This window comes from Bradyrhizobium sp. Kon37, from assembly GCF_055807535.1.
The window spans coordinates 1-223,663 of record NZ_JBVVOY010000008.1 but is presented as its reverse complement, the minus strand read 5'-3'; the positions used below and the strand labels follow the sequence as shown (position 1 = coordinate 223,663).

Genomic DNA, 223,663 nt, shown 5'->3' with positions numbered 1-223,663 from the left:
CCTCCAGAAAACCCTCGATCGCAACGCGCTCTTCCAGATGCTCACGATCGTACCAGCGGTTGAAATCGGCTGCATCTGAAACGTCGATATTCATCGACGTCAGCAGCATGCCCTTCCCAGCGAGTGGCATTTTCTTGTTGTCCTGTTAGCGCGAGATCTTCGAGGCGATATCCGCGATCGACTTCATGACCGCGTCTCGCACGCCGGTATCATAGAGCGAATGGCCGGCTTCTTCCACGACGCGAATCTCGGAACCCGGCCACGCTTTCGCTAGCCGCTCGGATGTCTCGGGAGGGCACAACAGATCGTAGCGGCCCTGGACGATGATGCCGGGAATGCCGTCGAGATTGCCGGCATTCCGCAACAACTGGTTCTCCGTCATGAAGCTGTCCTGGACGAAATAATGCGCCTCCATGAACGGCGTCGCCGGCAATGTGCGCCAGACGTTCAGCGACGCCAGGTCGATCCGCGTCTTTGCGGCCTTGTGTTCCGACAACGCGCGCTCGGTGTCGTGCCAGGCGCGCGACGCCGGGCCATGCACGGCCGGATCGGCATCGAGGATGCGGCGATAATAGGCTTCCACCGGCCGCGCGCGTTCCTCCAGCGGCAGCACGCTGAGAAAATCCTCGTAGAGCGCGGGGTAGAATTGCGACAGGCGCGAGGTGAAGGCGATCTCGACCTCCGCACGCGTGCCGAGAAACGTCGCGCGGAGCGCAATCCCGGAGACGCGCTTAGGATGGGCTTGCGCATAAGCCAGCGCCAGCGTCGCGCCCCAGGAGCCGCCGACCACCATCCAGCGCGCGACGCCGAATTTCTCGCGGAGCTTTTCCATGTCCGCGATCAGATGCTGCGTGGTGTTGTGCTGGCGCGATCCCTTCGGCCGGCTGCGGCCGCAGCCACGCTGGTCGAACAGCACGGCATGGAAACGGTCGGGATCAAACAGCCGGCGGTGGTCGGGCTGGCAGCCGCTGCCGGGGCCGCCATGCAGATAGACCGCCGGGATTCCGTCGGTGCGGCCGACGCTCTCGACATACAGCTCGTGGCCGTCGCCGACGTCGAGCATTTCGGAGGTCAGCGGTGCAAAGGGATCGGCGCGCTTGACTGAGCTGGCCGCGTCGGCGTCAGGCATCATTCCCGGATTCCAGAGTGCCGCCGGCGAAATTGCGATAGACGAAGCGGGTGGTATCGCCCTCGGCCTCGCGCTCGGCCTGCTTGAAGATGGTCTCGTGCAGCGGCGACAGCGCACAGGCCGGATCGGTGTTGGCGGCGTCACCGGTCAGCGCAAAGGCCTGGCAGCGGCAGCCGCCGAAATCGATCTCGCGGAATTCGCAACTCTTGCACGGCTCCTTCATCCAGCCGGTGCCGCGATAGCGGTTGAAGGCGTCCGAGTTCTGCCAGATCCAGGCGATCGAATGGTTGGAGCGCACCGATTCGAAGTCGAGCCCGGTGATGCTCTCGGCGGCGTGGCAGGGCAGCACCTTGCCGGCCGGCGAAATGTTGAAGAACTGCCGGCCCCAGCCGCCCATGCACTTCTTCGGCCGCAGCGCGTAGTAATCGGGCACGACATAGTCGATCGTCAGCCGGCCCTTCAGCCGCTCGCGCGCCTCCTCGACGATGCGGGTGCACTCGTCGAGCTGGGCCACCGTCGGCATCAGCGCGGCGCGGTTCTTCAGCGCCCAGCCGTAATATTGCACATTGGCGACCTCGAGCCGGTCGGCGTCGAGATCGACCGACATCTGGATGATATCAGGCAGCTGATGCAGGTTCTGCCGGTGCATCACCGCATTCACGGTGAGCGGCAAATCGAGCTCGCGGGTCCATTTTGCCACCTCGAGCTTCTTGCGGTGCCCGTTTTTGTAACCGCCGACGCGATCGGCGAGGGCTTCTTCAACGCCCTGGAAACTGATCTGGACGTGGCAGAGCCCGGCATCCGCAAGCTCGCTCAGCCGCTCGCGCGTCAGCAGCACGGCCGAGGTGATGAGGTTGGTGTAGAGGCCGACGTCGCTGGCATGCTTGACCAGCTCAACCAGGTCCTTGCGCGCGGTCGGCTCGCCGCCGGAGAAATGCACCTGGAGCACGCCGATCTCGGCGAGCTCGCTCAGGACCTTCTTCCATTCCTCGGTGGTCAGCTCCTTGCCCGAGCGGTCGAGCTCGACCGGGTTGGAGCAATAGGGGCATTGCAGCGGGCAGCGATGGGTGATCTCGAGCAGCACGGCGAGCGGAATGCCGAACGTCTCCGCCGTCGAGCGGCTCTTCTCCAGCACCGCGAGGCTGTCGCTGGCGTCGGGCGGGATGGTGGGATTACCGAGCACATCGCTCATGACGTCTTCTCCCGGGCCTCCGTGAGGAAGCCCTTGTCGGCGAGATCCTGCAGCATGACGATGACGTCGGCCAGGATCGCCTCGCGCGGCGCGGCGTATTTTGCCGCGAGCTCGTCCGAAACCTCGCCGACATTGCGCTCGCCGTCGCAGAGCTGCAAGACCTCGACCGCGATCTCGTCCGGCGCCAGCACGCGTTCGGGCGCCAGGATCACCCAGACTTTTCGCGTCTCGTCATATTTCAGCTTGGCGTGCCGCGGCAGCACCGGCCGGCTGGTCTCGCTGACGCTGATGTGACGCGGCCCGGCCATCGCTTGTTCCTCAGCTCGCCTTTTGGTGTTCTTGAGGCACGAACGCGCCCGGCGGAATGTGGCCCTCGACATAGGCGTGTTGGAGCGCGTCGAGCTGCACCCACAGCACGTTGGTCTTGAAGATCAGCGCGTTGCAGACCGACGCGCGTTGCTCGGGGGTGGTGGCATGCGCCTTGACATAGTCGAGCGCAAAGCCGGCGTCGCGCGGTGCCTGCGCCAGCCGGCGCTTGAAGTAACTCATGATGTCTGGATTGACGAAGTCATAGTGCTCCAGCATGCCGGCAATGCGCTCTTCGTGCAGGTTCGGCGCGAACAATTCGGTGAGCGAGGAGGCGATCGCCTCCAGCGGCGACTTCTCGCGGCAATAGTGCACATAGGCTTCCACCGCAAAGCGCGTCGCCGGCAGGATGCCTTCGGTCGATTCCACATAGGCCGTGTCCAGCCCGAGGCCGTCGGTCAGCTTCAGCCAACGCTCGATACCGCCTTCGGAGCCGATATCGCCGTCATGATCCTCGATGCGGTGGCGCCATTCCACGCGCGTGGCGCGGTCGCGGAAGCGCGAGATCACCACCGCGTCCTTGATCGGGATGGTGCTTTGGTAATAGTAGCGGTTCAGCGCCCAGGCCTGGACCTGGCCCTTGTTCAGCTTGCCGCCGTGCAGCAGTCTATGGAACGGATGCAGGCTGTGATAGCGCGTCGCACCGATATGGCGCAGCGCCGCCTCCAGCTCCTCGGCGCTAGTGAGCCTGATGTCCTTGCCGACCGAGAGCGCGGTCATTCCATTCAGTGACGCGGCATTCACAGCACGATCTCCGTTCCGTCGGCGGGTATCTGCCAGCCCGCCGCTTCAGCGGCCTTGCGCTCGGAGGAAGAGGGCAGCAGCGCCGGGTTCGAGTTATTGATATGCAGAAATATCTTCCTGTCGAGAGTGAGGTCGGCGAGCCGCGCGATGGCGCCGTCGTCGCCGGACATCGCGACATGGCCCATGCTCTTGCCGGTCTTGTGGCTAAGCCCAGTCTTGATCATCTCATCGTCCTGCCACACCGTGCCGTCGAAGAACACCAGCGCAGCGCCGTCGATCTCGGCCTTGAGCGCGTCGGTGATTTCTGCGCAGGCGGCGATGAAGTAGAAGCATTTGCCGGTTGATTTATCGGTGATCTTCAGCCCCAGCGTATCGCCTTCGCCAGTGTCGCCGCCCGGATGCGCCTTGCCTTCCAGGTACCAGGCCGATTTGCCCGAGACCGCGAAGGGCAGCACCTCAAGTCCTGAGCGCGTCCCGTCCGGCAGCCGCGGCTCGAACGGCTCATTGATGCCGATCGGCAGGCGCTGCACGCTCTTCTCGTTCAGCACGTTGAAGATGCTGTTGGCCTTCAGGATCGCCAGCACCTTCTCATGCGCATAGACCGTGAAGGGCGATCCCTCGCGCATCGACAGCAGGCCTGCCACCGCGTCCACTTCGCTGTTGGTCAGGATTACGCCTGCGATCGGCGTATGGCGCAGCGCGCCTGCCTTCGGATGCAGCTGTGGCGTCGCATTCAATTGCTGGCGGAGGTCGGGGGAGGCGTTGATCAAGAACCAGTGCTCGCCGTCGCCACTGAAGGCGACCGAGGCTTGGGTCCGTTGCAGCTCTTGGCCGTTATCACGGGCCGTCCGGCAGCCCTCGCAACCGCAATTCCATTGCGGCACTCCGCCGCCGGCTGCGGCGCCCAGGACGACGACGCGAAGCATGATCCGTCTCCTGGAGACAATGTCGCGAGGTGGACCTCACGCAAACACAAATCCTGTCTTCCGGACATGCATCGTGACCGAAAGATCCACCTGCGCAGAACGCGAACTCACCAACCGCTTACTTGCGGGTGGCGCTCACATACATGTTGATTTCCATGCCACAGGGCACTTCGACGATCTTCGGGGCTTTCCAGGCCATTTCGGCTCTCCATTTTCGAGATTTCGGACGTATCCGCCCGGGGCTAAGTTACTGCGAGCACAAAAGTTCGCCAGTGAAATTTTCCCGAGCAAGTGCATATTGCGCCGCGAGAAAAGCGCGGGGAACAGTACTTTCTGGTGATGCGGCCCTGCGCTCGGCGCATTCGGTCGCGAACCCTGTCCTGATAAAGCAGTTGTGAGTGCAGTGCAGCTTTCAATCCGGTACCGGCGACCCAACTGGAACTTCGTGATGCCCAGATATTTCTTCAACACCCGTATCGGCGACGAACTGATCGTGGATCCTGAGGGCGAGGATTTGCGCAATCCCGACCGCGCCTGGGAGGTTGCCCGCCAGATGATCCTGGAGGTGCTGAGATCGGAAGGCACCCAGCCGGCCCTGCTCGAGGCCGTCATCGAGGTCACCGACCGCGAAGGCGAGATCGTGCTCGAATTCCCCTTCACCGAGGCATTGCTGGACATCCCGGACCAATCCGCGACGCGGCATTAGCCCCCGACTCTCTCCCCGTCATTGCGAGGAGCCCTTGCGACGAAGCAATCCAGACTGCTTCCGCGGAGGCAGTCTGGATTGCTTCGCTTCGCTCGCAATGACGGAGAATGAGCCTCACCCGCGCATCCCCCGCCCTTCGCCCCTGCGAAATCCGCATGGCTTTGCCGCGTTCCCGGGGCTAAAAGACGCCGGTTAAACGGAGCAAGCCATGCAAGATCTCTGGCGCCTGTCGGCGGCCGACCTCGCCAACCTCGTCAAAACCAAGAAGGTCTCCGCCAGGGAGGCCGCGCAGGCCGGCCTCGCCCGGCTCGACGCCGTCAATCCCAGCCTCAACGCCGTGATCGACCACCGGCCGGAGGACGTGCTCAAGCAGGCCGACGCCGTCGATGCCGCCATTGCGCGGGGCGAGGACCCAGGCCCGCTCGCCGGCGTGCCCGTCACCATCAAGGCCAATGTCGATCAGGAGGGCTTTGCCACCACCAACGGCCTCAAGCTCCAGCGCGACCTGATCGCGCGCGAGGACAATCCGGTGGTCGCCAATTTCCGCAAAGCCGGCGCCGTTCTGCTTGGGCGCACGAATTGCCCGGCCTTCTCCTATCGCTGGTTCACCACCAATCTGGTCCACGGCGACACCAAGAACCCCCGCGACGCCTCGCTGACGCCGGGCGGCTCGTCCGGCGGCGCCGGCTCGGCGGTCGCGGCCGGCATCGGCCATATCGCCCATGGCACCGACATTGCGGGCTCGATCCGCTATCCCGCCTATGCCTGCGGCGTGCATGGCCTGCGCCCGACGCTCGGCCGCATCCCGGCCTTCAATCCGGCCTTGCCGGAGCGCCCGATCGGGCCGCAGATCATGGCGGTGTCGGGACCGCTGGCGCGCACCGTCAACGACATCAGGATTTCGCTCGCGGCGATGTCGGCCCGCGATGTCCGCGATCCCTGGTTCGTGCCGGCGCCGCTGGAAGGCCCGGCGCGTCCCAAGCGCGCCGCGCTGTGTCTCAATCCGGACGGCCTGGCCACCGCGCCCGAGGTGAAGGCCGCCGTCATCGACGCCGGCAAGCGGCTCGAGCGTGCCGGCTGGACCGTCGAGACAATCGAGAACACCCCGCCGATGCGCGAAGCGGTCGAGTGGCAGATCAAGCTGTGGCTGGGCGACGGCTATGAGGCGCAACTCGAGATGGCCGAGCGTGAGGGCGATCCCGGCGCGCTGGCGTGCCTCAACGGCAACCGCGGCAGGGTCACGCCGATGGACCAGGCCAATTACGCCAAGGCATTGACCCGCCGCGCCACGCTGATCCGCGACTGGATGCTGTTTTTCGAGACCTATGCCGTGCTGCTGACGCCGGTCTCCGGCGAATTGCCGTTCCCCGATCATCTCGACCGCAAGGACGAGTCTTCCTTCAAACGCGTCTGGGAAGCACAGCTGCCGCAGATCGCCATTCCATTCATGGGCCTGCCGGGCCTCGTGGTCTCCACCGGCCTCGTCGGCAAGGCCCCGGTCGGCGTACACATCGTGTCCGGCCGCTATCGCGAGGATCTCTGCCTGCTCGCAGGCGAGGCGATCGAGGCGGGCGGCGTGCCGCCGTCGCCGATCGATCCCGTGGGTTAGCGATGTCGGTGATCTACGACTTCAAGGCCAACTCGCTTCTCGGCGAAGAAGTGCCCATGCGCAGCTTCGAGGGACAGGTGCTGCTGATCGTCAACACCGCGAGCAAATGCGGCTTCACGCCGCAATATCGCGGCCTGGAGGATCTGCATCGCGACCTGTCCCCGCGCGGCTTCTCGGTGCTCGGCTTTCCCTGCAACCAGTTCGGTGCGCAGGAGCCGGGACCGGCGAGCGAGATCCAGGCGTTCTGCTCGACCAATTACGACGTCACCTTTCCCCTGTTCGAGAAGATCGACGTCAACGGCAGCAATGCGCATCCGTTGTATGAGTACCTGAAACGCCAGCAATCCGGCCTGCTGGGCGCCTCCATCAAATGGAATTTCACCAAATTCCTGGTGGATCGCGCCGGCAAGGTGGTTTCGCGCTATGCGCCGACCGCGCGGCCCGAAGGATTGCGGCAGCAAATCGAGACCCTGTTATGAGCGAGACAATCATGAGCGACGAATTTCCGGACCGCCTCTCGGTCGATCCGAACAGCCCCTTTTACAACGCGGACATCCTGGCGCGCGACGTCGGCATCCGCTTCAAGGGTGTGGAGAAGACCAATGTCGAGGAATACTGCATCAGCGAAGGCTGGGTTCGCGTCACCGCCGGCAACGCCAAGGACCGCCACGGCAACCCGCTGACCATCAAGGTGCACGGCCCGGTCGAGCCGTATTTCAGGGATAAGAAGTAAGTACTGGCACTGCGAGGAGCGAGCTCAAGTCTTAGTCCCTCATCCTGAGGAGCGCGGAACGCGCGTCTCGAAGGATGAAGGCCCGGCCAGTGGCCTCGCCCTTCGAGACGCCTGCTTCGCAGGCTCCTCAGGGTGAGGGTCTGCCGGATCGCTACGCTCGCAATGACGAAAGTGAAAGGCCAAACCCCATGTCCGTCCGCATCGTCGACGTCCGCGAGATCACGAAGCCGATCTCTTCGCCGATCCGCAACGCCTATATCGATTTCACCAAGATGACGACGAGCCTGGTTGCCGTCGTCACCGACGTCGTGCGCGACGGCAAGCGCGTCGTCGGCTACGGCTTCAACTCCAACGGCCGCTACGGGCAGGGCGGCCTGATCCGCGAGCGCTTTGCCTCGCGCATCCTGGAGGCCGATCCGAAATCGCTGCTGAACGCGGTCGGCGACAATCTCGACCCCGACAAGGTCTGGGGCGCGATGATGACCAACGAGAAGCCGGGCGGCCACGGCGAGCGCTCCGTCGCGGTCGGCACCATCGACATGGCGGTGTGGGATGCGGTGGCGAAGATCGCAGGGAAACCGCTGTTTCGGCTGCTGGCCGAGCGTCACCGCGTCAAAGCCAATCCGCGCGTGTTCGTCTACGCCGCCGGCGGCTATTATTATCCCGGCAAGGACCTTTCGATGCTGCGCGGCGAGATGCGCGGCTATCTCGATCGCGGCTACAACGTCGTGAAGATGAAGATCGGCGGCGCCGATATCGAGGACGACCGCGCCCGCATCGAGGCGGTGCTGAAGGAGATCGGCAAGGACGCGCAGCTCGCCGTCGACGCCAACGGCCGCTTCGATCTCGAGACCGGCATCGCCTACGCAAAAATGCTGCGCGACTATCCGCTGTTCTGGTACGAGGAGGTCGGCGATCCCCTCGACTACGCGCTGCAGGCAGCGCTCGCCGAATTCTATCCGGGCCCGATGGCAACGGGCGAAAATCTGTTCAGCCACCAGGACGCCCGCAATTTGATCCGCTACGGCGGCATGCGGCCCGACCGCGACTGGCTGCAATTCGACTGCGCGTTATCCTACGGCCTGTGCGAATACCAGCGCACGCTTGAGGTGCTGAAAACTCATGGCTGGTCGCCGAGCCGCTGCATCCCCCACGGCGGCCACCAGATGTCGCTCAACATCGCAGCCGGCTTAGGCCTCGGCGGCAACGAGAGCTACCCCGACCTGTTCCAGCCCTATGGCGGCTTCCCCGACGGCGTCCGCGTCGAGAACGGCCACATCACCATGCCCGATCTCCCGGGCATCGGCTTCGAGGGCAAATCGGATCTCTACAAGGAGATGAAGGCGCTGGCGGAGTAGGCCGACGCGAGGGGCGCGACGGCCGCGCCACACACTCCGTCATTGCGAGCGCAGCGAAGCAATCCAGAGTCTTTCCGCCGAAGCAGCCTGGATCGCTTCGGCGCATCAGCGCAAAATTGCTTTGCAATTTTGTCGCGAGCTCCTCGCAACGACGATGTGGCGAAAGTCTCGCAATCATCTCTTGGTTGTGATATCATGAAAGCTCTCCTCAGCTGAGCACGATCATGAAGCAGCCTTGCGTGTACATGTTCGCCAATCGCCGCAACGGGACGATCTATACAGGCGTCACGTCCAATCCACCGCGCCGCGCGTTCGAGCACCGCGAGGGCTTGGTGAAAGGGTTTTCGTCAAAGTATGGCTGCAAGCTTCTCGTCCGGTACGAGCTGCATGCGACGATGACCGACGCGATCACACGCGAGAAGCAGATCAAGGCCGGCAGCCGGGAAAAGAAGCTTGCGCTGATCGAGAGCGTCAATCCGGATTGGATGGATTTGTACGAGACGCTAATTTGATTGCACCAGGTGTCACCACACACTCCGTCATTGCGAGCGCAGCGAAGCAATCTCAGGTGTCGCCACATACTCCGTCATTGCGAGCGTAGCGAAGCAATCCAGAGTGTCTCCACGGAGGCAGTCTGGATTGCTTCGTCGCAAGGGCTCCTCGCAATGACGGCGGCGAGGGCGATGTCTCTCCTGTCAGCGCCCAGACCGGGGACGGTGGCCTTGATGCCTCAGATCGCCACATACTCCGTCATTGCGAGCGTAGCGAAGCAATCCAGAATCTTTCCGCGGAAGCAGTCTGGATTGCTTCGTCGCGAGCGCTCCTCGCAATGACGGCGGAGAGTGCGTCGTCGGCTGGGTTCGCCTTGACGATGTGGCGTGAGCCGGATGTCCCCTACGACAGCCGCATATCCAGCAGCCGTCGCCCTTCGCCCTTCAAGAGCTTCTTCACCGCGCTCGAGGCCACGACTTCGCCGTCATTCGCATAAGCTTCGTGGTTCTTCTCGATGTCGTCGAGGCGGTAGAGGTAATTGACCATCACGCCGGCGGATTCGCGCACGCCCTTCGGCGAGAGGTCCCCTAACCAGTTGATGCGCTCGAGGCGGGCGCCGTTGCCGAGATGGAAGCGGGCGACGGAGTCGATCAGCTTGCCTTTCGGCGTGCGCGCCTTCAGGAAGTAGTGCGCCGCGAGCGGTTCGATCACGCCACGTAGCAGTGTCGTGGTCTCGGGGTTCTCGAACCATTTGGGATCGTCGAGGCGCTTCAGGATCTCGCGGTCCTCGTCCGACAGCGGCAAATCCTTGTCCTGCTTCACCCATGGCATGAAGCCCGGCACCGGCGACAGCGTCACGAAATTGTCGAGCTTGGGTAATTCGCGGCGCAGCTCCTCCACCACCTGCTTGATCAGGAAGCTGCCGAAGGAGATGCCGCCCAGACCGCGCTGGGTGTTGGAGATCGAGTAGAACACGGCGGTGCGGGCGCGCTCGATCGGGACGGAGGGGCGGTCGACCGCGAGCAGCGGCGCGATCGCGCCGGGGATCGTCTCGGTCAGCGCCACCTCGACGAAGATCAGGGGCTCGTCGACCATCGCGGGATGGAAGAAGGCGTAGCAGCGGCGGTCGACCGGATCGATGCGGCGGCGCAGATCGTCCCAGTCGCTGATCTCGTGCACGGCCTCATAACGGATGATCTTTTCGAGGATGTTGGCCGGCGTCGACCAGTCGATCCTGCGCAGCACGAGAAACCCCCTGTTGAACCATGACGAGAGAAGATGCGAAACGTCGCGATCGAGCGCGGCGAGATCGGTGTGCCCGTTCCTCATGTCGAGCAGGTCGGCGCGCATCTTGACGAGATCGCCCGTGCCGCCGGGTGCGCGGTTGAGGCGGCGGATCAGCTCCTGCCGGCGCGGCTCGGAGGCGAAGTGCAAGGCGCTGGCATCCTCGTCGGCCGGCTTGGCACGCCATGTCTCGATCGCCTTGGACAGGCGTTCCCGATCCGGGCCGAAATCGCGGACCAGGGCTTCGAAAAAGGCGCGACGTCCCGCCGCATCCAGATCCTGGTAGATGTCGAGCACCTCACGCGCCATGGCGGTGCCGGAAGCTTCACCCCGGCCTGACAGCAGCGCGCCACAGAGCTCGATCAGCCCGTCGGCGTCCGGCTTGGTGTCGGCAGAATCCCCGCGCCGGAGCAGCGTGCGGCCGCGCTCGGAGATGGTGGTGAGCAGGTCGGAGAAGAAAGCGTTGGCCATCGGGGCTTTCGTGTCGGGTTTGTGCGGTGCGGGAATATTACACGGAATTTGGGCGGAAGCCGATCACAATCAAGCGGGGGATTTTGGCAAGTTTAGCGGGGGCGTGCGTCTCCAGGAAAGCTGTCATGCCCGGTGAGGGACGTTTGGAGAACGAGGCGGCTGCCCCATACACCGTCATTGCGAGCACAGCGAAGCGATCCAGAATCCCTCCGCGGTGGCAGCCTGGATTGCTTCGCTGCGCTCGCAATGACGAGGTGGGAAGGGCGGTTTACCCCTTCCCCGCAAACTCCGTCGGCGTCCGCCCCGTCACCTGACGGAACGCTGCGGAAAAAGCCGGCACGCTGGCATAGCCGAGCTGGGTCGCGAGCTGCTTCACCGAGACGTTGGCATCGGTCGACAGCCGCTGGATCGCTGCCGCGATTCTTGCGCGCTGGCACCAGCTCTTGAAGCTCAGCTGCGTCTCGGTCGAAAACAGCCGCGACAGCGTGCGCGCGGAGGTTCCGACCTCGCGCGCCAGCGCGTCGATGTCGTGCAGGCCGGTGGGATCGTCGAGCACGATCATGGCCGCGCGCCGGCAGCGCGGCTCGTGCGGCAGCGGCACGAAGGTCGCGGAATCCTCGGCCTGGACCAGTTCCAGCATCACGAGGCGAACCAGCAGATCGGTCCGCTCCTCGGTATTGCGCGCGTCGAACAGCGCGAGGATCGCCTGGTTCAGCAGCGGCGACACCCGCACCACGAATTCCCTGGTCAGTCCCTCATGGCGCTGCTCGCGCTTCAGCCAAGCCAGGTCGAAATAGAGCGTCCGCATCTCGATGTCGGCAAGCAGATCGATGGCGTGCTGGAGCCCGGCGGGGACCCACACTGCGCGGTCCGGCGGCACCAGCCAGCGTCCCCCGGGAGTCGTCACCTGCATGGTGCCCCTGGCGGCATAGATCAGCTGCGCCTCGCGGTGCAGATGCGGATCGATCCGCATGCCCTTGGGGTAGTCGCGCGCGACCAGATGCACGCCCGCGGGTGAGCGATGGTTGCTCCGGACCTCCCGGAGGATTGGCGTCTCGACGACAGTCATTGGCAGCATCCCGTCATGCCCAAGACATATAACTCATTTCGGAGTAGGAGAGGATTCGGAATGAACAGCCCCAGCCGGGTGATCAGTTTCGTCAACGCGGGCCATTTCATCGACCATTACGCGATGCTGATTTTCGCCGCCGCGGTGATCATCATGGGACCGGCGCTCGGCATGGCCTATTCGGAACTCCTGCCTTATGCGACGCCGGGCTTCGTCGCCTTCGGCGCGGGCTCGCTGCTCACCGGCTGGCTCGGCGACCGCTGGAGCCGCCGCCACATGATGCTGATCTTCTTCGTCGGCATCGGCGCCTCCATGATCTCGGTCGGCTTCGTGCAGACCCCAGCCCAACTCGGCGCGGCGCTGTTCGCGATCGGCATTTTTGCCTCGATCTATCATCCCGTCGGCACCGCCATGATCGTCTCCTACGCGGACAGGCTCGGCCGCGAGATGGGCATCAACGGCGTCTGGGGCAATCTCGGCGTCGCATCGTCGGCGCTGGTCACCGGCGTGATCGGCCAGTATCTCGGCTGGCGCTTCGCCTTCATCGTCCCGGGCATCGTCACCATCCTGATCGGCATCGCGTTTGCGATGATGGTCGTGCACGAGGACCGCAAGGGCTCGAAGCAGGCGGCAGCGCAAGCGCGGGTCGCCAAGCAGGACATGTGGCGCGTGATCCTGTCGCTGTTGATCGTGGTGATCGCGATTTCCACCACGTTCAACGCCGTCACCGTGGCGCTGCCAAAGCTGTTCGCCGAGCGGCTCGCCGATCTCACCAAAAGCCCGGCGCTGCTTGGTGTCATCGCGGCCTGTGTCTACGTGTTCGGCGCGATGACGCAGTACACGATCGGCCGGCTGCTCGACCGCTATTCGCTGAAGACGGTGGCGCTGCCGCTGTCCTTCATGCTGGCGCCGTTCCTGTATCTGGCCGCGAGCCTGTCCAATCTGCCGCTGATCCTGGTCTCGATCGGCATCGTCATGGGCGCGTTCGGACAGGTCACGGTCAACGACGCCATGGTCGGCAAATACACCAGCGAGGAATGGCGCTCGCGCGCCTATGCCGTGCGCTATTTCATCGGCTTCACCGCGGCCGGCGCCTCGGTCGGCCTGGTCGCCTGGCTCTACGAGCAGGGCGGCTTCGTCACCATGCTGCATGCCTTCGCCGCACTCTGCCTGCTCGCGATCGCAGCCGCGATCATTCTCCCGCGCGAGATCAGGACACCGGCGGCGGTCTAGTCTCTCTCCCCGTCATTGCGAGGAGCGCAGCGACGAAGCAATCCAGACCGCCTCCGCGGAGGGACTCTGGATTGCTTCGCTTCGCTCGCAATGACGGAGAAACTCGCAATGACGGGGAGGTGGCGGCGGCTCGCTTAGTCTGCCGATGATGCCATCCTGCCAGTGTTTTGCCCGACGGAGCAAGCAGTTTCGGCAAAGACGAAATTTGATTTCGGCAAAGACAAAATTTTTCTCCAGCCTTTTCAACCTCATCCCTACTGTGCATGGGGTTGTTTTTCGCGTTTTTTGATGTTGCCTCCCGAACCCGCTGCAAGCGACAGGAACCCGCTGCCCCTGCCGCGGGTTCTATCCCCGTCATCCCGGCGCCTCGCCGGGCCAGATGAAGGGGTAAAATTCCTGCATGCAGCGGAGCCTGCTCCGACCGGTCGGCCTTGTCGCCGCGGCGCTTGTCCTCACCACCGTTGCGGCCAGTGCCGAGGGCGGCAAATCGGCCGGTCCCTCCGAATTCCTGCTGGTGGCGCAGATCGTGCTGTTGATCGCGGTCGGCCGCGGTCTCGGCGAGATCATGCAGCGCCTCGGCCAGCCCTCGGTGATCGGCGAATTGCTCGCCGGCATCCTGCTCGGTCCCTCGCTGTTCGGTTGGGTCTGGCCTGACGCACAGCACGCGATCTTCCCCAGAACGCCCGAGCAGAAAGCGATGATCGACGGCATCGCCCAGTTCGGCATCCTGCTTCTGTTGCTGCTGACCGGCATGGAGACAGACCTCAAGCTGGTCAGGAAGGTCGGCAAGGCCGCGATTGCGATATCGATCGCGGGCATCCTCGTGCCCTTCGCCTGCGGCTTTGCGCTCGGCGAGTTCCTCCCGGATGCGCTGTTGCCGAATCCGCAAGCCCGCCTGGTTGCGTCGCTTTTCATGGGCACGGCGCTGTCGATCTCCTCGGTGAAGATCGTCGCAGTGGTCGTGCGCGAGATGAATTTCATGCGCCGCAATGTCGGCCAGATCATCGTCGCCACCGCCGTCATCGACGACACCATCGGCTGGATCATCATCGCCGTCATCTTCAGCTTGGCCTCGCACGGCACGCTGGATATCGCCTCGGTGGCGAAAGCCGTGCTGGGCACGCTGGCCTTCCTCGCCATCAGCTTCACCATCGGCCGCCGCCTCGCGTTCCAGCTCATCCGCTGGGCCAACGACAATCTCGTCAGCACCGCGCCGGTCATCACGGTGATCTTGCTGATGATGTGCGCCATGGCGCTGATCACGCATCTGATCGGCGTCCACACCGTGCTCGGTGCCTTCGTCGCCGGCATTCTGGTCGGGGAGTCCCCGATCCTGACGCGGCAGATCGACGAGCGTCTGCGCGGGTTGATCTCGAGCTTCTTCATGCCGGTGTTCTTCGGTCTGGCCGGCCTAAGCGCCGACCTCACGGTGCTGCGCGATCCCCATCTGCTGATGCTCACCGGCCTGCTGGTCGTGATCGCCAGCGTCGGAAAGTTCGGCGGCGCTTTCGTCGGCGGAACCGTGGGCGGACTGAACACACGGGAGTCGCTGGCGCTCGCGAGCGGCATGAATGCGCGTGGCTCGACCGAGGTGATCATCGCCACCATCGGTCTTTCGATCGGCGTGCTCAGCCAGAACCTGTTCACGATGATCGTGACCATGGCGATCGTGACCACGATGGCCATGCCGCCGATGCTGCGCGCGGCGCTGGCGAAGCTGCCGATGAACGAGGAGGAGAGGGAGCGCCTGGAGCGGGAAGAGTTCGAGAAGCGCGGATTCGTCGCCAATCTCGAACGTCCCTTGCTCGCGGTGGACGAAAGCGTCAACGCCACCTTCGCCGCCCACATCGCCGGCCTGATCGTCGGCATGCGCGGCCTGCCGATCACGGTGCTGCACGTAGGCAAGCGCGCCAAGGAACAGGAGAAGGGCCGCGACGAAGAGGAAAGCCCCGAAACCGTGGTGAAGAAGGCCGCCGAGACCGTGTCGGCGCAGTGCGATGGCGATGTCGGCAGCGTCGATGTCGTCACCCGGGCAAGGCGTGCGGAGCTCGGCGAGTCCATCGCCGACGAAGCGCGCAAGGGCTTCGATCTCCTGGTCATCGGCGTCGACAAGGTTGCTGCCGCCAAGGATCGCTTCGATCGGAGGATCGAGGACATCGCAGCGAAGTTCGAAGGACCGCTCGCGATCGTGGCGGCCAAGGGCAAGCACCTGAAGCAGCCGATGCCCGAAGCGCTCAACATCCTCGTTCCGGTCTCCGGCAGCGGCGTCTCCAAGCGTGGCGCCGAGGTCGCGGTCGCGCTGGCGCAGGCGGGATCAGGCTCGCTCCGGGTGATCTATGTCGCGACGACGCGCGACAAGGGCGCGCAGCGCGGCGCCTCGCGTGGTCTGAGCCAGGAGGCCGGCATCCTGAAGGACGCCAGCGATCTCGCCGCCCGCTACGAGGTCGACATCACCACCACCTTGCGCGCGAACCGGTCGCCCGAAGCGGCGATCCTGCGCGAGATCGAGACCACCGACGTCGATCTCGTGGTGATGGGCGTCGACCGCATCCAGGCCGATCACCTCTCCTTCGGCGGCGTCGCCGACGCCGTGCTCAGGCAGGCGAAAGTCTCGGTGCTGCTGGTCTCGAGCGGCGAGGCGCGGCAGGCCCCTGCGGAGAAGGCCTAGGACTTCACCTCGGCCACCGCCACCGCCTTCGGCGTCTTCTTCGACGCACGCCAGTTCTCGAAGCGCTGCACCACCACGAAGAACGCCGGCACGAACAGCACCGCGAGGCAGGTCGAGGCCAGCATGCCCGAGAACACCGTGATGCCGATCGACTTGCGCGCGCTGGCGCCGGCGCCGGTCGCGATCACCAGCGGCACCACGCCGAGGATGAAGGCGAACGACGTCATCAGGATCGGGCGGAAGCGGGCGCGCGCAGCTTCGATGGCGGATTCCAGCACCGGCTTGCCGTCGCGGCCGTGCAGCTCGAGCCCGACTTCGACGATCAGAATGGCGTTCTTGGCCGACAGCGCGATCAGCAGGATCAGGCCGATCTGGCAATAGAGGTTGTTGTCGATCTTCAATGCGTTGAGGATCAGCATGGGGCCGAGCAACGACAGCGGCACCGCCAGGATCACCGAGATCGGTGCGTACCAGCTCTCGTACTGGCCGGCGAGCACGAGATAGACCAGCAGCATGGCCAGACCGAAGACCCAGTAGATCTGGTTGGAGACGGCCTTCTCCTGATAGGACATCGCGGTCCATTCGAAGCCGGTGCCCGGCGGCAGCGTCTTGTCCGCGATCTCCTCCATCAGCTTCAGCGACTGGCCGGAGGAGTAGCCCTGCGCCGGTAGGCCGATCACGGTCGAGGACGGATAGAGATTGTAGAGGCTGATCAGCGACGGACCGGTGGCCGGCGTAATCGTGGCGACGGTGCCGATCGGGATCATGTCGCCGTTCGAGTTGCGCACCATCATGTTGGCGATGTCGCGCTCGGTGACGCGGAAGGCGGGATCGGCTTGGGTGTAGACCTGGAACACGCGGCCGAACTTGTTGAACTGGTTGACATAGGACGAGCCGAGATAGGTTGACAGCGCCGCGAACACCTGGTCGGTCGTGACATGCAGCGTCTGGGTCTTGATGCGGTCGATCTCGACGTTGAACTGCGGCACCGAGGAACGGAACGAGGACTGGACGCGTTGCAGCGCGCTCTGGCTCTGGCCGTTGCTGACCATCGCGCCGGTGATGGCCTGGAGCTTGGCGAAATCGCTGTTGCCGTCGCGCAGCTCGACCTGCATCGAGAAGCCGGCGGCGTTGCCGATGCCCTGGATCGGCGGCGGCGGCAGCACCAGCGTGCGCGCCTCCATGATCACCGCGAGCTTGTCGTTCAGCCCGTACACCAGTGAACGCAGATCCTCGCCCGGTCCTTTGCGCGCGTCCCAGTCCTTCAGGATGATGTAGGCGACACCTGCATTGGCAAGGCTGGCGCTGTTATCGAGCGCGGAGATGCCGGCGATGGTGATGACCTGCTGGACTCCCGGCGTGTCCTTGATCAGCTCGCTCGCTCTATCGAGCACCTTCTGGGTCCGCTCCAATGCGGCGCCGTCGGGCAACTGCACGGCGGCGATCAGATAGCCCTGGTCCTCGATCGGCAGGAAGCCGGTCGGCACCCGGGACAGGCCGTAGCCGCCGATCCCGATCAGCACCAGCGCGAATGCGACCGAGATCGTGGCATGCCTGCACAGGAAGCCGATCAGCTTCGTGTAGCCACGCTCGACGCGGTTGTAGACCGCGTTGAAGCCGCGATAGAAGAAGTTGCGTTGCTCCGGCGGCACCGTCGGCCGCAGCCAGAGCGCGCATTGTGTCGGCTTCAGCGTCGCCGCGTTGATGGCGGACAGAAGCGCGGTCGCGGCGATCACCAGCGCGAATTGCGAATAGATTCGGCCGGTGAGCCCGGCGAGGAACGACGCCGGCAAAAACACCGAGATCAGCACCAGCGTGATGCCGACGATCGGCGCGAACAGCTGGTCCATCGCCTTGATCGCGGCGTCGTGGCCGTTCATGCCCTGCTCGATGTTGTGCGCCGCGCCTTCCACCACGACGATGGCATCGTCGACGACGATGCCGATTGCGAGCACGATCGCGAACAGCGTCGACATGTTGATGGTGAAGCCGAGCGCCGCCATCGCGGCGAACGCGCCGATGATGGTGACGGGAACGGTGGTCGCCGGCACCAGCATCGCGCGCCAGTCCTGCAGGAACACCAGGATCACGACCAGCACCAGTAGACCGGCCTCGATCAGCGTCATGTAGACCTCGTGCACCGAGGCCTGCACGAATTTGGTGGTGTCGAACGGCGTGTCGTATTTCATCCCTTGCGGGAACGCCTTTGCAAGCTCCGCCATCTTCTTCTCGACGGCCTGCTCGACCTGAAGTGCATTGGCGCCGGGCGACTGGAACACGCCGATGCCGGTGGCCGGCTGCTTGTTCAGGGAGAATATCTGGCTGTAGGTCTGCGCGCCGAGCTCAACCCAACCGACGTCGCGCACCCGCGTGACGTCACCGCTGGTGCCCGATTTGACGATGATGTTCTCGAACTCGGCGGTGTCGTCGAGCCTGCCGTTGACGTTGAGGGTGTACTGAAACGCCTGTCCCGACGGCGTCGGCGGCGCGCCGACCTGGCCGGCGGAGACCTGTTGGCTCTGCTGCTGGATCGCCTGGATGACGTCCTGCGGCACCAGACCACGGACCTGCAGCTTGTTCGGATCGAGCCACACCCGCATCGAATACTGACCGGCGCCGAACACGGTGACGTTGCCGACGCCGGGCAGGCGCGAGAGTTCGTCGCGGAGGTTGATGGTGGCGTAGTTGCTCAGATAAAGGCTGTCGAACGTCTTGTCGGGCGAGGTCAGCGTCACGAACAGCAGGATCGACGTCGACCGCTTCTGCACGGTGACGCCCTGGTTCTGCACCGATTGGGGCAGTTGTGACAGCGCGCTGGAGACGCGGTTCTGCACCAGCACCTGCGCGAAGTTGAGGTCGGTGCCGATCTTGAAGGTCACGGTCAGCGTATAGGTGCCGTCGGAGCCGCTGTAGGACTGCATGTAGAGCATGTCCTCGACGCCGTTGACCTGTTGTTCGATCGGCAAGGCAACCGTGTCGATCACGGTCTTGGCGCTCGCGCCGGGATACCGGGTCGTGACCTGCACCGTCGGCGGCACCACGTCGGGATATTGCGCGATCGCGAGGTTGAACAGCGCGACGCCGCCGATCAGGATCATCAGCAGCGCGATGACGTTCGAGAGGACCGGCCGCTCGATGAAAAACTTTGAGATCATGGCCGGCGCTCCTACTTACTTGGCAGACGCCTGCGGCTGCTCGATCTTCATCACCTGCGGGTCGATCTTCTGGCCCGGAATCACCCGCAGCAGCCCTGCGGTCACCACGCGATCATCAGGCTTCAAGCCGCTTTCGATCACACGCAAGCCGTTGTCCACGGGACCGATCTGCACCTTGCGCTGCTCGACCACGTTGTCGCCGTTGACGACCAGGAGATAGCGGCCGCCCTGGTCGCTGCCGAGTGCGGTGTCGGGCACGAGTAGGGCGTCCTTCTCCTGGGTGAAGGGCACGCGAACGCGGACGAAATAGCCGGGCAGCAGCACCCGCTTGTCGTTGGGCACGAGACCGCGCACCGCGAGCGTGCCCGTCGACTGGGTGAGGGTCGGGGCGACGTAGTCGAGCTTGCCCTCATGCGGATAGCCGGCCTCGGTCTGCAGGCCGACTTGAATCGGAAATTGCCTCATGTCGGCGGCGGTGAGCCCGCGGCGGGAGGCCTCGGCACGGATGCGCAGCACGTCCTGCTCGTTGACGGTGAAATTCACATAGATCGGGTCCATCGCGACGATAGAGGCGAGTTGAGTCGGGGAGGAGACCCCGACGAGCTCGCCGATCGAGACCATATGCGCGCTGACGACGCCGTCGAATGGTGCGCTCACCTTGGTGTAGCCGTAGTTGACTTCGGCGAGGCGGGTGTTGGCCTGGGCTTGCTGGAGGTTGGCCTGTGCGTTGTCGCGGTTCGAGGTCGAGCTGTCCAAAGTCGCTTGCGAGACCGCTTGCCGCTGCACGAGATCGCTCTGCCGCTTGTAGTCGGCTTCCGCCTGCCGGAGCGAGGCCTGCGCGCCGGCCTCGGCCGCCTGCGCCTGATCGAGCTTGAGCTTATAGGTCTCGGGCTCGATCGTGAACAGTTGGGTGCCCTGCTTGACGAAGGCGCCGTCCTGGTAGTCGATCGATTGCAGGAATCCCTGCACGCGCGCGACGAGATCGACATTCTTGACCGGCGCGGTGTTGCCGGTGGCCTCGACATACCGCGTCACCGGACGCTGCACCGGCGCGGCGACGTCCACCTTGGGCGGCGGCGGGGCGACGAACGTATTCTTGTCCTCACAGCCGGCGAGCGCGGCCACGGCCATGGCGGCGGCCAGTGCCCGCCCGACATGTCTCCACGCTGCGTTGCGTCGTGCGGGAGATGCGGGATTCGCGCAGGTCATTCGGTGGCCCCCGGTTACTGTCTGTCGGGGCGGGAGGCTACCAACAAATGCCCGGACGTGGAACACCATAGCCATGGCAGTTGTCGGCCTTGCACTGCAGACTGCGCTGTGGCCTTTGGCAGTTTTGCCATCACAATCCGCTTTCCATCGCGCGCACGATCGACCAGAATTATGTCAAAGGCCCTGCGGCGGCACGCGAAGCAGTCGGGACGAACAAGAGAAGAATACAAGAAGAAAAGGTCGGGAGATCATGACATGCCCACGTCGCTCCAGTCGGTCCTTAAGTCGGTGCTTGCCGGCCTCGTTCTCGCCGCGGCGGTTGCCATGCCCGCGCTAGCCGATGGTCTGAAGGACGAGATCGCACCGACCGGCAAGCTGCGGGTCGCGATCGCAATCAGCCCGGCGGGCGGTGCATTCTGGTCCACCAAGACCGACGCCGGTTATGCCGGCGTGCCCGTCGAGCTCGGCAGGGAGATGGCCGCCCAGCTCGGCGTGCCCGTCGAATATGTCGTGCACCAGAATTCCGGCCAGATCACCGATGCGGCATCGAAAGGCACTCTTGAAAAAGGTGCTTGGGACGTCACCTGGCTCCCGAAGGATCCCGAGCGCGAGACCAGGATGATGTTCGGCCCGATCTACGAGGTCGCGGACGCCACCTATATCGTCAAGGCCGGTTCGAACGTGACCAATTTCGCCACGCTCGACCAAGTGGGCATCAAGGTCGCGGCCGTCAACGCCACCACCACGATGCGCGGCGCGGTCGCGCATCTGAAAAATGCAAAGGTCACGGGCTATCAGACCTACGACGAGATCTTCGGCCTGCTGAAGAGCGGCGAGATCGATGCCTTCGCGCTGTCGCGCGATCAGCTCAACAAGATGGCGCAGAAGATTCCAGGCACGCGCGTGCTCGACGAGACCTTCAAGAAGACCGTCACCGCCGTCGCCGTCCCGCTCGGCCGTCCCCAAGCGCTGACCTTCGTCACCAAATTCATGAACGAGGCGGTGACGAATGGCACCTTGCGCAAGGCCTACGATAACAACGGGCTGAAGGATTCTCCGATCCGGACTGAGTAGGACGCAGGATGCGCCGCGCTCCGGCCCTACGGCTCCGCGGTGCGGATGCCCGCGGGGCTCACTTGCATCTTGAGCGTGGATGTCTTGTTCAGCGCTTTGCCGTCGAACGAGAAGGCGATCAGCTCGTTTTCGACCATGCACTGCGCCACGACATATTTGGAGTCCTTGGACCACACCATGCCCTGGCACCAATGGCCGATCTTCGCTTCCGCCACCGGGGTAACGTCGGTGCCCGAAATTTTGTAGACCTTGAGCAGTCCGAAATCATTGAAGAACGGGGAGGCCGGCGGCTTGTTCGAACCGTTCATGACCGTCACGGCCACATGGCTGCCGTCCGGGGACATCTTCACGGCTTCCGGCGTCTGCCCGACGGTGACTGTCGTGACGACGCGGATCGGTTTCGCCGTCATGTCGATCAGGCTGATCGAGTCGTTGTCACCGCTGCTGGCGCCGACATTGCCGACGATTGCCGTAGCGCTGCCGGTGAGATCGATATCGTAGGGGCGGATGCCCGCGGAGAGATCGCGCTTGGCGTACTCGACCTTGCTCCCGTCCACGGTCAGAAGCGAGATCTTGCTGTCTCCGTCGCGGGTGACCAGCGCGGTCGCGCCGTCATGGGAAAAGACCGCGTGGCTGGGTCCTGATTTGGCGTCGCCGAGCTGGATCTTGCCGGCCGGCGTCAGCGTGCTCCCGCTGATCGTGAAGACCGAGACCGTGCCTTCGCTGCGGTTCGCGACCAGTGCCAGCGTGCCCGCGCGGTTGATCGAAACGCCGGCAGCGCCGGCGCCTGCTTGCAAGGTCGCCAGCACTTTGGGCGGCGTGGATTTCAGGTCGATGACCGAGAGCTTGTCGTCGGGCACCGTCTTGGCCGGATCCGCAGGATCGAGCTTCATCGCGCCGGTGACGAGGGCGAACGCGCCATCCGGCGCAATGGCCACGCTCGGCGGCGGGCCGACGACGCTGGCGGGGGCGGGCACCTCGCCGAGAAGTTTCAGGGCACCGTCGGTGAAGTCGATGACGCTCACCGTGTCGGGCAGCGGTTGCTTGCGTACCATGGCGGTGCCGTTCTCCAGCACCATCTTGCCGTCATTGGCGGTGACGACGATCTCGGCATGCGCGGCGTCACTCGCGAGGCCGACCAAGGATGTTGAGATCAAAGCCCATGCGGCACGGCGCGTGCGCTTGCGAAGAGCGGCTGTCATGTGTCCCCCCGAGATTTGTTCTTGTCCGGGGAAGCTAAATGCACCGGGCGCAGGACGCAATGACCAGGTGGCGACTGGTTGCCTTTGAAGACGCCGACGGACGGCTACAAGGCGGGAGCTAGCCTCTCAGCCGCATGCCACGCGGCGAGGCCCCTCAGCGCGGCTTGATCTCCGCATATTTCACCATCGCCTTCTCGAATTTCCGCTTGAACAGCCACATTGCGCCAAGGATCTCGCGGAAGCTTGCCGAGGTGCGCGCCCGGTCGGCCTGTCCGAATGCGAAGATGCTGTTGTTGCGCAGGTGCTTCATGATCGTCGGACTGGACACCCTGTAGTTCAGGAGATCGCCGGACTTGAGCGCTGACCGCGTCGGGGTCGGAACGATCTGGATCAGCTCGAACAGCTTCATCTGGTCGATCGGGTCGGGCAGCGTCTTCACGATTCCCGGGATCTCCCGGAAAACATCCGCATGCGCGTTCATCAGGCCGTCGCGCACGTTGGTCCAGTGATTGAAGCGATGATCGGTGCCGCGGGCGCGCGCCTCCTCCTTGTCGTCGCGCGCGCTCAACCCGGGATCGGCGGCCGCGATCTCGCCCTTGATGGCCTCCCATTTCCTGCGGCCGTTGCGGTCCTCGGACGGGCCGGTCTGGAAGCTGCCCATATAGGTGTTCGAGCGCCCGTTGCGGACGTTCTGCTTGCCGTTGGTCTCGGCGAAGAACAGCCCGAGGCTGATCCGGCCCGCGGCTTCGGCGTGGTCAGGCGCAAGCCCCTTGGCGCGCGCGATCGCGACCGCGAGATCGACCACGTCCTTGAACGGCGTCGCCGAGTTCTGCGCGCCGGCCGGCGGCGCTTCCATGATCTCGAACAGTTTTGAGTATTCGTCGACCAGCGGTTCGATATCGGCGTCGAAATAGGCCGGAGGTATCTCGAACTTGTTGGGCCTGCCGATCCGAGAGGGCATGGCGTCGGTGAGATCCTTGTAAGCACTGATCACGGCGACGCGTGCCAGATACAGCGCCTGGCCCGGCAGGTTCGGCAGCGGCTGCCTGGCGTCGATCTGGCGGCGCCGCTCGGCCAGAATCGCCTTGAAGTCGCCGAGCGCTCGCTCGTAGGTCGCAACCGCCTCCGATTGCCTGGCGGTGAGCGTTTGCGCCCGGCTCGGGACCAACGTCGTAAGGAGCAGCCCAAGTGCTGCGATGATGGCGAGGAGTTGACGTCGTGCAGGCATGGCCGGTTCCCCCAACGATTCGTCGGTCGGGGGATCGTAGCCTAGTCGTTGGCTTCGGGCGGCAGGAAGTCGACCTCGTGCAGCGCCGAGATGCGCACGACCTCGGCCGGGTCGGTCAGGTCATGGAGCTGATTGAACAGCGCCTCCAGTTTCTGCATCGGCGAGACCCAGAACAACGCACGGGCCGGTTTGTCGGATTTGTTGAAATAGCCGTGCGGGATGCCGCGCGGCAGGCGCACGAGATCGCCGGCATGGGCCTTGACCCATTTGCCGTCGAGCTTGAGGTCGAGCGTGCCTTCCTGCACCAGGATGAATTCGTCCTGGGTCGGATGGATGTGCACCGGCACGAACTGGCCTGGCTCGCTGTTGGTCTCGAACGCGAAGGTGGACTCGGTGACGGCCTTGGGGAAGTAGACCTGGCCCAGGATGTTCCAGGTCTTGCCGCCATAGCCCGTACCAACAGCGGTGATGCCCTTTTCGAGTGCAGTCATGGCTCGCCTCCAATGGGATTGTAACTGAGACGGAGTGTTGCGCAGCAGCCATGCGCTGTCCATGCGCAAGACGCGCCCTAACGCCTGTCGCGTTCAGCCGCCTGCCTGCGCAGAAAGCCTTCGAGATCGGCCTGCACCGAATAGGGCGTCGGGATCGGATCGCCAACCGCGTCGACGGCGGTGTCGAGAGAGCGGCGCAGCATGCGCGCGAGCTCGGCCTTCCGATAGGGCTTTGTCAGAAGCGGTGCGCCCTTGGTGGCGCGTCCCTGCGCATGCGGGGCGTCGTAGGCATAGCCCGACGTAAATAGCACCCGCAGCGAGGGGCGCGCTGCCACCATCTCGTCGGCGAGCTCTCGTCCATTCAAGCTGCCGGCCATCACGATGTCGGTGAAGAGCAGGTCGAAGGGCGTGCCTTCGGCGGCGATGGCGAGCGCCTCCGCCGCATTGGCGGCCGGGATGACCTTGTAGCCGAGGCTTTCGAGCTGGACCGTAACGTACTGGCGGACGTCGCGGTCGTCCTCGACACAAAGAATGGTTTCCGTCCCGCCCACGACCTTGCGCTCGTCATAGCCGGTGGGGCGAAGCGTGCTCGCCTCCGCCTTCGGCAGGTAGATCGTGAAAATCGTGCCGCGTCCTTCTTCGGAAGCGACCTTGATGCCGCCGCCGGACTGCTTGATGAATCCGAACACCATGCTGAGCCCAAGCCCCGTGCCCTTGCCGACGTCCTTGGTCGAGAAGAAGGGATCGAAGATCCGCTCCAGAATGGCCGGCGGAATGCCGGTGCCGGTGTCGGCGATCTCGATCTCGACATAGTCGCCGGCATAGCCGGCCCCGACCGCCACGGCTTCGCGGACGCCGAACACGACGTTGCGCGTCGTCAATGTCAGTCTGCCGCCGTCCAGCATCGCGTCGCGGGCGTTGATCGCGAGGTTGAGAAGTGCCGAGCTCAATTGGCCGCGATCGACCAGGGCGAGCCAGATGTTGCCGTCGAGCCGGGTCACGATCTCGATCTTCTTGTCGAAGGTTGCCAGCAGCAGCTTTGCGAGCTCTCCGAGCAGTTCGTTGATGTCGCTCTCGGCCGGCTTGAGCGCCTGCTTGCGGGCAAAGGACAACAGGCTCGACGTCAGCGCGGCACCGCGGTCGGCGGCGTCGCTGATCAGCTTGGTGATGGTCGCAAGCGGCGGATTGTCCTTCACGGCGTCGGCGAGGATCTCGATGGTGCCCGTGATCACGGTGAGCATGTTGTTGAATTCGTGCGCGATGCCGCCGGTGAGCTGGCCGATCGCCTCCATCTTCTGGGCCTGGATCAGCTGCTCCGCGGCGGCGCGCTTCTGGGTGACGTCCTTGACGAAATTGTTGATGAGGGTGCGCTCCCCGATGCGCAGCGCCGTGCTGGAGGCCTCGATCAGGATCTCGTCGCCGTCCCGGTGCAGCAGGGTCGCTTCGAACCGGATGCCGATCGGCGTATCCGACAATTCCGGCAGCAGCCGCATCATGCGTTGCCTGAAGCCGTCGCGCAGCGGTTCGGCGATGAGGAGGTTGACGACGTCGGTGCCGACCGCCTCCTTGCGCGTCCATCCGGTCAGGGCCTCGGCCTGAAGGCTCCATTCCAGCACGACGCCGCTCTGGTCGGTCTGAATGAAGGCGTCGAGCGCGGTCTTGATGACGGCTTGCGTCATCTGTGCGCTGGCCTGCGCCTGCTCGGCCAATTGCGCGGCGGCACGTTTTTCCTGCGCGGTTTCGATCGCGCGCGTGCACAGACGAGCGAGCAGGACGGCAATGGCGCCGCTTGCGAGCAGGGCGACGATCTGGGCAATGCCGAACCCGGTTCCGGTCGCGGCATAGGAGACGAGGAGAGCCGCCGCGGTCACGATGACCTGCGCGGTCATCGCGAGTGTCAGAAGCCCCCTGAGTTTCATGGTCTCACACCAACGCGTCAGTCGCGGCCCCCCGTGTCCGCCCTGTCAATGTCCGGCTCCACGTCAGCGACAGATGTGAGCTACAGATTCCGCGCGGCGGCGTCGAGGGGCAATTTGCGGTGGTGCCGGGTTGGCGGCGCTTCAACCTGCCGGCGAATCGGTCTGGCGCAGCGTCGTCACCCAGATCACGCGGGCCGTCTGCTGGGTCGGATTGTCGAACATGTGTGGCACGATGCTCGGAAAGCGAAAGCTGTCGCCGGCCTCGAGCAGATGGGCCTGGTTGTCGAGCCACAGCCGCAGGCTGCCCGAGAGGATATAGCCCGCCTTCTCGCCGGTGTGCTGCAGGAAGTCGGTGCCGGACGAGGCGCCGGGATTGAGCGTGAGCTCGTAGAGTTCGAGCTGGCCCTTGTCTGCCGGCGTCAGCGCTTCCTTGACGACGCCGCTGGCGGTGAGCCGCAGCAGGCGCCGGCTGTTCTTGCGCACGATGTAGCGCTGCACGTCGGCGGGATCGGTGGTCTCGAAGAAATAGGAGATGGGAACGTCGAGCGCGATGCTGAGCAGGCGCAACGTGCGTATCGACGGCATGGCACGCGCGCGTTCGAGCTGGCTGATCATGCCGTTGGAGAGGCCGGTCTTGTTGGCGACGTCCTGGATCGACAGGCCTGCACGTTGCCGCAGCAGCCGCACGGTCTCGCCGAGGCGCTGGTCGACCGCATCGTCGGCCTCGATCGCCGGGGCATCCTTCGGATCGTTGATCTCGCCGCGACCATCCATGTCGCTCTCCCGTGCATCATCTCAGCCCCGGACAACGATGGTCCGAAGCTTCAGTCGGAGTGAAAAGGTCGCGCATCCTAGCAATACGATTGACAGCTGTATTTAGTCGTGATGAACTTTTGATAGAAAAATTTAGAAGCACTAAAGCCCACTCCTGTCCCTTTGCCGGGGATCTCGGGGCGCGGGAGACGGTGCCGCGTGCGAAAACGGAGAGTGGTCATGGCGGACGACACCGGGAAGTTCGGCGTTGGAGCACTGCATCTCGGCAATCCGAATCGCCGTCAGATCTTTCAGCTCGGCGCAGGCGCCGCGGCGGGATGGACGCTTTCGGGCGCCGCATTTGCGCAGACCGAACGCCCGACCAATCCGCCCGACAAGCCGCGCGGGCAGGTGATCGCGGCGCTGTCGCAGGAGCCGACGGTCTTTCATCCCCTGATGCCGGGCATCGAAGTCGATCAGGGTATCTGGTGGCAGGTGTTCTCGCCGCTCTGGTTCATCGATCCCGACGGCAAGTTCGTTCCCGACCTCGCCCGCGAAGTCCCGACCCTCGAGAACGGCGGCCTGTCGGCCGACGGCCTGACCTGGAAGATCAAGCTCCGCAGCGACGTGAAATGGCACGACGGCACGTCGTTCACGGCCGAGGACGTGAAGTTTTCGCTCGAGCTGATCAACAATCCCGATTTCCGCGCGCGCAGCCGGGTCGGCCATAGCCTCGTGAAGGACATCAAGGTCGTCGCGCCCGACGAGATTCACTGGCGCATGGAAGCTCCCTATTCGCCCTACATGTCGATCCTGGGATCGCTGACCTTCATCGTGCCCAAGCACATCCTGGAGAAGGTGACCGATCCGAACGCCTCGCCCTTCCACAACGCGCCTGTCGGCACCGGACCGTTCCGCTGGGGCGAGCGCGTGCCGGGCGACCACATTCAGATGAATGCCCATACCGGCTATCACGGCAAGGGGCCGTACGTCGAACGCGTGGTGTTCAAGTACATTCCTGACCTCACCGTGCTCTACACCCAGTTCCGCACCGGACAGGTCGACTACACCGGCCTGCAAGGCATTCTGCCGAACTTCGTGCAGGAGGCGAAGACGCTGAAGGGCCGCAAGATCTTCGTCTCCTCGACGTCGTCGGTGGAGCACATCGCGCCCAATCTGGAGTTCGGCGCGTTGGCGGACCGCACCGTGCGCGAGGCGCTTTATCTCGCGATCAACAAGCAGGCGATCATCGATGCCTTGAACTACGGCCTGCCGACGCAGACCGAAAGCTTCGTGCCGCAGCAGGCCTGGTCGTTCCAGCAGGGACTGCCGCAGCACAAATACGATCCGGCCAAGGCCAACACGCTGCTCGATGCGGCTGGTTGGGTCCGAGGCGCCGGCGGGGTGCGCGAGAAGGGCGGCGTCAAGCTCGAATTCGCCAATTCCACGACGTCGGGCAACGCGGTGCGCGAGCAGACCCAGCAGCTGCTGATCCAGGACTGGCGCGCGATCGGTGCTGCGATGCGCGTCAACAACATGCCGGCCGCGGTGATCTGGGGCGACTTCTGGCAGCAATCGAAATTCAACTCGGTGATCGTGGGGGTGAATTTCATGCTCGGCAGCGACCCCGACGTGACGCCCCGCTTCGGCTCCGGCGCCATCCCTGCCAAGGGTGGCCGCGGCTACAACACCTATCAGTATCGCAACCCGGAGGCGGATCGACTTCTCGCCGAAGGTGCCAAGCAGTTCGATCTGGCGCAGCGCAAGACGACCTACGGCAGTCTGCAAAAGCTCATCCGCGACGACCTCGCGATCCTGCCGCTGTTCCAGGGCTTCATCGCCGAAGGCGTGAAGGAAGGGCTGCAAGGTTTCCGCCCCAACATCAACATGTCGATCAACTGCTGGAACATCCGCGAATGGTATTGGGCCTGATGGTTCAGGTGCGCGAGATCGCCTGAGATGGCCCGTTACGTCGCCAATCGCCTGGCGCAGGCGATCATGCTGCTGGTGATCGTGTCCGCGATCGGCTTCGCCATTCTGCATCTGGCGCCGGGCGGCCCGCTCTCGCAATTCGCCGCGTCCGCGCAGATGACGCAGGAGGATCTCGATCGCGTCACCCGGCAGCTTGGCCTCGATCGTTCGCTGCCGATCCAGTATCTCGACTGGTTCGGCCGGATGCTGAGGGGCGATTGGGGCCGCTCGTATCGCGACGGCGAGCCGGTGCTGGCGGTGATCTCCTCGCATCTTGGCGCCACGCTGGAACTGATGGCGACTGCGACCATCATCGCTGTCATGCTCGGCTGCTGGATTGGCGTGCTCGGTGCGCTGCGCCGCTATTCGCTGTTCGATTCGCTGGCGACCGTCGGCGCCATGATCGCGTTGTCGATCCCGACCTTCTGGTTCGGCCTCGTCACCATCTATGTCTTCTCGGTGAAGCTCGGCTGGCTGCCGGCCGGCAACCGGCAGACCGTCGGCGACGGCTCGCCGCTCGATCTGCTCCATCATCTCATCGCGCCGGCGCTCGTGCTGGCGCTGGTCGAAACCGCGATGTGGGGCCGCTTCATGCGCTCCTCGATGCTCGAAGTCATCAACCAGGACTACATTCGCACCGCGCGCGCCAAGGGCATGCCGGAATGGCGGATCCTTACGGTTCACGCCTTGCGCAACGCCCTGCTGCCGATGATCACGGTGGGCGGCCTTCAGTTTCCGACGCTGCTCGGTGGTGCGCTGGTCGCCGAGACCGTGTTCACATGGCCCGGCATGGGCCGGCTGTTCCTCGATTCCATCGGATATCGCGACTATCCCGTGGTGATGGGCATCCTGATGTTCTCGGCGATCATGGTGCTGATCGGATCGCTGCTCGCTGACATCCTCTATGCCGTCGTCGATCCGCGCATCCGGGTGGGCTAGGGATGACGATTGCCGCCCTCTCCACCGATCAAATTGCGCCGGGCCAGGCCGCGTGGCGGCGATTTCGTCGGCACCGGCTTGCGCTCGCGGGCGCGTTGATCATTCTGGTGCTCGTCCTCGGTTCGGCATTCGGCCCGTACCTCCTGCCGTTCGACGACACCTATATCGATATCATGAAGCGGTTCGCACCGCCGCTGTCAGGCGCGCATATCCTTGGCACCGACGAACTCGGCCGCGACGTGCTGGCGCGGCTGATGATGGGCGCGCGTGTCTCGCTGTCGATCGGCTTCGTCGCGATGGTGATCGCGATGGCGATGGGCATCGCCGTCGGGGCCTTCGCCGGCTTCTATGGCGGCATGGTCGGCGCGGTGCTGATGCGGCTCGTCGATGCCATGCTGTGCTTTCCGACCATCTTCCTGCTGCTTGCGCTCGCGGCGCTCATCGAGCCCGGCTTCGTCACCACCACCGTGCTGATCGCGGCAACCGCCTGGATGTGGGTGGCCCGCGTCGTCGAGGCCCAGGTGCGCTCGCTGCGGGAACGCGAGTTTGCGGTTGCTGCACTCGCGTTCGGCTCTTCGAACCTGCGGATCATGTTCCGCGAGCTCGTGCCCAACGCGGTTGCGCCGATCGTGGTGGCGGCGACGTTGAACGTCGCCAAGGCAATTCTGCTGGAATCCTATCTCAGCTATCTCGGTTACGGCATCCAGCCGCCGGCGGCGAGCCTCGGCAACATGCTCAACAACGCGCAGATCTATCTCACCAGCGCGCCCTGGCTCGCGATTGCGCCGGGCCTCGCCATCACGCTGGCGGTGACGAGCTTCAACTTTCTCGGCGACGGCCTGCGCGACGCGCTCGATCCGCGAATGAATATCCCATGATCTGGAAACCAGCGACGAGCAAGCCTGCTCGGATCGAACTGAATATCTGGAGTGTCCCATGTCCCCGCCGCTCACCCGTATAAATAGCGACGAACGCCTGCCTCAGCAGGCGGACGTCGTCGTCATCGGCGGCGGCGTCATCGGCGTGTCCGCAGCCTATCATCTCGCGAAGAAGGGCCTCTCCGTCGCCCTGGTCGAGAAGGGCCATGTCGGCGGCGAGCAGTCGAGCCGCAATTGGGGCTGGTGCCGCCAGCAGGGTCGTGCGCGCGAGGAGATCCCGCTGGCCCGCGAGGCGCTGCGGCTGTGGGAAGACATGCAGAACGACGCCGGCGTAGATGCCGGTTTCCGCCGTACCGGCGTGCTGTTCCTGACCAAGAGCAAGGACGAACTCGCCAGCTGGGAGCGATGGGCCGCAACGGCGCGCGAGATGCAGGTGCACTCCACGGTCCTGACGCCGGCGGAGGTCGCCGAGCGCCTGCCCGGCAACGCCGAAAAATGGGTCGGCGGATTGCACACGCCGAGCGACGGGCGCGCCGAGCCCTCGATGGCCGTGCCTGCGCTTGCGACCGCCGCGCGAAAACACGGCGTCACCATTCACCAGGGCTGCGCCGCGCGTGGGTTGGAGACGCAAGGCGGACGGGTGAGCGCCGTCGTCACCGAGAAGGGCACCATTCGCACGCAATCGGTGCTGCTGTCCGGCGGCGCGTGGTCGTCGCTGTTCTGCCGCCGCCACGGCATCGAGCTGCCGATCGGCCTTGTCAACGCCACCGCGTGCCGGACCACGCCGGGGCCGGAGATCACCTCCGGCGCGCTCGGCACCGACTTCTATTGCATCCGCCGCCGCCTCGACGGCGGCTTTACGCTGGCGCTACGCAACCGCGGCACGGTCGAACTGTCGCCCGATCTGTTCCGCTACGCGCGGACCTTCTGGCCGACCTATCGTCATCGCAAGAACGGGTTGAAACTGTCGTTCGGCAAATCCTTCTTCGACCAGCTCATGCGCGGCACGAGCTGGAGCTTGGACAAGCCGTCGCCGTTCGAGACCGAGCGCGTGCGCGATCCCGCGCCTGACATGTCGCTGGTCAATGCCGCGCTGGCTTCGCTGATCAAGTCGAACCCTGAATTGAAGGACATCGAGATCGCGGAAGCCTGGGGCGGGACGATCGACTGCACGCCGGATACCATTCCGGTGATCTCGCCGGTCGATGCCATGCCCGGCTTCTTCCTCGCCACCGGCTTCTCCGGCCACGGCTTTGGCATCGGTCCTGCGGCCGGCAAGCTCGCCGCCGACATCGTGACGGGCGCGACGCCGCTGGTCGATCCCGCGGCCTACAGCCACAAGCGCCTGATCGACGGCCGCCGGCTCGCGCCGGTCAGCCCGTTCTGAGGGTTTGGCGGCATGACGGTTCTGTACAAGGCCAACATGGTTCGCGGCGCGGAGTGGGCGGGCTTCTTCGCCGAGCGCGCGCCCGATTTGCCGTTCCGGCTCTGGCCCGACATCGGCGATCCCGCCGACGTCCGCTATCTCGTGGCCTGGGTGCCGCCGGACGACATCGCGACGACGTTCCCAAATCTCGAGCTCGTCTTCTCGGTCGGTGCGGGTGTGGACCAGTTCGACGCGTCAAAAGTTCCGCCGCACATTCCGCTGGTGCGCATGCTGGAGCCCGGCATCGCGGAGACCATGGTCGAATACGTCACCATGGCTGTGCTCGCCATGCATCGTGATCTCCTGCACTTCATCGGCCAGCAGAAGGCGCAAGTCTGGCGCGAGATCCGGATCACGCCGGCCAAACGTCGTCGCGTCGGCGTGATGGGTCTTGGCCAGCTTGGCCAGGCCGTGCTTGAACGCCTCACGGCGTTCGGCTTTCCGCTTCTCGGCTGGAACCGCTCGCCGCGCGAGATCGACGGCGTCACCTGTTACGCGGGCATGGAGACGCTGCCGGATTTCCTTGCGCAGACCGATATTCTCGTCTGCCTGCTACCCCTGACCGATGAGACCCGCGGTATCCTGAATGCGGATCTGTTCGCGCGCCTGCCGCGCGGCGCGTCGCTGGTCAATGTCGGGCGAGGCCCGCATCTGGTCGAAGCCGACTTTCTCGCGGCGCTCGACGGCGGCGCGTTGTCGGGTGCCGTCCTCGATGTCGCCGAACCGGAGCCGCTTCCTGCGGGTCACCCTTTCTGGAGCCATCCGCGCATCCTGGTCACGCCGCACAATGCCAGCATGACCACGCCGGATACGGCGGTCGATTTCGTGCTGGATGTGATTGCGCGCCACCGCCGCGGCGAGGAGCTGCCTGGGCGTGTCGATCGTAGTCGTGGCTATTAGGACACCGGCATGAGCATGGGCGCAAGCGGAGCTGATCAAGTCGCTGCCAACGCGCCGTCGCCGGTGCTGTCGGTTTCCGGCCTCACCACGTCCTTCCTCCGCGAACGGCAATGGAATCCCGTCGTCCGCGACGTGTCGTTCGATATTGCCTCGCGGGAAACCGTGGCGATCGTCGGCGAGTCCGGTTCAGGCAAGAGCGTCACCGCGCTCTCGATCATGCGGCTCATTCCGAAGGAGAACGGCCGCGTCGAAGGTAGCGTCCGGCTTGCCGGTCGCGACCTGCTGACGCTGCCCGAAGCGAGCATGAAGGATGTTCGTGGCAACGACATCGCCATGATCTTCCAGGAGCCGATGACGAGCCTCAATCCGGTGCTGACCATCGGCTTCCAGATTGCGGAAGCGCTGATCCAGCACCGCGGCCTGTCGCGCGCGGCGGCGGAGGTCGAGACCATTCGCCTGCTCGACCGCGTGCGGATACCTGCGGCGAAATCGCGCTTCCACGAGCATCCGCATCGTTTCTCCGGCGGCATGCGCCAGCGTGTGATGATCGCGATGGCGCTGGCCTGCAAGCCGAGGCTGCTGATCGCGGACGAGCCGACCACCGCGCTCGACGTCACGATCCAGGCCCAGATCCTGGAGCTTCTGAAGGAGCTTCAGCAGGAAGAGGAGATGTCGATCCTCTTCATCACCCACGACATGGGCGTGGTGGCCGAGATCGCGGACCGCACCGTGGTGATGTATGGCGGCCAGGCGGTGGAGACCGACCATACCTCGCGCATCTTCGCAGCCCCTTCGCATCCCTACACAAGGGCACTGCTCGCCGCCGTGCCACGCCTCGGCTCGATGGACGGGCGGACGCGGCCGATGCGTTTTCCGATCGTCGACAAGCTGACGGGAACCTCGGACGAGCCGGCGGAGACGCCCGATACGGTCTCGATTGCCGAGCGACCGCTGCTCGAAGTCTCCAACCTCACCACGCGCTTTCCAATCCGCTCGGGCCTGTTCGGCAAGGTCTCGGGCCGCGTCCATGCGGTCGAGAACATCTCCTTCTCCTTGCGCGCCGGGGAGACGCTGGCGCTGGTCGGCGAATCCGGCTGCGGCAAATCGACGACGGGCCGCTCCATTCTCAAGCTGACGGAGCCGGACAGCGGCACCGTTCTGATCGACGGGCAGGATGTGCTGGCGATGAATGCCCGCACCTTGCGTGACTTTCGCAAGCAGATGCAGATCGTGTTCCAGGATCCGTTCGCGAGCCTCAACCCGCGCATGTCGGTGGGAACGGCGATTGCGGCCCCATTGCTCGCAAATGGGCTCGCGACGGCGTCGCAGGCGCGGGAGAAGGTCGCCGACCTGCTCGTTCGCGTTGGTCTCACCGCCGACATGGCCGCGCGCTTTCCGCACGAATTCTCCGGTGGCCAGCGCCAGCGCATCTGCATTGCCCGTGCGCTCGCGCTCGGACCGAAGCTGATCGTCGCGGACGAAGCGGTCTCGGCGCTCGACGTTTCGGTCAAGGCGCAGGTCGTCAACCTGATGCTGGATCTTCAGGCCAGCATGGGACTTGCCTATCTCTTCATTTCCCACGACATGGCGGTGGTCGAGCGGATGAGCCATCGCGTCGCGGTGATGTATCTCGGCGAGATCGTCGAGACCGGTCCGCGCGCGGCCCTGTTCGGCAATCCGCAGCATCCCTATACGAAGAAGCTGATGGCGGCCGTGCCGGTGCCCGATCCAGCGCGCCGCGGCACCAGGCGCGAGGTAGCGAACGACGAGATCAGGAGCCCGGTGCGCGCGCCGGATTATCAGCCGCCCGTTCGGCAATATCGCGAGGTATCGCCGGGCCACGTCGTCCAGGCCTAGGGCGAGGAATGGTCCGCCTGACGTGCAGGCCGCAATTCATTTCCAAAATGCACGATGAAGTCGCGCAGCGATCTGCCGGGCAGGTCAACGGTGGTGTCCTTCGCCCAGCCCGACCTGTGACATCACGCTGAAATCACAATGAAATCATCGCGGCGCGATCCGGTGCGACGGCCGACCGCGCCAGCTTCGTGCTATGCGCTGCAACTGGACCGTCGGCCGGCGATCTCCGATAATGCGCGGATCTCGGGAAGGCCGGCGAAGACGTGCCTTTACGGATGGATTTACTAAAATGACACAAGCAGGCGTCTACGGGCACAGGCTCGGGCAGGGCCTTCGCTCGAAGCAAGCACCGGTCCTGATCACGCGTTCGCTGCACAGCGCCGAGCTCGCGGTCACCGAAGTCCGCAACGACGATCCGACACCGGATATTTCCGGCTCGCTGGCTGCGGAAGATGCCTATCTCCTCAGCCTGAAACTCCGCGACTATCCGGATTGCGAATGCTGGGAGGAGGGCCGCTGTGTCACCAAGGCGGATGTTCGCGCAGGTGCGACCTATCTGTACGACCTCAAGCGCGACCCGCGCTATGTGATCGACAAGCCATTTCACTCGCTCTTCTTCTATTTGCCGCGCTCGGCACTCAACGGCATTGCCAGGCAACCGGGCGGACCGCGCGTTGGCGAGCTCAGCTACGAGCCCGGTGTCGGTCATGACGACGAGGTCGTTCGACATGTCGGCGCCTCGTTGCAGCACGGACTGCGTCGGCCCGACGAGACCAACCAGCTTTTCGTCGATCACATGATGCTCGCGCTCACGGCCCATGTCGCTCAGACCTATGGTGGGCTGAAGCCAGCCGCAGAACCGAGCCGCGGCGGTCTCGCGCCATGGCAGGTGAAGCGTGCGTGTGACCGGCTCGATTCCGATCTTTCGGGCAAGATCGCGCTACAGCTGATCGCGACCGAGCTTGGCCTGTCGGTCAGCCACTTCTCACGCGCATTCCGGATCTCCACCGGCCTGCCGCCGCATCAATGGCTGCTCAAGCAGCGCGTGAAGGCGGCCAAGCAACTCATGACAGTCCGCGACCTGCCTTTGTCCGAAATTGCCATATCGGCCGGATTTGCCAATCAGAGCCATTTCACGCGGGTGTTCTCGTCCATCGTCGGCGTCAGTCCGGGCGCGTGGCGCCGCGAAACGGATGGCGGACGGGACAAGACTTAGATTTACCGGCGCTTCGCCAGCGAGATCGTGTAGGCCGTACGGCGCGCAGCAAAGATCTCGTCCGGCGGATGGCCGATGCCGTCGGCAAGATTGATCGGATTGAAGATGGAGCCGTCGCAGGCCTCGTTGGCCTCGAGGCTGGTGATGACGATCGTCCCGATCCGCACCTGTTCACGGTTGTCCTCGTCCGGCCATCGCAGGGTCACGTCCATGGTGGGATCGCCGGGACGGTCGAGCAAGGCCATCACGTTGAAGCGGACATCGCCGGCTGCGATCCTCCGCGCGAGATCCTCATGGAGGAAATCGGCCGACTTCGCCCTCGCTTCGTCTTCGCTCAAGGTGACGTCGCCGCCGACAGGCGCGATCTTGAACTTGATGAAGCGGGTCTCGCCGTTCGCGTTCGTCGCGGGAAAGGCGTGTACGCCCCAATAGGTCGTGCCGGCAAAACTGCCGGGCAGCCGGCGCGCCGCGATGTACTTCGCCTGGTTCAGTGTTTCAGGATTGGCCGCGGAAAAAGCCCGGACCTTCTCGATGTCAGGCTTGCCGTCCGCGCCCGGAATGCGCGCCTCGAGGAAGGCGAGCATCTGGTCGGGCGTCCGGGCAAAATGCACCGGAGCGCTTTCCAACAGGATGTCCGAGCGATGCGCGTCGTCGCCAAGCCTGAAGCTGAAGCCGCGCAGCACGAGGTCGTTGGTGTCGGTCACCCCAGGATTGCCGCCGCCAACGGAGAAGCGCGCCAGCACGCGCGAGGGCTTGGTGAAGCTCAGCGATCGCGTGATCTCTGCGGCGCGGTCGGACGGGGCATAGGTCCCGCGCACGCATCGACCCTTGGCGAAGCTCGCACGCACCTTTGGCGGATTGCCTGCGACCGCCTTCAATGCATCGACGATCGCGGCGGGTGTTACAGCGAGGGGGAGTTCGGACATGGCTTGGCCTCCGGCGGGAGCGGCATGTCCGTGTTTTAGGTTTGGTGCAGCGCCGGCGTCTTTCCCAAAGCCGCGCTGCCTTGTCCGATCCTGTTGAAGAAATGTGGCGCGGCTTCAGGAGTTCACGTGCACGAAATCCCGCAGCAGCGGATAGATTTCGTTGTTCCAGCGCTTGCCCGAGAACACGCCGTAATGGCCGACGCCGGCCTGCATGTGGTGGACGCGGCGGTAGGCGCGCACGCCGGTGCAGAGGTCTTGCGCGGCCAGCGTCTGGCCGATCGAACAGATGTCGTCCTTCTCGCCCTCGACCGTCATCAGCCCCATGCGGCTGACGGCCTTGGTGTCCACCGGACGTCCCCGATGCATCAGCTTGCCCTGGGGCAGAAGATGCTCCTGGAACACGTCGCGCACGGTCTCGATGTAGAATTCCGCGGGCAGGTCCATCACGGCGAAATATTCGTCGTAGAAGGTCTTGATGCTGGCCGCCTTCTCCTTCTCGCCCTTGGCGATGTGATCGGCGAGATCGATATGCTGCTTGATGTGGCGCTCGAGATTCATCGAGACGAAGGCGGTGAGCTGCACGAAGCCGGGATAGACTTTCCGCAAGGCACCGCGGCACTGCATCGGCACGTAGTTGATCAGGTTCTGCTCGAACCAGTCGATCGGCCTGCTCTTGGCGAATTCGTTGACCCTGGTCGGTAGGATGCGCGTGTCGATCGGCCCGGCCATCAGCGTCAACGTCGCCGGCCGCGAAGGATGGTTGCCCTCGCACATGATCGCGGCGGCCGCGAGCGCCGAGACCGAGGGCTGGCAGATCGCGACCATATGCGGGCGCGGGCCCAATTGGCCGAGGAAGTCGATGAGATGCTCGGTGTAGTCGTCGAGCCCGAAACGGCCCTCGCTGCGGGGAATGTCGCGCGGATTGTGCCAGTCGGTGATGTAGACGTCGTGATCCTGCAGCAGCGTCTTCACGGTGCCGCGCAGCAGCGTCGCGAAATGGCCGGACATCGGCGCCACCAGCAGCATGCGCGGCTGCTCGCCTACGCCCTCCTTCTTGAAACGCAGCAGCGAGCCGAACGGGGTCGCGTAAGCGATCTCCTCGGTCACGGCGACCTCGCGATTGCCGACCATGACGCTGTCGATGCCGTAGGCGGGCCGGTGGTAGGTGAGGGTGGAGCGGGAGATCAGCTCCAGCGCGGCCGACAGACGGCCGACGACCTGATCCGATAAGCCCTGCGGCACCAGATTGAGGAATTTGAGCGCGGAGGAGGCCCCCGACCGCCACGGCGCCGTCAGGTCCATATGGTTCTGAAAGGCCTGATAATACATCGACATCATACTGAAACGCCCACCTGTCCCCGTGCTGTTATGCAATATCGAAGCCAACCCGGGATGAGCCGCTCTCAAGATTGGCACGTCGCTTGCTGCTCTTTTCGCGGGAAGCACAGGCGGTGCGCACTCCCGCAGCCCGGGCGGGGTGCAAGTCTTAGGCGTGAGTCACAGGCGTGAGGGAAGGCCACATGGCGAAGGCGACACTGACCATCAGCAGCAAGAACTATTCGTCCTGGTCACTGCGTGGCTGGCTGCTGACGAAATTTTCCGGGCTCGATTTCGAGGAGATCGTCACCGCACCGGACGACGCGTCGGCGCGCGCCGAAATCCTGCTGTTGTCGTCGTCGATCCTGGTGCCGTGCCTGCGGCACGACGGCGCGATCGTCTGGGATACGCTGGCGATCGCCGAATATCTCAACGAGGCGATGCCGGATGCCGGGCTGTTGCCCGCGGATCGCATCCAGCGCGCGCATTGCCGCTCGATCTGCGGTGAAATCCATTCCGGCTTCACCACCTTGCGCGCCTCGCTGCCCGTCAACCTGAAGGGGCACTTCCCCGGCTTCAAGATCTGGTCGCGCGCGCAGGCCGACATCGATCGCGTCTGGGCGATCTGGCGCGACTGCCTGGACAAATCGGGCGGGCCCTTCCTGTTCGGCGAGATCCGCACCATGGCTGATGCGATGTACGCCCCGGTGGTGACGCGCTTCGTGACCTACAACGTCAAGCTCGAGCCGCAGCTGCAGGCCTATGCTGATACCATCATGGCCATGCCGGAGATGAAGGAATGGATCGCGGCGGCGAGGGATGAGCCGGCCGAGATCGAGGAGCTCGAGGTCGAATATTAGGCAGGCCGGGTGCCATCTGCCTGTTTTGGGAGCGAGCATCCAACGGCCGCACTCCCGCGGTCATGTCATTGAAGCCGTTAACGTTTGATGCCCGTGCTGGGCTGGGCCCGCTCACGCGCTGTGCAGATATTGTATGCGCGCGCTGGCTGGTTGCGACATCTAGCCGTGAACAGGCGCGTACGGGGCCATACGGCTGATTCGGACGTGATTCGTTCGGGCCGCGTTCCGAAGGTTAAACCGGGCCGCGGCCCCGTTGCATTTTGAGACAGAAATCAGTGCTCAGGCCACGCCCGAATGCTTCATGCGCGGGACGCGCCAGCCGATGACGGTTGCCTCGACTGCGACGCCGGCCGCGTGGTTCTGCCAGCGTCCCTCGACATAGCGGCAGGCGAACGGCAGCTGATACGTCCCGCTGTGGTCCTCGCACAGCACTTCGACTGCAAGGCCAGGCGGCGGTTCTCCGGCGCCGTCGAATTCCGCCAGTCGTCTGTCGCGCGTTGCCATTCCAAAAATCTCCCCTAAACAAAGCCGCGGAAGGAGCGCCCATTTCCTCCGCGTGCAGATCATCGCTCCCCGTCCGAGGGAACAGCCGCAAGCTCAACGCGAGAATGCGGTGCGAGTGTGGTAGCCTCGACAGGCTGCGTGCAAAAAGCGCACATTGCCGTGATTGATTTGACGAGGAACCTGCATGCTGCTTCGAAGCGCCGGTATCTGTTTCGCGATGCCACTGCTCGCCACGCTGGCGATTGTGCCGGTCCGCGCGCAGGACGTGCCCGGCATCGAGATCTGCACCGTCGAGAAGACCATGGAGCGCCGCACCAGCTGCCTCCAGAGCAATGTCGACTTCCTCCAGAAGACGATCACCAAGCTGAACCTCGATCACCAGCAAAAGCTGGACGCCGCGGCTCGCCAGATCGATGCGTTGAAGACGACCTTGGCCGGCTTGCAGAAGATGCTCGGCGATCTCCAGGCCGCGCAGGCGAAGACCGCGGAGGACGTGAAGAAGAATCAGGATGCGCCGCCGCCGAAGGATGCGGCGAAATAGGCGCCGCGCTCAGGCGACGCGATATCGCTCCATCACGCTACGGTCGGGCTCATAGCCGAGCCCAGGTCCGGTCGGCACCGCGACATGGCCGGTGGCATCGACATCGGCGCGGCCGCCCCACAGGCAGGCCGCGCGCTTCAGGTAAAACATCTCGATCAACCCGTCGTCGCGCCCCGCCAGCAGATGCAAGGTCGCCAGCAGGCCGGGGCCGAAATACGGGGAGTGCGGAACGATCTTGACGCCGACCCGATCTGCGAGCGCCGCAACCTTCAGGAATTCCGTGATGCCGCCGACCTTGGTCACCGACGGCTGGGCGTGGCTGACCGCGCCCGCATCCATCATCTGGCGGAATTGATATTCCGTGCAGGCGTTCTCGCCGGCGGCGACGCCGAGCCCGCCCTTGCTGCGGACCTCGGCGAGTGCCGTAAAATCCTCCGGCGGCCAGACCGGCTCCTCCAGGAACATCGGCTGCGCGTCCCGGCATGTCCTGGCGAACGCGATCGCCTCTTCGCCCGACAGCGGGCAGTTCATGTCCACCATCAGCGGAATGCCGGGTCCGATCGCCGCGCGCGCGGCAAACACTGCCGGCGCCGTGGTCTCGTGCAGCTTGATGGCGCCATAGCCGAGCGCGAGCGCCTTCTTGCATTCGGCGGCGATGTTGTCGGGCGAGCCGATCCGCAACAGGCTCGCATAGGCCGGAATGGCCGGGCGCCGGGTGCTGCCGAGCAGGCGGTGCAGCGGCACGCTCTTGATCTTGGCGGCGAGGTCCCACAGCGCGATGTCGAGCCCGGAGATCGCGAACATGGTGATGCCGTAACGCCCGAACAGATGCAGATTACGCTGGATCTGCTCCATCACCGCAGGAATGCCGGCGGCATCGGGAACCTCCAGCCCACGGGCCTGCGGTGCGATCATCTCCTCGACGGCACTGCGCGTGGTGCGCGGGCAGACATAGGCGAAGGCATCGCCCCAGCCGGTCAAACCGGCGTCGGTGCTGACCTCGACCATCACCATGTCGAGGGCGGTGATGGCGGAGGCGCCCTGACGGAAGCTCGCGACACCGGCGTCATAGGGGATGCGGATATGGTGCGCCCGCACATCGGTGATCTTCATGACGCGGTTCCTTCAGCTTTCTTGTGAGCGGTTTCAGGGACGTCCCGAGTGTAGCCATGAACGCCCGGACGTTGCCAGTGGCTGATCCGGCGTTATCCTCTTGCGGGACCGCAACGCCGATCAAGCGAAACCTTCGGACTTCCGTGCATCATGGTCGCGCTTCGAACGAGAAACGCCATGAACCCAGCCCAGCGCGCGCTCTGGTATGTCGAGAGCCATCTGGCCGAGCCGATGACGCTCGACGAGATCGCTGCGATATCGAGCGTGTCGCGGTTCCACATCGTGCGCGCGTTTGCCGCAGCCACCGGCGTGCCGGTGATGCGGTACGTGCGTGCGCGGCGGCTGAGCGAAGCGGCGCGCAGTCTTGCGAACGGCGCGCCGGACATCCTGTCGCTGGCGCTGGAGGCGGATTACGGCTCGCACGAAGCATTCACCCGCGCGTTCCGCGACCAGTTCGGCACCACGCCCGAAGCGGTGCGCGCCGCGCAATGCACCGGCCATCTCGAGCTTCAGGAGCCGATCCTCATGGATTCAACCATCGCAGACAAACTCGCCACCCCGCGCTTCGAAACCACAAAGGCCTTCCTCGTCGCAGGCATCAACGAGCGCATCTCCTGCGACAACGGCGCGGCCATTCCTGGACTGTGGCAGCGCTTCCACCAGGAGGTCGCCGACATTCCCGCTCCCGTTGGACCGGTCGCCTATGGCGTCTGCTGCAACGGCGACGATGCTGGGAATTTCGACTACATTGCCGGCGTCGAGGTGGGCGATTTCTCCGAGCTGCCCCGCCGCTTCGGCCGTATCCGTATCCCCGAGCAGCGCTATGCGGTGTTCACCCACGCCGACCACGTCGCCTCGATCAGACGCACCGTCACCGCGATCTGGAATCAGTGGCTGCCGGCCTCCGGCCTGAAGGCTGCCGATGCGCCGAACTTCGAACGCTACGACGAGAAATTCGATCCCGCCACCGGCAATGGCGGCCTGGAGATTTGGATACCCGTGCGAGATTAGCGCGCAACGCTGGCATACCATCCCGCTTGCTTGGCAAGCCCCGGCGACTTTGTCATAACCGCGGGCAATCTTGCGTGTGGGGCCCGTGCCGGACATCCCGCGCAAGTCATAACAAGCAGCCGGGAGGGTCCCCCATGTCCAACGTCCGCGTTCTCGCCACCGACCTCGAATTTCCCGAAGGGCCGGTCGTGATGCCGGACGGCTCGGTGGTGCTGGTGGAAATCCGCGGCCAGCGCCTGACCCGAATTCATCCCGACGGCCGCAAGGAGATCGTCGCGAAGATTCCGGGCGGCCCGAACGGCGCAGCCCTCGGCCCCGACGGCAAGATCTACATTTGCAACAATGGCGGCTTCTCCTGGATCCCGACCCGCAACATGATCATGCCGGGTCCGCAGCCCGACGATTATCTCGGCGGCTCGATCCAGCGCGTCGATCTGCAATCGGGAAAGATCGAGACCGTCGTGACGAAATGCGGCGAGCATGATCTGCGCGGGCCGAACGATCTGGTGTTCGACAAGCAGGGCGGCCTCTGGTTCTCCGATCTCGGCAAGCGCCGCGCGCGCGAGATGGACGTCGGCGGCATGTATTATCTCAAGCCCGGCATGAAAGAGATCGTCGAGGTCGTGCACGGCATACTGCCGGCCAACGGCATCGGCCTGTCGCCGGACGAGACCACCGTCTACATCGCGGAGACGCCGACGGGCAGGCTCTGGGCCTACGAGCTCTCCGCGCCCGGCACGCTGAAGCCGCGCGACGTGATCTATCGGGGCGAGCGGGGAAAGCCGATCTGCGGCCTCGGCGGCTACCAGATGTTCGACTCGCTGGCGGTCGAAGCGAGCGGCAATGTCTGCGTCGCCACCCTCGTCTCCGGCTGCATCTCGGTGATCGCGCCCGATGGCACCCTGGTCGAGCAGGTCCCGACCGGCGACCGCGTCACCACCAACATCGCCTTCGGCGGCCCCGAGCTCAAGACCGCCTACATCACGCTCTCAGGCAAGGGCGAGCTGATCGCCATGGACTGGCCGCGCAGCGGTTTGCCGTTGAACTTTTTGAACAAGTGAGCCAAGCCGTCATTGCGGGGAGCGAAGCAATCCGGCAGACCCTCACCCTGAGGAGCGCGTCCTGCGCGCGTCTCGAAGGGCGAGGCCACCAGCGGGGCCTTCATCCTTCGAGACGCGCGTGCCGCGCTCCTCAGGATGAGGAGCTGACAGCCTCGATTGGTTGCTCCGCTCGTAACGACAACAGAGAGAGACCTGCAATGCCCTGGCCTGATCCCATCACCCTGCGCGGACAGCATGCCGGTCTGGAGCCGTTGTCGCATCAGCACCGCGAGGGGCTGATCGAGGCCGTGAAGGACGGCGAGCTCTCCACCATCTGGTACACCGCGATTCCGACGCCGGACAACATGGGCAAGGAAATCGACCGCCGGCTCGGTCTTCAGGCCGCGGGCTCGATGCTCCCCTTCACCGTGTTCGATGGCAGCGGCAAGATCGTGGGCATGACGACCTACATGAATATCGATGCCGCCAACCGCCGCGTCGAGATCGGCTCGACCTGGTATGGCAAGAGCGCGCAGCGCGGCCCGCTCAACACGCAATGCAAGCTGCTGCTGCTCACCCACGCCTTCGAAGCCCTGGACTGCATCGCAGTGGAATTCCGCACCCACTTCTTCAATCACCAGAGCCGTCGCGCCATCGAGCGCCTGGGCGCCAAGCAGGACGGCATCCTGCGCAGCCACCAGGTCGCGCCCAACGGCACGCTCCGCGACACCGTGGTCTACAGCATCACCGCGGCCGAATGGCCGACCGTGCGAATGCATTTGAATTATCAACTCAACGACAAGCCGCGCTAGAGGCGGCCGAGGCACCATGGACAGATTTGATTATGTGATCGTCGGCGCGGGCTCCGCCGGTTGCGTGCTCACCAGCCGGCTGAGCGAAGACCCTGCGACCAGCGTCTGCGTACTCGAGGCGGGCCCGAGCGATTGGCATCCCTACATCCATCTGCCGGCCGGCTTCATCAAGACCTTCCACATGAAGAGCATCAACTGGGCCTACCAGCAGGAGGTCGGGCCCTGGACCGGCGGGCGCAGCATCTACGCGCCGCGCGGCAAGACGCTCGGCGGCTCGTCCTCGATCAATGGCCATATCTACAATCGCGGCCAGCGCATGGATTTCGACACTTGGGCCCAGATGGGCAATCGCGGCTGGGGCTATGCCGACGTGCTGCCCTACTTCCGGCGGCTGGAGAAACGCGTCGGCGAGGGCGAGGACGTTTACCGGGGCCGCGACGGCAATCTCACCGTTACTACCATGAACTGGCGCGATCCGCTCTGCGAAGCGTTCATGGAGGGCGCGGTCTCGCTCGGCATTCCCCGGAATCCCGATTACAACGGCGCGATGCAGGAAGGCGTCTCCTACTGCCAGCGCACCATCGACAAGGGTCTGCGCGTCTCGGCTTCCACAGCCTTCCTCAAGCCCGCGATGAAGCGGCCGAACGTCCATGTCCACACCCACGCGCACGCCACCGAGATCATCTTCGAGGGTAAGCGCGCCGTCGGCGTGCGCTACATGAAAGGCGGCTCGGGCGGCACGCCGGTCGAAGTCCGCGCCAACAAGGAGGTGATCCTGTCCGGCGGCACTTATAATTCGCCGCAGCTCTTGCAGCTCTCCGGCATCGGCTCGCCTGATTTGCTCAGCGCCCACGGCATCCAGGTGCGTCACGCGCTTCCGGTCGGCGAAGGCCTGCAAGATCATTATGCGCCGCGCACGGTCGCGCGCGTCAAAGACATCAGGACCATCAACGAGCTTCGCCGCGGCTGGCGTCTCTGGGTCGAGGCCATGAAATGGGCGACCGCGCGCAAAGGCCTGCTGTCGCTGTCGCCGACCATGGTCTATTGCTTCTGGCATTCCGGCGAGAGCGCCGACAGCTCCGACTTGCAGCTCACCTTCACACCGGCGAGCTACAAGGAAGGCGTACAGGGCCAGCTCGAGGACGAACCCGGCATGACGGTGGCCTCCTGGCAGCAGCGCCCCGAGAGCCGCGGCTATGTCCGAATCCGCTCGTCTGATCCGTTCGCGCCGCCGATCATCCAGACCAATTATCTCGACGCCGAGCTCGACCGCCGCGTCATCGTCGGCGGCATGAAGCTGGCGCGCCGGCTTTTGAAGAGTGCGCCGCTGTCGCCCTATTACGCCTACGAGGATTTCCCGGGTCCTGACATCAACACCGACGACGAGTTTTTGGCCGCCGCCACCGAACGCGGCACCACCACCTTCCACCCCGGCTGCACCTGCCGCATGGGCCCGGCGGATTCCACCTGGGCGGTGGTCGACGACCAGCTCCGCGTTCACGGGTTGCAAGGTCTCCGCGTCATCGATGCCTCCGTGATGCCGCGCATGATCTCTGCGAATTTGAATGCGTCGACCATGATGATCGCCGACCGCGCCTCGGACCTGATCCGCGGCAAGCAGCCGATGGAAGCCGCGCGCGTGCCGGATGCGGCGGTGGCGTAGCAAGGTCTCGTGCCCCCGGACGCAGCGCACCGCTTCCCCAGCGATGCGAAGCAGCGCCCGGTGCAGCTGTGCACTCAGAGCCGGAGGGCCCATCTCACGCGACCTTGGTTCGCCTCTTAGGTCCCGGCTCTGCGCAGCAGCGCTTCACGCTGCAGCGCGTCCGGGGCACCTGAGCGCGTTGTCTTGCTCCGTCATTGCGAGCGCAGTGAAGCAATCCAGTCTGTCACCGCGGAGGGATTCTGGATTGCTTCGCTGCGCTCGCAATGACGATGCGGAAAGGTTGAGGAAATGTCTCTCCACCGTCGTCCTGGGAAGGCCAGGACCCATTACCCCAGGAAGTGGTTTGGTGGGCGGTACATGCGTCGGTGTCTTTTCGATAGATCGCGCGGTATGGGTCCTGGCCTTCGCCAGGACGACACCGGTTGATTGTCCGATGGCTCGCCCGCAATGCGGATGCGCTAGCGCCTACACTTCCCTCCGGCTCAGGAACGCCAATCGCTCGAACAGATGCACGTCCTGCTCGTTCTTCAGCAGCGCACCGTGCAGGGGCGGGATCAGCTTGCGCGGGTCGCGTTCGCGCAGCTGCTCGACGCTCATGTCTTCGTTGAGCAGCAGCTTGAGCCAGTCGAGCAGCTCTGAGGTCGACGGCTTCTTCTTCAACCCGGGCACCTCGCGCACCTCGAAGAAGATGCGCAGGGCTTCCTCGACCAGCCGCTTCTTGATGCCGGGGAAGTGGACGTCGACGATCCGGGTCATGGTGTCGGCATCGGGGAACTTGATGTAGTGGAAGAAGCAGCGGCGCAGGAAAGCGTCCGGCAGCTCCTTCTCGTTGTTGGAGGTGATCATCATGATCGGGCGCTGCTTGGCCTTGATCGTCTCGCCGGTCTCGTAGACATGGAATTCCATGCGGTCGAGCTCGAGCAGCAAATCATTCGGGAATTCGATGTCGGCCTTGTCGATCTCGTCGATCAGCAGCACCGGGCGCTGCTCGGCGGTGAAGGCATCCCACAGCTTGCCGCGCTTGATGTAGTTCTTGATGTCGGACACGCGCGCATCGCCGAGCTGGCTGTCGCGCAGGCGCGACACCGCGTCGTATTCGTAGAGGCCCTGCTGCGCCTTGGTGGTGGACTTGATGTGCCAGGTCAGGAGCGGGGCGTTCAGCGCCTTCGCCACTTCCTCCGCCAGCACCGTCTTGCCGGTGCCGGGCTCGCCCTTGATGAGCAGCGGGCGCTCCAGCACGATCGAGGCGTTGACCGCGACCTTGAGATCGTCGGTCGCAACATAGTCCTTGGTGCCGGTAAATTTCATCGCGCGTCCTTGTTGGTCGTCGTCCCAGGAATTGCCAGTTTGAATTGCCAGTTTCATGGCCCTGGTCCAACAAACGGAACGGCCGCGCGTGGCGGCCGTTCCTGGTTCGGTCAGGCTTTCAGACCCGTTTTATCAGCGAAAGGATGACGAGCACAATCACCGCGCCGATCGTGGCATCCACGATGGCCCCGACCGTGCCGGTTGCGAGCTGGATATGCAGCTGAGGCAGAATCCAGCTCGCCACGAGCGCACCGATGATGCCGACGACGATGTTGCCGATCAGCCCAAATCCCGCCCCATGGACAATCTTGCCGGCAAGCCAGCCTGCGATCGCGCCAATGATGAGCGCTGCGAGAATTCCCATTGCAAACGTCCCCAAAACAACCCCGTGAGACCGCCAATTCTAGAGCAAAAAGCCTCCCGGTCCAGCGCAGAGCAGTGGCCTCCGCCCCTTGACGTTCGCCCCCCGACGGGCAATCTGTCACCCATGTTCCTGCAATTCTTCACTTCTCTGCGCGATGCGCAGGTCCCCGTGACGCTGCGCGAATACCTCACGCTGATGGAGGCGCTCGACGCTGACCTCGCGGACTACTCGGTCGAGAATTTCTACTATCTCTCGCGCACCTCGCTGGTGAAGGACGAGCGCAACCTCGACAAGTTCGACCGCGTCTTCGGCACCGTCTTCAAGGGGCTGGAAAGCCTGCTCGACGCCATGGAGGGGGCCGAGATCCCCGAGGAGTGGCTGAAGAAGCTCGCCGAGAAATACCTGACGGACGAAGAGAAGAAGCAGATCGAGGCCATGGGCTGGGACAAGCTCATGGAGACCCTGAAGAAGCGCCTCGAGGAGCAGAAGGGCCGGCACCAGGGCGGCTCGAAGTGGATCGGCACCGCCGGCACCTCGCCGTTCGGCGCCCATGGCTACAATCCCGAAGGCATCCGCATCGGCCAGGACAAGAACCGCAACAACCGCGCCGTGAAGGTGTGGGACAAGCGCGAGTTCAAGGATCTCGACGGCAATGTCGAGCTCGGCATCCGCAACATCAAGGTGGCGCTGCGCCGCCTGCGCAAGTTCGCGCGCACCGGCGCGCCTGACGAGCTCGATCTCGACACCACCATCCGCGAGACCGCCAATCACGGCTATCTCGACGTGCACATGCGGCCCGAGCGACGCAACGCGGTGAAGCTGCTGGTGTTCTTCGACATCGGCGGCTCGATGGACGCGCATATCGAGCAGGTCGAGGAGTTGTTCTCGGCCGCGAAGAGCGAGTTCAAGCATATGGAGTATTTCTACTTCCACAATTGCCTCTATGAGGGCGTGTGGAAGCAGAACAAGCGCCGCTTCACCGACCGCACCCCGACCTGGGACGTGCTGCATAAATACCCGCACGACTACAAGATCGTGTTTGTCGGCGACGCCTCGATGAGCCCTTACGAGATCATGGTGCCCGGCGGCTCGGTCGAGCACGTCAACGAGGAGCCCGGCTCGGTCTGGCTCGACCGCATCATCCGCACCTATCCGCATTCGGTGTGGCTCAATCCCGTGCAGCAGAAGCACTGGGACTATTCGGAATCCACCACCATCATCAAACGCATCTTCGCCAACCGCATGTACCCGATCACGATCGAGGGGCTTGAGGGTGCGATGAAGGAATTGACGCACTAGCTCGCGCTCCGCGCGCCCCGGAATGACAACAAGAGGGAGAACCACGTGCCCCAGACCATCACCCGCGGCATCAAGGCGCTGATCGACGAGGCCAATGCCGAGATCGAGACGCTCACCGCCAAGGACGCCATCGAGATCTCCAAGAACGGCGACGTCGTCATCGTCGATATCCGCGATCCCCGCGAGATCGAGCGTGACGGCCGCATCCCCGGCGCGTTCGCCTGCACCCGCGGCATGCTCGAATTCTGGATCGATCCGCAGAGTCCTTATGCGAAGCCGGTGTTCCAGGAGGACAAGAAGTTCGTCTTCCATTGCGCCGGTGGTTTGCGCTCTGCGCTCGCCGCCAAGACCGCGCAGGACATGGGCCTCAAGCCCGTCGCCCACATCGCCGGCGGCTACGCCGCCTGGCGCGACGCCGGCGGCCCCGTCGAGCAGTGGGAGCCGAAGAAGAAGGGGTGAGGTGAATACCTCTCTCGCCACACACTCCGTCATGCCCGGGCAAAAGCGCGAAGCGCGTCTTCGCGCTGGATGACCCGGGCATCCACGTCTTCGCCGCAAGAAGAACGTGGATGGCCGGGACAAGCCCGGCCATGACGACTGGGACAACCGCCGGAGCACCCTAATGACCACCCCCACCGATCCCCTCGTCTCCACCGAATGGCTCGCCGCCCACATCAACGATGCCAACGTCAAGGTGCTCGACGCCAGCTTTAAGCTGCCCGGCGTGCTGCCATTGCCGAAGGATGATTATCTTGCCGCGCATCTGCCGGGCGCGGTGTTCTTCGACGTCGACGCGGTCTCGGACCATTCCAACCCGCTGCCGCACATGTATCCGAGCGCCGAGCAGTTCGGCCGCGACGTCGGTCATCTCGGCATCTCCAATGCCGACACCGTCGTGATTTACGATGCCGGCGGCTGGGTCGCCGCTCCCCGCGCGTGGTGGATGTTCCTGGCTTTCGGCCACGGCAATGTGCGCATCCTCAATGGTGGCCTGAAGAAGTGGCGCGCCGAGGGGCGTCCGGTCGAGAGCGGCGAGGCGAAGCCGAAGCCCGCGACGTTCAAGGCGAGCTACGATTCCAAGCGCGTGCGCAGCATGCAGCAATTGATCGCCAACGTCGAAAGCCGTGCCGAGCAGGTGATCGACGCGCGCGCCGCCGACCGGTTCAAGGGACGGGCGCCGGAGCCGCGCGCGGGCATCCGCTCCGGCCATATCCCGGGCGCGCGCAACGTGCCCTACAACCTCCTGTTCGACGCCGCGACCGGCACGATGAAGCCGCTCGATGATCTCCGCGCTGCCTTCACCAACGCCGGCGTCAGGCTCGATGCGCCGATCGTGACGAGCTGCGGCTCCGGGGTCTCTGCCGGCGTGCTGACGCTGGCGCTTTATCGCCTCGGCATCACCGACACCGCGCTCTATGACGGCTCGTGGTCGGAATGGGGGCAGGAAAAGGGACCGCCGATCGCAACGGGGCCGGCGTAACCCTACTGACGTGCGCGCGCGGTCGTCGTTGCGGCGAGCGTGGGTTGCGGCTGCCCGAACGGATCGAGTTGCTGAACCGGCGGCGGCGGACCCCGGACAATGCGGCGGCGCTTCTTCACGCGATGCGCCCGCGGCTTGGTCGCCTTGCTCTCCGGCGAACCGCTGTCGGCCTTAGAGTCGGCCTTGGCCTTCGCCGGCGGATCCTTCCAGGCCGTGGTCGCCAGGTCGTTCAGCGCGGCGAACTTCGCGCTCGCCATGTCGAACGTGGACGAAGCCGGGGCTCCGCTGGGGGCGGCAGGTGCTGGTTTGCTCGTGAGAGCGATCGAAACCGGCTTGGCCTCGGCGATGGATGCGCTGGCGTCGGCCGGAGTAAGCGTGTTGCTCGAGGCCGGCGTCGCGGCGTCCGGCGTCCTCTCGGCCTTGGCCTCCGGTTCGGCCGGGACGTCGGCCGGAGGTGCAGCGACCTGCGGCTGACCGTCGGTCTCAGTCGTCAGCGCGACCACTTGTTCGGGCTCGCTCATCGGCAGCGCGATGGTCGGGACTTGATCGCGCAGCGACGGCGTCGGATCGGTGGCTGCTTCCGGTTCGGTGCGCAGGACCGCGAGCACCGGCTGGGCCGGTTCGGGAGCTTGTGCAAACACCTGCTCCTGCGGACCATTCCGCCAGGAGGGGTTGCTGACATACTGCTCGTGGCTCGCCCGCAGCAGCGCGGCGGCGCCCAGGCCGAATACCAGGATGGAGGCTGACAGCAGGATCGCGGCAAACAGGAAGCGAAAGCCGGGAAGCATCGAGGGATTGCGAATTTCCGCCCCGGCGGCGAAGTGGCCAGGGCCCATGAGCCATCTGAACGCGGTGACGGTACTGCTTGCCGCGTTCGCCACGCGGGGATCGAAGCTCAAAGCGGAGGCGAATCAGGCTGATTCGAACATACCGCAACGATTCCGCGCCGTTCCGTAAAAAACGGAGCCGGCGACTCCTGCGATCTCGGGCGTGGGCTGATTTTCGTCCCCTGATGCAAGCAGGCAACGGTAGTCTTGCGGATCACAAATCGGCAAATCGGGCACAAATCCGCCTGTCATGTCTTGAATGTGCCGCTATCTTCCGTCATCTGGCCGTTAACGGTCCGGACGGGGCCCGGGGACTATACAAGAGCGATGATGATCAAACATTTTCTGACGATATGCGCTGCCGCAACAGTCGCTGCGGCGGGAACCTCGCTCGCGCAGGCCCAGAGCTATCCGGTCCAGCAGGCGCCGAGCTATGGCGCGCCGGCCGAATATCGGCCCGGCGACCGCGCGCCGAATTTCGACGCTATGGACGATGAAGACGATGCGATGCCGCAGGCAGCGCTGCCGCCGCCCGGCCCGGATCCGCGCTACGGCCGTCCGCCCGGCGCTCCCCCGGTGTATTCCGCCGCGCCGCCGCAGGGGCCGGTGATGTCGCCCGATGATCCCCGTTATGGCCGTCCCGCCGGCGCCCCCGTCTATTCGGCCGCGCCGCCGCAGGGGCCCGTGACATCACCCGACGATCCGCGATACGGCCGCCCTGCCGGCCCGCCCGCGGTGATCTACGCCGATCGTCCGGCGCAGGCGCCCGGCAGTGACGGCCTGCGTCCGCCCGAGGCAGTCGGTGGTCCCGGCGCGACCGGAACGGTCCAGGCCGGGCAGCCGCCCGTGGGTGCCGACGGCCGGCCGATGGCGATCGCCTCGCTCCCGCCCGAGGAGCAGCCTGACGCTGCTCCGGCGCAGCTGCCGCAGAACCTGCGCCGCCAGGAGGTTTCGCTGGCGACCAAGGAGCCGGCCGGAACACTCATCGTCGATACCCCGAACACCTACCTCTATTACGTGCTCGGCAACGGCCGTGCGATCCGCTACGGCGTCCGCGTCGGCCGCGACGGCTTCACCTGGACCGGCGTGCAGAAGATCACCCGCAAGGCCGAGTGGCCGGATTGGCATCCCCCGACCGAGATGATCGAGCGCCAGCCCTATCTGCCGCGTTTCATGGCCGGCGGTCCCGGCAATCCGCTCGGCGCCCGCGCGATGTATCTCGGCTCGACCGTCTACCGCATCCACGGCACCAACCAGCCCTCGACGATCGGCAAGTTCGTGTCGTCCGGCTGCATCGGCATGCTGAACGAGGACGTCTCCGACTTGTTCGATCGCGTCAAGGTCGGCACCCGCGTGGTCGTGATGCCGGGTGGTCCGCCGCCGGGAACGGCGACCGCATCCGCCGCGCCCATGCCCGGCACTGCCGGCCCCGCACCAATGGCCGCGCAGGCCGGCCCGGTCGGAGGCACCCAGCCGACAGTGGTGCCCCCGCTGCCCGCGCCCGTCACCGTGCGCTGAACCGGCCTCACAAGAATTGATCTAGCAAGAATTGATCTGATGACGGCGCGTGACCTTCGGTCACGCGCCGTCATCATTTGACGCATGCGTGTATGTCTCGCTTACGCATACTTGAACGGCTCCGCACCTCGACTACGTCCGGGAGGATTGCAACGAATTGAGGAGCACAGGATGCGCATCTTTGTTGCGGGCGCGACCGGCGCGGTCGGTCAGTATCTTGTTCCGGCGCTGGTCGCCGCGGGTCATTCGGTGATCGGCACGACACGGAGTGCGGCAAAAACAGAGCTTGTGCGGCGATTGGGTGGGGAGCCGGTCGTCGCCGACGGCCTCCATGCCGACAGCATGCGCGCTGCGGTGATTGCGGCAAAGCCCGACGCCGTCATCCACCAGATGACAGATCTCGCGGCCGCCACGGACCTCCGGCATTTCGATCGGGCTTTCAACCGAACCAACGAGCTCCGCACCCGCGGAACCGACATTCTGCTCAACGCCGCACGCGAGGCCGGCGCCAGGCGCTTCATCGCGCAAAGCTTCTGCGGCTGGACCTTCAGTCGCGCCGGGGGAACGGTGAAGACCGAGACCGATGAGCTCGACTCGCATCCGCCGCGAGAGCTGCGACGCACGCTTGAGGCGATCCGGTATCTGGAGCGAAGCGTCACCGCTTCAACGACGCCGCAGGGCATCGTGCTGCGCTATGGATTCTTCTATGGACCTGGCACCGGCACGCTCTCGCCGGCGATGATCGACCAGTTGCGCCACCGGCGTGTGCCGGTGATCGGCGATGGCGGCGGCACGTGGTCATTCATTCACACCGAAGATGCCGCCTCTGCCACGCTCGCCGCGCTTGAACGCGGACGCGCCGGCAGCATCTACAATATCGTCGACGATCATCCGGCGCAGGTGAAGGATTGGTTGCCCGCGCTGGCCGAATTGCTTGGTGCCAAGCCGCCGCGTCACATTCCCGCCTGGCTCGGGCGCCTGCTTGCGGGCGAGCATATGGTTGCGATGATGACGGAGGTGCGCGGAGCATCCAACGCCAAGGCAAAGCGCGAGTTCGGCTGGCTGCCGGCGCATGCCTCCTGGCGCGACGGCTTTGCCGATGCGGCGCGGCAGCCCGCCAGCCACCGCACGGCGGCCTGAGGCTTCAGGCCAGCTTCCGCGGCAGCCCGCTGCCCTTGGTGAAGGCGTCGATCGCCTCGACCATCTGGCCGTAATGGATGCGCAAGCCGTCCTCGGTGGCGTAGCCGAGATGCGGCGTCAGCACGAGGTTGTCGAGCTTGCGGAAGGGATGGTCCGTCGGCAGCGGCTCGACCGAGAACACGTCGATGCCGGCGCCTGCAATCCTCTTCTGCTGCAACGCCTCAAGCAGCGCCTGCTCGTCCACGATCGGCCCGCGCGCGGTGTTGACGAGGAAGGCCGTCGGTTTCATCCGCGCGAGATCGGCAGCCCCGACCAGCCCACGCGAGCGCTCGCTCAGCACCACATGGATGCTGACGATATCGGCCTTGGCGAACAGCTCCTCCTTGGTGGCGTAGCCGGCGCCGGCGTCCTTGCACTTCTCCGGGGTCAGGTTCGGGCTCCAGGCGATCACGTTCATGCCGAACGCCTTCGCGATACCCGACATCTTGCTGCCGAGCTTGCCGAGCCCGACGACGCCGAGCGTCAATCCCTCGATCTCGATGCCGGCAAAGGTCTGCCAGGGCTCGCCCGCATGCATGCGCGCGTTCTCGCGGCCGATCCCACGGGTCAGTTCCAGGATCAGGCCCATGGTGAGGGGCGCAGTCGGATCGCGTGAATATTGCGTGCCGCCGATCGTGACGCCCCGCGCCTTGGCGGCCTCCATGTCGATCGAGGCGTTGCGCATGCCTGAGGTCAGCAGCAGCTTCAGCTTCGGCAGGCTCTCGAACAGGCTCTTCGGGAACGCGGTGCGCTCGCGCATCGCGCAGACGATCTCGAAATCGGCCAGCGCGCTCGCCGCGGCCTGCTCGGAGGCGAAGGGGTGGCTGAACACGGTGACGTCGATCCGGTCGGACAGGCTTTGCCAATCGGCGACGTCGAGGGCGAGGTTGAAATAGTCGTCGAGAATTGCACAGCGCAGCCGCGTCATCAGCGTTCTTCCATGGCAAGAGGTGGAACCAGGCCATGGTTGCGCGCAATCAGGACCGTGCGCAAGCCGTTCGCGTCTTCAAAAATCCGACAGCTGATAAAGCCTCAGAGGTCGCGGGGCTTGAGCCGGAACGGCGCATTCATGCCGTGCTTGGCGCGCCAGGCGGGGCCGGGGCCGCGCATGTAGTGCAGTTCGGGCCGGTAGGGATTGAAAGCGGTGGCGAAGAAACGCTTCCAGAAGCCCTTGATCTCCGAGGCAAATGCGGAGGCGCTGGCGGCTTCCGCCGGAACGGGGAGGGAATGGGTCTCGATCATGGCCATGACGCTGTCTCGCTGTGCTCCCGTTCATTCTGAGCGGGTGGCGCTGTTTCCGCGCGAAAACGAGCTTTGGCCTGATTTATTAAAAGATGGTTTCAATTGTCCGGATCGGCGGCGGGATGGTGTCCGGCCCGTATTCATCCGTGGTGAACGGAGGGAAAACATTGCCCTTTGGGGGCGGGATCGCTACATCGGCGGCAAGCAAATTTCCTCAAATCGAAGGTTTTCGGGACCGATGGCGCGCCAGTTCATCTATTTCATGCAGGGCCTGACCAAGAGCTACCCGACCCGGAAGGTGCTCGATAACATCCATCTGAGCTTCTACCCGGACGCCAAGATCGGCGTGCTCGGTGTCAACGGCTCGGGCAAGTCGACGCTGCTCAAGATCATGGCCGGCCTCGACAAGGAATATAACGGCGAAGCCTGGGTCGCCCAGGGCGCCCGCGTCGGCTATCTCGAGCAGGAGCCGCATCTCGATCCGGCACTCAGCGTGCGCGAGAACGTCATGCTGGGCGTCGCCAAACAGAAGGCCATCCTCGATCGCTACAACGAGCTGGCGATGAACTACTCCGAGGAGACCGCCGACGAGATGACCAAGCTGCAGGACGAGATCGAGGCCCAGGGCCTCTGGGATCTCGACAGCAAGGTCGACCAGGCCATGGATGCGCTGCGCTGTCCGCCCGACGATGCCGATGTATCGAAACTCTCCGGCGGTGAGCGCCGCCGTGTCGCGCTGTGCAAGCTGTTGCTCGACCAGCCTGAGTTGTTGCTGCTCGACGAGCCGACCAACCATCTCGACGCGGAATCGGTGTCGTGGCTGGAAGGCCATCTGCGCAACTATCCCGGCGCGATCCTGATCGTCACCCATGACCGCTACTTCCTCGACAACGTCACGAGCTGGATTCTCGAGCTCGATCGCGGCAAGGGCATTCCCTACGAGGGCAATTACTCGTCCTGGCTGCAGCAGAAGCAGAAGCGGCTCGAGCAGGAGGGCCGCGAGGACGCTGCGCATCAGAAGACGCTGGCCCGCGAGCAGGAATGGATCGCGTCCTCGCCGAAAGCCCGCCAGGCCAAATCCAAGGCGCGCTATCAGCGGTATGACGAACTGCTGAAACAGGCGAGCGAAAAGCAGACCCAGACCGCGCAGATCACGATTCCGGTGGCCGAGCGCCTAGGTCAGAACGTGGTCGACTTCGAAGGGCTCAGCAAAGGTTTCGGCGATCGCATGCTGATCGACGATCTCACTTTCAAGCTGCCGCCCGGCGGTATCGTCGGCGTGATCGGCGCCAACGGCGCCGGCAAGACCACGCTGTTCAGGATGATCACCAAGCAGGAACAGCCGGACAAAGGCACCATCACGGTCGGCGAGAGCGTGCATCTCGGTTACGTCGACCAGTCGCGCGACGCGCTCGATGGCAGCAAGAACGTGTGGGAGGAGATCTCCGGCGGCAACGAGCTGATCCTGCTCGGCAAGAGGGAAGTCAATTCACGCGGCTATTGTTCGTCGTTCAACTTCAAGGGCGCCGACCAGCAGAAGAAAGTCGGCGCGCTCTCCGGCGGCGAACGCAACCGCGTGCACCTTGCGAAAATGCTGAAATCCGGCGCCAACGTGCTGCTGCTCGACGAGCCGACCAACGATCTCGACGTCGACACCCTGCGTGCGCTCGAAGAGGCGCTGGAGGATTTTGCCGGTTGCGCCGTCATCATCAGCCATGATCGCTGGTTCCTCGATCGCATCGCGACCCACATCCTGGCCTTCGAAGGCGACAGCCATGTCGAATGGTTCGAGGGCAACTTCCAGGACTACGAGAAGGACAAGATGCGCCGGCTCGGCCAGGACAGCATCATCCCGCACCGCGTGAAGTACAAGAAGCTGACGCGGTGATCCCGGCATGATGCGGCGGGTGCTCATAGCTGCGGTGATCGCTATCACCTGCGGCATGTCGCCCGCCCGCGCTGCCGACGCCGCCTTCACGCAGTTCATCGCCTCGCTGTGGCCGGAGGCGGAGACCGCAGGCGTGTCGCGCTCGACGTTCGAGCAAGAGACGCGCGGCCTCGAGCCTGACTACAAGCTGCCGGATCTGATCCTGCCGGGGCGGCCCGCGACCGGTGCGCCGTCGCAGGCCGAGTTCGTGCAAGTGCCGGCCGACTATGTCAGGGAAGCCTCGATCGCGCGGCTTGCGGGCGAGGGGCAGCGGCTGCTGCAAAAATATCGTCAGGCCCTGAGCGAGATCGAGAAGAGCTCGGGCGTGCCCGCCACCGTCATGCTGGCGATCTGGGGCCGCGAGACCGACTATGGCCGCTACACACTGCCCTACGATCTCGTCCGTGTGCTGGCGACGCAGGCCTATGTCGGCCGCCGCAAGGACACCTATCGCAACGAGTTCATCCTCTCGCTGAAAATTCTCGGTGACGGCGTGGTGACACGCAAGGACATGCGCTCGTCCTGGGCCGGCGCGACCGGGCTCACGCAATTCCTGCCGTCCGAATATTACAAGCACGGTGTCGATTTCGATCGCGACGGCCGTATCGATATCTGGCATTCGGTGCCGGATGCGCTGGCCTCCGCCGCGCAGCAGCTCGTCAACAAGGGCTGGCAGAGCGGCGTGCGCTGGGCTTACGAGGTACAGGCACCGGCCAAGGTCGATTGTACCGCCGGCGTGCCCGAGGTGACGAAGCCGATCGGACAGTGGCTGCGCGAAGGCTTTGTGCCGGTGCGTGGACAAAAGCTCACTGCCGCCGAGCAGGCGCAGCCGGCCTCGCTGCTGCAACCGGAAGGGATCTACGGCCCGTCCTTCCTGACCACGAAGAACTACTTCGTCATCAAGGAGTACAATTTCTCCGATCTCTACGTGCTGTTCGTCGGCCATCTCGCCGACCGCATGACGAGCCCGCAACCGTTCGCGACGCCGTGGTCTGCCTCGAAGCAATTGCGAACTAAGGACGTCGAGGCGATGCAGCGCGGGCTCACGCGCGTCGGGCTCTACAAGGACAAGATCGACGGCAAGGCCGGCATGCAGACGCGCGCTGCGCTCGGCGCCTACCAGAAGTCCGCAGGCCTCAAGGTCGATTGCTGGCCGAGCGAAGAGGTGCTGCGCTCGATCCAGGCGGCGCGATAGGCGCGCAGGGCTGGCTAAAACAAAAAAGCCCGGCCGAGGTGTTCGGCCGGGCTTCGATCGCGGCGCTCATGAGCGCCATGCGATCAGATCAGTAGCAAACGCGAACCGGGCGGACGGTCCAGCCGTAGCCATCCCAGTAGCGCTGGCGCTGCCAGTAGCAGGGCGGGGGCGGCGGGCCGGGCTCGGCCACATAAACCGGTCCACCATAGGCGGGACGGCTCGATGCGATGGCGCCGCCGACGATCGCGCCGCCGATCAGGCCGGCTGCGATGCCGACGCCGACGCCGTCATGGGCCTGGGCGGACGGCGTGGCGGTCACCAGCGAACCGGCGATCGTCGCAACCGTAAGGGCGGCAACTAAAGTCTTCTTCATACTCTTGGCTCTCCTGAGAGATGGATGCTCCTTGTTAGGAGCGTCCGGGGTTCAAAGGTTCACGCAGACTCTGATGGAATTGGCCTTGCAGCTAGGAAGCGCGCAAATGGTCAATCCCCGGTAAACGCGCACGGAGCTGTGACGAGAAAAAGCGGTCTTTTTCAGGCCCCTGGATGAACGGCGCAGCTGGAATCAACCGGCTTGCGGCGACTTCAGCCACAGACTCGCGCGCGGCGGACCCGCCAGGCGTAACCGTCCCAGAAACGCTGCTTCTGCCAAACGCAGCCGTTGCCGTAATAGTCGTCGGCGACGTAGCCCGGGCCCGGCGCGTAGTAGCGCGGCGGATAGTAGCCGGGGCCATATCCCGGACCATATGCGTAGCCGGGGCCGGGGCCCGGTCCGTAATAGTACGGAGAGGCCAGCGCCCCACCGACGATGGCGCCCCCGATGATCCCGGCCGCCACGCCCGCGGCGACGCCGCGTTGCGCCTGGGCTGGTGTAACGGCGCTAAGGGCCACAGCGGCGACGGCAGCGATTGCCAGGAGCGACTTCTTCATTGACTGACCTTTCGAGCAAACACACGGGAACTCTTTGGGGGTAAAGTTCCATATTTCCTTTGAATGATCAATGAACGGCACCTTTGCCGGGGGCGACCAATTAACATGGACCGCAGCTCAGCCAGGGGAGGGCGATGATGGGCAACGCGATGATAAATGCATTGATCGCTGCCGGGATCGTCTCAGCGATCGGCTACGGCTGGATCACCCATCTCCAGAACCGCGGCCAGCGGCGCTCCCGCGCCGGGGGCGATGGCGGCGGCGACACCTCCACGGGGACGAGCGACGGCTTCTCGTTCGGGAGCTGGTTTTCCAGCGATAGTTCCGGCAGCGCGACCGACGGCGGCAGCTGTTCCAGCAGCGATAGCGGCAGTGGTGGCGGGGATTGCGGAGGCGGCGGCGATGGTGGTGGAGGAGGCGGGGGCGACTAGATCCGCCGCAATCTTGATCCAGCGCAAGGCCCTATTTTAGAGCCGTTCTAGGCTGTTTCCGGGCTAGTTTGGAATAGCTTCAAATTCCGCTTTTTCCTTTTGCATCCGGCCGGCCCCTTAAATATCGATGATGGCGCATCACCAAAGGGCCTGCCGCTTCCATGATCGTTTGTTCCTGTAACGTGCTGAGCGATGACGACATCCGCGCCGCCGTCGCCGAGTCCGACGACGCCGTGCGCCATGCCAAGCAGGTCTATGGATGTCTCGGCTGTAGCGCCGAATGCGGCCGCTGCGCTCGGACGATCAAGACCATTATCGACGAAGCGCTCGGCCCCTGTGCCTCGTCCTGCTGCTCCGGCTGCCCGCACAACCACAGTGTGGCTGCCAATGACGAGACGGCCCAGCCGGCCGAGTTCGCCCTCGCGGCCTGCTGAAATCTTCCGCGACCCTGACTGAGCTTTTCCCCGGCTGCGTCCCCGTAGCCGGTTGCTCCAGTCTTCAAACTCATTTAGAAGCGTTCTAAATTCGGTTTACGGCCGATTTGGACTGCAAGAGCTGGAGTGAACCATGCAGGGCGACGCAAAAGTTATCGACTATCTCAACAAGGCACTGCGTCACGAACTGACTGCGATCAACCAGTACTGGCTGCACTACCGCTTCCTCGACAATTGGGGCCTGCGGGACATGTCAAAGGTCTGGCGCAAGGAGTCCATCGAGGAGATGGAGCACGCCGACAAGCTCACCGAGCGGATCCTGTTCTTCGACGGCTTCCCGAACATGCAGGTGCTCGATCCCTTGCGTATCGGCCAGAACGTCAAGGAGATCATCGAGTGCGATCTCGCCGCCGAGATGAGCGCGCGGGCGCTCTACCAGGAAGCGGCGACCTACTGCCACAGCGTCAAGGACTACGTGACACGCGACCTGTTCGAGAAACTGATGAGCGACGAGGAGCACCACATCGACTTCCTCGAGACCCAGCTCGACCTGATCGGCCGCATCGGCCTCGAGCTCTATACCCAGAAGCACGTCGGCGGGCTCGAGGGCGAGGGGCACTAGGTCTCTTACTCCGCACTCTCCATTCGTCATGGCCGGGCTTGTCCCGGCCATCCACGTGCTACCCCGCAACGAAGACGTGGATGCCCGGGACAAGCCCGGGCATGACGCCCGTGTGCAGTTCGAAAGCCCAGCTACAACTGCGTCTTGTAGAGCGCTTCCACGATCTCCTGGCTCTGCGGCTCACCAAGGCCGGTCTGCTCGTGGACCACCTCGACGATGCTCGGCATCACCGAGCGCGGCACTTTCTCGGATGACCACAGCTTCGAGCGCATCAGGGCCTTGCCGCAGTGGAAATAGACTTCGCTGACGGCGACGTTCAGCACCGCGCGCGGCGCTTTGCCAAATTCCACCATCGAGGCGAGCAGGTCCGGATCGGCCGACAGCGTGCCGCGGCCGCCGACGCGCAGCGTCTCGTCGATGCCGGGGACGAAGAATAACAGATGTACGAAGCCCGAGCCCTCCACCACATTCCGAAAACTGTCGATCCGGTTGTTGCCGGAGCGATCAGGCATCAGCAGCTGGTTGGGGCCGGCGACGTGGACGAAGCCAACGCCGCCGCCGCGCGGTGAGGCATCGACGCTGCCATCGGCTCCCGACGTCGCGAGCACGCAAAACGGCGACATCTCGATGAATTTCTTCGCGTGCGCATCGATCGCGGGGCGCGCTTTCGCGATCACGCGCGGGCTCGGCTGGGCATAGATGGTGGCGAGGTCTTCGGCGCAAAGATCAGTCACGAAGGTCTCCCTGGTGGAATGTCTGAGAATATCATCTCCCGGCGCGATCGCTATCCCCCTTGTCGCGCCACCACGGCCAGTCGATCACGCCAGCACAATACAGAGCCCACCAGATCAAGACCGGCTGAAACGCCAGCCGCGGCCCGTGATAGAGCCAGCTGTCGGGGATGGGTGGAAGGTCGATGCCCTCCAGGGCGTGCTTGATGTTGGCCGGCCATACGCAAAGCGCATAGAGCGCGAGCGCAACGCCCGCCCACCAGCGCAGCGGTTTCGTCACCAGCGCAATTGCGCCTGCGATCTCGCAGACGCCAGTGATGAGGATCAGCTGTGTTGCAAACGGAACCCAGGCCGGCGTGATCGCAAGCAGCTTGTCGGGGGCCAGGAGATGCGCGATGCCGGCCGCGATGTAAAACGCTGCCAGCACAAAGCGCATCACAGCGTGCGTTCTGTCGTTCGCAGGAGCCATCGGCCCAACTAGCACGCGCGGCGCCGAGGCGCTATCGCGCGCTACACCGCATCGGCCGGCACGAAGCAACTGATGATGACGGCTCCGCGGTGATGGACGTACCACACCACGGCCTGGCCGACCGGATTGCCGCGGTCGCGGATGATGGCGCGCTCGGGCACCTCCATCCATTGTCCCTCGATCGGCAGCCAATAGGCGCCGCTGCGCACGTCGTACTCGGTGCGATGGCCGTCGGAGACGTCGCAGCAGGGCACGCCGTTCGGTGCGATCACGCTCTTGAACCAGGCGCGGATGTCGGGCGGGACGTGATCATATTGCCCGTTGTCGAACGCAAGCGCGGCGCCCGTCAGCGTGGCCAGCCAAACGCACAGTGCGAGCCTGTGCATGCGATCCTCCTCATCGCGTGTCGTGCCGTCGGCGCGCGATTATCCCACGCGTCGATTCGGACATCGACGCAATTAAGCCCGAGCCGTCAGCGTAATGCATGCTCAAATAATATGCGGGGTAGATGGCCGTTGATGCGATGCAAACTCAGCGGCGTGCAGATTCGATCGTTTGCTGCGGCGCGGCTTGCAGCAATTGCTGGACCTGCTCGCTGTAGAATTTGGCGTTTCCGGTGGTGCCGTGGCCGCGCGTCTCGGTGCTGGCCGGGATGAGATGCAGTTTGCCGTTCTTGACCCGCGTCATCGCAGCGTCCGTGATGCCGGTCTCGGGCGGGTTGCGTTCGTCGTCGGCGGAATTGATCAGCAGCAGCGGCGCTTCGATGGCCTCCAGCTTCTCGCCGGCATTGTAGTCATGCGAGGACTCCCACTGGTAGACGAAGTCGTTGGCATCTGCCGTGATCGGCATGGCCAGCCGCTCGTCGACGATCTTGTCGGCCTTTGCTGCCGTCGGCGCCTGCGATTGATAGGCCAGCGTTCCGCCGATGCTCGCGATGCCGTAGGCGGTGATCGCGTATTTCATCATGCGCGGCTGGCCGGTGTAATTGCCGCCATTGTAGTCGGGATCGCTGCGAATGGTGTCGAGCATGATCCGCCGCAGCATCCAGTTGCGCGACGCCATCTCGGTCGGCTGCGAGGCCATCGGGATCAGCGCGTCCATCGCCTTCGGATATTTCTCGCCCCACAGCCAGGTGTGCATGCCGCCCATCGAATTGCCGATGACGAGCCGCAGGTGCTTGACCCCGAGCCCTTCCGTCACCAGGCGATACTGAGCTTCGACCATGTCCTCGTAACCGTATTTCGGGAAGCTCGTCTTCATCCCGTCGGACGGTTTTGACGATTTGCCATGGCCGACATTGTCGGGAATGATGATGTAATATTTGGAGGCATCAAGTGGCTGCCCCGCGCCGAACAGCTCGCCGGCAAAGGCGGGTGACAGCATGCTCGCGCCTGAGCCGCCGGTGCCGTGCAGCACAAGGACCGGCTGGCCGCTCGGCTCACCCACCGTGGTGTAGTGCAGCTTCAGCTCCGGCATGGTCTCGCCGGTGTGGAACTTGAAATCCCTGGCGACCCAGTCGCCCTGTTTCGGCGCCGGATAATCGGCCGCCCTTGCGGATGTCGAGAGGGCCGCCAACGAGACCGATAACAGGATGGCTGACAGCGCGGCGCAAGAAGCTTTCATGTCTATTTCCCCCGTGCGGCTCTGGTCGGCGGCCGCGTTGCGGCGGAACTTAGCAGAACTGTCCGGAAGGATGTAGGATTTCGTTTCCGCCGGTCGTCCTTGAGGGAAAGGTCAGGAGAGGCTGCATGTGCCGCAACATCAAGACGCTGTTCAACTTCGAGCCGGAGGCGACGGAGGATGAGATCCACGCCAGCGCGCTCCAGTTCGTTCGAAAGCTGTCCGGCTTCAATAAGCCGTCGCAGGCCAACGAGGCGGCCTTCGACCGTGCGGTGGCGGAGGTCTCGGAGGCTGCGCGAAAACTCCTGACATCGCTGCACACCCATGCCCCTGCGCGCGACCGTGAGGTCGAGGCGGAAAAGGCCAGGGAACGTTCACGGCTGCGCTTCGGCTAGGCAGCTCGAAGGTCCGTTCCGTGACCTGGCTCACGGTGGAAGCGGTCGCAACGCGCGATGATGTTCGTCGGGCTTTTGACACGCCGGAGCACCACCATGACCCGCCCCCTTCTTCCGCTGAAAGCAGGTGCCATCGTCTTCACGCTGCTATGGACCGCGTGGATGACGTGGTGGAGCGGCTCGTTCTCGAGCGCGAACGTCGTGATCCTGGCCTTGTGCGGCGCAGCGGTCGGCTATCTCTGGTACCGCGCCATGCGCTGGCAGTTCGAGCGCATGGGCATGCTGCCGCGACGCGAGAATGGGACGAAATAGATTCGCCTGTCAGTCCTTTTGGCCGTGCTTCTTCTTTTTCTTCTTCTTCCTGTGATCGCCTTCGCTGTCCTCGTCCTCGTCACCGAGGGGCGCGTCGTCGGTCTCCTGCACGGCGGCTTCCAGCGCGTCGCGCTCGGCGGCTTCACGCTCGCGCTGGCGGCGGCGCTCGTCCCAGGCGTCGAACAGCTGATCGAGCCACGGCAGCACCTGTTCGATCGACGGGAGTTGGCCCGGAGGTCCGGCTTCACCACGCGGGCCCTGCGGCCCCGCCGGCCCTTGCGGCCCGACAGGTCCCTGTGCACCGGCCGCCCCGCGCGGGCCGGCTTCGCCCTGCTTGCCTCGCGGACCGGGCTTGCCCAGCGATCCGGCCTTCCCGATCGGCCCCGGCTTGCCCTGAGGTCCCGGCTTGCCGCGCGCCCCATCCGGCCCGCGCTTGCCCGGATGACCCTGCGGTCCCGGCCGCCCCGGTTCGCCCTGCCGTCCGCGCGGTCCCTGAGGTCCCTGCCGTTTTGGTTCGTCTGCCACGCCGCTGCTCCCTTGACCGGAAGCAAGCTAATTAGCGGCGTTTGACGACAGCGGCAATTCCGCCCGGACAGCGCGCTGGCTTGATCAACACCAATCGGCCGCACGTCACGCGCTAGTCGTGATAGGCGGGGACCTCGATGCCGGAGGCGGCGTAGAGCCTGATCTTGTTGCGCAGTGTGCGCACCGAGAGGCCGAGCACGCGCGAGGCGCGCGTGCGATTGCCGTCGCAGCGGGCGAGCGTCTGCAGCACGAGCTCACGCTCGACCTCGTCGACGGTCGCGCCGATCAGCAGCGGAACGATCTGGTTCGGTGAAAGGAAATATGCGCCCGGCTCGGACGCAGCGACATGAACAGTGGTCATCGACACACTCCCCGATCAACGCCCGCCTCCCTCTTTGGAAGCGGATCGAGAACAAACGACCCCCAAGCCGTAAATCTACGGTGGGCGGGTTTGGTTAACGAAAGGTTAACCGCGGGGCGATCGCACCAATTGACCTTGGGAATGCCGCCGCACCGCCGCGATTGGCACGGATTGCATGTTCCCGCGAGCATACCCCGCGTTACGGAGCGGGCATCATCCCGCTCACACCGTCCGGTATCCGCCATCCACCATCACGATCGTTCCCGTGACGTAGGCCGACATGTCCGACGCAAGGAAGATCGCGGGACCCACGATGTCCTCGGGCTTGCCGGTGCGCGCCAGCGGCGTGTGATCGACGAAAGCCTGCACCAGCGCCGGATTGGTCGCGCGCACATTGGCGTTGATGTTGGTCTCGATGAAGCCCGGCCCGATCGCATTGACGCGCACGCCTTCCTTGCCGAGCTCGACCGCGAGCGCCTTGGTGAAGCCGAGCACGCCGTGTTTCGAAGTGGTGTAGGCCGCCGAACTCGGCGTGCGCAGATGCACGAAGGACTGGATCGAGCCGATATTGACGATGCGGCCCTTGGCTGCGCGCAAGGGGCTGAGGAACGCCTGCGTCATGTTGAAGACGCCGTTGAGGTTGAGCGAGATGATGTCGTTCCAGTCCTTCGCCACCGTCTCGGTATCCGCGGTGAAGGCATTGCGGCGAGTGATGCCGGCATTGTTGACGAGGATCGAGACCTGCCCGACCTTGTCGGCGACTTGCCTGGCGAGCGCAAAGCAGTCGTCGCGCTTGGTGACGTCGAGCGCAAAGCTCTCGGCCTTGCCGCCGGACTTGCGGATCTCCTCGGCGGCTTCCGCGACCGTGTCGGCATTGACGTCGAGCAGCACCACCTGCGCGCCCTCGCGGGCGTAGCCGGCAGCGATGGCCCGGCCGATACCGGATCCGGCGCCCGTGATGACGGCGAGATGGTTTTGGAGGAGAGGCATGGGCGTTTCCTTGGCTGGGGTTTTTCAACGTTGCCGGCAAGACTAGTTGAAAACGAAGGCGGCAGAAACGCCATGCCGCGCTGACGCCTTATGCAATCGGGGGAGCGCGGTGACTTCCGATGGACGTGGCAAAGATGCCACGGCACGGCACGAACATCGCCAGTTCGTTCTTGTCTGATCCGCCGTCGCTTGGGTCCAAGAAATCTGGCGCCGTCAGCGTCACATCTGTCTCGAATATTTGGGGCGGCGGCGATTCCGCGCGGACGGGGATATTGGGCATGAAGAAGTTGAGGGGCGGAAGCGCGGCTCTGATCGCGTTCGCAGCGACGGTGCCTGCCTTGGCGGCGGATAGCGGGGGCGCGCCGACGTACAAGGTCCCATCGGCGGTCACGTCGCTCTGGGGTGGATTTTATGCGGGTTTTGGGCTTGGTTTCCGTGGTTCGCGCACGGACGCCACGGCGACATCGGAGACGGTCGCCGGCGCCCCGCAAAATCTGGCGGACGGCCGGCCGACAAGCGCGTCCTTCGACGGACTGGGCTTCCGCACCAGTGCCTTTAGCGGCTTCAACTGGCAATTGGCGCCGCAATGGATTGGGGGCCTCGAAGGCGATGTCGGCTTCGCCGACCAGTCCACCACGCGCCAGTCGCTGGCCTTCTCCCCCGGCTTCGTCCGCTTCGCCTTGCCGCCCGACAGCCTGACCGCAAAGACCGAGTGGGACGCCAGCCTGCGTGCCCGTCTCGGCTTCCTGCTCACACCTTCCACGCTGGCCTATGCGACCGGTGGCATCGCCTGGCAGCGTAGCTACATCAATTCGAACTGCGCCAACTGTCCCGGCTTCACGTTTTCGCCCGCCGTGATTTCCGCATCGTCTATCCAGGTTGGTTGGACCGTCGGTGGCGGCATCGAGACCGCGCTGGGTGGCAATTGGTTTGCGCGCGCCGAATATCGCTACGCCGATTTTGGCGCTGCACCGTTCACCATTGCTCGAACTGCCGTGCCCGCTTCGGGCTTCAATTCGACCGAGGACAAATTCGATCTCAAGATCCAGACTCACGCCGCCTCGTTCGGCCTGGCCTACAAGTTCGGCGACCCGATCGTGGCAGGAGTGCAGGCAGCGATGATCACCAAGGCAGCGCCGATCGCGATGTCATGGACCGGCCCCTATCTCGGTCTTGGTCTCGGTGCCCGCGCGCAGCAGGTGGATACGGCGGCAACGTCGGAACTGTTTGGCGTTGCACTGATTCCGCTCGAGAAGAACACGGTGCCGTTCAACGGCACCGCCTTCCGCGCCAGTCCCTATGCCGGCGTCAACTGGCAATTCGCTCCCAAATGGGTCGCCGGTATCGAGGGCGACGCCGGCTTTGCCGGCCGGACCGTCACCCTGAGCGGATATCCGGTGTCGCCTGCCTTCGGCACCTTCCACGAGGCCGCCGATTCCCTTGTGGTGAAGTCAACATGGGACGCGAGCTTGCGCGCGCGTCTCGGCTTCCTGGTGACGCCGGCGACGCTGCTATTCGCGAGCGGCGGTGCGGCGTGGCAGCATGACGAGGTGATCTCGACCTGCGGGAGCGCGCCCTGCCGGACCTTGTTTAATTTATCGCCGTCGGTGATAGCGAACTCCACGACGAAACTGGGCTGGACCCTCGGCGGTGGCCTGGAGACGGCGCTGGGCCATCACTGGCTGGCGCGCGCCGAATACCGCTTCGCCGACTTCGGCACGTCGACTTACGCAATCGGTCGAACGTCGCACTTCGCGCCCAGCAACACCGTCGATACTTTCGATGTCACACTGCGCACCCACGTTGCGACTTTCGGTCTCGCGTATCAGTTCAACTGATCCGTGCCGGGTCTGGCGGTCCGTCCGGCGGGGACGTAACGACCGCGATGCGGTCTGCGCGCAGCTGTGACAATTTCCTTCAGGATTCGTTTCGAAGTTTCATGAAAGGCTAACTCGAAATTAAGGGGTCGGAAACGGCGGCCTTGGCATACTGATCTTGATTGCTAAACGTTGCGCGCATGATGGAACGGCTTGAATCCTGGAAACTCGCACTCGAACGCCTGCGGTCGGCGGACGGCGCCGATTGGGCCGAGGCGGGCCGTCTGGTGGCCGAGATCACGCGGATGAGCACCGATACCATGCTGCGTCAGGCTGCCGAGCAGGCGCTTCCGGTGCTGCGCCAGGCCGTCGACAACGACGATCACAGCGTCACGCTGGCGGCACGGCGCCGTCTCGGCGTGGTGCTCGATGTCGTTCACGACCTGACCGCGCCGCGCTTCGGCCGCCGCAATGCTGCGCCGAAGACATTGTCCAGCGAGGATCGCGCCCGCAAGGTGCTCGGCCTGCCGCTCGCGGTACAGCTCACCTGCGAGGACATCAACCAGGCCTATCGCCGCGCCGCCAAGGGCATGCACCCCGACCAAGGCGGCAGCGCGCAAGCCTTCATCGATCTCGCCGCCGCGCGCGATCTCCTGATCCATCCCCGCGCGTACAAGGACGCGTGAGGCCTCAACTCTTGTTCACGCAGCTTGGATAGGGCGCGGCTTCGCCTGCTACGATCGGACAGAGCTCGATCGGGCTGAGCGCGCGCAAACGCGCCTGCCAGCGGTCGTCGTTCACCGGCGGCTCGTCGCTTTCGGGGCCGCGCTCGGCCCACTGGATTGTGTAGTAGTCGGTCGTGCCCTTCAGCGTGACCAGGAGCGCGGTCTCGCTGTGCCGGGTCGGGCCGCTGTCGACGCGGCCGCAGCCGATCACGGCGACGAAACCTTCGAAGCGGCCGAACGCGGTGGCGCCAAGCGACCTTGCCGCAAAGCTGTCGGGGCAGGCGGATTTGAAACCGCCTGCGATCGAGCCCGCGAACTTCTCCGGCGATGAACCAGGAGTGGTCGTCATACCCTTCTCGCCTGTTACGGTGATCATCTCGGTCCAGCGCTCGGGCGTCTCACCCTTCAGCACGGCCTCGCGGATGTAGTGGCCGCCCTTGGTGTTCTCGAACACCGCGGAAAAATTCGACGGCATCGCGAAGCTGACAAGCTGGCCGAACACTGGCGAGATCACGCGGAAGGATTGCGGGGCCTGTGCGTTCGCCGTTGCGGCGAGAAGCAGCGATGCGGCCAGAACCGTGGCTGTCGTCGGTGCGCGCATCGATTGGCTCCAAAGCCGCGAGGTGAAAAAACAAGCGGGCAAAAACAAGCGGGCAAGGATGGGGGCGCCCCGGACAAAATGTGAGTAGGTCCGCCAACGGGCCAGGTTCAAAGCGCGTGCGCGGAAATGCGCGACGTTCGCCGAAAAACCAATGGCGCGTCCAAAAGAAAAGGGCGGACCGCTTGCGCGATCCGCCCCTTGAAATGCGGTCTGTCGCCTCACGCCTAGAGCGTGCAGCGGCGCTCCGCGCGCAGCTTGATCTGGAGCTCCGAGGCGGCCGTGAAGGTCGGGAGCGGCTTGCTGACGACCTTGTAGGTCGACACGCCCCACTGGAACGGCTTGTACTTCAGGTCTTCGTTCCAGACCTGGCAGATGCCGGTGTTGTCCCAGCGGATCACGTAATAGCCGACCGCCGCGGAGGCCGGCACGGCGAACACGGAGGTGGCGATGCCGGCAACGGCACAGAGGGCGAGAACGCGACGCATGAAATATCTCCTGATGGGAACGTGACACGGGAACTGGTGCGGCAAAATGGTGCGGCTGGCAAGCGGGGCGGCGACCGTTCACGGATATGTCAGCCGTTGGTCGGCTGTTCGAACGATCCTTATTCCTTGACTATCGCCGGACGAGCACACGTCTACCCCTTCGCCAGCGACGCCACCGCCTCGATCTCGATCAGCATCTTCGGATCGGGCAGTGCGTGGACCACGCAGGTGGTGCGGGCAGGGTAGGGCGGCGGGCCGAAGGCGCCGGCATAGAGCGCGTTCATGGCGGCGACGTCGGAGGCGCGGGTCAGCAGCACGTTGACCTTGACGAGATCGCGGATCTCGGCGCCGGCCTCCGCCAGCACGCGCTTGATGTTGACGGCGACGTTGGCGAACTGCGCATCGAAGCCATCGGGCAGCGCGCCGGTCGCGTCGAAGCCGGGAATGCCGGAGACGAACAGGAGATCGCCGGCGCGCGCGGCAAAGGACAGCGGCGGCGCCTTGACGTGCGGCGGGGGCGCGAAATGCTGGATCGGCATGGGATCACCTCGGATGGACGGCTGGACGCACAAGCGTAGCGGCAGGCCGGGGCGCCTCCAACAAAAAACGCGAAAACAACCCCATGCACAGTAGGCATCCGGCGGAAATCATTGATGTTTCTTTTTGACTTCGGGAAAAGCAAAATAATCGTTGCTTCGTCGGGCAAAACGGGGGCAGAATGGCATGATGGCGGGTGAGCGTCTCGTCGCGCCAAACTCCGCCGTCATGCCCGGCTCGACCGGGTCATCCAGTACGCCGCGGCGTCTCGGTTCACCATCGCTCTCTCTGGAATACTGGATCGCCCGGTTAAACCGGGCGATGACAGTTGAGTGTGTTGCTACAGACCGCGACACACGCCCAGCCATCATGTTGCCGCCCCGATCCATCGGATAGATTCCGCTCGTCTGATTCGCTTTCCCCTTGAAAGATAGCCCCCGGAGATTCTTCATGAAGTTCGCATCCACCCTTCGCGCCGCGCTGGTCGGCATTGCCGCGCTGGCCGGCCTCTCGACCTCGGCGCTGGCCGATGGCGGCACCGTGGTGCTGACGATCTACAAGGCGGGCTGGATCATCGGCGGCTCCGGCGGCTCGGGCGTGCTGAACTTCCGCGGCCGCGCCTATTCGCTCTCGACCGGCGGCCTCGACTACGGCCTCGTCTTCGGCGGCTCCAAGACCGTGCTGCGCGGCCGCGTCTCGAACATCAACCGGCCCTCCGACATCGCCGGCGTCTACGGCGCCGCCGGTGCCGGCATCGCGGTGGGCCGCGGCGCCCGTGCGATCGTGCTGACCAACCAGAAGGGCGCCGTGCTCGAGCTGTCCGGCACGCAGGTCGGCCTTATGGCGAATGCGGATCTCAGCGGGCTTGCGATCACGATGCGGTAGGGCGATCAGCTCATTTCGTAGCCCGCATGAGCGAGAGCGACATGCGGGTCAACCCTCAGCCCCGGATGTCGCTGTCGCTCATCCGGGCTACGTTCCCGACACCATCGCATGCACCCTCTCGCAATGTGCGACGAGATTCTCGTGCGCATCGACGAAGGCCTTCAGCGGTGTCGGGATGGGAAAGTAATAAATGTTGGCGATGAAGCCGTAGATGCCGGCATCGACGCTTGTTGGCGCCGCGCCGTGCACGAAGCCCGCGACGGGAACGATCTCCGCCAGCACCTGCAGATCGGCGAGCCCCCGCGCGTAGGCCTGCTCGGGCGTGTAGCGGCCGATGCCCTGGAAATGGTAGCGCTGCGCATTATACGCCTTCGCCTTCTCGAACCCTGTCGCGTCGATCTGATTGTGCTGCGCGATGAAGGCGTCGCGGAACGCGGGATAATAGCGCTCGTCCTTCCAGCGCGAATACGACATCACCCAATAGAGATCGTCGAGCATGCGCGTGACGAAGTGATTGGTCCGCCTTTGCTCGGCAGTTAGCGCTGCGTCGGTGGTGAGGCGGTATCTCGCTGTCGCGTGCGCGATGATGGTCTCGCTGTCGCCGATCGTCTCGCCGTCATCCACGATATAGGGCAGCTGCCCGCGCGGCGCGGCGGAGGCATCGAACACATGCTCATGCATGAACGGTACGCCCGCGATCTTCAGGAAGGCATAGACCTTGAGGCCGTAGCCGTTGTTGTCGGCGACGCCGAACAGCTCTGGATAGGAGTAGAGGGTCAGCATGGGCGGGCTCCTCATCGATCTGCGGAGGTAGCATGCGGGGGCTTTGCGGCAGAAGCAATGCCCGATCAGTACACGAATTTGCTCGGCCTTACATTCGAGATGCGCTGTAGGGCGGCGTTCCCCAACTATCGGGATCTCACCGTGTGACGCGATGAATTGCTCAAAGCTGTGCGAGGCGCGGCGCCCATTGTATACAATCAAAGATTGAATTAGACTGTGAGGTGATGACAGCCGATGGTCATCGATTTCAGCAGGAGCTTTCCATGAAAGAGAGTGATCTCAAGGAGCTGGAAGCGCTACCTCATTCAAGCACTTGCAGGCTCATATCATTTGCGGATGCAGAGGTGGTTCCCGGTATCGTGCCCAATACGTTCATCCTGATCGTCAGCGGCGTGAAGCCATGGGTGACGATGAAGGTCGAATTGGTGCCGCTGATCTACATCCGACAACCGGAATACTGGGGCATCGAGGTCGTCGGATGTCAAAGCGGCATCGGATTGCCCAGGCAAGCCCCCTATCACGTCAGCCTGGATATTTCCCATCTGCGCGGCACCATTGGCATCGAGGTGATCGGTGCGACGTCGCGCAAGCAGTTCAAGGTGCCCTGAGAGACGTGACGGTGCGACGGTGGGTTAGCCGATGACGACGCAGCCGCGCGGCTAACTCACCCTACGAACGCGATGCGGCGGTGAACACCGCAAATTGTGCCTCGAATGCCCGCCTGAACGCGGGCCGTGCTTCGCCGCGGGCGACGTAGGCGGCGATTTCTGGATATTCGTCCAGCAGGCCTGACGCATTCAACCGGCGCAGCACCGTCACCATCATGAGATCGCCGGCGCTGAACGCACCGTCGAGCCAGTCGGCATCGCCGAGGCGGCGGGACAATTCGCCGAGCCTGACACGGACGCGATCCTGCAGCATCGGCAGCCGCTCCGCGTACCAGCCCTTGTCGCGCTCGAACAGCATGGCCATCCCGAGCTCGACGATCGGCGGCTCCAGCGTGCTCAGCGCGGCAAACATCCACGCGATCGCGCGGGCCCTGGCGTGCGGCTCCGTCGGCAGCAGCCCGGTATGGCGCTCCGCGATATGGAGCACGATCGCGCCGGACTCGAACAGGGCGAGGTCACCGTCCTCGTAGGTTGGAATCTGCCCGAACGGATGCAGGGCGAGATGGGCGGGCGCTTTCATGTCTTCGAACGAAACCAGACGCACATCGTAGGGCTGCCCCACTTCTTCGAGCGCCCAACGAACCCGCATGTCGCGGGCCTGTCCTTTGCCGCGGTCCGGAGAGTTGGCGAAGGCGGTGATGGTGGGCGGCATCTGGCGGGCTCCGGGTGGTGGCTTGCGTTCGGAGGACGAATGGAATGAGTGGATTCCGACAGGTTAATGCGTTTTCGTGGACCCGTAGCCGCATGAGCGATAGCGATATGCGGGGCAGCTGCCGGCCCCGGATGTCGCTGTCGCTCATCCGGGCTACAAGAAAATCCCGCCGCCACTGTCGGATCGTTGCCTCCTGCCTCGTCCTTGGAACATCGGCGCGCCGGCGCGCGTCCGCCCGAGGCAAAAGGATTTCCATTCATGACCTCCATCACGCCGTTTCTCTGGTTCGACAACAACGTGCCGGAGGCCGTCGCCTTCTACAAATCGGTGTTCCCCAACGCCGAGGTCGAGACTGTCAGCGACTTCATGGCGGTGTTCGAGCTCGAAGGCCAGCGCTTCAACGCGCTCAACGGGGGTCCGCAATACAAGTTCAACGAGGCGGTGTCGTTCTTCATCAGCGTGGAGACGCAGGCGGAAGTCGATTATTTCTGGGACAGGCTCACCGCCGACGGCGGCGAGGAATCCCGCTGCGGCTGGCTCAAGGACAAGTTCGGGCTGTCCTGGCAGGTGATCCCATCAGCGCTCGGCCGCTACCTCGGCGACCCCGACCGCAGCAAGGCGAACCGCGTCATGCAGGCGATGATGCAGATGAGAAAGATCGTGATTGTGGATCTGGACAGGGCGTATGCGGGGTGAGGGGCTGAGGGATGTCGTTTGCAGACGCGAGGTGGTGGGTTACGCTGCGCTCATGCACCCCGCGAACGCCAGGTCCGAGACCCGCCCATGCTGGATAGTTTCGTATGGCCCGAGCCGGACGGGGCTCCCGACGAGATACTGTTCCGCAACGTTCGGGAACACGGCTGCCATCTGATGGGCATCGCCGCTGAGGCGCAGACCCCGGCTTATGTTTTCTCGATTGGCCTCTACCTCAACTACGCGCACGCCGAACTCGTCTTGTTCGGGCTCGACTCCAAAGACGCTTGCGCCGTCATCAACGCCGTTCGCGACCGAGCCGCAGCGGGACGGCGCTACGTCGCGGGCGACGTCTGCGACGACCTTCCGCTCGAGCGTAAGGTCTGCTTCGTCGAGGTGCCGCTCAGGGCCTACGAAGCCTATCTCGGCACGGCGATCTGGTTCTATGCAAGATTGCCGCGGCCGTTTCCCTGCCTTCAGATCGTATGGCCAGATCGCGAGGGACGGTTTCCTTGGGAAGCGGGGTACGATGTGAGTCTCAGAACGTATCAACCGGTGTTGAGATCGTTTTCCTGAAGCTTGCCGATCCACTCGGCCAAATCGTGCCACGGCTCCAATGTCCAATGCCCGGACGCGGCGCCGGACGGCGAGGGCAGCACGAAGATTTCGGGCAAACTCTCATCGCGCTGCTGCCGCCCGAGCGCAATCCCGCTTGACGGCCTGCCATAAAACAAGCTCGCCGCCTTCTTGCTCGTGAACGCAATCGTCTTCGGGCGATACTGCTCGATCTTGGCCCTGAACCCCGGCACGTCGATCGTCTCAGCCGCGATCTGGTGATCCATCCCGGCGCCCGACTTGGACAGGTCGGTGAAGCCGATCCCGAGATCGAGCAAGCTCGCGAACTCGCCCGGCTGATAGCGCCGCGGCGTGATTCCGGCCTCGTGGATCGCGCGCCAGAAGCGATTGCCGGGATGGGCGTAGTAGTGCCCGAGCTCCGCCGAGCGCGTGCTGGCGGCGGTGCCGACGAAGACGAGGCGGAGGTTGGGGCGGAGCTGGTCGGGGAGGCGGTGTGGGGACGAGTCTATCAACTGAGGGCTAACATCTTACAGGGGTTTGTGAATAGTAAGTCCCTCTGCACCGAACAATCGCGTATAAAACTCAATCGCGTATCGATCGGTCATTCCGGCGATAAAGTCTGAAATCGCGCGAAGCTCTTGTGCGCGAGTCGCTCCTTCGCACACAGCTCGGAAATCTTCAGGCAAAAGCCGAAGTCCCTTTGGACCAGACAACGCTTCAAAAATTTTGCGAACAATATCCTTTCCTCGGTATTCGACCACTTGGACTCTTGGGGATCGAATAACAGCGTGAAAAGTAATATTCTTTAGAACCTCTACTTCGAGAAAAGTCGAAAACCGAAGTCTGACTTGGTGCATTTGTGGGAATAGCGCGTGAGGCTTTTACGTTCCTCTGCTCACCGCGGAAGAGCCCTGAGGTGTAGTTAAGGCGAATTGCGATCGATTTCGCAATTTGAGCCACTTCCAACGAATGCGTGAGCCTGTTACGGAAAAAATCTGACTCCCTACCCGGGAAAACTTGTGTCTTTCCTTGAAGCCTGCGGAAGCTAGGGCTGTGGATTAGGCGAGCATAATCTCTTCGCCAAGGGGCACGGTAAGCCTCCTTGTCTCCGCCCTTCTTTATCGGAATCTGGCGGCGCCAATCACTAGTTCGATATAGCGCCATCGAGCCAACTACTTCTTGCGTGGCAATTTCTTGTGCAATTCGCCTGATTTACCAGATCTTTGAACTGTAGAGGCCTTCAGTTGCGAAAGCCTCCGCCAGACATCCTTCCTCAAGCCAGCGTCGAACTCCCACTCTACGGGGGCCGTCGCTGACTTCTTGGTCGATGATTTTGTTTTTGATGCCATTGATTCGTAGCCTATCATCAAGCATCCGGAAGGTCACGCAAAGGTGCGCGATACCTCACAACACCCGATTGCTCTCCTTCACCTTCTCCGCATCCAGATAAACGCTGCTCCCCATCTCCTTGAACTTCGCGCTCATCTTGGCCATGCCGTCCTCGGCAGTGCCGCTCATCGACATGCCCACGCCGTTCGGATCGTTCAGCGTCGCCGCGTAATCGCGGACGTCCTGCGTGATCTTCATCGAGCAGAATTTTGGGCCGCACATCGAGCAGAAATGCGCGACCTTGTGGGCTTCCTTCGGCAGGGTCTCATCGTGGAAGTTCTTGGCGGTGTCGGGGTCGAGGCCGAGGTTGAACTGGTCGCTCCAGCGGAAGTCGAAACGGGCGCGGGAGAGGGCGTCGTCGCGCAGTTGGGCTGCCGGGTGGCCCTTGGCGAGGTCGGAGGCGTGGGCGGCGATCTTGTAGGTGATGACGCCGACCTTGACGTCGTTGCGATCGGGTAGCCCAAGATGCTCCTTCGGCGTGACGTAGCAGAGCATGGCGCAGCCGAACCAGCCGATCATGGCCGCACCGATGCCCGAGGTGATGTGGTCGTAGCCCGGCGCGATGTCGGTGGTCAGGGGCCCGAGGGTGTAGAACGGCGCTTCGCCGCACTCCTTGAGCTGCTTGTCCATGTTGATCTTGATCTTGTGCATCGGCACGTGGCCGGGGCCTTCGATCATGACCTGGCAGCCCTTGTCCCACGCGATTTTGGTGAGTTCTCCGAGCGTCTCCAGCTCGGCGAACTGCGCGCGATCGTTGGCGTCCGCGATCGAGCCGGGACGCAGGCCATCACCCAGCGAGAACGAGACGTCATACTTGCGCATGAGGTCGCAGATCTCGTCGAAATGGGTGTAGAGGAAGCTCTCCTTGTGATGCGCCAGGCACCACTTCGCCATGATCGAGCCGCCGCGGCTGACGATGCCGGTGACGCGGTTGGCGGTGAGGTGGATGTATTGCAGGCGCACGCCGGCGTGGATGGTGAAATAATCGACGCCCTGCTCGCACTGCTCGATCAGCGTGTCCTTGTAGAGTTCCCAGGTCAGCTTGACCGGATCGCCGTCGCACTTCTCCAGCGCCTGATAAATTGGAACGGTGCCGATCGGCACCGGCGCGTTGCGCAAAATCCATTCGCGGGTGGTGTGGATGTTGCGGCCCGTCGAGAGGTCCATCACGGTGTCGGCGCCCCAGCGGATCGCCCACACCATCTTCTCGACCTCTTCCTCGACCGATGACGTCACCGCCGAGTTGCCGATATTGGCGTTGATCTTGGTGAGGAAGTTGCGGCCGATGATCATCGGCTCGAGTTCACTGTGGTTGATGTTGCAGGGGATGATGGCGCGGCCGCGCGCGATCTCGCTGCGGACGAACTCCGGGGTGATGAAGGCGGGGACCTCGGCGCCGAAGCTCTCGCCGTCGGCAAGGGCTGCTTCCGCACGCTCGAGCTGCTCCTTGCGGCCGAGGTTTTCGCGCGCGGCGACGTAGATCATCTCCTTGGTGATGATGCCGGCGCGGGCGAATTCGAGCTGGGTGATCTTGTGGCCGTCGAGGCCGCGCAGGGGCTGGTGATAGGCCGAGAAGGCGCGCGCGGCCTTGTCGGTGGAGACGCTGCCATTGTCCTCCGGCTTGATCTGCCGTCCCTGATATTCCTCGACGCCGCCGCGCTCCAGCACCCAGGCCTTGCGGCCGCGCGCGAGACCGGCGTTGACGTCGATGGTCACGCTCGGGTCGGTGTAGGGGCCGGAGGTGTCGTACACCGGCAGGTTCGGCTCGCCGGCGCCCTCGGAGAGGATGATCTCGCGCAGCGGCACGCGCAGGTCGGGCGCGGCATCGGGCGAAGCGAAGATTTTTCGCGACGAGGGCAGCGGGCCGGTGGTGACGGCGGGAACGGTCTTGTCGGGATTGGAGCGGATGTTCATGGGATCCTCCGGTTTAATTCGTATGTGCGTGCGTCTGGGCGAGGGCGGTGAATTCTTGCTCCGTCATTGCGAGCGCAGCGAAGCAATCCAGAATCTCTCTGCAGAGACAGTCTGGATTGCTTCGTCGCAAGTACTCCTCGCAATGACGGGTGGAGAGAGTGCGCATCACGCGGCCTCCGCGGATAGGCCGAGCCATTGCCGCACCCGCGCATCCGGGTCGGCATTCTGGGTGACGTCGCTGACGACGGCGATGGAATCGGCGCCCGCGGCAAAGATCTCCGCGGCGTGCTCGAACTTGATGCCGCCGATCGCGACCAGCGGGATATTTCCGATGCGCTTCTTCCACTCCGTGATCTTTGGAATGCCCTGCGGTTCGAAGCGCATCGACTTCAGCGTGGTGAAGAAGATCGGGCCCAGCGCGACATAATCGGGCTCGGCGGCGAGCGCGGTGTCCAGCTCCGCATCGTCATGGGTGGAGACGCCGAGTGACAAGCCGGCCTCGCGGATGGCCGCGAGGTCGGCGTCTGCAAGATCCTCCTGGCCGAGATGCAGATATTTCGCGCCGGCGACGATCGCCGCGCGCCAATAATCGTTGACGACGAGCTTGGCTTGCGTGCCCGCGGTGATCGCCAGCGCATCGGTGACCATCTGCAGCGATTGCGAGTCGTCGAGATCTTTCGCGCGCAGCTGAATGGTGCCGACGCCGAGCCTGGTCAGGCGCTCGACCCAGGCCAGGCTGTCGACGACGGGATAAAAGCGATCAGGATACGCGTTGCGATCAGGATACGGCATGCCAGAACGGTGTCCCAACGACAGGGGTGGAAGGGGAGGCGAAATCGCGGGCGTTCATCAGCCCGGCCTCAAAAGCGGTGCGGCCGGCTTCGATCCCGAGGCGGAAGGCGTTGGCCATGGCGACGGGATCGGCGGCTTTGGCGATGGCCGTGTTGAGCAGCACGGCGTCGTAGCCGAGCTCGAGCGCTTGCGCCGCATGCGACGGCGCGCCGATGCCGGCGTCGACCACCAGTGTGATATCGGGCAGCCGCTCGCGCATCAGCTTGAGCGCGTCGCGGTTGGTGATGCCCTTTGCGCTGCCGATCGGCGCCGCCCACGGCATCACCACCTTGCAGCCGGCATCGACCAGGCGGTTGGCGACCGAGAGATCCTCGGTGCAATAGGGGAACACTTCAAAGCCGTCCTTGATCAGGATGCTTGCTGCTTCCACAAGTCCGACCACGTCGGGCTGCAGCGTGTCGTTGTCGGCGATGACTTCGAGCTTGATCCAGCTCGTGCCGAACAATTCGCGTGCGAGCTTGGCCGTGGTCACCGCTTCGCGCACGCTGCGGCAGCCGGCGGTGTTCGGCAGCACGGTGACGTCGAGCTCGCGGATCAGATTCCAGAACGCGTCGCCGGTCTTGCCGCCGGCGGATTCGCGCCGCAGCGACACCGTGACGATGTTCGAGCCCGAGGCGCGGATCGCCGACTGCATGATCGCAGGCGAGGGATAAAGCGCGCTGCCGATCAGGAGGCGGGAGGGGAAGGTTTTGCCGTAAAAATTGACCATCAGTGTCTCCGCGCTTCGCGGTTTGCTCCCTCGCCCCGCTTGCGGGGAGAGGGTTGGGGTGAGGGGCTGTATCCGCAAAGGAGGTGAGAGACGGACTCGCGGAGAGTCCCCCTCACCCGAAATTCGCGCTCGCGCGAATTTCGACCTCTCCCCGCAAGCGGGGCGAGGTGAAGAAAGGCGATTGCATCGTTCACATCACCCTCCCTGCCGCGGTGTGATGATCTCGATCTCGTCGCCGGCCTTCAGCGCCGTTTCGGCCCAGCGGCTCTTCGGCACGACGTCGTAGTTCAGCGCGATCGCGAAATGGGTGCCCTCGTAGTCGAGCTCGCTGAGCAGCGCGTCCACGCGGGCCGAATTGATCTCGCGCTGCTCGCCGTTAACGATCACGCGCATTGCATCACCTCATTGTCGATCTGGCCGCGCTCGACAAAGCCAAGCGTCAGCTCGGCCAGCGCCGGCGCGATCAGGAAGCCGTGGCGGTAGAGGCCGTTCACGCTGATCGTGCCGTCACGGATGCCGATGCGCGGGAGATTGTCCGGAAAGGCGGGGCGCAGGCCGGAGCCGAATTCGACGATGCGGGCCTCGCCGAAAGCGGGATGCACGGCATAGGCCGCGCCCAACAGCTCCAGCGCGGAACGCACGCTGACGCCGGTGTCCTCGGCCTCGATCGAGGTCGCGCCCAGCATGAACAGATTGTCCTCGCGCGGGATCACATAGAGCGGCCAGCGTGGATGGATCAGCCGCACCGGGCGCGCGAGCTGCACCTCGGCGGTCTCGATCAGGATCATCTCGCCCTTGACGCCGCGAAGCTCCGGCTGCTCGTCGCGCGCAGCAAGACCGCGGCAGTCGATCACGATGCCTTTAGGATCGAGCTTTGCGAGTTCGGCCGCGGCGACGTCGCTTTCGAATTTGATGGTGCCGCCGGCGGCGCGGATGCGCTCGTGCAGTTTCGGCAGCACGCGGCGCGGCTCGACATGGCCCTCGGTCGGGAAGAACAGCGCGTCGCGGAAACGGCCTTCGAGCGACGGCTCGAGCTCGGCAAGACCGGCGGCATCGAGCCGGCGATGGCCTTCGGTCATCCGGGCAAAACGCTCGAAGTCGTTGCACTCGCGCGGGTGGGCGACGACCAGCGAGCCGTTGAAGGGCGTGTCGGGCAATTCGCGCCGCCAGATGTCGAGCGAGCGCAGGCCGAGCCTGGAGATGATGGGTTCGGAAACCTCCGCCTCGCAATAGGGCGCGAGCATGCCGCCGGCCCAATGGCTGGTGGCATCGGTCATTTCGGCGTCACCGCGCTCGTGCAGGGTGACGGCGTGGCCGGCCTGCGCGAACAGCAAGGCCTGCCAGGCGCCGGCAATGCCTGCGCCGATGATGGATACCGGGGAATCCGGTCGCTTGGTCGTCTGCAACATCCCTGTCCCTTCGCCGGCATGACCCGGATCAGGTTCAAAGGGTCACCGCGGTCCTGGGCGGATTTGCCCATTTAGCGGTATCTCAGCTCCTCCTCGGAGCACCCCTCGGAACGGCTCTAATGTATGCCAGCAGGGCTGGGTGGTCAACGCGCTTGGTGGGAACCGCGCTTACTTGGGCGCCTGTGCCCGGGCGTTGCGGACGCGCTGGGCGAGCTTGCGATGTGGGACGCTGCCGAACATCGGCTGCGGATTGCCGTTTGGCTCGAGCCAAGGGCCGCCCATATTGGCCTCGCCCATATTGGCGACCTGCACGGCCTCCTGCCGCTGCCGCTTTGCGGCGTAGTAATAGCCGCCGGCGAAATAACGAACGGCGCGGCTATGGTCGCCATTGGCGGCGTGATAGGCGCCGGCGAGATATTTCACGGCATAGGTGAGGTTGGTGTTGGGATCGCGCAGGCCGGCGGCGTCGCCGGTGTAACCGACCCCGCGGGCGGTCGCGAGCTTGATCTGCATCAGTCCGATGGTGCCGCCATGGCCGACCAGGCCGGGCTGATAGCGGCTCTCGCGCATGATGACGCGATGCACCAGCGCCTCCGGCACGCCGTTGGCGCGCGCATGGGCCGCGACCATCTCGGCGTACTCCGCCTGGCCCGCGAATGCGGCCTGCGGCAGCGTCAGTCCGGCCGCGAGCAGCGCGGCAACATGTAAAATTTTCATCAGATATTCCGGAGGTCCCTGAGACTGATTGAAGGCCTGCGCCCGGCTGCCGTTTAGGCCTCGCGAACGCGGCGATGATGTGACCAAACGCCGCCTTTAACGTTTTCGCGGCGCCGAGCCGCTGTGACGACTCAATGCTGGTGCCAGAGTTTCCTCAGGCGGACAACTCGCGACAGCAGGCCTGTCTATTCGCATGGGCGCACGAAAGCGAGTATGTCACGGCCAGCGAATCGGGAGAGGTGCCATGACAAAATCAACCATGGTCAAAGCCCACAGTGGCGACATGTCAGAACACGATTTGCCCAGAAACAACCCCTGTGCCCAATGCGGCACGCTGATCCCCACGCCCGACTGGATCGAGCCGGGCGAAGGGCGCGTCTCCTATCTCTGGACGTGCCACGCCTGCAATTATCGCTTCGAGGCGGTGGCGATCTTCGACGATATGCCCATCGCGCATCCGCCCCTCGCGGCCTGAAGTTAAGCCGCAAGCCGCGGCTGCTGCCAGATCGGCAATTGCATCCGCACGATCAGCCCATGCGGCTCCCGGTCGTGCAGCGACAGCTCGCCGCCATGGGCGATCGCGATCGCGCGCGCGATCGACAGACCGAGGCCGAAGCCGGTGGACTCGTCCATGGTGCGCGCGTCGTCGCCGCGCACGAACGGCTCCAGCATCTCCTGCTTGCGGCCATCCGAAATGCCGGGTCCGTCGTCCTCGACGTCGATGACGAGCTTGCTGCCCGAGATGTCCAGCCGGATCGTCACCTCGGCGCCGAAGCGCACCGCGTTTTCGACGAGATTGGTGACGCCGCGATGCAGATCGTCGGGCCGCGCCACGGCGGTCGCGGATTGCGGGCCGGCATAGCGCACGGCATGACCCATGTCGCCGAACTGGTCGGCGATGAGCTGCAGCGTGCTCGCGATGTCGACCAGCGTCACCGCCTCGATCTGGCGGTCGTTGCGCAACAGCGACAGCACGCTTTCCAGCATCGAGCGCATCTGGTCGAGGTCGATCAGCATGCGCTTGCGGTTGCCTTCGTCCTCGACGAACTCGGCGCGCAGGCGCAGCCGCGTGATCGGTGTGCGCAGATCGTGGCTGATCGCGGCGAGCATCCGCGTGCGGTCCGACATCAGCCGCGCGATCCGCTCATGCATGCGGTTGAGCGCGCGCGCCACCGAGCGGATCTCTTCCGGGCCGCGTTCGGGCAGCGGATCGGCTGTCCCATCCAGGCTGAAATTCTCGGCCGCCTTTGCAAACGACGACAGCGGCGCGGCGAGCGCATGTGCGGCCCATACGCCGAGCAGCGTCACGCTGATCACGGCAGACAGCAGCGTCGTTATCCAGGGATTGCCCCAGAACCAGCCCGGCCGTCCCCGTTCAACATGGCCAGCGACCGTCGTGCCGTCGGGCAGCTGGATGCCGATCCGGGGCGAACCGCCGTTCGGCGGCAGCGTGACGACCTTGTAGCCCTCACCGAGATGGCGGCGCATCCCGTGCATATGGGGGCCGTCGCCGATGTCCGTCACGGAGCCGGGCGCGATCGCTTCCAGCCGCAGATCCGGAAAGGCGCGCGCGATGTCGGCAAGAAGGCGCGGCCGCTCGCTCGCGTCGGCCGCGGACAGCAGCAGCGCGGCATTGGCCAGCTCATGCTCGCTGTCGGGCGGCGCCGCCGCACGGTCCGGCCGCGTGATCAGAAAACCCGCCGTGATGACCAGATGAAGCGCGACGATCGACACCACGACGAGCGCAGCGATCTGGCCGCTGATGCTCCTGAGATGGAAAAATCCCAAAAGCCGCATGTCAGATGCTCAAGACTGCCGCGACCGCTTCCGTGCTTGTAGTGTCGGTGCTTGCCGCTTCCGTTCTCACCACTTCGGTTCTTGGCGTGAACAGATAGCCGCCCGAGCGCACCGTCTTTATCATGGTCGGATCAGCCGGATTGGGCTCGATCTTGCGGCGGATGCGGCTGACCAGCACGTCGATCGAGCGCTCGAACGAGCCGGTGCTGCGCCCCTGCGTGAGGTCGAGCAGGCTGTCGCGCGACAGCACGCGGCCGGGTCGCTCGCAGAACGTCCGCAGCAGGTCGAACTCGGCGCTGGTCACCGCGACGCGCGCGCCCTCGGGATTGCGCAGCTCGCGCAGCCGCAGATCGATGCGCCAGCCTTCGAAGGCGAGCGTGCTTGCGCCTTCGATCGAGCTTGCCGCCTGCGCGGCCGCCTGGCGGCGCAGCACCGCGTTGATGCGGGCGAGCAGCTCGCGCGGGTTGAACGGTTTCGGCAGATAGTCGTCCGCGCCCATCTCGAGGCCGACGATGCGGTCGACGTCCTCGCCGCGTGCGGTCAGCATGATGATCGGCGTCTGTCCGTCGGCGCGCACCCTGCGGCACAGGCTGAGGCCGTCCTCGCCGGGCAGCATGACGTCGAGGATGATGAGGTCGACGCGATGATCGGCCATCGCGCGCGACATCTCGCGGCCGTCGCTCACAGCGGTGACGTTGCAGGCGTTGTTGCGCAGGTATTTCGCAATCAACGTCCGGGTTTCACGGTCGTCTTCGACGACAAGGATGTTGGGATTGGGAATGGCCATACGCTTTGTTTGTCCAAGATTCGGGCCAAAAGGCGAGGATTTTTGTTTCAGATTGTTTCCACGGTCCACGCCGCAACAGCAGGACATCACCGGGCAGGGAAGCGGCAAGGTCTCGTTAAGCGCGCTAACCATACCGTGGCGTGGTCGGCTACGAAACCCCCGCAGAACTCACGGAGCCATCATGACCTCGATCTCGGCGGCCTCCGCCGGTTACCAACAGTCGCCGCTGCAGCGGCTGCAGCAGGAATTGCAATCGGACGTGTCCGCCGGCACGGTCTCGTCGTCGGACCAGTCGGCGCTTTCGACGGCGCTGACCGACATCGACACGGCGCTTCAGCAGAGCCGGTCGAGCGATCAGTCGAGCGGCACGCGTTCCTCCAAGGGCGACATCAAGTCGAAGATCGACGACCTCATCTCCAACGAGGTGTCGAACGGGACGCTGACGTCGGACCAGGCCGACCAGCTGAAGAACGTATTCCAGTCCGCCTTCGCCAATGGCGGCGGCGGCCCCGGTGGTGCGGGCGGTCCGGGGGGTGCGGGCGGCCCCCCGCCCGGTCCGCCGCCGGACGACAGCTCATCGGATTCGTCGTCAACGGACGCGACCGGCAGCACGTCGACCGGCTCCACCACGGCCGAGATCCTCCAGCAGTTTCTGCAGGCGCTGCAGCAGTCGCAATCGTCTTCGTCGTCGTACGGTGCAAACGGCAGCTCATCCGCCGGCTCGAACTTCGCCGCGCTTCTGATCGATTACAAGAGCTGACCTGCGCGACGCAGATCGGCGCGTTCCTCGCTGCGGTCGTGCTTCACCCAGGGTGCCCGATCGTCGGCGAGGAACAGTGCGCTGCAAAATGTTCCTGGGTGACTTAGGAACAATTGCACGCGGCTCCGATGCTCGCGCAGCACGCGACGAAATTGCAGCACGCACGGAACTGGGACTGATCCGAGCTGTTTTCTCCGCACGAGTTTTCTGCTGAAGGAGAGGACAATATGTTGATGAAATCGATCGCGGCCGGTCTCGCCGGTACCGCACTGCTCGCAACCGTTGCATTCGCGCAAAATCCGACCGCCACCACCGACAAGGCGCCGGCTGCCGCCGCCTCGACGACCACCACGACCGCGTCGGGACAGTGGCGTACGTCCAAGATGGACGGCATCAAGGTCTATAACGACGCCAACGAAAACATCGGCTCGATCAACGATCTGCTCATGGACAAGAGCGGCAACATCAAGATCGCCGTGATCGGCGTCGGCGGCTTCCTCGGCCTGGGCGAGCATCTGGTTGCCGTGCCCTATGAGAAGCTGAAGTTCGTCAACGAGGCGGTGGCCTATACCGGCGCTGCCGGGAACAACCCGAACAGCGCAGCCAACCGGCCGGCGGCGACCACCACGACGGGTGCCGCGACCGGCACCGACAACAAGCCCGCGACGACAACGACGGCCACGTCCTCGTCGAAATGGTATCCGGACCACGCCGTGTTCAATGCGAGCAAGGATGAGCTGAAGAACATGCCCGAGTTCAAGTACTCGGAGTAACGCGGCTCTGAACGGCTAAACGAAGCGCGCCCGGTTTCTGCCGGGCGCGCTGTCGTGTGTTTTTTCGCCTGCCGTCATTGCGAGGAGCTCTTGCGACGAAGCAGTCCAGGCTGCCACCGCGGAAGCATTCTGGATTGCTTCGCTTCGCTCGCAATGACGGAGAATGTCCCTAGTTCCCCTTCACCAGCGGGCAGCCGCCCTTGTCGAGCGGGCGGAAGGCTTCGTCGCCGGGCACGGTGGCGATCAGCTTGTAGAGGTCCCACTCTCCCTTGGAGTCCTCGGGCTTCTTGACCTCGAACAGATACATGTCGTGGACCATGCGGCCGTCGATGCGGATCTTGCCGTTCTTGGCGAAGAAGTCGTTGACCGGCGTTTTGCGCATCTGCTCCATCACCTTCGGTGCCTCGTCGGACTTGATGGCGTCGATTGCCTTCAGATAATGCATGGTCGCCGAATAGAGCCCCGCCTGGATCATGGTCGGCATGTGGCCGACCTTCTCGTTGAAGCGCTTGGAGAACGCGCGCGTCTCCTCGTTGGTGTCCCAGTAGAACGCGTCGGTGATGATCAGTCCTTGCGTCGACTTGATGCCGAGCGAATGAACGTCGGTGATCTCCATGAGCAAGGCGATCATCTTCTGCCCGCCCTCCGTCAGGCCGAACTCGGCCGCCTGTTTCAGCGCATTGGTGGTGTCGCCGCCGGCATTGGCGAGCGCGACCACCTTGGCCTTAGAGGCCTGGGCCTGGAGCAGGAACGAGGAGAAGTCCGACGAGTTGAGCGGATGGCGGACCTCGCCGAGCACCTTGCCGCCGCTCTCCTTGACGACGTTGGCTGCGTCGCGTTGTAGCGCCATGCCGAAGGCGTAGTCGGCGGTGACGAAGAACCAGGTGTCCTCGCCGCGCTTGACCATGGCCTTGCCGGCGACATTCGACAGCGCATAGGTGTCGTAGGTCCAGTGCACCGTATTGGGCGAGCAGGCGACGCCCGTGATATCGGATGAGCCGCCGCCGGAATTGATGTGGATCTTGTTCTTCTCGCGCGTCAGCGCCGAGATCGGCAGCGCCACCGACGAGGTTGGCACGTCGAAGATCGCGTCGACCTTGTCGTTGTCGTACCAGTTGCGGGCGATGTTGACGCCGACGTCGGGCTTGTTCTGGTGATCGGCGGAGACCACTGCGACAGGCTTGCCCGCGACCTTGGCGCCGTAATCGGCGACCGCCATCTCCACGGCAGCTAGCGAGCCTTTGCCGGTCGCGTCCGCATAGAGGCTCGACATGTCCGTGAGCACGCCGATCTTGACGACGTCGTCGGAAATCTGCGCCCGCGCGGCGCCTGACGTGGCGGCGAGAGCGAGTCCGGCCGCGACCGCGGCGATGAGTTTTTGCATTTTGTTTTTCTCCCTCAGCGTTGTTGTTTGGGCTTTGTTGCGGGAGCCGTTCTAACGACAATCGGGCGCGGGAGCAAAGCCCGGAATGCGCGAGGAGGGTTGAGAAATAAGCAGGACGCGGCGGTGTTTTTGCCCCTCTCCCCTTGCGGGAGAGGGTGGCTCGCCGCGAAGCGGCGAGACGGGTGAGGGGTTCTCTCCGCGCGTACATCTCATGCATTTGAACTCGCTGAAGCAACCCCTCATCCGGCGCTTCGCGCCACCTTCTCCCGCAAGGGGAGAAGGAAGAAAGTCACGCGCCGCTGCCCTTCAGCCGTTCATTGCGTCGGCGCAGGCCTTCCAGGGTGGCGAGCAGGACGACCGAGACCGTGGTCAGGATCACCGCCGCTGCCGTGATGGTCGGGCTGATGTTCTCGCGGATGCCGCTGAACATCTCGCGCGGCAGGGTGCGCTGTTCCGGACCTGCCATGAACAGCACGATCACCACCTCGTCGAAGCTGGTCGCGAAGGCGAACAGCGCCCCCGACGCCACGCCGGGCAGGATCAGCGGCAGGATCACGCGGCGGAACGCCTCAAGCGGCGAGGCACCGAGCGAGGCGGCGGCGCGGGCCAGATTGGTGTCGAAGCTCTGCAGCGTCGCGCCGACCGTGATGACGACGAAGGGCGTCGCCAGCGCGGTGTGGGCCAGGATCAAGCCGAGATAGCTGCCGGTCAGTCCGATCGGCGCGAAGAAGAAATACAGGCCAACCGCGGTGATGACGCCGGGCACGACGACCGGCGACAGCACGAAGGCCAGCACGAGCGGCTTGAACCGGCTCTTCCACTGCGCCAGCCCCAGCGCCGCCAACGTGCCAAGCATCATCGACAGCAGGGTCGAGGCCACACCGATGATCATGCTGTTCTTCAGCGAATTCATCCAGCGCGGCGAATTGACGAAGTCGTCATACCAGCGCAGCGAGAGACCCGGCAGTGGATAGGTCAGGTAGGAACCCGAGCTGAAGGACAGCGGCATGATCGCGAGGATCGGCGCGATCAGGAAGATGAACACCAGCGTGGAGATCACGATGGTCGCGGTCCACGCGATACGCTGGCTCGGCGTGCGGATGGACGAATTGTCGCTCAATTCTTCATCCCTCCCGTGACCTGCTGTCCCTGCACCAGCTTTCCGTACACGAGCGCGAGCAGAATAGTGGCGAGCAGCAGCACCGCACCCAGTGCCGAAGCAAGTCCCCAATTGGCGGTCTCGGTCGTGTAGAGCGCGATGAAGTAGCTGATCATCTGGTCGGCGGCGCCGCCGACGAGTGCCGGCGTGATGTAATAGCCGAGCGCCAGGATGAAGACGAGCAGGCTTCCCGCGCCGATGCCGGGCAGGGTCTGAGGCAGGTAGATCCGCAGGAAGGCGGTGAGCGGCGGCGCTCCTAGCGAGGCGGCGGCACGCATGTAAGCAGGCGAGATCGCCTTCATGCTGCTGTACAGCGGCAGGATCATGAACGGCAGGAGGACGTGGGTCATGGCGACGCAGACACCGAAGCGGTTGTAGATCAGGCGCAACGGCGCGTCGATGATGCCAAGCCAGAGCAGGCTGTCGTTCACGACGCCTTTGCTCTGCAACAGAACGATCCAGGCGCAGGTGCGGACCAGAAGCGATGTCCAGAACGGCAGCAGGACGAAGATCATCAGCAGGTTCGACCGGCCGGGCGGCAGCGCGGCCAGCAAGTAAGCGACCGGGAAGCCGAGGATCAGGCAAAGTGCCGTGACGCTGAGGCTAATGAGGAAGGTGCGGGCGAAAACGTCGCGGTAGATGGCCTGATCCGGCGGGGCTGCGATAATCGCGCCGTCCGCGTTCCGCGTCAGATCGAGCGCCGACAAAAGGTAGAAGCCGGTCACGGGGCCACTGGCGTCCTTGATCGTGGTCCAGGTGGCGCGTTCGCGCCAGGCCGGATTGATCTTGCCCAGCGTCTCCCTGGCCGTGCCGGGCTCCGGCGCAGTCTTCAGATTGCGTGCGGTGGTGGTCAGGATCGTGCGGAAGCCGTTCAGTGCGTAATTGAGCCGCTTGGCCGCAATCGCAATGGTGCCGGAAGCGCGCGCCGTCATGATGTCGCCTGCCAGCGCCGCGTAGGCCTTTTCGTCCGGCAGATCCCTGCCGTCCCAACTGGCGAGAGCCGCGATGGTCTGAGGCAGAACCAGACGCACCTCCCGGTCATCGACGGCACGCCACAGCATGCCGGCGATGGGCCCAGCGAAGGTGAAGAGCAGGAAGACGAGAAGCGGCAGAACCAGCGCCAATGCTTTGATCTGGCGTGCTCGCTCCGCCCGCCGCAATCGGCGCTTGAGCGGCACCTCGGTCGACGCATCGGCGCCGGTCAAGAGCGCATCCGTCATTGGTGTTACCTTCGGTCGAGCTCCTGCGGAGCGCGCTATTTCGCTGCCCATTTGTTGAAGCGCTCGGTCAGGCGGTCGATGTTCTCGAGCCAGAAGGCAACGTTGATCTCGACCGCATTCTTGATGTTGTCAGGGGCTGTCGGCAGGTCTTTTAGAACGGCAGGTGCGAGCAGGGCGGCTGCGTCCTTGTTCGAGGTGCCATAGGCAATGTTCTCCGACAGTTTCGACTGGTTCTCCGCTTTGCCGACGAAGTCCAGGAACTTGTAGGCCGCGTCCTTGTTCGGGCTGCCTTTCAGGATCACCCAGGTGTCGAGCGTGAAGAGCGCTCCGTCCCACACCATGCCGAAATTCTTCTTCTCGTTCTTGTTCGCGGTGTCGATGCGGCCATTGTAGACCGAGGTCATCACCACCTCGCCGGAGGCGAGCAATTGCGGCGGCTGGGCGCCGGCCTTCCACCAGACGATATCGCCCTTGATGGTATCCAGCTTCTTGAACCCGCGCTCGACGCCCTCGTCGGTCGCCAGCACCTTGTAGACGTCCTTTGGCGCGACGCCGTCGGCCATGAGGGCGATCTCCAGCGTGGTCTTCGGGCCCTGACGCAGCGCGCGCTTGCCCGGGATCTTCTTGGTGTCGAAGAAGTCGGCCCAGCCCTTCGGGGCCTCCTTGAGCTTGTCCTTGTCGTAGCCGAGAACGAAATCGTAGAGGATGGCGCCGACGCCGCAAGCGTTGACCGACGGCGGGATATAGGCGGCCTCGCCGCCGATCTTCGAATAGTCGAGCTTTTCGAACAGGCCTTCCTCGCAGCCGACCGCCAGTTCGTCGCTTTCGACCTGGACGACGTCCCAGGTGGCGGCGCCACCCTGCACCTTGGCGCGCAACACGCCGACGCCGCCATCCCAGGACTCGTCGTTCATCGCAACACCGGTCGCTTTCTTGAACGGCTCGAAATAGACCTTCTTCTGGGCATCCTGATACGCGCCGCCCCACGACACGATTGTGAGGTCACGCGCCTGCGCGACCGTGGCCAGCGCAGCGCTGGCGGTGAATGCCGCGGCGAACCCCAGTACAATCTTGCGCTTCAGCATGGTCTTTGTTCCTTCTTCTTCACGTGACTTGCGTTGAGCTTGGTCGGTGCAGGCCCGCCCGCGTGCGAGCGATGCTGCATGGTTGGATCAGACGGGATCGAGGGCCAGGCAGTCCTCCGGGCGGAAGGTGATGAACACGTCATCCCCGGGTGTAAGGCTGTCAGCTCTTACGTTGCCATGTCTAAGGCTGTCATGCGTCCCCGGCTGAAGCTTGACCATGAACTCCCTGTTGTCGGCGACGTCGAGCACGGCCAGCGCGTGGTCCCCGAGATAGATGGTGTTCTGCACCTTGGCCGGCAGTCGGTTCGGTTCGTCGCTGGAGGTGCCAACCGGGATAATGGCGATCCGCTCCGGCCGCACCGACAGCGAGGTCGATGCGCCCGCGCCCGATACGTTGACCGCGCGTGCGGTCACGGCGCCGCCGCCCGCCAGCGCAACGCGGCAATATTGTTTCTCGACCGTCTCGACGGTGCCGGACAGCACATTGTTCTCGCCGATGAAATGGGCGACGAAGCTGTTCACCGGATGCTCGTACAGCGCGTCGGGCCTGTCGATCTGCTGCACGATGCCGTCGTTGAACACGGCGATGCGGTCCGACATGGTGAGCGCTTCACTTTGATCGTGGGTGACATAGACGACGGTGATGCCCATCGTCTCGTGCAGTTGCTTGATCTCCAGTTGCATCTGCTCCCGCAGGCGCTTGTCCAGGGCGCCCAGCGGTTCGTCCATCAGCACGAGTTGCGGATTGAAAACCAGCGCGCGAGCCAGCGCCACGCGCTGCTGCTGACCGCCGGACAGCTGCCCAGGCCGGCGCTGCGCCAGGGTTTCCATCTTGATCATGCGCAATGCCGCCTTGACGCGCTCCTGCGCTTCCGCCTTGTTGGTGTTGCGGACGGATAGCGGGAAGGCGATATTCTCGGCGATCGTCAGGTGCGGAAACAAGGCATAGTTCTGGAACACCATGCCGATGTCGCGCTTGTGCGGCGGCACGTTCTTGATCGGCCGGTCCGCGAGGTAGATCTCGCCATGAGTCGGAACCTCGAAGCCGGCCAGCATCATCAGCGTGGTCGTCTTACCCGAGCCCGACGGACCAAGCAGGGTGACGAACTCGCCCTTCCTGATGTCGAGATCGAGGTTCTTCACCACGAGGTGCTCGCCATCGTAGGTTTTCTGAATGCCGGAAAAGCGCACCAGCGCCGGCGCAGGCGTGACCATGCCGGCTTTCATGTCGTCCTCGCGTTATCAGCCACGATGCTGTCAGCACCTCGTCCCCGGGGTGCGAGGAATAGCTTAGCATCCTCCGTCCAGATTGCCAGCGGCGCAAGCGGCGACGCGCGGACCGTCGAGGGAAGGCGGCGCGCTACATTCCCGACAATTTCGTCACGGACACATTCAGCGAGCCGCCGGCTTCCGCGATTACACGCAGCGTCTTGGAGTCGAAGGCGATGTCGGCCAGCGTCAGGCTGTCGATCTTTGCCTCGACCCTGACGCCGTCCTCGCTCTTCTGGAAGTCCGCGATCGCGGCGGCGATCTTCTCGCGTGCATTGGCGGCAATCGGCTTCAGGTCGATTGTCGCTTTCTGCACCAGCGCCTGCTGCATCTGCGGAACCACCGCGCGTGCCGCGGCACCCAGCAGGCCGAAGGCCGCCTCGGACTCCACCGCGAGTTGGATGTCGGCGAGCCGCAGCGTCTGCTGCGCCTGGTCGAGCATCGGCCGGCCCCAGATGTGCACGGTCGCTTCGGCGCCGAGACCAAGCCAGCTCTTCTTCTCCTTGGCGCGCACCAGCAGCGAGATCAGGAGGCGCTCGCCAGACGGGACCACGTTCACGCTTTTCACCGTGACGTCCACGGGACCGGAGCCGTCCTCGGGATAAGTGTGGCCGACCATCTGCGCCGCGATCAGCTTGTTGATCTCGGTGAAGGGCACGTCGATCGGTACGCCGATGTTCACACCGGTGCCGGTCGGCGGCACGATCGAGATCTTGTCGGGGAACGGGCAGTCGGGCTTCGTCGGCGTGGAGGTGACGCGCGTCTCCGCTTCCAGGCCCATCAGCAGGGTCACGGCCTGCGCGTCGACGCGCGGCTGCGCCGCGATGGCGCGGATCGGCTTCATCTCCAGCCAGAGCGGCGGCAGCGCGGCCGAGGAGCCCGAGCCTTGCAGCGGGATCGAGCGGCAGGCCTTGGCCCATTGCAGCTTCGCGTTCTCCCGCAAGGTCGGATCGTTGCGCATGCGTTCGGAGACGGCGTTGATCTGTTCGCCGACGGTCTTGTCGATCAGCGGCTTCACTTGCGCGGGCACGTTGACCTTGGCGCCCGAGATGTTGAGGTTGGTGTCGCCAAGGTTGACCTGGGCGCCGAGATTGGGCTCGAGATGCCAGTTGGCCGCAATCTTCGGCCGCGAGGTGACGACGACGTTGCCCTTGATCTCGGCGCTGGCGTTCAAATTCTTGATGTTGACCGCGCCGATCTGTTTCGCGGCATTGCCGCCGAGCACGCTGCCGAGCGCCTCGCCGAGCGCGCCGGTGGCTTTCGACGAGAGCGATCCCGTCACGTTCAGCTTGCCCGTGAGCGGCGTCGAGATCGTCAGCACGTCCTTGTCGCCGGCAGCCGACATCGGCCCGCGTACGGCGGACCAGCCGATGTCGGCGTTCTCCAGGATTTGCGAGATCGGGTTCTCGGCCTTGCCGGCGAAATTGCGCGGAGCGGCCTTCTCGGCCTGCTCGCGGATCGCCGACAGCGCGATGGCGACCGGCGCCACCACGATCGAGCTCTTCGCGACCGGCGGCAGCGGCGGCAGTTGCGCGACCGGCGGTGCGGAATTCGTCGCCCGCGGCGACAGCCAGTCCATCGCCTTCAGGCTGATGAAAAACGACGCCGCGAGCACCGCGACGGCGATCAGGACAGTTTTCAAGTTCAGCGTCAGTCGCATCAATCCCCCAGGCCGCCCGGGCAGAAGTCTACAGGGCAGGCGAGGAGGGCGCTAGAGCCCACCGATGGGGTGGAATTGGGGCAAACAAATTAACGGCTGCGATCGCGCAATTGCCGCGCATTCGTCATGGCACACCCTAGCTGCGCTTCGGACGGCGGACCGCCCTCACATTGCCGCGATCTCCGCCCCCGCAGAAGAAGCGGTCGCCGCCATCGGACTCCAATCCTGACACCATGGTCCCGGCGGGCAGGTCGAGCTGCTCCAGCACCTTGCCCGTCTCGGGGTCGATCCGCCTGATGTCGCTGTCCTCGCCTTCCCAGGTGCCGTGCCAGAGCTCGCCGTCGACCCAGGTCACGCCGGTGACGAAGCGCTTGCTTTCGATGGTGCGGAGAATTTTCCCCGTCTGGGGATCGACCTGATGGATCTTGCGCTCCCGATACTGTCCGACCCAGAGCGAGCCCTCGGCCCAGGCCAATCCAGAGTCGCCGCCGCCGCCGGGTGCGGGGATGGTGGCGAGCACCTTGCCGGTCGCAGCGTCAATCTTCTGGATGCGGTCCTCGGCGATCTGGAACAAGTGGCGGCCGTCGAATGCCGTTCCCGCATGCGCGGCGACATCGATGGAGCGGGTGATCTTGCCATCGGCCGGATCGACCGCGTTCAATCTGTCGCCGGACGCGAACCAGACATGGGCGCCGTCATAGGTGACGCCGTGCACGGCTTCGACGCCTGCATAGGGCCCGTATTCCCTGACGATCTCGGCGGCTGAACGTTTCATCTGCTGGGTCCCTGTGGTGTGAATCCCACCTTACGTCTTCATGAGCGGTCCCGGGAGTAACAAGCCTGTCGGGAAACCCGGGACGGGCGGCGTCATCCAGCGCCGCGCCCGTCCGTGTCCGAAGGACTGCACCTTGTTCGATCGCGCCAGCTCTTCGAGGGCGCGTTGCACGGTGCGCGCGCTCGTTCCCAGCGCCAGCGCGAGCGCCGAGCTCGACCAGGGCTCGCCATCGGAGAGGAAGGCGAGCACATTGGCGTGCTTTTCCTCGATGGGTCGTGCGAGGACGAGAACCTGCCGCGTGTTGCGCGGCGTCAGCGCAAAACCTTGGCTGGTCGCGCTGACATCGGCGAGAGGCTTGAGTTTTGTGCGGAGCCGTCCGATTTCGACGCGCAGTCGGGCGCGATGCGATTCATCGACATGCCTTGCCTGAAACGCTCCCGTGATCAACGCTTCCCGCGAGACATCGGCCGGCCAGGCCTGCGCCAGGATGCGGGCGAGCGCGAACAGCACCGGCCGCCTTCCGAGCGGCACGAGGATGCCTCGCCGGCGAACCGCGTGATGGAACGTGTCCACCACGAGCGCCTCCGACGTCGCGAGGTCCTCGACCTCCTTGAGCAGCAACGGCCGTTCGTGCCCGCGCGTGATCAGGCGCGCTGCGGGCGTGTCGAGCACGCGGCTCGTGCCTTCGACCTCGGCCGCAAGCGCGGCAATGCCGGCCTGCCGTGCTGCGCTCGCCGCGCGCCCGAGTGCCGCGCGCGCGGCTTTCGTTCGCAGCCGCCTGATGGCAATGCCGGCGATCACGAGCTCGCGGGCGACCTGCGCAGCAGGGGGCAACGGCGTGGTGTTGATCTCGGCCAGCGTGCGCTCGGCCTCGTCGAGACGTCCGAGAAGGAGAAGTCGGCGCGCCTCGATGTGACCCGCATGGGCGGCGTTGGCGAGGTCACCGTGGCTTGCGAGCGTCGCTCGCGCGGCCGCGAGCGTGTTGGCCGGCCAGTTCAGGTCGCGCGAGACGAGCGCGATCTCGGCCTCCGCCACCACGCACCTGGCGCGCGCGACCGCCTCTTTCGGGCCGAAGGCGCGTGCGGCGCTGCGCAGCAATGTCTTCGCCGTGGCGAGATCGCCGAGCTGCGCCATCGCGATGCCACGCAACGCCAGCGAAGGTGCATCGTTGCGCAGCGCAACGCGGTTCAGCGCGCCGAGCGGATCGCCGGCTTGGAGCGCGCGCGCCGCGGCCGTGATCAGCGACTCCATTCAAATCCCGCCACACTTGTTACTCCCACCACGCAACCGTCCAGTGCGAGAGATCGTTGACCGCCGACAATGTGCGGCCAGGGCCGAGCGGTTCCGCATCTTCCATCGCGAGATCCGGAACGGCCGCCCGGGAAAAGTTGGAGAGCCATGATGACATCAGCTGACAACGCGGGAAATAACGGACAGGCCGCCATGCAAACACCGCCGGTGGTGTCGCCGCAGGACTGGGAGGCCGCCCGTCAGCAACTGCTCGTGAAGGAAAAGGCGCATACCCGTGCCCGCGACGCCCTGGCCGCCGAGCGCCGGCGCATGCCGTGGATGGAAGTCACCAAAACCTATGCGTTCGAGGGGCCCGGCGGCAAGGTCAGTCTGCACGACCTGTTTCAGGGCCGGCGACAACTGATCGTCTACCGCGCCTTCTTCGAGCCGGGCGTGTTCGGCTGGCCGGATCATGCCTGCCGCGGCTGCTCTATGGTGGCCGACCAGGTTGCCCATGTCGCGCATCTCAATGCCCGCGACACCACGCTGGTGTTCGCCTCGCGCGCGCCGCAGGCCGATATCAGCAGGCTGAAGCAGCGGATGGGCTGGACCATGCCATGGGTCACCGTCACCGACAGTTTCGATGCGGATTTCGGCGTCGACGAATGGCACGGGACCAACGTGTTCTTCCGCGATGGGACGCGGATCTTCCGCACCTACTTCGTCAAGAGCCGCGGCGACGAGCAGATGGGCGGCACCTGGAATTACCTCGACATCACGCCGCTGGGACGCCAGGAGGTCTGGGAGGATTCGCCGAAGGGCTATCCGCAGACGCCGACCTACAAATGGTGGAACTGGCACGACAGTTACAGCGAAGGTGCGGCACCCGACAAGAAATGGGTCGAGATCTCGACCGCCGGCGAGAAGGCTTTTCGCGAGGAGGCGGCTGAAGGACGTGACTAGTCCCGTCAGCGCAACTGCCGGCCCGAGCCGCAACGGCGTGGTGGCCGCGCGCCACCTCGCCGGATGGCTGGGGCTGGCGGCGACCCCGACCTTTGCGATCATGGCCGTGCTGACGGCCGTGCTCGACGGCCCGGCCGACATGCTGTGTGGCTCCGGACATGGGGCGATGCTCGGCGGGATGGTGTCGATGTATCTCTTGATGAGCGCGTTTCATTCGGCGGCATGGCTGAGGCTGATTGCGGAGCGGCGGGGCCGGGCGGCGTAAGTAGTCCCGCGTGGTGCCCGCCTCGTCCTTCGAGACGCCGGCTCACGCGGGCTCCTCAGGATGAGGCTCAACGGGCATCCTGCGGGTCGCGGTAGGCATTTGCCGAGGTCTCGCTTGCAACTCGGAGCCTTACACTCCGCCCTCATCCTGAGGGCCCGCCGCAGGCGGGCGTCTCGAAGGATGATGAGATCCGCGCCTGGCCAATTCATGCAGCTCGGCAAAATTGCCGCGCATGAAGGCTTCTTTCTTGGCGCGGCTCCATTTCTTGAGCTTCCTCTCACATTCGATCGCATCGGTGATGCGGTCGAACCACTGCGAGTAGACCAACGTCACAGGCCGGCGAGACTTTGTGTAACCGCCGAATGTGCCGGCGTTGTGCTGCGCGATTCTGATCTCAAGCTCCGTGCGCGTCGTTCCGATGTAGTAGCTGCCATCGGTGCATCTGAGAATGTAGAGGTACGCGCCTTCTGTCATCGTGCCCGCCTCGTCCTTCGAGACGCGCGCAAGGGCGCGCTCCTCAGGATGAGGCTAACTGGCATCGGCGGTTTGGTGCAAGCGCTTCGGACGGATTAACGGCCACGCACTCCGCCCTCATCCTGAGGAGCCCGCCAGAGGCGGGCGTCTCGAAGGATGCGCCGCGATTTCTGATGCGAACCTGAACACGCAGCGCCAGCGCCGTCATTGCGAGCTTGATGCCGCCTGCAAATAAGCAACCACCTTCGCCGCTTCTTCCGCCGAGATGCCGCCATAGGGCTGCATCTTGTTGCCGGATACGATCTCGTCCGGCTTGACCATGAAGCGGGTGAGTTTGTCCTTGTCCCAGACGAAGCCCGCTTCTTTCATCGACGAGGAATAATTGTAGTTCGGCAGCGAGCCGGCCTTGCGTCCGACGATTTTATTGAGGTGGGGACCCAGACGATTGTCGCCCTCTTTCACCGAGTGGCAGGTGCGGCAAGAATTGTTGAAGGCTTGCTGGGCTGCGTCGTCGCTCGCCGGCTGCTGTGCGCGCGAGGCGGGCGCGGTCAGCAATAGCGTCAGAGCGCCGGCGCTGACGATCGCGCGCAGCCATGTGCCTTGCGGCGTTTGCGGATTTGATTGCACTCGCGCCTCCATGGGGGATCGCGCCGCAGCGCGCGCATCGGGATGCCGAGGGCAAACGAAAACGGCCCCGGTGGGTTCCGGGGCCGTTTGCGTCACAATGTCCTGTTGCTTACCGCGTCGCGGCGCCGAGATCCGCGCGGCGTTCCGTCATCGGCAGCACGATGACCTTGGTGCCGACATTGACGCGGGAGTAGAGATCCGCGACGTCGTCATTGGTCAGGCGGATGCAACCGGACGAGACGTGCTTGCCGATGGTGTCGGGCGCATTGGTGCCGTGGATGCGGTAGATGGTGCCGCCGAGATACATGGCGCGGGCGCCGAGAGGGTTGCCGGGGCCGCCGGCCATGTGGCGCGGCAGATAGGGCTGGCGGGCGATCATTTCCGGCGGCGGGGTCCAATCCGGCCACTCGGCCTTCTTGGTCACCGACTGGGTGCCGGACCACGTGAAGCCGTCGCGGCCGACGCCGATGCCATAGCGCATCGCCTGGCCGTTGCCGAGCACGAGATAGAGGTAGGTGTTGGGTGTATCGATGATGATGGTGCCGGGCGCCTCACGCGTTGCGTAGGAGACGGTCTGGCGACGGAAGCGGGCTGGCGTTTCGACGGCGTCCTGATCTTCGGACGGCGCGGCTTGATAGGGCGTCGCTTGATAAGGCTGATACGGCTGCGGCGCTGCGATCGGCGGCAGCGGCTGGAAGAAGGGGAAGAGCTGCACGGGCGCGGCCTTGGCCGGGCCGGCGATCGCGATCGCGGTGACAGCCACTGCGCCAAACGCAACGGCGCGCGAATAGGTCTTCAACGTCTCCAGATTGATCATTGGTCGCCCCTGTTGCGCGGTGTTTCTTGGTCACCCCGGCACCGTTTCGGTGCTCTGTTGCGTAATTCACTAACGGAAAGAAGTTTCGGGACGTTTGCGCGGAAAACCGAAAACGGCTTCATGGCGGCAAGGATTGTTTCATGACGGTTTCGTGGCTGCGCGGACCCGTTAACGAACAAAACAGCGGGCCGACACTTCCATGACGTCACACGCCTGAAATATCCGTGGTTGATGGTCGTAAGCCGAGAATCATAAAAATCTCGGGAATTTCCCATGCGGGTATTAATCGCGACTGACGCCTGGCATCCGCAGGTCAACGGTGTGGTGCGGACGCTGACCTCGCTGGCTGGCGCGGCCAAGGCATTGGATGTCGAGATCGACTTCCTGACGCCGGACGGCTTTCGGTCGTGGCCGTTGCCGACCTATCCGGGGCTGCGCATTGCGCTGCCGAGCGGCAAGGAGATTGCGCGGCGGATCGAGAAGGCCGCGCCCGAGGCGCTGCACATCGCGACCGAAGGGCCGATCGGCTGGGCGGCGCGGGCCTATTGCCGTCGCAACCGGCTCGCCTTCACCACCTCCTACACCACGCGCTTTCCCGAATACGTCTCGGTGCGGACCGGCATCCCCGCGAGTGTCGGCTATGCCGTGCTGCGCCACTTCCACGATGCCGCCGCGATGACGATGGTCGCGACGCCCTCGTTGCGGCAGGAGCTCTCCGAGCGCGGCTTCAAGCGGCTCGGCTTCTGGACGCGCGGCGTCAACACCGAGCTCTTCCATCCCGGCTCTCCGGCCAGGCTCGATCTGCCCGGCCCGATCTTCATGACGATGGGCCGCGTGGCGGTGGAGAAGAATCTCGAGACGTTCCTCTCGCTCGACCTGCCCGGCACCAAGGTCGTCGTCGGCGACGGCCCGCAGAAGGCCGCGCTCGAAAAGAAATATCCCGACGCGGTATTCCTCGGCGAGAAAAAGGGCGCCGATCTCACCGCGCATCTCGCCGCCGCCGACGTGTTCGTGTTTCCGAGCCTGACCGACACGTTCGGCGTGGTGCAGCTCGAAGCGCTCGCCTGCGGCACGCCGGTTGCGGCGTTTCCGGTGACGGGTCCGAAGGACGTCATCGCCGATCATCCGATCGGCGCGATTGATCACGATCTGCGCGCCGCGTGCCTGCGCGCGCTCACCATGTCGCGCCAGACCTGCCGCAACTTCGCGCTGGAGCGCTCCTGGGAAAAGAGCGCGCGCCAGTTCGTCGGCAACCTCACCTCACTTCAGCCCAGCCGTGCCTTGCGCGCCTCGCCGATCATGGCGCGGCGGCCGGTGCGCGGCTGATCCCGTTCGACCACAGCGAGAACCTCATCGATGGCTAAGATCATGAACCTTGACGGCACCCAGCAGCTCGATCTCACCCGTGGCACGGTCGAGCAGGCCTATGATCGCTGGGCACCCGTCTACGACCTCGTGTTCGGCGGCGTGTTCGCCAAGGGCCGGCAGGCCGCGATCGCGGCCACCAACAAGATCGGCGGCCGGGTGCTCGAGGTCGGCGTCGGCACCGGCATCTCGCTGCCGCTCTACGCACCGCATCTGCGCATCTTCGGCACCGACATCTCGGAGGCGATGCTCGACAAGGCGCGCCAGCGCGTTGCCGAGGGCGGCTTGAAGAATGTCGAGGGCCTGGCGGTGATGGATGCCGAGAAGCTCGAATTTCCCGACAACTCCTTCGACGTCGTGATGGCGCAATATGTCGTCACCGCCGTGCCGAATCCGGAAGTCGCGCTCGACGAATTCGCCCGCGTACTGCGCCCGGGCGGCGAGCTGATCATCCTGACCCGCGTCAGCGCGGACGCCGGCATGCGTCGCTTCATCGAGCAGAAGTTGCAGCCGGTGGTGCGTCCGCTCGGCTTCCGCACCGCCGAGTTCGCCTGGTCGCGTTACGCCAAATGGCTGGCCGGTGCCGACGGCATCGAACTCGCCGAGCGCCGCCTGATCCCGCCGCTCGGTCATTTCTCGCTGGTGCGCTTCCGCAAGCTTGACGTCGCCAAGGCGGCGTGAGCCGCCGTTCGCGTGCGTCACCGCGTCGCTGCACATCGTCACATGACAAAATGATGATGTCACACGGCCTACATCGAATCTCTGTAAATCCTGAACCCGAAAGCATTTGGGGGAGAGCATGATCAAGAACTATCTCGAGCAGCTGCGGATCCAGCGCTGGGACGACCATCGCTACTATCACCACAGCCGCATCAATCAGAGCCTGCACTTCGTCAGCGCGCTGAGCTTCCTGTTCGCCTATGTCTGGCTGTTCGTCGATCCCATGATCTCGGCGCTGGTCGGCTGGCTGGTCTCGATGACCTCGCGCCAGGCCGGTCACTTCTTCTTCGAGCCGCACGGCTACGACCAGATCAACCAGGCGACGCACGAGCACAAGGAAGAAATCAAGGTCGGCTACAATCTTCAGCGCAAGGTGGTGCTGATGTCGATCTGGGCGCTGTCCCCGGTGGTCCTGTTGGTCGATCCCACGTCGTTCGGACTGTTCACGCCCTGGGTTGGCGCGACCGACTTCATGCGGCAGGTCGCCAAGATCTGGCTCGTGGTCGGCGGCGGCGGTCTGATGTTCCGGACGGTGCACCTGTTCTTCATCCGCGACGTCGAGACCGGCCTCGTCTGGATGACGAAGATCCTGACCGACCCCTTCCACGATTTGATGCTCTACCGCAACGCGCCGCTGGCGCTGATGCGCGGCGAGCTGATGGACCCCGGCCTGCACCTCAAGCCCGAGCATACGTTGGGCCTCATCGGCGAGCCCACGCTCGAAGAGCAGCACGCCTGAGCGCGCTTTTCTCACAAGATACTCCGATGTCGATTGGCTACGTCATGCCCGGGCTCGTCCCGGGCATCCACGTGTTGGGAGCCGCGAACGCGGTGCTTCCTTCACCTCTCCCCGCGTGCGGGGAGTGGTCGGATTTGCGTGTCACGCAAATCCGGGTGAGGGGGGCTCTCCGCGAGTCCAGCTCTCACCTTGATTGCGGAGGCAGCCCCTCTCCTCTCCCTCTCCCCGCGAAGAGCGGGGAGAGGGAGAGGAGAGGCTGTGCCCCGGACTGACCGTGGTGGAAGGAAGAACCTCAGCGCCCGAAGCGCTTGGCGAGCATCTCTTTCAGGATCTGCCGCTTGATGGTCTTGTTGGTCAGCACGCCATCGTGCCACCAGAAGCCGTCGGCCTTCATCTTCTCGGCGGCGCGGACGAAGCGCTCGGCGACTTCGGTGAAGTCGGCGTCGGTGTAGTTGAGGCTGAAGATCAGCCGTCCGGTGCCGACCCAGCTCAGCGCCAGGCCCTCGGCGCGCAGATAATATTGCAGCATCCAGTTGTAGCGGGACGGGGTGGTGTATTTCACGGTCCAGATCGAGGAGAAGTTGGCGAACCGCACCGGCAGGTCCGCGCCCTCCATCATCTGGTTGAGCTTCTGCGCGCGGCCGTTCCAGGTGGCGTCCAGTCCGTCATAGATGGCGCGGAAGTTCGGGCTGGCCAGGCGACTCAAGAACTCGTCCATCGCCGTCATGACATAGGGATGCGAGTTGAAGGTGCCGCGGGCGAAGCAGATGTCGGCGGGGCGGTCGTCGTTGAAGCGGCGCATCAGCTCCTTCTTGCCGCAGACGACGCCGACCGGCAGGCCGCCGGCCAGACTCTTGCCGTAGGTCACCATGTCGGCCTTGATGCCAAAGTATTCCTGGGCGCCGCCGGCAGCGAGACGAAAGCCGACGAAGACCTCGTCGAAGATCAGCACGATGCCGCGCTCCGTGCAGACGTCGCGCAGCTTCTTCAGCCATTCGGTGTAGGCCGCGCGATCGAAACTGCCGCCGCGGGAGGAATCGACCAGCGAGGAATCGCCGGGCGCATTGCCGTTCGGATGCAGCCCCTGCAGCGGGTTGACCAGCACGCAGGCGATGTCCTTGCGCGTCCGCAGCACGTGCAGCGTCTTCTCCGACATCTCGGCGAGGGTGTAGGTCTCGTGCGCGGGAATCGGATTGCCGACGCCGGGCTGCACGTCGCCCCACCAGCCGTGATAGGCGCCGGCGAAGCGGACGAGATGGGTGCGCCTGGTGTGGTAGCGCGCGAGCCGCACCGCCTGCATCACGGCCTCGGTGCCGGACATGTGGAAGGACACTTCGTCGAGGCCCGATATCTGGCACAGCCGCGCCACGTTCTCGAGGATGACGGGATGGTAGGGGCCGAGCACCGGTCCGAGCGCGTGCGCGCGCTTCTCGGAGCCCTCGATGCACTCCTTGTAGAAGTCGTTGCCGAAGATGTTGACGCCGTAGGACCCGGTGAGATCGTAGGAAATGTTGCCGTCGACATCCGTGACGGTGACGCCGCGCGAGGACTCCACGAAGGTCGAGGTGCCCAAATGCTCGCGAACGAGACGCGAGAACTGGAACGGCACGCGGTAGGTTTCGGTGAAGTGCAGGTCGGAGATCTTTTCCGCCGCTTCCTTCGTCATCGCGCGGCCCTTGGGGTAGCGCTCGGCGTAGAGGCTTGCGAGACGGAAGAAGCCGTCCTTGCGCTGCGTTGCGACGTTCGCCGGCGCGCCGTCGCAGGCGAAGTACGCATCGCCTTCGAATTCGTAGAACGGAAGCAGCTTGGCCACGCGGCGGGACATCTTGGAATGTCCGGCGAGCGAGCGGTGCTTGGCGCGGGACAATTCGATCCGCGCCTTGATTTTCGGGAAGGCGGCGGCAGCGGACGCTGCGGCGGCCACGGACAAAGAAAGAATCGGGAGTGTCGTTTCCATGACAACAAGCGCTAATACTGCGAGCTGACAGATTCATGACAGTCAAAGCCCTCATCGCCTCTTTCACCCAGCAGGAAGACCTCAACTTCCTGTTGACCAACCGCATCCCTCGCGCCGCGCTGACCCGCTTCATGGGCTGGTTCTCGAAGATCGAGAACCCGCTGGTGCGGGACGGCTCCATCGCGCTGTGGAAGCTGTTCTCCGACCTGGATCTCACGGAGGCGCGCAAGACCCATTTCAGGAGTCTGCACGACTGCTTCACCCGGGAGCTCAAGCCCGGCCTGCGACCCTTTGATCCGGACCCCTCCATCGTCGCCAGCCCGTCCGACGGCATCGTCGGCGCCCATGGCCGGATCGCCGACACCGAGCTGTTCCAGGTCAAGGGCGCGCCGTACTCGCTGCTCGATCTGCTCGGCGATTCCGCGCTGGTCGACCAGCACCGCGACGGCTCCTTCGTCACGCTGCGGCTGACCTCGAGCATGTATCACCGCTTCCACGCGCCCTTTGACGCGCATATTGAGCGCGTCACGCTGATCCATGGCGATGTCTGGAACGTCAACCCGATCGCGCTGAAGCGGGTCGAGCGTCTGTTTTGCAAGAACGAGCGCGCGGTGATCCGCACGCATCTGCCAACCGGCGAAGCCGTGACGCTGGTACCGGTCGCCGCGATCCTGGTCGCAAGCATCCGTCTGCATTTCCTCGACATGGTGCTGAATGCGCAGACCAGGGGGCCGGTCAATTTTCCCTGCGACGTCAACGTGAGCAAGGGCGAGGAGCTTGGCTGGTTCGAGCATGGCTCGACCATCATCATCCTCGCTCCCGGCGATTTCACCTTCTGCGACGGCATCGCCGAAGGCACGCGCATCCGGGCGGGTCAAGCGCTGCTGAGAAAAAACTAGCCTTCAATCCGGCGCCTCGGCCGCCTATATCGTTCGTGGGGACGTTTCTACGACGACGGATTGGGTGATGGCACGGGCGCCGGTCATGGCGGCGGGTGGTATTGTGCTGCGGCGAGGTGCGCCGCCGCTGATTGCCGTCGTGCGCCAGCGCAAGCGCAACGAATGGGTCTTGCCCAAGGGCAAGCTCGACGACGGCGAAACGCCGAGAGAAGCCGCGCATCGCGAGGTGCTGGAAGAGACCGGCCACGACGTCGCCATCCACGAATTTCTGGGCACGCTCGTCTACCAGTCCGGTGGCCGCTCCAAGGTCGTGCATTTCTGGCGCATGGAGGCCGGGGGCGGTCCCGTCCGCAAGCTGATGAACGACATCAAGGCCGTCGACTGGCTGACGCTGGAAGACGCGCTCGCGCGCCTGTCGCGCGAGGACGAGCGCGTATTCCTGACCCAGGTTGGCCCGGTCGCGCTCGCGGCGGCGGGGCTTGCATCCTCGCCTGCGCCCGAGCCGACGCTGGCAACCGACGATGTCGATGCAGCTTTGCAGACACTGAGACCAGCTGAAGCGGCCTCGGTGGGCGAGCTCCGGCACGGTCTGTTGCAGAAGATGAAAGCCTGGCTGCGCGGCGAGGAGTGAGTTTAGCAACATCGCCGTCGAGCCGCGCTGACAGTTCCCCTCTCCCCTTGTGGGAGAGGGTGGCTCGCCGCGAAGCGGCGAGACGGGTGAGGGGTTCTATCGGCGCGCGAATCTGTTGCAGTTGAGTTCGCTGAAGCGACCCCTCATCCGGCGCTTCGCGCCACCTTCTCCCACAAGGGGAGAAGGAAGAAGTCACCGCCGCTCCTTCTCCTTCGGAGCCGGCGCTGGCCTTCGCGGCGCCGCGGGGCGTTGCGCGGCGGGGAGGCGCTGCTGGAATCCGCCCGGGCGTTGCAGGCCCGGCTGTTGAGCGGCGGGCGGCTGGCCGGGTTGCATGCCGGTGCGCGGAAGTTGCGGCTGCGGACCGGGCTGCTGCTGCGTTCCGCCCGGCTGCGGCGGCGCGACTCCGCCGGGCTGCGCCGGGATCTGTCCACCGCGCTGCGGCCGGGTTTGCGGGGTGCCGTCAGGCTGCGTGCCTTGACCGGCGCGCGGCGGGCCTGCCGGACGTCCCGCGCCTTGCTTCTGGCCTTGTTGCTGCTGACCCTGACCCGCGCGCGGCGTACCGGGCTGCACGGCGCCGCCTTGGCCCTGCCGCTGCGGCGGCTGGCTGCCTTGGCGACCCGGCGCGCCCGGCTGTTGCTGGCCTGGACGGTTGTTCTGGCCGGGTTGACCGTTCGGCCGCTGCGGCTGTTGCGGCTGTTGTCCTGGCGCCGTGTTCGGCCGCAATTGTTGCTGTTGCGGCGGTTGGAACGGTCGCGGAATGCGCGGGCTCGCGGCCGGATTGGCGCGGCGGAAGTCGCGTTGCTCGGTGACGATCTGCCGGCCCGTGGTTTGCGCCAGATGCACCTGGCTGACGAAGCCGCGGTCGCGTGCGATCTGCTGTGGTGCGATCGTGATCGGCACCGCGGCAAAGCGCATGACGCCTGCCGCGGCTGCGCCCGGCCGGATCGCAAAACCGCTCGCGCCTTGCGTCAGTGCGCCGAGCCGCGTCCCGCTCGTGCGGTCGTCGACGTCGATGTGTCCGACCCGGCCGTCGGCGTCGGGATAGAGCTTGATGTTGACGTTGTTGGCTTTGTTCGCGGCCGCGCCTTCCGGCACGTCCACGACGCCCGTGGTGCCGCGGATGCCGAGCGTCGCCGTCGGCGTCGTGATCTTCATGTCGCCGGTCTTTGCCACCGCCGCCGCGACGAAGGCGACCGTGCCCTTGCCGATGTCGAAGATTCCTGCGTTGTGCTTGCCGCCGTCCTCGTAGACGTAAGTATCGATAGTGATCTTCGTGCCGGCGGAGAGATTGAACGTGGTCGCGTCGTCAAAGGTGATGCCGAGCGAGGAGTTCGACGAAGTCTGCACGACGTCGTTGAGATAGATGTCGTCGCGCACCCGCAGCGGATAGGAATTTTTGTCGCGGATCACGGTCGCGATGCCCGTCACCGTCGCGACATTGCCGATCGGCTCGACGGCGGCGGGCTGCGCCTCCGTCGCGGGAGCGGGTGAAGCCGATGGCGTCGGCGAGGGGGCGGGCGACGGCTGCGCTTGTGGCTGTGCCTGCGCAAGCTCGATCGCATCGGATGCGAACGCAACGCTCGCGCCGGCCGGCGGCAACGCCAGCAGCACAAGCGCGAACAAGAAGCGGCGCCAGGCCACGATAAAATTCACGAGGAGGTCCCGGTGAGAAACGCGAGGTGAGATCGACCGATATCATCCTGATACAGGTGAACGGCGGATGAATGTCTATCGCACGGGGGCGGTGAAGGTTCAAACGGACCGCGATGCTAGCTTGTGGCCAAGCCTCCCCACCGTCATGGCCGGGCTTGTCCCGGCCATCCACGCCTTGAAGCGCGGGACTAAGAACGTGGATGCCCGGGACAAGCCCGGGCATGACAAAGAATGTGCATGTGTTGGAGACGGCACCTGGTGCTTCAGCTCACGCGCTTCCAGGTCTGGCCGCCGCAGAACATGCCGCCGAAGGCGCAACCCTGCACGCGCATCGCATTCGGGCCCTTCATCGCGATCGTCGAGTCGTAGTTGCGGCCGGAGTCGGGATCGTGGATGCGGCCGCTCCACTTCGCGCCGTCGGGCTTCATGTTGATCAGGATGCGCTCGTTGGTCTTTGCGGCGTAGCCGCAGAGATTGACGCCGCACTGTTCGACGCGGACATTGCCCTTGTTCTCTTCGGTCGCCCAGACGCCGATCGGTGTGTTGGCGGCCAGTGCAGGCGCGGCGATGACGGGAGCCGGAGCGGGGGCCGGCACAACCGCGACCGGCGCGGGCGCAGCAGCGGGAGCGGGAGCCGCAACGGGCGCGGTCTGCGTCGTGGCGTCGTAGCCGACGGACGGAGCAGCGGCAACCGTTGTGCTCGGCGCCGCGATAGCCGGCGCTGCCGGCGCGGTCGCCTGCACCGGGGCCTGCTGCACGGGCTGCTGCTGCACCGGAGCCGGAGCCGGCGCCGGCTGCGCGGTCGTGGCCGGAGCCGGCGTGGTGTCGATGTCATCGTCTTTGGAACCAAGCCCCTTGAGGTTGATGTTGTTCAGTTTGATCGGCTTGTCCGACAAGCCCGGCGCCACGATGGTCACGCAATTGAGCGAGGCGCAGTTGCGCGGCGTCTCGATGCGGATGTTCTGGCCTTCGATCTGGAACGAGATCGCATTGCCGGCATGCGCGGCGGCGGTGGACGCGAGGAAGAGGGCAGTGGCGGCGATGGTGAGCTTGTTCATGACAACCTCCGAAGAATGTGTGGGTCCCGATGGGACTGAAGTCGCTGGTGGATGAAACGTGGTTCGACCCTACGCCTGGCGGGCCGGACGTTCTGTGATGGACGTCACAACGGCTCGCCGCCGCTGGGTGAGGCAGCGCACATTCAGCCGCGATTCCATCTGTGTAACGTCGTCGCCACACAGAGGGAGGCGCCGATGATGCGGCTTGTGACTTCGCTTGGCACATTGATCGCGTTGCTGGCGATTGCGCCCGCAGCCGAGGCCGGGTCCTACGCGTTCTCGATCGGCGGTCATCGATTCCAGGTCGAGTCGCCCAGGAATTGCCGATCGGCTTCCTGTGTCTCGGTTTCCTCCCATCGCAGCTTTCGGCCGGAGGTCGATACGACACCGGCGCCGACGCCGGTGCTACCGCCGCCGCAGCCGCTCTATCCCGTGGCTCCGGTCAGGCCGGCGCCAGCCATTGCGGTCGCGCCTCCACTGGCGCCGGCGGCTCCTGTCCTTGCTTCGACGACGTCGCAGCCAATTGTCCTGCTGCAGGCGCCAAGCTCCAATCCGCCACGGGTGGTGCTATCGCCGATGGATCCGCCGAAGACCGTCGCGCTCGATCCGCCGCGCATGGAGGCGCCGGTCGTCGCGCCGCGGCCGGAGCTCGAGCAGGCCGTGACCAACCCTGAGCGCAGCGACGACGAACTCGCCTACTTGCCGCTCGGCGAATGGGAGAGCGCAGGCGCCAAGGGCACGGTTCGCATCGAACGCTGCGGTCCTGCACTGTGCGGCTTCGCGCTGACCGAAGCATCGACCAGGGGCGAGAGCGTGCTCGTCAACATGAAACCGAAAACGCACGACGTCTGGACCGGCAACATCTACAGCCGCTCCAGCGGCAGCACCTATTATGCGACGATGACGCTGAAGAGCTCCGGCAAGCTCCACGTCGAAGCCTGCGCACTGGGCCACTTCTGGTGTTCCGGCAACGACTGGACGCGAGCCGAAGAGCGGCCGGAGAGGCTGATCACGACGTCGCGGCAGGGGAGCGCGCGGTCGTAAGGGACGCGTTCGATAGCTCCGACTGAAGCCGCTAGATCATGCCGAGCACGATGGCACCGACAAAGGCCATGGCGAGGTACGCGGTGATAACGCTCAGTCTCCCGGCGAACGTCATGAGGTCGCTCCCGCTGCTCGCGCCGCCCTGCGCGAGAGCGTCATGGTTAACAGAAAGTCTCTTTCCGAAAAAGTCAGCCTTGCTGTCGCTCGTCACCGGCAGAGGCGGCTGCTGGCGCGAGCTAACATGGTTAAAGAACACTGAAATCAACACGTTGAAGAGTCTTTAAGTAAATTCACCGAACGTGCGTGCATGACGCGCGGAGTTCGTTTGTATCTCGTCGGCTCCATCGTCCTTGTTTCGTTAGCGGGTTGCGGACGCGGCGTCTTCCAGGCCGAACGTGAACCGTGGCGGGCCGAGGCCGAAGCCGCATGCCTGAAATCGGGCGCGGTGAAAGAAGGGCCGGATCTCGTTCGCATCGACCCGATCTCCGGGCCGGGCATGTGCGGCGCGGAGTTTCCGCTCAAGGTCGCCGCCCTCGGCGAAGGCTCGAGCAGCTACGGCTTTGCCGATGAGGATTTGCGACCGCCCGGGAGCATCGGCAACCAGCCGCGCTGGCCGGTGACGCAGCCACGATCCAATTACCCGCAGAGCCAGAACTATCCGCAACGCTCAAACTATCCCGAGAGCGCGGTGCGGCAGCCGTCCGGCTATGGCGCCTCGCCTGGTCCGATGCCATTGAATGCGCCCGGCGTGGCGCAGCAGGAGGACGAGATCGACCTGCCGCCCGAGGGTACCGATGCCGCGGGCGCGTCGCGCTACATGAATGCGCCGAGCTATCCAGCGCGACCGGCGCCGTACTCGCAGGCGCCCGCGCAGCAGCCGCCGCCGCGTCTAGGTCCGGCACGGGGCGATCCCGTCACCGCCGTCGGCCCTGTCGCGATCAAGCCGGTTGCGACGCTGGCCTGTCCGATCGTCTCCGAGCTCGACCGTTGGCTCGCCGACACTGTGCAGCCCTCGGCGATGCGCTGGTTCGGCACCCGCGTCGCGGAGATCAAGCAGATCTCCGCCTATTCCTGCCGCGGCATGAACGGCAATTCGCATGCCCATATTTCCGAGCACGCCTTCGGCAATGCGCTCGACATCGCCGCCTTCGTGCTCGCCGACGGCCGCCGCGTCACCGTGAAGGATGGCTGGCGCGGCATGCCGGAAGAGCAGGGGTTCCTGCGCGACGTGCAGTCGGGCGCCTGCGTGCATTTTACCACGGTGCTGGCGCCGGGCTCGAACGTCTATCATTACGATCACATCCACGTCGATCTGATGCGTCGCGCCAGCCGCCGCCTGATCTGCCAGCCCGCCGCCGTCTCCGGCGAAGAGGTCGCCGCGCGCGCGGGCGGGCGCAATCCCTATGCGAATGCGCGCGATCCCTCCGTGACCGGCTCGCTGGGGACGCGCAAGAGCATGGCGCGGAAACACGAAGAGGACGAGTACGCCGACGACTGAGGATTGCGCGTGATGCGAGAACGCGGCCCAGGACGAGAGTGGCCCGATCTCGCTCGGCCGCATCACGCAGGCCAATCTCGCGCGCATGATCGGCGCCACGCGCCAGTCGATCAGCCTGATCCTCAGCCGCCTCCAGGACGACGGCATCATCTGGACCGGCCCAACCAAGATGGTCGTCAACGATCTCGCTGCGTTACGGAAGCAGGTGACCGACTAGGTCGTGTACTCATTAAGGTCAGCTACCGGCGCAAGACGGAAGTCTCCCGCGTTGAGCATGATGGGCAGCCTTCCCACTTCGGACATGGCGCGGCTCGCGCAATGCGCGCGAACACTCGATTGCCAGATTCACGCACGGTCTGGCTCAGGCGATTGAATCTGCTATACGCGGTGCAGGACGAATTGGAGTTGCCAGTGCCGGAACGGGCCAGTTAACCTCAAACGGCCATCTCACCAGCGAGGAAGGTCTCTTGATTCAGCCTTGGACACTACTGTCGAGCGAAATGGCCTTCGACCACCGCTGGTATAAGCTCCGGCGAGACACCGTTAAATTGCCCAATGGGCGCGTTGTTGACGACTACTTTGTCTCGCAGCGGCCTAATGTGGCTATTGCGGTCCCGCTCACAAGAGAAAACGATCTTATCCTCGTTCGGCAGTATAAGCATGGCGTGCAGGCAATCACGTTGGAATTCCCGGCCGGCACCTTTCAGTCGGAATCACCGATGACGGCAGCAGCGCGGGAGCTTGAAGAAGAGACCGGCTATTCGCCGAGCGACATGATCGACCTCGGAACTTGCTTTGACGATTCAACCAAGAATTCGAATCTAGTGCATATTTTCCTTGCGAGCGGATGTGCGCTGACAGGCAGTCAACGCCTTGACGAATTGGAAGAGGCGTCAGGAGTCGAAGTTGTATTGATGTCGCTGCAGGAAGTGATTAAAGCGCTCGAAGACGGAACAATTAAATCTATGGCGTCGGTTGCCGCGGGCTATAAGGCGCTCCGCGCAATCGGAGCATAAGCGCAAGACGGATCAGGCTTTCCAGCGGCAAAGCCGGTTATCGCTGCACCGCATATGTCCGGTTCTCGGTACCTGTTCTTCACGTATTCCGGCGCCGTCGAGAATCATTTTCAGCCCGACTTCGACGGTGCTGGGACCAGCCCCATGCACAGCTGCACCTCGGCCGGGACATTGTAGGTCCGCATGATGTGGCGGCTGTCGCGCAGGCCGGTTGCCTCACGCTGCACCACGAACATCCAGAGCGCGTGGCCGGCTTCCATCACCAGCTTGCGCCTGGCCGGCTGCATCGAGGCCGGCACCTCGGGGAGGGCATGGGCGGCGTCGAACTCGCGCAGGCGCGCCAGCGCCTGTTCGAGCGTGCGGCCCATCCGTCCGAGGGCGGAGGCCTGTTCCTGGACAATCTCGTAATGGAGGATATCGACGGGCGGGCGGAGATCACGGGACATGAGCCCAAATATAATGCTGAGACTTCTACAGGCGCAACTCAGCCGTCATTGCGAGGAGCGAAGCGACGAAGCAATCCAGAGTGTTCCCGCGGAGAGATTCTGGATTGCTTCGCTGCGCTCGCAATGACGGCGAGAGGTTATTTTGCGCGGCTACTTCGCCCGATAAGCCGCCAGGAACATCCGTGTCGCGCTGTCGACGACTTCGCTCATTCGCTCTTCGGACGGCGCAGGCGCGGCCTGGAAGACGAAGGGAAGGAACAGCGAGGCCTTGCACAGTTCCATGAACTGCGACGCCGCCAGATCGCAATCGTCGATCGCGAGATCGCCGGAGGCGACATGGGTGTTGAGATAGTCGGAGAGGCGGTTGATGGATTTGTCCAGCACGCGCGCATAATAGCGGCGGCCGAGATCGGGCATGCGCTCGGCGATCGCCATCACGGTGCGGATCGCCGATCCGCCGCCGGGCCGGCACAGCAAACGGTTGTAGGCCCGGCCGAAATCCTTCAGCGTGGTTTCAACATCGCGTGCCGGATCGAAATTGAACGCAACCTGTCCGTGCTGGAGCGCCTCCTGCTCGAGAATGGCTTCGAACAGCGCACATTTGTCGGCGAAGTAGACGTAAAGCGTGCCCTTGGAGACCTGCGCCGCGCGGGCGATCTCGCCCATGCTGGCACCGTCAAACCCGAGATCCATGAACACCTTGCGGGCCCCGTCCAGGATCTGGCGGCGTTTGGAGCTGTCCTCCTCTTGGATGACGTGCAGATGTTCGCGGCCGGCTACAACCATTGGTTCAGGGTCTCGGAAAGTTTTTGCTTCGGTCGAGGGTCATGAAACCGAAATAAAGGATTCGGGCCAGTAGGGTCTGCCCGGGAATATTATCTATATTGACCGAACCGTTCGGTCAATGATATTTGGGATCGGCGAGAGGGACCCGGCCGCACGGCGGCCGTCCCTCATCGCGCTTTTTTTTGGGGAGGCCTTCATGGCCGTAGTGAGAGACCAGGCTGCGCGCGTCCTTCGCCCGGACGCCGCGGAGACGCCGACGCCCGCGAGTGGTGACGCTGCCACCGAGACGTCTGTGGCTCTCGCCGAGCAGTTGCGCTCTCATGTGGCCGAGGAAACCAAGCGCCGCCCCAGCGAGGCGCCGGAGCAGCCCGTGACCGACAAGCCGGCCGCAGCCCCAGACGCGCCCGCCGCCGCCGGCGCGCCGAAGTCCGGCAAGCGCAAATTCGTGATGATGGGAGTGGGGCTGGTGCTGGCGCTCGCGGCCGCGAGCTATGCCGGCTATTACACGCTGGTTGGCCGCTTCTACGTCGCGACCGACGACGCCTATGTCCGCGCCAATAACACCATGCTGGGCGCGCGCGTTGCGGGCCATGTCTCCTCGATCCTCGCCGGCGACAACACGACGGTGCGCGCCGGCGACATCGTCTTCCGCATCGACGACGGCGACTACAAGATCGCGGTCGACGCCGCCGCGACCAGGATCGCGACCCAGCAGGCCACCATCGATCGCATCGGTCGCCAGGTCGCGGCGCTCGACAGCCAGGTCGCACAGGCCAAGGCGCAGCTCGTCTCCGCCGAAGCCGGTCTCAAGCGCGCCGACCTCGATTACGAGCGCCAGCAAGCGCTGAGCAACAAGGGGTTTGCCTCGCGCGCCACCTTCGAGAGCTCCGAAGCCGGACGCGACCAGGGCGCCGCCGCGGTCAAGGCTGCGCAGGCCGCCTACGACGTCGCGCTCAGCAATGTCGACGTCGCCAAGGCGCAGCAGGCCGAAGCGCAGGCGCAGCTCGCCGAGCTCAAGACCACGCTGGCCAAGGCCGAGCGCGATCTCGCCTTCACCGCGGTGCGCGCGCCGGTCGACGGCACGTTCTCGAACCGCCTCGTCAGTGCCGGCGACTTCGTCGCGGTGGGCCAGCGGCTCGGCAACGTCGTGCCGCTCGACAACGTCTATATCGACGCCAATTTCAAGGAGACCCAGCTCAAGCGCATCCGTCCCGGTCAGCCGGTGACGATCAAGGTCGACGCCTACGGCATGCGCAAGTTCTCCGGTGTCGTCGATAGCATCGCGGCGGGCTCGGGCTCGGTGTTCACGCTGCTGCCGCCTGACAACGCCACCGGCAACTTCACCAAGATCGTGCAGCGCGTGCCGGTCCGCATCCGCGTACCGAAGTCGGTCGCGAAGCAGAACCTGCTCCGCGCCGGCATGTCGGTCACTGCGACCGTCGACACCAACAAGGGCGCGGCCGACGCCGACAGCGAGGTCGATCTCGACGACGCCACCATGATCCATCCGCAGTAGCGCGCCTGCGCCGCGAGGTCAGACCATGGCGAATGCCACGACCGCTTCACCTGCCATGATGGCGGACCCCGCTTCGGAGCGCATCGCGCCGAAGCGGCTGTTCGCTTTCATCATCATGGTGTTCGGGATGTTCATGTCGATCCTGGACATCCAGATCGTCTCGGCGTCCCTGAGTGAAATCCAGGCCGGCCTGTCGGCAAGCTCCAGCGAGGTCTCCTGGGTCCAGACCGCCTATCTGATCGCCGAAGTGATCGCGATCCCGCTGTCGGGATTCTTGTCGCGCGCCTTCGGCACGCGGCTGTTGTTCGCGATCTCGGCAGCCGGCTTTACCGCATCGAGCCTGCTCTGCGGCTTTGCCACCACCATCGAGGAGATGATCCTCTGGCGCGCGCTGCAAGGCTTTCTCGGCGCCGGCATGATCCCGACGGTGTTCGCTTCGGCCTACACCGTTTTCCCGCGCACCAAATTCCACATCGTCGGTCCCATCATCGGGCTCGTCGCGACGCTGGCCCCGACCATCGGGCCGACCGTCGGCGGCTACATTACCGACCTGATGTCCTGGAACTGGCTGTTCTTCATCAACATCGTGCCCGGCATCGGCATCACCATCGGCGTGCTGGCGCTGGTCGATTTCGACGAGCCGCATTTCGAATTGCTTGATCGTTTCGACTGGTGGGGGCTGCTGTTCATGGCCGGCTTCCTGGGCACGCTGGAATACGTGCTGGAGGAAGGCCCGCAATATGAATGGATGCAGGACCCCTCGGTCGCAATCTGCGCCTGGATCTGCGGCATCTCGGCGATCGCCTTCTTCTGGCGCGTTTTCACGGCGGCCGAGCCGATCGTCAATTTGCGCACCTTTTCCAATCGCAATTTCGCGATCGGCTGCGTCCTTCAGTTCTGCATCGGCATCGGCCTCTACGGCCTCACCTACATCTATCCGCGCTACCTCGCCGAAGTGCGTGGCTACAGCGCGCTGATGATCGGCGAGACCATGTTCGTCTCAGGCATCACCATGTTCCTGGTCGCGCCGGTGGTCGGCCGTCTGATGGCGAAGTACGACATGCGCTACATGATCGCATTCGGGCTCGTCGTGTTCGCGCTCGGCTCCTACCAGATGACCTGGATCACGCGCGACTACGATTTCTACGAGCTCTTGATTCCGCAGATCCTGCGCGGCATCGGTATGATGTTCGCGATGGTGCCGACCAACAACATCGCGCTCGGCACGCTCGCGCCCGACCGGGTGAAGAACGCCTCGGGCCTCTTCAACCTGATGCGCAATCTCGGCGGCGCCGTAGGTCTCGCCGTCATCAACACCGTGCTCAACGACCGCACCGACCTGCACATCACGCGCCTGCAGGAGCGCGTGACCTGGGGCAACGCGACCGCGACCGAAACCCTGACCATGTTCATGCAGAAGTTTCAGGGGCTTGGCGATTCCACGCTGATGGCGATGAAGCAGCTGTCGCAGCTCGTGCATCGCCAGGCCGTGGTGATGGGCTTCGGCGATGCTTTCTTCATCCTGACGCTGTTCTATCTCGGCCTCACCCTGCTCGTCACGCTGTTGAAGAAGCCGGCCTCGCCGTTCGGCGCCAGCGGCGACGCGCATTAAGCCAGCCGCTCATTCGGTGTCATCGCCCGCGAAGGCGGGCGATCCAGTATTCCGAGAAGGCTGTGATAGAACCGAGGCGCCGCGGCGTACTGGACGCCCGCCTACGCGGGCATGACGGAGGAGCGCGCGGCGACGCGCACCAATTTGCAACACTCGTGCGTGATCTCGCGCGAGCCCCGTTGCAAATCACCACTGACACATCTATAAAGCGCACCTCATTCCATCGAACCGGGAGGATTTGCATGATTTCGTCGCATTCGCAGATCGCACGCCCGCGCTCGATGATGTTCTGGCTCGGTATCTGCTCGGCCTCCTAGAGGCCTCTTCCGCCAGCTTCGATTGGGCTTCCAGTCCCGATCGCTCCGCTTCCCAAGTCAAACCCAACTTCAAGTGACGCCGTCTCGGCCCTCGCGGCCGGCCTGCGTCCATCAATGGAGCCGGCCCGCGGCATAAGCGGCCGGATGATGCCATGACCGCTCTGTCAAAAAGGCCCGCGGCGATACGCGTGGTGCTGCCCTTCGTCTTCCGGCACTGGCTGAAGCAGCCGGGGCGTACCCTCGTCGTGGCCGGTGGCTTGTTGGGTGCGACCATCGCCGACCTGTTCATGCCGGTCTTCTCCGGACATCTGGTCGACGCCCTGACGCGCGGCCCATCCGATCCCGCCGCGCGTCACGCGGCGCTGATGGCACTGGGCGGTATCGTGGCGCTGGGCGCAGCCTCCATGGTGCTGCGGCTGACCGGCCTCCAGGCCATCGTGCCGTTCTCGCTGAAGATCATGTCGGAGGTCGCGCAGGAAGCCTTCATGCGCGTGCAACGGTTCTCGACCGACTGGCACGCCAACTCCTTCGCGGGATCCACGGTGCGCAAGGTGACCCGCGGCATGTGGGCGCTCGACCTGTTGAACGACACCATCTTGATGGCGCTGGCGCCGTCGCTGCTGGTGCTGATCGGGTCGATGATCCTGCTCGGCCTGCACTGGGCGTCGCTTGGCGCGGTGATCGCGTTGGGCGCGCTGGTCTATGTCACGATGACGGTGCTGTTCTCGACGCGCTACATCGCGCCGGCCGCGCGCATCTCCAATGCCTGGGACACCAAGGTCGGCGGCACGCTGGCGGATGCGCTGACCTGCAACGCGGTGGTGAAATCCTTCGGCGCGGAAGTGCGCGAGGATGCGCGGCTTGCCCGCGTCGTCAACCGCTGGCGCGTGCGCGTGCGGCGGACATGGCTGCGCTACAACTACACCAATCTGGCGCAGCTTTCGGTGCTGCTGGCCCTGCGCGCTTCCGTGATCGGCGGCGCCGTGCTGCTGTGGATCTCGGGGCGGGCCTCGCCCGGCGACGTCACCTATGTGCTGACGAGCTATTATGTCATCCATGCCTATTTGCGCGACGTCGGAATGCACATCAACAACCTGCAGCGCTCGGTCAACGACATGGAGGAGCTGGTGGCGATCCACGACGAGCCGATCGGGATTGCGGATGCGACGGACGCGCGGCCGATCGCGATCGAGCGCGGCGAGCTCGTGTTCGACGACGTCACGTTCCATTATGGCGGCCATCACGCGCCGCTCTATGACGGACTGTCAGTCACGATCCGCGCCGGCGAACGCGTCGGTCTCGTCGGCCGCTCCGGCTCCGGCAAGACCACCTTCGTCAAGCTGGTGCAGCGGCTCTACGACGTGACCGGCGGCCGCGTTCTGATCGATGGGCAAGACATCGCCATGGCCACGCAGCATTCGCTGCGCAGCCAGATCGCGATCGTGCAGCAGGACCCGATCCTGTTCCACCGCTCGCTCGCCGAGAACATCGCCTATGGACGGCCCGGCGCCAGCCTGGAGGCGATCGAGCAGGCGGCGCGGCTGGCCAACGCGCACGACTTTATCCTGCGCCTGCCCAAGGGCTACGGCACGCTGGTCGGCGAACGCGGCGTCAAGCTCTCCGGCGGCGAGCGGCAGCGCGTGGCGCTGGCGCGCGCCTTCCTGGCCGATGCGCCGGTGCTGATCCTGGACGAAGCAACCTCGAGCCTCGATTCGGAATCCGAGGCGCTGATCCAGCAGGCGATGGAGCGGCTGATGAGAGGCCGCACCTCGATCGTGATCGCGCACCGGCTGTCGACGGTGAAGAGCCTCGATCGCATCCTGGTGTTCGACCGCGGCGAGATCGTCGAGCAAGGCACCCATGCCAGGCTCGCAGCCAAGCCCGGCGGCATCTATCGCGGACTGTTCGAGCGCCAGGTGGTGGAGCTCGGACAGATCGCAGCAGCGGAATGAGTGCACGCGGACGGCGGGACGAAAGTCCCACTGTCGCGCCGCCAGAGGATGGAAGACATGAAGGACCTGACACGCGGCTCCATCGTGAGCCACATCCTGAGCATGGCGCCACCGATCGTGGTTGGCATGATCACGATCATGATCTGCCAGCTCGTCGACCTGTATTTCGTGTCGGGACTGGGCGATGCGGCAATCGCAGGCGTCGCCGCGGCCGGCAATGCCGGCTTTCTCGTCAATGCGCTGATGCAGGTGCTCGGCGTCGGCACGGTGGCACTGATGGCGCACGCGGTGGGGCGCAAGGATCGCGGCGACGCCAACCTCGTCTTCAACCAGTCGGTCCTCCTATCGGTGCTGTTCGGGCTCCTGACCCTGGGCGCGGGCTTCGTATTGTCGCGCCCATATATGCGCGCGGTCGCGGCCGATGAGGCCACGGTCGAAGCCGGCGCGATTTATCTGCTCTGGTTCATGCCGGCTTTGGCGCTGCAGTTTGCGTCGCAAGTCATGGCGTCTGCGTTGCGGGCGACGGGCATCGTGCGACCGAGCATGGTGGTTCAAGCGCTTGCAGTGGCCATCAACATCGCGCTGGCGCCGGTCCTGATCTCGGGTTGGGGCACCGGGCACGCGCTCGGTGTTGCCGGAGCGGGCCTCGCAAGCTCGATTGCCGTCTTCATCGGTGTGCTGATGCTGCTGGTGTATTTCCTGAAACTGGAACGCTATGTCGCCTTTAATCCCGCGCAATGGCGACCGCAGCTTCGAGAGTGGAAGAGGATCCTCAATGTCGGCCTGCCTGCAGGCGGCGAGTTCGCGATGGTCTTCATCATCATGGCCGTGGGCTATTACGTGCTGAGCGTTTTCGGCTCGGCGGCACAGGCCGGATTTGGCATCGGGACGCGTCTCCTCGGCCTGATGCAGATGCCGGCGCTCGCCATCGCCCTTGCCGCAGGACCGATCGCCGGCCAGAACTTCGGCGCCGGCAATGGAGCGCGCGTGAGGGAGACGTTTGTCAAGGCGGCGCTTGTCGCGACCGCCGTGATGATTGTTTTCTTGATCCCGGCGCAGCTCGTGCCTGGTCTGTTGCTTACCGGCTTCTCGAAGGATCAGGAGACGATGGCGGTTGCCTCGCTTTTCCTGCGGATCGTCTCGCTCAACATGGTGGCGCAGGGCCTGATCTTCACCTGCTCCAGCCAGTTTCAGGGGCTCGGCAACACCAAGCCGGTGTTGTTGACCTCGGCAACGCGGGTCCTCACCTATTCCCTGCCGTCGATCTGGCTCTCGACGTGGCCGGGCTTTCGGATGGAGCATGTCTGGTACCTGTCGATCGCGACGACCACGCTGCAGGCGGCCCTGAGCTTGTGGCTGCTACGGCGTGAATTCAGGAAGCGCCTTGTGGTGCTTCGGCACGAGGAGTCCCCTGAGCAGGCTGCCCCCGAGCCCGTGGCGTCTCCTGTACGCGCGCCCGCGTAGCGAGGGCTGGATCTACGTGCTTGGCGTCGGAATTGCCGGCGGCATGGCGCTCGCCGCGAAGACAATACGGAGCTAGTGCGTGCCAAGACTGTTCCAGACCAGGCCGAGGCCCGACAGGAACAACAGACCGAGCACGACATCGCCGAAATGCTTGTCGCTCAGCGCGTGATAGACGCGCGCGCCGGCCCACGCGCCGATCAGCGTGCCCGGAAATGCGACCACCGCGAGCCAGACCACCTTGAACGCGACGAGGCCCGAGGCCGTCTGCAACACCAAAGCGGTGGCGAGCACGGTGAAATTGAAGAGCTGGAAGATGCCGCGCCGCTCGTGCTTGTTCCAGCCGCGGATGTTGGCCCACAGGATCGGCAGCGGCCCCGACAATCCGGCAAGGCCACCAAGAATGCCGCCGGCGAAGCCGATCGCGCCGTCGGCAATGCGACCACCGAACGTGATGGCGAGCGGCTTCTTGTTGAGGTACAGCGCGGTCGAGAAGATCAGCAGCAGCACGCCGACGCTCAGCTTGAACACTTTGGGATCGGCAGAGGCGACCAGCATGGTGCCCAGCGGCACGCCGATCAGTCCTCCAATCAGGAACGGCCAGACCAGCGAAAGATCAAAACTTTTCCACATCGACGGCAGCGTCGAGCTCTGCGCGATCACCGAGCAGATCAGCACCAGCGGCACCGCGAGCGAGGGCGGCAGCACGTAGAGCCAGATGCCGAGCGCCATCAGCGCCGTGCCGAATCCGGCAAGGCCCGAGACGAAGCCCCCGGCCAGTGCGCCGAGCAGCAGCAGCGCGTAGGTGAGTATTTCCAACAGATTGTCCCTGTCGCCTGGGCGATCCCGAACTGTTGATCGCCATCGCTCGCATAGCACAGCTGCGGCCGTGCAGGTCAATTTCAAAACCGCACGCAAGCGTGATCCGCAGCGGCGGGCGTTCGCGAAAGACAGGCCTACATGATGCTCGTACTTCAACCTGGGGCCCGCTCGACGCCATCATGCGGTTCGATCGGCCAGACTCCCGCATGAGCATATGGAGGAGGACGATGACCCGCACGAAGATTGCCGTCGCGGCCGCGCTGGTGTCGGCGGCGGCCTTGATGCCGACAATGGCGCAGGCCCAGTTTTCCGAGCCCGCGGCCTATCAGGCTGCCCATCCGGACCGCGATGTTCTGAATGGCGGCCAGCTCACGCCAGCCGGGCGCGGGGCCCGCGGCGAGTCCGTCGCGCCGAGCGAAGCCTATGCGGCCTATCCGTCCCCCGTCGCGCCGGTCGTGCGCTCGCGGCATCGCCGCCAGCATCAATAGGCTATTGTTAGACGATCTGTCTGGTGTCGGCGGGCCTTTGCAGCGCGCCGACCAGGATGCGTAGCGCTTCCGTCAATTCCGCCCTGTTGCGCGCCGCGCCAAGCGAGACGCGTGCCGCGTGTGGCGGTGGTCCGTCGACGGTGAAGGCCTCGCCGGCGACGACTGCCAGTCCATTCCGCAGCAGATGCGCCGCGACGTCTAAACGGCCCTCCGGCAGCCGCAGCCACAGATGGTGAGCGGCGGGCTTGGCCTGGAACTCGAATCCTTTGAGCGCGCGTTGCGCGAGCTGCTGGCGGCCGACGGCCTCGCTCCTGATGGCGGTGATGATGCGGTCGGCGATGCCGGTCTCGATCCAATGCGTTACCAGCGCGACCATCAGCGGTGCCGGCATCTGCACCGTCGCCTGCAAATAGCTGCGCATCTCCCGCTGCGAGCTGCTGTCAGGCGTCACCAGATAGGCAACCCGCAGCGCGGGCGCGATGCATTTTGACAGCGTGGTCGCGAGATATGTCCGTTCCGGAATGAGATTGGCGATCGGCGATGCCGAGCGATCGAGCAGCCCGTAGGCGTCGTCCTCGATCAGAATCGTATCGGCATCGTTGATGATCCTTGCGATAACGCTGCGGCGCTCGGGAAGAAGCGTCGCGGTGGTCGGATTGTGCAGCGTCGGAATGAGATAGACCGCTTTCGGTCTATGCGTGCGGCAAGCCTTCGCCAGCGCGTCGGGCAGGATGCCGCCGTCATCCATGGCGACGCCGACGAGCTTGACGCCGAGCCGCGCCGCGGCGGCCTTGATGCCGGGGAAGGTGAGGGCCTCCGTGAGGATCACGTCGCCGGGGCGTGCGAGATGGGCGAGCAGGTTGAACAGGATCGTCTGCGCGCCGGGAAAGATCACGAGCCTGTCGGCATGCGCATGCGGTACGCGTGCGCGCATCCATCGCGCGGCGACCTCGCGCTCGTGTGCGCTGCCGCCGGGCGGCTGGTAGTTGAGATGCGCCGTCAGGCCCGATTTCGCGCGGATGGCTTCCATCCCGGCGATGATGCGCTCGTCCAGCTGCGCTTCGAGAGGTTGCGGCGGCACATTCATCGAGAGGTCGATCGCGACGGGATGCGGCAGATCGACTGCGCGGCGCGCGCTGGTCTCCGACACGAACGAGCCCTGGCCGACCCGGGCCTCCATGATGCCGCGGCGCCGCGCCTCGGTGTAGGCGCGCGTCACCGTGGTGAGGTCGATGCCGAGCGCCTTTGCCAGCGCCCGCTGCGTCGGCAATTGCTGCCCACGCACCAGCCGGCCGGCGGCGATGTCGGCCTCCATGGCCTCGACGATGCGCTGATAGCGCGGCCCGCTCAGCTCCGAGATTGTAGGGGTCCAATCCATGCAATTAAGGCCTATATCCTTTGAATGTATGGATGCAAGATATTATTGTATGGATCGTAGAAAAGGAAGAGGTGGGGTCATGGCGACCGGTTCAGTCTCTCTCACGAAAGCGATGTGGCGCGGTTTCTTGGGCAAATGCCCCAATTGCGGCGAGGGGCACGCGTTCGGCCGTTTCCTGAAGGTGGCGGATACCTGCGACCATTGCGGCGAGGAGCTGTTTCACCAGCGCGCCGACGATTTCCCGGCCTATCTCGTGATGGTCGTCGTCGGCCATCTCGTGGTGCCGGCAATCCTTGCGGTCGAGACCGCCTATGCGCCGGCCGTCTGGCTGCAACTGGCGGTGTGGCTCCCCGTGACCTTGTTCGCCTCGCTTGCGCTGCTGCAGCCGACCAAGGGTGCCATCGTCGGGCTGCAATGGCAGATCGGCATGCATGGTTTTGAGCCGGGCAAGCTGCGGCGCGAAGCTGGTCAGGCTGCACCCGTTTTCGTCAAGGTGAACACGCGCGCGGCTTAAGGGGCCGTAGCGTTTACATCGCGGGACCGGCCGCTACACTCCATCGTACAAACAAGAACGATGGAAACGCCGATGGCCGCCCGCTCAAAAACCTTCCTGCTTTGTCACGGCGCATGGTCCGGCGGGTGGGCCTGGAAGAAGATGCACCCGCTGATGGCGCAGGCCGGCCATCGCCTGATTGCGCCGACCTATACTGGGCTCGGCGAGCGCGCGCATCTGACCAGTCCCGCGATCGATCTCGATACGCACATCCAGGACGTTCTCAACGTCATCAGGTTCGAGGACCTCGAGGACATCGTGCTGCTCGGCCACAGCTATGGCGGCATGGTCGCCACCGGCGTCGCCGATCGCGCGCGCGAGCGGGTGACGCAATTGATCTACCTCGACGCCTTCGTGCCGCGTGACGGCCAATCGCTGTTCGATCTCCACGAGGGCGGGCGCGAGCCGATGCGCAAGGCGGCAAGCTCAGGCGACGGCTACCGCATCCCGCCGAACCCGCCGCCGCCGGATACGCCGCAGGCCGATCTCGATTGGCTCAACGCGCGCCGGATCAACATGCCGATCAAATGTTTCGAGACGAAGCTGAAGCTCGAACATGGCGAGCCGGTGATGCCGCGCAGCTACATCTATTGCACGCGCATTCCGCCGGGCGACGTGTTCGGGCAGTTTGCGAAGCGCACCAAGAGCGAGGATGGCTGGCGCACTTTCGATCTCGATGCGAGCCATGCGCCGAACGTGACGGCGCCGGAGGCGTTGATGGCGGTCCTGGAGAAGATCGTCGGATAGAGAGCCAAAATGGTGAGGGGCCCGATGCGTTAACACCGAGCCCCTCGTTGAAAGATATCAGCCGGCCTGTAAGCCGGGTTCTGTAAGGCACCGTCCGCTTGCGCGAACGATACGTGACGGCCATTCCTCTGGGACCATGTTTGCACATGACCTCGAGCAACCTACCCGGACGGCGGGCCTGACATCGCCCCGCGGCGTTATCGCTTTCGCGAACAGCCCGCTACGCCGTCCCTATTCGGTTTTGCTCCCGGTGGGGTTTACCATGCCGGCTCCGTTGCCGCAGCCGCGGTGCGCTCTTACCGCACCTTTTCACCCTTACCCGTCTACGCAGCTGACGCTGCTACGACGTGGCAAGCCTTGCGGGCCTGCCTCGCCGAAGCCCCGAAGGGGCGAAGGCGGGCGGTTCGTTCTCTGTGGCACTTTCCCTGGGGTCGCCCCCGCCGGACGTTATCCGGCACCGTATGTCAAGGGAGCCCGGACTTTCCTCCCCGGCGGCCTTTCGGCACTTGCCGGAGCGGCCGTCCGGCCGACTGACGGCTTACGCATGAAGCATTTGTGTCGGTTCCGCAAGCCGATAACGCCATGCACGGTTCGCCCGAAATAATTTATCCTGAAGATGTCGTTGGGCGCGTGTCCCGTTCGACTGGATGTCGCCGATCCCAAGTGCAACAGGAGTTAAGCGATGCAGTATTTGCTGATGATCTACCAGAACGAAGCCGAGTACGCGAATATGCGTCCGGCGGCCGGCCAGCAGATGACGGCGGAATATCAGACCTTCACGCAAGGCATCATCCAGAGCGGCAATTTCAAGGCCGGCGACCGGCTGCAGCCGACCACGACCGCGACGACCGTGCGCGTGCGCGATGGCAAGACCCTGACGACCGACGGCCCGTTTGCCGAAACGCGCGAGCAGCTCGGCGGCTATTACCTCGTGGAGGCCAAGGATCTCGATACCGCGATCGAGATCGCGTCGCGGATTCCGTCGGCGCGCATCGGCTCGATCGAGGTGCGGCCGATCTGGGTCTACGACAAGTGATAGCGCGGCCGCGCATCGACATATGACATTGTCTGAGATCGACAAGATCTTCCGCGACGAGGCGGGGCGGGCGCTGGCCACGCTGATCCGCCTCGTCGGCGATTTCGATCTCGCCGAGGACGCGCTCCAGGACGCCTTTGCGGTGGCACTGGAGCGCTGGCCGGCGTGCGAGGTCCCCGACAATGCGCGTGCCTGGCTGGTCAATGTCGCCAGGCACAAGGCGATCGACCGTATCAGGCGCCAGGCCGTGTTCCGCGGCAAGGAGCAGGCGCTCGTGCACGAGCTCGAGTTGAACGCGCAATCGCCCGCCGAGCCGCCGGCGATGCTCGACGACGACATGCTGCGGCTGATCTTCACCTGCTGCCATCCTGCATTTGCGTCCGAAGTCCAGGTCGCGCTGACGCTGCGCACCGTCTGCGGCCTCTCCACGGCGCAGGTTGCGCGCGCCTTCCTCGTCACTGAAGAGGCGATGGGGCAGCGTCTCGTCCGCGCCAAGCAGAAGATCAGGCTCGCCGGCATCCCCTATGAGGTTCCCGAGCGCGACACGCTGGTGCCGCGGCTCGACGGTGTGCTTGCCGTGATCTATCTGGTCTTCACCGAAGGCTATGTGGCGACGTCAGGTGCGGATTTGATGCGACCCGATCTTGCGGCCGAGGCGATCCGGCTTGGCCGCTTGCTCGACCGGCTGTTATCCGATCGCGCGGGGATCAAGGGCCTGCTGGCGCTGATGCTGCTGCACGATGCGCGCCGCGCAGGGCGCCAGACCGCCGCCGGCGACATCGTGCTGCTGGAAGAGCAGGATCGTTCGCGGTGGGACCGTGCACAGATCGAGGAGGGTCTCCGTCTGGTGGACGACGCACTGCGCGTGCCCGGCCGGCCGCAGCCCTATGCAGTCCAAGCCGCGATCGCTGCGCTGCATGCGCGCGCGCCGAGCTATGAGCAGACAGACTGGCCGCAGATTGCCGGGCTCTACGAAGTGCTATTGCGCATCAACCGGTCGCCGGTGATCGAGCTCAACCACGCGGCGGCGGTGTCGATGGTCGATGGGCCGGCACGTGCGCTCGATCTCGTGGATGCGATTACGGCGCGCGGCGGGCTTCATGGCTACGAGCTATTGCCGGCGGTGCGGGCCGATCTATTGCGGCGGCTCGGCCGGAAGGAGGAGGCACGTGACGCCTATCGCGCTGCGACAGAGGCGACGCAGTTGGAGCCGCTGCGACGGCTGTACGCGCGAAGGATGAGGGAGATGAAGTAGCTACTTCCTCATACTCCGTCATTGCGAGGAGCACTTGCGACGAAGCAATCCAGACTGCTTCCGCGGAGGCGGTCTGGATTGCTTCGCTTCGCTCGCAATGACGAGTATGTGGCTATCGCCGTCACTTCGTTGCGATAGTCGTTGTCTCCTGAGGGAGACTCCCCAACAGCGCCTGCAAGGTCGACAGCGTCGAGTGATCCGCGACTCCGTCCAGTCGCGCCGGGCGGAAATGGCGTTGGAACGCGGTGACGACTTCCATGGTCGCGGCGTCGTATTTGCCGGTGAGGGGAACGCCGTAGCCGTATCGGGCGAGCGCCTGCTGCAGGCTCAGCACCTCGTCGCTGATGGTGCCGAGCATCAGGCTCTCGCCGCGCACCACCGGCGCGGGCGTGACCCAGTGGCCGACGCCGGAATTGGCCAGCGAATGCCACGGAAATTTTTCGCCGGGATCTTTCTTGCGCGCCGGCGCCACGTCGGAGTGGCCAAGCACCCGGTGAGCGGGCACCTTGCGGCGGAGCATGATGCCGCGGCACAGCGCGATCACAGCGGCGATCTGGCGCAGCGGAAACTCCGGATAACCCCAATCGTGGCCGCGATTGACGATCTCGATTCCGATCGAGCAGGAATTGATGTCATCCTCGCCGGCCCAGGCGGACACGCCGGCATGCCAGGCGCGCCTTGCCTCCGGCACGCATTGCACGATGCGGCCGTCTTCCAGCACGACATAATGTGCCGACACCTCGGTGCCCGCGGAGCAGAGCCGCGCCAACGCACCTTCGACGTCGGGCATGCCGGTGTAGTGCAGCACGATCATGTCGGGCTGCCGGCCCTTGTTGCGGTCGCCATGGTTCGGTGAGGGGATGATGTCGGAGACGATCGAGGAATCCGGTTCGAACGTCCGCATGTTCGCGGCGGCCTTGGGAACCGGGAGAACGCGTTGACGCTTCGAATCAGATCCAGACGGCGTGGACGAACCGGACGACATAAACAGCTCGAGACAGACAGAGAGTGGGCCAAGCCCTTCTCTTTACTATTCCTTTACCCTCCACCGTGCGCAACCGCGCGACGAGGTTAACGTATGCATTTTGGCGCATGTGTGTGGATGAAGCATCACCGCCGTGTCAGCTTTTCGACTTGTCGCGAGCCGATCAACGCTTTCTTAACGCTAAGGGCCGTTACTGAGGGATGAAGAGCCGACCCGCGTCCGGAGGCGGCCAAAGCGTATTTTGGCTCGAAATCCCATGGCTGCCCGACAAATTCCAAGGGGAATACTGGGTTGGTGGCCCGGGACGACCGGGCTCGGTAACCATGTTGGACGGGGGTTGGGTCGTGGAACCGCCGCGACGCGGAATCATTCGAGGCGTTATGAGCTTGTTCGTCCCCGATCTCACTTGGGAGTCCGGCGGGGCGATCGGCAGGCTTGGCGCATGAGCTCGGCTCCGCACATCCCCGTTCTTGGCCGTGAGGCCATCGACCACCTCGCCCCACGGGAAGGCGGCCTTTACATCGACGCGACCTTTGGCGCCGGCGGCTATAGCCGTGCGATTCTCGACGTGCCGGGAACCCGGGTGATCGCCATTGATCGCGACCGTACTGCGATCGAGGGCGGCGCCGAGCTGGTCGCCCGCTCCGCGGGCCGGCTGACCCTCGTTGAAGATCGTTTCTCCAACCTCGCCGAGGTCTGCGCGGCGCAAGGCCTCGAAGGCGTCGACGGCGTCGTGATGGACGTCGGCGTGTCCTCGATGCAGCTCGACCAGGCCGGCCGCGGCTTCTCGTTCCGCCTCGATGGTCCGCTCGATATGCGGATGGGGCAGGCAGGCCCGACTGCGGCCGATGTCGTGGCGCGCGCCTCGGAAGGCGATCTCGCCGACATCATTTATCTCCTCGGCGAAGAGCGGCAGTCGCGCCGGATCGCCCGCGCTGTCGTCGCGGACCGTCAGGAGACGCCGTTCACAACCACGCGCGCGCTCGCCGATCTCGTCGGCAGGGTGGTTCGTTCCAAGCCCGGCGATATTCATCCCGCGACGCGGACGTTCCAGGCCCTGCGCATCTTCGTCAACGAAGAGCTGGAGGAACTCCAGAGCGCGCTCATCGCTGCCGAGCGTGTGCTCAAGCCCGGTGGTCGCCTCGTGGTCGTCTCGTTCCATTCGCTGGAAGACCGCATCGTCAAGAATTTCTTCGCCGAGCGCAGCAAGACAGGTGGCGGCTCACGCCATTTGCCGGAAGTGTCTCAGGCGGTGCCGAGCTTCCAGCTGCTGACGCGGCGGCCGGTGATCGCGGGCGAGGACGAAGTCGCGCATAACCCGCGCGCGCGGTCGGCAAAACTGCGCGCCGCCGAGCGCACCTCGGCGCCCGCGCATGACGATCGCGAGCAATCGTCCTGGCCAAAACTCTCCGACATCATGAGAGGTGGCTAGCGCATGCGCTTCATCCACCTCCTCGTCATCGGCGCGCTAATCTTCGCGGCGGCCTATGTCTACCGGATCAAGATGGACTCCACGGCGCGCACCGAAAAGGTGCTGCGGCTGCATGCGGAGATCCGCGAGCAGCGCGATGCGATCGCGGCGCTGCGCTCCGAATGGGCCAAGCTCGATGCACCCCTGCGCCTGCAAGGCCTGTCCGACCGGCATCTGCAGCTCAAGCCGGTCAACGGCACGCAATATGATTCACTGAAGAATTTGCCCGAACGTCCGCCGCGGATGTTCAGGCCGGGCGAGCCGGATCCGATCGGCGCCATGCTCAATACCATCGAAGCCGCGAGCGATCCCGATAATGTGACGGGCTCCGTGCCTCAGCCCGAGGACAAGCCATGAACGCTGTGACCCCGGCCAAACCTGCAGAAAAGCCGACCGAGCCCTGGCGGCAACGGCTGATCCGCAGCCTGCTGTACGGGCGCAACGTCGATCGCGCGGCCAAGGCGCGGGCGCGCGTCGGCCTGGCGATGCTCGCCTTCGGCGCGGTCTACGCCCTGATCGGCGGCCGGCTCGTGATGTTCGCAATCGGCGCCGACGCCCACGGCGCGCGCCGCGCCGCGGCGCAGGAGGTGGTCGCGACCGCGCGGCCCGACATCGTTGACCGCAACGGTGCGATCCTCGCGACCGACGTCAAGGCGTCGAGCCTGTTCGGCGAGCCGCGCCGCATCATCGACAAGGACGAGGCAATCGAACTTCTGACCGCCACCGTGCCCGACCTCGACGAGGCCGAGGTGCGCGAGCGCCTGAAGACGCGCAAGGGCTTCGTCTGGCTCAAGCGCGAAATCACGGCGAAGCAGCAGCAGGACATCCACAAGCTCGGCATTCCCGGCATCGGCTTCCTGCGCGAGAACAAGCGCGTCTATCCGACCGGCAACGAGGTCGCCCACCTCATCGGTCTCGTCAACATCGACAACCAGGGCATCGCCGGCATGGAGAAGTGGCTCGACAATCAAGGGCTGGCCGATCTCCACCGCGCGGGCTTTGCCACCGACCGGCTGCAAAAGCCGATCGAGCTCTCGGTCGATCTGCGCGTCGAGCACGCCCTGCGTGACGAGCTCCTGAAGGCCAAGGAGAAATACCACGCCAAGGCCGCCTCCGGCATCGTCTCCAACGTCAAGACCGGCGAGATCGTGGCGATGGTCTCCCTGCCGGACTTCGATCCCAACAATCCAAAGGAAGCGCATGACCCCGACCGCATCAACCGCCTGACCACCGGCGTCTACGAGATGGGCTCGACCTTCAAGGCGTTCACGCTGGCAATGGCGCTCGATTCCGGCAAGATCAATTTGAACTCGATGTGGGATGCACGGGGAAACCTGCACTACGGCAAGTTCACCATCCATGACAGCCACGCGCTCGGACGTTTCATCAACACCAAGGAAGTGTTCTATTACTCCTCCAACATCGGCGCCGCGCGGATCGCGCTCGGCCAGGGCGTCGAGGCGCACAAGGCGTTCCTGGCCAAAATGGGCCAGTTGACGCGGCTGCGCACCGAGCTGCCCGAGAGCGCGGCGCCGCTGGTGCCGCGCCGCTGGAGTGAGCTGAACACGGTCACCATCGCGTTCGGCCAGGGCCTATCGGTGGCGCCGCTCCAGGCGGTAATGGGCATCAACGCGCTGATGAACGGTGGCTACCTGATTCCGCCGACATTCATGAAGCGCAGCGAATCTGAAGCGGCGGCGATGGCCAAGCGCGTGATCAAGCAAGAGACCAGCGACAAGATGCGGTATCTGATGCGGCTCAATGCGGAGGTCGGGTCGGCAAGGCAGGCGGACGTCAAGGGTTACTATGTCGGCGGCAAGACCGGCACGTCCGAGAAAGTCATCAATGGCCGCTACGCCAAGAAGCGGGTGCTCAACTCCTTCACGGCGATCATGCCCTCCGACAATCCGAAGTATCAGATCCTGGTGATGCTGGACGAGCCGCAGGCGCTGCCCGAAACCCATGGTTTCATCACCTCGGGCTGGAACGCGGTGCCGACCGGCGGCAAGGTGATCGAGCGGATCGCGCCGCTTCTCGGTGTCGAGCCGCGGTTCGACCTGCCGCCGTCCGACCGCCTTATTCTTGCAGCATCCAGGACAACCCAGTAATCAACCGGGTGGGCCGTTGCCGCTGCTGAGTCGGGATTTCCCTGGAGATTCGGCTTCCGGCGCGGCCATGTCGACTGGAAGACCATGAAGCTGCGCGACCTCCTCGATCAGGACGTTCAGGGCAATGATGCCGCAATCGAGCCCGCGGTCGCGGCGCTCGACGTGAGCGGCGTTGCCCTCGACAGCCGCGCGGTCAAGCCCGGCGATCTCTTCTTCGCACTTGCGGGCAGCAAGACCGACGGTGCGCGCTTCATCGATGCCGCGATTGCCGCAGGCGCGGTGGCGGTTGTCGGCGACCATGCGCCTGATGGCTGCAAGGTGCCGTTCATCACAGTCGCCAATCCGCGCAGCGAGCTGGCGCTGGCCGCGGCAAAATTCTACCCCGCGCAACCCGCGACAATTGCTGCGGTGACCGGTACCAGCGGCAAGACCTCGGTCGCCGCATTCACCCGGCAGATATGGGAGCGGCTCGGGCACGCCTCCGCCAGCATCGGAACCATTGGCTTGGTCTCGCCGAAGCGCACCGTCTACGGCTCGCTGACGACGCCAGATCCGATCGCGCTGCACCGGCAGCTCGACGAGATCGCGCGTGAGGGCGTCACGCATCTCGCCTTCGAGGCCTCTTCTCACGGGCTCGACCAATATCGCCTCGACGGCGTGCGCGTGTCCGCCGGCGGCTTCACCAATCTTTCGCGCGACCACATGGATTACCATCCGACCGTCGCGCATTACCTCGCGGCCAAGCTCAGGCTGTTCCGCGAACTTGTTCCGCCGGGAGGCGCGGCCGTGATCTCCGCCGATCATGATTGCTCGGCGGAGGCAATCGACGCGGCAAAGTCGCGCGGCTTGCGCGTGATGGCGGTCGGTCGCAACGGCGACGGGGCCGGCGAGGGCATTCGTCTCGCCGGTGCGGAGGTCGAAGGGTTTTCGCAAGTGCTCGCGCTCGAACATCGCGGCAAGCGGCATACGATCCGGCTGCCGCTGGTCGGCGAATTCCAGATCGAGAATGCGCTGGTGTCGGCCGGTCTCGCCATCGGCACCGGCAGCGACGCAGCAGACGTGTTCGCGAGCCTCGAACATCTCGAGGGCGCCAAAGGCCGGTTGGAGCGCGTCGGCGAGCGCAACGGTGCGCCGATCTTCGTCGACTATGCGCACAAGCCCGATGCGCTGGCGAAGGCGCTGCAGGCGCTGCGTCCCTACGCCAGGCGCAGGCTGGTCGTCGTGTTCGGCGCCGGCGGCGACCGCGATGCCGGCAAGCGTCCGATCATGGGCGAGATCGCGGCCGGCAACGCCGACGGCATCATCATCACCGACGACAATCCGCGCAGCGAGAAGCCGGAGGCCATTCGCGCCGAAATCCTCGCCGCCGCCAAGGGCGCCCGCGAAATCGGCGACCGGGCCGTTGCGATCCGTACCGCGATCGCGGAATTGGAAGATGGCGATGCGCTGCTCATCGCCGGCAAGGGCCACGAGACCGGGCAGATCGTCGGCGGAGAGGTTTTGCCCTTCAGTGATCACGAGGCGGTCGCCGCCGCATTAGCGTCGAGGATTGCATGAGCGGGCCCATATGGACGGTGGCCGAAGTGGCGCGCGCGCTGGGCGCTGCCGGATCGTTCCCGGACACGCCGATCGACTTCGTCACCCAGGACAGCCGGCTGGTGAAACCGGGCAGCCTGTTCGTGGCGCTGAGCGGCACCCCGAGCGGCGGCTTCATCTCGGCCTTCGCCAGCGCGCGTGACGGCTGGGAGTTCGCGGAGAAGGCGGAAGCCTCGGGCGCGGTCGCGATGATCGTGCCGCACGAGATCGCGGGCATCCGCATTCCCCAGATCGTCGTCAAGGACACGCTGATCGACGGACTCTGGGGCCTAGCGCGCGCGGCACGTGCGCGCTTCAACGGACCGGTGATCGGGCTCACCGGCAGCGCCGGCAAGACCAGCACCAAGGAATTCCTCGCGGCCTACCCCAATGCCTATGCCAGCCCGTCGAGCTTCAACAATTTCTGGGGCGTGCCGCTGACGCTGTGCAATGCGCGGCCCGATGCCAGTCTCTGGGTCGTCGAGATGGGCATGAACCAGGCCGGCGAGATCGCGCGGCTCAGCGAACTGACGCGGCCGACAGTCGCGCTCGTCGTCAACGTCCAGCCGGTGCATCTGGAGAAGCTTGGCTCGCTCGAAGCCATCCGTCGCGAAAAGGTGTCGATTGCACTCGGCCTGCCTTCGGAAGGCGTGCTGGTGCTGCCCGCCGGGATAAAGGCGCCGGACTGGAAGGGCAAGGTCATACGCTTCGGCGACAAAGCCGAGGTGCACGAGGTCGCGCACGCGCCGCACGGCGACAGCTGGCAGGTCGTGGCCGCGCTCGGCAAGAAGGAAATTGCGTTCAGCCTGACGCCGGGCGCGCCGCACCGCGTCCAGAATGCGCTCGCCGCGCTCGCATCGATCCGTGCGGCCAACCTCGATGCGGCGACGCTTGCGATCAAGCTCGACCGGGTCGGCATCATGACCGGCCGTGGCGTCGAGCAGGCGGTCGGCGGCGTCATCGTGATCGACGACAGCTTCAACGGCAATCCGGCCAGCGTGGCTGCCGCGCTGCAAAGCCTCCAGGCGCGCAACACGACCGGCGGCCGCCGCATTGCGGTGCTCGGCGACATGCTGGAGCTGGGCGATGGCGCGCCCGGCTATCACACCGACCTCGCCAGGCATCTCGACGGGATCGACGGCGTCTATTGCGTCGGGCCCCTGATGCGTCACCTGTTCGAGGTGCTTCCAGCCGGCAAGGGTCTCGGCTGGCACGACGACCCCGTTACGCTGAAGCCGGGTGAGGTCGCAAATCTGCTCAGGGCAGGCGATGTCGTGGTTGTCAAGGGCAGCAAGAAGATGTTCTGGGTCAACAAGTTTGTGCCGGGCCTAGTGGCCGCCTTGCAGGCAAGGGCGTAAACTGCTTGGAAGGCGCTGTTCCCGAATCCCACCCTTTCCGTCGCGAAGCCGTTCGTTTTCTTTAGAGGTCGCCCGACCCCAGGATGAAGACCAGCGAATGCGCGTGAGACAGGTTGATAAGGCCAAGATCAAGGCGCGTGCAAAGGCGCCATAGGACCGTCTGAATGTTTTACTGGCTGATCGAGCTCTCCAACACATTTCCGGGCTTCGGTGCCGTTCGCACCTTCCTGAACGTCTTCCGCTACATCACCTTCCGCACCGGCGGCGCGGTCGTCACCGGCGCGCTGTTCGTGTTCCTGTTCGGCCCCTGGATCATCGACCATTTGCGCATCCGGCAAGGCAAGGGCCAGCCGATCCGGGCCGATGGTCCGCAATCGCATCTCGCCAAGAAAGGCACGCCCACCATGGGCGGGCTGATGATCCTGTCCGGCCTCACGGTCGGCACGGTGCTGTGGGCCAATCCGCTCAATCCTTACGTCTGGATCGTGCTGGCGGTGACGCTCGGCTTCGGCTTCGTCGGCTTCTATGACGATTATCTCAAGGTGACCAAGCAGACCACGACCGGGTTCGGCAGCAAGCTTCGCCTGCTGATCGAGGCGGCGATCGCGCTGGTTGCCTGCTACGCGCTGGTGCGGCTGAACCGCGATCCCGCATCGACCGCGCTGACGATTCCTTTCCTGAAGGACACCGTGCTGCATTTCGGCTGGTTCTTCGTCATCTTCGGCGCCTTCGTCATCGTCGGCGCCGGCAACGCGGTGAACCTCACCGACGGTCTCGACGGCCTTGCCATCGTGCCCGTGATGATCGCGACCGCGAGCTTTGCGATGATCGCCTATCTCGCCGGCAACGCGGTGTTCGCCGATTATCTCCAGATCAAATATGTCGCCGGCACCGGCGAGCTCGCGGTGCTCTGCGGCGCGCTGCTGGGCGCCGGTCTCGGCTTCCTCTGGTTCAACGCGCCGCCGGCCTCGATCTTCATGGGCGACACCGGTTCGCTCGCGCTCGGCGGCATGCTGGGTGCGATCGCGGTCGCGGTGAAGCACGAGATCGTGCTCGCGGTGATCGGCGGCCTGTTCGTGCTGGAGGCGGTCTCCGTCATCGTGCAGGTGGTGTCGTTCAAGATGACGGGAAAGCGCATCTTCCGGATGGCGCCGATCCATCACCATTTCGAGCAGCTCGGCTGGACCGAGCCCCAGATCGTGATCCGTTTCTGGATCATCTCGGTGATGCTGGCGCTCGCCGGCCTGTCGACGCTGAAGCTGCGGTGAGCGCTCGATGATCCCCGTCACGTCCTTTGCCGGCAAGACGGTCGCGGTGTTCGGCCTCGGCGGCTCGGGGCTCGCCTCCTGTCACGCGTTGAAAGCGGGCGGCGCCGAGGTGATCGCCGCCGACGACAATGCCGACAACGTCGCCAAGGGCGCGCAAGCCGGCTTCATCACGGCTGATTTGCGCAACGTCTCCTGGGCGAATTTCGCCGCGCTGGTGCTCGCGCCCGGCGTTCCCCTGACCCACCCGGTGCCGCATTGGAGCGTGCTGAAGGCGCGCGAGGCCGCTATCGAGGTGATCGGCGACATCGAGCTGTTCTGCCGCGAGCGGCGTCGGCACGCGCCGGACGCGCCGTTCGTCGCCATCACCGGCACCAATGGCAAATCGACAACGACGGCTTTGATCGCGCATCTCACCAAAGTGGCCGGCTACGACACCCAGATGGGCGGCAATATCGGCACCGCGATCCTGTCGCTGGAGCCGCCGGGCATGGGCCGCGTCCACGTCATCGAGATGTCGTCCTACCAGATCGACCTCACGCCCTCGCTCGATCCCTCCGTCGGCATTCTGCTGAATGTCAGCGAGGACCACATCGATCGCCATGGCACCATCGCGCACTACGCTGCGGTGAAGGAGCGCCTCGTTGCCGGTGTGCAGCCGGGCGGCACGGCGATCGTCGGCGTCGACGACGGTTTTTGCCGCGATATCGCCGACCGGCTCGACCGCGCGGGCAAGAATGTGGTGCGCATCTCCGTCAAAAATCCGCTGGCCAGCGGCATCCATGTCGAGCACGGCACCATTGTGCGCAATTCCGGCGGCGCACGCAGTGAAATCGCGGCGCTCGGCGGCATCGGTTCTCTGCGTGGCCTGCACAATGCGCAGAACGCGGCGTGCGCCGCCGCCGCCGCGCTCGCGATGGGCATCGGGCTCGATGTGCTTCAGAACGGCCTGCGGAGCTTTCCAGGCCTGGCGCATCGCATGGAGCAGGTTGGCCGCCGCGGCAGCGTGCTGTTCGTCAACGACTCCAAGGGCACCAATGCGGACGCCACCGCGCACGCACTATCTTCCTTTTCGGACATCTTCTGGATCGCGGGCGGCAAGCCGAAGGCCGGCGGAATCACTGGTCTCACCGGCTACTTCCCGCGCATCCGAAAAGCCTATCTGATCGGCGAGGCCGCGCAGGAGTTTTCGGAGACGCTGGGCACGCAAGCGGCGCACGAGATCAGCCAGACGCTCGACGTCGCCGTCGAGCAAGCCGCGCGCGATGCAGAGGCGTCAGGCATCACCGACGCGGTCGTGCTGCTGTCACCCGCCTGCGCCTCCTTCGACCAGTACCGCAATTTCGAGATCCGCGGCACCAGGTTCCGCGAACTGGTGCAGGCGCTGCCGGGCGTGAAGCCGGTGGTGTGAGGCCTGTAGCCTCCTCGTTCTCCGCTGTTCGTTCTCCGCTGTCATCGCCCGCGAAGGCGGGCGATCCAGTACTCCGTGACAGCTGTGATTCATCGAGAAGCCGCGGCGTACTGGATGCCCGCCCCCGTGCGCAACTGCGCACTAGGCGGGGCATGACGAGCATGTGAGGTGGCGGTCTCCCTCCATCCCCAATCATCCGCGATTTCTTAACCTTGCGGTAACTAACCTCGGCGACCAATGGACCGACCTCTGTCCGAAAGCGGCCGCCATGCTCTCCCGTGAAGAACGCACCCCCTTTTCCGAGTGGTGGTGGACCGTCGATAAGCCGCTGATGGGTGCCATCCTGGCGCTGATGCTGACCGGCGTGATCCTGTCGCTGGCGGCGAGCCCGCCGGTTGCGACCCGCATCGGACTCGATCCCTTCCATTTCTTCAGCCGCCACGTGATGTTCCTGGCGCCGTCCGGCCTGGTGCTGCTCGGGGTGTCCTTTCTGTCGCCGCGGGCGATCCGTCGCTCGGCGCTGATCATCTTCGCGGCCAGCATCGTCCTGATCGTGCTGACGCTCGCGATCGGCCCGGAGGTGAAGGGCTCGCGGCGCTGGATCACGCTGATCGGCGTCAACATCCAGGCCTCCGAAATCGCAAAGCCGTCATTCGTCGTTATCGCCGCGTGGCTGTTCGCAGAGTCGACCAAGCGGCCGGAGATGCCGGCGACTTCGATGGCGCTCGCGCTGCTGTTGATGCTGGTCTCGCTTCTCGTCATGGAGCCCGACTTCGGCCAGACCATGCTGATCCTGATGGTGTGGGGCTCGCTGTTCTTTATCGCGGGCATGCGGATGATTTGGGTGTTCGGGCTCGCCGGTCTCGGCGCCGCCGGGCTGTTCAGTGCCTACCTTTTTGTTCCGCACGTCGCCGGCCGCATCAAGCGCTTCATGAATCCGGCCTCGGGCGACACCTTCCAGGTCGATACCGCCATGGAGGCGTTCTACAATGGCGGCTGGTTCGGGCTCGGACCGGGCGAGGGCATTGCCAAGCGCAGCCTGCCGGACAGCCACACCGACTTCGTGTTCGCGGTTGCCGCCGAAGAGTTCGGCATCATCCTGTGCCTCGCGATGCTGGCCCTGTTTGCTTTCGTCGTCATCCGCACGCTGTCGCGCGCCTATGCCAACGAGGACATGTTCTCGCGCTTTGCGGCCTCGGGTCTTGCGATCCTGTTCGGCGTGCAGGCCGCGATCAACATGTCGGTCAATCTCCAGCTCATCCCCGCCAAGGGCATGACGCTGCCCTTCATCTCCTATGGCGGTTCCTCGATCGTGTCGCTGGCCTATGGCGTCGGCATGATGCTCGCGCTGACGCGGCTGCGCCCGCGCACCGAGATCGAGGCGAGCGGCCACGCCGAGGCGATGCGCAGCTACGCGTAGTTTTTCGCCTCGCTCGCAATGACGGGGGAGACACTGTAAAACTTATCACCATGGACACCTCCCCCCTGATTCTTCTCGCCGCGGGCGGCACCGGCGGCCATTTGTTTCCAGCCGAGGCGCTCGGCGTCGAGCTGATCCGGCGCGGATTCCGCGTCCGCCTCGTTACGGACGAGCGCGCGCTGCGCTACAGCGGCCTGTTCACCAAGAACATGATCGACGTCGTCTCGAGCGAGACTGCGCGTGGACGCAATCCGCTGCAGCTCGCCTATGCCGGCCTGACGCTCGCGGCCGGCACGTTGTCCGCCTACAGCCTGATCAAGCGATTGAAGCCGGTCGCCGTCGTCGGCTTCGGCGGCTATCCGACGCTGCCGCCGCTGGTCGCGGCAAAATTCGCGGGCGTGCCCGGCATCATCCATGACGCCAATGCCGTGCTCGGCCGCGCCAACAGGTTCCTGTCGAGCCGCGTCCGTGCCATCGCGACGTCGTTGCCCGGCGTGCTCGACCGCGATCCGGCGCTATCGGGCAAGACCACGACGGTCGGCACGCCGATGCGGCCGGCGATCCTCGCCGCAGCCGCCGTGCCATATGCTGCGCCTGAAGTGAACGGCCCGTTGTGCCTGCTCGTCGTCGGCGGCAGCCAGGGCGCGCGCATCATGGCCGACATCGTGCCGGGCGCGATCGAGCGCCTCGAGCCCGCGCTGTGGAGCCGGCTCGTCCTTACCCAGCAGGTGCGCGACGAGGACATGGCGCGCGTGCGTGCGGTCTACGACAGGCTGAAGATCAAGGCCGAGCTTGCGCCGTTTTTCACCGATCTGCCGGCGCGGCTCGCCTCCAACCATCTGGTGGTATCGCGCTCAGGCGCCGGCACCGTGGCAGAACTCGCCGCGATCGGGCGGCCCTCGATCCTGGTGCCGCTGCCGGGTGCGATCGACCAGGACCAGTTCGCCAATGCCGGCGTGCTGGCCAAGGTCGACGGTGCGATCCGCATTCCGCAAACCGAGTTTTCCTCCGATCGCCTCGCCGCCGAGATCTCCGCCTTCGCTGCCGAGCCCGCGCGCCTTGCCGCCATGGCGCAGGCCGCCCGCGGCGCCGGCCGGCTCGACGCAGCGGAGCGGCTGGCCGATCTGGTGGCCAAAATCGCGGGAATCTGACGCGAAATCAGCCAGAATTCCTACTTTTGCCGTCATGGCCGGGCTTGTCCCGGCCATCCACGTCTTGCAAGAAGTGGTAAGGATTCGTGGATGCCCGGGACAAGCCCGGGCATGACGAGGGAACTGCGGGATACGCCATGAGACTGCCGCGCGAGATCGGACCCATCCACTTCGTCGGGATCGGCGGGATCGGCATGAGCGGTATCGCCGAGGTGCTGCTCAATCTCGGCTATTCCGTGCAGGGGTCCGACGCCTCGGACAATTACAATCTCGACCGTCTGCGCAAGAACGGCGCGAAAGTCTCGGTCGGCCACAAGGCGGAGAACGTCGACGGCGCCGAGGTCGTCGTGGTCTCCACCGCGATCAAGCGTGACAATCCGGAACTGACGGCGGCGCGCGAACGGCGTATCCCGGTGGTGCGCCGCGCCGAGATGCTGGCCGAACTGATGCGGCTGAAGAGCTGCGTCGCCATCGCCGGCACGCACGGCAAGACCACCACGACCACGATGGTCGCGACGCTGCTCGACGCCGGCGGGCTCGATCCCACCGTGATCAACGGGGGCATCATCAATGCCTACGGCTCCAACGCGCGTCTCGGTGCAGGCGACTGGATGGTGGTCGAAGCCGACGAGAGTGACGGCACGTTCCTGAAGCTGCCGACCGAGGTCGCGATCGTCACCAATGTCGATCCCGAGCATCTCGACCACTTCAAGACCTTCGAAGCCGTGCAGGATGCCTTCCGCCATTTCGTCGAGAACCTGCCGTTCTATGGCTTCGCCGTGATGTGCATCGATCATCCCGTGGTGCAGAATCTCGTCGGCAAGATCGAGGATCGGCGCATCATCACCTATGGCGAGAATCCGCAGGCCGATGTCCGCTTCATCGACCTGACCCCGACGGGCGGCGGATCGAAGTTCAAGGTTGCGTTCCGCGATCGCAAGACGGGCGCCGTGCACGAGATCGCGGATCTCTTGCTGCCGATGCCGGGACGCCACAATGCCTCCAACGCGACGGCCGCGATTGCGGTCGCGCGCGAGCTCGGCGTGTCGGACGAGGCGATCCGCAAGGCGATCGCCGGCTTCGGCGGCGTCAAGCGCCGCTTCACCAAGACCGGCGAGTGGAACGGCGTTACCGTCATCGACGATTACGGCCATCATCCGGTCGAGATCGCCGCGGTGCTGAAAGCCGCGCGGGAATCCACCAACGGCAAGATTGTCGCCGTCGTGCAGCCGCATCGCTATACCCGCCTGCAGTCGCTGTTCGAGGAATTCTGCACCTGTTTCAACGATGCGGATGCGGTGGTCGTCGCCGAGGTCTATGCCGCAGGCGAGACGCCGATCGAGGGCATCGATCGCGACCATTTCGCCGCGGGCCTGCGCGCCCACGGCCACCGCGAGGTGATCCCGCTGCCGGCGGCCTCGGATCTCGCCGGCATCGTCAAGGGCGTGGCGAAGTCGGGAGATCTCGTCGTGTGCTTAGGGGCCGGCAACATCACGCAATGGGCGTATGCCTTGCCCGGCGAGTTGAAGGCGCTGGGGTAGGGCAGTGAGCTTCCCCGACATCACATCCGACCTCAAAGCCGCGATGCCCGATCTTCGCGGCCGGCTGCTGGCGAACCAGTCGCTCTCCGAGCTCACCTGGTTTCGTGTCGGCGGTCCCGCGCAGGTGTTGTTCACGCCGGCGGACGAGGACGATCTCGCCTACTTCCTCGCGCATCTCGCAAGCGACATTCCCGTCTATGTCGTCGGTGTCGGCTCCAACCTGATCGTGCGCGACGGCGGCATTGCGGGCGTGGTGGTTCGTCTGGCGCCGCGCGCCTTTGGCGAGGCGAGCGCGAACAGCGATGTCGTCACCGCGGGCGCGGCCGCGCTCGACAAGCGCGTGGCGGAAGTCGCCGCGGGCGCGAACATCGGCGGGCTCGAATTCTACTTCGGCATTCCCGGCACGATCGGCGGCGCGCTGCGCATGAATGCGGGCGCCAATGGCGGCGAGACCAGGGACGTGTTGATCGAGGCGCGAGGCGTGGGGCGCGACGGCACCAAGCACGTCTTCTCCAATGCCGACATGAAGTTCGTCTACCGCAACAGCGGCGTCGATCCCTCCATCATCTTCACCTCCGCGCGTTTCCGCGGCGAGATCAGGGATGCCGAGGCGATCCGCGCGCGCATGGCGGAAGTGCAAACCCATCGCGAGACCGCGCAGCCGATCCGCGAAAAGACCGGCGGCTCGACCTTCAAGAATCCGCCCGGCCATTCCGCCTGGAAGCTGGTCGACGCCGCCGGCTGCCGCGGCCTGCGCGTCGGGGGCGCCGAGGTGTCCGAAATGCACTGCAATTTCCTGATCAACACGGGCAATGCGACCGCGCACGACATTGAGACGCTGGGCGAGACCGTGCGTGAACGGGTGAAGGCAAATTCCGGAATTGAGCTACACTGGGAAATCAAGCGGATCGGAATCCCCGGCTAATTTGGACAAGCAACGAGAGAACATGCGCATCACCATCCTCTTCGGCGGCTCCAACCGCGAACGTCTGGTTTCGGTCGCCTCAGCCCAGGCGCTGCATCAGGCGCTGCCCGAGGCCGATCTCTGGTGGTGGGACGTCGAGGACAAGGTGCATGTCGTGCAGTCGAAGCAGCTGCTCGAACATGCCCGTCCGTTCGAGGACGAATTCAAGCCGGGCACGTCAGGCATTCCGTTGGAGCAGGCGCTCGACCAGGCCAGGGCGGAGAACCGCGTGCTGGTGCTCGGCCTGCACGGCGGGCGCGCCGAGAACGGCGAGTTGCAGGTGATGTGCGAGGCGCGCGGCGTGCCGTTCACCGGATCGGGCTCGGCCTCCTCGCATCTCGCGTTCGACAAGTTCGCGGCCAAACATTTCGCCGCGCTCGGCGGCGTGTCGCCGCCGGCCAACATTGCGCTGGACCAGATCGACGAGGCCTTCGCCGAATACGGCCGGCTGATCGCAAAGCCCGCCAGGGACGGCTCGAGCTACGGTCTGATCTTCGTCAACGCCAGGCAGGATCTCGTCGCCGTCCACAATGCCGCCAAGCACGAAGAGTACGTGATCGAGCCCTACATCGCCGGCGTCGAGGCGACCTGCGGCGTGCTGGAGCGGCCGGACGGCTCCATCATGTCGCTGCCGCCGATCGAAATCATTCCGGGCGAGGGCAGTTTCGACTACGCGGCGAAATATCTTTTGAAGTCGACCCAGGAGATCTGTCCCGGCCGCTTCACGGCGGAGATCTCCGCCGCACTGAAGCAGCAGGCGATGCTGGCGCACCGGGCGATGTCCTGTACCGGCTATTCCCGTTCGGACTTCATCGTCTCGGACAAGGGGCTGGTCTATCTCGAAACCAACACGCTGCCCGGCCTGACCAAGTCCTCGCTCTACCCCAAGGCGCTGAAGGCCGAGGGCATCGCGTTCGTCGACTTCCTGCGCGGCCTGGTCGAGCTCGCTGTGGCAGGTGTGCGAAAATAATTAGGACTGGTTAACGGCCGAACCGGCGAAACGGCCGGTTTTGGAACCCAAAACCGGTAAAATGCCGGATATTGCGGCATAAATGCCTCACAGGCCTGGGCAAAACGCTCACGTCGTTAACGAACTTTACCTTTTGTTTACCAGGACGTCCGAAGGTTAACGCTGGCGGCGCATATGACGCTTTGGCTGCCGGCGCGTGGACCGTTGCGGGTGTTGTCACTCCCAGCGAACGCTCTGAAGGGGAGAGGTTTTCTTCTGCTGAAGACCAGCACCCGGCCCGGCAAGTCCGAGACGTCATGTTCGCCAGGACCCGCGCGATGTCGCGGGCAAACTGTTGACGAGCTCGTGCAATGGATGGAGCAGGAAGCCTCACTCGGTCGCTTTTCAGATCGCTGAGGCCCCAAGCTGACCTGAAGGCGGCCGCTATCGGAGCGGTCGTGCTTCTGCGCGAGTGGGTGCAGGACAAGCGTCTGGAACGAGTTCACGGCGCGCGTGCCGCCGCCAAGGAAAAGACCCGGGCCAAAGCCATCATCGAGCGCGAGCCGCCGCCGCGGTTGGTCGCACTGGTCGAGCGCTATCTGCCGCGCCGGGTCGGGATCAGCATGACGGTGCTGCTCCTGATCGGAAGCTGCGGCTTCGGTATCGTCAAGGGCGGCCATCTCCAGGATTTCATCACGGCGGTCAACGACACCCGTAACGCGCTGGCCAATTCCGCCGGCTTCCGCATCACCTCGGTCGTGATCAACGGCCGCAAGCAGCTCAGCCAGGACGAGATCCTCGCGATCGGCGGCGTCAGCGGCCGATCCTCGCTGCTGTTCCTCGACGCCGACGCGGTGCGCGACAAGCTCAAGGCCAATCCCTGGATCGCGGATGCGACCGTGCTGAAGCTCTATCCGGGCCAGCTCATGATCGAGCTCACCGAGCGCAAGGCGTTCGCGCTGTGGCAGGAGGCCGGCCGGCTCTCCGTCATCGCCGATGACGGCGCCGTGCTCGAACCCTATGTCTCGCGCCGCTTCCTGTCGCTGCCGCTCGTGGTCGGCAAGGGCGCCGATACGCAGGCCCGCGATTTCCTCGCTTTGCTGGCGCGCTATCCGCAGGTCAATTCCATCACCAAGGCCGCGATCTTCGTCGGTGAGCGGCGCTGGAACCTCAGGCTCAAGGACGGCCTCGACATCCGCCTGCCCGAGCAGGACGTCGGCAACGCGCTTGCGATGCTGTCCAGGCTCGACAAGGAGGACAGGCTGTTCTCCCGCGACATCGTCGCGGTCGACCTGCGCCTGCCCGATCGGCTGGTGGTGCAGCTGTCCGAGGACGCTGCCAAGGCGCGGGACGATTTGTTCAAGGACAAGAAGAAGAAAAAGGCCGGGGACGCTGCATGACCGGTCTTGATCGCACCCAGACACCGAAGACACGCCCGATGCCGCACAAGCGCGGCGGCCTCGTCGCCTGCCTCGACATCGGCACCAGCAAGATCGCCTGCATGATCGCCCGGCTGAAGCCGTCGGCGCCGAGCGAAGCCCTGCGCGACCGGACCCATGCGGTGGAGCTGATCGGCTATAGCCAGATCCAGTCGCGCGGCATGAAGGCCGGCGCCGTGATCGATCTCGGCGAATGCGAGCAGGCGGTACGACAGGCCGTCGGGCTTGCGGAGAAAATGGCCAAGGTGCGGGTCGAGTCCGTGCTGCTGTCGGTCTCCGGCGGCCGGCTCTCCGGTCAGCTGGTCGAAGCTGCCGCCGACATCCGCGGCGGCGCCGTGACGCCGGCCGATGTCAGCCGCGTCACCTCCACCGGCATGCGCCACGCCACCGGCGAAGGCCGCACCGTGCTGCACGCGCTGCCGGTCGGCTACACGCTCGACGGCGTCAAGGGCATCCGCGACCCGCGCGGCATGGTCGCGCATCAGTTCGGGATCGACATGAACGTCGTCACCTGCGACGCCACCGTGGCGCGGAACCTGATGCTGGCGGTGGAACGCTGCCACATCAACGTCGAAGCCATGGCGGCAAGCCCCTATGTGGCAGGCCTGTCGGTGCTGACCGACGACGAGGCCGATCTCGGCGCCGCCGTCGTCGAGATGGGCGCGGGCACCACCACGATCGCGGTCTTTTCCGGCGGCCGGTTCGTACATGCCGCGGGTTTTGCGGTCGGCGGGCAACACATCACGATGGATCTGGCGCGCGGACTCTCCGCGACCATTGCCGATGCCGAGCGAATCAAGACGTTATACGGGACCGTCATCACCGGCGGATCGGACTCGCGTGAGCTGATGTCTGTACCGACAGCCGGTGACGAGCAGGATCTGCCGCAGATCGTCTCCCGCGCTACCATCGCCAACATCGTCAAGCATCGTGCCGAGGAAGTCTTCGAAATGGTTCGGGACAAGCTGAAGGATTCGCCCTTCGCCTCGGAGCCCAACGGCCGTGTCGTGCTCTCGGGCGGGGCCTCGCAGCTCACCGGTCTCGTTGAGCTCGGAACGCAGATTCTCGGCCGGCCCGTGCGGGTCGGACGTCCGCTCGGTTTCGGCCGGCTGCCCAACGAGGCGAAGAACGCCGCCTTCGCGGTGCCGGCCGGACTGCTCGTCTACCCGCAATATGTTCACCACGAACATGTCGAACCGCGGCATACGCGGCAGCAGGTCAGGACGGGGACCGGCGGGTATTTCGGAAAGGTCGGACGATGGCTACGCGAGGGCTTCTGATGACTCCTTCCCGCAATATTCGATTTTCACCAACTCCCGCGGCCGCCGGCCGGGGCGAACCCACGCGCGCGTGATCGAGAGGCAAACATGACCATCAGCATCAATGTTCCTGATATTCACGAACTGAAGCCCCGCATCACCGTGTTCGGCGTCGGCGGCGCCGGTGGTAACGCCGTCAACAACATGATCACGGCGGGCCTCCAGGGCGTCGACTTCGTGGTCGCCAATACCGACGCGCAGGCGCTGACGATGTCGAAGGCGCAGCGCATCGTGCAGATGGGCACTGCGGCCACGCAAGGGTTGGGCGCAGGTTCGCAGCCGGTCGTCGGCGCGGCCGCGGCCGAAGAAGTGATGGACGAGCTGCGTGACCATCTCTCGGGCGCCAACATGGTGTTCGTCACCGCCGGCATGGGCGGCGGCACCGGCACCGGTGCGGCTCCCGTGATCGCCAAGATCGCGCGCGAGATGGGCATCCTCACCGTCGGCGTCGTGACCAAGCCCTTCCACTTCGAAGGCGGCCGCCGCATGCGCACCGCGGAAGCGGGCATCAACGAGCTGCACAAGGTCGTCGATACGCTGCTGATCATCCCGAACCAGAACCTGTTCCGGGTCGCCAACGAGAAGACCACCTTCGCCGACGCCTTCGCGATGGCCGACCAGGTGCTCTATTCGGGCGTTGCCTGCATCACCGACCTGATGGTCAAGGAAGGCCTGATCAATCTCGACTTCGCCGACGTGAGAGCGGTGATGAAGGAAATGGGCAAGGCGATGATGGGCACGGGCGAAGCCTCCGGCGACAAGCGCGCGCTGACCGCCGCCGAAGCCGCGATCGCCAACCCGCTGATCGACGACAGCTCGATGAAGGGCGCCAAAGGCCTCCTGATCTCCATCACGGGCGGCAAGGACCTCACTTTGTTCGAGGTCGACGAAGCCGCGACCCGCATCCGCGAGGAAGTCGACCAGGACGCCAACATCATCGTCGGCGCCACCTTCGACGAGGCGCTCGACGGCCTGATCCGCGTCTCGGTCGTCGCCACCGGCATCGAGCAGGCCGCGATCGCTCGTAACACCCAGGCCACCAGTGCGCCGGTTGCGAACCCGGCACCGCAGGCTCAGCAGGCTCCGGCCGCGGCTGCCGAGAGCCGCCTTGCCGATTTGACCGCACGGCTCCGCGCCGACAATCAGCGCATGGCCGAGCGCGCCCAGAAGTTCGAAGCGCAGACCCCGGCCGCAGGAACGGGTCAGTTTGCCGCCGCTCCCACGGCTCCGCGTCCGAACGTGGAGCGCGCTGCGCTTGCCGCCATCGCCGCCGCCGTTGCGGACGTTCCGCAGGCTCCCGCGCCGATGCAGACCTATGGCGACGTCACCGTGCGCCCGATCGCGCAGAAGCCCACGCTGTTCCCGGAGCCCGAGCAGGCGCCGATGGCCATGCATGAGCCGATGACGCCGGAAACCTTCATCCCCCCGCAGGCCGAGCGTGCGCCGGTCCGCACACCGCGGATGCCGCGTATCGAGGAACTTCCGATGCCCGCCCAGGCCGAGCTTCGCCAGGCCCGCGGCGAGGTCGAGGAGGAGACCCCGCAGAAGACGCGGCTGTCGCTGCTGCAGCGCCTCGCCAATGTCGGCCTCGGCCGCCGTGACGAGGAGAGCGAGGCGCCAATCGCGGCCCGCACCGCCGGTCCCGCGATGCCGCCGCTGCCCGATCGCCGCCCCCAGAAGACCGTGGCGCAGCAAATCGCGTCCACCGAGCCGGTGTCCGAGTATGCCCGTCGTCCCGCGCCGCAGGGCCTGGACATGCACGGCCGTCCTGCGCCTGTTGCCCCGGCGCCACAGGGAGACGACCATCTTGATATCCCGGCCTTCCTGCGGCGGCAGGCGACCTGAGGATTGTTACAATAAGGCAGACGAAAAAAGGTCCCGGCGGGAAGCTTGCCGGGACCTTTTCTTTTGCCCCGTGCGTATCCGGATTGCGTAGCCAAGCAACTGATTTTAAATAATTAATTACATATTCGATGGTTCAGTAAAACTACCGAAAACGGTCCCAAACTCCGGTCCAATTTGGTTAAGCCTTGGCGCGAATACGGCGGGTTTGGGGTAACAATCGGTAAAAAAGCGTGAGTTGGCGCTGTTTGAGGCAGTGACTATGGTTTGCCGTGACTTGGGGATACGGATTCGGAAGCGAGCGGTCTCAGCCGCTCAGTCGGGTTCAGTATAAGTCGCGATGGTCGTAGTGGGGCGGTTCCTGATGAAATTTAGCCGGCAAACAACGCTTCGTGCGCAAGCCAGTGTGGCAGGCGTCGGCGTTCATTCCGGTCTTCCCGTCACGCTCACGCTTGGACCCGCGCCTGTCGACGCGGGCTTTGTTTTTATCCGTACCGGGCTCGAGGGAAGTGACCGCGAAGTTCAGGCCACCGCCGAGCAGGTGATCGCGACCGATTTCGCCACCGTCCTCGGAGATCGCAACGGCCCGCTGGTTTCCACCGCCGAGCATGTGCTTGCTGCGCTGCGGGGCATGGGCGTCGACAACGCCATCATCGAGATCGACGGGCCGGAAGTGCCGATCATGGACGGCAGCGCGGCAGCCTTCGTTGCGGCGATCGACCAGGCCGGCATCGTGACCCAGCCGGCACAGCGCCGCTTCATCCAGGTTTTGAAGCCGATCTCGGTCAAGATCGGCGACTCCTTCGGCGAGATCAGGCCCTATGCCGACGGGTTCCGCGCCGAGGTCGAGATCGATTTCACCAATCCTGTCATCGGCCAGCAGAACTACGCCTTCGACCTCAACCCGGAGCGTTTCCGCCGCGAAGTCGGCCGGGCCCGGACTTTCGGTCTGATGTGCGACGTCGCGCGGCTCTGGAGCGCCGGCTATGCGCTCGGCGCCTCGTTCGACAACACCGTCGTGTTCGACGAGGAGCGGCTGCTCAACACCGAGGGACTGCGCTACGCCGACGAATGCGCCCGCCACAAGGTGCTGGACGTGATCGGCGACCTCGCGCTGGCCGGTCTGCCGCTGCTCGGCGCCTACCGCTCGGTGCGTGGCGGCCACAAGCTCAACCACGCCGTCCTGACCGCGCTGCTCGCCGACCGCACCGCGTGGCGGGTGGTCGAGGGCGAGGCAGCCCGCCGCACCACGCGTCCGGTGGCCGAAACCGGTCGCGGCATCGTCGGCGGCCGGATCGCCGCGGTCTACGGGCCGGACGTTTCCTAAAAGAGAGACGTTTCCTGAAGCGAGACATTCCCGAAGAGAGACGGGCCTGAAGAGATCCGTCGCCGCGGGCGTTTGGCGGCGGCTTTCCCCGGGAAACTCCTGGTAACGATGATCGGCTAGGATTGCGGCGCGTTCGCCTTAATCCGGGCGGAATGCCTGCCTATCCGGTTGGTTGAAGATCGTTTTTCGGTTACACCGGCGTGGTCGCACGGCAGGCGCCACGGCTATATTTCGCGCCCAGGACGGGGTTCATGGGCTGGCGGACACCGCACCACAGGGCGTCAGGGCAATATTCATGTCGGCACAGCGTATGACGCGCGGATATCTTCAAGTCCCGTCTCGAGAGGTCTCGTCTCGAGCCCGTGGGCTGATTCAGGCTGTCGTCCTCTTCGTGCTCGCGCTGCCGCTGGCCGGCTGCGGCACCGGCGCGCTTTGGGACAAGTTCACCGCCAAGGACGACACCTTCGTCGAGGAGCCCGCCGACAAGATCTACAATGAGGGCCTGTACCTCATGAACGAGAAGAAGGACATGAAGGCGGCGAACAAGAAGTTCGAAGAGGTCGACCGCCAGCATCCTTATTCCGACTGGGCCCGCAAATCGTTGCTGATGTCGGCCTACGCGTCCTACCAGGGCGGCGACTACGACAGCTGCATCGGCGCGGCCACCCGCTACGTCACGCTGCATCCCGGCAGCCCGGATGCGGCCTACGCGCAATATCTGATTGCCGCCTCGCATTACGACCAGATTCCGGACATCAGCCGCGACCAGACCCGCACCGAGAAGGCGATCGCCTCGCTGGAAGAGGTGGTGCGCAAATATCCGACCTCCGAATATGCGACCTCGGCCAAGGCCAAGATCGAAGGTGCGCGCGACCAGCTCGCCGGCAAGGAAATGAACGTCGGCCGCTATTACGCGCAGAAGCGCGACTACACGGCGGCGATCAACCGCTACAAGGCCGTGGTGACGCAGTACCAGACCACCCGCCATGTCGAGGAGGCGCTGTACCGCCTGACCGAGGCCTATATGGCGATCGGGATCGTCGGCGAGGCTCAGACGGCCGCCGCCGTGCTCGGGCATAATTTTCCTGACAGTCGCTGGTACAAGGACGCCTATAATCTTGTAAAATCAGGCGGTCTCGAACCGAGCGAGAATCAGGGGTCCTGGATTAGCAAGACCTTCAAGAAAATGGGTCTCGGCTAGGAAATAGAGTTCCATGCTGGCGCGTCTGTCGATCCGTGACATCGTCCTGATCGAACGGCTCGATATCGAATTCGCACCGGGCCTCGCGGTTTTGACCGGCGAGACCGGTGCGGGCAAATCCATCCTGCTCGATGCCTTTGCGTTGGCGCTCGGCGGGCGCGGCGATGCCGGCCTCGTGCGCCATGGCGCGGAGCAGGGGCAGGTCACTGCCGTATTCGATATCCCCAAGAATCACCCTGCAGCGAAGATCCTCGCGGAAAACGGGCTGGAGGATACCGGCGAGATGATTCTCCGCCGGGTTCAGCTCGCCGACGGCCGCACCCGCGCCTTCATCAACGACCAGGCGATCAGCGTGCAGACGCTGAAGGCGGTCGGTGCTGCCTTGGTCGAGATCCACGGCCAGCACGACGAGCGCGCGCTGGTCGATGCCGCCACCCACCGCCGCCTGCTCGACGCCTTCGCCGGTCTCGAAAAGGACGTCTCGGCGGTCGAGGCGCTCTGGGACGCCCGCCGCACCGCCAACACCGCGCTGGAGGAGCATCGCGCCGGCATGGAGCGCGCCGCGCGCGAAGCCGATTACCTCCGCCACGCCTCGGACGAATTGAAGCAGCTCGCGCCTAGGGACGGCGAGGAGACCTCGCTGGCTTCGAGGCGCACGACGATGATGCAGGGCGAGAAGATCGCCTCCGACTTGCGCGAGGCGCAGGAGGCGGTCGGCGGCCACCATTCGCCGGTCGCCTCGCTGTCGGCGGCCGTGCGTCGACTGGAGCGTCGCGGCGTCAACTCGCCGGCGCTGGTCGAACCCGCGGTGAGGGCGATCGACATCGCGATCAACGCGCTGGAGGAAGCCGACCAGCATCTCCAGGCGGCGCTTGCCGCGACCGATTTCGATCCCTCGGAGCTCGAACGCATCGAGGAGCGGCTGTTCGCGTTGCGTGCAGCGTCGCGCAAATATTCGACGCCGGTCGACGGGCTCGCAGCACTTGCTGCCAGATATGCCGCCGATGTCGTCCTGATCGATGCCGGCGCCTCACGGCTGAAAAAGCTGGAGCAGGCCGCGATCGAGGCCGATGCGCGCTATGCGGCGGCCGCCAAGAAGCTGTCGATGGCGCGACAGAAATCGGCGGAGAAGCTCAACAAGGCGGTCAATGCCGAGCTCGCGCCGCTCAAGCTCGACCGCGCCAAGTTCATGACCCAGATCCAGACCGACGAGGCAGCGCCAGGCCCCCAAGGCTTCGACCGCGTCGAGTTCTGGGTGCAGACCAACCCGGGCACCAAGCCAGGGCCGATGATGAAGGTCGCCTCCGGCGGCGAGCTGTCGCGCTTCCTGCTGGCGCTGAAGGTCGTGCTGTCCGACCGCGGCTCGGCGCCGACCTTGGTGTTCGACGAGATCGACACCGGCGTCGGCGGCGCGGTCGCGGACGCGATCGGCGGACGGCTGGCGCGGCTCGCCGGCAAGGTCCAGGTGATGGCCGTCACGCACGCCCCGCAGGTCGCCGCCCGTGCCGACCAGCATTTGCTGATCTCCAAGGACGCGCTGGACAAGGGCAAGCGCGTCGCCACCCGCGTCAATGCGCTCGCCGCCGACCACCGCCGCGAGGAGATCGCGCGGATGCTCGCCGGCGCCGAGATCACCGCCGAGGCGAGGGCTGCTGCGGACCGTCTGCTCAAGGCGGCGACGGCTTGATTTCGTGTCCCGGACGCGCGCAAGCGCCGGGGCCCTAAACGTTATGTCCGGGGTACGAAACTGTAACCGCCTTTACCCTCCCGCCCGCTCCATCGTATCCAAGCACTATGGCCAGAGCAGCAAAATCCAAACCAGCACCGCTTCGCGACGTCGCCGACCTCACCAAGGCGCAGGCCAAGGTCGAGCACATGCGGCTCGCGCTCGAGATCGAGGGGCATAACGAACGTTACTACCAGGAGGACGCGCCCACCGTCACCGATGCCGAGTATGACGCGCTACGCCAGCGCTTCAACGCGATCGAGAAGCGCTTCCCGGAATTCGTCAGCGCGGACTCGCCGTCGCAGAAAGTCGGTGCTGCACCGTCAGGCCGCTTCAAGAAGGTGCGGCATGCCGTCCCCATGCTGTCGCTCGACAACGCCTTTGCGGAAGAGGATCTACGCGACTTCGTCGGCCGCATCGTGCGCTTCCTGAAGCTCGACGACGACAGAATCGATTTCTCCGCCGAGCCGAAGATCGACGGCCTCTCGATGTCGCTGCGCTATGAGGGCGGTGAACTCGTCACCGCCGCGACACGCGGCGACGGCGCGGTCGGCGAGGACGTCACTGCGAATATCCGCACCCTCGAAGACGTGCCGCAAAAGCTGAAGGGACGCAACGTCCCCGATATCTGCGAGGTGCGCGGCGAGGTCTACATGACCAAGAAGGCCTTCCTCGCGCTCAACGAGCGGCAGAAGGCGGAAGGCAGCACCATCTTCGCCAATCCGCGCAACTCGGCCGCGGGCTCGCTCCGGCAGAAGGATCCGACCATCACCGCCTCGCGCCCCCTCGGCTTCTTCGCCTATGCCTGGGGTGAGATGAGCGCGATGCCGGAGAGCACGCAGAGCGGCATGATCGGCTGGTTCGAGCGCTGCGGCCTCAAGACCAACCCGCTGACGAAGCTCTGTCACTCCGTCGAGGAACTGCTGGCGTTTCATCGTGCGATCGAGGAGCAGCGCGCAAAGCTCGACTACGACATCGACGGGGTCGTCTACAAGGTCGATCGCATCGACTGGCAGGAACGGCTCGGCTTCGTCTCGCGCACGCCGCGCTGGGGCATCGCCCATAAATTCCCGGCCGAGCGCGCCACGACGGTGTTGCGCGACATCGAGATCCAGGTCGGCCGTACCGGCTCGTTCACGCCGGTGGGCAAGCTCGAACCGGTCGGCGTCGGCGGCGTGATCGTGCAGAACGTCACGCTGCACAACGAGGACTACATCAAGGGCATCGGCAACAAGGGCGAGGTGCTGCGCGAGGGCCGCGACATCAGGATCGGCGACACCGTTGTGATCCAGCGCGCCGGCGACGTCATCCCGCAGGTGGTCGACGTCGTCCTCGACAAGCGGCCGAAGGCTGCCAAGGAGTTCGAATTTCCGAAGAAGTGCCCGTGTCCCCTGCATACTGACGTCGTGCGAGGAGAGACGGCCGCTGGCGAAGAGGAAGCACGCGCTCGCTGCACCGGTGAGTTCGCCTGCCCCTATCAGAAGATTGAGCATTTGAAGCTGTTCGTGTCGCGCCGTGCGTTCGACATCGACGGTCTTGGCGAGAAGCAGCTCCAGTATTTCTTCGACGAGGGTTTTGTGAAGGAGCCAGCCGACATCTTCACGCTGGAAAAGCGCAATTCGAAACTCAAGCTGGAGGACATCGAGGGTTACGGCGCAACATCGGTGCGCAATTTGTTCGGCGCGATCGAGAGCCGTCGCAAGATCGCGCTGGAGCGCTTTATCTATGCGCTCGGCATGCGCCATATCGGCGAGACCACGGCGCTGGCCCTGGCCCGCGGCTACAGCTCCTGGGAGGCCTTTCATGATGCCAGCCTCAAGGTCGCCAAGGGCGACGAGGAGGCGATGGCCGAGATGGATGCGCTCGACCAGATCGGCGAGACCGTGATCAAGAGCATCGCCGATTATTTCGGCGAGAGCCACAATCGCGGCATCGTCGAGCGGCTGACCAGGGAGGTCGAGATCATCGACGCCGAGAAGCCGAAGAGCAACTCCGCCGTCGCCGGCAAGACCGTGGTGTTCACGGGCTCGCTGGAGAAGATGACGCGCGACGAGGCCAAGGCCACCGCTGAGCGGTTAGGCGCAAAAGTGTCCGGATCGGTGTCCAAGAAAACCGATTTCGTCGTCGCCGGCCCCGGCGCAGGTTCGAAGCTCGCGGAAGCGAACAAGCACGGCGTCAAGGTGCTGACCGAGGACGAGTGGCTGACGCTCATCGGGGAGTGACTCTTCCCTTCTCCCCTTGTGGGAGAAGGTGGCGCGTAGCGCCGGATGAGGGGTTCTATCCTCGAGTTCAAGCTTTGAGAGGGGACCCGTGCGGAGAGAGACCCCTCATCCGGCGCGCTACGCGCGCCACCTTCTCCCACAAGGGGAGAAGGAAGAAGGCCTCACCGGGCATGCCTCACATCATCCCGCTCTCTTGCTCTTCCGCCTGCCCGATCAGCGTCTCGCTCACGATGGCCTCGCGGCGGGGGACGACGAAAATCATCGTGCAGGCGCACAGCAGGGAGATCGCCAGCACCGCGGCGGTGAGCGGCAGCGTGGTCGCGGAATGGCCGCCGAGATAGGCGCCGAATTGCGACATCAACGCGCCGATGCCCTGCTGGAGGAAGCCCATCGCACCTGATGCGGTGCCGGCGGCCTCGGGACGGATGCTGATGGCGCCAGCCGCGGAGTTCGCCATCACGAAGGCATTGCCGACCATCACGATCATCTGCGTGCCGAACAGCCAGGCGGGTGCCTCGTTCCAGCCGGCGAAACTCCACAGCAGGTTCAACAGGCTGCCGCAAAGCTGGAGCGCGAGGCCGAACCAGATCAACTTCTCCAACGAGTGCCTGGGCGCGAAGCGCACGCAGAGCAGATTGCCGACGAGATAGGCAAAACCCGTCGTCGCGAACCACGCGCCGTATTCGGCGCTGGTCCTGCCCATCTGCGTCACCACGATATAGGGACCGCCGCCGGCGAAGGTGAAGATGATCTGCGAGGCCAGCACCTGGCACATCACATAGCCGACGAAGGCGCGGTTGCGGATCAGGATGCCGACATCGCCGCGAAAGCCGCTGCCGGCGGCGCGGTCTCGGCGCGTCTCGGGCAGCGCGAATGCGATGCCGACGGCGACGATGATCGCAGCGACGGTGATGGCGTAGAAGATCGCGCGCCAGCCGAACGCAGTCTCGATCAGGCCGCCGGTGAGCGGGGAGACCATCTGCCCGATCATCAGCGCCGCGACCACGAGGCTGATCATCGAGGCGACGCGATCGCGCTCGTAGATGTCGCGAATGATGGCGCGGCTCACCACCATGCCGGCGGCGCCGCCGAGCGCCTGGAAGAACCGCGCGGCGATCAGCTGCGGCAGCGTTTCCGCGAAGATGCAGGCGACGCTGGCGACCACCATCAGCGCCAGTCCTCCGAGCAGCACCGGGCGCCGCCCGAAACGATCCGACAGCGGTCCCATGATGAGTTGCGACAGCGCGATGCCGACCATGTAGAGCGACACCGTCATCTGCGCGACCGAGATGTCGCTGCCAAATGTCGTCGCCAGCACCGGCAGCGCCGGAACCAGCATGTAGAGCGAGATCGGCGCGATGCCGGTCATGACGACGAGCAACAGCAACACCACGCGCGAGGTCGCGAGGTTCTTCGCCGTTTCCGGCGGCTTGCTGATCATGCCGTGCATGCGCGTCCGTCTCGTCGAAATTCGAATCGGACTGTAGCGCGCCCGCGCAAGACGCATATCGGCGTTTCGGAATGCGGCTATACGGATTCCGGGACGGTTGTAGTGGCGGCGCGATGAGGATGGATTGGGCGCGCTGCTCGCGTCAAAAATTCGGTGTCATCGCCCGGCTTGACCGGGCGATCCAGTACGCCGCGGCATCTCCGCATACGTTTGCTGTCTCTGGAATACTGGATTCCCCGCCTTCGCGGGGAATGACAGCGGGGTGGAAATGAGCCTTGCGCAAATCGCGTGGTGCTATGCGTCGAGCCCGTGAAATGGCGAACTTACGCCTTCAACTCCGCCGTGGCCTGGTCCAGCCAGGCCTTCGTCGTCTCGTCCAGGGCCGGCCGCACCTCGGCCCTGACGCGGGCGTGATAGGCGTTGAGCCAGTCGAGCTCGTCCTTGCTGAGCATGCCGACATCGATCAGCCGGCGGTCGATCGGCGCCAGGGTCAGCGTCTCGAACGCGTTCATCGATTTCTCAGCGCCCTCGATGTCGGCTGCGACCACCAGTTCGAGGTTCTCGATGCGGATGCCGAAACCGTCGGTCTTGTAGTAGCCGGGCTCGTTGGACAGGATCATGCCGCGCTTCAGCGGCGTGGTGCCGAGCTTCGATATCCGCGCCGGTCCTTCATGCACCGAGAGATAGCTGCCGACGCCGTGGCCGGTGCCATGCTCGAAATCGACGCCGGCGGCCCAGAGATATTGCCGTGCGAGTGTGTCGAGTTGCGCGCCGGTGGCGCCGTCGGGAAAGATCGCCCGCGCGATCGCGATGTGGCCGCGCAGCACACGCGTGAAACGGTCGCGCATCTCGGCGGTCGGCTCGCCCACGGCCATGGTGCGGGTGACGTCGGTGGTGCCGTCTTCGTATTGTGCACCTGAATCGATCAGCAGCAGATCGCCGGGCACGATCCGCCGGTTGCTCTTGCGGGTGACGCGGTAGTGCACGATCGCGCCATTCGGGCCCGTGCCCGATATGGTCGGGAACGAGACGTCCTTGAGCGCGCCAGTGTCGCGCCGGAACGTCTCCAGCGCCTCGACCGCGTCGATCTCGGTGAGCTTGCCGCTTGCCGCCTCACGATCGATGAAGGCGAGGAAGCGCGCCAGCGCCACGGCGTCGCGGCGGTGCGCCGTTTGCGTGCCCTTGATCTCGGTCGTGTTCTTGACCGCCTTGAGCAGCGCGATCGGATCGCTGCCGCGCACCGGCTTGCCGCCGGCGCCGGTGATCAGCCGGCTGAGGGCATCGGCCGCGGTCGCATTGTCGAGCGCGATCGATCCACCGCTCTTGGCGAGCGCCATCAGCGTCGGCGCCATCGCATCGGGCTCGCGCACGTCGGCGGACTGCTCGAGATGGTCGCGGGTCAGATTGGAGAGCTTGCGGTGGTCGATGAAGATGGTGGGACGGCCGTCCTTCGGCACCAGCGCATAGGACAGCGGCAGCGGCGTATGCGCGACGTCGGCGCCGCGGATGTTGAAGGTCCAGGCCACGGCATGGCTGTCGGACAGCACCAACGCATCGACGCCGAGCTTGCCGATCTCGCTCCTGATCTGCGTCAGCTTCTCGGCTTCAGTCACGCCGGCATGTTGCATCCCGTGCACCGTGACCGGCGCAATCGGCGGCTGTGGTCGGTCTTGCCAGATCGCATCGATCGGATTGCTGTCGACGGCGACCAGCTCGGCACCGGCCTTGGTGCAGGCGGCGGACAAACGCTCGGCTGCCGCAAAAGTGTGCAGCCACGGATCAAATCCTAGGCGGTCGCCGGCCTTCAGGTGTGCCGATATCCAGCTTTCCGGCGGGGGATCGATCAGACATTCCACGGCCCAGGCCCTTGAATCGACCTGCTTGGCCGCCTGGATCGTGTAGCGGCCATCGACGAAGACCGCGGCCTCGTGCGTCAGCACCACCGCCAGTCCCGCCGAGCCGGTAAAACCGGTCAGCCAGGCCAGACGCTCTTCCGACGGCGGCACATACTCATTCTGCTGCTGGTCGGCGCGTGGAATCACGAAACCGGTCAGCTTGCGGCGGGCGAGTTCTTCACGGAGCGCGGCCAACCGGGCCGTCAACGCGACGCCGGCCTCGGGCTCTTCGAATGTCTGGAAGTGCGCTTCGAACATGGTGGATCACTTTAGGATCATGCGGATCAGTCCGCAATGTAGACGCATTTGAGGTCGTATCTGGCATGGACTGTGCTTGAACAAGTTCCATTCGAATTGAGTGGAGTACAGGATGCGGCAGTTGCGCTTCGTCCAGATAACAGGGAAATTCGAGCAAGTTGTTCATCTCAACGACGAGGGGACACTCGATGCCAGCGTTCACGTTTGAGAAGATTACGCCGCCGGTGCGCCGCGCCCCGGCTGCGGCAACACCGAAGAAACCGCGCGGCCTCATCAACCAGATGATCGACCGTTTCGCCGAACGCCGCGCGAGGCGGGCCTCGCAGGCCGAGCGCGCGATGCGCCCGGACGAGAAGGCCGCAAAGTAGCGGCATCTACGGCAGCACCCGTACTCACCCCATCTTCCGCAGCAACAGGCTGCTCCACCCCTCGATCCGCAAGTGCTTCAGAGGCACAAGGCCGCGCGCGCGGTAGGCGGCGATCACGGCGGGGACCTGGGGCGTCAACAGGCCGGAGAGGATGACGCGCCCTCCGGTCGCGAGGTGCCGCGTCAACGGGCCCGCCAACTGCCGTAACGGATTGGCCAGGATGTTGGCCAGCACCAGGTCGAACGGGCCGCTTCTGCCAAAATCAGCCGCCGCGAATCCGGTGGCGCGGATCACTCGCACATGGTGACCAACCTCGTTCAACAAGGCGTTCTCGGCTGCCACCTTGACCGAGGCCGGGTCGATGTCGGAGGCCAGCACCGCGCGATGCAGCGCCTTTGCCGCCGCTATCCCCAGCACGCCGGTCCCGGTGCCGAGGTCGAGCACGCGGCCGGGCCGGGTGCTTTTCAGGACATGGTCAAGCAGGAGTAAACAGCCGCGTGTGGTGCCGTGATGGCCGGTGCCGAAGGCGAGAGCCGCCTCGATCTCGATGGCGAGCTTGTTTGCCGCCACGCGGTCGCGGTCATGGCTGCCGTGGACGACGAAGCGCCCGGCCGGCACCGGGACGAGATCTTCCAGGCTCGACCTGACCCAGTCCCTGGCTTCGACAGTGTCGAAGGCGAGCGTGTCCGCGATCTCATTTCCTGCTGATGTTGCAACGAGTTCGTGCAGCCATGCCCGGTCCGGCGCGTTCGCGAAATGCAGCGCGACGTCCCATTGTCCGTTCGGTTGCTCGAAGGCGACGACGGCCGCATCCTCCTCGAAGAACATTTCGGTGAGGACGTCGACAATGCGCCTGGCGGCGATCTCGCTGCCGATCGAAAAACTGGCGCGATGGGTGGGGGAAGGCTGCATTCTTAGGGTTCCGTCCGGTTCAATTTTTGGAACTTTTGTTCCGGATTTTTCTCATAACTTGCATCTAAGAGATTAACCCGACCGCAGGTTGTACCCCGTACATCTCCGGGTGTTGGGCAACCCACACAGCTTGAAATAGAATAGGAGGCGAAACTTGAAGCGCATGATTTTGAAGTTCTGGACCGACGATTCAGGTGCAACCGCAATCGAATACGGTCTGATCGCAGCCGGCATCGCGCTGGCGATCATCACCGTGGTGAACGGCCTCGGTACCACGATGAACGAGAAGTTCACCTCGATTAGCACCTCCTTGAAGTAATTTCCGCCTTCCATCTCCCGGCGGGGCCATTTCTCCATACGACTGCTTTCGAGCCGCGCCCGTCGGGGGGAATTGCCCCCCGGCGGGCGGAAGTCGTTTTTGGGATTGGCTTTCACAGAATGCCCACAGGCTTTCCGGTGGTTTTTCCGGACTTTGTCCACGGATTATCCCGGCGCTCATCCCCGGATTTTCCACCGACTCGAACCAGGCTTGGAGAGGCGTCACCCACCGCTCTTTCACAGCTCTGCCAACAGCCTTGTCCACAGCCCATCCACAGGCTCATCCACGGCTTCCGAACAGGCTGCGGTGATCCCTCAAAATCGCCTGAGCGGCGTTATGGCCGGGGGCGCCGGTGACGCCGCCGCCGGGATGGGCGCCGGAGCCGCAGTGATAGAGGCCCCTCACGGGTCCGCGATAATCGGCATGGCCCAGCATCGGCCGGGCCGAAAACAGCTGGTTCAGCGTCAGCGCGCCGTGGAAGATGTCGCCGCCGAGCAGGCCGAACTGCCGTTCGAGATCGAGCGGTGACAGGATCTGGCGGCCGAGCACGCTGGTCGCAAAACCCGGCGCGTATTTGTCCACCGTCGCGATCATGAGGTCGGCAACTTCTTCACGATGGTCGTCCCACGACTTTCCATCGGGAAGCTCCGGCGCCACGTGCTGGCAGAACAGGCTCGCGACATGTTGTCCTGCGGGCGCGAGCGTGTCGTCGAGCGTCGAGGGGATCAGCATTTCCACGACCGGCTCTCGGCTCCAGCCGTGCGCCCGGGCATCGAGAAAGGCGCGGTCCATGTAGCCGAGATCAGGCGCCAGGATGATGCCGGAGGTGAGATGATCGCCGTCGCCCGGCAGCGCCGTGAACGAGGGCAGGCGGTCCAGCGCCACGTTCATGCGGAAGGTGCCGGAGCCGTTCCTCCAGTGCCGGATGCGGTCGAGGAAGGTTTGGGGAAGCGCATCGGCGGCGACCAGCCGCGTATAGAGCAGCTTCGGATTGACGTTGGCTGCGACATATTTCGCGCGGATGGTCGTGCCGTTCTCCAGCGCCACGCCGACCGCGCGGTCGCGCTCGACGATAACCTCGCGCACGCCCGCGTCGGTGTCGATCACGACGCCGCGGTCGCGTGCGGCGCGTGCCATGGCCTGGGTGATCGCGCCCATGCCGCCGATGGCGTGACCCCAGACGCCCTTCTTGCCGTTCACCTCGCCGAAGGCGTGATGCAGCATCACATAGGCCGAGCCCGCGGCGTAGGGGCTGGCATAATTGCCGACGATGGCATCGAAGCCGAATAGCGCCTTGACCAGATCATGCTCGAAACGTTCGTCCAGCATCTCGCCGGCCGAGCGGGTGAAGAGATCGAGCAGGCTGCGGCTCTGCTCCAGCGACAACCCGCGCAGGATATTGGCGCTCTGGAATGCGTTCACGGCCTCGCGGATCGAGGCCGTGCCGAAACCATCGAGCAGGTTTGGCGGCGCGCGCAGCACGAATTGCCGGAGCACGTCGGCGATATCTTCCAGCTCGCGCGAAAACCCGTCGAGCGCGTTTGCGTCATGCGCGCTCAGCCGTGCGACGGATGCCTGCGTCCGCCCCTCGCCTGTGAGGAGATAGCTGCCGTCGGGAGCGGGCAGAAAATTCTGCGCGCGCCGTTCGACGATCCGCAGGCCCTGTTCGGCCAGCTTCAAGTCGCGGACCACTTGCGGATTGAGCAGGCTCACGGTGTAGGCCGCGACCGAATTCCGGAAGCCCGGATGAAACTCCTCCGTGACCGCGGCCCCGCCGACCACCTTGCGGCGCTCGACCACGCGCACGCGCAAGCCGGCCATCGCGAGATAGGCCGCGCAGGTGAGGCCGTTATGGCCAGCGCCGATGATGATGACGTCGGTTTCGATCATGAAGGGTGCAAGCTGTTCCACGGTCATTCCGGGACGGTCTGAGCGACCCGGTTCGGAATGACATCTGTATATGAAGCATTCCCCGCTGCAACATCACGAGACCCTTTATTGCCCGTTCATGCGCCTTGTGCTCCATTGCGCGCGCCCGGCGCCCGCCGGAATTATGCCGGAGCTTCCATGGATTCGATCGTGCAACCCGCCGCCACGGAGCAGCCGTCCTCGTCACGCAACCGGCTGCTGCTGACGGTCTACACCGCGGCGATCTTCGTCAGCGCGCTGTTGCTGTTCTCGGTGCAGCCGCTGTTCACCAAGATGGTCCTGCCGCGGCTCGGCGGCTCGCCGGCGGTGTGGTCGGTGGCGATGGTGTTCTTCCAGTCCCTGCTGCTGGCGGGCTACGCCTATGCGCATCTCCTGATGCAGGTGAGGAACCGCATCGTTCCGGTGGTGGTGCATCTCCTGCTGCTGATCACGGCGTTCGTCACGTTGCCGCTCGGCATCGCCTCCGCCTATGGCGATCCGCCCGCTTCGGGCTACGCGGTCTGGCTGCTCGGCCTGTTCGTGATCTCGATCGGGCTGCCGTTCTTCGCGCTCGCCGCCAACAATCCGTTGCTGCAGGCCTGGTTTGTCCGCACCGGGCATCCTGCCGGACATGATCCCTATTTCCTCTACGCGTCCTCCAACATCGGCAGCTTCTTGGCCCTGCTGTCCTATCCGTTCCTGCTGGAGCCGATATTCACGCTGCACACGCAGAACCGGCTCTGGACCGGCGGTTACGGCATTCTGATCGTCCTGATCGCCGCATGCGGCGTGCTGCTGTTGCGCTCGCCGAAGCTGGCCGTGGTCGATGCACGAACCGAGGATTTGAATGCGCCGCCGCCCGGTTTCATGACGCGGCTGCGCTGGATATTCCTCGCCGGAGTGCCGTCCGGCCTGCTCATCGCCGTCACCGCGCACATCTCGACCGACGTTGCGGCCGCGCCGCTGCTGTGGGTGCTGCCGCTGTCGCTGTACCTCTTGACCTGGGTGGTGGTGTTCCAGTCGCGGCCGCTGCTGCCGCACAAATGGATGCTGATGCTGCAGCCGGTCGCGATCGCGGGCATCGTCTTCCTGCTGGCGTTCGGCGGCGAACAGAACCTGCTGCTGACGCTCGGCGGCCATCAATTGTGCTTCTTCGTCATCGCCATGGCCTGCCACGGCGAATTGGCGCGGACCCGGCCAGGCGCCAGATATCTCACCGGATTCTATGTCGCGCTGTCGTTCGGCGGCATGGTCGGCGGCCTGTTCGCAGGGCTCGTCGCGCCGTTCACATTCTCCTGGATCGCCGAATATCCGATCCTGGTTGCGCTTGCCGCGCTGTGCCGGCCGCCCGCGAACGAGCGGTTGCCCGGCATCGTCAAATGGTACTGGCTGGCGCTTGCCGCGCTGGTCGTCGTGCTCGTTGCGCCCTTTGCCACGACGGGCGCCCTGTCGAGCTGGTTCGAGGATCACCGCGTCTGGCTGGCCGGCGGCGTCGGCGTGCTCGCCGCGCTGCTGGCGCTGGCGGTCAACGCCGGCCGCTGGAAGATATTCGCCACCGTCGCGCTCGCGCTGGCGTTGATCCGGGTTTATCCGGCGGACGAAGGCCGCGTCACCACGGTGCGCAGCTTCTTCGGCGTGCACAAGATCGTGGTGACGCCCGGCGGCTATTTTCACGTGCTGATGCACGGCACCACGATCCACGGCGCCGAGCGCTTCCTCAACAATGACGGCACGCCGGTCACCGGCCGGCCCGAGCCGATCACCTACTATCACAAGGATGGCGGCATCGGTCAGGCCGTCAGCGCGATCCGGGAACGCAAGGGCGCTCCGTTGAAGGTCGCGGCGATCGGCGTCGGATCGGGCACGCTCGCCTGTGCCGCCGAGCCAAACGAGAGCTGGACATTCTTCGAGATCGACCAGTCCATGGTCGACGCGGCAAGCGATCCGAAGAATTTCCGCTACATCTCGAGCTGCATGCCGGGCCTGAAGCCGGTGATCGGCGATGCCCGCCTCACCTTCGCGAAGGAGCCGGACGGCGCCTATGATCTCATCATCGTCGACGCCTATTCGTCCGATGCGATCCCGATCCATCTTGCGACCGAAGAAGCGATGAAGATCTACAAGGACAAGCTCGCTCCGCACGGCGCGGTGGTGATGCACGTCTCCAACCGCCACCTCGATCTCGAGACCGTCGTGGTCGGCATCGCCGATGCCAACGATCTCAAGAGCTGGGTCTACAACGAGGATTCGGGTCGCGATGGTGACTACATCTTCTCGACCGACGTCGTGATATCCGCCCGCGAGGATGCCGACGTCGGCAGGCTCGCATCGTCGAATTCATGGGAGCAGACCGAAGCCGACGACAGGGTGCGGGTCTGGACCGACGATTACTCCAACATTTTGGGCGCGCTGTACCGGCGCTTGCGGGACGGGGAGTAGGGACAGTTCGTAGCAGAAAGCCTGCGGCTCGACCTCACGGCTCCACCGCTGTCCCCGCGGGCAACGTAATTCCCTTCTCGCCCGCGACCTGTCGCAGCAAATCGGGCCTATCGGAGATGATCCCGTCGACGCCGATCTCGATCATGCGCGCCATGTCCTCAGATTTGTTGACCGTCCAGACCACAACCCGCAGCCCGAGGGCATGGGCCTCGGCAATCAGCGCCGCGGTCACATCGCCGAAATAGGGTGACCAGACCGCGCCGCCCGCAGCCTTGATGGTTTGGGGCAGCGACCCGCCATGATCGGCCGGGCTGAACCCCGCCGTCCAGTTGGTCGCCTTGTCCAGCGCCACCGTCTGGCTCGAGCCGCGCTGGAGCGTCAGGTACACCGTCGGCATCTTCGGTGCCTGCTGCTGGACGAGCAACAGAGTCCGCCAGTCGAACGACTGGATCATGACGCGGTCGGAGAACTTTTCGGCCTCGATCAGGGCGAGCAGTCTGGTGACGAAAGCTTGCGGATCGAGCGTCTCGTCCGGATGGTTCGGATCGATCTTGGTCTCGATGTTGAAGCGCACGCGCGTATTGCCGGATTTGCGCACCAGCGCGAACAGCTCGCTCAAGGTCGGAATGCGGGTCCCGGGCATGGCGCGCTGGTCGGGGAATTGCTTTGCGTAAGGGGTGTCCGGCCGGATCCGGCCGACGTCATAGGTCCTGACGTCGGCGAGCCGCAGTTTCACGAACGGCGTGCCGGGGGCCGCGACGTAAGAGCCGCTCGCATCCCGCGTGATATCAGGATTGAGCCCGCGCTCATGCGACACGACGACTTCTCCGTCGGCGGTGATGCCGACGTCGAGCTCCAGCGTGTCCACGCCCATCGACAGCGCATTGGCGAAGGCCGGAAGCGAGTTTTCCGGCAACAGCGCCCGCCCGCCGCGATGGGCCTCGAGGTCGAAAGCCGAATCAAATCCCATGGCCGGTCCCGCAATGAGAAGTGACAGTACGGTCAAGATCGTCGCAGCACGTGACGGCATGGCGGCTCATGGGGCAAGGGGAAAGGGGCGATATTTCAACGCGTTTCGGCGCGTCCGGCCGATTGTATCGGTTTTCGTGGCTGTTGAAACCTTGGGCGGTGGCTTGGGTTGCGGCCGGCGCGGGGGTATGTACTCATAGTCGGTGCCCTGGAATCCCGCCCGTGCAGCAGCAACGCGATCATCGAATTATCCGCAGCCGGCATTTTCGCCGGATGCAGCGCCGGCATTTCATCATCTTCGACGTTTTGCCCTTCGTCGGCACGCTGCTGGCGCTGGTCCTTCTGTTCTACCGCCCGATCGGCACGATGGAGCTTGGCCTGTTCGTCGGCTTCTGGCTGGTCACCGGGCTCGGCCTTACCGTCGGCTATCACCGGCTCTTCACCCACCGCGCCTTCGCGACCTCCACCGTGATGAGTGCGATCCTGGTCGTGATGGGATCGATGGCCGGCCGCGGTCCCATGCTGTCCTGGGCGGCAATGCACCGCCGGCACCACGAATTGTCCGATCACGACGGCGATCTGCATTCGCCGCGGCTGCACGGCGACGGCCCATTCGGCCGCCTGCGCGGCTTCCTCCACGCGCATTTGACCTGGATGATCGAGCACGATTATCCCAACGTTGCGCACTATGTCCCGGATCTGATGGCGGATCGCAGGCTCGTTGCCGTCAACAGCTACTATTACACCTGGGTCGGTCTCGGCCTGGTGCTGCCGGCCGCGATCGGCGGCCTCGCCACGATGAGCCTGTGGGGCGCACTGACCGGCCTGCTCTGGGGCGGCGTGGTCCGCATGTTCGTGGTCGAGCAGACCATGTCCGCCATCAATTCCGTGATGCATAGTTTTGGCGCGCAGCCCTTCGTCACCCGCGACGACAACAGCCGCAATCTCGGCGTGATGGCCTGGCTTGCCTGGGGCGAGGGCTGGCACAACAACCACCATGCCTTTCCCTATTCCGCGGCCTTCGGCCTGCGCTGGTTCGAGTTCGATCCGGGCTTTATTTTCATCAGGGCGCTGGAGGCGCTGGGACTGGCCTGGGACGTCAAGGTGCCGAGCGAGGAGAAGATTGCGCGACGCATGCTACGGCAGCCGGGCGACGCTGCGCCCGACCTCGAAACGGGCTGAGCATCATCCGCCGGCTCACGCCGGCGATGGCGCAGCTTTGAACCGATGCTGTTCAACGACTATCCCTTTCTCCTGGTCTTTCTGCCCGCGGCGCTGCTGATCTATCGCTTGGCCGATCCCTATCCGGGCTTGCGTATCAGCGTGCAGGTCGCGCTGTCGCTCGCCTTCTATGCCTGGGGCAGCCCGTCCTTCATCCTGCTCCTGATCGGCTCGATCACGATCAACTGGCTCGCTTCGGTCGCCTATGGGCGCGTGAAGTGGCCGTCGGTGCTGACGCTGGTGATCGGGCTCGATCTCGCGGTGCTGGCGCTGTTCAAATACGCCAACTTCCTTCTCGCCAATCTCGGCCTCGTCCTCGGTACGACGCTGCCGGTGCTCGATGTCGGGTTGCCGCTCGGCATCTCCTTCTTCACCTTCCATCACATCATGTATCTGGTCGACCTGAAGCGCGGCAGGGCTCCGCTCTATACGCTCGACCGCTACGCGCTCTACATCGCCTTCTTCCCGCAGGCGATCGCGGGCCCCTTGGCGCGCTGGTCGGAGGTGATGCATCAGTTCGGCAGGCAGGTCTATGTTCCGGGCTGGCAGCGCCAGTTCTGTGTGGCGACCTGCTTCATCGCGATCGGCCTGTTCGAAAAAATCGTGATCGCCGACGGCCTTGCGCATCTGCTTGATCCCATCTACGCGCAGGCAGCGAACGGGCCACTTCCGAGCGGCGATGCGTGGCTCGCCTTCTGCTTCTCCTTCCAGATCCTGTTCGATTTCTCCGGCTATTCCGACATTGCGATCGGCCTCGGCCTGCTGTTCGGCGTGCAGCTGCCGTACAATTTCTATGCGCCGCTGCGCTCGACCAACATCCAGGATTTCTGGCAGCGCTGGCACATCACCCTCATGCTGTTTTTGCGCGACTACGTCTTCTATCCGACCGTCAATCTGCGCCTGCTGCCGCGGCGCTGGCTGCCGGTCCAGTTCTTCGGCGCGATGATGATCACGATGGCGCTGTGTGGCCTCTGGCACGGCGCGAGCTGGACCTTCGTGCTGTGGGGCGTGCTGCACGGGCTTGCGCTGGTCGCCTGCACGCTGTGGCGTCGCTATGGCCCGGAGTTCCCGTCATGGCTCGGCTGGGCGCTCACCGTATTGTTCGTGCTCGCGACCGGCGTGATCTTTCGTGCGGGATCGGTGGAGGCGGCCTGGCATGTCTTCGCCGGACTGGTTTCGCCGCTGCCGCTCGAGCGCGGAAAGCATTTGTGGCCGCTGATCGCAGCGCCGCTGTTCGCCTTCCTGTTGCCGGCGAGCCAGGACATCGTGGCGGTGCTCACGCGCCGTCCCAATCCGTGGCTCGCGGGTCTGCTCGGTCTTGGGCTGTTCGCATTGCTGCTTCACATGGGTGGTCGGGATCTGCATGACTTCGTCTACTTCAAGTTCTGAGACTGATCCCGGCTGGGGGCGGAGCTTGCTCGCGTGTCTGGGCACGTTGATGGCCGCTGCGCTGCTGGTGCTCGCACTGATGGTGGCGGTCGATCCCTATGACAGCGGCAAGCTCGGCCTGCTCGGTATCGACGGCGTCGACAATCGTCTGACCCAGATCACGGCCGCGAGCCGCGCGCGGAATCCGGATTTCAATGCCGCGATCCTGGGCAATTCGACGGCGCAGATGATCGAGCCGACGGAGTTGTCGCGGGCGACCGGCCTGCGCTTCGTACAGCTCTACATAACCGGTGCGTTTCCCCGCCAGGAGCTCGCGGTGCTGGACTTCTTCCTGCGGAATCACCGGGAGGTCGGCGCACTGGTGATCGTGACCGACCCCGGCTGGTGCACGCATGCACGGGCGAAGGAGGAGGGCGGCGTCCCGTTTCCCGACTGGCTCTATGACAGAAGCGTCGTCACCTACGCTGCGCGTCTGATCTCATGGCAGGCCATCGAGCACGCTTTTCAACGCATCAGGATCGGCCTTGGCCGGCGACCGCGGATGAACCCTGACGGCTTTGTCAGCTACGAGGACATCTGGCCGCCGGGCCAATTCAAGGAAGTCGGCTGGCCCAGGGATCCGGCGCCGCCCTTATCCGCCGAGATGCGGTCGACATTTCCCGAGATCGCTGCGCTGGCAGATATCGTCAGGACATTGCCGGCCGATGTGCCGGTCGTGATCATCGTTCCGCCGACCTTCGCAACGACTGTGCCGATATCAGGCACGGAAGCCGCCCTGGAGCGGAGCGCCTGCGACGCCGCGCTGAAGAAAGTGGTCGCGGGCCGACCGCGCAGCAATTTCATCAGCTACCGCGTTGACAACGATCTCACGCGCGACCACGCCAATTTTGCCGACTTCATCCATTATCGCCCAATTCTCGCGCGCAAGATCGAGAAAGGGATCGCTGCGAGCCTGCGCGACGGGGAGAGCGCGAAGATCGATTTCTGAATCGTCTCAGCCGAGCTGCTCAAAACCGCCATCGAGCCAGAGCTTACGCGCCAGCTTGCGCTGGATCTTGCCGCTGGTGGTCTTCGGCAGGGTGCCGGGCCGGATCAGCGCGATGTGGCGCGCGGAGAGTTCGTGGTTGTCGGCGACGGCCTCGCGAATCCGGCCCTTGATCGCTTCGGGGTCGATCGCGTGACGCGCGGTGCGCTCGATTTCCTGGACGATGACGAGTGCCTCTTCGCCGGTCTCGTCCGGCACCGAGAACGCCGCCCCGCAATTTTCGCGCAAAGCTCCATCGAGCGACTGCACGGTGCGCTCGACGTCCTGGGGATAATGGTTGATGCCGCGGACGATGATGAGGTCCTTGATCCGGCCCGTGACGAACAATTCGCCGGTCACGTCGAGGAAGCCGAGGTCGCCGGTGCGCAGCCACGCCCCGTCTTCGCCGGTAATCTGCGCATTGAGCCCCTCGCGCGTCGCCTCGTCGTTGCGCCAATAGGCGCGGGCAATATTGGCGCCGTTCACCCATATCTCACCGACGCGGTCGGCGGGCAGGCGTGTGTGGTTGTCCGCGTCAACGATGGCGATCCGTTCGCCGGTGAGCGCGCGGCCGCAGCCGACCGCGATCTGCGTATCTTCGGCGCTGGAAGGCTCTTCCGCCGCATGCGCCTGCAGCGCCGTGCGGCTCAGGCTGCGTGTGACATGACCGCCGCCACGACGTCCGCCGGAAATCAGGAGCGTCGCTTCCGCCATGCCATAGGCGGGATACATCGCGCGCGGGTCGAAGCCGTGCGGCGCAAATGTCTGAATGAACCGCTGGATGGTTTCCGCATGCACCGGCTCTGCGCCGTTCAGCGCGATCCTGAGCGAGGATAGGTCGATGCCCTCGATCTGGTCGGCGCGATAGCGGCTGACGCAGAGATCGAAACCGAAATTCGGGCTGCACGCCACTTCCGCGCGATAGTGCGAGATCGTGCGCAGCCAGCCGAGCGGCCGCTGCATGAACGCATTCGGTGCCATCAGCACGCAGGTCGCCCCAACATAGAGCGCCTGCAGTGCGTTCAGGATCAGCCCCATGTCGTGATAGAGCGGCACCCAATTGACGTAAGTCGATTGCCGGGTGTTGCCGAGCGCGAGCCGGATCATCTCGAGATTGGCGAGCAGATTGGCGTGGCTCACCATCACGCCTTTGGGTGCGGACGTCGAGCCGGAGGTGTATTGCAGGAAGGCGATGTCGTCCGGCGCCGGCTCGGGTAGTTCGATTGTCTCACCGTCGGCCGCGGCGAGATCGACCTCGATCCAGCGAATGTGCGCTTGCTCGAAGCGTGTCCGCAGATCACCACGGAGCAAGACGGCCGAATTGGTTAGCGCCACCGCCGGCGTGCAATTGGCGAGGATCGCGGCGCTGGCATCGCGCGCGCTGTTTCGCCGCGGCATCATCATCGGCACGGCGATGATGCCGGCCATCAGACAGCCGAAGAATGCCACCATGAATTCGATGCCGGGCGGAAACACCAGGATGGCGCGCTCGCCGGGACGCGCGTTCGCGGTCAGTCGTGACGCGAGCGCGCCCGTGGCATCGTGCAGCTGTCGAAAGCTGAGGACAGCTTCCTCCGCCCCGCGATCGGAGACGAAGACATAGGCGCGGTCGTCGGCCTGCTCCGCCGCACGCCGGGCCAGCAGTGCCACGAGCGAGCGGAAGGTTTCCATGGGTTGCGCCGGCTTCAGCCGCCCTCAGGCGGCGGGGCGGAGTGCGCGCCTGTCGGCGAGAAATCGCGACAGCGCCTCAACGGTCGGATGGTCGTAGAAGTCGTCCGTCGACAGTTCGAGGTCGAGTTTCTCCTCGAGTTCCATCATCAGGTAGACCAGCATCGCCGAATCGAGGCCGAGGCGGCTGAATTTCGTGCCGATGTCGACGCGGTCGCTCGAGACTCGCAGGATATTTGCCAGGGCGGTAACGCAGAAATCCGAAATCTGCTCGCGTGTCATGTCATGTCCCAGAAACAATGGGAACGACAATAAGGGCGACCCCCTGGTTGTCAATTTGGCCGGAACGCCACTGCGTTGAAGGTTGTGGACTGTTGCTTCCTTGCGTCTGCCGGTGCCCAATCCGTGCACAGGCTGGCGCTATTCCTCCGGTCGACTGCCGCAAGCGCCCGCCGCGGCAGCGGCTTTCTGATTCGCTGGCGCGGCAACGCCGCGTTCAGATTGGGTCAGTTCTGGTAATAATAGCCACGCGGTTGGTAAACCTGCCGGGGCTGCGGCTGATAATAGGTGCCGTTGCCCTGATTGTAATATTGCTGCGGCTGCTGCTGATAGACCTGCGCGTCATAGAGCGGGCGGCTGCCGCGCGGCGCCGGGTAGCGCGCGCCGGTGTCGCTGCCGTCGGCCGGATAGATGTAGTTGTCATCCTGCGGCATGTAGCGGCGGGCAGGTGCGGCCTGAGGCGTCAGGTTCACGGGATCGCCTGATGTGGCGTACTGCTCTTCGGCGGGCTGCGGCGCGCGGGCCACTGCCGTGGGGTTGCGGCCACGCGGATTGCGCGCCAGCGCCACCTGCGCCGAGCCGGTCAGCGTCACCGTGGTGTTGAGCACGCCCTGCTGCTGCACCAGCGCGTAGAGCGTCGTGGCATTCTGGCGCGACAGCCGCACGCAGCCATGCGAGGCGGGCGTGCCGAGCCGGCCGACCGAGTCGGTGCCGTGGATGGCGTGCCCGACCTTGGTGAAGAAGATCGCGTGCGGCATCGGCGCGTCGTCGAATTCCTTGGAGTAGTGATCCTCTTCCATGCGGAAGGTGCGGAACGCGCCGTTCGGCGTCTCCCGCGAGGGGATGCCTGTCGACACCGGCCAGTGGTAGCGCGCGACGCCGTCGACAGCGACGGTCATCTGCTGATTGTCCTTGTCGACGGTGATCTCGACCTTGGCCTGCGCGGTGCCCGCGCTCAAAAGCATCAGGGAGGTGAAAGCAATAAAAAACGAACGCATCTGACTTGTGGCCTCCGGCCTGTTCACACTAGGCGCCGCGGCTCTCCGTCCCCCGGCGTGCACTATGCCTGCAATCCGGCTTTCGTTCCAGCGGCCTGCAAAGCTAACCTTATTGCCATCGTTAACGGGACGGCCGGCGTAAGCAAGGCCGCTTTGTGCCGCAAAGCCAGCGGCGGCGCTGACATTTTCGCGAGCAGGAGATGCGTTCATAATGCCGACAATTCATCAGAATGGCGCAACCATCCGGGGCGCAACCATTTGGCCGCATCGGCGTTGATGATCGCTGCCTCGACCGGCGGCTTCCGCCGCCGGTTTTACCTTTGGGAATGAAGATGAACAAAGTTTGCGTCGCCGCCGCTTCTCGGCCGGCCGGTCTGCCTTTCCGTCTGCTCTTCGCTGGCGCCGCCGTTCTGGCCGCGCTGGCCTGCATCCCACAGCCTGGCCATGCCCAAGGCATCGTTCGGGGCGCCCAGGAAGGTTCTTATGAAGGCAACCGGATAGCCGGCCCCGTCGGCGGCGTGGTGGGTGGCGCGGTCGGCGCCGGTGTCGGCGGTGCCGTCGGCGCGGTCGAGGGGGTGTTCGGCATTCCCCATCGCGGCCACCGCCGCTGCCGCGGCTATTACGACGGATACAACCGCTTCCACGGCTATCGGTAACCCCTGGCGATTCCGGGGCGCGCGCGTGCCCCCGGAATGACGGCCGGGCTCAGTTCTTCAACCGATATCCCGTGCGGAAAATCCACCAGATCGCGACCAGGCAGATCACCAGGAACGCCGTCGTCATGCCGATGCTGACGGCCATGCTGACGTCCGCGATCTCGTAGAAGCTCCAGCGGAAGCCGGAGATCAGATAGACGACCGGATTGAGCAGCGCCACCGTGCGCCAGGCGGGCGGCAGCATGTCGATGGAATAGAAGCTGCCGCCGAGGAAGGTCAGCGGCGTCACCACCAGCATCGGGATCATCTGCAGCTTTTCGAACCCGTCGGCCCAGATGCCGATGATGAAGCCGAACAGGCTGAACGTCACCGCCGTCAGCACCAGGAAGGCCAACATCCAGACCGGATGGTGGATGTGCAGCGGCACGAACAGGCCGGCCGTGGCGAGGATGATCAGGCCGAGGATGATCGATTTGGTCGCGGCCGCGCCGACATAGCCGAGCACGATCTCGAAATAGGAGATCGGCGCCGACAGGATCTCGTAGATCGTGCCGGTGAATTTCGGGAAGTAGATGCCGAACGAGGCGTTGGCGATGCTCTGCGTCAGCACCGAGAGCATGATCAGGCCCGGCACGATGAAGGTGCCGTAGCTGACGCCCTCGACCTGGCTGATGCGCGAGCCGATCGCTGCGCCGAACACCACGAAATACAGCGAGGTCGAGACCACCGGCGACACGATGCTTTGCAGCAGCGTGCGCCAGGTGCGCGCCATTTCGAACAGATAGATGGCGCGGACAGCGCGGTAGTTCATGACGCCCTCACGAGATCGACGAAGATGTCCTCGAGCGACGATTGCGTCGTGTCGAGATCGTTGAAACGGATGCCGGCGGTGCGGAGGTCGCCGAGCAGGCTGGTGATGCCGGTGCGCTCGCCCTTGGTGTCGTAGTCGTAGACCAGCGTCGCGCCGCCGTCGCAGAGGTCGAGCTCGTAATGCCTGAGGCTCTCCGGCAGCGCATCGAGCTTGCCCTGCAGATGCAGCGTCAGCCGCTTCTTGCCGAGCTTCTGCATCAAAGTGGCCTTGTCCTCGACCAGCACGATCTCGCCCTTGTTGATGACGCCGATGCGGTCGGCCATCTCCTCGGCTTCCTCGATGTAATGCGTGGTCAGGATGATGGTGACGCCGGATTGCTGGAGCGTGCGCACCACTTCCCACATGCCCTTGCGCAGCTCGACGTCGACGCCGGCGGTCGGCTCGTCCAGGAACAGGATCTGCGGCTCGTGCGACAGCGCTTTGGCGATCATCACGCGGCGCTTCATGCCGCCGGAGAGCGTGATGATCTTGCTGTCCTTCTTGTCCCACAGCGAGAGGTCCTTCAGCACCTTCTCGATATGATCGGGATTCTTCGGCTTGCCGAACAGCCCGCGGGAGAAGCTCACGGTCGCCCACACGCTCTCGAAGGCATCGGTGTGCAATTCCTGCGGCACCAGTCCGATCAGCGAGCGCGCCTTGCGATAGGAGGTCTGGATGTTCTCGCCGCCGACGAGGACCTTGCCTTCGCTCGGATTGGCAATGCCGCAGATGATCGAGATCAGCGTGGTCTTGCCGGCGCCGTTGGGGCCGAGCAACGCGAAGATCTCGCCGCGCTTGATGTCGAGATTGACGTTGTTGAGCGCCTTGAAGCCGGACCCATAGGTTTTCGACAAATTGGCGACGGAAATGATGGAGAACATGATGGCCGCAAGTCTGAGGGGGCGAAGGCTGGGGAGGGGAGGCTGGAACCTGCCGGGAGGGGCGGGTCAGCGGAGCCCTGAGATAGGAAGGCCCTTGCGCGGCTGCAATTAGCCGGAGAAAAATGGCCTCGAAACAGGCCCTTCCGTGGCAGGTTTCGGGCAAGTGTTGCGCGATGGTCACGGCTTGGTGCTAAGATCGTCGTTCACGCGGCTCTTTGTTGCGTCTGCGAGCAGGCCATGGCTACGATTCCGGCTGAAGCATCTTCCCAGGGAAAAGATCGATGAGACCGAACGGCCGTCACACCGCTGGCGCCAGCCAGTTGTCCGCCCTCCGTGCCTGGGCGATGGGCCTGCTCCTGCTGTCAGTTGTTGCCATCAGCCCGACCACCGCCAAGGCGGCGCCGAGCCAGGCTGCGGTCGCGACCACGCATGTCTACCTGCTCCGCGGCGTGCTCAACATCTTCTCGCTCGGGCTCGACACGATCGGCGCCCGGCTCCAGGCGCAGGGCATCCCGGTGACCGTCTCGAATTTCGTGTCCTGGTCCTCGCTCGCCGATGAGGCCGCCACCGCCTACAAGGCCGGCCGGCTCAAGACCATCGTGCTGGTCGGGCACTCCTCCGGCGCGACCGCGCTGCCGGACATGATCGCCAAGCTCAACCGTCTTGGCGTGCCCGTGAAGCTCGCGATCGGGCTCGACTCCGTGTTCAAGACCAAGCTGTCGACCGGCGCGGAGCGCTACATCAACATCTATATCGGCGACGGCCCCGGCGAGCCGGTGAAGCGCGCGGACGGCTTTCGCGGCAAGCTCGACAATGTCGACGTCCGCGGCTCCGGCGTCGGCCACATCTCCATCGACAAGAACGAGGCGATCCAGCGCCGCGTGATTGCCGAGATCGACGCCGCAATCATGCGCTCGCGCGCACCGGCTCCAGTTGCCGAACCCGGCGCGCCCAGGCCGGCGCGCTCGGCGGCAGCAACGGCTCCCAGAAATTAAGCCTTCGCCGCAAGCCACTGAATTGACAATGCCGCCGTCACGCTGACGGCGGCATTGTCGTATCTGCACAAGCCAAGCTCGATCACCCGCCGGTCGAGTGAAGGGAACTCGGCACGCGATCTGGTGTTGTCACACCATGACAAGGAAACGAAACGTCGGCCCCATGGCGGTTCAGCCCGAGCGGGCGTGGCCCGGTCGGCCTGTTTCCGAAAACGTCCTTGAGAAAAAGCCGCAACCGCAATCGCGCCAGTTGAGCGCGACGCGAGCCGGCCTGTTGAGGCAGCGCGCGCTGCGAACGCAGCGGGCGCTGCTCGCCGGCAACCGCGACGGTCGCAAGAGTTAAGAGTTCCTCGAATTGACAGGCCGGTTTTCCGGCGTGCCGTCTGTCTGGGGCCAGTCCACGTGAAGTTTTTTCAGTGCCCGTCATGCCGCCATCCTGTCTCGTTCGAGCACGTCGCCTGCGCGAATTGCAGCACCGAGCTGGCGTTCGATTCCTCGCGCATCGACATGACGAAACTTGCATCCCATCAAGCTTGCCGTAATCGCGAGATCATCGGTTGCAACTGGGTTGTCGAGGGCGCGGACTGGTATTGCGCCTCGTGCCGCCTCACGCGTACGATTCCAAACCTCGGCAGCACCCGAAACATCATGCTCTGGCGCCGCATGGAGGAAGCCAAGCGCCGTCTTCTCTATGATCTCGGTCGCCTCAAGCTTCCGCTCGCATCGCGCACCGGCGAACCATTGGCGTTCGACATTCTCTCGGACGAGGTCAGTCCGATCCTGACCGGGCATCTGTCGGGCCTGATCACGCTCAACCTTGCGGAGGCCGACGATGTCGAGCGGGAAGCTCGCCGCGTGGCATTCCGGGAGCCGTACCGCACGTTGCTCGGGCATTTCCGGCACGAGATTGGTCATTTCTATTGGGACTTGCTCGTTGACGGCACGACATTCCAGGCGCCGTTCAAGTTGATCTTCGGTGACCAGGCGCAGGACTATCAGGCCGCGATCAACTCCTATTACAGCCGCGCCGATCGTTCATACGACCGAAGCGGCTTCATCAGCGAGTACGCTACGTCCCACCCCTGGGAGGATTGGGCGGAAACCTTCGCGCATTTCCTGCATATCGTGTCGACGCTCGACTCGCTGGCAGGTTTGCCGTTGTCGCTGGACGAGCGCGCCCGCCAGACCCTGACGGACCCCTATCTCGAGAGCGACTTCGAAGCACTCCTGGCCCTGTGGATGCCGCTCGCTCGCAGCATCAACGAACTCAACCGCTCGCTCGGGATGAGCGACGCATATCCGTTCGACATATCGCCGGCGGTCAAGGGCAAGCTGCATCTCGTCCACATGGCGATCAGTGCATACCGCGCTCAGCAGAGCCTGGCGGCGTAAACGTCGCGCAGGACGACGCCCGTTACGTCAGGAAGATACGAATGCTGTCCGCGATCTCCTTCGCGTGCGTCTCCAGCGCGAAATGACCGGTGTCGAAGAACTGCACCACGGCGTTCGGATTGTCGCGCTTGAACGCTTCGGCGCCGGGCGGAATGAAGAACGGGTCGTTCTTGCCCCAGACAGCGAGGAACGGCGGCTTGTGCTTTCGAAAATAGTCCTGGAAGGCGGGATAGAGTGCGACGTTGCTCTTGTAGTCGCCAAACAAATCGAGCTGCACGTCGTCCGAGCCTGGACGCGCGAGGTAGAAATTGTCGAGGTTCTGGCCGTCCGGTGACACGGTCGTCGGATCGGGGACGCCATGCGTGTACTGCCAGCGCGTGGCTTCCGGCGTGAGGAGCGCGCGGAGCGCATCGCGATTGGCCGGCGAGGAATCCAGCCAATAGGTCTTGAGCGGAGTCCAGTTGTCGCTGAGGCCGTCCTCATAGGCGTTGCCGTTCTGCGAGATGATCGCCGTGATCCGCTCGGGGTGGCTGAGCGCAAGCCGGAAACCAGTCGGCGCGCCGTAGTCGAAGACGTAGACCGCGAAGCGGTCGAAGCCGATCACTTCGGTGAAGCGTTCGATCACGCGTGCGACGCTATCGAACGTGTAACGGAAGCTTTCGCGCGAACCATGTCGGATTGGCCGAAGCCGGGAAGGTCGGGCGCCACGATATGAAACCTGTCCGCAAGCAGCGGAATGAGGTCGCGAAACATATGGCCTGCGGTGGGGAAGCCGTGAAGCAGCAGGAGTTTTGGCGCTCCGATAAGGCCGGCTTCGCGATAGGCCACCTTGAAGCCCTCGACATCCGCGCTGCGGTACGTGATTGAGGCCATGACATTTCTCCATTGGCAGTAACCGTACAAAAGCTAGTTAAGAGGTTACGTCCCGTCGTCGTAACTTGTCAATGGCGTCTTAACTGGTTATCTATGTCCATGCTCCCGACCGGCCAAGGACCGCTCATGGACCGCCCGCCCGCCATGTTCATCGCCGACTCGCTCGGCCTCGACTTCCTCAACTCGGTGGCGACGCCGGTCGATACGCCCGTGGACTGGATCGACGACGGTCATGGCCTGATCGACTGGCTGGCGCAGGCGAAGCTGGTGCCGGCGTATGATCTGCACGCGCTGAAGGCACGCGCCACGCCGGACGAGCTGGACAAGGTCGCGGATCAGGCGCGCGCCTTGCGCGAATGGTTCAGGGGGTTTGTGCGCAAGCATGCGGGCCGGCCGCTCGCGACGGATGCCTTGCGCGAGCTCGGTCCATTGAACAGCCTGCTGGAGCAAGACGAAGCGTTCAGCCGGATCGAGCCCGGGCCTGACGATGGCAGCGCTCTGGCATTGCGGATGAGGCGGCGCTGGCGATCGCCGGAAGCGCTATTGCTGCCGGTTGGCGAAGCCATGGCGAAGTTCGTCTGCGACGAGGACTTTTCCGACGTCAAGGCATGCGAGGGGCACAACTGCACCATGCTGTTCGCCGACCACACGCGCAGGCGCGCGCGGCGATGGTGCATCATGGCGGTCTGCGGCAACCGCGCGAAACAGGCCGCGCACCGCAGCAGGCTCAAGAGCATGCAGTGATTGTGTGTCGAGATGCTGGAATGAGCGCGGATCGAGCCCCGGTTCCGTGCCCCAAATTCCACCCAATCGACCGTCACTAAGCGCCTTTGGGGGAGGCTGCAGCCTCCCGGAGTGGGACTGCTGGACTGATGATCGATTTGAGGCGACTCCTCGCGCTGGCAGCCGTTGCGCTGCTCGCCTTCAGCACCGGGACGGCCGTTGCCTCACCTGCCAAGACGAAGCCCGCCGCGGCCGCGCCCGCGGCGCCGCCGCCCCCACCGTTCGAGCCGTTGCCGCCGCCGAAGATCTACCTGTTCCGTGGCGCCATGGGGCCGTTCTTCTCCACCGGCATGGACCGGCTCGAAGAGAAGCTGACGCAGGCCGGCTTTTCGGCCAACGTCTATGAATTCACCATCTGCCGATGGATCGGCGATCGTGCCATCTCCAGCTACAAGGAAACGCCGGCTCCGATCGTGCTGATCGGGCATTCGATGGGCGGGCTTTGCTCGATCGTCATCTCCGAGATGGCGGCCAAGGAGAACGTCCCGATCAGCCTCGTCATCACCATCGATCCCGCGCATGCGACCGGCGACGTGCCGCTCAATGTCGAGCGCTTCATCAACATCTACCTCTCCGACAGCGTGCTTGGCGGCGGCAACGTGGTCGCGGTGCCGGGTTATCGCGGTCACTATGCGAGCTATGACCTGAAGGAGAACGCGCGGGTCAGCCACATCAACATCGAGAAGTCCGACGACATCCACCGTCAGATTGTCGACATGGTCACGCAGTTGCCGCGCATCCCGCCCCAGACGCAGGTCGATGCCGTGCCGCTGCGCTATCTCGTGCCGGCGAATACGCTGGTCGAATTGTGGGACAGTGGCGTGCGGCTACCGGTGCGCCGGGGCGACACCATGGAGAGCATCGCGGCAGCCAATCGCGTGCCGTTGTGGTCGCTGGCGCAGAGCAACTCGCTGCCGGAGAACGCCACGCTCACCCCCGGCCAGTCCATCATCGTCCCGCGCCACCTGACGCCGCCGGACCCGACAGCCGCCATGGCAACCCCACCGCCCGCACGGCGGTAGGTGGTCAGCAACGGAGATGGCCGGGATGGGCTTGGCTGAGGCCAGGCACCATCCCTCGCGGCGCCTGTCATTCACGCATCTTGTGCTGCGGCCGCCATGTTGGCGCGGGTGTCGCCAAGGAGCGAGCCGTGGCGGATGCCCGGCCCGCCGGGCGATAGGGCGCGGCGAGAAGCATCAGAAACAACGCCCTGTCAGCCGCATATTTGGCGGCCGGACGGCCATTTTCGAAGCCGTGCATGACCAGGCGTCCTTCCGTCGTGCAGACACGCCATCGCCATGTCCTTCGACCGCACTTCTTCAGGAACACTTCGAATGTCGGGAGCTGTTCGGGCATGTCGATCACCCGTGGCTGCTTGCCGTCGGGCGCGTCGTTACATTCCCCGTCACCCGATTCGGAGCCTGAAAGGTGAGCGGAAAGGCGGAGAGGGCGAGCTTCTCGATCGCCGAGCGCTCCTCGGACACACGTCTCTCGATGAACCGCCGTTCGAACTCGGTCAGCTCGGTCTTGAGCAACCGCTGATAGCGGCTGATGTTGCTGCGGTGGCCGCGCAACAAGGCCAGCTCTTCATCGACCATCATCGCAATCCCCGTTGAGCTGTCGTTGCCTAGGCTGCGAGGCCGGTTCGCTCGACGGATCGCGTGCGGACCGGCTTGCCGCCCGGAGGGCCCTTCGGATGGTGGTCGAGGCTCGCGAGCGCTTCCAGAATTTCGTCGATGGTGACGGCTTTGCCCGAGCCGGGCAGCTCCCGCAATGTCGGACTCGAGGCGACACTGGCTGCGTCCGACGCCCAGGACGCGAGGATCGCGCGCTTCTCGCCGATCGACAGCGTTGGATCGGCTATGACGTCGCGGGGACGATCATAGACGGAGCCAGGGTGCAATATCGCGTTCAGATCGATGACGTTGTCGACATGATCGAGCATGAGAGGTCCTCCTCCTTTCTCTAAACCTCTGACTTGCATTCGGGTGCGCGGTCGAAGGCCATGGTCGATCCCGCCCGACGGTCGGGCGGGATCACCGGGTCTCCGACCGACCGAATTCAGGCGGCTTTGCCTTCGAGTTGATGCACGTTGCCGGACGGCGCGGCATTGATGGCAATTCGCCGCGGCTTCATGGCTTCAGGGATTTCCCGGACCAGTTCGATCTTGAGCAGGCCGTTCTCGAACGAGGCGCTGTGCACCTGAACATAATCGGCCAGGTTAAACTGCCGCTTGAACGGCCGCGCGGAAATGCCCCGGTAGAGATATTCGCGTTCGGTTTTGTCCGGCTTGTTTCCCTCGACGGTCACCGCATTCTGCTCGGCCGTCACCGTGACCTCGTTGGGTGCAAAGCCCGCAATCGCGAGCGAAATCTGGTAGCGATCCTCGCCGACGCGTTCAATGTTGTAGGGCGGATAGTTGTCCTCGCCGGCACGCTGTGCCGTTTCAACGAGGTCGAAAAGGCGGTCGAAGCCAACGGTCGAACGCCACAAGGGAGAGAAGTCGTAAGTGCGCATAGCCAGATCCTCCAAGGAGCAAAATGGATACGAACGACACCGGACACGACCGGTGCCCGTCTCAGCTTCCCGACCCAACAGGCGTCGGGAACGCCACCTCTCGGCGGCAGCGGAAAAATAAAAAAAGCCCGTTTTGGTTTCAAGAGGGGGTCCAAAATTTTTTGGAAATCCCCTGGGGCTCCCGCTCCTACCCTCTCCCGCAAGAACGGGAGAGGGAGAGACGTAGTTCGGACTACACGTTCGATCCGTGGATCGCCTCGATCACGGCATCCGTCACGTCGTTCGTCGTCGCCTTGCCGCCGACATCGGGCGTCAGCACGCCGGCTGCGCATACTTTCTCCACCGCCGCCATCAACCGCACCGCCGCGTCCTTCTCGCCGAGATGCTCCAGCATCTGTGCGCCGGTCCAGAACGTCGCGACCGGGTTGGCGATGCCCTTGCCGGTGATGTCGAAGGCCGAGCCGTGGATCGGCTCGAACATCGAGGGGAAGCGGCGCTGCGGATCGATATTGCCGGTCGGCGCCACGCCGAGGCTGCCCGCCAGCGCGCCGGCGAGGTCGGAGAGGATGTCGGCGTGCAGATTGGTCGCGACGATGGTGTCGAGGCTCTTCGGATGCAACGTCATGCGCACCGTCATGGCGTCGACCAGCATCTTATCCCAGGTCACGTCAGGGAATTCTCCCGCGACCTCGGCGGCGATCTCGTCCCACATCACCATGCCATGGCGTTGCGCGTTCGACTTGGTCACGACGGTCAGGAACTTGCGCGGGCGCGACCGCGCGAGCTCGAACGCATAGCGCATGATCCGCGTCACGCCGACGCGGGTGAACACCGCGACCTCGGTGCCGACCTCTTCCGGGAGACCCCTGTGGGCCCGGCCGCCCATGCCGGCATACTCGCCCTCCGAATTCTCGCGCACGATCACCCAGTCGAGGTCGCCGACGCCGACATTGCGCAGCGGCGAGGCGACGCCCGGCAAGATCTTGGTCGGCCGCACATTGGCGTATTGGTCAAAGCCCTGGCAGATCGGCAACCGCAGGCCCCACAGGGTGATGTGGTCGGGCACGTCGGGCGCACCGACCGCGCCGAAATAGATCGCGTCGAACTTCTTGAGCTCCGCGAGGCCATCGGCCGGCATCATGACGCCGTGCTTCTTGTAATAGTCCGAGCCCCAGTCGAAGGTCTTGATGTTGAAGGCGAGGTCGCCGCTGCGTTTGGCCAGCGCCTCCAGCACGCGAACGCCAGCGGAGATGACCTCGGGGCCGATGCCGTCGGCGGGGATCGCTGCAATCGAATGGGTACGCATGAGGTGCTCCGTTGGGTGTCAGTGGGATTGCATGACGGGTTCGATGCGGGCGGTCTGCGCCCGCGACAATAGCAGGGTCAGGACCGCGGAGAGAACCAGCAGGCCTGCAACGCAGTAGAGCCCGCCGACAAAGCTGCCGGTCTGGTCCTTGATCCAGCCGATCATGGCGGGCCCCACGAAGCCGCCGAGGTTGCCGATCGAGTTGATGGTGGCGATGCCCGCCGCGGCCGCGGGGCCGGAGAGGAATAACGTCGGCATGCTCCACAGCGGTGGCTTCGCCGAGGAGATGCCGATGTTGACGAGCGCCAGCGCGATCAGCACGGTCACGACGCCGGTCGCAAGTCCGGCAAAGGCGAGCCCCGCCGCCGCGAGCAGGCAGGCCAGAACGACGTGCCAGGTGCGCTCGCCGGTGCGATCCGAATGGCGCGCCCACAGCACCATGGCGACGACGGCGGCGCTCGCCGGCAGCGCGTTGAGGAATCCGACCTGGAGCGAGGACAAGCCGAACTGCTTGATGATCTGCGGCGCCCAGACGCCAAGCGTGTAGAGGCCGGCCGAGGTGCCGAAATAGATCAGCGCCAGCGCCAGCACCCGCGGATCGGCCAGCCCTCGCCAGATGCTATGCTTCGCGGTCGCAGCTTTGCTGGTGGTCTCTACGTTCATGGTCTCGACCAGCCAGCGCCGCTCGTCATCCGCGAGCCATTTTGCTTTCTCCGGGCGGTCTGTGAGGAATGCCAGCACCACGAACCCCAGCAGCACCGCCGGCAGCGCCTCCAGCACGAACAGCCATTGCCAGCCCTTGAAGCCGAGCATTCCATCCATCTCCAGCAGCGCGCCCGAAACGGGCGATCCCAGCACGGTCGAGAGCGGCGCCGCCGCCATGAACAGCGCAGTCACGGCCGCACGCTGGCGTGCCGGGAACCAGTAGGATAGGTAGAGGATGATACCGGGAAAGAACCCGGCCTCGGCGACGCCGAGCAGGAAGCGCAGCGCGTAGAAGCTGGTCGGGCCCTGCACGAAGGCCATCGCGGCCGACACAATGCCCCAGGTGATCATCACCCGCGCGATCCAGATCCGCGCGCCGACCTTGTGCAGGATGATGTTGGAGGGTACCTCGAACAGGAAGTAGCCCCAGAAGAAGATGCCGGCGCCAAAGCCGTAGACGGTCGGCGACAGGCCGATGTCCTTGTTCATCGTCAGCGAGGCGAAGCCGATATTGACGCGGTCGATGAAGGCCACGAAGTAGAGCAGCATGATGAAGGGAACGATGCGCCATGTGATCTTGCGCAGCACGCGCGTCTGAATCTCGGTCGCCATCCCAGCCTCCCTGATTCCGTTGTGACGGCGGACCCTGAAGGTCCACTCCGGAAGCCAAGCTAGGCGGGAGCGGCTGGGGGACTCAATTGGCGCTGGTTTATACAAAAAAATGATATAATCCCGTCACAGGATCAGAGGACTGTTGGATGGAATTGCATCAGTTGCGATGCTTCGTGGCGGCGGCCGAGCAGTTGCATTTCGGCCGCGCGGCACAGCATCTCCAGATGCTGCCCTCCGCACTGGGCCGCCAGATCAAGCTGCTGGAGCAGGATCTGGACACGCGGCTGTTCGCGCGGACGACGCGTGCGGTGTCGCTGACGGAAGAGGGCGCGACGCTGCTGCGCGATGCCCGTGCCATCCTTGCCCGCGTCGAGGCGGTCGAGAGCAATCTGCGCAATCGCTCGCGCGCGGGGGCTGCTCGAAAACTCCGGGTCGGCGCGATCGACAGTGCCGCGGCGGGGCTGTTACCGGCATTGCTGCGCGACTTCCGCGCAAAGCACCCGGCGGTGGCGGTGCAGCTTCTGGAGGAGAAGACCGTCCGGCTCTTGCCGAAGATTTTGACCGGCGCACTCGATCTCGCCTTCGTGCGTCCGCCGGCTCAGCGGGACAAGCGGCTCGAATTCCGCGATCTGCTGCAGGAGACAGCTATCGTGGCCTTCCCGCAGCGCCACGCGCTGGCCAAACGCAAGTCGATCACGCTGGCGGAGATCGCCGAGGAGGCGATGCTGGTGCCGGACCGCCGCTCGCGGCCGCACAGCCACGACCTCACGATAAGACTGTTCGAGCAGGCAGGCCTCACGCCACGCATCGTGCAGGTCGCCGACGAGAAGCAGACCATCATCAATCTCGTCGCAACCCGGCTCGGGGTGGCGATCGTGCCGCGCTGGAGCACGCGGATGGCGGTATCAGGCGTGCGCTTCGTGCCGCTGCGGCCAAAGCAGATCGGACCCGTCGGCCGGCTGCCGCTCGCTGCCGCATGGCTGCGCGGCTCGCGTGATCCGGCCCGCGACGCGATGCTGTCCGTGCTCGAGACGCGCCTGCGCAACTATGCGCGGGACGCCTGAGGCGCTATGAGATCGACTTGGCGAGAGGGGTGATGCGATGACGGAACAGAGAGCTTCGAACCAATTGCGGGTTGCCATCGCGGGGCTCGGCTCGATCGGCACCAAGATCGCGACCGCGCTCGATCAGGGCATCGAGGGGTTGACGCTTTCTGCCGTGGCGGTGCGCGATCCCGCAAAGCATCAGACATTGCTCGGCAGCCTGCGTCGTCCGCCATCCGTATTGCCGCTCGACCAACTCGGTGACGCCGCCGACATCGTCGTCGAATGCGCGCCGAGCAGCCAACTGCGCGCGATCGTCGAGCCCGCAGTGAAACGCGGTAAGGCCGCGGTCGTCGTCAGCGTCGGCGGGCTGCTCGACAATTTCGATCTTGTCGATCTCGCCCGTGCCAATGGCGGCCGCATCCTGGTGCCGACCGGCGCGCTGATCGGGCTCGACGCCGTCAACGCCGCCGCGATCGGCACCATCCATTCGGTGAAGATGGTGACGCGCAAGCCGATCGACGGCTTGAAGGGCGCGCCGTTCATCGTCCAGAACAACATCGATATCGACCATCTGCGCGAGCCGCTGAAGCTGTTCGAGGGCACGGCGCGCGAGGCCGCAAAAGGCTTTCCGGCCAATCTCAACGTCGCAGTCGCGCTGTCGCTCGCGGGCGTCGGGCCGGATCGCACCCAGGTGCAGATCTGGGCCGACCCGACCGTGACGCGCAATGTTCATCGCATCGAAGTCGAGGCGGATTCGGCGCGCTTCTCGATGTCAATCGAGAACATCCCGTCCGAGAATCCCAAGACCGGGTTGATCACGGCACTGTCGGTGATCGCGCTGCTCCGCAAGCAGCGCGCCACGCTCAGTGTTGGAACATAACCTTCAAGCCCCCGTCACGCGCCAGATCACATTGCCGACGTCGTCGGCCATCAGCAGCGACTTCTTGTCGGGACCGATCACGACGCCGACCGGGCGGCCGTAGGATTCCTTTTCGTCGGGTGCCAGGAAGCCCGACAGGATGTCGCGTGCGGGGCCCGAAGGCTTACCGTTCTCGAACGGGATGAACACCAGCTTGTAGCCGGACAGCGTGCTGCGATTCCACGAGCCGTGCTGGCCGATCGCCATGCCGTCGGGGAAGCCCGGCAGTGTGCCCGCCGGCATCCAGCACAGGCCGAGCGAGGCGGTATGACCGCCGAGCGCGTAGTCCGGCGTGAGCGCCTTGGCGACCATCGCCGAATCCTGCGGCACGCGATCGTCCACCGTCTTGCCCCAGTAGCAATAGGGCCAGCCGTAGAAGCCGCCATCGCGCACTGAAGTCAGATAGTCCGGCGGCGTTTCGTCGCCGAGGCCGTCGCGCTCGTTGACGACGGTCCAGAGCACACCGGTCGTTGGCTCCCAGGCGAGACCAACCGGGTTGCGCAGGCCGGCGCCGAAGATGCGGTGCGTGCCGGCGACGAGATCGAGCTCGTAGACCGCGGCGCGGCCTTCCTCGACCTCCATGCCCATCTCGGCGATGTTGCTGAGCGAGCCGACGCCGGCATAGAGTTTTTTGCCGTCGGGACTCGCGAGCAGGCTGCGGGTCCAGTGGCCGCTTGGCTTGAAATGGGTGAGGCGCTTGCCCGGCGCGGTGATGCGATCGGCATTCGCCACGTACGGGAAGGCCATCACGCCGTCGGTGTTGCCGACATAGAAGGTGTCGCCGACCAGCGCCATGCCGAATGGCTGGCTGAGATTTTCCATGAACGCGCCGCGATACTCCGCGACGCCGTCGCCGTCCTTGTCGCGCAGCAGCGTGATGCGGTTGGCGCTGATGCCGAGCGCGGCGGCGCGCCGCATCGTCGCCTGCATCGCGTAGTGAAACACCGACCGCGGCGCCCCCGCGATCTGCGTCGCCTCCGCAATCAGCACGTCGCCATTGGGCAGCACCTCGATCCAGCGCGGATGGTCGAGACCGGTCGCGAACGCATTGACTTTGAGCCCGGGTGCGACCGTCGGCTTCTGTCCCTCGCTCCAGCCCCGCGCCGTCGGCATCTTCAGTGTCGGGATGGCGCCTTGCGGCTTTGCTTCGGGAATGGCGGGCGACTGGCCCCAGGCCGGCGCAGGCACGGTGCCCGATAGCTTTCGCCATTGCAGCGCGATGCCGCCGAGAAGCGCAACGAACTGCGCAAAGATGCTGGAAAAAGTCATGAGAGGCCCCTGTTTGCGCGCGCATCCAACGGGCTGGCGGGGCAGACGTCAACCTGTGCGACGGGGCGCGGGGCTCTATTCCCGTGGAATGGCAGCCGTTCGAATTTGCATGGGACGAATGCCGACAGGCCGGGCCCGGAGATCAGCGGCCGATCTGCCGCTCCGCTTGGCGCGCCGCGCGAAAATCACCCAGATGATGGACGTTCGGCGCGAGCGCGGCCTCCCTGGACAGGAGATGATAGACGCGCGCCACCGTGCGCTGCTTCTGCTTCGGCCGCCCGGGCGGCAGCGCCCGCGCCTTGCGGACGGCGGCGATCGCGTGCTCGCGAAAATAATCGTAGGCGTCGGACATGGCTCGATGCTCTGCGGTGTGTGGCAGGTATCGAGGGGCTAACGGGCTGGAGGGAGGGCAGTTCCTCTCGATGTCGTCCCGGCGAAGGCCGGGACCCATACCGCGGAATTCATCGTTTGCAGATGGTAGAAGTACCAAGCGACGAGTCTTCGCCAAACCACGGCCCGTGGTTATGGGTCCCGGCCTTCGCCGGGACGACATCGAATGTGGGGCGCGTTCCCCGCTTTCACCGCGGCGACAGGAACGGGATGATCATCGGCACGCGGCGGCAATAAGCGCCGTAGGCGTCTTCGCCGAGCTCCTTCGACAGGAACACCTCTTCCATCCGGCCCTTCTGCCACATGCCGAGCGAGATCAGGATGGCGCCGAGCATCGCGGTTACCGTGCCGACCGCGATGCCGGTCACCAGCATGCCGAGGATCAGGCCGGTGTAGATCGGATGACGCACGATGCCGTACGGGCCGGTGTCGATGACGCGGTGGTCTTGCTTGTGGGTGATGGTGTTGGACCAGAACTGTCCAAGATGCAGCCGTCCCCACCAGGTGAAGGAGATGCCGGCCAGCACGATCAGCGCCACGACGTAGACGGCGCTATTGCTGAACACCCAGAGCGGCTTCTCGCCGAGCACTTCCGCGGTCCACGGGGTGAACAGGATGCCGCCAACCAGGATCGGAATGCGATAGCGGCCGGACTCCAGCGTCATCACCTGCTTCTGGGTGCGGCCCTGCCAGAACGAGGCGCCGACCCAGCTTGCGAGCCAGGCGAGCCAGATCAGGGCGAGCAGTTGCGTCGGCCAGGTCGTGGTCCAACCACCCCAGGCGACAGAGAGAAGCTTGCTGAAATCGAAGGACATGCGGAAAGGTTCTTTGGGTTGGGCGGCAGCTCAGCTGGCGCGCGAGGAGAGCGCGTGATGCTCGATGGCGCCGGAGGCAAGCGCGCCGCCGCGGGCGAGAAGATGGGTGATGGTTTCGCGCAGGACCGGCTCGATCGGGCGCGGCGCGTAGCCGAGCTCGGTGCGCGCCTTGCCGATCGAGAGGTCGCTCGCGGCGAGTGCGATGCGCACGCCCTCGGCGGTGCCGTTGGGCGGCCGGCGCGTGATACGATCGGAGAGATATTCGAGCATGATGCCCGATAGCTCGGCCATCTTGCCGGGAACGACGACCGGGAATTGCCGGCGGCCGCTCATGGCGGACATCATCCGCAGGATCTGGCCGAGCCTAACGCAGTCGCCGCCGAGGATGTAGCGCTGGCCGTTGCGCCCGCGTTCCATGGTCAGCACGAGGCCCATGGCAACGTCGCGGACGTCGACGAGATTGACCGGGAAGTCGAGATGCGGCTGCACTTTCTTCTGCAGGAAGTACCACAGCATCGCGGTCGGCGGCGTCAGATTATGGTCGGCGGCCCCGATCGGCATGGTCGGGGTGCCGATCACCAGCGGAAAGCCCGCGGCTGCGGCCTTCGCGGCGCAATGCTCGGCCAGCGATTTCGACCGCGTGTAGGCGCCCGGCATCGCCTCGGCCGGCTGCAGTGCCTCTTCGGCGGGAACACCGTTGAGGTCGGAATAGGGGAACAGGATCGATTCCGTCGAGCAGTGCAGGAAGCGCGAGACCCCGCGCTTCATCGCGGCCGCGAGCACGATCTCGGTGCCGCGGCAATTCACGTCGTGAAAGGCCTGCTTGTCGGCGACCCACATGCCGGGCAGGCCGGCGAGGTGATAGACCTGATCGACCCCAGCAATCGCGGCATCGACCGCGGCACCATCGAGCACCGAGCCTTGGGCATATTCAACGTCGGCATACGGCGCGGCAGGCGCACGGACGTCGAGAACACGCACCCGCTGCCCACGGGCGCGGAGCGCTTCTACAAGATGATGTCCGATGAAGCCGCTGCCACCGGTAACCAGTACGAGAGCCATGCAGTAGGTTTGCTGTTTCGCGTCTAGAACTATCGGGTTGAAAGGGAATTGGTCGGAGCAGGCGCCAGAATCGCGGCAAGGTCGCGACGGAAGCCCAATGCAATGAATAATTTTGCCATGACAAACATCGGTCCAAGCAGAAAATGCGTGGGGTGGTCGACCATCGACGGCTGCCGCTCCTCGAAAACCTTGTGACCGACGATTTGCGACAAGACGCCGAGCCCGATCAGCACCACAAAAATCGACCACATCATGACCATCGAGACTTGATTGCCGATCGCGGTTGCGACCGAAAGCAGCACGATCATCGCGGCGAGGATGCCGAGCCCGATCCCGGCGTCCAGCATCAGCCAGTAGGCCAGCACCGGCAGGGCAAGAACCATGGCCAGGCTGACCTCGATCCCGAACAGCGGGAAATGCACCAGCGTCAGCGGCAGCACTGCGCCGGTGAAGAGCAGGAGGATGCCGACCACGTGCATCGCGCAGTTCCAGGGATCGCGATGGTATTCGACGTAGTCGGCCAGCTGACGTTGAAAATAACTGGCCATCTCGGTCTCGTGTAGCATGGGGTCGGGCAGGGCGAAAAAAGCCTATAGCACCTGATAGGGCGGTGCACAAACCGGCGCGATTGTCGCGCGAAACCGCGCTGTTGCGCTGTGAGACAGGTCACAAAATGATCAAGACTTCAAAGGGTTCCGTCAGCCGCCGTGGCGCGTCCGCTCAGCGTTTCTTGGCGGGCTTTTTCGCCGCAGGCGCAGGTGTCGCAGCCGGATGCGCAGGCGCTTCCTCGGGTACCTTGGCGTAGGTCAGGATTTGCAACTGGGCGTTGGCGGCGGAGGTCGGCTTGGCCCGGTCGAGAAACTGCTCCTCGCCGAGGCCGATCGGATGCAGCCGCTTGGTCGAGATCTTGAACGTGTTCACCAGCACGTCGCGAATCGCGTCCGCCCGGCGCTGGCTCAGGATGGCGTTGGCCTCGCGCGTCTTCGCGTTGGATTCGACATGGCCGACGATTAGGAACGTGTAGGGCAGCAGCGAGGCATGGACCAGCGCGTCGGCGAGGCGCCCGACAGTCTGGTAGGACGCCGGCTGGATGATCGGCGTGTCGGCGTCGAACTGGATCTGCGCGGTGAAGGTCGGCAAATTGGCCAGATCAGGCGCGATCAGCGGCCGGTTCACCGGACCGGGATCGTTCTTGATCCTGGCCTTGGCCCGCTCCATCACCTGCAGCTTCAGCGCGGGGAGATCGATCTCGGCGGCTTGTTCGAAATGGTTGAGCTTGCCGACGATGTCGTCGCGGGTCGGCGGCGCCGTCTGCGCTTCCGCTGTGCCCGCGAGCAAAGCGAGGCCGAGCGCGATGCATATTCCGGCGGTGGTAAGCCTGGTCGCTGGCATCACCGATACCCCGCGTCGTCGACGGCCTTCAGGCAATTGTTGCTGATGCCCTTGGGCGTCGAGACCAGGCAGGGGACCGCCTTGCTGGTCTCCTTGGTCGAGCCGCCGCAGACCTTGACGATCTCGCGCTGGCAGACGTTCGCCACGGTGACACGGGCGGCAACGCGCTTCTGGATGGCGTCGAAGGCACCGAGATAGTCGCTCTGGCACTGTTGGGAGAGCACGTCGCGGTTGCGCGAGAGGCACTCCTTCAGGCGGGTCGAATCCGGGTTGACGCCGCGGCAATTGGCGACGATTTCCGCGCCGCAACTTTTCGCCAGCAGCCCGATCGCATCGCCAAAGCTCATGGTCTCCGCCGCCGCAAGCGACGGCATACCCAATGCCAGCAAGATCAGTGTGATGGAGCCCCGGACCATGGCCGCATCTGATACGGGGAAGTTCGCGGTGGTCAAGGGGCGTTCGGGCGAGAAGTGTCGAGAGTCCGACCAGTGCGGCGAACAGTCCTCACTCAGTGGCCTCAGTGAGGGGCGGCCATTCGATCAGGGCGACCGTGTGTTTCCCGAGGTCGTCGGCCAGATCAGGGTCGGCCTTGAGCTCGTCCAATGTCCGCGGCGGGGGAAGCTGGCGGCCGTCCGCGATCAGTTCCTGTGCATAGAACGCGAGTGCCTCGGGCGCATTCTCCAGGGCCTCGTCGACGTCGTCGCCGCCGGAAATGCAGCCGGGCAGGTCGGGAAACCACAAACCAACGGCCTCATCCGGGCCGGCGTCCTCGATGATGGCGACGTAGTGCGGCATGCAGGCCTCACGCCCGCTGCACAAAACTGTCCACGACCTTCTTCTCCCCCGCCTTGTCGAAGGCGATGGTGAGCTTGTTGCCGTCGATCTTGGTGACGCGGCCATAGCCGAATTTCTGGTGGAAGACGCGATCGGAGAGGGAGAATTCCGAGGTCGTGCCGGTGGATTTGGCCACCAGCTCGCCCTCGATCGTCAGGGGCCCGCGGCGACGCGAGGAGAAGCTGCCGAAATCGGGCGAGGACGACTGGGACGAAAACGACGAGGCCTGTTCCTCGAAGCTGCCGCGGCCGCCATTGCCGCCCCCGCCGCCGCCACGATTGCGATTGGCCTGGGCACGCTGCCAGCCGGGGGTCGAATAGGTGGAGCCGAACGCTTCCATGTCGTCGAAGCGGGAGGCGCCGTAGCCGCCGGTGCCGCCCCAGGCGGAGCCGCCTTTGGATTCCGTGATCTCGACATTGGCCGCCGGCAGTTCGTCGAGGAAGCGCGACGGGATCGTGGTCGACCAGGTGCCATGGATCCGGCGGTTGGTGGCAAAATAGATCTTGGCGCGGCGGCGAGCCCGGGTCAGGCCGACATGGCCGAGCCGGCGCTCTTCCTCGAGGCCCGCGCGGCCCTGTTCGTCGAGCGTGCGCTGGCTCGGAAACAGGCCTTCTTCCCAGCCGGGCAGGAACACGTTGTCGAATTCCAGCCCCTTGGCCGAATGCAACGTCATCAGCGACACCGCGTCCTCATCGGCGCCGCTGTCGCGGTCCATCACCAGCGAGATGTGCTCGAGGAAACCTTGCAGATTCTCGAACTCCTCCATCGAGCGCACCAGCTCCTTGAGGTTTTCGAGCCGGCCCGCGGCGTCCGCCGAACGGTCCTTCTGCCACATCTCGGTGTAGCCGCTCTCGTCGAGCACGATCTGGGCGAGATCCGTGTGCGACGTGACCTCGCGCTGGGCCCGCCAGCGGTCGAACTGGGCGACGACGTCGCGCAAGCTTCCGCGCGCCTTTGGCTTCAGCTCGTCGGTCTCGACCACCGCGCGCGCCGCCTCGAACAGCGGAATGCGGCGCTTGCGGGCGTGGTCGTGCAGCATCTGCACGGTGGCATCGCCAAGGCCGCGCTTGGGCGTGTTGACGATGCGCTCGAAGGCGAGATCGTCGGCCGGTGAATTGATGACGCGCAGATAGGCCAGCGCATCGCGGATTTCGGCGCGCTCGTAGAAGCGCGGGCCGCCGATGACACGATAGGGCAGGCCGAGCGTGACGAAGCGGTCCTCGAACTCGCGCATCTGGTAGGAGGCGCGCACCAGGATCGCGATCTCGTTGAGCTTGTCGCCCTGGCGCTGGATCTGCTCGATCTCCTCGCCGATGCCGCGGGCTTCCTCTTCCGAATCCCACGAGCCTGTGACCGTGACCTTCTCGCCGTCATGGTCTTCGGTGCGCAGCGTCTTGCCGAGCCGGCCCTCGTTGTGGGCGATCAAATGCGAGGCGGCGGCGAGGATGTGGCCGGTCGAGCGGTAGTTGCGCTCGAGGCGGATGACCTTGGCGCCGGGGAAATCATGGTCGAAGCGCAGGATGTTGTCGACCTCCGCGCCGCGCCAGCCATAGATCGACTGGTCGTCGTCGCCGACGCAGCAGATGTTTTTGACGTTTGTTTTTTCTTGCGCCGGAGGCGGCGCCTCATCGCCATTCTCGGCATCACGCGGCGGAGACTCGATGGCTTGCCGGGGCAAGCCAGGCAATGACGGATTGGACGATGGCGCCTGCGAGAGCAGCCGCAGCCACAGATATTGCGCGACGTTGGTGTCTTGATACTCGTCGACCAGGATGAATTTGAAGCGCTGCTGGTACTGCCGCAGGATATCCGGGTGCTCGCGGAAGATGCGGATGTCCTCGAGCAGCAGATCGCCGAAATCGGCGGCGTTCAAAATCTTCAGCCGCTCCTGGTAGCTCGCATAGAGCTTGCCGCCCTTGCCGTTGGCGAACACGGCGGCTTCGCCCGACGGCACCTGCGACGGCGTCAGGCCGCGGTTCTTCCAGCCGTCGATCAGCCCGGCGAGCATGCGCGCCGGCCAGCGCTTGTCGTCGATATTGTCGGCTTGCAGAAGCTGCTTGAGCAGTCGGACCTGATCGTCGACGTCGAGCACGGTGAAGTTCGACTTGAGCTGCGCCAGCTCGGCATGGGTGCGCAGGATACGCCCGCCGATGGAGTGGAAGGTGCCGAGCCACGGCATGCCTTCGACGGCATGACCGAGCATCTGGCCGAGCCGGTGCTTCATCTCGCGCGCGGCCTTGTTGGTGAAGGTCACCGACAGGATCTCGGAGGGGCGGGCGCGGCCCTGGCTCAGGATATGGGCGATGCGCGTGGTCAGCACGCGGGTCTTGCCGGTGCCGGCGCCGGCCAGCACCAGAACCGGGCCGTCCAGCGTCTCCACAGCCTCGCGCTGCTCCGGATTGAGCCCGGACAAATATTGCGGGCCCACCGAGGCCCGTGCACGCGCGGCGATGCCGCCGGCTGCGGGCTGGTGGTCGGGGACGCTCTGGGACGTGATCTTGCTCGGCTCGGTCATGCGAATCATTTGCCCCACGTTGGCACCGCGGGGTGGTGAAAGGGGAGCCTTCTTAACAGGGATTGGTCCCTATATGGGGCCGCGGACGGGGGTTTTCCACGTGCGCGGAAAGCCAATTTGTTCCTGTCGGTCGAGCGAATTTCCGCTCCCGGCCGCTCGGAACCAATGTTCCGCGTTGGAGATTGGTTCTGCAAGTGAGGCGCGTCAGGCGCGCCGATCGCAGACAGACATCGAAACAGAGGTTCGGATCATGCTTAGCTGGGTAGTGACGTTTCTGGTTATCGCCCTGATCGCCGGTATCCTGGGCTTTGGCGGCCTCGCCGGCGCGTCGATCGAAATCGCCAAGATCATCTTCTTCATCGCGGTCGTGCTGTTCCTGGTCTCGGCCGTTGTTGGATTGGCCCGCGGCCGTACCAGGGTCTAGCGCGCTTACCGCTTCGAGGGCATCGCCACGTTGCGGCCGATGCCCTCAGGCCGCGGCACGGCGCTGTGGGCCTTGACCACCGCCGTAATGCGCTCACGGATGTCTGGTGGAAAAGCCGCCACCTTTCGTGAGCCCATATCGATGTGCAGCGACATGTTTTCGGAGGTCGCCGACAACCAGCCTTCGGTCGCGTGTCGCAGCTCCTGGAATGTGTGAAGCCGCTTGTCGTCGGCTTCCAGCAGCCAGACCGAGACCTGCACGGGATCGCCGAGGTGGATTTCGCGCAGATACCGCACGTGGCACTCGGCGGTGAAGGTCGAGCCGCCGCGCTCCTTCATGTAGCCCGGTCCGATCCCGAGCGTCAGCCACATCTGGTCGATCGCGCGGTCGAACATCACGTTGTAATAGGCCATGTTGAGGTGGCCGTTGTAGTCGATCCATTGCGGCTCGATCTGCATGATCGAGGCGCGGAACGGTGCGCCCTCGATCGTTGTGGCAGCAGTCTCCGGCATGTGTCCTTCCCCAGCTATGCGTCCGGTCGCTTGACTTGACCGGTGAGATGTCCTTTGCCACGGTTCGTCTCGTCGGGAGGAATGTCCGTGGGTACGACCATCACCAATAATCCGCCGCGGCCGGCGCCGAAAGCCCTCGCGAGCGCGCTGGAGCAGCTTGCCGCGCGCTTCGGCAACCGCCTCATCACCTCGCAGGCCGTCCGCGAGCAGCACGGCCATACCACCACATGGATCGTGAACCAGCCGCCGGACGGCGTGGTGATGGCGCAGGAAACTGCCGACATCCAGGACGTGGTGCGGATCTGTGCGAAAAACGGCGTGCCCGTCATCGCCTTCGGCACCGGCACCTCGCTCGAGGGCCAGGTCAACGCACCCGCGGGCGGCATCTGCATCGACCTGCGCGACATGAACAAGGTGCTGGCGGTGCATGCCGAGGACCTCGACTGCGTGATCCAGCCCGGAGTCACCCGCAAGGCGCTCAACGAGCATCTGCGCGACCAGGGCCTGTTCTTCCCGATCGACCCCGGCGCCGACGCCTCCCTCGGCGGCATGGCCTCGACCCGCGCCTCCGGCACCAACGCGGTGCGCTACGGCACCATGCGCGACAGTGTGCTGGCGCTGAAAGTAGTCCGCGGCGACGGCGAGATCATCACCACCGGCACGCGTGCGAAGAAATCATCCGCCGGCTACGACCTGACGCATCTGTTCGTCGGCGCCGAGGGCACGCTCGGCATCATCTCGGAACTGACCATCCGCCTGCGCGGCATCCCCGATACGATCGCGGCCGGCGCGGTGTCGTTCGAGACCGTGGACGGGGCGTGTCAGGCCGTGATCCTGGCGATCCAGACCGGCATTCCCGTGGCGCGCATCGAGCTGCTCAACGCCGCGCAGGTGCGGGCCTGCAACGCCTATTCGAAGCTGACGCTGCCGGAAACGCCGCTGCTGCTGATGGAATTCCACGGCAGCGAGATCGAGGTCGGCGAACAGTCCAAGGCCTTCGGCGAGATCGCAAAGGACTGCGGCGGCGGCGACTTCTCCTGGACCACCAAGCCGGAGGACCGCACAAAACTGTGGCAGGCGCGGCACGACGCTTATTGGTCGGTGAAGGCGCTGCGGCCCGGTGACAGCATCGGCGTGGTCGCGACCGACGTCTGCGTGCCGATCTCGCGGCTTGCCGAATGCGTTGGTGAGACCGAGGAAGATCTCAAGCGCCTCAACCTCTTGTCGCCGATCGTCGGCCATGTCGGTGACGGCAATTTCCACTGCTCGCTGGTCTGCGACACCAACGATGCCGACGAGATGGCGCGCGGCGAGGAGTTCATGCATCGGCTGGTCGAGCGCGCACAGGCGATGGACGGCACCTGCACTGGCGAGCACGGCATCGGCCAAGGCAAGCAGAAATATCTTGCGGCAGAACTCGGCCCCGAGGCGATCGACGCGATGCGGGCGTTGAAAAAGGCGCTCGATCCGCAAAATATCTTCAACCCCGGCAAGATCGTTCCGGAGGCGTAGCGCGCAGGCTCACCGCCGTTTATGCTCGCTCCCTCACCACGGAGCAGGCAATGCAGTGGTTCGCCCGCAAGACGCGCCGGGACATCTGGGACGAAGCGATCGAACGGCCGCTCGGCGACATCGAGGCCGCCGAGCGCATTCGTGCGATCTGTGACGCCGCTGCGGCGAGCGCGGCAGGGTCCGCGCGCAACGACAAGCGCGACAGCGAGCGCTACGAGCGCGCGGCCAAGGTCGCGATGGAAATCGCGATGAAGATCTCGGACGGACTGATGCGCGACGACGCGGTCCGTCGCATCGTCGATCTCTGCATGAAGGCGAACGACCTCAAGACGGCGCAGATCCTGTTTCGGGCGATCCATGCCAGCTGGATCCGCGAAACGGTGCAGCGGGATCATCCGACATTGGCGCAGTGAAAGCGGTGCGCTCCCTCCCCCGCTTGCGGGGGAGGGTCGGGGAGAGGGTGTCTCCGCAACGGGACAATCCCCAAGAGGAAAGAACCCTCACCCGGCGCGCGGGACGATGCTTCGCATCGCCCGGGGACGCGCCGACCTCTCCCGCAGGCGGGAGAGGTTACAGCGAGTTCGCGGCTCGACCTGCGCGAACCAAGGCTGTTCCTATTTCGCCAACTTCCGCACGGCCTCGTCGACGCTGTGGAAGACGTTCTCGCGGGGCAGGGCCTCGAACAGTTTGAATCGCTCGAACGCGTCCTGCGCGCGCACCGATTCCAGCCGGGCCAGCGCGACCGTGACACCCTGTTCGCTGCACGCCCTGAACACATCGAGCAGGATCTGCGCGGCGGTGAAGTCGATCTCGACCATGCCGCTCGCCTCCAGCACCAGCAGTTGCGGAGGCGTCGCGCCGAGCACCTTGGTTACGTCACTGCGAAAGCCGGGCGCGTTGAGGAACGACAGCGGCGCCTGCAGCCCGATCACGGCGACGCCGGCGATGCGCTCGCCCGCGATGTGCGGATGCGCCGGCCACCAGATCGTGGTGCCCGGCACGCGCTCGAACTCGACCAGCCGCGCGCGCGTCGTGCTCCAGATGCCGTGCAGCAGCGACAGCACGATGCCGAGGAACGCACCCTGCTGGATCGGCAGCACGATGATCAGTGCGGCGGTGGCGGCGATCAGCAGGAATTCGCTGGGGGATTGGCGATAGATCGTGACGATCTGCTTCACGCGGATGATGCGCAGCGCGACGAACAGCAGGATGCCGCCGAGGGCTGCGTCCGGAACGTGCTGCAGCAATCCCGTTCCAAACGCGAGCAGCGCCAGCACGATTGTCCCCGCGGCGAGGCCCGCAAGCTGCGATTGCCCGCCGGTCTCGGCGACGATGCCCGTCCGCGGTGGGCTGGCATTGACCGGAAATGCGCCGAACAGTCCCGACAGCACGCTGCCGGCACCCGCGCCGAGAAAATCGCGATCGACGTCGGCCGGCTTGTCGGGATCGGACGGAAACGACCGCGTCGTCGCCGCGGTCTGCACCATCACCACGATCGTGATCACGAAGGCCAGCGGCACGAGCCGCACCCATTGCTCCGGTGCAAGGTCGGGGAAGGTCGGCCGCGGCAGCGTGCCGGGCACGCTGCCTACGACGTTGACGCCCTTGCTCTCGAGGCCGAGGGCGATTGTGGCCAAGGTCGCGGCGACGAGCCCGATCAACGCGCCCGGAATTTTTGCGCTGACCTTCTCGGAGGCGAAGACCACGGCCAGCACGCCGAAGCCGATGCACAGCGTGTAGGGATTGCTGCGGCCGAGTTCGCTTGCGAGCACGCCGATGCGATCGAGCGTCGGCCCGCCCGGCGAGTCCAGCCCCAGCACGCCCGGCAATTGCGACACGATGATGTGCACGGAGATGCCGGCGAGGAAGCCGACCATGACCGGCACAGACAGGAGATTGGCGATGCCGCCGAGGCGGAAGGCGCCGCCGGCCAGCATCATCGCGCCGACCATCAGCGCCAGCGCGATTGCGAGGCCCTGGTACTCAGGCGAGCCGGTGGCGGCCAGCGCCGCCAGTCCGCCGGCGAAGATCGGCGTGATCGTGGAATCGGCGCCGCAGGACAGGAAGCGGTTGCCGCCGAGCATCGCAAAGCCGAGCGATCCCGCCATGAAGGCGAAGAAGCTGATCTGCGGCGCGAAGCCGCCGAGCCGCGCCGTGGCCATCTGCTCGGGAATTGCGATCGCGGCCAGCGTCAGCCCCGCCATCAGGTCGCCCGGGAGGGAATAGGACGCGAGTGAGCGAAACAGCGGCCAAGCTGGCTTGGCGTGAGCGTCGTGCGGCATCGATATGGAGTCCCCGGAAAGCCTGGCGTCAGTCGGTTAGACTACAGCATTTCCGTATCGGGAAGCAGCAGACGCAGTTTATCTCCATCCGATGGCAATGACGGAGGACAGATCTGTCCTCCGTATCTCGCGAGCGGTCTCAGTAACGGCCGCGGTCGTTGTGATAGTCGCCGCCGCGTCCGCCGCCCATACCCATGCCGATCCCGACACCGATGCCAATGCCTTGCATGATGGCGCCAGGCGGCGGGCCGCGATCCGGTGGCGGCGCGCGCTCGTAGATCACCTCGTCAGGCGGCGGCCGGCGCTGCCGGGATGGCGTGTCGACCACCTTGCGCTTCGGCGGCGTGTCATCGACGCGCTTCTTGATCACGGGCGCGATCGTCGGGTTGACCGGCGTTGCAGGTGCCGAGGGTGTCGAGCACGGGCAGGTCGGGGCCATCGCGACGGCGACCGGGGCAGGAGCGGCCGCGACCACCGCAGGCAAGACGTAGTTGCGGTTCTGCACACGGAGCAGCAGCCGGCGTGCGGTCGCAGCCAGATCGCTGTTGTCCCAGTTCGCCAGATAAGCCTCGAACGAGGCGCGGGTGTTGATCGCGGTGGCGCGCTCCCACGCCAGCATCTGGCGCCGGCGCTCCACAATCGTGCGCAGGCGCGGGGTACGGGTGTCCTGAGCATACAACTCGATATAGGCCTGATACGCCGGCACCGTGTCGTCGGTGATCACCATCTCATAGGCGACCATGGCCGGCTTGCCCTGCAAATCCTTGCGCCAGTCCTCGAGGCTGCGCGTGCCGCTCGCAAGCGCCATGGAGGATGCGCCGGGGAGCGCAGGCTGAGCGCCGCTGCTGTCGCCGCCGAAGAACTTGAAGTCGGTCGTCAACGACGAGCTTTCCCAGGGGATCTGGCGTCCGTCGGTCGATTGCGCCACGGCGACGCGAATGCGCTTGAACACTTCCTCGATCGGCAGATTGGGTTGCTTGGCGACGGTCAGCGCCGCGGTGGTGTAGGGGCTGTCGATGCCGGAGCCATCCTCGGCTTCCGAGCCCGGCGAGGTCGAATATGAGATAAAGGAGCCGGGCGCGCCGGCCTTGGTGTCGACGATCGCAAGCCCGTGTCCGGCGCCGCTGAGCGCCGGGAACGGGTTGTTGCGGCAGGCATCGAGCATGAAGATGCGGGCTCGTGTCGGCACCGCGCCGAGCGTGTTGAGCAAATCGTTCAGTCGTACGCCCTGCAGCGGAATGTCGGCTTCGCGCTTGGGGTCGAGATCGACGGGAACGAGATAGTTCTCGCCGTCGATCTGGAGGCCGTGGCCGGCATAGAACACCAGCGCGACGGTGTCGGCGCCGCTGGCGCTGACCTTGCCGGCGAAATCCGAGATCGCCTGACGCATGTCGTTCTGCGCCAGATTGGATGCCGTGGTGACGGTGAAGCCGGCATTGCCGAGCAGCTCCGTCATGCCCTTGGCGTCGTTGGCCGCGTTGGGCAGTTCCGGCACGGTGCGATAGGCCGATTGACCGATCACGAGTGCGAGCCGCGCTTCGGCCGCCGCCTCCGTGGGCGTCGTCAATTGCGCGAGCGCGAGAAGACCGGATGCAAGAAACAAATTGCGAAGAACTGGACGGCGCATGGTGTCACCTCCATCGGCAATGCGCGCGATGATGTCACCTTTTCTAGGTGGCCGCCATGCGTCTGTCTGTGCACTGGATCACGTTGAGCTGCGGCAAAATGGGGCAGGAGGTCTGCCAGAGCCAGTGCGGCATCGTTCTGGCGCCATCCATGTGAATTGCGCATTGATCCATGCGCCAATTGGATTGATTGCCGGTGCCGCGCGAAAGCATCCTCTCGCACAATGGGCCCGATGCCCGTCTAAGCGAGAATCCCGCAAAAAACACGGTTGTTTCGCCGCGCGCTGATGCCGTCGATCCTTGCGACACGCCGCTTTGCAACGGCCGGCCGCAAGCCTTGCCTGCGCCGTCGCTTTGGCCATACAGTCCGCGCAACGGGCTGCGGCAACGACCGTAGCTCGAAAAATAATAATTGGGGAGAAACCGCATTATGTCCATCGTGCCCGTGAACCGTCGCGCGTTCATCAAGTCGTCGACGGGACTTGCCGCCGGCCTCGTGTTCTCCCCCGCACTCATCGGCCGCGCCGAAGCCGCGACCTTGAAGCTGAAATGCTCCTCCTCGCTGCCGAACGATCCCAAATTCGCCAACGGCCGCGTCTATTACGACAATCTCGTGAAGAACCTGAAGGCGAACGGCCTCGGTGAGCAGGTCGAGGTCGCGTTCTTTCCCGACAACCAATTGGGTCAGGAAATCGACGTTATCAACTCGGTGAAGCTCGGCGTCATCGATCTCATGGTCTCGGGCTCGTCGATCTCGGCCAATCTGGTGCCGCTGGTCGGGACCTTCGATCTCGGCTTCCTGTTCTCGAGCTTCCCGCAGCAGACCAAAGCGTTCGATTCCGGCGCCGCCAAGCCGATCGAGGACGCGCTGCTCAAGGGCAGCAACATCCGCATCATCGCCTGGGCGTATAATTTCGGCTCGCGTAGCGTGCTGGCGCGGAAGCCGGTGAAGACGCCGGAAGATCTCGCCGGTCTCAAGATCCGCACCCTGCCGAACCCCGTCATCACGGAATGCCTGCGCCTGATGGGCGCCGCCGCGACGCCGCTGGCGTTCGGCGAAATCTACACGGCATTGCAGGCCGGCGTGCTGGACGGGCTCGAGCACGATCCGCCGACCATCCTGGCCAGCAAGTTCTTCGAAACGGCGAAATTCTATTCACTAACGCAGCACAATTTCTCGCCGCTCGCGATCTATTTCAGCGACACGACCTACAATCGCATGGATCCGAAGCTGCGCGACGGTTTCCTCGACGCCGCGAAGAAGGCTGCGGCCGACACGCGGACCCACGGGCTCGCGGTCGAGAAGGAGGCGCTGTCGGCCTTGACCGAAAAGGGCGTGACGGTGGCCGAATGCGACCGCGAGGCGTTCAAGAAGCGCGTCGCGCCGCAAATCGAGAACTTCATGAAGGCGCGGCCGGAATCCAAGGCCGTCATCGACATCATCCGCGCCACGCAGGCATGACGTGGCAATGACAGCTGCCGTACCTCTCTCGGGCGGCCGCCACGGGAGCATCGCCCTGCTGCTTCGCGTCAGCGACGCGATCGCGGCCATCCTGCTGGCCGCGGATCTGGTTGTCGTCTGCGGTTCCGTGCTGCTGCGCTTCTGCTTCAACGCGCCGGTGGAGTGGTCCGACGACGTCGCGCGCGGCCTGATGGTCGGCTCGGCCTTCTTCGGCGCGGCGAGTGCGCTCGCGCGCGGCGAGAATGTCGGCGTCTCCTTCTTCCGCGACCTGGCTCCGGTACGGCTGCGCGCCCTGGTCGACGCCGCGAGTGCGCTGTTGGTGGTGCTGATCTCGGCCTATGTCGCCTACAACGCCATCAAGCTCGGCTCGTTGACGGCGGGCCAGACCACCGGATCCGGCTTGCCGCTGGAGCTGACCTTTTACCCTATGGGCGCCGGCGCGCTGTTCATGACGGTGTTCGCGATCGACCAGCTCTGCGCCAGGCCGCTCCCTGATATCGTCAGAGGCCTCGTCGCGATTGCCGTCGTGACCGGCCTCTATCTCGCCTGGGATTATCTGTCGCCCGCCACGGTGCCGTCGGCGGGCACGCTGATGCTGATCGGTTTCTTCGCGACGTTGGTCGGTGGCTTGCCGATCGGTTTTGCGCTGGCGCTGGCCGCGCTGATCTTCATCTGGGTCGAGGGCGCGCTGCCCGGCGTGATCTTCGCCCAGCAAATGGCGCGCGGCATCGACAATTTCGTGCTGCTCGCGATTCCGTTCTTCATTCTCGTCGGCTACCTCATGGAAGCCAACGGCATGTCGGTGCGGCTGATCGAGCTGTTGCAGCGTGGGGTCGGGCGCATGCGCGGCGGCCTCAACGTCGTGATGGTCGCGTCAATGGTGCTGTTCTCCGGCATCTCCGGCTCGAAGATGGCTGACGTCGCCGCTGTCGGCTCCGTGCTGATTCCGGCCGCGCGCCGCTCGAAGCAGAATCCGGGCGGCGCGGTGGCGCTGCTCGCGGCCTCCGCAGTGATGGCGGAGACCATTCCGCCCTGCATCAACCTGATCATCCTGGGTTTCGTCGCGAATTTGTCGATCGGCGGCCTGTTCGTCGCAGGGCTGTTGCCGGCGGCGCTGATGGCGCTGGCCTTGATCGCCGTCTCCATCATCTTCGGCAAGACTCCAACTGAGACTCCGGCTGATGCCGAGGACATCGCGCCGCAGATGCCGGTGTCGGGCCTGTGGAGCGGCGCGATCGCCTCGTTCGGCCTGATCTTCATGATCTTCTTCGGCTTCAAGAGTGGCTTTGCCACCGCCACGGAGATCTCGGCCTTTGCCGTGGCTTATGCACTCGTTGTCGGCAGCGTGGTGTTCCGCGAGCTCAGCTTCACATCGGCCGCGCACAGCTTCGTCCAGGGCGCGACGCGCGCGGGGCTCGTGCTGTTCATCGTTGCCGCAGCGCAATCGCTGGCGTTCACGCTGACCCTGCAGCAGGTGCCGCATGCGGTCGGCGATTTCATGCTGGGATTGTCCAAGACATCAGGCACATGGCTGTTCATCCTGCTCGCGATCGGCGTGCTGATCGTGATGGGCTCGGTGCTGGAGGGCGCGGCCGCGCTGATCATCTTCGGCCCGTTGCTGCTGCCGGTGGCCGTGCAGCTCGGCATCGATCCCCTGCATTTCGGCGTGGTGCTCGTGATTGCGATGGGCATCGGCCTGTTCGCGCCGCCACTCGGGCTCGGGCTCTACGGCGCCTGCCTGATCGGCAACGTGCCGATCGAGCAGACGGTGAAGCCGATCATGGGCTATCTCGGCCTGTTGTTCCTTTGCCTGCTCGTGATCGCGTTCGTGCCATGGCTCAGCACGGCATTGCCGCGCGCGTTCGGCTACTGAAGGAGTGTTGCCGTGAAAGTCCTGCTGGCCCACACGCCGGAGATGCGCCGCAATTACTACGGCGATCGCAGCCTGAACGGTTTGCGCGCGACCGCCGAGGTGATCCTGCACGAGAGCGATGAGACGCTGGTTTCAGCCAGCCTCGTGCGCGCTGCGCAAGATGTCGACATCATCGTGGCCGATCGCATGACCGAGGGCCGCGGCGAGATCTTTGCGCAACTGCCGCGCCTGCGCGCCTTCGTCCGCTGCGCCGTCGACATCCGCAACGTCGATGTCGAGGCCGCCTCCAACGCCGGCGTGCTCGTGACCCGCGCCGGGCCCGGCTTCGTGCAAGCCGTTGCCGAGCTCGCGCTCGGCTTCATGGTCGATCTCTCCCGCGGCGTATCCAGGGCGACGGCCGACTACCAGGCCGGCCGCAACCCGGAGGCGCGGATGGGCCGTCAGCTCGCCGGCAGCAGGATCGGCATCATCGGCTATGGCAGCATCGGGCGCTATCTCGCCGACATCGCCAAGGTGATGCGCATGGAGGTGCTAGTCGCAGATCCCTTCGCGACCGTGAGCGACAGCGCCATCCGGCAGGTCAGCCTCGATGAGCTCCTCGCCGCGTCCGACTATGTCGTCTGCCTTGCCATCGCCAATGAGCAGACCGAAAATTTGATTGGCGAGGCGGCGCTGGCGCGCATGCAGAAGCATGCGGTCTTCATCAATCTCTCCCGCGGCAATCTCGTCGACGAAGCGGCGCTGGCGAAGGCGCTGCTCGAAAATCGTATCGCGGGTGCCGCGATGGATGTCGGCCGCGCGCCCGACCAGATGCCGAGCCCGGAGCTTGCGAAGCTTCCCAACGTCATCGCCACGCCGCATGTCGGCGGCCTGACACCGCAGGCGATCGAATACCAGTCGCTGGAAACCGTGCGTCAGGTCGAGGCGATCGTCAAAGGCGAGATCCCGCATGGCGCCGTCAACGCCGATCGCTGGATGCGTCGGCCCTGATCCGGCTCTACAGCCGATCGACTGCTTTGAACGTCCCGTCCTTCTGGATCACCGTCAAAAACACCTTCGGTGGCGCGTCGAGCATGCGCATGCCGACGGTGACGGTGCTGCCGCTGATGTCGAAGCGGCCGACATCGTTGATGGCGCGCAGCAGGCTCGCGCGCGTCAGTTGCGGTCCGGCTTGTTCCAGCGCCGCGGCGGCGAGACGGCCGGCGAGGTAGCCTTCGAGCGACACGAAGTTCGGTGTCAGCGTGGGGTCGAGCGCCGTCTGCGCCGCCTGGTAGTCGGCGACCAGCTTGAGCGAGCGGTCCCAGGGAAACGGCACGACCTGGGTGACGACGACGCCTTCGCCCTCGGGGCCGAGCTCCCGGGCGAGCGCCACGGCGCCGACGAAGGAGATGTTGACGAAGGTCGGATTGGCGCCGCTGCGGTGCGCGAGCTTGATGAACTCCGCGCAGGGACCGTAGGTCCCGACCATGACGATCGCCTCGGGTTCGACGCGCTTGATCGTACGCCAGGCCGAAGCGACGGCGCGGGTGTTGCGCTCGAAGGTGCCTTCGGCGGCGAGCTCGAGGCCCCGCCTGGCAAGCGCGCGCTTCACGCCGGAAAGACCGTCGCGCCCGAAGGAATCGTCCTGGTAGAAAATGGCGATGCGGGTGAAATGGCGATCCTCCGTGAGGTGCTTGACCCACGCCTCGGCCTCGGCGCCATAGCTCGCACGGATGTTGACCACGTTGGTAAGCTCGAGGTCGCGCAAGAACTCGGCGCCGCTGAACGGACCGATGAAGGGCACGTTCCTGGCGCTGGTGATCGGTATCGTCGCCACCGCGGTCGGCGTGCCCACCGCGCCGATCAGCGCGAACACCTTGTCGTCCTCGATCAGCTGCAGCGTCTGCGCCACCGAGCGGTCGGGATCGTAGCCGTCGTCGCGGCTGATGAGCTGGAGCTTGCGGCCGTGGACGCCGCCTTTGGCGTTGATCTCGGTGAAAGCTGCGACGATGCCCTGCCGCATCCGCTGTCCGAGTGTGGAGGAGGGACCCTCGAGTGCTGCGGCCTGGCCGAACAGGATCGCATCCTCGCTGACGCCGATCTCGTCGGCTTTCGCCGGCAGCATGGTTGCTGCCAGGAGGGCGACGGTGATGACGATGGATGTCGCAGATCGAGATCGATACATCAAAAAGGTCTACGGGTGCGGGGAGTGGTTTCGGGTAAAGCTATCGCCGCAGGATGAATCGCCGATGTATCGGCGGCTCCGTACTACTCCGGGGAAAACCGGCAACTTATTTCGACAGGGCCCGCATCATCCGGCACTTCATTAACTAAGCCGGCCAATGCAGAAAAGCCGCGTTCCGAAATTGTGCAGTTCTTAACCGCGGTCCTGTTCCGATAGTGGCTCCGGCGGCTCAACCAGAGGTTCGGTTGGCCGGGAGAGGGGACGGCGGTTTCTGGAATGGGCGGTCGGGATCAGAACGATCAGGATCGGGGACGTATGACCGGATGGTGGCGTGCAGCGCCCCTGCTCGGGCTCTATCGCCCTGCACTCGTCGCCGTCGGCGTTGGTCTTCTGTTCTCGGTCGCGGGGGCGGCCGCCGTGGCGCGATGGGAAGGCCGCGTCAACAAGATCGAGTTCGAAAACGCGGCCGAGACTGAAGTGATCGTCATGCAGAACGGCATGGGCGAGTACATTTCCAGGCTCGTCGCGCTGCGCACGCTGTTCGAATCGACCAACCAGGAGATCACCCGCAGCGAATTCGAGACCTTCAGCGCCCGCCTGTTCGAGCGCCATCCCGGCATGCTGCGCATCTCCTGGGTGCCGCGCGTGAACCGCAAGGAGCGCGCCGAATACGAGGCCGCGGCGATCACGGACGGCGTGTCCGGCTATCGCATCAAGTCGCTCCAGGGCGATGCGTTCGCGACCGCGCCGCAGAGCGACGAATATTTTCCGGTGCTCTACTCGACCCAGCCGAAGACATCTCCGGTCTACGGCATGGACTACGCCACCATTCCGGAGCGCCGCGCGATCCTCGAGCGCGCACGCGACACCGACCGCGTCTCGGCCATTCGCACCCGCCTCTACGAGCCCAAGGCGGGCGGCCGGTTGCCCGACGTACTCGTCGCCATTCCCGTCTACGCCAAGGGCACGTCGCGCGACACCGTCGTGGACCGGCGCCGCAATCTCGCCGGCTTCGTCGTCGGCGTCTTCGACCTGCCGCTGCTGATCCAGTCCATTCGCGCGACCACCGGGGCAAGCCCCGCGGTCAGCGTCAACGTCTATCCGCCGTTTACGGCGCAGATCGTCGGCCTGGAGGACATACTGCCGGATTATTCGTCGGCCGCTACGGCGCCGCAGTCGATGCGGGACGTCGCGCGGACCCTGCACTGGTCGGGCAATCTCAAGATCGGCGACATGGATTGGCAGGTGCGGGCGGTTCCGGCTGCCGGCGGTGCGCTGGAGACGACTTACGATCGCGCGGGCGCGGTGCTGATCGTCGGCATGCTGCTGACGCTGTCGCTTTCGACCTATCTCATGCTCGCAAGCCGCAATTCGCAGCGGCTGTCGCTGGCGAACCGGCGGGTGCTCGAACTCGCCCAGACCGACATCCTGACCGGATTGCCGAACCGCGCCTTCTTCCTCGCCCGGCTCGACGAGCTCAATGGCCGTTTGATGGACGCCGGTCCGACCTTCTCGATCCTGATGCTCGACCTCGACCGCTTCAAGAACGTCAACGACTCGCTCGGTCACGGTGCGGGCGATGCGCTGCTGCGTCAGGTCGCAGAACGGTTGAAATCCGCGCTGCGCGCCGGCGACGTGCTGGCCCGGCTCGGCGGTGACGAATTCGCCATCATCCAGGAAGCTTGCGAGGATCAGCGCGTCTGCTCGACCGAACTGGCGGGGCGGATTGCCAAGCTCGTGGCCGAGCCGTTCCTTCTTCCCGGACACCGCGTCGAGATCGGCACCAGCATCGGCATTGCGATCGCGCCCGATCACGGCACCGATCAGGAGCAGCTGCTGAAGAAGGCCGACCTTGCGCTGTACCGCTCGAAATCGTCGGGCCGCAACTGCTTCACCATCTACGACAAGGCGATGTCGGCCGAGCTCGAGGCGCGCAGCACGCTGGAAGGCGATTTGCGCGATGCCATCGCGCGGTGCCAGCTCGAGGTGCACTACCAGCCGTTCGTCGACGCCCTCAGCGGCGCGCGGCGCGGCTTCGAGGCTTTGGTGCGCTGGCGGCATCCGACGCGCGGCTTGATTCCGCCGGACCAGTTCATCCCGCTTGCGGAGGAGACCGGGCTGATCGTGCCGCTCGGCGAATTCGTGCTGCGACGCGCCTGCGCGGACGCGGCCGGCTGGCCGTCCGACCTCGCGGTCGCCGTCAACCTGTCGCCGATCCAGTTCAAGGAGGCCGAGCTGTTCGAGATGATCAGCGCGGCGCTCGCGGATTCCGGGCTGCCGCCGCAGCGGCTGGAGATCGAGATCACGGAATCCGTGCTGCTGGAACGCGGCGTCGAGAACCACGCCTTCATGGAGCGGCTGAAGAGCATCGGCATCGCGCTCGCACTCGACGATTTCGGCACCGGCTATTCGTCGCTCAGCTATCTGACCGCGTTCCCGTTCGACAAGATCAAGATCGACAAGTCGTTCATCCGCAACCTCACGCATCAGCCGCGCAGCTCCGCCATCATCTCCTCGATCGTGACGCTGGCGCGCGGGCTGGACATGTCGGTTACCGCCGAAGGCGTCGAGACCCGCGAGGAATACGAGCGGCTGAAGGCGCTCGGCGTCAATTTCGCGCAAGGCTATCTGTTCGGCCGCCCGCACCCAATCGAACGGATTCTGTTCGACGCGCCCGTGAAACCGTCCCAACGCGACGCCGCCTAAGCGCGCGCACAAGCATCGCTCAACGGGCATGCGCGAAAAGCGCTTGACCCGGGCAGCCCCGGATGGTCGGAAGGACCGTCCAGGGATGAAACACACAATGCGGCTTCCGTTCTTCTACGGCTGGGTCGTGGTCGCGGTGACCTTCGTCACCATGGCCATCGGCGTCAACGCGCGCACCGCCTTCTCGCTGTTCTTTCCTCCCATCATCTCCGAGTTCGGCTGGGAGCGCGGCGTCACCGCGGGCGCCTTTTCCTTCGGCTTCGTGGTGTCGGGCATGGTCAGCCCGCTGATCGGCCGGCTGATGGACCGCGCCGGCCCGCGCGCGGTGATGGAGCTCGGCGTCGTTCTGATGGGTGGCGGGCTGCTGCTCGCGCCGCTCACGAGCCAACCTTGGCATCTCTACGTCACCATCGGCGTCATGGTCGGCGCCGGCTCGGTGTGTCTCGGTTATTCCGGGCAGTCGCTGTTCCTGCCGAACTGGTTCATCCGCACGCGCGGCCTCGCCATCGGCATCGCCTTCGCCGGGGTCGGCATCGGCTCGGTGACGCTGCTGCCGTGGGTGCAGCACATGATCGAAGGGACCGGCTGGCGCACCGCCTGCACGGCGATGGGCCTGATGATCCTCATCGTGCTGGCGCCGATCAATCTGTTCCTGCACAGGCGCCCGGAGGATATCGGCCTGCGGCCCGACGGTGATGCCGCGCCGGTCGCGGGTGCTGCAAAACCCGCCTCCAACATCGTCGATCCCGTCTGGGCCGGGACCGAATGGACACTCCGAAGCGCCCTCGCCACGACGCGCTTCTGGTGGATCGCGGTCGGCTATTTCTGCGGCCTCTACATCTGGTACGCGGTGCAAGTGCACCAGACCAAATTCCTGCTCGACATCGGCTTCAGCCCGGGTGTCGCGGTGTGGGCACTCGGCATCGTCAGCCTGCTCGGTATTCCCGGCCAGATCCTGCTCGGCCATGTCTCCGACCGGATCGGGCGGGAATGGGTGTGGGCGATCAGCTGCGCGGGTTTTGCGATCTCTTTCGCGGCGCTGATGGCCCTGAAATTCCAGCCTTCATTGTGGCTGGTCTACCTCATGGTGTTCACGCAAGGCGCGCTCGGCTACGGCCTGACCTCGATCATGGGCGCGGTGGTGTTCGAGATTTTTCAGGGCAAGCACCAGGGCAGCATTTTCGGCACGATCATGCTGGCGGCATTGGCCGGCGGCGCCGCCGGTCCCTGGGTCACCGGCTTGCTTTACGATCGGGCCGGCGACTACACGCTCGCCTTTGGCGTTGCCATCATCGTGAGCGGATTGTCGGCGCTCTCGATCTGGCAAGCCGCGCCGCGCAAGGTGCGCGCCGTCGCCGGCAAGCTTCAGGCGAGGACGGACACCGAATAGGTTCCGTACGCAGCGGATTACCTTCGCGTATTTTGCGGAATGTTAAGCATATCGCGTCTTGGCGCGGCGCGCCCGGGCTGCAAGAACGTCTTGGACACCATCGCGGCGCTAGCCTCGGTTGCCATATCTTCCCGATGCCTCCGGGTCTAGCGATGTCCGCCACCGATTGTGCCATGACAGAAACTCCGGAAGTGCTGTTGGCCGCGCTCGAACGCGCCGAAGAGGGCATCGTCGTCGTCGACAGCGCGCATCGCATCACGCATTTCAATGCCGGTGCAGAGCGGATCTGGAATCTCGCACGCGCTGATGTGCTCGGCCGCGACGCCGAAATTCTCACCCTCAAATGCCTTCAGGCCGAACCGTTTGCGGAGTTCCGGGACGAGATCAGCCTGGTGCGCCGTGACGGCAGCCGGATCCGCGCGGCCATCTCGCTTTCATCCATTGCAAGTGGCGGCATTGCCTATCGCATCGTGTTCGCGCGCGACGTTACCGCGGACGCCGAACGCCGCGTCAGGATCGGGCTTCTCCACGCCGTCTCCGACCAGACCAACCGCGCGGTGCTCATCACCGATACCGACCAGAACATCGTCTACGTCAATTCCGCCTTCACGACGCTATTCGGCTACACCAGCGAGGAGGCCGAAGGCCGCCGCGCCAGGGGGCTGATCGCCGGCCGCCACACCGATCGCAAGGCCGTTGCGAAGCTCGTCAAGCGCCTGATGGATGGCGGCCACCGCGGCGAGGTCGAGATGCTCGCCTATGACAAGGACGGCGAGGAGATCTGGGTCTGCGCTCGCATCGATGCCTTCCGCGACAAGAAAGGGCAGGTCAAGCACTTCTTCGCGCTGCTCGAGGATATCACCGAGACCAAGCAGCTGCGCTCGCTGCAGCAGCTCATCATGGGCGCGCTCGCTGATGAGGTTCCGATCGGCGAGATCGCCGACCGGCTGTGCCGCCGTGTCGAGCAGATGGCGCCCGACGTCGTGTGTTCGCTGCTGCACGTCGACGCCGCGGGCCTGATCCACCCGCTGGGCGGCCCAAGCCTGCCCGAGGACTATTCCCGCGCACTGGAGGGCATTGCCATCGGGCCCAATGTCGGCTCGTGCGGAACCGCGGCCTTCTACGGCGAGCCGGTGCTGGCGACCGATCTGGAGACCGACCCGCGCTGGCAGCCCTACAAGGCGATGCCGCTCGCGATTGGCCTGCGCGCATGCTGGTCGACGCCGGTCAAGGCCAAGGACGGACGGGTCATCGCCACCTTCGCCTTCTACTACCGGGAGCCGCGCGCGCCGAGCAATTGGCATCGGCGCATCGTCGAGGCCTGCGTCAATCTCGGCGCCTTCGCGATCGAGCGCAAGGAAGCGCGCGCCGAGATCGCGCGGCTCGCCTATCACGATATCCTCACCGGCCTGCCGAACCGCGCACAATTGCGGCGCCTGATCACCACCGCGATCGACGCCTGCCCGACCGGCAGCCACGTCGCGCTGGCCTTCCTCGACGTCGATCATTTCAAGGACGTCAACGACACGCTCGGTCATGCCGCCGGCGACGAGCTCCTGATCCAGCTGGCGCAGCGCCTGCGCGAGCAGATCGGACCCGAGGACATGCTGGGGCGGCTCGGCGGCGACGAGTTCGTGATCCTGCTGCCGCGACGCAACGCCGAGGGTGCCGAGCGCGTGGCGGCCGGAATCACCGAAGCGCTGGCCGCGCCGCTGCGGCTCGGCTCCAGGCAGCTGCAGATGTCGGCGAGCATCGGCGTCAGTCTCTATCCCGATCATGCCACCGACATCGACACCCTGATGCAGCAGGCGGACGCGGCCATGTACATGGCCAAGCAGGCGGGACGTTCGACCCATCGCCTGTTCAGCGCCGAGATGAACGGGCTCACCGAGCAGCGGCTGGCCTTGATTGCGGCGCTGCGCCGCGCCATCGCCGAGGGCGCGCTGACGCTCCGCTATCAGCCGCAGATCCGCAGCTGCGACGGCGCGATCCATGGCGTCGAGGCGCTGGCGCGCTGGCACGATGCCGAGCTCGGCGATGTCTCGCCGGCAAAATTCATCCCGCTCGCCGAAGAGTGCGGCCTGATCGAACAGATCGGCCTGTGGTCGGTGCGCGAGGCCTGCCGGCAGATGGCGAGCTGGCGCCGCGCCGGGCTCGAGATTCCATCCGTGTCGGTGAACCTGTCGCCGATCAATTTCCGCAACGTCACGCTGGCCGCGCGGCTCAAGGACATACTCGCCGAATACGATCTGCCGGCGGATGCGCTGATGCTCGAGATCACCGAGGGCGCGTTCATGCAGGACAGCGTCGCCGCGCTCGAGACAATGAACGCGATCCGGGAGCTCGGCGTCGGGCTTTCCGTGGACGATTTCGGCACCGGCTATTCCAGCCTCAGCCGGCTCGCCCATCTGCCGATCCGCGAGCTCAAGATCGACCGCAGCTTCATGCACGACATCGAGCGTGACGCCGGCGCGCTCGCGATCGCCACCGCCGTGGTGCGCGTCGGGCAGGGCCTCGGCATGACCGTCGTCGGCGAAGGGGTCGAGACCGAGGCGCAGCGCAAGGTGCTGGCCGAACTCGGCTGCGACGTCGTGCAGGGTTTTCTTTACGCGCCCGCGCTGGCGCCCGTCGCCTTCGAGCGCTGGCTGATCGAGCACTGCGCCGAGCAGGCGCGGGCGATGCTGGCTCGTCTCGACACTGCACCGGCCGGCGCGACCGCGGTGAAGCGGTCGGCGTAGAAGCGACTTTTGGCCGGTGATGTCCGGGCTCAGGCATCCGGTTGCAGGAACGTGCCGTATTGCTTGGTCGCGGCGACCGCGGCTGCGGCCTGTCCGATCATCCGCATTGCTGCCATCATCGGCCATGGCCCAAGACTGACCCGCCGAACACCGACGCGAGCCAGATCCGGAAGTGCAGGAACGCCTTGTGTCACCATGATGTTGACCGGCAGAGGCGTGAGCTGAACGAACTTTTCGATGAGCGCGAGGTCGGTGAGGCCGGGCACGAAAATTCCGTCGGCGCCGGCCTCGGCATAGACCTTCGCCCGGCTTGCCGCTTCATTCATGCACTCGTCCGGCGATCCGAATTTGAGCAGGAACGGATCCGTTCTCGCATTGATGAACAGCTGAACTCCCAGATCTTTCGCGGCATCCCGCACGGCCTTGATCTTGGCGGCATGGCGTTCGGGATTGACGAGTTGCCGCTTTCCCCCTGATAGCCCGTCCTCGATATTGATGCCGACGGCGCCGGCTTTCAAAATCTCGGTCGCCGATCTGGCGGCGGCCTCCGGGGTGTCGCCATATCCGGCCTCCAGATCGATTGAGACTGGAACAGAGACGGCCGCGGTCATCCGCGACACCAGGCCAATCACCATGTCGAGCGGGACATTTTCTCCGTCGGCGTATCCAAGTGCGGAGGCGACCGCGCCGCTGCTGGTCGCAATGGCCGGAGAGGTCTTCGCGATAGCTTTGGCAGTGGCGGCGTCCCAGGCGTTGAACAGGATGAGCGGATCGCCCTTCCTGTGAAGGGCATGAAAGGTGTCGGCATATTGCTGTTGTGTCTTGGCGTCCATTGCGCGTACTCCGGATGAGAGAACTCGAAGGATGTTGCGGGCCACGCCCTCTGCGTTCAGTCAGGCGCGTGCGTCTTGAACCAGTTCATGATCAGGCCGGTGACTTCTTCCTCACGCTCGAGGTGCGGGAAGTGCCCGACATCGGGCAGGACAATCCGCTTGTGCGGCCCCTTGAACAGCGGCTCCTCCTTGACCGAGTACCTTGCTGTCGGATCGTTGCTGCCATAGATCGTCAGCGTCGGCGTGTGCATGTCATTGATCGGCAGCCGGCGCGCGAGCCCCGCATCGGTCAGGCCTCCGTAATATTTAAGCGCCGCGGCCATCGTGCCGGGCGAGCTGAGCGTCTCCTTGATCGAACGGATGTGCTCGGCATTGTTGAATGTCGGCGACCACAGCTTCCAGAGATAGTCGACGAAGGGAAGTCCCTCGGTACTGACCGCGGATACGGCGCCGGGCAGCTGGAAGAAGTAGACATGGAAGACGGCTCGAACGAGCTCCGGATCCCGTCTGATGCTCGAAATTGTAATTGGATGTGCGGTGTTCATGACCACGGCGGCCTTGATCGCGGATGGCGCCGTGGCCAGCGCCTGAAAGGTCGAGGTGCCGCCCCAATCCATGCCGACGACGCGTGCCTGTCCGTCGTCGCTCAGCGCCGCGATGAGGGCTTCGAGATCCTTGCCCAGTGCGATCGGATCGAAAACGCCGTCCGCCGGAATCTCGGTCGGTGCATAGCCGCGCAGGAAGGGCGCGACGGCACGATACCCTGCATCCGCGAAGACCTGCAGCTGCTTTCGATACGACCAGGCATTGTCGGGAAAGCCGTGCAGGAACATGACGAGGGGTCCGTCGCCCTGTTCGAGATAGGCGAAGCGCACGCCGTTGGCCTGCACGTATTTCAAGGCGGGTTCAATGCCTCTGGTATTCGCTTGGGCATTCGCTTGTCGTGCCGCGCTCCCAGTATTCATCGTCGTTCTCCATGTCATCGTGCCCCGCCACCGAAAACATGTGCGTAGCGCACATATATGTCAAGTTGTTTTTTGTGCGCTCCGCACATATTGTCTGGCTCATGGAAACTGGAATCGCAAATTTGCTGGGGGCGCTTTCGCTCGCCGTCATGGATCGGATCGAGCAGGGCGCGCGCGAGGTCATCGGCCGCGGCGGCGAGACGCCTGCAGCCCTGGTCGTCATCGGCTATGGCCAGGGCATGACCAACGACAAGCTGCGGCGGATCCTCGGCTTGTCGCATTCAGGAACGGTCCGGCTGGTGGACCGCCTGGTGTCGGATCGGCTGGTCGAACGTCGGCCCGGACAGGACGGCCGCGAGGTTGCTCTGCACCTGACGGCGAAGGGTGCCGCAACCCGCAACGATTTGATGAATTCGCGAATTTCGGCCGTCGCGTCGCTTCTGGATGTGCTGTCGCCGGCGGAAACGAAACGACTTGAAACGCTGCTCCATGAATTGTTGGCACGGCAGGATACGTCCGAGATGGATCGCTTCACGATCTGCCGCATGTGCGACGACAGCGTTTGCACGAATTGCCCGTTGCCCACGGACAAGGGCAAGCGCGCTCGCTAGCCGGCGCGCGGTGGCCACGGAACTTTGCCGAGCAGGCGAGGGCGTTCTCGGAGACTTCCTGTCGACGGATCGCTCGCAAACAACCTCCTGTTAATCCTCTGGTGTTCAGTTGATCGACTGGTGATGTGATCCGCCCTGTTCACTGGCCGCACCCAGCCTCGGAGCCCCCCGTCAATGGACCCCATCCCGCATGCCCCCAAGCCGCTCGATCGGATCACGCTTTCCGAACTGCTGGGCGCACTCAGCCACGCGCTTGATCTTTCGGAGGGGCAGCCGGCCGGACATTGCGTGCGATGCAGCCGCATCGGCGTCTTGATCGGCAGGGAGATCGGCCTCGGCGAGGACGAGATAGTCGAACTTTACTACGCACTGTTGCTGAAGGATCTTGGCTGCAGCAGCAACGCCGCGCGCATCTGCGAGCTGTATCTGACCGATGATCTCTCCTTCAAGCAGGACTTCAAGCTCATTGACGGCAGCCTGCCTCAGGCGCTGCGCTTCGTGCTGGGCCATACCGGGCTGAAAGCCGGCCTGGCCGAACGGTTTCGCGCCATCGTCAACATCTTCCAGAACGGCGGCGAGATCGCTCGCGAACTGATCGAGACGCGATGCCATCGCGGCGCCGACATCGCCCGCAAAATGCGCTTCTCCGAACCGGTCGCGGAGGGCATCAAGAATCTCGATGAGCATTGGGATGGCGGCGGCAAGCCGCTCGGCCTTCGCGGCGCGGCCATCCCGCTTTATTCCCGCCTCGCGTTGTTGGCCCAGGTGGTCGATGTGTTCTACATCGCGAACGGTCCCGAAGCCGCCCTTCGTGAGGCCCGGAATCGAGCCGGCACCTGGTTCGATCCAGACTTGGTCGCCGCATTTGAGCGCATCGCGTCGCAGCCTGGATTCTGGGACATGCTTGGCACTGAAGAAGGGACCGAAACTGTGCCTCTGCAGCCGCAGCAGGCGAGCGTGCCGGTGGATGAGGATTATCTGGATGACATCGCAGCTGCCTTTGCCCAGGTGGTTGATTCCAAAAGCCCCTACACCAGCGGCCACAGCGAGCGCGTCACGCTCTTTACCGACATGATCGCGGAGCAGCTGGAGTTCGCTGCTGAGCGGCGACGCTGGCTCAAGCGTGCCGCGCTGTTGCACGACATTGGGAAGCTCGGCGTCAGCAACGCAATCCTGGACAAGCCGGGTAAGCTTGACGACCACGAATGGGAGATCATGCGCAAGCATTCAGCGCATTCGGAAGCGATCCTGTCGCGCATCGGCGTGTTTGGCGACCTCGCGCCGATCGCCGGGGCGCATCACGAGCGGCTGGACGGCAAAGGCTATCCTCGTGGGCTCGCGGGAGACCAGATCTGCCTGGACACCCGAATCATCACGACCGCGGATATCTTCGATGCGCTGACCGCGGAGCGGCCGTATCGCGCTGCGATGCCAGTGACGAAAGCGCTTGCGATCATGTCGGGGATGATCGGCACCCAGATCGACGCGGACTGCTTTGCGGCTCTTCGTCGGGCCCTTGGACGGGTCGACGAGACGCTGGCGGCTTGACGAGGGTTCGACGCCGAAATCCGGCTTGCAATGTCTGGTGAGCCGACAGCGGGCGCAACGCGCGTTCACGCCGTGGAAAGGAACGTCCGGCGTTTCTCCACGTTGTCGGCCGTCGAGCGCAAACCGGGCCATACGATGAAGAAGATCGCCACCATCCTCGTGATGCTCTGTAGCTTGCCGGCTGCTGCCGGTGCGGAGAGTTGGAGCGGCTATCGCATTCCCGAGACCGGGACCAACGTCGACATTCCCTCGTCCATCTTCACCGAGCAAGCCGGCCGGCCCGACGGCTATGGCATGCAGTACCGGACCAGCGACGGCCGGGCGGATTTGACGGTGCAGGCCGTTCCGAACGACGGCAGCTCGCCGGCCGCTTTCCTGGCGCGGAAGAATCCGCCGTCCGGCATCACCTACAAGCGCATCACGCCGCGCTTCTTCGTGGTCTCCAGCACCCGGGGCGGCAAAATCTGGTACGACCGCTGCAACTTTGGCCGCCGCTACGTGCATTGCGTGCTGATCAACTAACCGGCCGCCGAGAAGCGGCAGTGGGATGCAGTCGTGACCCGCGTCAGCCATACGCTGAGCGGCGGTTGATCCGTTCACTAAGAAAACCTGCTCACAAAGAAAAACTGCCCGCAGGTCGCGGGCAGCAGTCTCGTGAGGATGGTTCAGCGCACGTTGGTCGATGTCGTCGACATGGTCGGCTTGGAGCCGGGCACGTGCGACATGGTCTTGGTGGTCGATCCGACCTCCTCGCCCGCCTTCACCTTGGTGCGGGTGTGGGAGCGGCTGAACGTACCACCCTCATGCGCCTGCGCGCGCGCATTGGAATTGAGCACCGGACCGTTACCCTTGTTCATGCTGGTGCCGGACTGCGCCTTGCCGTTGGCGGACGCGGCGCTGCCGCCCGCTGCAATCGACGAGCCGGTCTGTCCGGAGCCCGAGGTCGACGTGCCGCCGGTGCCGAGCGTGCTGGCCGAGGTGCCGCCGGCCGCAGCCGAGCCGCCGGTGCCACCGGTCATGCTGGTTTGCGCCGACGACGGAGAGGCGGCGGCGAGCAGGAGTGCGACCGACGAGGTCGCGATCAACATTTTCATCTGTAAAATCCTTTTGCTATGGCGACGATGTCGAGATGGTGCAGCCGTTGACCGTGACGGTGCTCGCGCTGGTCGAACCCGGGCCGCCGGCCGTCGAGGACGAGCTCGACACGTTGCCGCCACCGGCCTGGACGTGCACCGACGATCCGCCGGCCGAGCTCGAGCTCGACAGCGAGCCGCTCGATGAGGTCGAGCCGGTCGTGCCCGAACCCGATGAGCCCAGCGCGGTGATGCTGCCGTCGGGATGTTTTTCGACCGTGACCCGGCAGGTCTCGCCGGATGCGGTCTTGCCGGTTTTCTGCATGGTTTCACCCACGGCGGCGCTGCTCATCAAAGTCAAAACTGCGATCGCAACGATTGGTCTGTTCATGCCAGTCCTCCTCAGGAAGGACGAAGGAGCGGCATTGCTGCCGCTCCGCCGGCCGGGATGTCAGTCCTTGTCCTTCTTCATCTCGTCCTTGTGGTGGCCTTTGCCCTTTTCCATGCCCATGTCGCTGGAATGTCCCGCGGAGGAACCCGCCGCTCCCACGGTCGAGCCGCTCTTGCCGCCGCCGGCCGACGAGCCGCCGGTGCCGAGCGTCGATGCCGAGTTGGAGCCGGAGCCGGAGCCTGCCGCAGAGCCGCCCGTGCCGACGCTGGACGAGCTCTTGCCGCCGCCGGCCGACGAACCGCCGGTGCCGAGCGTCGAGGCCGAGCCTGAGCCGCTGCCGGAGCCCGCGGCGGAGCCGCCGGTGCCGATCGACGAACTGCTGGTGCCGCCGCCCGCCGACGAGCCGCCGGTGCCAAGCGTCGAGGCCGAGCCCGATCCGCTGCCCGAACCGGCCGATGAACCGCCCGTGCCGATCGTCGAGTTGCTGGTGCCACCGCCGGCTGACGAGCCGCCCGTGCCGACCGTCGAGCTCGACTGCGCCACGGCGAGCGCCGTACCGGCCAGCAGCGCAGCTGCGGCCGCAGTCAATTTCAGAATCCTCATCGTTGTCTCCTCCAATGATCAAATTGCCAAAACAGGCTCGGGATAAAGTGGTAAGCCGCACAAACGTTCCTTGGATGGGTGCGACGAAGTGGAAAATGCGCGCGCATGATTGCGGCCAGGTTCCAGCTGCCAAGCGCAGCGAACCAATGTCGAGCGGGAACAGCGAAGTTCTGAAAAAAGCGCTAGTCCGACGACAATCCCGTCCTGCGCCGCAGATCCGTGATCGCGCGCAGAAAGCTGTCGGCCGGCGTCGTCTCCGGATCGATCAGGCGGTGCAGGCGAAAGCCGTCTTCCAGCGCCAGCACGACGGAGGCCATCCATGGCGGGTTGAGCGTGTCGCCCTTCGCGTTGCCCTTCAGCGTGGCCTCGACGATGTCGGCGACCAGCTTGCGCCGCGCGCGCAGGCGCTTTGCAAGCTCCGGGCGGCGCTTCTCGGCGCGCGCGACAAACAGGATCATCTCCATGTGCAGCAGCGGCGAGCGGCCGAGCGGGTCCTGCCTTGTGCGGTCCATCGCCTTCAGCGCCGCGATGAAGTCGTCGAGATTGTCGTGCTGCGCGAGGATGTCCATGTTGCGCCGGATCGACTGCGCGACATGGTCCTCGAGCATGGCGATGATCAGTTCGTCCTTGCTCTTGAAGTTGGAATAGAACGCACCGCGGCTGAAGCCGGCCGCCGCCGCGATCGCCTCGATGCTGGCGCCGCCGATGCCGTCCTCCTCGAACACGCGCGCCGCCGCCTCGAACAGCCTGTCGCGCGTGTCGTCCCTGGTCGGCCTGGTTCTCACCCTTGACATCGGAGCAGGTTAGGGCAGAATGCAACTCGATACAACAATGTATCGAGTTGATAATCAGGGATGGTTACGCTGCGCAACAGGGGCTGCCCGGCGTATGCGATTCATGCGGCAACCGACATGAGGTCACCATGAACGAGCATGTGCAGGGCGCCGGCGCTCCGCTGTTCAATCCGCTGTCGCCGGACTTCATCCGCGATCCCTATCCGCATTATGACCGGCTCCGCGCGATCTACCCGATTCACGTGACGCCGTTCGGCCAGTTCGTCACGAGCCGCCATGCCGATGTCAGCCTCGTGATGCGCGACAAGCGTTTCGGCAAGGATTTCGTCGAGCGTTCCAAGCGCCGCTATAGCGAGAAGATCATGGAGGAGCCGGTCTTCCGCAGCATGAGTCATTGGATGCTGCAGGCCGATCCGCCCGACCACAGCCGCCTGCGCGGCCTCGTCGTGAAGGCCTTCACCGCCCGCCGCGTCGAGGACATGCGGCCGCGGATTCAGCAGATCGTCGACCAGACCATCGATGCCGTGATCGACCGCGGCTATATGGACCTGATCGAGGATTTCGCCTTCCGCCTGCCTGTGACCATCATCTGCGACATGCTCGGCATCCCCGAGGACCACCGCGAGACTTTCTATAACAGCTCGCGCGACGGCGGACGGCTGCTCGACCCCGTGCCGCTCTCGCCGGAGGAGATCGCCAAGGGCAACGCCGGCAACATGATGGCGCAGATGTATTTCCAGCAGCTGTTCGAGCTGCGTCGCAAAAATCCCAGCGATGATCTCATCACCCAGCTGGTGCAGGCCGAAGAAGACGGCAACAAGCTCAGCAACGAGGAACTGACCGCCAACATCATCCTGTTGTTCGGCGCCGGCCACGAGACCACGGTCAATCTGATCGGCAACGGCCTGCTTGCGCTGCATCGCAATCCGGACCAGCTCGCGCTGTTGAAGGCGCGGCCGGAGCTGATGGTGGGCGCGATCGAGGAATTCTTGCGCTATGATTCCTCGGTGCAGATGACCGGGCGGGTCGCGCTGGAGGATATCGACGATCTCGGCGGCGCGAAGATTCCCAAGGGCGAGACCGTGCTCTGCCTGCTTGGGTCGGCCAACCGCGACCCGGCGGTCTATCCTGACCGCCCCGACCGGCTCGACGTCACCCGCCAGAACGTGAGGCCGCTGTCGTTCGGCGGCGGCATCCATTTCTGCCTGGGGGCCCAATTGGCCCGCCTCGAGGCCGAGATCGCCATCGCCACGCTGTTGCGTCGGCTGCCCGATCTGCGCATCGACGACCTCGAAAACCCGGAATGGCGGCCGACCTTCGTGCTGCGCGGCCTGAAGCGGCTGCCCGCAAGCTGGTCATAGCTGCCGGCACGGGTCCTGCGAGCACTGGCCCTCGTCCTGAGGAGCCCGCAAAGCGGGCGTCTCGAAGGATGGCCGCGGGCGAGAGCGGGCCTCTATGGTTCGAGACGGCGCTTCGCGCCTCCTCACCATGAGGGTCTCACACCGGCGTTAACCTCCGCGCGCAACAGTCGCTGTGACTTCGCCACACTTCCCCCTATATAAGGGGCTGTTCCGGTACGTCTGAGGCCCTGCGGCTCAGGCAAGGCCCGCATCCGGTTTGGCCGAGGGGAGACCCGTGCAGACGACGCTGCTCGGATTGGCGATTGCCTTTATCTTAGCGCTGCTGGCCGCTCTGATCGGGCCTTACTTCGTCGACTGGAACCAGTTCAGGCCCCAGTTCGAAGCGGAGGCCGGCAGGATCATCGGCGTGCCGGTGCGGGTGGCGGGCGAGCTCGACGCGCGGCTGTTGCCGGCGCCGACGCTGCGGCTGCGCGGGGTCACCTTCGGCGGCAACAACGATCTCGGCCGCCTGCGCGCCGACAAGCTCGACGTCGAGTTCAGCCTGAGCTCGCTGATGCGCGGCGAATGGCGCGCCACCGAGCTTTCGGTCAACGGCATGGCGGTCGATCTCGGCCTGGACGCGCGCGGGCGGGTCGATTTGCCGTCCACCGCGAGCGGCAGCTTCAATCTGGCGTCGTTGGCGATCGAGCGGCTGAACCTCACCGGCCGCATCGCCCTGCACGATGCCGCCAGCCGTTCGACGCTGGAGCTCAACGACATCGCCTTCTCCGGCGACGTGCGCTCGCTGGCCGGCTCGGTCCGGGGCGACGGCAGTTTCACCGCCACTGGCGTCCGCTATCCGTTCCGCGTCTCCTCCGGCCCGAGCGCCGACGGCAATGCCACCCGCCTTCACCTCAACATCGATCCCGGCGAACGCGCCATCCTGGCCGATCTCGAAGGCGTGCTCGCCTTCGACAACCGCCTGCCGAAATTCGAGGGCGCGCTGACGCTTGCCGTGCCGGCGCCGAAGAAGGCCGGCGATGCAGGGCCGATGCCCTGGAAGCTCACGACGAAACTCAAGGCCGATCCGGCCGGCGCCAAGTTCGAGCAGGTCGATGCCAGCTTCGGGCCCGAAGACTCCGCGCTGAAGCTCGGCGGCGTCGGCGATATCAGGTTCGGGGCGTCGCCGCTGCTGCGCGCGGTGCTGTCGGCGCGCCAGGTCGATGCCGACAAGCTGACGGCCAAGAACGATGCCGAGCCGCAGCGCATTCTGCCGGCGCTCCGTGCGGGCCTCGCCGCAATCCCGCAGGCGCCGATCCCGGCGCAGATCGAGTTCAACTCCGACCAGATCATGCTCGGCGGCCGGCCGCTCCAGAACATCACGGCCGAGCTTGCGACCGACGGACGATCCTGGACCTTCCAGCGGCTCGAGCTGCGCGCGCCGGGCCAGACGCAGCTCTCGCTCAACGGCGCGACGCCCGGCGCCGACAGCTTCAGCGGCCGTCTAAGCGTCGATTCCTCCGATCCCGATACGCTGGTGGCCTGGCTCCAGGGCCGCAACGAAGTCAACCGCCGCAGCACGCGGCCGCTGCGCCTTGCCGGCGACGTGACCATCGCCGCCAACCATTTCGCCATCGACAGGCTGAAGGCCGAGATCGAGGGCGGCGCGGTCGAAGGCCGCATCGCTTTCGTCCAGACCGGCGCCAGCAAGGGCTCGCGGATCGACGCGGAGCTTAGGGCTGACCGCCTCGACCTCGATGCCGCCGCAAGTTTTGTGCGCGCGCTTTCGGGGCCGCAGGGCGAATGGCCGGAGGAAGCGAAGCTTTCGCTCGATATCGGCCGCGCGATCTCGGCGGGCCAAGAGCTGCGGCCGTTCACCGCGAAACTCGGCTACGGCCCGGCGTCGCTCTCGCTGGAGCAGTTGCGGTTCGGCCAGGCCAGCGGCGTGACCACGGAAGCGAGCGGCAGTTTCGACCGCGCCAAGGCCATTGGCAAGCTCGCGCTGAAATCCTCCGCCAATTCGCTGCGCGATCTCACCGCGCTGCTCGAGCCGTTTGCGCCGTCGGTGCGCGCGCGCTTCGACGCCATCCCGTCGCTGCCAGGTGCGACCCGCCTCAAGCTCGACCTCAGCCTCGACAAGAACGCCGAGCACGCCGATCGCAACGACGCGCGCGCGGTGATCGAGCTCGACGCGCCGCAGCTCAAGGCCACCGCGACGCTGGCCGCGCAGACGCCGGTGGCCGCCGTCAACGGCATCGAAATCGAGCGCCTGCGCAACAGCGACTTCACGCTGGAGTCGAAAGTCTCGACACCGCAGGCCAGTTCACTGCTGGCGTTGCTTGGGCTCGATCGCGTGGTGGCCGCAGGCGAGGGCGCTTCGCAGTTCGAAGGCCGCTTGAGCGGCGCGTGGCGTCATCAGCTGCAATTGAATGCAAGGCTCAGCGGCGGCGGGCTGGACGCGGACGCACAAGGCACCGTCGAATTGTCGGAGCCGAAAGGCAGCGTGAATTTGCGCCTGCGCAACGCCAATCTGGCCCCGCTGTTCGGCACCAGCCCGGCCGATAAATCGGTGCAGAGCGTCAATCTGTCCTCGCGCGTCGGCCTCTCCAACAACCGCCTGACCTTCAACGATCTCGACAGCACCGTGGCCGGCTCGCATCTGCGCGGTCATCTGGCGGTGACGCTCGATCAGGAGAAGACCGTCGACGGCGAAGTCGGCCTCGATTCGCTCGACCTCGTGCCGGCGCTTGCGATGGCCATCGGCGCGGCCGGACACGATGCCAATGCGCCGTTGAGTGCTGGGCTTCTCGGCGGCTGGCGCGGCCGCGTCGCCTTCCAGGCGCTGCACGGCACGTTGCCCGGCGGCATCGAGCTGCGCCCTTTCGGCGGTACGGTCCGAAGCGACGGTCAATCGCTCGCGCTCGACGCACTGAAGGGCGGCGTCGGCGGCGGCGAGATGTCGGCGAGCCTCGATGCGCGCAACGGTGCCAACGGCCTGACGCTCAACGCGCGCATCGAGCTCGGCAATGTCGATGCGGCGGCGCTGCGCTATCGCGATCTCGCGCTGCCGAAGGGGCGCGCCTCGGCGCAGATGGCGCTGACCAGCCAGGGCCGCAGCGTCGCGGCGCTCACCGGCGCGCTCGCCGGCAACGGCACGGTGACGCTCGATTCCGCTGAAATTTCCGGCCTCAATCCGCGCGCCTTCGAGATCGCCATCCGCGCCAGCGACGGCGGCCAGGTCGCCGACGACAACCGGCTGCGGCAGCTGGTCGAGCCCGCGCTGTCGGCCGGCCCGATTGCAGTGGCCTCGGCGCAGATCCCGTTCACGATCCGCGACGGGCGGCTGCGCGTCGGCGCAACGTCATTGGAGGCGAAGAACGCGCGCGCCATCGTCTCCGGCGGCTACGACATTCCCGCCGACCAGGCCGACATCCGCGCCAGCCTGACGCCGATCATGACCGGGCTCTCCGGCGCACCGCCGGAGATCCAGCTGTTCGCGGCCGGTCCCCCCGACAGGCTCAACCGCACCGTCGATCTGGCGCCGCTGTCGTCGTGGCTTGCGGTGCGCACGATTGATCGCGAGACGCGCCGGCTGGACGCCATCGAGCGCGGCGAGCCGCCGCCGGCGACCGCCGCGTTACCGACTCTGGTGTCGCCGGAACCGGTGTCGGAGCCGTCGCTCACGGATGTGCCGATGCCCGGCCGCGATCCGCGCCGTGCGCCGCCGCCGAAGCCCAAGGCCGATATCAGGGTTGCGCCGACGCCGAAGGCGCCGCAGGCCGCTCCCGCAGCGCCAAGCCCGCCACTGACAAGCCCTCAACTCACAAGCCCGCCGCTTGCGAGCCACCAGATCGCGCCGCTGCCTCCGCCGATCGACGTGAGGCCGGCCCCCGGGCCGCCGCCCGCAAAGCCCAAGCCAAAGCCGCCGTTGGTGCTAACGCCACAGAATCCGTAGGCGATAGTCCGTCATGCCCGGGCTTGTCCCGGGCATCCACGTTCTTCGTCCCAGGCGGTGAGACGTGGATGGCCGGGACAAGCCCGGCCATGACGCCGGAGAGACACCCTCTCCCCAACCGTCTCCCGCAAGCGGGAGAGGGAGCGCAGCTTCCTCGTGACGCACCGGTAAACCCATTCCCTCGCTTTTTAACGAATTTTGCCCGGCAAAACTGATCTGCCGACTTTACCGGATTCTCGCGTTTGTTCCCTAGTCTCTGTTCCCAGAGGAACTCGGCGTCCTGCGGCACAAGCAGGATGGCTAGCCAAGAACTGGGGTCATCGGGATGAACGGCGCGACAACACTTCTGCAGGATCTGGACGACGCCATCGCACGCGGCACCGACGAAAGCCGGAACAAGGCGTTGTGGCACGCGACCGACATTCTGATCACCGGCCGCTACAGCGACGACGAGATCAGCACGTTCGGCGAAGTCATCGGCCGGCTCGCCGACGAGATCGAGGTTGCCGCGCGGGTGCAGCTCTCTGAGGTCATGGCAGCCTGCGATCACGCTCCGCTCAATGTCATTGCGCAACTCGCGATCGCCGACGAGATCGAGGTCGCCGGTCCCGTGCTGCGCGACTCCAATCGTATCGACGAGAAGCTGCTGGTCGAGAGCGCCATGACCAAGAGCCAGTCGCATCTGCTCGCGATCGCCCAGCGCAAGTCCATCGGCGAGGCCGTCACCGATGTGCTGGTCAAGCGCGGCGACCAGGAGGTCGTGACGTCGGTTGCCAAAAACGAGGGTGCGCGCTTCTCCGGCTCGGGCCTGCTGCACATGGTCCGCCGCGCCGAGGGTGACTCGATTCTTGCCGAGCAGCTTGGCCTGCGCAAGGACGTGCCGCGTCACATCTTCCAGCAGCTGATCTCGAAGGCGTCGGAGGACGTCCGCCGCCGGCTCGAGCACGAGCGCCCGGAAATGATGGCGCAGATCCAGAGCTCGGTGAGCGACGTCACCGGCGATCTGCAGTCCAAGTTCGGCCCGTCCTCGCGCAGCTATTTCGTCGCCAAGCGCGTGGTGACGACGCAGTACCGGCAGGGCAACCTCAACCAGGATTCGATCTCGAACTATGCGCGCCAGCATCGCTTC

The 223,663-nt window shown here is 64.9% G+C and carries 215 protein-coding genes, 1 other RNA gene, 2 pseudogenes and 1 riboswitch (1 of these 219 cut by a window edge); of the genes and pseudogenes, 110 read left to right on the top strand and 108 right to left on the bottom strand.

Annotated elements, in window-relative coordinates; all coding sequences use genetic code 11:
* From AC0L3J_RS18470 to pqqA, 7 genes are all read right to left on the bottom strand, one after another.
* On the bottom strand, window positions 1-130 hold the beginning of the coding sequence (locus AC0L3J_RS18470; protein WP_473348018.1) for a hypothetical protein. Its footprint begins 548 nt before the window's first position; the window shows 130 of its 678 coding nt (coding positions 1-130); the start codon lies at window positions 128-130; its stop codon lies beyond the left edge, outside the window.
* A gap of 15 nt (window positions 131-145) precedes the next feature.
* A complete protein-coding gene (gene pip, locus AC0L3J_RS18465) occupies window positions 146-1,132 on the bottom strand; it encodes a prolyl aminopeptidase (protein WP_473348017.1) in 987 nt (328 codons plus the stop codon).
* Complete coding sequence (gene pqqE / locus AC0L3J_RS18460; protein WP_473348016.1) at window positions 1,122-2,321, bottom strand: pyrroloquinoline quinone biosynthesis protein PqqE; 1,200 nt, start codon at window positions 2,319-2,321, stop codon at window positions 1,122-1,124. Before pqqE ends, pip begins: the two co-directional genes overlap by 11 nt.
* Window positions 2,318-2,629, bottom strand: a complete 312-nt coding sequence (gene pqqD, locus AC0L3J_RS18455; RefSeq protein WP_473348015.1) for a pyrroloquinoline quinone biosynthesis peptide chaperone PqqD — start codon at window positions 2,627-2,629, stop codon at window positions 2,318-2,320. Before pqqD ends, pqqE begins: the two co-directional genes overlap by 4 nt.
* A 10-nt stretch (window positions 2,630-2,639) precedes the next feature.
* Window positions 2,640-3,407, bottom strand: coding sequence for a pyrroloquinoline-quinone synthase PqqC (gene pqqC, locus AC0L3J_RS18450; RefSeq protein ID WP_473348032.1), 768 nt, complete (start codon window positions 3,405-3,407; stop codon window positions 2,640-2,642).
* A 20-nt stretch (window positions 3,408-3,427) separates the two neighbouring features.
* Window positions 3,428-4,357: a pyrroloquinoline quinone biosynthesis protein PqqB gene (gene pqqB, locus AC0L3J_RS18445; protein ID WP_473348014.1), complete on the bottom strand. Its 930-nt coding sequence runs from the start codon at window positions 4,355-4,357 to the stop codon at window positions 3,428-3,430.
* A gap of 118 nt (window positions 4,358-4,475) precedes the next feature.
* Window positions 4,476-4,556 carry a pyrroloquinoline quinone precursor peptide PqqA gene (pqqA, locus tag AC0L3J_RS18440; protein ID WP_007595659.1) on the bottom strand — a complete coding sequence of 27 codons (81 nt, stop codon included), beginning with the start codon at window positions 4,554-4,556 and terminating at the stop codon, window positions 4,476-4,478.
* A gap of 249 nt (window positions 4,557-4,805) precedes the next feature.
* Here pqqA and AC0L3J_RS18435 point away from each other — a divergent pair, with 249 nt between their 5' ends.
* The 6 genes from AC0L3J_RS18435 (at window position 4,806) to AC0L3J_RS18410 (ending at window position 9,275) form a co-directional block, all read left to right on the top strand.
* Entirely contained in the window at window positions 4,806-5,063 is a 258-nt protein-coding gene (locus AC0L3J_RS18435; protein ID WP_007613759.1) for a DUF6894 family protein, read from the top strand.
* 208 nt (window positions 5,064-5,271) lie between these two features.
* Entirely contained in the window at window positions 5,272-6,672 is a 1,401-nt protein-coding gene (locus AC0L3J_RS18430; RefSeq protein ID WP_473348013.1) for an amidase family protein, read from the top strand.
* A 2-nt stretch (window positions 6,673-6,674) separates the two neighbouring features.
* Window positions 6,675-7,151 (top strand): glutathione peroxidase, encoded by a 477-nt coding sequence (locus AC0L3J_RS18425; RefSeq protein WP_456768310.1) that lies wholly within the window; start codon window positions 6,675-6,677, stop codon window positions 7,149-7,151.
* Complete coding sequence (locus tag AC0L3J_RS18420) at window positions 7,148-7,405, top strand: DUF3297 family protein (protein WP_007613756.1); 258 nt, start codon at window positions 7,148-7,150, stop codon at window positions 7,403-7,405. Before AC0L3J_RS18425 ends, AC0L3J_RS18420 begins: the two co-directional genes overlap by 4 nt.
* 188 nt (window positions 7,406-7,593) lie before the next feature.
* Window positions 7,594-8,763 (top strand): D(-)-tartrate dehydratase, encoded by a 1,170-nt coding sequence (tarD, locus tag AC0L3J_RS18415; protein ID WP_473348012.1) that lies wholly within the window; start codon window positions 7,594-7,596, stop codon window positions 8,761-8,763.
* Between the two features lie 224 nt (window positions 8,764-8,987).
* Window positions 8,988-9,275: a GIY-YIG nuclease family protein gene (locus tag AC0L3J_RS18410; protein ID WP_473348011.1), complete on the top strand. Its 288-nt coding sequence runs from the start codon at window positions 8,988-8,990 to the stop codon at window positions 9,273-9,275.
* 382 nt (window positions 9,276-9,657) lie between these two features.
* On the opposite strand, the gene AC0L3J_RS18405 is transcribed toward AC0L3J_RS18410, so the two are convergent.
* Both AC0L3J_RS18405 and AC0L3J_RS18400 read right to left on the bottom strand, forming a co-directional pair.
* Window positions 9,658-11,010 (bottom strand): malonyl-CoA decarboxylase, encoded by a 1,353-nt coding sequence (locus AC0L3J_RS18405; protein ID WP_473348010.1) that lies wholly within the window; start codon window positions 11,008-11,010, stop codon window positions 9,658-9,660.
* A gap of 268 nt (window positions 11,011-11,278) precedes the next feature.
* Window positions 11,279-12,079 (bottom strand): AraC family transcriptional regulator, encoded by an 801-nt coding sequence (locus tag AC0L3J_RS18400; RefSeq protein ID WP_473348009.1) that lies wholly within the window; start codon window positions 12,077-12,079, stop codon window positions 11,279-11,281.
* 60 nt (window positions 12,080-12,139) lie between these two features.
* Between AC0L3J_RS18400 and AC0L3J_RS18395 the strand changes: the two genes are divergently transcribed.
* Window positions 12,140-13,312 carry an MFS transporter gene (locus AC0L3J_RS18395; protein ID WP_456768315.1) on the top strand — a complete coding sequence of 391 codons (1,173 nt, stop codon included), beginning with the start codon at window positions 12,140-12,142 and terminating at the stop codon, window positions 13,310-13,312.
* A 400-nt stretch (window positions 13,313-13,712) separates the two neighbouring features.
* Window positions 13,713-15,980: a cation:proton antiporter domain-containing protein gene (locus AC0L3J_RS18390; RefSeq protein WP_473348008.1), complete on the top strand. Its 2,268-nt coding sequence runs from the start codon at window positions 13,713-13,715 to the stop codon at window positions 15,978-15,980.
* Here the strand turns inward: AC0L3J_RS18390 and AC0L3J_RS18385 are convergent.
* Both AC0L3J_RS18385 and AC0L3J_RS18380 read right to left on the bottom strand, forming a co-directional pair.
* On the bottom strand, window positions 15,977-19,135 hold the full coding sequence (locus AC0L3J_RS18385; protein ID WP_473348007.1) for an efflux RND transporter permease subunit: 3,159 nt from the start codon (window positions 19,133-19,135) through the stop codon (window positions 15,977-15,979). The genes AC0L3J_RS18390 and AC0L3J_RS18385 overlap by 4 nt on opposite strands.
* Before the next feature lie 15 nt (window positions 19,136-19,150).
* Window positions 19,151-20,344 carry an efflux RND transporter periplasmic adaptor subunit gene (locus AC0L3J_RS18380; protein WP_473348006.1) on the bottom strand — a complete coding sequence of 398 codons (1,194 nt, stop codon included), beginning with the start codon at window positions 20,342-20,344 and terminating at the stop codon, window positions 19,151-19,153.
* 255 nt (window positions 20,345-20,599) lie between these two features.
* Here AC0L3J_RS18380 and AC0L3J_RS18375 point away from each other — a divergent pair, with 255 nt between their 5' ends.
* Window positions 20,600-21,418, top strand: coding sequence for an ABC transporter substrate-binding protein (locus tag AC0L3J_RS18375; protein WP_473348005.1), 819 nt, complete (start codon window positions 20,600-20,602; stop codon window positions 21,416-21,418).
* Between the two features lie 26 nt (window positions 21,419-21,444).
* Here AC0L3J_RS18375 and AC0L3J_RS18370 read toward each other — a convergent pair whose 3' ends face one another.
* The 5 genes from AC0L3J_RS18370 to AC0L3J_RS18350 all read right to left on the bottom strand — a co-directional run bounded on the left by AC0L3J_RS18370 (window position 21,445) and on the right by AC0L3J_RS18350 (window position 27,032).
* Window positions 21,445-22,620, bottom strand: coding sequence for a YncE family protein (locus tag AC0L3J_RS18370; RefSeq protein ID WP_473348004.1), 1,176 nt, complete (start codon window positions 22,618-22,620; stop codon window positions 21,445-21,447).
* 154 nt (window positions 22,621-22,774) lie between these two features.
* Window positions 22,775-23,848, bottom strand: coding sequence for a hypothetical protein (locus AC0L3J_RS18365; RefSeq protein WP_473348003.1), 1,074 nt, complete (start codon window positions 23,846-23,848; stop codon window positions 22,775-22,777).
* A gap of 41 nt (window positions 23,849-23,889) precedes the next feature.
* Entirely contained in the window at window positions 23,890-24,339 is a 450-nt protein-coding gene (locus AC0L3J_RS18360) for a cupin domain-containing protein (protein WP_473348002.1), read from the bottom strand.
* Between the two features lie 77 nt (window positions 24,340-24,416).
* Window positions 24,417-26,258 carry an ATP-binding protein gene (locus AC0L3J_RS18355; RefSeq protein ID WP_473348001.1) on the bottom strand — a complete coding sequence of 614 codons (1,842 nt, stop codon included), beginning with the start codon at window positions 26,256-26,258 and terminating at the stop codon, window positions 24,417-24,419.
* A 141-nt stretch (window positions 26,259-26,399) separates the two neighbouring features.
* The gene (locus AC0L3J_RS18350) at window positions 26,400-27,032 is read right to left on the bottom strand and encodes a cupin domain-containing protein (RefSeq protein ID WP_007595614.1); all 633 of its coding nucleotides are present in this window, start codon (window positions 27,030-27,032) and stop codon (window positions 26,400-26,402) included.
* A 219-nt stretch (window positions 27,033-27,251) separates the two neighbouring features.
* Here AC0L3J_RS18350 and AC0L3J_RS18345 point away from each other — a divergent pair, with 219 nt between their 5' ends.
* From AC0L3J_RS18345 to AC0L3J_RS18315, 7 genes are all read left to right on the top strand, one after another.
* A complete protein-coding gene (locus tag AC0L3J_RS18345) occupies window positions 27,252-28,943 on the top strand; it encodes a peptide ABC transporter substrate-binding protein (protein ID WP_473348000.1) in 1,692 nt (563 codons plus the stop codon).
* A gap of 27 nt (window positions 28,944-28,970) precedes the next feature.
* Window positions 28,971-29,921 (top strand): ABC transporter permease, encoded by a 951-nt coding sequence (locus tag AC0L3J_RS18340; protein WP_473347999.1) that lies wholly within the window; start codon window positions 28,971-28,973, stop codon window positions 29,919-29,921.
* 2 nt (window positions 29,922-29,923) lie between these two features.
* Window positions 29,924-30,799 carry an ABC transporter permease gene (locus AC0L3J_RS18335; protein WP_473347998.1) on the top strand — a complete coding sequence of 292 codons (876 nt, stop codon included), beginning with the start codon at window positions 29,924-29,926 and terminating at the stop codon, window positions 30,797-30,799.
* Between the two features lie 58 nt (window positions 30,800-30,857).
* On the top strand, window positions 30,858-32,186 hold the full coding sequence (locus AC0L3J_RS18330; protein WP_473347997.1) for an NAD(P)/FAD-dependent oxidoreductase: 1,329 nt from the start codon (window positions 30,858-30,860) through the stop codon (window positions 32,184-32,186).
* Between the two features lie 12 nt (window positions 32,187-32,198).
* On the top strand, window positions 32,199-33,125 hold the full coding sequence (locus AC0L3J_RS18325) for a 2-hydroxyacid dehydrogenase (RefSeq protein WP_473347996.1): 927 nt from the start codon (window positions 32,199-32,201) through the stop codon (window positions 33,123-33,125).
* Between the two features lie 9 nt (window positions 33,126-33,134).
* Window positions 33,135-34,982 carry an ABC transporter ATP-binding protein gene (locus tag AC0L3J_RS18320; RefSeq protein WP_473347995.1) on the top strand — a complete coding sequence of 616 codons (1,848 nt, stop codon included), beginning with the start codon at window positions 33,135-33,137 and terminating at the stop codon, window positions 34,980-34,982.
* A gap of 289 nt (window positions 34,983-35,271) precedes the next feature.
* A complete protein-coding gene (locus AC0L3J_RS18315; RefSeq protein ID WP_473347994.1) occupies window positions 35,272-36,198 on the top strand; it encodes a helix-turn-helix domain-containing protein in 927 nt (308 codons plus the stop codon).
* 2 nt (window positions 36,199-36,200) lie between these two features.
* On the opposite strand, the gene AC0L3J_RS18310 is transcribed toward AC0L3J_RS18315, so the two are convergent.
* Window positions 36,201-37,124: a catalase family peroxidase gene (locus tag AC0L3J_RS18310; protein WP_473347993.1), complete on the bottom strand. Its 924-nt coding sequence runs from the start codon at window positions 37,122-37,124 to the stop codon at window positions 36,201-36,203.
* A gap of 114 nt (window positions 37,125-37,238) precedes the next feature.
* Window positions 37,239-38,462 (bottom strand): polyhydroxyalkanoate depolymerase, encoded by a 1,224-nt coding sequence (locus AC0L3J_RS18305; protein ID WP_027519727.1) that lies wholly within the window; start codon window positions 38,460-38,462, stop codon window positions 37,239-37,241.
* A 182-nt stretch (window positions 38,463-38,644) separates the two neighbouring features.
* Here AC0L3J_RS18305 and AC0L3J_RS18300 point away from each other — a divergent pair, with 182 nt between their 5' ends.
* On the top strand, window positions 38,645-39,301 hold the full coding sequence (locus tag AC0L3J_RS18300) for a glutathione S-transferase family protein (RefSeq protein ID WP_473347992.1): 657 nt from the start codon (window positions 38,645-38,647) through the stop codon (window positions 39,299-39,301).
* 279 nt (window positions 39,302-39,580) lie between these two features.
* Here the strand turns inward: AC0L3J_RS18300 and AC0L3J_RS18295 are convergent, their stop codons facing one another.
* Entirely contained in the window at window positions 39,581-39,805 is a 225-nt protein-coding gene (locus tag AC0L3J_RS18295) for a hypothetical protein (protein WP_027570609.1), read from the bottom strand.
* A 184-nt stretch (window positions 39,806-39,989) separates the two neighbouring features.
* Here AC0L3J_RS18295 and AC0L3J_RS18290 point away from each other — a divergent pair, with 184 nt between their 5' ends.
* Window positions 39,990-40,346 carry a hypothetical protein gene (locus AC0L3J_RS18290; RefSeq protein ID WP_473347991.1) on the top strand — a complete coding sequence of 119 codons (357 nt, stop codon included), beginning with the start codon at window positions 39,990-39,992 and terminating at the stop codon, window positions 40,344-40,346.
* A 9-nt stretch (window positions 40,347-40,355) separates the two neighbouring features.
* On the opposite strand, the gene AC0L3J_RS18285 is transcribed toward AC0L3J_RS18290, so the two are convergent.
* Window positions 40,356-41,459 carry a mandelate racemase/muconate lactonizing enzyme family protein gene (locus tag AC0L3J_RS18285; RefSeq protein ID WP_473347990.1) on the bottom strand — a complete coding sequence of 368 codons (1,104 nt, stop codon included), beginning with the start codon at window positions 41,457-41,459 and terminating at the stop codon, window positions 40,356-40,358.
* 177 nt (window positions 41,460-41,636) lie between these two features.
* Here AC0L3J_RS18285 and AC0L3J_RS18280 point away from each other — a divergent pair, with 177 nt between their 5' ends.
* From AC0L3J_RS18280 to AC0L3J_RS18265, 4 genes are all read left to right on the top strand, one after another.
* Window positions 41,637-42,470, top strand: coding sequence for a GyrI-like domain-containing protein (locus AC0L3J_RS18280; protein ID WP_473347989.1), 834 nt, complete (start codon window positions 41,637-41,639; stop codon window positions 42,468-42,470).
* A gap of 134 nt (window positions 42,471-42,604) precedes the next feature.
* On the top strand, window positions 42,605-43,531 hold the full coding sequence (locus AC0L3J_RS18275) for an SMP-30/gluconolactonase/LRE family protein (RefSeq protein ID WP_473347988.1): 927 nt from the start codon (window positions 42,605-42,607) through the stop codon (window positions 43,529-43,531).
* 197 nt (window positions 43,532-43,728) lie between these two features.
* The gene (locus AC0L3J_RS18270) at window positions 43,729-44,322 is read left to right on the top strand and encodes a GNAT family N-acetyltransferase (protein ID WP_473347987.1); all 594 of its coding nucleotides are present in this window, start codon (window positions 43,729-43,731) and stop codon (window positions 44,320-44,322) included.
* Window positions 44,323-44,338: 16 nt separating this feature from the next.
* Window positions 44,339-45,985, top strand: coding sequence for a GMC family oxidoreductase (locus tag AC0L3J_RS18265; RefSeq protein WP_473347986.1), 1,647 nt, complete (start codon window positions 44,339-44,341; stop codon window positions 45,983-45,985).
* A 465-nt stretch (window positions 45,986-46,450) separates the two neighbouring features.
* Here the strand turns inward: AC0L3J_RS18265 and AC0L3J_RS18260 are convergent, their stop codons facing one another.
* Together AC0L3J_RS18260 and AC0L3J_RS18255 are read right to left on the bottom strand one after the other, a co-directional pair.
* Entirely contained in the window at window positions 46,451-47,293 is an 843-nt protein-coding gene (locus AC0L3J_RS18260) for an AAA family ATPase (protein ID WP_007600695.1), read from the bottom strand.
* Window positions 47,294-47,411: 118 nt separating this feature from the next.
* Complete coding sequence (locus AC0L3J_RS18255) at window positions 47,412-47,657, bottom strand: GlsB/YeaQ/YmgE family stress response membrane protein (RefSeq protein ID WP_007613712.1); 246 nt, start codon at window positions 47,655-47,657, stop codon at window positions 47,412-47,414.
* A 123-nt stretch (window positions 47,658-47,780) separates the two neighbouring features.
* Between AC0L3J_RS18255 and AC0L3J_RS18250 the strand changes: the two genes are divergently transcribed.
* The 3 genes from AC0L3J_RS18250 (at window position 47,781) to sseA (ending at window position 50,436) form a co-directional block, all read left to right on the top strand.
* The gene (locus AC0L3J_RS18250) at window positions 47,781-48,956 is read left to right on the top strand and encodes a vWA domain-containing protein (RefSeq protein ID WP_018454121.1); all 1,176 of its coding nucleotides are present in this window, start codon (window positions 47,781-47,783) and stop codon (window positions 48,954-48,956) included.
* A gap of 45 nt (window positions 48,957-49,001) precedes the next feature.
* Complete coding sequence (locus AC0L3J_RS18245) at window positions 49,002-49,415, top strand: rhodanese-like domain-containing protein (protein ID WP_007613708.1); 414 nt, start codon at window positions 49,002-49,004, stop codon at window positions 49,413-49,415.
* A gap of 163 nt (window positions 49,416-49,578) precedes the next feature.
* A complete protein-coding gene (sseA, locus tag AC0L3J_RS18240) occupies window positions 49,579-50,436 on the top strand; it encodes a 3-mercaptopyruvate sulfurtransferase (protein ID WP_473347985.1) in 858 nt (285 codons plus the stop codon).
* A 2-nt stretch (window positions 50,437-50,438) separates the two neighbouring features.
* On the opposite strand, the gene AC0L3J_RS18235 is transcribed toward sseA, so the two are convergent.
* Window positions 50,439-51,272: a hypothetical protein gene (locus AC0L3J_RS18235; RefSeq protein WP_473348031.1), complete on the bottom strand. Its 834-nt coding sequence runs from the start codon at window positions 51,270-51,272 to the stop codon at window positions 50,439-50,441.
* Between the two features lie 321 nt (window positions 51,273-51,593).
* On the opposite strand from AC0L3J_RS18235, the gene AC0L3J_RS18230 reads away from it, so the two are divergent.
* Both AC0L3J_RS18230 and AC0L3J_RS18225 read left to right on the top strand, forming a co-directional pair.
* Complete coding sequence (locus AC0L3J_RS18230) at window positions 51,594-52,781, top strand: L,D-transpeptidase (RefSeq protein ID WP_473348030.1); 1,188 nt, start codon at window positions 51,594-51,596, stop codon at window positions 52,779-52,781.
* Between the two features lie 171 nt (window positions 52,782-52,952).
* Window positions 52,953-53,921 (top strand): NAD-dependent epimerase/dehydratase family protein, encoded by a 969-nt coding sequence (locus tag AC0L3J_RS18225; RefSeq protein WP_473347984.1) that lies wholly within the window; start codon window positions 52,953-52,955, stop codon window positions 53,919-53,921.
* Window positions 53,922-53,925: 4 nt separating this feature from the next.
* On the opposite strand, the gene AC0L3J_RS18220 is transcribed toward AC0L3J_RS18225, so the two are convergent.
* Window positions 53,926-54,888: a D-2-hydroxyacid dehydrogenase family protein gene (locus tag AC0L3J_RS18220; RefSeq protein ID WP_473347983.1), complete on the bottom strand. Its 963-nt coding sequence runs from the start codon at window positions 54,886-54,888 to the stop codon at window positions 53,926-53,928.
* 104 nt (window positions 54,889-54,992) lie between these two features.
* The gene (locus AC0L3J_RS18215; protein ID WP_473347982.1) at window positions 54,993-55,208 is read right to left on the bottom strand and encodes a hypothetical protein; all 216 of its coding nucleotides are present in this window, start codon (window positions 55,206-55,208) and stop codon (window positions 54,993-54,995) included.
* A gap of 232 nt (window positions 55,209-55,440) precedes the next feature.
* On the opposite strand from AC0L3J_RS18215, the gene ettA reads away from it, so the two are divergent.
* Together ettA and AC0L3J_RS18205 are read left to right on the top strand one after the other, a co-directional pair.
* Window positions 55,441-57,090: an energy-dependent translational throttle protein EttA gene (gene ettA / locus AC0L3J_RS18210; protein ID WP_027519709.1), complete on the top strand. Its 1,650-nt coding sequence runs from the start codon at window positions 55,441-55,443 to the stop codon at window positions 57,088-57,090.
* 7 nt (window positions 57,091-57,097) lie between these two features.
* Window positions 57,098-58,324, top strand: a complete 1,227-nt coding sequence (locus AC0L3J_RS18205; protein ID WP_473347981.1) for a lytic murein transglycosylase — start codon at window positions 57,098-57,100, stop codon at window positions 58,322-58,324.
* 88 nt (window positions 58,325-58,412) lie between these two features.
* Here the strand turns inward: AC0L3J_RS18205 and AC0L3J_RS18200 are convergent, their stop codons facing one another.
* Window positions 58,413-58,697, bottom strand: coding sequence for a hypothetical protein (locus AC0L3J_RS18200; RefSeq protein WP_007613695.1), 285 nt, complete (start codon window positions 58,695-58,697; stop codon window positions 58,413-58,415).
* A gap of 212 nt (window positions 58,698-58,909) precedes the next feature.
* Window positions 58,910-59,254, bottom strand: coding sequence for a hypothetical protein (locus AC0L3J_RS18195; RefSeq protein WP_473288527.1), 345 nt, complete (start codon window positions 59,252-59,254; stop codon window positions 58,910-58,912).
* Window positions 59,255-59,388: 134 nt separating this feature from the next.
* Here AC0L3J_RS18195 and AC0L3J_RS18190 point away from each other — a divergent pair, with 134 nt between their 5' ends.
* From AC0L3J_RS18190 to bfr, 3 genes are all read left to right on the top strand, one after another.
* A complete protein-coding gene (locus AC0L3J_RS18190; RefSeq protein ID WP_473347980.1) occupies window positions 59,389-59,685 on the top strand; it encodes a hypothetical protein in 297 nt (98 codons plus the stop codon).
* Between the two features lie 161 nt (window positions 59,686-59,846).
* Window positions 59,847-60,119, top strand: coding sequence for a (2Fe-2S)-binding protein (locus AC0L3J_RS18185; RefSeq protein WP_473288529.1), 273 nt, complete (start codon window positions 59,847-59,849; stop codon window positions 60,117-60,119).
* A gap of 133 nt (window positions 60,120-60,252) precedes the next feature.
* Window positions 60,253-60,741, top strand: coding sequence for a bacterioferritin (bfr, locus tag AC0L3J_RS18180; protein WP_007600720.1), 489 nt, complete (start codon window positions 60,253-60,255; stop codon window positions 60,739-60,741).
* A 131-nt stretch (window positions 60,742-60,872) separates the two neighbouring features.
* Here bfr and AC0L3J_RS18175 read toward each other — a convergent pair whose 3' ends face one another.
* The 4 genes from AC0L3J_RS18175 to AC0L3J_RS18160 form a co-directional block, all read right to left on the bottom strand.
* Window positions 60,873-61,475 carry an MSMEG_1061 family FMN-dependent PPOX-type flavoprotein gene (locus AC0L3J_RS18175; RefSeq protein WP_473347979.1) on the bottom strand — a complete coding sequence of 201 codons (603 nt, stop codon included), beginning with the start codon at window positions 61,473-61,475 and terminating at the stop codon, window positions 60,873-60,875.
* Window positions 61,476-61,506: 31 nt separating this feature from the next.
* Window positions 61,507-61,941: a DoxX family protein gene (locus AC0L3J_RS18170; RefSeq protein WP_473347978.1), complete on the bottom strand. Its 435-nt coding sequence runs from the start codon at window positions 61,939-61,941 to the stop codon at window positions 61,507-61,509.
* 41 nt (window positions 61,942-61,982) lie between these two features.
* Window positions 61,983-62,327, bottom strand: a complete 345-nt coding sequence (locus tag AC0L3J_RS18165) for a hypothetical protein (protein WP_473347977.1) — start codon at window positions 62,325-62,327, stop codon at window positions 61,983-61,985.
* 145 nt (window positions 62,328-62,472) lie between these two features.
* A complete protein-coding gene (locus tag AC0L3J_RS18160; protein ID WP_473347976.1) occupies window positions 62,473-63,564 on the bottom strand; it encodes an alpha/beta fold hydrolase in 1,092 nt (363 codons plus the stop codon).
* A 125-nt stretch (window positions 63,565-63,689) separates the two neighbouring features.
* Here AC0L3J_RS18160 and AC0L3J_RS18155 point away from each other — a divergent pair, with 125 nt between their 5' ends.
* Window positions 63,690-63,956, top strand: coding sequence for a DUF2277 domain-containing protein (locus tag AC0L3J_RS18155; protein ID WP_473347975.1), 267 nt, complete (start codon window positions 63,690-63,692; stop codon window positions 63,954-63,956).
* Between the two features lie 96 nt (window positions 63,957-64,052).
* Window positions 64,053-64,268: a hypothetical protein gene (locus tag AC0L3J_RS18150; protein WP_027519699.1), complete on the top strand. Its 216-nt coding sequence runs from the start codon at window positions 64,053-64,055 to the stop codon at window positions 64,266-64,268.
* 9 nt (window positions 64,269-64,277) lie between these two features.
* On the opposite strand, the gene AC0L3J_RS18145 is transcribed toward AC0L3J_RS18150, so the two are convergent.
* From AC0L3J_RS18145 to AC0L3J_RS18135, 3 genes are all read right to left on the bottom strand, one after another.
* The gene (locus tag AC0L3J_RS18145; protein WP_473347974.1) at window positions 64,278-64,793 is read right to left on the bottom strand and encodes a collagen-like protein; all 516 of its coding nucleotides are present in this window, start codon (window positions 64,791-64,793) and stop codon (window positions 64,278-64,280) included.
* A 112-nt stretch (window positions 64,794-64,905) separates the two neighbouring features.
* Complete coding sequence (locus AC0L3J_RS18140) at window positions 64,906-65,154, bottom strand: helix-turn-helix domain-containing protein (RefSeq protein WP_027519697.1); 249 nt, start codon at window positions 65,152-65,154, stop codon at window positions 64,906-64,908.
* Window positions 65,155-65,376: 222 nt separating this feature from the next.
* Window positions 65,377-66,144: an SDR family NAD(P)-dependent oxidoreductase gene (locus tag AC0L3J_RS18135; protein WP_473347973.1), complete on the bottom strand. Its 768-nt coding sequence runs from the start codon at window positions 66,142-66,144 to the stop codon at window positions 65,377-65,379.
* Between the two features lie 278 nt (window positions 66,145-66,422).
* Between AC0L3J_RS18135 and AC0L3J_RS18130 the strand changes: the two genes are divergently transcribed.
* Window positions 66,423-67,982: an outer membrane protein gene (locus AC0L3J_RS18130; RefSeq protein ID WP_473347972.1), complete on the top strand. Its 1,560-nt coding sequence runs from the start codon at window positions 66,423-66,425 to the stop codon at window positions 67,980-67,982.
* Window positions 67,983-68,161: 179 nt separating this feature from the next.
* On the top strand, window positions 68,162-68,647 hold the full coding sequence (locus AC0L3J_RS18125) for a J domain-containing protein (protein WP_473347971.1): 486 nt from the start codon (window positions 68,162-68,164) through the stop codon (window positions 68,645-68,647).
* 4 nt (window positions 68,648-68,651) lie between these two features.
* Here the strand turns inward: AC0L3J_RS18125 and AC0L3J_RS18120 are convergent, their stop codons facing one another.
* The 4 genes from AC0L3J_RS18120 to AC0L3J_RS18105 form a co-directional block, all read right to left on the bottom strand.
* Window positions 68,652-69,287, bottom strand: coding sequence for a hypothetical protein (locus tag AC0L3J_RS18120; protein WP_473347970.1), 636 nt, complete (start codon window positions 69,285-69,287; stop codon window positions 68,652-68,654).
* A gap of 224 nt (window positions 69,288-69,511) precedes the next feature.
* Window positions 69,512-69,772, bottom strand: a complete 261-nt coding sequence (locus AC0L3J_RS18115) for a hypothetical protein (RefSeq protein ID WP_007613673.1) — start codon at window positions 69,770-69,772, stop codon at window positions 69,512-69,514.
* Between the two features lie 152 nt (window positions 69,773-69,924).
* Window positions 69,925-70,311 (bottom strand): RidA family protein, encoded by a 387-nt coding sequence (locus tag AC0L3J_RS18110; RefSeq protein WP_473347969.1) that lies wholly within the window; start codon window positions 70,309-70,311, stop codon window positions 69,925-69,927.
* Window positions 70,312-70,419: 108 nt separating this feature from the next.
* Window positions 70,420-70,761, bottom strand: a complete 342-nt coding sequence (locus tag AC0L3J_RS18105; protein WP_473347968.1) for a hypothetical protein — start codon at window positions 70,759-70,761, stop codon at window positions 70,420-70,422.
* On the opposite strand from AC0L3J_RS18105, the gene AC0L3J_RS18100 reads away from it, so the two are divergent.
* A complete protein-coding gene (locus tag AC0L3J_RS18100; protein ID WP_027519692.1) occupies window positions 70,760-71,194 on the top strand; it encodes a hypothetical protein in 435 nt (144 codons plus the stop codon). The two genes, AC0L3J_RS18105 and AC0L3J_RS18100, sit on opposite strands and share 2 nt — an antisense overlap.
* Before the next feature lie 87 nt (window positions 71,195-71,281).
* On the opposite strand, the gene AC0L3J_RS18095 is transcribed toward AC0L3J_RS18100, so the two are convergent.
* Complete coding sequence (locus AC0L3J_RS18095; RefSeq protein ID WP_473347967.1) at window positions 71,282-71,977, bottom strand: glutathione S-transferase family protein; 696 nt, start codon at window positions 71,975-71,977, stop codon at window positions 71,282-71,284.
* A 263-nt stretch (window positions 71,978-72,240) separates the two neighbouring features.
* On the opposite strand from AC0L3J_RS18095, the gene AC0L3J_RS18090 reads away from it, so the two are divergent.
* Window positions 72,241-72,585 carry a hypothetical protein gene (locus tag AC0L3J_RS18090; protein ID WP_473347966.1) on the top strand — a complete coding sequence of 115 codons (345 nt, stop codon included), beginning with the start codon at window positions 72,241-72,243 and terminating at the stop codon, window positions 72,583-72,585.
* A gap of 61 nt (window positions 72,586-72,646) precedes the next feature.
* Here AC0L3J_RS18090 and AC0L3J_RS18085 read toward each other — a convergent pair whose 3' ends face one another.
* A complete protein-coding gene (locus AC0L3J_RS18085) occupies window positions 72,647-73,297 on the bottom strand; it encodes a glutathione S-transferase family protein (protein ID WP_473347965.1) in 651 nt (216 codons plus the stop codon).
* Between the two features lie 258 nt (window positions 73,298-73,555).
* Between AC0L3J_RS18085 and AC0L3J_RS18080 the strand changes: the two genes are divergently transcribed.
* Both AC0L3J_RS18080 and AC0L3J_RS18075 read left to right on the top strand, forming a co-directional pair.
* Window positions 73,556-73,993 carry a VOC family protein gene (locus AC0L3J_RS18080; RefSeq protein ID WP_473347964.1) on the top strand — a complete coding sequence of 146 codons (438 nt, stop codon included), beginning with the start codon at window positions 73,556-73,558 and terminating at the stop codon, window positions 73,991-73,993.
* Between the two features lie 87 nt (window positions 73,994-74,080).
* On the top strand, window positions 74,081-74,566 hold the full coding sequence (locus AC0L3J_RS18075) for a DUF4262 domain-containing protein (protein ID WP_473347963.1): 486 nt from the start codon (window positions 74,081-74,083) through the stop codon (window positions 74,564-74,566).
* On the opposite strand, the gene AC0L3J_RS18070 is transcribed toward AC0L3J_RS18075, so the two are convergent.
* The 8 genes from AC0L3J_RS18070 to AC0L3J_RS18035 form a co-directional block, all read right to left on the bottom strand.
* Window positions 74,539-75,078, bottom strand: a complete 540-nt coding sequence (locus tag AC0L3J_RS18070; protein WP_473347962.1) for a mismatch-specific DNA-glycosylase — start codon at window positions 75,076-75,078, stop codon at window positions 74,539-74,541. The genes AC0L3J_RS18075 and AC0L3J_RS18070 overlap by 28 nt on opposite strands.
* A gap of 15 nt (window positions 75,079-75,093) precedes the next feature.
* Complete coding sequence (locus AC0L3J_RS18065; RefSeq protein WP_473347961.1) at window positions 75,094-75,423, bottom strand: hypothetical protein; 330 nt, start codon at window positions 75,421-75,423, stop codon at window positions 75,094-75,096.
* Window positions 75,424-75,970: 547 nt separating this feature from the next.
* Window positions 75,971-77,869, bottom strand: coding sequence for a phosphomethylpyrimidine synthase ThiC (gene thiC / locus AC0L3J_RS18060; protein ID WP_473347960.1), 1,899 nt, complete (start codon window positions 77,867-77,869; stop codon window positions 75,971-75,973).
* A gap of 165 nt (window positions 77,870-78,034) precedes the next feature.
* A complete protein-coding gene (locus AC0L3J_RS18055) occupies window positions 78,035-78,661 on the bottom strand; it encodes a thiamine phosphate synthase (RefSeq protein ID WP_473347959.1) in 627 nt (208 codons plus the stop codon).
* Window positions 78,648-79,430, bottom strand: a complete 783-nt coding sequence (locus AC0L3J_RS18050) for a thiazole synthase (RefSeq protein ID WP_473347958.1) — start codon at window positions 79,428-79,430, stop codon at window positions 78,648-78,650. The genes AC0L3J_RS18055 and AC0L3J_RS18050 overlap by 14 nt, the downstream gene beginning before the upstream one ends.
* A 195-nt stretch (window positions 79,431-79,625) precedes the next feature.
* Window positions 79,626-79,823: a sulfur carrier protein ThiS gene (gene thiS, locus AC0L3J_RS18045; RefSeq protein ID WP_473347957.1), complete on the bottom strand. Its 198-nt coding sequence runs from the start codon at window positions 79,821-79,823 to the stop codon at window positions 79,626-79,628.
* On the bottom strand, window positions 79,814-80,839 hold the full coding sequence (locus tag AC0L3J_RS18040; RefSeq protein WP_473347956.1) for an FAD-dependent oxidoreductase: 1,026 nt from the start codon (window positions 80,837-80,839) through the stop codon (window positions 79,814-79,816). The genes thiS and AC0L3J_RS18040 overlap by 10 nt, the downstream gene beginning before the upstream one ends.
* Window positions 80,827-80,955: riboswitch (TPP riboswitch) on the bottom strand. It overlaps the preceding gene by 13 nt.
* Before the next feature lie 52 nt (window positions 80,956-81,007).
* Window positions 81,008-81,556, bottom strand: a complete 549-nt coding sequence (locus AC0L3J_RS18035; RefSeq protein WP_456768368.1) for a transglycosylase SLT domain-containing protein — start codon at window positions 81,554-81,556, stop codon at window positions 81,008-81,010.
* Between the two features lie 244 nt (window positions 81,557-81,800).
* Between AC0L3J_RS18035 and AC0L3J_RS18030 the strand changes: the two genes are divergently transcribed.
* Window positions 81,801-82,031 (top strand): hypothetical protein, encoded by a 231-nt coding sequence (locus tag AC0L3J_RS18030; RefSeq protein WP_473262978.1) that lies wholly within the window; start codon window positions 81,801-81,803, stop codon window positions 82,029-82,031.
* 2 nt (window positions 82,032-82,033) lie between these two features.
* Here the strand turns inward: AC0L3J_RS18030 and AC0L3J_RS18025 are convergent, their stop codons facing one another.
* A complete protein-coding gene (locus AC0L3J_RS18025; RefSeq protein ID WP_473347955.1) occupies window positions 82,034-83,353 on the bottom strand; it encodes an ATP-binding protein in 1,320 nt (439 codons plus the stop codon).
* Window position 83,354: 1 nt separating this feature from the next.
* On the bottom strand, window positions 83,355-84,140 hold the full coding sequence (locus AC0L3J_RS18020) for a response regulator (protein ID WP_473347954.1): 786 nt from the start codon (window positions 84,138-84,140) through the stop codon (window positions 83,355-83,357).
* Between the two features lie 181 nt (window positions 84,141-84,321).
* Here AC0L3J_RS18020 and AC0L3J_RS18015 point away from each other — a divergent pair, with 181 nt between their 5' ends.
* Window positions 84,322-84,900 carry a hypothetical protein gene (locus AC0L3J_RS18015; protein WP_473347953.1) on the top strand — a complete coding sequence of 193 codons (579 nt, stop codon included), beginning with the start codon at window positions 84,322-84,324 and terminating at the stop codon, window positions 84,898-84,900.
* A 227-nt stretch (window positions 84,901-85,127) separates the two neighbouring features.
* Window positions 85,128-85,673, top strand: coding sequence for a PRC-barrel domain-containing protein (locus tag AC0L3J_RS18010; RefSeq protein ID WP_027570651.1), 546 nt, complete (start codon window positions 85,128-85,130; stop codon window positions 85,671-85,673).
* Window positions 85,674-85,842: 169 nt separating this feature from the next.
* Here AC0L3J_RS18010 and AC0L3J_RS18005 read toward each other — a convergent pair whose 3' ends face one another.
* From AC0L3J_RS18005 to AC0L3J_RS17970, 8 genes are all read right to left on the bottom strand, one after another.
* On the bottom strand, window positions 85,843-87,057 hold the full coding sequence (locus AC0L3J_RS18005; protein WP_473347952.1) for an ABC transporter substrate-binding protein: 1,215 nt from the start codon (window positions 87,055-87,057) through the stop codon (window positions 85,843-85,845).
* Window positions 87,058-87,346: 289 nt separating this feature from the next.
* On the bottom strand, window positions 87,347-88,177 hold the full coding sequence (locus AC0L3J_RS18000) for an ABC transporter permease (RefSeq protein WP_473347951.1): 831 nt from the start codon (window positions 88,175-88,177) through the stop codon (window positions 87,347-87,349).
* Entirely contained in the window at window positions 88,174-89,436 is a 1,263-nt protein-coding gene (locus AC0L3J_RS17995) for an ABC transporter permease (RefSeq protein ID WP_473347950.1), read from the bottom strand. Before AC0L3J_RS17995 ends, AC0L3J_RS18000 begins: the two co-directional genes overlap by 4 nt.
* Before the next feature lie 35 nt (window positions 89,437-89,471).
* Window positions 89,472-90,521 carry an ABC transporter substrate-binding protein gene (locus AC0L3J_RS17990; protein WP_473347949.1) on the bottom strand — a complete coding sequence of 350 codons (1,050 nt, stop codon included), beginning with the start codon at window positions 90,519-90,521 and terminating at the stop codon, window positions 89,472-89,474.
* Between the two features lie 87 nt (window positions 90,522-90,608).
* A complete protein-coding gene (locus AC0L3J_RS17985; RefSeq protein WP_473347948.1) occupies window positions 90,609-91,748 on the bottom strand; it encodes an ABC transporter ATP-binding protein in 1,140 nt (379 codons plus the stop codon).
* Window positions 91,749-91,881: 133 nt separating this feature from the next.
* The gene (locus AC0L3J_RS17980) at window positions 91,882-93,450 is read right to left on the bottom strand and encodes a DUF4403 family protein (RefSeq protein WP_473347947.1); all 1,569 of its coding nucleotides are present in this window, start codon (window positions 93,448-93,450) and stop codon (window positions 91,882-91,884) included.
* 136 nt (window positions 93,451-93,586) lie between these two features.
* Window positions 93,587-94,225: a Vgb family protein gene (locus AC0L3J_RS17975; RefSeq protein ID WP_473347946.1), complete on the bottom strand. Its 639-nt coding sequence runs from the start codon at window positions 94,223-94,225 to the stop codon at window positions 93,587-93,589.
* A gap of 30 nt (window positions 94,226-94,255) precedes the next feature.
* Entirely contained in the window at window positions 94,256-95,476 is a 1,221-nt protein-coding gene (locus AC0L3J_RS17970; RefSeq protein WP_473347945.1) for a helix-turn-helix domain-containing protein, read from the bottom strand.
* Between the two features lie 147 nt (window positions 95,477-95,623).
* Here AC0L3J_RS17970 and AC0L3J_RS17965 point away from each other — a divergent pair, with 147 nt between their 5' ends.
* Both AC0L3J_RS17965 and AC0L3J_RS17960 read left to right on the top strand, forming a co-directional pair.
* Window positions 95,624-96,418 (top strand): DUF899 domain-containing protein, encoded by a 795-nt coding sequence (locus AC0L3J_RS17965; protein ID WP_473347944.1) that lies wholly within the window; start codon window positions 95,624-95,626, stop codon window positions 96,416-96,418.
* A complete protein-coding gene (locus AC0L3J_RS17960; RefSeq protein WP_473347943.1) occupies window positions 96,411-96,683 on the top strand; it encodes a hypothetical protein in 273 nt (90 codons plus the stop codon). The genes AC0L3J_RS17965 and AC0L3J_RS17960 overlap by 8 nt, the downstream gene beginning before the upstream one ends.
* A gap of 129 nt (window positions 96,684-96,812) precedes the next feature.
* Here AC0L3J_RS17960 and AC0L3J_RS17955 read toward each other — a convergent pair whose 3' ends face one another.
* The 3 genes from AC0L3J_RS17955 to AC0L3J_RS17945 all read right to left on the bottom strand — a co-directional run bounded on the left by AC0L3J_RS17955 (window position 96,813) and on the right by AC0L3J_RS17945 (window position 98,601).
* On the bottom strand, window positions 96,813-97,157 hold the full coding sequence (locus tag AC0L3J_RS17955; protein WP_473347942.1) for a GIY-YIG nuclease family protein: 345 nt from the start codon (window positions 97,155-97,157) through the stop codon (window positions 96,813-96,815).
* Between the two features lie 204 nt (window positions 97,158-97,361).
* A complete protein-coding gene (locus AC0L3J_RS17950) occupies window positions 97,362-97,796 on the bottom strand; it encodes a c-type cytochrome (protein WP_473347941.1) in 435 nt (144 codons plus the stop codon).
* Window positions 97,797-97,893: 97 nt separating this feature from the next.
* Entirely contained in the window at window positions 97,894-98,601 is a 708-nt protein-coding gene (locus tag AC0L3J_RS17945; protein WP_473347940.1) for a L,D-transpeptidase, read from the bottom strand.
* Between the two features lie 273 nt (window positions 98,602-98,874).
* Between AC0L3J_RS17945 and AC0L3J_RS17940 the strand changes: the two genes are divergently transcribed.
* The 3 genes from AC0L3J_RS17940 (at window position 98,875) to AC0L3J_RS17930 (ending at window position 101,425) form a co-directional block, all read left to right on the top strand.
* Window positions 98,875-99,927 carry a glycosyltransferase family 4 protein gene (locus tag AC0L3J_RS17940; RefSeq protein ID WP_473347939.1) on the top strand — a complete coding sequence of 351 codons (1,053 nt, stop codon included), beginning with the start codon at window positions 98,875-98,877 and terminating at the stop codon, window positions 99,925-99,927.
* Between the two features lie 30 nt (window positions 99,928-99,957).
* Entirely contained in the window at window positions 99,958-100,647 is a 690-nt protein-coding gene (locus AC0L3J_RS17935) for a class I SAM-dependent methyltransferase (RefSeq protein WP_473347938.1), read from the top strand.
* Window positions 100,648-100,765: 118 nt separating this feature from the next.
* Complete coding sequence (locus tag AC0L3J_RS17930) at window positions 100,766-101,425, top strand: hypothetical protein (protein ID WP_473347937.1); 660 nt, start codon at window positions 100,766-100,768, stop codon at window positions 101,423-101,425.
* A gap of 292 nt (window positions 101,426-101,717) precedes the next feature.
* On the opposite strand, the gene AC0L3J_RS17925 is transcribed toward AC0L3J_RS17930, so the two are convergent.
* Window positions 101,718-103,382 carry an aminotransferase class III-fold pyridoxal phosphate-dependent enzyme gene (locus AC0L3J_RS17925; protein ID WP_473347936.1) on the bottom strand — a complete coding sequence of 555 codons (1,665 nt, stop codon included), beginning with the start codon at window positions 103,380-103,382 and terminating at the stop codon, window positions 101,718-101,720.
* A gap of 35 nt (window positions 103,383-103,417) precedes the next feature.
* Between AC0L3J_RS17925 and asd the strand changes: the two genes are divergently transcribed.
* Together asd and AC0L3J_RS17915 are read left to right on the top strand one after the other, a co-directional pair.
* A complete protein-coding gene (gene asd / locus AC0L3J_RS17920) occupies window positions 103,418-104,281 on the top strand; it encodes an archaetidylserine decarboxylase (RefSeq protein WP_473347935.1) in 864 nt (287 codons plus the stop codon).
* 67 nt (window positions 104,282-104,348) lie between these two features.
* A complete protein-coding gene (locus tag AC0L3J_RS17915) occupies window positions 104,349-104,912 on the top strand; it encodes an NUDIX hydrolase (RefSeq protein ID WP_473347934.1) in 564 nt (187 codons plus the stop codon).
* Window positions 104,913-105,104: 192 nt separating this feature from the next.
* On the opposite strand, the gene AC0L3J_RS17910 is transcribed toward AC0L3J_RS17915, so the two are convergent.
* Window positions 105,105-106,556, bottom strand: coding sequence for a FecR family protein (locus AC0L3J_RS17910; protein WP_473348029.1), 1,452 nt, complete (start codon window positions 106,554-106,556; stop codon window positions 105,105-105,107).
* A gap of 272 nt (window positions 106,557-106,828) precedes the next feature.
* Window positions 106,829-107,623 (bottom strand): DUF2147 domain-containing protein, encoded by a 795-nt coding sequence (locus tag AC0L3J_RS17905; protein WP_473347933.1) that lies wholly within the window; start codon window positions 107,621-107,623, stop codon window positions 106,829-106,831.
* A 195-nt stretch (window positions 107,624-107,818) separates the two neighbouring features.
* On the opposite strand from AC0L3J_RS17905, the gene AC0L3J_RS17900 reads away from it, so the two are divergent.
* Window positions 107,819-108,667, top strand: coding sequence for a DUF2147 domain-containing protein (locus AC0L3J_RS17900; RefSeq protein ID WP_473347932.1), 849 nt, complete (start codon window positions 107,819-107,821; stop codon window positions 108,665-108,667).
* 31 nt (window positions 108,668-108,698) lie between these two features.
* Here the strand turns inward: AC0L3J_RS17900 and AC0L3J_RS17895 are convergent, their stop codons facing one another.
* On the bottom strand, window positions 108,699-108,935 hold the full coding sequence (locus AC0L3J_RS17895) for a hypothetical protein (RefSeq protein ID WP_473347931.1): 237 nt from the start codon (window positions 108,933-108,935) through the stop codon (window positions 108,699-108,701).
* Between the two features lie 39 nt (window positions 108,936-108,974).
* Between AC0L3J_RS17895 and AC0L3J_RS17890 the strand changes: the two genes are divergently transcribed.
* The 3 genes from AC0L3J_RS17890 (at window position 108,975) to AC0L3J_RS17880 (ending at window position 111,181) form a co-directional block, all read left to right on the top strand.
* Entirely contained in the window at window positions 108,975-110,165 is a 1,191-nt protein-coding gene (locus tag AC0L3J_RS17890) for an extensin-like domain-containing protein (RefSeq protein WP_247358615.1), read from the top strand.
* 46 nt (window positions 110,166-110,211) lie between these two features.
* Complete coding sequence (locus AC0L3J_RS17885) at window positions 110,212-110,382, top strand: helix-turn-helix domain-containing protein (protein WP_473348028.1); 171 nt, start codon at window positions 110,212-110,214, stop codon at window positions 110,380-110,382.
* 250 nt (window positions 110,383-110,632) lie between these two features.
* Window positions 110,633-111,181 (top strand): NUDIX hydrolase, encoded by a 549-nt coding sequence (locus AC0L3J_RS17880; RefSeq protein ID WP_473347930.1) that lies wholly within the window; start codon window positions 110,633-110,635, stop codon window positions 111,179-111,181.
* 110 nt (window positions 111,182-111,291) lie between these two features.
* Here AC0L3J_RS17880 and AC0L3J_RS17875 read toward each other — a convergent pair whose 3' ends face one another.
* Window positions 111,292-111,627 carry a DUF6665 family protein gene (locus AC0L3J_RS17875; RefSeq protein ID WP_473347929.1) on the bottom strand — a complete coding sequence of 112 codons (336 nt, stop codon included), beginning with the start codon at window positions 111,625-111,627 and terminating at the stop codon, window positions 111,292-111,294.
* 150 nt (window positions 111,628-111,777) lie between these two features.
* Entirely contained in the window at window positions 111,778-112,413 is a 636-nt protein-coding gene (locus tag AC0L3J_RS17870; RefSeq protein WP_247401820.1) for a TetR/AcrR family transcriptional regulator, read from the bottom strand.
* Window positions 112,414-112,609: 196 nt separating this feature from the next.
* On the opposite strand from AC0L3J_RS17870, the gene AC0L3J_RS17865 reads away from it, so the two are divergent.
* The 4 genes from AC0L3J_RS17865 to AC0L3J_RS17850 all read left to right on the top strand — a co-directional run bounded on the left by AC0L3J_RS17865 (window position 112,610) and on the right by AC0L3J_RS17850 (window position 119,274).
* Entirely contained in the window at window positions 112,610-113,929 is a 1,320-nt protein-coding gene (locus AC0L3J_RS17865; RefSeq protein ID WP_473347928.1) for an HlyD family secretion protein, read from the top strand.
* Between the two features lie 25 nt (window positions 113,930-113,954).
* Window positions 113,955-115,541 (top strand): DHA2 family efflux MFS transporter permease subunit, encoded by a 1,587-nt coding sequence (locus AC0L3J_RS17860; protein ID WP_473262939.1) that lies wholly within the window; start codon window positions 113,955-113,957, stop codon window positions 115,539-115,541.
* A 469-nt stretch (window positions 115,542-116,010) separates the two neighbouring features.
* A complete protein-coding gene (locus AC0L3J_RS17855) occupies window positions 116,011-117,810 on the top strand; it encodes an ABC transporter ATP-binding protein (protein ID WP_473347927.1) in 1,800 nt (599 codons plus the stop codon).
* Between the two features lie 57 nt (window positions 117,811-117,867).
* Window positions 117,868-119,274 carry an MATE family efflux transporter gene (locus AC0L3J_RS17850; protein WP_473347926.1) on the top strand — a complete coding sequence of 469 codons (1,407 nt, stop codon included), beginning with the start codon at window positions 117,868-117,870 and terminating at the stop codon, window positions 119,272-119,274.
* A 72-nt stretch (window positions 119,275-119,346) separates the two neighbouring features.
* Here AC0L3J_RS17850 and AC0L3J_RS17845 read toward each other — a convergent pair whose 3' ends face one another.
* The gene (locus AC0L3J_RS17845) at window positions 119,347-120,090 is read right to left on the bottom strand and encodes a sulfite exporter TauE/SafE family protein (RefSeq protein WP_007600830.1); all 744 of its coding nucleotides are present in this window, start codon (window positions 120,088-120,090) and stop codon (window positions 119,347-119,349) included.
* 230 nt (window positions 120,091-120,320) lie between these two features.
* On the opposite strand from AC0L3J_RS17845, the gene AC0L3J_RS17840 reads away from it, so the two are divergent.
* Window positions 120,321-120,581, top strand: a complete 261-nt coding sequence (locus AC0L3J_RS17840) for a hypothetical protein (protein ID WP_473347925.1) — start codon at window positions 120,321-120,323, stop codon at window positions 120,579-120,581.
* Window positions 120,582-120,588: 7 nt separating this feature from the next.
* On the opposite strand, the gene AC0L3J_RS17835 is transcribed toward AC0L3J_RS17840, so the two are convergent.
* Complete coding sequence (locus AC0L3J_RS17835) at window positions 120,589-121,959, bottom strand: aminotransferase-like domain-containing protein (protein ID WP_473347924.1); 1,371 nt, start codon at window positions 121,957-121,959, stop codon at window positions 120,589-120,591.
* Between the two features lie 49 nt (window positions 121,960-122,008).
* On the opposite strand from AC0L3J_RS17835, the gene AC0L3J_RS17830 reads away from it, so the two are divergent.
* Together AC0L3J_RS17830 and AC0L3J_RS17825 are read left to right on the top strand one after the other, a co-directional pair.
* Window positions 122,009-122,473: a DUF983 domain-containing protein gene (locus AC0L3J_RS17830; protein WP_473347923.1), complete on the top strand. Its 465-nt coding sequence runs from the start codon at window positions 122,009-122,011 to the stop codon at window positions 122,471-122,473.
* A 72-nt stretch (window positions 122,474-122,545) separates the two neighbouring features.
* Window positions 122,546-123,259: an alpha/beta fold hydrolase gene (locus AC0L3J_RS17825; protein WP_473347922.1), complete on the top strand. Its 714-nt coding sequence runs from the start codon at window positions 122,546-122,548 to the stop codon at window positions 123,257-123,259.
* A 53-nt stretch (window positions 123,260-123,312) separates the two neighbouring features.
* Here AC0L3J_RS17825 and rnpB read toward each other — a convergent pair.
* Window positions 123,313-123,793, bottom strand: an RNA gene (gene rnpB / locus AC0L3J_RS17820) — RNase P RNA component class A.
* Window positions 123,794-123,941: 148 nt separating this feature from the next.
* Here rnpB and AC0L3J_RS17815 point away from each other — a divergent pair.
* Window positions 123,942-124,295, top strand: coding sequence for a YciI family protein (locus AC0L3J_RS17815; protein WP_007600836.1), 354 nt, complete (start codon window positions 123,942-123,944; stop codon window positions 124,293-124,295).
* A gap of 22 nt (window positions 124,296-124,317) precedes the next feature.
* A complete protein-coding gene (locus AC0L3J_RS17810; RefSeq protein WP_473347921.1) occupies window positions 124,318-125,550 on the top strand; it encodes an RNA polymerase sigma factor in 1,233 nt (410 codons plus the stop codon).
* Window positions 125,551-125,671: 121 nt separating this feature from the next.
* On the opposite strand, the gene AC0L3J_RS17805 is transcribed toward AC0L3J_RS17810, so the two are convergent.
* Window positions 125,672-126,454: an N-acetylmuramoyl-L-alanine amidase gene (locus AC0L3J_RS17805; protein ID WP_473347920.1), complete on the bottom strand. Its 783-nt coding sequence runs from the start codon at window positions 126,452-126,454 to the stop codon at window positions 125,672-125,674.
* 523 nt (window positions 126,455-126,977) lie between these two features.
* Between AC0L3J_RS17805 and rsmH the strand changes: the two genes are divergently transcribed.
* From rsmH to ligA, 19 genes are all read left to right on the top strand, one after another.
* Window positions 126,978-127,967, top strand: a complete 990-nt coding sequence (gene rsmH, locus AC0L3J_RS17800) for a 16S rRNA (cytosine(1402)-N(4))-methyltransferase RsmH (RefSeq protein WP_473347919.1) — start codon at window positions 126,978-126,980, stop codon at window positions 127,965-127,967.
* Between the two features lie 3 nt (window positions 127,968-127,970).
* Window positions 127,971-128,363, top strand: coding sequence for a cell division protein FtsL (gene ftsL / locus AC0L3J_RS17795; RefSeq protein WP_007600843.1), 393 nt, complete (start codon window positions 127,971-127,973; stop codon window positions 128,361-128,363).
* Entirely contained in the window at window positions 128,360-130,114 is a 1,755-nt protein-coding gene (locus AC0L3J_RS17790; RefSeq protein WP_473347918.1) for a peptidoglycan D,D-transpeptidase FtsI family protein, read from the top strand. Before ftsL ends, AC0L3J_RS17790 begins: the two co-directional genes overlap by 4 nt.
* An 84-nt stretch (window positions 130,115-130,198) precedes the next feature.
* Window positions 130,199-131,671 carry a UDP-N-acetylmuramoyl-L-alanyl-D-glutamate--2,6-diaminopimelate ligase gene (locus tag AC0L3J_RS17785; protein ID WP_473347917.1) on the top strand — a complete coding sequence of 491 codons (1,473 nt, stop codon included), beginning with the start codon at window positions 130,199-130,201 and terminating at the stop codon, window positions 131,669-131,671.
* The gene (locus AC0L3J_RS17780) at window positions 131,668-133,047 is read left to right on the top strand and encodes a UDP-N-acetylmuramoyl-tripeptide--D-alanyl-D-alanine ligase (protein ID WP_473347916.1); all 1,380 of its coding nucleotides are present in this window, start codon (window positions 131,668-131,670) and stop codon (window positions 133,045-133,047) included. Before AC0L3J_RS17785 ends, AC0L3J_RS17780 begins: the two co-directional genes overlap by 4 nt.
* A gap of 164 nt (window positions 133,048-133,211) precedes the next feature.
* Window positions 133,212-134,315, top strand: a complete 1,104-nt coding sequence (gene mraY / locus AC0L3J_RS17775) for a phospho-N-acetylmuramoyl-pentapeptide-transferase (protein ID WP_106945343.1) — start codon at window positions 133,212-133,214, stop codon at window positions 134,313-134,315.
* Between the two features lie 7 nt (window positions 134,316-134,322).
* Window positions 134,323-135,723 (top strand): UDP-N-acetylmuramoyl-L-alanine--D-glutamate ligase, encoded by a 1,401-nt coding sequence (gene murD / locus AC0L3J_RS17770; RefSeq protein WP_473347915.1) that lies wholly within the window; start codon window positions 134,323-134,325, stop codon window positions 135,721-135,723.
* Between the two features lie 268 nt (window positions 135,724-135,991).
* On the top strand, window positions 135,992-137,143 hold the full coding sequence (gene ftsW, locus AC0L3J_RS17765) for a putative lipid II flippase FtsW (protein ID WP_473347914.1): 1,152 nt from the start codon (window positions 135,992-135,994) through the stop codon (window positions 137,141-137,143).
* 50 nt (window positions 137,144-137,193) lie between these two features.
* Complete coding sequence (murG, locus tag AC0L3J_RS17760) at window positions 137,194-138,294, top strand: undecaprenyldiphospho-muramoylpentapeptide beta-N-acetylglucosaminyltransferase (RefSeq protein WP_473347913.1); 1,101 nt, start codon at window positions 137,194-137,196, stop codon at window positions 138,292-138,294.
* Window positions 138,295-138,431: 137 nt separating this feature from the next.
* Window positions 138,432-139,835 carry a UDP-N-acetylmuramate--L-alanine ligase gene (murC, locus tag AC0L3J_RS17755; protein WP_473347912.1) on the top strand — a complete coding sequence of 468 codons (1,404 nt, stop codon included), beginning with the start codon at window positions 138,432-138,434 and terminating at the stop codon, window positions 139,833-139,835.
* Window positions 139,836-139,839: 4 nt separating this feature from the next.
* The gene (murB, locus tag AC0L3J_RS17750; protein WP_473347911.1) at window positions 139,840-140,760 is read left to right on the top strand and encodes a UDP-N-acetylmuramate dehydrogenase; all 921 of its coding nucleotides are present in this window, start codon (window positions 139,840-139,842) and stop codon (window positions 140,758-140,760) included.
* A 22-nt stretch (window positions 140,761-140,782) separates the two neighbouring features.
* A complete protein-coding gene (locus AC0L3J_RS17745) occupies window positions 140,783-141,769 on the top strand; it encodes a D-alanine--D-alanine ligase family protein (RefSeq protein ID WP_473347910.1) in 987 nt (328 codons plus the stop codon).
* Between the two features lie 350 nt (window positions 141,770-142,119).
* Window positions 142,120-143,148 carry a cell division protein FtsQ/DivIB gene (locus tag AC0L3J_RS17740; protein WP_456768421.1) on the top strand — a complete coding sequence of 343 codons (1,029 nt, stop codon included), beginning with the start codon at window positions 142,120-142,122 and terminating at the stop codon, window positions 143,146-143,148.
* Window positions 143,145-144,467 carry a cell division protein FtsA gene (ftsA, locus tag AC0L3J_RS17735; RefSeq protein ID WP_007613530.1) on the top strand — a complete coding sequence of 441 codons (1,323 nt, stop codon included), beginning with the start codon at window positions 143,145-143,147 and terminating at the stop codon, window positions 144,465-144,467. Before AC0L3J_RS17740 ends, ftsA begins: the two co-directional genes overlap by 4 nt.
* Window positions 144,468-144,554: 87 nt before the next feature.
* Window positions 144,555-146,351, top strand: coding sequence for a cell division protein FtsZ (ftsZ, locus tag AC0L3J_RS17730; protein ID WP_473288601.1), 1,797 nt, complete (start codon window positions 144,555-144,557; stop codon window positions 146,349-146,351).
* Window positions 146,352-146,712: 361 nt separating this feature from the next.
* Complete coding sequence (lpxC, locus tag AC0L3J_RS17725; RefSeq protein WP_473347909.1) at window positions 146,713-147,675, top strand: UDP-3-O-acyl-N-acetylglucosamine deacetylase; 963 nt, start codon at window positions 146,713-146,715, stop codon at window positions 147,673-147,675.
* Between the two features lie 295 nt (window positions 147,676-147,970).
* Window positions 147,971-148,876 (top strand): outer membrane protein assembly factor BamD, encoded by a 906-nt coding sequence (locus AC0L3J_RS17720; RefSeq protein ID WP_473347908.1) that lies wholly within the window; start codon window positions 147,971-147,973, stop codon window positions 148,874-148,876.
* A gap of 13 nt (window positions 148,877-148,889) precedes the next feature.
* Window positions 148,890-150,563, top strand: coding sequence for a DNA repair protein RecN (gene recN / locus AC0L3J_RS17715; protein WP_473347907.1), 1,674 nt, complete (start codon window positions 148,890-148,892; stop codon window positions 150,561-150,563).
* 107 nt (window positions 150,564-150,670) lie between these two features.
* Window positions 150,671-152,824, top strand: coding sequence for an NAD-dependent DNA ligase LigA (ligA, locus tag AC0L3J_RS17710; RefSeq protein ID WP_473347906.1), 2,154 nt, complete (start codon window positions 150,671-150,673; stop codon window positions 152,822-152,824).
* Window positions 152,825-152,999: 175 nt separating this feature from the next.
* Here the strand turns inward: ligA and AC0L3J_RS17705 are convergent, their stop codons facing one another.
* Window positions 153,000-154,274: a multidrug effflux MFS transporter gene (locus AC0L3J_RS17705; protein ID WP_473347905.1), complete on the bottom strand. Its 1,275-nt coding sequence runs from the start codon at window positions 154,272-154,274 to the stop codon at window positions 153,000-153,002.
* Between the two features lie 323 nt (window positions 154,275-154,597).
* Complete coding sequence (locus tag AC0L3J_RS17700; protein WP_473347904.1) at window positions 154,598-156,427, bottom strand: aminopeptidase P family protein; 1,830 nt, start codon at window positions 156,425-156,427, stop codon at window positions 154,598-154,600.
* Window positions 156,428-156,615: 188 nt separating this feature from the next.
* On the opposite strand from AC0L3J_RS17700, the gene AC0L3J_RS17695 reads away from it, so the two are divergent.
* Complete coding sequence (locus tag AC0L3J_RS17695; RefSeq protein ID WP_027519609.1) at window positions 156,616-156,795, top strand: hypothetical protein; 180 nt, start codon at window positions 156,616-156,618, stop codon at window positions 156,793-156,795.
* A 24-nt stretch (window positions 156,796-156,819) separates the two neighbouring features.
* Here AC0L3J_RS17695 and AC0L3J_RS17690 read toward each other — a convergent pair whose 3' ends face one another.
* Window positions 156,820-157,707: a 50S ribosomal protein L11 methyltransferase gene (locus AC0L3J_RS17690; protein WP_473347903.1), complete on the bottom strand. Its 888-nt coding sequence runs from the start codon at window positions 157,705-157,707 to the stop codon at window positions 156,820-156,822.
* 163 nt (window positions 157,708-157,870) lie between these two features.
* Here AC0L3J_RS17690 and AC0L3J_RS17685 point away from each other — a divergent pair, with 163 nt between their 5' ends.
* Entirely contained in the window at window positions 157,871-158,026 is a 156-nt protein-coding gene (locus AC0L3J_RS17685; protein ID WP_456769831.1) for a Flp family type IVb pilin, read from the top strand.
* A gap of 279 nt (window positions 158,027-158,305) precedes the next feature.
* Here the strand turns inward: AC0L3J_RS17685 and AC0L3J_RS17680 are convergent, their stop codons facing one another.
* Window positions 158,306-159,916: a phytoene desaturase family protein gene (locus AC0L3J_RS17680; protein ID WP_473348027.1), complete on the bottom strand. Its 1,611-nt coding sequence runs from the start codon at window positions 159,914-159,916 to the stop codon at window positions 158,306-158,308.
* Between the two features lie 177 nt (window positions 159,917-160,093).
* Here AC0L3J_RS17680 and AC0L3J_RS17675 point away from each other — a divergent pair, with 177 nt between their 5' ends.
* On the top strand, window positions 160,094-162,373 hold the full coding sequence (locus AC0L3J_RS17675) for a spermidine synthase (RefSeq protein ID WP_473347902.1): 2,280 nt from the start codon (window positions 160,094-160,096) through the stop codon (window positions 162,371-162,373).
* A gap of 34 nt (window positions 162,374-162,407) precedes the next feature.
* Here AC0L3J_RS17675 and AC0L3J_RS17670 read toward each other — a convergent pair whose 3' ends face one another.
* Window positions 162,408-163,343, bottom strand: a complete 936-nt coding sequence (locus tag AC0L3J_RS17670) for a glycerophosphodiester phosphodiesterase (protein WP_473347901.1) — start codon at window positions 163,341-163,343, stop codon at window positions 162,408-162,410.
* Between the two features lie 221 nt (window positions 163,344-163,564).
* On the opposite strand from AC0L3J_RS17670, the gene AC0L3J_RS17665 reads away from it, so the two are divergent.
* The 3 genes from AC0L3J_RS17665 to AC0L3J_RS17655 are packed head-to-tail and all read left to right on the top strand — an operon-like array spanning window position 163,565 to window position 166,940.
* The gene (locus AC0L3J_RS17665; RefSeq protein ID WP_473347900.1) at window positions 163,565-164,524 is read left to right on the top strand and encodes an acyl-CoA desaturase; all 960 of its coding nucleotides are present in this window, start codon (window positions 163,565-163,567) and stop codon (window positions 164,522-164,524) included.
* Between the two features lie 45 nt (window positions 164,525-164,569).
* Window positions 164,570-165,952 (top strand): MBOAT family O-acyltransferase, encoded by a 1,383-nt coding sequence (locus AC0L3J_RS17660; protein WP_473347899.1) that lies wholly within the window; start codon window positions 164,570-164,572, stop codon window positions 165,950-165,952.
* Window positions 165,953-165,977: 25 nt separating this feature from the next.
* On the top strand, window positions 165,978-166,940 hold the full coding sequence (locus AC0L3J_RS17655; RefSeq protein WP_473347898.1) for a hypothetical protein: 963 nt from the start codon (window positions 165,978-165,980) through the stop codon (window positions 166,938-166,940).
* A gap of 6 nt (window positions 166,941-166,946) precedes the next feature.
* Here the strand turns inward: AC0L3J_RS17655 and AC0L3J_RS17650 are convergent, their stop codons facing one another.
* From AC0L3J_RS17650 to AC0L3J_RS17640, 3 genes are all read right to left on the bottom strand, one after another.
* Window positions 166,947-168,647, bottom strand: a complete 1,701-nt coding sequence (locus tag AC0L3J_RS17650) for a fatty acyl-AMP ligase (protein ID WP_473347897.1) — start codon at window positions 168,645-168,647, stop codon at window positions 166,947-166,949.
* Window positions 168,648-168,671: 24 nt separating this feature from the next.
* Window positions 168,672-168,926, bottom strand: a complete 255-nt coding sequence (locus tag AC0L3J_RS17645; RefSeq protein WP_473347896.1) for an acyl carrier protein — start codon at window positions 168,924-168,926, stop codon at window positions 168,672-168,674.
* A 224-nt stretch (window positions 168,927-169,150) separates the two neighbouring features.
* On the bottom strand, window positions 169,151-169,921 hold the full coding sequence (locus AC0L3J_RS17640) for a L,D-transpeptidase (RefSeq protein WP_473347895.1): 771 nt from the start codon (window positions 169,919-169,921) through the stop codon (window positions 169,151-169,153).
* A 332-nt stretch (window positions 169,922-170,253) separates the two neighbouring features.
* Here AC0L3J_RS17640 and AC0L3J_RS17635 point away from each other — a divergent pair, with 332 nt between their 5' ends.
* A complete protein-coding gene (locus AC0L3J_RS17635; RefSeq protein WP_473347894.1) occupies window positions 170,254-170,577 on the top strand; it encodes a hypothetical protein in 324 nt (107 codons plus the stop codon).
* A gap of 49 nt (window positions 170,578-170,626) precedes the next feature.
* Here the strand turns inward: AC0L3J_RS17635 and AC0L3J_RS17630 are convergent, their stop codons facing one another.
* The gene (locus AC0L3J_RS17630; protein WP_354060558.1) at window positions 170,627-171,388 is read right to left on the bottom strand and encodes an ABC transporter permease; all 762 of its coding nucleotides are present in this window, start codon (window positions 171,386-171,388) and stop codon (window positions 170,627-170,629) included.
* Window positions 171,385-172,308: an ABC transporter ATP-binding protein gene (locus AC0L3J_RS17625; protein WP_473347893.1), complete on the bottom strand. Its 924-nt coding sequence runs from the start codon at window positions 172,306-172,308 to the stop codon at window positions 171,385-171,387. Before AC0L3J_RS17625 ends, AC0L3J_RS17630 begins: the two co-directional genes overlap by 4 nt.
* A gap of 281 nt (window positions 172,309-172,589) precedes the next feature.
* Here AC0L3J_RS17625 and AC0L3J_RS17620 point away from each other — a divergent pair, with 281 nt between their 5' ends.
* A complete protein-coding gene (locus tag AC0L3J_RS17620; protein ID WP_473347892.1) occupies window positions 172,590-173,303 on the top strand; it encodes a hypothetical protein in 714 nt (237 codons plus the stop codon).
* Window positions 173,304-173,705: 402 nt separating this feature from the next.
* On the top strand, window positions 173,706-174,695 hold the full coding sequence (locus AC0L3J_RS17615; RefSeq protein WP_473347891.1) for a zinc-binding metallopeptidase family protein: 990 nt from the start codon (window positions 173,706-173,708) through the stop codon (window positions 174,693-174,695).
* Between the two features lie 22 nt (window positions 174,696-174,717).
* Here AC0L3J_RS17615 and AC0L3J_RS17610 read toward each other — a convergent pair.
* Window positions 174,718-175,568: pseudogene (locus AC0L3J_RS17610) on the bottom strand (alpha/beta fold hydrolase).
* 126 nt (window positions 175,569-175,694) lie between these two features.
* Here AC0L3J_RS17610 and AC0L3J_RS17605 point away from each other — a divergent pair.
* Together AC0L3J_RS17605 and AC0L3J_RS17600 are read left to right on the top strand one after the other, a co-directional pair.
* Complete coding sequence (locus tag AC0L3J_RS17605) at window positions 175,695-176,312, top strand: CGNR zinc finger domain-containing protein (protein WP_473347890.1); 618 nt, start codon at window positions 175,695-175,697, stop codon at window positions 176,310-176,312.
* 128 nt (window positions 176,313-176,440) lie between these two features.
* Window positions 176,441-177,373, top strand: a complete 933-nt coding sequence (locus AC0L3J_RS17600; RefSeq protein WP_473347889.1) for a LysM peptidoglycan-binding domain-containing protein — start codon at window positions 176,441-176,443, stop codon at window positions 177,371-177,373.
* Between the two features lie 67 nt (window positions 177,374-177,440).
* Here AC0L3J_RS17600 and AC0L3J_RS17595 read toward each other — a convergent pair whose 3' ends face one another.
* The 6 genes from AC0L3J_RS17595 to AC0L3J_RS17570 all read right to left on the bottom strand — a co-directional run bounded on the left by AC0L3J_RS17595 (window position 177,441) and on the right by AC0L3J_RS17570 (window position 181,491).
* The gene (locus AC0L3J_RS17595) at window positions 177,441-177,716 is read right to left on the bottom strand and encodes a hypothetical protein (protein ID WP_473347888.1); all 276 of its coding nucleotides are present in this window, start codon (window positions 177,714-177,716) and stop codon (window positions 177,441-177,443) included.
* The gene (locus AC0L3J_RS17590; RefSeq protein ID WP_473347887.1) at window positions 177,713-177,952 is read right to left on the bottom strand and encodes a hypothetical protein; all 240 of its coding nucleotides are present in this window, start codon (window positions 177,950-177,952) and stop codon (window positions 177,713-177,715) included. Before AC0L3J_RS17590 ends, AC0L3J_RS17595 begins: the two co-directional genes overlap by 4 nt.
* 26 nt (window positions 177,953-177,978) lie before the next feature.
* Complete coding sequence (locus tag AC0L3J_RS17585; RefSeq protein ID WP_473347886.1) at window positions 177,979-178,296, bottom strand: hypothetical protein; 318 nt, start codon at window positions 178,294-178,296, stop codon at window positions 177,979-177,981.
* A gap of 116 nt (window positions 178,297-178,412) precedes the next feature.
* Window positions 178,413-178,868 (bottom strand): small heat shock protein HspD, encoded by a 456-nt coding sequence (gene hspD, locus AC0L3J_RS17580; protein ID WP_473348026.1) that lies wholly within the window; start codon window positions 178,866-178,868, stop codon window positions 178,413-178,415.
* Between the two features lie 232 nt (window positions 178,869-179,100).
* A complete protein-coding gene (locus AC0L3J_RS17575; protein WP_473347885.1) occupies window positions 179,101-180,174 on the bottom strand; it encodes a tartrate dehydrogenase in 1,074 nt (357 codons plus the stop codon).
* Window positions 180,175-180,192: 18 nt separating this feature from the next.
* Window positions 180,193-181,491 (bottom strand): MFS transporter, encoded by a 1,299-nt coding sequence (locus AC0L3J_RS17570; RefSeq protein ID WP_473347884.1) that lies wholly within the window; start codon window positions 181,489-181,491, stop codon window positions 180,193-180,195.
* A 146-nt stretch (window positions 181,492-181,637) separates the two neighbouring features.
* Between AC0L3J_RS17570 and AC0L3J_RS17565 the strand changes: the two genes are divergently transcribed.
* Together AC0L3J_RS17565 and AC0L3J_RS17560 are read left to right on the top strand one after the other, a co-directional pair.
* Window positions 181,638-182,555, top strand: coding sequence for a LysR substrate-binding domain-containing protein (locus AC0L3J_RS17565; protein WP_473347883.1), 918 nt, complete (start codon window positions 181,638-181,640; stop codon window positions 182,553-182,555).
* Window positions 182,556-182,592: 37 nt separating this feature from the next.
* Complete coding sequence (locus AC0L3J_RS17560; RefSeq protein ID WP_473347882.1) at window positions 182,593-183,417, top strand: aspartate dehydrogenase; 825 nt, start codon at window positions 182,593-182,595, stop codon at window positions 183,415-183,417.
* 3 nt (window positions 183,418-183,420) lie between these two features.
* Here AC0L3J_RS17560 and AC0L3J_RS17555 read toward each other — a convergent pair whose 3' ends face one another.
* From AC0L3J_RS17555 to AC0L3J_RS17515, 9 genes are all read right to left on the bottom strand, one after another.
* Window positions 183,421-184,725, bottom strand: a complete 1,305-nt coding sequence (locus tag AC0L3J_RS17555; protein WP_473347881.1) for a PQQ-dependent sugar dehydrogenase — start codon at window positions 184,723-184,725, stop codon at window positions 183,421-183,423.
* Window positions 184,726-184,867: 142 nt separating this feature from the next.
* Window positions 184,868-185,077, bottom strand: a complete 210-nt coding sequence (locus tag AC0L3J_RS17550; RefSeq protein WP_473347880.1) for a hypothetical protein — start codon at window positions 185,075-185,077, stop codon at window positions 184,868-184,870.
* Between the two features lie 226 nt (window positions 185,078-185,303).
* The gene (locus AC0L3J_RS17545; protein WP_354171185.1) at window positions 185,304-185,930 is read right to left on the bottom strand and encodes a methyltransferase family protein; all 627 of its coding nucleotides are present in this window, start codon (window positions 185,928-185,930) and stop codon (window positions 185,304-185,306) included.
* 30 nt (window positions 185,931-185,960) lie between these two features.
* On the bottom strand, window positions 185,961-186,992 hold the full coding sequence (locus AC0L3J_RS17540) for an NAD-dependent epimerase/dehydratase family protein (RefSeq protein WP_473288627.1): 1,032 nt from the start codon (window positions 186,990-186,992) through the stop codon (window positions 185,961-185,963).
* Between the two features lie 29 nt (window positions 186,993-187,021).
* A complete protein-coding gene (locus tag AC0L3J_RS17535) occupies window positions 187,022-187,558 on the bottom strand; it encodes an Mpo1 family 2-hydroxy fatty acid dioxygenase (protein ID WP_473347879.1) in 537 nt (178 codons plus the stop codon).
* 154 nt (window positions 187,559-187,712) lie between these two features.
* A complete protein-coding gene (locus tag AC0L3J_RS17530; protein WP_473288629.1) occupies window positions 187,713-188,384 on the bottom strand; it encodes an OmpA family protein in 672 nt (223 codons plus the stop codon).
* Window positions 188,384-188,800, bottom strand: coding sequence for a hypothetical protein (locus AC0L3J_RS17525; RefSeq protein ID WP_018454284.1), 417 nt, complete (start codon window positions 188,798-188,800; stop codon window positions 188,384-188,386). The genes AC0L3J_RS17530 and AC0L3J_RS17525 overlap by 1 nt, the downstream gene beginning before the upstream one ends.
* 88 nt (window positions 188,801-188,888) lie before the next feature.
* Window positions 188,889-189,179: a type II toxin-antitoxin system HicB family antitoxin gene (locus AC0L3J_RS17520; RefSeq protein ID WP_473288630.1), complete on the bottom strand. Its 291-nt coding sequence runs from the start codon at window positions 189,177-189,179 to the stop codon at window positions 188,889-188,891.
* Between the two features lie 7 nt (window positions 189,180-189,186).
* Window positions 189,187-191,742, bottom strand: coding sequence for an ATP-dependent helicase (locus AC0L3J_RS17515; RefSeq protein ID WP_473347878.1), 2,556 nt, complete (start codon window positions 191,740-191,742; stop codon window positions 189,187-189,189).
* A 241-nt stretch (window positions 191,743-191,983) separates the two neighbouring features.
* On the opposite strand from AC0L3J_RS17515, the gene AC0L3J_RS17510 reads away from it, so the two are divergent.
* On the top strand, window positions 191,984-192,157 hold the full coding sequence (locus AC0L3J_RS17510) for a DUF1328 domain-containing protein (protein WP_007613448.1): 174 nt from the start codon (window positions 191,984-191,986) through the stop codon (window positions 192,155-192,157).
* A 5-nt stretch (window positions 192,158-192,162) separates the two neighbouring features.
* Here the strand turns inward: AC0L3J_RS17510 and AC0L3J_RS17505 are convergent, their stop codons facing one another.
* Window positions 192,163-192,669, bottom strand: a complete 507-nt coding sequence (locus tag AC0L3J_RS17505) for a thioesterase family protein (RefSeq protein ID WP_473347877.1) — start codon at window positions 192,667-192,669, stop codon at window positions 192,163-192,165.
* Window positions 192,670-192,756: 87 nt separating this feature from the next.
* Here AC0L3J_RS17505 and AC0L3J_RS17500 point away from each other — a divergent pair, with 87 nt between their 5' ends.
* Together AC0L3J_RS17500 and AC0L3J_RS17495 are read left to right on the top strand one after the other, a co-directional pair.
* Window positions 192,757-194,181: an FAD-binding oxidoreductase gene (locus AC0L3J_RS17500; RefSeq protein ID WP_473288633.1), complete on the top strand. Its 1,425-nt coding sequence runs from the start codon at window positions 192,757-192,759 to the stop codon at window positions 194,179-194,181.
* Window positions 194,182-194,231: 50 nt separating this feature from the next.
* Window positions 194,232-194,594: a hypothetical protein gene (locus tag AC0L3J_RS17495; protein ID WP_473347876.1), complete on the top strand. Its 363-nt coding sequence runs from the start codon at window positions 194,232-194,234 to the stop codon at window positions 194,592-194,594.
* 201 nt (window positions 194,595-194,795) lie between these two features.
* Here the strand turns inward: AC0L3J_RS17495 and AC0L3J_RS17490 are convergent, their stop codons facing one another.
* From AC0L3J_RS17490 to AC0L3J_RS17480, 3 genes are all read right to left on the bottom strand, one after another.
* A complete protein-coding gene (locus AC0L3J_RS17490; RefSeq protein ID WP_473347875.1) occupies window positions 194,796-196,463 on the bottom strand; it encodes a SulP family inorganic anion transporter in 1,668 nt (555 codons plus the stop codon).
* 139 nt (window positions 196,464-196,602) lie between these two features.
* Window positions 196,603-198,090: a caspase family protein gene (locus AC0L3J_RS17485; RefSeq protein WP_473347874.1), complete on the bottom strand. Its 1,488-nt coding sequence runs from the start codon at window positions 198,088-198,090 to the stop codon at window positions 196,603-196,605.
* Window positions 198,091-198,133: 43 nt separating this feature from the next.
* Window positions 198,134-198,517: a hypothetical protein gene (locus tag AC0L3J_RS17480; protein ID WP_473347873.1), complete on the bottom strand. Its 384-nt coding sequence runs from the start codon at window positions 198,515-198,517 to the stop codon at window positions 198,134-198,136.
* A gap of 1 nt (window position 198,518) precedes the next feature.
* Between AC0L3J_RS17480 and AC0L3J_RS17475 the strand changes: the two genes are divergently transcribed.
* The 3 genes from AC0L3J_RS17475 to AC0L3J_RS17465 are packed head-to-tail and all read left to right on the top strand — an operon-like array spanning window position 198,519 to window position 202,413.
* On the top strand, window positions 198,519-199,550 hold the full coding sequence (locus tag AC0L3J_RS17475) for a TRAP transporter substrate-binding protein (RefSeq protein WP_473347872.1): 1,032 nt from the start codon (window positions 198,519-198,521) through the stop codon (window positions 199,548-199,550).
* 7 nt (window positions 199,551-199,557) lie between these two features.
* A complete protein-coding gene (locus AC0L3J_RS17470; RefSeq protein ID WP_473347871.1) occupies window positions 199,558-201,423 on the top strand; it encodes a TRAP transporter large permease in 1,866 nt (621 codons plus the stop codon).
* Between the two features lie 12 nt (window positions 201,424-201,435).
* Window positions 201,436-202,413: a hydroxyacid dehydrogenase gene (locus AC0L3J_RS17465; protein WP_473347870.1), complete on the top strand. Its 978-nt coding sequence runs from the start codon at window positions 201,436-201,438 to the stop codon at window positions 202,411-202,413.
* 7 nt (window positions 202,414-202,420) lie between these two features.
* Here AC0L3J_RS17465 and AC0L3J_RS17460 read toward each other — a convergent pair whose 3' ends face one another.
* On the bottom strand, window positions 202,421-203,587 hold the full coding sequence (locus tag AC0L3J_RS17460) for an ABC transporter substrate-binding protein (RefSeq protein WP_473347869.1): 1,167 nt from the start codon (window positions 203,585-203,587) through the stop codon (window positions 202,421-202,423).
* A gap of 315 nt (window positions 203,588-203,902) precedes the next feature.
* On the opposite strand from AC0L3J_RS17460, the gene AC0L3J_RS17455 reads away from it, so the two are divergent.
* From AC0L3J_RS17455 to AC0L3J_RS17445, 3 genes are all read left to right on the top strand, one after another.
* Complete coding sequence (locus tag AC0L3J_RS17455; protein WP_473347868.1) at window positions 203,903-206,293, top strand: putative bifunctional diguanylate cyclase/phosphodiesterase; 2,391 nt, start codon at window positions 203,903-203,905, stop codon at window positions 206,291-206,293.
* A 97-nt stretch (window positions 206,294-206,390) separates the two neighbouring features.
* Window positions 206,391-207,683, top strand: a complete 1,293-nt coding sequence (locus AC0L3J_RS17450) for an MFS transporter (RefSeq protein ID WP_473348025.1) — start codon at window positions 206,391-206,393, stop codon at window positions 207,681-207,683.
* A gap of 152 nt (window positions 207,684-207,835) precedes the next feature.
* Window positions 207,836-210,421: an EAL domain-containing protein gene (locus AC0L3J_RS17445; RefSeq protein ID WP_473347867.1), complete on the top strand. Its 2,586-nt coding sequence runs from the start codon at window positions 207,836-207,838 to the stop codon at window positions 210,419-210,421.
* Window positions 210,422-210,450: 29 nt separating this feature from the next.
* Here the strand turns inward: AC0L3J_RS17445 and AC0L3J_RS17440 are convergent, their stop codons facing one another.
* Window positions 210,451-211,299 carry an isocitrate lyase/PEP mutase family protein gene (locus tag AC0L3J_RS17440; RefSeq protein ID WP_473347866.1) on the bottom strand — a complete coding sequence of 283 codons (849 nt, stop codon included), beginning with the start codon at window positions 211,297-211,299 and terminating at the stop codon, window positions 210,451-210,453.
* Between the two features lie 11 nt (window positions 211,300-211,310).
* On the bottom strand, window positions 211,311-212,144 hold the full coding sequence (locus AC0L3J_RS17435; protein ID WP_473348024.1) for an alpha/beta fold hydrolase: 834 nt from the start codon (window positions 212,142-212,144) through the stop codon (window positions 211,311-211,313).
* 53 nt (window positions 212,145-212,197) lie between these two features.
* Here AC0L3J_RS17435 and AC0L3J_RS17430 point away from each other — a divergent pair, with 53 nt between their 5' ends.
* From AC0L3J_RS17430 to AC0L3J_RS17420, 3 genes and pseudogenes are all read left to right on the top strand, one after another.
* Window positions 212,198-212,830 carry a MarR family winged helix-turn-helix transcriptional regulator gene (locus tag AC0L3J_RS17430; protein ID WP_473347865.1) on the top strand — a complete coding sequence of 211 codons (633 nt, stop codon included), beginning with the start codon at window positions 212,198-212,200 and terminating at the stop codon, window positions 212,828-212,830.
* A gap of 174 nt (window positions 212,831-213,004) precedes the next feature.
* On the top strand, window positions 213,005-214,378 hold the full coding sequence (locus AC0L3J_RS17425; protein ID WP_473347864.1) for an HD-GYP domain-containing protein: 1,374 nt from the start codon (window positions 213,005-213,007) through the stop codon (window positions 214,376-214,378).
* Between the two features lie 135 nt (window positions 214,379-214,513).
* Window positions 214,514-214,969, top strand: a pseudogene (locus tag AC0L3J_RS17420) (hypothetical protein).
* A 74-nt stretch (window positions 214,970-215,043) separates the two neighbouring features.
* On the opposite strand, the gene AC0L3J_RS17415 reads toward AC0L3J_RS17420, so the two are convergent.
* The 4 genes from AC0L3J_RS17415 to AC0L3J_RS17400 form a co-directional block, all read right to left on the bottom strand.
* On the bottom strand, window positions 215,044-215,472 hold the full coding sequence (locus tag AC0L3J_RS17415) for a hypothetical protein (protein ID WP_473347863.1): 429 nt from the start codon (window positions 215,470-215,472) through the stop codon (window positions 215,044-215,046).
* A 16-nt stretch (window positions 215,473-215,488) separates the two neighbouring features.
* Window positions 215,489-215,842, bottom strand: coding sequence for a hypothetical protein (locus AC0L3J_RS17410; protein ID WP_473347862.1), 354 nt, complete (start codon window positions 215,840-215,842; stop codon window positions 215,489-215,491).
* A gap of 60 nt (window positions 215,843-215,902) precedes the next feature.
* Window positions 215,903-216,445 carry a hypothetical protein gene (locus AC0L3J_RS17405; protein WP_473347861.1) on the bottom strand — a complete coding sequence of 181 codons (543 nt, stop codon included), beginning with the start codon at window positions 216,443-216,445 and terminating at the stop codon, window positions 215,903-215,905.
* A gap of 182 nt (window positions 216,446-216,627) precedes the next feature.
* Window positions 216,628-217,239, bottom strand: a complete 612-nt coding sequence (locus tag AC0L3J_RS17400; RefSeq protein WP_473347860.1) for a TetR/AcrR family transcriptional regulator — start codon at window positions 217,237-217,239, stop codon at window positions 216,628-216,630.
* Between the two features lie 128 nt (window positions 217,240-217,367).
* On the opposite strand from AC0L3J_RS17400, the gene AC0L3J_RS17395 reads away from it, so the two are divergent.
* The 3 genes from AC0L3J_RS17395 to AC0L3J_RS17385 all read left to right on the top strand — a co-directional run.
* A complete protein-coding gene (locus tag AC0L3J_RS17395) occupies window positions 217,368-218,600 on the top strand; it encodes a cytochrome P450 (RefSeq protein ID WP_473347859.1) in 1,233 nt (410 codons plus the stop codon).
* 274 nt (window positions 218,601-218,874) lie between these two features.
* On the top strand, window positions 218,875-222,534 hold the full coding sequence (locus AC0L3J_RS17390) for an AsmA family protein (RefSeq protein ID WP_473347858.1): 3,660 nt from the start codon (window positions 218,875-218,877) through the stop codon (window positions 222,532-222,534).
* A gap of 325 nt (window positions 222,535-222,859) precedes the next feature.
* The coding region (locus AC0L3J_RS17385) for a DUF2336 domain-containing protein (RefSeq protein WP_473347857.1) at window positions 222,860-223,663 on the top strand (804 nt) is incomplete at its 3' end.

Bases quoted from the DNA above. Each gene is read 5' to 3' on its own strand.
- pip (WP_473348017.1), bottom strand. From the start codon at position 1,132: ATGATGCCTGACGCCGACGCGGCCAGCTCAGTCAAGCGCGCCGATCCC.
- pqqE (WP_473348016.1), bottom strand. From the start codon at position 2,321: ATGAGCGATGTGCTCGGTAATCCCACCATCCCGCCCGACGCCAGCGAC.
- pqqD (WP_473348015.1), bottom strand. From the start codon at position 2,629: ATGGCCGGGCCGCGTCACATCAGCGTCAGCGAGACCAGCCGGCCGGTG.
- pqqC (WP_473348032.1), bottom strand. From the start codon at position 3,407: ATGACCGCGCTCTCGGTCGGCAAGGACATCAGGCTCACTAGCGCCGAG.
- pqqB (WP_473348014.1), bottom strand. From the start codon at position 4,357: ATGCTTCGCGTCGTCGTCCTGGGCGCCGCAGCCGGCGGCGGAGTGCCG.
- pqqA (WP_007595659.1), bottom strand. From the start codon at position 4,556: ATGGCCTGGAAAGCCCCGAAGATCGTCGAAGTGCCCTGTGGCATGGAA.
- AC0L3J_RS18435 (WP_007613759.1), top strand. From the start codon at position 4,806: ATGCCCAGATATTTCTTCAACACCCGTATCGGCGACGAACTGATCGTG.
- AC0L3J_RS18430 (WP_473348013.1), top strand. From the start codon at position 5,272: ATGCAAGATCTCTGGCGCCTGTCGGCGGCCGACCTCGCCAACCTCGTC.
- AC0L3J_RS18425 (WP_456768310.1), top strand. From the start codon at position 6,675: ATGTCGGTGATCTACGACTTCAAGGCCAACTCGCTTCTCGGCGAAGAA.
- AC0L3J_RS18420 (WP_007613756.1), top strand. From the start codon at position 7,148: ATGAGCGAGACAATCATGAGCGACGAATTTCCGGACCGCCTCTCGGTC.
- tarD (WP_473348012.1), top strand. From the start codon at position 7,594: ATGTCCGTCCGCATCGTCGACGTCCGCGAGATCACGAAGCCGATCTCT.
- AC0L3J_RS18410 (WP_473348011.1), top strand. From the start codon at position 8,988: ATGAAGCAGCCTTGCGTGTACATGTTCGCCAATCGCCGCAACGGGACG.
- AC0L3J_RS18405 (WP_473348010.1), bottom strand. From the start codon at position 11,010: ATGGCCAACGCTTTCTTCTCCGACCTGCTCACCACCATCTCCGAGCGC.
- AC0L3J_RS18400 (WP_473348009.1), bottom strand. From the start codon at position 12,079: ATGACTGTCGTCGAGACGCCAATCCTCCGGGAGGTCCGGAGCAACCAT.
- AC0L3J_RS18395 (WP_456768315.1), top strand. From the start codon at position 12,140: ATGAACAGCCCCAGCCGGGTGATCAGTTTCGTCAACGCGGGCCATTTC.
- AC0L3J_RS18390 (WP_473348008.1), top strand. From the start codon at position 13,713: ATGCAGCGGAGCCTGCTCCGACCGGTCGGCCTTGTCGCCGCGGCGCTT.
- AC0L3J_RS18385 (WP_473348007.1), bottom strand. From the start codon at position 19,135: ATGATCTCAAAGTTTTTCATCGAGCGGCCGGTCCTCTCGAACGTCATC.
- AC0L3J_RS18380 (WP_473348006.1), bottom strand. From the start codon at position 20,344: ATGACCTGCGCGAATCCCGCATCTCCCGCACGACGCAACGCAGCGTGG.
- AC0L3J_RS18375 (WP_473348005.1), top strand. From the start codon at position 20,600: ATGCCCACGTCGCTCCAGTCGGTCCTTAAGTCGGTGCTTGCCGGCCTC.
- AC0L3J_RS18370 (WP_473348004.1), bottom strand. From the start codon at position 22,620: ATGACAGCCGCTCTTCGCAAGCGCACGCGCCGTGCCGCATGGGCTTTG.
- AC0L3J_RS18365 (WP_473348003.1), bottom strand. From the start codon at position 23,848: ATGCCTGCACGACGTCAACTCCTCGCCATCATCGCAGCACTTGGGCTG.
- AC0L3J_RS18360 (WP_473348002.1), bottom strand. From the start codon at position 24,339: ATGACTGCACTCGAAAAGGGCATCACCGCTGTTGGTACGGGCTATGGC.
- AC0L3J_RS18355 (WP_473348001.1), bottom strand. From the start codon at position 26,258: ATGAAACTCAGGGGGCTTCTGACACTCGCGATGACCGCGCAGGTCATC.
- AC0L3J_RS18350 (WP_007595614.1), bottom strand. From the start codon at position 27,032: ATGGATGGTCGCGGCGAGATCAACGATCCGAAGGATGCCCCGGCGATC.
- AC0L3J_RS18345 (WP_473348000.1), top strand. From the start codon at position 27,252: ATGGCGGACGACACCGGGAAGTTCGGCGTTGGAGCACTGCATCTCGGC.
- AC0L3J_RS18340 (WP_473347999.1), top strand. From the start codon at position 28,971: ATGGCCCGTTACGTCGCCAATCGCCTGGCGCAGGCGATCATGCTGCTG.
- AC0L3J_RS18335 (WP_473347998.1), top strand. From the start codon at position 29,924: ATGACGATTGCCGCCCTCTCCACCGATCAAATTGCGCCGGGCCAGGCC.
- AC0L3J_RS18330 (WP_473347997.1), top strand. From the start codon at position 30,858: ATGTCCCCGCCGCTCACCCGTATAAATAGCGACGAACGCCTGCCTCAG.
- AC0L3J_RS18325 (WP_473347996.1), top strand. From the start codon at position 32,199: ATGACGGTTCTGTACAAGGCCAACATGGTTCGCGGCGCGGAGTGGGCG.
- AC0L3J_RS18320 (WP_473347995.1), top strand. From the start codon at position 33,135: ATGAGCATGGGCGCAAGCGGAGCTGATCAAGTCGCTGCCAACGCGCCG.
- AC0L3J_RS18315 (WP_473347994.1), top strand. From the start codon at position 35,272: ATGACACAAGCAGGCGTCTACGGGCACAGGCTCGGGCAGGGCCTTCGC.
- AC0L3J_RS18310 (WP_473347993.1), bottom strand. From the start codon at position 37,124: ATGTCCGAACTCCCCCTCGCTGTAACACCCGCCGCGATCGTCGATGCA.
- AC0L3J_RS18305 (WP_027519727.1), bottom strand. From the start codon at position 38,462: ATGATGTCGATGTATTATCAGGCCTTTCAGAACCATATGGACCTGACG.
- AC0L3J_RS18300 (WP_473347992.1), top strand. From the start codon at position 38,645: ATGGCGAAGGCGACACTGACCATCAGCAGCAAGAACTATTCGTCCTGG.
- AC0L3J_RS18295 (WP_027570609.1), bottom strand. From the start codon at position 39,805: ATGGCAACGCGCGACAGACGACTGGCGGAATTCGACGGCGCCGGAGAA.
- AC0L3J_RS18290 (WP_473347991.1), top strand. From the start codon at position 39,990: ATGCTGCTTCGAAGCGCCGGTATCTGTTTCGCGATGCCACTGCTCGCC.
- AC0L3J_RS18285 (WP_473347990.1), bottom strand. From the start codon at position 41,459: ATGAAGATCACCGATGTGCGGGCGCACCATATCCGCATCCCCTATGAC.
- AC0L3J_RS18280 (WP_473347989.1), top strand. From the start codon at position 41,637: ATGAACCCAGCCCAGCGCGCGCTCTGGTATGTCGAGAGCCATCTGGCC.
- AC0L3J_RS18275 (WP_473347988.1), top strand. From the start codon at position 42,605: ATGTCCAACGTCCGCGTTCTCGCCACCGACCTCGAATTTCCCGAAGGG.
- AC0L3J_RS18270 (WP_473347987.1), top strand. From the start codon at position 43,729: ATGCCCTGGCCTGATCCCATCACCCTGCGCGGACAGCATGCCGGTCTG.
- AC0L3J_RS18265 (WP_473347986.1), top strand. From the start codon at position 44,339: ATGGACAGATTTGATTATGTGATCGTCGGCGCGGGCTCCGCCGGTTGC.
- AC0L3J_RS18260 (WP_007600695.1), bottom strand. From the start codon at position 47,293: ATGAAATTTACCGGCACCAAGGACTATGTTGCGACCGACGATCTCAAG.
- AC0L3J_RS18255 (WP_007613712.1), bottom strand. From the start codon at position 47,657: ATGGGAATTCTCGCAGCGCTCATCATTGGCGCGATCGCAGGCTGGCTT.
- AC0L3J_RS18250 (WP_018454121.1), top strand. From the start codon at position 47,781: ATGTTCCTGCAATTCTTCACTTCTCTGCGCGATGCGCAGGTCCCCGTG.
- sseA (WP_473347985.1), top strand. From the start codon at position 49,579: ATGACCACCCCCACCGATCCCCTCGTCTCCACCGAATGGCTCGCCGCC.
- AC0L3J_RS18235 (WP_473348031.1), bottom strand. From the start codon at position 51,272: ATGGGCCCTGGCCACTTCGCCGCCGGGGCGGAAATTCGCAATCCCTCG.
- AC0L3J_RS18230 (WP_473348030.1), top strand. From the start codon at position 51,594: ATGATCAAACATTTTCTGACGATATGCGCTGCCGCAACAGTCGCTGCG.
- AC0L3J_RS18225 (WP_473347984.1), top strand. From the start codon at position 52,953: ATGCGCATCTTTGTTGCGGGCGCGACCGGCGCGGTCGGTCAGTATCTT.
- AC0L3J_RS18220 (WP_473347983.1), bottom strand. From the start codon at position 54,888: ATGACGCGGCTGCGCTGTGCAATTCTCGACGACTATTTCAACCTCGCC.
- AC0L3J_RS18215 (WP_473347982.1), bottom strand. From the start codon at position 55,208: ATGGCCATGATCGAGACCCATTCCCTCCCCGTTCCGGCGGAAGCCGCC.
- ettA (WP_027519709.1), top strand. From the start codon at position 55,441: ATGGCGCGCCAGTTCATCTATTTCATGCAGGGCCTGACCAAGAGCTAC.
- AC0L3J_RS18205 (WP_473347981.1), top strand. From the start codon at position 57,098: ATGATGCGGCGGGTGCTCATAGCTGCGGTGATCGCTATCACCTGCGGC.
- AC0L3J_RS18200 (WP_007613695.1), bottom strand. From the start codon at position 58,697: ATGAAGAAGACTTTAGTTGCCGCCCTTACGGTTGCGACGATCGCCGGT.
- AC0L3J_RS18195 (WP_473288527.1), bottom strand. From the start codon at position 59,254: ATGAAGAAGTCGCTCCTGGCAATCGCTGCCGTCGCCGCTGTGGCCCTT.
- AC0L3J_RS18190 (WP_473347980.1), top strand. From the start codon at position 59,389: ATGATGGGCAACGCGATGATAAATGCATTGATCGCTGCCGGGATCGTC.
- AC0L3J_RS18185 (WP_473288529.1), top strand. From the start codon at position 59,847: ATGATCGTTTGTTCCTGTAACGTGCTGAGCGATGACGACATCCGCGCC.
- bfr (WP_007600720.1), top strand. From the start codon at position 60,253: ATGCAGGGCGACGCAAAAGTTATCGACTATCTCAACAAGGCACTGCGT.
- AC0L3J_RS18170 (WP_473347978.1), bottom strand. From the start codon at position 61,941: ATGGCTCCTGCGAACGACAGAACGCACGCTGTGATGCGCTTTGTGCTG.
- AC0L3J_RS18165 (WP_473347977.1), bottom strand. From the start codon at position 62,327: ATGCACAGGCTCGCACTGTGCGTTTGGCTGGCCACGCTGACGGGCGCC.
- AC0L3J_RS18160 (WP_473347976.1), bottom strand. From the start codon at position 63,564: ATGAAAGCTTCTTGCGCCGCGCTGTCAGCCATCCTGTTATCGGTCTCG.
- AC0L3J_RS18155 (WP_473347975.1), top strand. From the start codon at position 63,690: ATGTGCCGCAACATCAAGACGCTGTTCAACTTCGAGCCGGAGGCGACG.
- AC0L3J_RS18150 (WP_027519699.1), top strand. From the start codon at position 64,053: ATGACCCGCCCCCTTCTTCCGCTGAAAGCAGGTGCCATCGTCTTCACG.
- AC0L3J_RS18140 (WP_027519697.1), bottom strand. From the start codon at position 65,154: ATGACCACTGTTCATGTCGCTGCGTCCGAGCCGGGCGCATATTTCCTT.
- AC0L3J_RS18135 (WP_473347973.1), bottom strand. From the start codon at position 66,144: ATGCCTCTCCTCCAAAACCATCTCGCCGTCATCACGGGCGCCGGATCC.
- AC0L3J_RS18130 (WP_473347972.1), top strand. From the start codon at position 66,423: ATGAAGAAGTTGAGGGGCGGAAGCGCGGCTCTGATCGCGTTCGCAGCG.
- AC0L3J_RS18125 (WP_473347971.1), top strand. From the start codon at position 68,162: ATGATGGAACGGCTTGAATCCTGGAAACTCGCACTCGAACGCCTGCGG.
- AC0L3J_RS18120 (WP_473347970.1), bottom strand. From the start codon at position 69,287: ATGCGCGCACCGACGACAGCCACGGTTCTGGCCGCATCGCTGCTTCTC.
- AC0L3J_RS18115 (WP_007613673.1), bottom strand. From the start codon at position 69,772: ATGCGTCGCGTTCTCGCCCTCTGTGCCGTTGCCGGCATCGCCACCTCC.
- AC0L3J_RS18110 (WP_473347969.1), bottom strand. From the start codon at position 70,311: ATGCCGATCCAGCATTTCGCGCCCCCGCCGCACGTCAAGGCGCCGCCG.
- AC0L3J_RS18100 (WP_027519692.1), top strand. From the start codon at position 70,760: ATGAAGTTCGCATCCACCCTTCGCGCCGCGCTGGTCGGCATTGCCGCG.
- AC0L3J_RS18105 (WP_473347968.1), bottom strand. From the start codon at position 70,761: ATGAAGAATCTCCGGGGGCTATCTTTCAAGGGGAAAGCGAATCAGACG.
- AC0L3J_RS18095 (WP_473347967.1), bottom strand. From the start codon at position 71,977: ATGCTGACCCTCTACTCCTATCCAGAGCTGTTCGGCGTCGCCGACAAC.
- AC0L3J_RS18090 (WP_473347966.1), top strand. From the start codon at position 72,241: ATGAAAGAGAGTGATCTCAAGGAGCTGGAAGCGCTACCTCATTCAAGC.
- AC0L3J_RS18085 (WP_473347965.1), bottom strand. From the start codon at position 73,297: ATGCCGCCCACCATCACCGCCTTCGCCAACTCTCCGGACCGCGGCAAA.
- AC0L3J_RS18080 (WP_473347964.1), top strand. From the start codon at position 73,556: ATGACCTCCATCACGCCGTTTCTCTGGTTCGACAACAACGTGCCGGAG.
- AC0L3J_RS18075 (WP_473347963.1), top strand. From the start codon at position 74,081: ATGCTGGATAGTTTCGTATGGCCCGAGCCGGACGGGGCTCCCGACGAG.
- AC0L3J_RS18065 (WP_473347961.1), bottom strand. From the start codon at position 75,423: ATGCACCAAGTCAGACTTCGGTTTTCGACTTTTCTCGAAGTAGAGGTT.
- thiC (WP_473347960.1), bottom strand. From the start codon at position 77,869: ATGAACATCCGCTCCAATCCCGACAAGACCGTTCCCGCCGTCACCACC.
- AC0L3J_RS18055 (WP_473347959.1), bottom strand. From the start codon at position 78,661: ATGCCGTATCCTGATCGCAACGCGTATCCTGATCGCTTTTATCCCGTC.
- AC0L3J_RS18050 (WP_473347958.1), bottom strand. From the start codon at position 79,430: ATGGTCAATTTTTACGGCAAAACCTTCCCCTCCCGCCTCCTGATCGGC.
- thiS (WP_473347957.1), bottom strand. From the start codon at position 79,823: ATGCGCGTGATCGTTAACGGCGAGCAGCGCGAGATCAATTCGGCCCGC.
- AC0L3J_RS18040 (WP_473347956.1), bottom strand. From the start codon at position 80,839: ATGTTGCAGACGACCAAGCGACCGGATTCCCCGGTATCCATCATCGGC.
- AC0L3J_RS18035 (WP_456768368.1), bottom strand. From the start codon at position 81,556: ATGAAAATTTTACATGTTGCCGCGCTGCTCGCGGCCGGACTGACGCTG.
- AC0L3J_RS18030 (WP_473262978.1), top strand. From the start codon at position 81,801: ATGACAAAATCAACCATGGTCAAAGCCCACAGTGGCGACATGTCAGAA.
- AC0L3J_RS18025 (WP_473347955.1), bottom strand. From the start codon at position 83,353: ATGCGGCTTTTGGGATTTTTCCATCTCAGGAGCATCAGCGGCCAGATC.
- AC0L3J_RS18020 (WP_473347954.1), bottom strand. From the start codon at position 84,140: ATGGCCATTCCCAATCCCAACATCCTTGTCGTCGAAGACGACCGTGAA.
- AC0L3J_RS18015 (WP_473347953.1), top strand. From the start codon at position 84,322: ATGACCTCGATCTCGGCGGCCTCCGCCGGTTACCAACAGTCGCCGCTG.
- AC0L3J_RS18010 (WP_027570651.1), top strand. From the start codon at position 85,128: ATGTTGATGAAATCGATCGCGGCCGGTCTCGCCGGTACCGCACTGCTC.
- AC0L3J_RS18005 (WP_473347952.1), bottom strand. From the start codon at position 87,057: ATGCAAAAACTCATCGCCGCGGTCGCGGCCGGACTCGCTCTCGCCGCC.
- AC0L3J_RS17995 (WP_473347950.1), bottom strand. From the start codon at position 89,436: ATGACGGATGCGCTCTTGACCGGCGCCGATGCGTCGACCGAGGTGCCG.
- AC0L3J_RS17990 (WP_473347949.1), bottom strand. From the start codon at position 90,521: ATGCTGAAGCGCAAGATTGTACTGGGGTTCGCCGCGGCATTCACCGCC.
- AC0L3J_RS17985 (WP_473347948.1), bottom strand. From the start codon at position 91,748: ATGAAAGCCGGCATGGTCACGCCTGCGCCGGCGCTGGTGCGCTTTTCC.
- AC0L3J_RS17980 (WP_473347947.1), bottom strand. From the start codon at position 93,450: ATGCGACTGACGCTGAACTTGAAAACTGTCCTGATCGCCGTCGCGGTG.
- AC0L3J_RS17975 (WP_473347946.1), bottom strand. From the start codon at position 94,225: ATGAAACGTTCAGCCGCCGAGATCGTCAGGGAATACGGGCCCTATGCA.
- AC0L3J_RS17970 (WP_473347945.1), bottom strand. From the start codon at position 95,476: ATGGAGTCGCTGATCACGGCCGCGGCGCGCGCGCTCCAAGCCGGCGAT.
- AC0L3J_RS17965 (WP_473347944.1), top strand. From the start codon at position 95,624: ATGATGACATCAGCTGACAACGCGGGAAATAACGGACAGGCCGCCATG.
- AC0L3J_RS17955 (WP_473347942.1), bottom strand. From the start codon at position 97,157: ATGACAGAAGGCGCGTACCTCTACATTCTCAGATGCACCGATGGCAGC.
- AC0L3J_RS17950 (WP_473347941.1), bottom strand. From the start codon at position 97,796: ATGGAGGCGCGAGTGCAATCAAATCCGCAAACGCCGCAAGGCACATGG.
- AC0L3J_RS17945 (WP_473347940.1), bottom strand. From the start codon at position 98,601: ATGATCAATCTGGAGACGTTGAAGACCTATTCGCGCGCCGTTGCGTTT.
- AC0L3J_RS17940 (WP_473347939.1), top strand. From the start codon at position 98,875: ATGCGGGTATTAATCGCGACTGACGCCTGGCATCCGCAGGTCAACGGT.
- AC0L3J_RS17935 (WP_473347938.1), top strand. From the start codon at position 99,958: ATGGCTAAGATCATGAACCTTGACGGCACCCAGCAGCTCGATCTCACC.
- AC0L3J_RS17930 (WP_473347937.1), top strand. From the start codon at position 100,766: ATGATCAAGAACTATCTCGAGCAGCTGCGGATCCAGCGCTGGGACGAC.
- AC0L3J_RS17925 (WP_473347936.1), bottom strand. From the start codon at position 103,382: ATGGAAACGACACTCCCGATTCTTTCTTTGTCCGTGGCCGCCGCAGCG.
- asd (WP_473347935.1), top strand. From the start codon at position 103,418: ATGACAGTCAAAGCCCTCATCGCCTCTTTCACCCAGCAGGAAGACCTC.
- AC0L3J_RS17915 (WP_473347934.1), top strand. From the start codon at position 104,349: ATGGCACGGGCGCCGGTCATGGCGGCGGGTGGTATTGTGCTGCGGCGA.
- AC0L3J_RS17905 (WP_473347933.1), bottom strand. From the start codon at position 107,623: ATGAACAAGCTCACCATCGCCGCCACTGCCCTCTTCCTCGCGTCCACC.
- AC0L3J_RS17900 (WP_473347932.1), top strand. From the start codon at position 107,819: ATGATGCGGCTTGTGACTTCGCTTGGCACATTGATCGCGTTGCTGGCG.
- AC0L3J_RS17890 (WP_247358615.1), top strand. From the start codon at position 108,975: ATGACGCGCGGAGTTCGTTTGTATCTCGTCGGCTCCATCGTCCTTGTT.
- AC0L3J_RS17875 (WP_473347929.1), bottom strand. From the start codon at position 111,627: ATGTCCCGTGATCTCCGCCCGCCCGTCGATATCCTCCATTACGAGATT.
- AC0L3J_RS17870 (WP_247401820.1), bottom strand. From the start codon at position 112,413: ATGGTTGTAGCCGGCCGCGAACATCTGCACGTCATCCAAGAGGAGGAC.
- AC0L3J_RS17865 (WP_473347928.1), top strand. From the start codon at position 112,610: ATGGCCGTAGTGAGAGACCAGGCTGCGCGCGTCCTTCGCCCGGACGCC.
- AC0L3J_RS17860 (WP_473262939.1), top strand. From the start codon at position 113,955: ATGGCGAATGCCACGACCGCTTCACCTGCCATGATGGCGGACCCCGCT.
- AC0L3J_RS17855 (WP_473347927.1), top strand. From the start codon at position 116,011: ATGACCGCTCTGTCAAAAAGGCCCGCGGCGATACGCGTGGTGCTGCCC.
- AC0L3J_RS17850 (WP_473347926.1), top strand. From the start codon at position 117,868: ATGAAGGACCTGACACGCGGCTCCATCGTGAGCCACATCCTGAGCATG.
- AC0L3J_RS17840 (WP_473347925.1), top strand. From the start codon at position 120,321: ATGACCCGCACGAAGATTGCCGTCGCGGCCGCGCTGGTGTCGGCGGCG.
- AC0L3J_RS17835 (WP_473347924.1), bottom strand. From the start codon at position 121,959: ATGGATTGGACCCCTACAATCTCGGAGCTGAGCGGGCCGCGCTATCAG.
- AC0L3J_RS17830 (WP_473347923.1), top strand. From the start codon at position 122,009: ATGGATCGTAGAAAAGGAAGAGGTGGGGTCATGGCGACCGGTTCAGTC.
- AC0L3J_RS17825 (WP_473347922.1), top strand. From the start codon at position 122,546: ATGGCCGCCCGCTCAAAAACCTTCCTGCTTTGTCACGGCGCATGGTCC.
- AC0L3J_RS17815 (WP_007600836.1), top strand. From the start codon at position 123,942: ATGCAGTATTTGCTGATGATCTACCAGAACGAAGCCGAGTACGCGAAT.
- AC0L3J_RS17810 (WP_473347921.1), top strand. From the start codon at position 124,318: ATGACATTGTCTGAGATCGACAAGATCTTCCGCGACGAGGCGGGGCGG.
- AC0L3J_RS17805 (WP_473347920.1), bottom strand. From the start codon at position 126,454: ATGCGGACGTTCGAACCGGATTCCTCGATCGTCTCCGACATCATCCCC.
- rsmH (WP_473347919.1), top strand. From the start codon at position 126,978: ATGAGCTCGGCTCCGCACATCCCCGTTCTTGGCCGTGAGGCCATCGAC.
- ftsL (WP_007600843.1), top strand. From the start codon at position 127,971: ATGCGCTTCATCCACCTCCTCGTCATCGGCGCGCTAATCTTCGCGGCG.
- AC0L3J_RS17790 (WP_473347918.1), top strand. From the start codon at position 128,360: ATGAACGCTGTGACCCCGGCCAAACCTGCAGAAAAGCCGACCGAGCCC.
- AC0L3J_RS17785 (WP_473347917.1), top strand. From the start codon at position 130,199: ATGAAGCTGCGCGACCTCCTCGATCAGGACGTTCAGGGCAATGATGCC.
- AC0L3J_RS17780 (WP_473347916.1), top strand. From the start codon at position 131,668: ATGAGCGGGCCCATATGGACGGTGGCCGAAGTGGCGCGCGCGCTGGGC.
- mraY (WP_106945343.1), top strand. From the start codon at position 133,212: ATGTTTTACTGGCTGATCGAGCTCTCCAACACATTTCCGGGCTTCGGT.
- murD (WP_473347915.1), top strand. From the start codon at position 134,323: ATGATCCCCGTCACGTCCTTTGCCGGCAAGACGGTCGCGGTGTTCGGC.
- ftsW (WP_473347914.1), top strand. From the start codon at position 135,992: ATGCTCTCCCGTGAAGAACGCACCCCCTTTTCCGAGTGGTGGTGGACC.
- murG (WP_473347913.1), top strand. From the start codon at position 137,194: ATGGACACCTCCCCCCTGATTCTTCTCGCCGCGGGCGGCACCGGCGGC.
- murC (WP_473347912.1), top strand. From the start codon at position 138,432: ATGAGACTGCCGCGCGAGATCGGACCCATCCACTTCGTCGGGATCGGC.
- AC0L3J_RS17745 (WP_473347910.1), top strand. From the start codon at position 140,783: ATGCGCATCACCATCCTCTTCGGCGGCTCCAACCGCGAACGTCTGGTT.
- AC0L3J_RS17740 (WP_456768421.1), top strand. From the start codon at position 142,120: ATGGATGGAGCAGGAAGCCTCACTCGGTCGCTTTTCAGATCGCTGAGG.
- ftsA (WP_007613530.1), top strand. From the start codon at position 143,145: ATGACCGGTCTTGATCGCACCCAGACACCGAAGACACGCCCGATGCCG.
- ftsZ (WP_473288601.1), top strand. From the start codon at position 144,555: ATGACCATCAGCATCAATGTTCCTGATATTCACGAACTGAAGCCCCGC.
- lpxC (WP_473347909.1), top strand. From the start codon at position 146,713: ATGAAATTTAGCCGGCAAACAACGCTTCGTGCGCAAGCCAGTGTGGCA.
- AC0L3J_RS17720 (WP_473347908.1), top strand. From the start codon at position 147,971: ATGTCGGCACAGCGTATGACGCGCGGATATCTTCAAGTCCCGTCTCGA.
- recN (WP_473347907.1), top strand. From the start codon at position 148,890: ATGCTGGCGCGTCTGTCGATCCGTGACATCGTCCTGATCGAACGGCTC.
- ligA (WP_473347906.1), top strand. From the start codon at position 150,671: ATGGCCAGAGCAGCAAAATCCAAACCAGCACCGCTTCGCGACGTCGCC.
- AC0L3J_RS17705 (WP_473347905.1), bottom strand. From the start codon at position 154,274: ATGCACGGCATGATCAGCAAGCCGCCGGAAACGGCGAAGAACCTCGCG.
- AC0L3J_RS17700 (WP_473347904.1), bottom strand. From the start codon at position 156,427: ATGTTCGAAGCGCACTTCCAGACATTCGAAGAGCCCGAGGCCGGCGTC.
- AC0L3J_RS17695 (WP_027519609.1), top strand. From the start codon at position 156,616: ATGCCAGCGTTCACGTTTGAGAAGATTACGCCGCCGGTGCGCCGCGCC.
- AC0L3J_RS17690 (WP_473347903.1), bottom strand. From the start codon at position 157,707: ATGCAGCCTTCCCCCACCCATCGCGCCAGTTTTTCGATCGGCAGCGAG.
- AC0L3J_RS17685 (WP_456769831.1), top strand. From the start codon at position 157,871: ATGATTTTGAAGTTCTGGACCGACGATTCAGGTGCAACCGCAATCGAA.
- AC0L3J_RS17680 (WP_473348027.1), bottom strand. From the start codon at position 159,916: ATGATCGAAACCGACGTCATCATCATCGGCGCTGGCCATAACGGCCTC.
- AC0L3J_RS17675 (WP_473347902.1), top strand. From the start codon at position 160,094: ATGGATTCGATCGTGCAACCCGCCGCCACGGAGCAGCCGTCCTCGTCA.
- AC0L3J_RS17670 (WP_473347901.1), bottom strand. From the start codon at position 163,343: ATGGGATTTGATTCGGCTTTCGACCTCGAGGCCCATCGCGGCGGGCGG.
- AC0L3J_RS17660 (WP_473347899.1), top strand. From the start codon at position 164,570: ATGCTGTTCAACGACTATCCCTTTCTCCTGGTCTTTCTGCCCGCGGCG.
- AC0L3J_RS17650 (WP_473347897.1), bottom strand. From the start codon at position 168,647: ATGGAAACCTTCCGCTCGCTCGTGGCACTGCTGGCCCGGCGTGCGGCG.
- AC0L3J_RS17645 (WP_473347896.1), bottom strand. From the start codon at position 168,926: ATGACACGCGAGCAGATTTCGGATTTCTGCGTTACCGCCCTGGCAAAT.
- AC0L3J_RS17640 (WP_473347895.1), bottom strand. From the start codon at position 169,921: ATGCGTTCGTTTTTTATTGCTTTCACCTCCCTGATGCTTTTGAGCGCG.
- AC0L3J_RS17635 (WP_473347894.1), top strand. From the start codon at position 170,254: ATGAACAAAGTTTGCGTCGCCGCCGCTTCTCGGCCGGCCGGTCTGCCT.
- AC0L3J_RS17630 (WP_354060558.1), bottom strand. From the start codon at position 171,388: ATGAACTACCGCGCTGTCCGCGCCATCTATCTGTTCGAAATGGCGCGC.
- AC0L3J_RS17625 (WP_473347893.1), bottom strand. From the start codon at position 172,308: ATGTTCTCCATCATTTCCGTCGCCAATTTGTCGAAAACCTATGGGTCC.
- AC0L3J_RS17620 (WP_473347892.1), top strand. From the start codon at position 172,590: ATGAGACCGAACGGCCGTCACACCGCTGGCGCCAGCCAGTTGTCCGCC.
- AC0L3J_RS17605 (WP_473347890.1), top strand. From the start codon at position 175,695: ATGGACCGCCCGCCCGCCATGTTCATCGCCGACTCGCTCGGCCTCGAC.
- AC0L3J_RS17600 (WP_473347889.1), top strand. From the start codon at position 176,441: ATGATCGATTTGAGGCGACTCCTCGCGCTGGCAGCCGTTGCGCTGCTC.
- AC0L3J_RS17590 (WP_473347887.1), bottom strand. From the start codon at position 177,952: ATGATGGTCGATGAAGAGCTGGCCTTGTTGCGCGGCCACCGCAGCAAC.
- AC0L3J_RS17585 (WP_473347886.1), bottom strand. From the start codon at position 178,296: ATGCTCGATCATGTCGACAACGTCATCGATCTGAACGCGATATTGCAC.
- hspD (WP_473348026.1), bottom strand. From the start codon at position 178,868: ATGCGCACTTACGACTTCTCTCCCTTGTGGCGTTCGACCGTTGGCTTC.
- AC0L3J_RS17575 (WP_473347885.1), bottom strand. From the start codon at position 180,174: ATGCGTACCCATTCGATTGCAGCGATCCCCGCCGACGGCATCGGCCCC.
- AC0L3J_RS17570 (WP_473347884.1), bottom strand. From the start codon at position 181,491: ATGGCGACCGAGATTCAGACGCGCGTGCTGCGCAAGATCACATGGCGC.
- AC0L3J_RS17565 (WP_473347883.1), top strand. From the start codon at position 181,638: ATGGAATTGCATCAGTTGCGATGCTTCGTGGCGGCGGCCGAGCAGTTG.
- AC0L3J_RS17560 (WP_473347882.1), top strand. From the start codon at position 182,593: ATGACGGAACAGAGAGCTTCGAACCAATTGCGGGTTGCCATCGCGGGG.
- AC0L3J_RS17555 (WP_473347881.1), bottom strand. From the start codon at position 184,725: ATGACTTTTTCCAGCATCTTTGCGCAGTTCGTTGCGCTTCTCGGCGGC.
- AC0L3J_RS17550 (WP_473347880.1), bottom strand. From the start codon at position 185,077: ATGTCCGACGCCTACGATTATTTTCGCGAGCACGCGATCGCCGCCGTC.
- AC0L3J_RS17545 (WP_354171185.1), bottom strand. From the start codon at position 185,930: ATGTCCTTCGATTTCAGCAAGCTTCTCTCTGTCGCCTGGGGTGGTTGG.
- AC0L3J_RS17540 (WP_473288627.1), bottom strand. From the start codon at position 186,992: ATGGCTCTCGTACTGGTTACCGGTGGCAGCGGCTTCATCGGACATCAT.
- AC0L3J_RS17535 (WP_473347879.1), bottom strand. From the start codon at position 187,558: ATGCTACACGAGACCGAGATGGCCAGTTATTTTCAACGTCAGCTGGCC.
- AC0L3J_RS17530 (WP_473288629.1), bottom strand. From the start codon at position 188,384: ATGCCAGCGACCAGGCTTACCACCGCCGGAATATGCATCGCGCTCGGC.
- AC0L3J_RS17525 (WP_018454284.1), bottom strand. From the start codon at position 188,800: ATGGTCCGGGGCTCCATCACACTGATCTTGCTGGCATTGGGTATGCCG.
- AC0L3J_RS17520 (WP_473288630.1), bottom strand. From the start codon at position 189,179: ATGCCGCACTACGTCGCCATCATCGAGGACGCCGGCCCGGATGAGGCC.
- AC0L3J_RS17515 (WP_473347878.1), bottom strand. From the start codon at position 191,742: ATGATTCGCATGACCGAGCCGAGCAAGATCACGTCCCAGAGCGTCCCC.
- AC0L3J_RS17510 (WP_007613448.1), top strand. From the start codon at position 191,984: ATGCTTAGCTGGGTAGTGACGTTTCTGGTTATCGCCCTGATCGCCGGT.
- AC0L3J_RS17505 (WP_473347877.1), bottom strand. From the start codon at position 192,669: ATGCCGGAGACTGCTGCCACAACGATCGAGGGCGCACCGTTCCGCGCC.
- AC0L3J_RS17495 (WP_473347876.1), top strand. From the start codon at position 194,232: ATGCAGTGGTTCGCCCGCAAGACGCGCCGGGACATCTGGGACGAAGCG.
- AC0L3J_RS17490 (WP_473347875.1), bottom strand. From the start codon at position 196,463: ATGCCGCACGACGCTCACGCCAAGCCAGCTTGGCCGCTGTTTCGCTCA.
- AC0L3J_RS17485 (WP_473347874.1), bottom strand. From the start codon at position 198,090: ATGCGCCGTCCAGTTCTTCGCAATTTGTTTCTTGCATCCGGTCTTCTC.
- AC0L3J_RS17480 (WP_473347873.1), bottom strand. From the start codon at position 198,517: ATGCGGTTTCTCCCCAATTATTATTTTTCGAGCTACGGTCGTTGCCGC.
- AC0L3J_RS17475 (WP_473347872.1), top strand. From the start codon at position 198,519: ATGTCCATCGTGCCCGTGAACCGTCGCGCGTTCATCAAGTCGTCGACG.
- AC0L3J_RS17470 (WP_473347871.1), top strand. From the start codon at position 199,558: ATGACAGCTGCCGTACCTCTCTCGGGCGGCCGCCACGGGAGCATCGCC.
- AC0L3J_RS17460 (WP_473347869.1), bottom strand. From the start codon at position 203,587: ATGTATCGATCTCGATCTGCGACATCCATCGTCATCACCGTCGCCCTC.
- AC0L3J_RS17455 (WP_473347868.1), top strand. From the start codon at position 203,903: ATGACCGGATGGTGGCGTGCAGCGCCCCTGCTCGGGCTCTATCGCCCT.
- AC0L3J_RS17450 (WP_473348025.1), top strand. From the start codon at position 206,391: ATGCGGCTTCCGTTCTTCTACGGCTGGGTCGTGGTCGCGGTGACCTTC.
- AC0L3J_RS17445 (WP_473347867.1), top strand. From the start codon at position 207,836: ATGTCCGCCACCGATTGTGCCATGACAGAAACTCCGGAAGTGCTGTTG.
- AC0L3J_RS17425 (WP_473347864.1), top strand. From the start codon at position 213,005: ATGGACCCCATCCCGCATGCCCCCAAGCCGCTCGATCGGATCACGCTT.
- AC0L3J_RS17415 (WP_473347863.1), bottom strand. From the start codon at position 215,472: ATGAAAATGTTGATCGCGACCTCGTCGGTCGCACTCCTGCTCGCCGCC.
- AC0L3J_RS17410 (WP_473347862.1), bottom strand. From the start codon at position 215,842: ATGAACAGACCAATCGTTGCGATCGCAGTTTTGACTTTGATGAGCAGC.
- AC0L3J_RS17405 (WP_473347861.1), bottom strand. From the start codon at position 216,445: ATGAGGATTCTGAAATTGACTGCGGCCGCAGCTGCGCTGCTGGCCGGT.
- AC0L3J_RS17400 (WP_473347860.1), bottom strand. From the start codon at position 217,239: ATGTCAAGGGTGAGAACCAGGCCGACCAGGGACGACACGCGCGACAGG.
- AC0L3J_RS17395 (WP_473347859.1), top strand. From the start codon at position 217,368: ATGAACGAGCATGTGCAGGGCGCCGGCGCTCCGCTGTTCAATCCGCTG.